We start from the raw sequence: 224,087 nt of genomic DNA on the forward strand, positions 1-224,087 counted from the left end.
GGGAGCAGATTGCCTGCGATCATTGCGACGCGCGAATGGTTGAACATCGGTTCCTCAAGCGTCTGATGTGCCATCAATGTGGTGAGACCAAGCCAATGCCAGAGGCCTGCCCATCCTGCGGGGTCGAGGGTAAACTGGCACCGGTCGGACCCGGGATTGAACGGCTGGCAGAAGAAGCTGAGGCGGCGTTCCCTGAAGCCAAAATCGCTATGCTCAGCTCTGATCTGTTTGGTTCGGCTCGTGCCCTGAAGGCCAAGATCGAAGAGATTGCCGAAGGCGATGCGGATATCGTTATCGGGACACAACTCGTGGCCAAAGGACATAATTTTCCAAAGCTGACACTGGTTGGGGTGATTGATGCGGACCTCAGCCTGCATGGGGCTGACCTGCGCGCGGCGGAACGAACTTTTCAATTGATGCGGCAGGTGGCGGGCCGGGCAGGTCGTGCGGATAAACCGGGTCAGGCGTTGTTGCAGACATTCCAGCCGGAACATCCGGTGATCCGGGCGATTCTATCGGGCGATGAAGAAGGATTCTGGAAGGCTGAAGCCGCCGGGCGTCAGGCCGCCGGGGTACCGCCGTATGGCCGCATGGCCGGGATTGTCCTGTCTGGCCCCGAGGTCGGGTCGGTCTTCGACATCGGCAACGCCATGGCGCGCAACGATGCGCCGTTGCGCGATGTTGGTGCTCAGGTATTTGGCCCGGCTCCAGCCCCGATCGCACGCATACGTGGGCGTCACCGCGTCCGGCTGTTGGTCAAAGCCCCGAAAGGTGCGCCTATTCAGGACGCCATCGCCCGCTGGATCGCCCCGTTGAAGTTGAAAGGCGATATCCGCCTGACCGTGGATATCGATCCGCAAAGCTTCTACTGACCCCTGCATCAGTGCAGAGCCGCTGTGCGCCTGCCGCTTTCCCCTCGCCAAAAAGTACAAATGGGCGTAGAGCATCCTCATGCTGAAACCCATGCCCTTGTCTGAGGCGCAGAGTCTTCCGCTCTGGCGCCGACCTATGACGCTCTTGTTCGTGATGGCGTTGACCATGCCGATCGCGTTCAACGCGTGGAGTGCATTGCTGAACAATTTCGTCATCGAGGCGGCGAACTTCGACGGGGCGGATATCGGGCTTTTGCACACGGTACGCGAGATTCCGGGTTTTCTGGCCGTTGGCGTGATTGCGGTGATCATTTTCATCCGCGAGCAGGTACTGGCCATGATCTCATTGATGATGTTGGGCGTGGCGACGGCGGTGACGGCCTGGTTTCCCAGCCTTGGCGGGCTGCTGTTTGTGACGCTGTTCAGCTCGATCGGGTTTCACTACTATGAGACGGTGAACCAGTCACTGCAGCTGCAATGGCTGCCTAAAGACCGTGCGCCGCAGGTGCTTGGCTGGCTGGTGGCTATGGGCTCGGCTGCGACGGCTGTGGTCTATGGCTTGATCGTCCTGACATGGGACCGCTTCGACCTGTCCTATAACTTCGTGTTCATGGCGGCAGGCGGCGTGACAACTTTGCTGGCAGTGTTTTGCTTGATTGCTTACCCGCAATTCGACGCACCGACGCCGCAGACCAAGAAGCTGATCCTACGCCGCCGCTACTGGCTGTATTATGCATTACAGTTCATGGCGGGCGCGCGGCGGCAGATTTTTGTCGTGTTCGCCGGTTTCATGATGGTCGAGAAATTCGGCTTTGAAGTGCACGAACTGACCAGCCTGTACCTGATCAACCTTATGATCAACATGATGGCGGCTCCGCTGCTGGGCAAGGCAGTCGCACGGTTTGGCGAACGCCGCACGCTGATCTTTGAATATGCCGGACTCGCCATCGTTTTCGCAGCCTATGGCGGCATCTACTGGTTTAGCTGGGGCGTGCTGCTGGCGGCGATTCTCTATGTGATCGACCATGTGCTGTTTGCTCTGGCGTTGGCTTTGAAAACTTATTTCCAGAAGATCGCCGACCCGGCGGATATTGCGCCCACTGCGGCGGTGGCATTTACCATAAATCATATCGCCGCTGTTTTCCTGCCAGCACTTTTAGGTCTACTATGGGTCGTTTCGCCCGGCGCAGTGTTTGGTTTGGCCGCTGCAATGGCGATCATCTCGCTTCTGCTGTCACTACTGATCCCGCGTCATCCGGAACCGGGCAACGAAACCATCCTGTCGAAATACGCCCCCGCGCCCGCCGAATAAGCGACTCCGCTTGACCTTGGCGGTCGGTGCCCCTAGGCGCTGTTTCGATCGAAACAGGAGGCCCCCATGCCAACATTCACTGCTCTGACCACTTTGACCGGCAAGAAAGCCGCCGAAGGATTGGGCGAGGCGATGGAACGGCTGGACCCGGAACCAACCGGCGTCGGCGTGTTCGAGGTCGAGGATGGCTCGGGCCTGTGGGAGGTCGGCGGCTATTTTACCGAAACCCCGGATGAAACCGCGCTGGCGGTTCTGGCCGCCGCGTTCGAGGCCAAGCCCTTTGTGGTCTCAGAGCTGCCCGAAACGGATTGGGTCGCCCATGTCCGCCGCGAACTAGCCCCGGTCGAGGCCGGCCGGTTTTTTGTCTATGGAAGCCATGATGCCGACAAACTGCCCGAAGGCCGCATTCCGCTGCTGATCGAAGCTGCGATGGCCTTTGGCACAGGGCACCATGGGACAACGCTTGGTTGCCTCAAGGCTTTGGACCATCTTCTGGATCATGGGTTCACGGCCACCAAAGTTGCCGATATCGGCTGCGGTACTGCCGTGCTGGCGATGGCCGCAGCTCGAGTTTGGGATGGCGATATCATCGCCAGCGACATTGATGAGGTTGCCGTCGACGTGGCCGAGGCCAACCTACGGGCGAACGGTATGGCGGGTGCGGTTAAATGTGTTGAAGCTGCAGGTTTCGATCACCCGGATCTGAAGGCGCATGCGCCTTACGATCTGATATTCGTCAATATCCTAAAAGGTCCGCTCGTGGCCCTTTCGCCTGAAATTTCGGCGAACCTGCGGGGGGGTGGACAAGCGATTCTATCGGGAATCCTCAATGAACAGTCCGATGACGTGATCTCGGTTTATCTCCAAAACGGCTTCAATCTGGTTCGCCAGGATCGGATTGGTGAGTGGACGACGCTAATCTTAAGCAAACAGGGCTGAATTTAGGCCATTTACGGGAGTTTTGTGGATTTTTGCCACGTTTTTGTCGCATTCTCTAATTACCGTCTTTCAATGCACTCGGGGGGCGGTTTTCGGAGGCTGCCATGACAGGAAAACAACTCGAATTCGATCAACGCATCTCGCGTTTGAACAAAAAGCACCAGAAACTCAGCCGCGGCTATCGTGCCACGTTGCGCTCAGACGGGCTGGTGGTGATGAAACCACAGCGTATGCGTTCAGCAGTTCCAGCGAGGGTTTTGTTACTGTGTTTGGTTGGCTTCTTTGCCTTCAAGGCCTTTTTACTGTCTCATCTTGGCCCGACTGCGTACGAAACGCGGGTTGAAAGCCTGAATCAGGGCACGCCGGTTGAGAAAGCTGGCGCCTGGATCATGCAGGCCGATCCGGTGACCGCGTTTTTCTCGAGCCAACTGAACAAGGTTTGGTTCTAACCGGATATCTTGCACCCTCCTAACAAAAACACCGCATGCCTCACGGCGTGCGGTGTTTCTGTTTGCCCCACAGGGAGGAGGAAGGGGCGTATGCGGTAGTCCGTTATCTCAGTAACGGCGGCCTTCGGCGACAACGTCGATGTCGCCGCGGCATAGTCCGATATCGTCCAGTTCGCGGTCAGAAAGACCGTTCAGCGCGTTACGGGTTGCGCGGGCGTCATTCCATTCAACAACGGCGTTTACAACCGATGCAAAAAGTGCGCCGATACGGCCGACGAGGCCGAATGAGCCAGTGGTGGTGCGGGTGGTATCCAGTGCAGCCATATCCTGTTTCCTTCTGGTTTGTGTTAAACTCTGATCTTGCGATCTGAGCGGCATCTAGTGATGAGTTTCGCCGTGCGCAAGCGCAGAAATTGCATGTGTCCTATGCATTTTTTGCAACGCTCGAAATTGATGAAAACCCCTTAAATCATTGGTTAAAGTTCGATCGGAAAAGCGTCGAAAACGAACCTAACCCGGTCGCAAACAGGCCGCGAGGAACCGGAGGCGACATGAATGTCGGTTTTGGACCCTGAGTTGATTTCCTTGGAAAATGTTCACGCTTCGTGCTAGTCGATGAAAAAAGATCACACAAACCCGAGCAGGCCGAGACAAAACATGCGAATTCTGGGCATTGATCCAGGGCTTAGAACCTTGGGATGGGGCGTCATCGAATCGCATGGCAGCCGCCTGAGCCACGTTGCGAATGGATTGTGCAAATCCGATGGTGATGATCTGGGGGAAAGGCTGCTGTCGCTACACAATCAAATCGTCGAAGTCATCGCCGAGCACAATCCAGATCAGGCGGCAATTGAACAGACCTTCGTCAACAAAGATGGGGCCGGTACACTGAAACTGGGTCAGGCGCGTGGGGTTGCGCTTCTGACGCTTGCGCAGGCGGGTTTGCCGGTTGGCGAGTACGCCCCCAACCGCGTCAAGAAAACTGTGGTGGGCGTCGGCCACGCCGAAAAAGAGCAGGTTCTGCATATGGTCAAACTCCAACTGCCCGGTTGTTCCCCCAAAGGGGCGGATGCTGCGGATGCATTGGCGATTGCCATCTGCCATTCCTACTATGGCGCCGCACCGCAGGCACGGATGAAAGAGGTACGCGCATGATCGGCAAGCTCACTGGAAGGCTGGATTACCGCGCGGCGGATCACGTTCTGATCGACGTGCGGGGGGTCGGCTATATCGTCTATTGCTCGGACCGGACCATGGCGGCCCTGCCGGGGGTGGGTGAGGCAATGTCAATCTACACCGATATGGTCGTGCGCGAAGACCTGATGCAGCTTTATGGTTTTCTGTCCTTGGTCGAGAAGGAATGGCACCGTCTGCTGTGCTCGGTTCAGGGTGTGGGTGCGAAGGTATCGCTGGCCATTCTTAGTGCGCTGGGGCCCGATGGTGTCAGCCGCGCGATTGCCTTGGGCGACTGGGGGGCCGTGAAGGCCGCAAAGGGTGTCGGCCCCAAGACCGCGCAACGGATCGTTCTTGACCTCAAGGACAAGGCCCCGGGTGTGATGGCGATGGGCGGCACGGTGACCGAAGCGATGGATGGCCCGGCACTTGAAGTGGTTGAGACGACCGAGCCTGCGCCTGTTCCGAAACGGGTGGCCAAACCGGCCTCGGGCGCTGCCGCTGCTTCTGCGGATGCGCTGTCGGCGTTGGGCAATCTGGGCTATGGACCGTCCGAGGCGGCATCGGCCGTGGCCGAGGCAGCGGCTAATATGCCAGATGCGGGCGAGGCCGATCTGATACGCGCCGCGCTGAAGCTACTGGCCCCCAAGGGCTGAGTGAAAGGGTAACTGAATGGTAGACGCTGATCCCGCCCTGCGACCCGAACCGATGCCCGAGGACAATGACCGCGCCCTGCGCCCGCAGGGGCTGGATGAATTCATTGGTCAGGCCGAGGCGCGGGCCAACCTACGCATCTTCATCCAGTCGGCCCGCCAACGCGGTGAGGCGATGGATCACACGCTGTTCCATGGTCCACCTGGATTGGGTAAGACCACGCTTGCGCAGATCATGGCGCGCGAGTTGGGAGTGAATTTCCGCATGACCTCGGGACCGGTTCTAGCCAAGGCGGGGGATTTGGCGGCGATTCTGACCAATCTGGAATCGCGGGATGTCTTGTTCATCGACGAGATTCACCGTCTGAACCCGGCGGTCGAAGAGGTGCTGTACCCCGCGATGGAGGATTTCGAGCTGGATCTTGTCATTGGTGAAGGTCCGGCGGCGCGGACTGTACGGATCGAGCTGCAGCCATTTACGCTGGTCGGGGCGACAACGCGGATGGGGTTGCTGACCACGCCGTTGCGCGATCGGTTTGGCATCCCGACCCGGCTGCAGTTCTATACGGTCGACGAGTTGCACGAGATCGTCACCCGCAATGCCCGCAAACTGGGCGCACCTGCGGATGACGAAGGCGCGCGTGAGATCGCGCGCAGGTCTCGTGGAACACCACGGATCGCCGGTCGTCTTCTGAGACGCGTAGTGGATTTTGCCATTGTTGAAGGCGATGGGCGGATTACGCGCGACTTGGCGGATGGGTCACTGACCCGACTGGGGGTCGATAACCTTGGTCTGGACGGGGCCGACCGCCGGTATTTGAAGCTGATTGCCGAGAACTATGCGGGCGGGCCAGTGGGGATTGAAACACTCTCGGCGGCGTTGTCCGAAAGCCGGGATTCGCTGGAAGAGGTGATCGAGCCTTATCTCCTGCAGCAAGGCCTGATCCAGCGCACTCCGCGCGGACGGATGCTGGCGCAAAAGGCATGGACGCATCTGGGGATGGCTGCACCCAAAGGACAGAGCGATCTGTTTGGTTGAAGTGGGGCGCATTAGATTTTAAGCCTCAGGCAGTCGTATCTAAATCGAGAAGAAGGACTGGGGCGTGACACCCGATGAGATTGAGGCGCTGTTCACACGCGATAGCGGTGAGTTTCTGTTTGCGCGCTGGGGCAGACCCATCGTGCCCATCGTGTTTGGTGTCGAGGATGAAACGCTGTCGACCGTAAAAGGTGCGTTCGAGGCGGTTGTCACTCTGGCAAATCACAAGATGACCGAGACGGATCCCGAACTGGGTGCCAATTGCATGGTGTTCTTCTTCCGTGAGTGGCAGGAATTGTTGGACGTGCCCGATCTGGATCGCCTGATCCCGGATCTGGCCCCACTGGTCGACCGGCTTGTGGCGGCCGATGCCAATCAGTATCGCATATTTCGGTTCGAGGATGACGGCGCTATCCGCGCGGCATTTGTGTTTTTGCGCATGGACAAAGAGCTGTCGAAAGTGCCGGCAGAAACGCTGGCGTTAAGCCAGGTTGTACAAACGATCCTGCTTTGGTCCGACACAGCTTTTCGCAGCGCCTCACCTCTGGCGATTGCTGGTGACGCGACGATCTTGCGGCCTGATATTGCGGCCTTGATCCGCGCCGCCTACGATCCTGTTCTGCCCGGTGCCGCGCAGGACCCCTCTCATGCGTTGCGCTTGTTCGCCAGATTGGAGCCGTCGCAATGAAGCATCACTACCCGGTCCGTGTTTATTACGAAGACACCGACATGGGAGGCGTGGTCTATCACGCAAATTATCTGAGATTCATCGAACGCGCCCGGTCGGACTGGGTGCGTAAACTGGGTAATGATCAGAACGCGATGCGGGACGCAGGCATTGTCTGGGTCGTGCGGCGGATCGAGGCGGATTATCTCGCCGCCGCTAGGTTTGAAGACGAGCTGATGGTCGAGACCGAGATGGTTTCGCTATCGGGCGCTCGGTTGACAATGTCGCAATTGGTCAAGCGTGGCGAGACCGAGATTTTCCGCGCCGAGGTAACGGCTGTCTGCATGAATGCGCAGGGTAAGCCCGTTCGTCTTCCGGCAGAGATTCGCGCATTGATGTAACATTTTCAGCCTCCGGGGTGGTTCTGTTGGCTTTTCATCTCCATCTGCGTTAGCGTTTGGCAAAACAAGGCCAAATGGCCATCAGGCAAAACAAAGAGCAGGTTCATGGAAGCTGAAACGCTGGCGCTGGCGCAGGAGATCGATTTCTCCATGTGGGGGCTGTATGCCCGCGCGACCTTTATCGTCAAACTGGTGATGTTGATGCTGATCGGTGCATCCATCTGGTCCTGGGGCATTATCATTCAGAAACTGATCAACTACCGAGCCGCGCGGCGCGAGGCGCAGGTATTCGATGAAAGCTTCTGGTCTGGCAATCCGCTGGATGAGCTGTTCGAGCAGATCGGAACCCAGCCCGATGGCAGTTCCGAAAAGATTTTCGCGGCGGGGATGATCGAGTGGCGACGCTCGCACCGCACCGATGGCGGCTTGATCGCAGGGGCGACGGCGCGGATCGATCGCTCGATGGACGTGGCGATCGCGAAAGAGGCTGAGGGTCTGCAAAAAGGGTTGCCCATTCTGGCCACTGTCGGATCGACAGCGCCGTTTATCGGCCTGTTTGGCACCGTTTGGGGCATCATGAATGCCTTTATCGAGATTGCCGAGCAGCAGAACACAAACCTCGCCGTTGTGGCCCCGGGTATTGCCGAGGCGTTGCTGGCCACCGGTCTTGGCTTGCTGGCCGCGATCCCGGCGGTGATATTCTATAATAAACTCAGCGCAGACAGTGACCGCATCGTCGGCGGCTACGAGGCCTTTGCCGATGAATTCGCCACTATCCTGTCGCGTCAGTTGGATAGCTGACGATGGGTGCGGCAGTTCAGCAAAGCTCGGGCGGGAACGGACGCAGGCGCGGACGGCGGCGCGGGCGCGCCCAACCGATGGCCGAGATCAACGTGACGCCCTTTGTTGATGTCATGCTGGTGTTGCTGATCATCTTTATGGTGGCGGCCCCATTGTTGACCGTCGGCGTACCTGTCGATCTGCCCAAAACTGCCGCAAGTGCCTTACCCGGTGACAACGAAGAGCCGCTGACCGTGACCCTGACCGCAGATGGGCGCGTGCAGATCCAGACCACGGATGTGCTGCGCGAAGAACTGATCGGTAAGCTGCGCGCGATCGCAGCTGAGCGCAGCAGCGACCGCGTGTTCTTGCGTGCTGACGGCGCGATTCCATATGCGCAAGTGATGCAGGTCATGGGTGCTTTGAACGCGGGCGGGTTTTCCAACGTTGGCCTTGTGACTGATACCGGCGGGCCAACGCTGGACGAAGGGTGAGAGTGAGGCTGCGCGGTGGATACCGGCACCAAGATTTCGGCAATTGCGCATGTCAGCCTGATTGGCTGGGCGCTGATCGGCGGGACCTTCCGGTCCGAGCCGTTGCCGATGGCTGTACAGGATGTCTCGGTGATCTCGGCTGAGCAGTTTGCGGCCATGACCGCGCAACGCGAGGCACCCGAGGTGCCGACTGACCCGGCTGAACTGCAACAGCCTGCAGAACCTGATAAGATCGAAATACTGGACCCGACACCGGAAGAAACGCCCGAACCTGAGCCGGTTGCCCAGCCCGAGCCGGAACCTGAGCCCGAGCCGGAACCGGAAACGGTGGAAGTCCCTCCCGAGCCCGAACTGATCGAACAACCTCCGACGCTTGAAGAGCCCGAGCCTGAGCTGGCGGCGCTTCCTGCGCCTCCGGGCCCAGAGGCCGAACCAAGCCCTGCGGATAAGATCGCGCCCGAGCAGATTGCCCCTCCTCCGCCCGAGGCCAAGCCGGATGACATTGAAACCCCTCCGGTTTCGCTGGATGAAGGGGCGGAAATCCAACAAGAACAGCAAGATCAAACGGCACCGGAAGAGGCCGCGCCCGAGATTGTGACCGAGGCGGAAGAAGTCGAAGATCCGGCCCCGCGAACTTCTCCTCGTCCGCGCGTGCGCCCGAACCGGCCGGCACCCCAGCCAGAGCCTGAGGTTGCAGAAACGCCCGAGCCCGCGCCGACTGAACCTGCGCAAAACGAGCAAGCGATCAATGACGCCTTGGCCGAAGCATTGGGCAATGGCACCGAACCTTCGGGCCCACCACTGACAAGCGGTGAAAAAGACGCGATGCGGGTTGCGGTGTCGCGGTGTTGGAATGTCGGGTCCCTGTCGACGGATGCGCTGGAAACCGTGGTTGTTGTCGGGTTTTCGTTAACCAGAGATGGCAAAGTGGTTGGCGGCAGTTTGCAGCTACTCGACAGTTCAGGCGGCTCAGCCGCATCAGCAAAACAAGCCTACGAAGCCGCGCGGCGCGCAATTTTGCGCTGTGGGTCTAAAGGATATGACCTACCTGCTGACAAATACGATCAATGGCAGGATATTGAGATTACATTCAATCCCGAGAGGATGCGGATCAAATGATGAAACTTCTGACCAGCCTCTTAATTGGCCTGACCCTTCTTTCGACCTCGGCTTACGCCCAAAGTGGCCCGCTGCGTCTGGAAATCGATGAAGGGATCATCGAACCTATGCCGTTTGCCGTGCCAAGCTTTGTGCCTGACGGTCCCTCGGCGGCACAATATGCACAAGATATCTCGCGGGTGGTCGTGTCTGACCTGACCGGAACGGGCCTGTTTCGTGAAATCTCGTCGGATGCATATATCAGCCGCGTCAGCAGTTTTGACGCGCCGGTTCAGTTCGCAGATTGGAAGGCGATCAACGCTCAAGCACTGGTGACAGGGGCGGTCAATGTGTCGGGCAAGCGCCTGACGGTCCGGTTCCGGGTCTGGGATGTCTTCTCGGGGCAGGAACTCGGCAACGGTTTGCAGTTTGCAGGAACAACCGACGGTTGGAGGCGCATGGCGCATAAGGTCGCGGATCAGGTTTATACCCGGATCACGGGAGAGGGCGCCTATTTCGACAGCCGTGTCGCGTTCGTGTCGGAGAGCGGCCCAAAGGATCAACGGCGCAAACGGTTGGCCATAATGGATTACGACGGCGCTAATGTGCAGTATCTGACCGACAGCGCAGCGATTGTTCTGGCGCCTCGGTTTTCACCGACGGGCGACCAGTTGCTCTATACCAGCTACGAGACCGGTCAGCCGCGTATTTACGTTCTGGATGTCGGCCGCGTGAAGCGGCAGGAGTTGAAAACGCAGGAAGGCACCATGAGTTTCTCACCGCGCTTCTCTCCGGATGGTCGTTCAATTGTTTATTCGTTGACCCAAGGCGGAAACACGGATTTGTGGAAAATGGATCTGGCCTCGGGCCAAAGCGTGCGACTGACCAATACGCCCGCGATTGAAACTGCACCAAGCTATGCGCCGGACGGCAGTCGGATCGTGTTTGAAAGCGACCGGTCGGGCACTCCGCAGCTTTACATCATGCCCGCCAACGGAGGCGAGGCAACGCGGATCAGTTTTGGGCAAGGCCGCTATGGTACGCCGGTCTGGTCTCCGCGTGGTGACTTGATTGCCTTTACCAAGCAGAACAAAGGTCGCTTCCACATCGGTGTTATGCGCACGGATGGCAGCGAAGAGCGCCTTTTGACCGCCTCGTTCCTGGACGAAGGTCCCACATGGTCGCCAAACGGGCGGGTCATCATGTTCACCCGCGAAACGCAGGGGGCAAGCGGTCGATCGACGCTTTACTCTGTGGATATTTCGGGCCGTAACTTGCGTCCTGTTAGAACGCCGGATGGCGGTAGCGACCCGTCTTGGGGGCCACTGCAGAATTGATCGGAACTGACAGCAGGTAAAGTTCACAACAAACCCGCAATGTGATAGAAGCGCGGCAATAAACAACGAAACACGAGGCACTTGAGATGAAACTGTTGAGCAAAGTCGCGGCAATTGGGGCGCTGACCCTGATTGCGGCCTGTTCCAATAATGATCCGTCGGCTCTGGGTGGCGGCGCTGGTGGCAGCGGCGCGCTGGTTCCGGGCTCACCTAGTGATCCGCGTTCGCCAGCCTATTTCCAGCAGACAGTTGGTGACCGGGTCCTGTTCGCAGTCGATCAGTCCACGCTCAGCCCGCAGGCGCAGACGATTCTGCAAGGGCAGGCCGATTGGCTGCTCGCCAATCCGGATTTTGTCGCCAATATCGAAGGCCATGCGGACGAGCAGGGCACGCGCGAATACAACCTTGCGCTTGGAGCTCGTCGGGCCAATGCGGCGCGGGAGTATCTGATCTCACGCGGGGTGGCAGGCAACCGGTTGACCACCGTCAGCTATGGCAAGGAACGCCCGATCGAGATTTGCAGCACCGAGGATTGCTATTCCAAAAACCGCCGCGCGGTGACGGTGCTGACCGGTTCAACCTTGGGGTAAGATGATGCGAATTGCAGGATTGGTTCTGGCGGCGGTTGTGGCCGTCGCTGGTGTGGCACAGGCTCAGGATCAGCAGACGCTGGCGGATATCCGTCAGGAATTAACCGTGCTGCATGTGGAAATTCAGCGTCTCAAGCGCGAGTTTTCAACCACTGGGTCCCCCGCGCCAAACCTGTCCGGCAGTTCCGTGCTTGAGCGCGTTGATGCGATCGAGGCAGAATTGCAGCGCCTGACACGCCAGACCGAGCAGTTGAACCAAAGGGTGCAGAATGTCGTGACCGATGGCACCAATCGTATAGGTGATTTGGAGTTTCGTCTGGTTGAACTTGAAGGCGGTGATCTGAGCGCGCTGGGCGAAACCTCAACGTTGGGTGGTGATACATCCACCGCTGTGGCTGTGGCACCCACCCCCAACCCTACGCAACCCACGGTCACTGATCAGGGTGAGCTTGCAGTCGGTGAACAAGCGGATTTTGATGCCGCTTCGCAGGCCCTGGTGGATGGAGATTTCCAGACCGCGGCCGATCTGTTTGCGCAATTCGACCAGTCCTATCCGGGCAGCCCGCTGGCGAGCCAAGCCAACCTGCGGCGCGGGCAGGCGCTGAAAGGGGTGGGCGATACACGCGAAGCGGCGCGCGCCTTTCTGGCCAGCTTCACGGGCGACTCCGAAGGACCTCTGGCACCCGAGGCGTTGTTTGAGTTGGGCGCAGCGCTTGGACAGCTGGGCCAAACCGATCAGGCTTGCATCACACTCGGCGAAGTTGGCGTACGATTTCCGGCATCGGCACCAGCTGCTTCGGCCACACAGGAAATGGCAACGCTGGGCTGTTCTTGACCTCTGACGCCGATACGCTTCGGGCCAATTTGCGGGCAGGTCTGCCCGATCCACTGCCGCGCCGTCTGGGGGTGGCGGTTTCAGGGGGCAGTGATTCGACTGCCCTGTTGCGATTACTTGTTGATATCGCGCGACAAGAGCAGATCGAGCTGTTTGCGGCGACCGTTGATCACGGCCTGCGAGCTGAATCTGCGTCAGAGGCCTTGGCCGTCGCGACACTGGTGCAGCGCTTAGGCATTCCTCATGAAACGCTGAAATGGCAGGGGTGGGATGGATCCGGAAATCTGCAGGATCAGGCGCGGCGTGCGAGATACCGGTTGCTGGTCGCGTGGGCCGAATCGAAGGGCCTAGAGGCAGTTGCGCTGGGCCACACGGAGGATGATCAGGCTGAAACGGTACTGATGCGGCTGGCCCGTGCTTCGGGCGTTTCGGGGCTTTCGGCCATGGCTGTATCGCGAAAAGAAGGTCGGGTCACATTGCTGCGCCCCTTGCTGTCCACAACACGCTCAAATCTTCGGGAATATCTGACTGCGCAGGGTATTTCGTGGATTGATGATCCGTCGAATCAGGACCCTCGTTTTGACCGGATCAAAGCCCGTCAGGCCTTGTTAGGATTAAATCGGATCGGCATCACGGCAGAGTCATTATCACGGGTCGCTGAAAATATGGCACAAGCGCGTGAAGCATTGGCGCAATACGCGCAGGAATCCGCTTTCCGGTACATGACGGTGGCGGATGGCGATCTTTGCATTGATCGCGAAGGTTTCGAAACTCTGCCCGAAGAAATCCGTCGTCGGCTTGTGACCGCGTCTGTTTCATGGATCGCAGGGGGAGAATATCCGCCGCGACACAAAGCGGTGGATCAAGTGCTGGATGCGATTTCGTCTGCTCAGACGGCCACCCTGGGGGGATGCATTTTAATCCCGGAAGGCAAAAAAACTTGGATTTGCAGAGAGCTAAACGCCGTCAGCAATCAGCACGCGCGCCCCTCAGAACCTTGGGACAGGCGTTGGATTATGTCCGGGCCAAAAACTGAAGTTGCGGAAATCCGGGCGCTTGGTGAGGATGGTATATTGCAGCTGGAAAACTGGCGCTCTGTGGGCAAACCTCGCGCTGCAGTGTTGTCGACGCCCTCGGTTTGGGCCGAAGGCACTCTATTGGCTGCACCCCTGGTCGGTTTTGCAAACGAATGGCGCGCCGAACTGCTTCCAGAAAGGTCCGACTTCGATGCGGTGATTTTATCTCATTGAACCTGCCACAATCCTCTCTATTTTAAGGAACAACCCCGGCAGGTCCCCACCTGCCGAAACCTTTCGGGAGATTTTCCTTGGGCAACGCTCGCAACATCGCCTTCTGGGTCGTTCTGTTTCTGCTGATCCTGGCACTGTTCAACCTATTCAGTGGACCCAGCGGGTCGCTTCAGAACAATGAACGCACCTATTCCGAATTCGTCAGCGCCGTGGACGCCGGAGACGTCACCAGCGTCACGCTGGATGGCGAACAGATCCGCTATCGCACGAATGAGAATCAGGACTTTGTCACCATCAAACCCACCGATGCCGAGGTGACGAAGCTGCTGATCGACAAGAACATCCCCGTTCGTGCTGAAAAACAGCAGCAATCGGGTTTCCAGTCGTTCCTGATCACGCTGCTGCCCTTCCTGCTGTTGATCGGTGTCTGGGTCTATTTCATGAACCGGATGCAGGGTGGTGGCAAAGGTGGCGCTATGGGTTTTGGCAAGTCCAAGGCCAAGATGCTGACCGAAAAGCATGGCCGGGTGACGTTCGACGACGTTGCGGGCATCGACGAGGCCAAGGAAGAGCTGGAAGAGATCGTGGAATTCCTGCGCAACCCGCAGAAATTTTCGCGTTTGGGCGGTAAGATTCCCAAAGGCGCGCTGCTGGTTGGCCCTCCGGGCACTGGTAAGACGCTACTTGCCCGTGCGATTGCGGGCGAGGCGGGAGTGCCGTTCTTTACGATCTCGGGTTCCGATTTCGTTGAAATGTTCGTTGGTGTTGGTGCATCGCGTGTGCGTGACATGTTCGAGCAAGCCAAGAAGAACGCGCCTTGTATCGTCTTCATCGACGAAATTGACGCCGTGGGGCGCCATCGTGGTGCTGGCTATGGCGGCGGTAACGACGAACGCGAACAGACTCTCAACCAGCTGCTGGTTGAGATGGACGGTTTCGAGGCCAATGAAGGCGTGATCATTCTGGCGGCCACCAACCGGAAGGACGTTCTGGACCCTGCGCTGCTGCGTCCGGGCCGGTTTGACCGCAACGTGACTGTTGGCAACCCCGACATCAAAGGCCGCGAAAAGATTCTGGGCGTGCACGCGCGCAAGACGCCTCTGGGTCCCGATGTCGACCTGCGCATTATCGCGCGCGGCACGCCGGGCTTTTCGGGTGCTGATCTGGCGAACCTCGTGAACGAGGCCGCATTGATGGCCGCCCGCGTCGGTCGTCGCTTTGTCACCATGGAGGACTTTGAGAACGCCAAAGACAAGGTGATGATGGGGGCCGAGCGCCGTTCGATGGTGCTGACGCAGGACCAGAAGGAAAAAACCGCCTATCACGAGGCCGGCCATGCCGTTGTAGGTCTGGAACTGCCGCTGTGCGATCCGGTCTATAAGGCGACCATCATTCCGCGCGGTGGTGCGCTGGGTATGGTTGTGTCACTGCCCGAAATGGATCGTCTGAACTATCACCGCGATGAGTGTGAGCAGAAGCTGGCCATGACTATGGCAGGCAAGGCCGCCGAGGTGATTAAATACGGCGAAGATCACGTGTCGAACGGCCCTGCGGGCGATATCATGCAGGCCAGCCAGTTGGCGCGCGCCATGGTGATGCGCTGGGGCATGTCCGACAAGGTCGGCAACATCGACTATGCCGAGGCGCATGAAGGCTATCAGGGCAACACCGCCGGGTTCTCGGTATCGGCCCATACCAAAGAGCTGATTGAAGAAGAGGTAAAGCGCCTGATCCAGCAAGGCTATGAACGCGCGCACAAGATCCTGACCGACAAGAACGAGGAATGGGAGCGACTGGCGCAAGGCCTGCTTGAGTATGAGACCCTGACCGGCGATGAGATCAAGCGCGTCATGAATGGCGAACCGCCCACCGAAAGCGATGATGAGGGTGACAGCCCCGATGAGGGCAACGCCCCCAGCGTGACTGCCATCCCGAAGACCAAGTCCAAGAAATCGCCGCCAGATGGCGGGATGGAACCAGAACCCACCGCATAACAACAAAACCCGGAGCCAGTCTCCGGGTTTTCTCTTTTCATCAGGGCGTTGCCGGGCATTATGCCTACAAACCTGCAGATGAATGGGGGCATCTCATGCCGTTCTTACGTGAAACAGAATATTCAGCCGACGTGGTATGGCTGGGCTATGTTCCAGCAGGCCAGTCTTTGCGGGCCAAGCCTGTCAATGCTTTGGACCTGAATTTTGATGGCGTTCAGGGGGAACGGCATCAGGGGCTCAATAGAGCGTCCTGTGTTCGGGTAGCGAATCTCTATCCAAAGGGCACCGAGATCCGGAATGTGCGGCAACTGTCAGTGCTGTCGGCAGAGGAATTGGGTGATGTCGCGGCTGAGATGGAGTTGGCAACGCTTGATCCGTCTTACCTTGGGGCTTCGATTGTCCTGAAGGGCATTCCCGATTTCTCTCATATCCCTCCGTCGTCGCGGTTGAAGGCCGAGAGCGGTTTGACGATCACTGTGGACATGGAAAACGCCCCCTGCGTTCTTCCGGGCCGCGAGATCGAGGCGGATCATACCGGTTACGGGGCGGCATTCAAACCTGCGGCCAAAGGGCGACGCGGGATAACGGCTTGGGTCGAACGCCCGGGGGCTCTGAAACGCGGCGACAAGATGCAATTGTTTGTGCCGGATCAGCCCCTTTGGAACCCATAGGTTCAATCCGTTTCCGATTTGCGCATTACGATTTCTCGCAACGCCGTTTCGCGGCATGAAAATGTCGGAATCCTTAGCCATCAGAGTTGTGTACGTCAGTATATGTTGCGCAGCGCCGACGCCCGTGCGTCGGTTTTGCACGGAATTCAATCAGGGACCCTGCCCAATGAGCTACAAATCCGACATTGAGATTGCCCGCGAGGCGAACAAAAAGCCGATTCAGGAAATCGGCGCGAAGCTGGGTATCTCCAGCGATGATCTGCTGCCTTACGGCCATGACAAGGCCAAAGTCAGCCAGGACTTCATCAACTCGGTACAGGACCGCGAAGACGGCAAGTTGATCCTGGTGACCGCGATCAACCCAACCCCCGCAGGAGAAGGCAAGACCACCACCACCGTAGGTCTGGGCGACGGCTTGAACCGCATCGGCAAGAACGCGATGATCTGTATCCGCGAAGCTTCGCTTGGCCCGAACTTCGGCATGAAGGGCGGCGCCGCAGGTGGCGGTTACGCGCAGGTTGTTCCGATGGAAGAAATGAACCTGCACTTCACGGGTGACTTCCACGCCATCACCTCGGCCCATTCGCTGCTGTCGGCGATGATCGACAACCACATTTACTGGGGTAACGAGCAGGAAATAGACACCCGCCGCGTTGCATGGCGCCGCGTCGTCGACATGAATGACCGTGCTCTGCGTCAGATCACGGCGTCTCTGGGCGGCGTGTCGAATGGTTTCCCGCGTGAAGCGGGCTTTGACATCACCGTGGCGTCCGAAGTCATGGCGATCCTCTGCTTGGCAAACGACTTGAAAGATCTGGAGAAGCGTCTGGGCGACATCATTGTTGCTTACCGCCGCGACAAGACCCCGGTTTACTGCCGCGATATCAAGGCAGAAGGTGCAATGACCGTTCTGTTGAAAGACGCGATGCAGCCGAACCTGGTGCAGACGCTGGAAAACAACCCGGCTTTTGTCCACGGCGGCCCGTTTGCAAACATCGCGCACGGCTGTAACTCGGTTATCGCAACCAAAACCGCTCTGAAAGTGGCCGACTATGTTGTCACCGAAGCGGGCTTTGGTGCTGACCTCGGTGCCGAGAAGTTCATGAACATTAAGTGCCGCAAGGCGGGTATTGCTCCGTCGGCAGTGGTACTGGTTGCCACCGTGCGCGCGATGAAAATGAATGGCGGCGTGGCCAAGGCTGACTTGGGTGCGGAAAACGTTGACGCTGTGAAATCAGGTTGCGCCAACCTGGGTCGCCACATCGAAAACGTCAAATCCTTCGGTGTTCCGGTTGTCGTCGCGATCAACCACTTCGTCACCGACACCGATGACGAAGTTCAGGCGGTCAAGGACTACTGCGGCGAGCATGGTGTTGAGGCGATCCTGTCGCGTCACTGGGAGCTGGGTTCGGATGGCTCTGCGCCTCTGGCCGAAAAAGTTGTCGAAATCGTCGAAAACGGCGCCGCGAACTTCTCACCGATCTACCCTGACGACATGTCGCTGTTCGAGAAGATCGAAACCATCGCCAAGCGTATCTATCGCGCCGACGAAGTTCTGGCCGACAACAAGATCCGCAACCAGCTGCGCGAATGGGAAGAAGCGGGCTACGGCAACCTGCCGGTCTGCATGGCGAAAACCCAGTATTCGTTCTCGACCGACCCAACCCTGCGCGGCGCGCCTACCGGACACTCGGTTCCGGTGCGTGAGGTTCGCCTTTCCGCTGGTGCCGGTTTCATCGTCGTTGTCTGCGGAGAGATCATGACCATGCCCGGTCTGCCGCGCAAACCGGCCGCCGAAACCATCTGCCTTAACGACGCAGGTGAGATCGAGGGCTTGTTCTAAGCTCTCAAATAAGACATCTCGTGGTCCGGGGATATCCCCGGGCCGCAGGAGACCAAAATGCCCACTCTGATACCTCCGCAAGACTGTCATTCGATGCAGGAATTGCGGCCTCAGATCGACAAGCTGGACCGCCAATTGATTGGATTGCTGGTAACGCGCGCAACCTATATCGACCGCGCGTCGCAACTGAAACCCGGCGAGGGCCTGCCAGCCCGCATCCCGGAACGTGTCGAAGATGTGGTGCAGCGCGTCCGCAAGAGCTCGGATGAGTTGGGTATGGACCCCGATCTTGCCGAAAAGCTCTGGCGTATACTGATTGATTGGTCGATTGCCCGCGAAGAACGCGTGCTCGGCCCAGACTGAAGAAACGGGCGCCTAGTGCGCCCGATCCGTTTTGTGAAAGAAGGGATCAAAGAATGGTAGCGCAGGTTATCGACGGAAAGGCTTTTGCCGCCAAAGTGCGCGCGCAGGTGGCTGACCAGGTTGCAAAGCTGAAAGAAGAGAACGGCATCACCCCCGGTCTGGCGGTGGTTCTGGTGGGCGAAGACCCGGCCAGCCAGGTCTATGTCCGTTCAAAGGGCAAGATGACCGTCGAGGTCGGCATGAACTCGTACGAGCACAAGCTGGATGTGGACACGTCCGAGGCGGACCTGCTGGCGCTGATTGACAAACTGAACAATGACCCTGCGGTGCACGGCATTCTGGTGCAACTGCCGCTGCCCAAGCATCTGAACGAAGATCTGGTGATCAACTCGATCGATCCGGCAAAGGATGTCGACGGGTTCCACATCTCGAATGTGGGCCTGCTGGGAACAGGTCAGAAGTCAATGGTGCCGTGCACTCCGCTGGGCTGTCTGATGATGTTGCGCGATCACCACGGCTCTTTGTCCGGCATGGATGCTGTAGTGATCGGTCGGTCTAACATCGTGGGTAAGCCGATGGCGCAGTTGCTTTTGGGCGACAGTTGCACCGTGACCATCGCGCATAGCCGCACCAAAGATCTTCCCGATGTTGTACGCCGTGCTGATATTGTGGTCGCCGCAGTTGGTCGCCCCGAGATGGTTCCGGGTGACTGGATCAAGGAAGGCGCAACTGTGATCGATGTCGGCATCAACCGGATCGAACGCGACGGCAAGAACAAGCTGGTTGGCGACGTTGACTACGCCACTGCGGCAGAACGCGCTGGTGCGATTACCCCTGTTCCCGGCGGAGTTGGCCCTATGACGATCGCCTGCCTCCTTGCGAACACGCTCACCGCGGCTTGCCGCGCAAACGGCTTGCCTGAACCTGAAGGTCTGACTGCTTAATAGCAGCCTCGGTGTTCAATCCGGGCGCAACGTCCATGATTGAATTGGCCGGAGAGCGAAAAGCTCTCCGGCCTTTTTCATTAGATTAGGATATTTATATAACTACATCTTGACTTGACCTTGCGTCGGTCGGTGATAATCCTTCTATTCCAGCCGTTTAAGGGATAATAATCCTGTCAGTTGGTGTTTCATGGTTTTACCATTGGCGAGGTGCGTTACCTGGTATGATGAAGCTGAGTCCGATCTTCTCGTTAATAAGTCTTCAACGGGTAGTGGCAGGTCTCGTTTTTATTCCTTTATTGGCGTATTCCTTTGCCCCCTTTCGGGATATGACACTGCCATTCAGTCAGCGGATGGTGTTCTGGACAGGTGTTATGCTGCTCGCGCTTGCAGCGACTTGGTCGGCTGGAAAGCTGGTACGCGAACGGCTAAATCGATCCGGATTGCTGGTCCGTGATTTTGCCTTCGTCCTGTTGATCCTGACATTGTTTGCACCATCACTGTGGTTTCTGACCTGGATTCTGTTCACGCTAAATGGATTGATGGCACCGGGCATTTTGAAAGTCGCCCCTTATGGTCTTCTCTTCGCCACCGGACTTTTGCTGGTGCGTCAGCGGGAAGAAACCGCAGCACCGCTATACGAACCCAGACCACGTCTTTTCAATCGTTTGCCCGCCACTTTCGAGGGGCAGGTTTATCGGTTAACCGTGCGCGATCACTATGTCGACGTGGTCACGTCCGATGGTACGTTTACAATCCGCTCGCGCTTTACCGACGCGATTGCCGAGATGGAGCCGGTACAAGGCCATTGTACGCACCGTTCACACTGGGTCGTGGATTCGGCGATTGTTGGGGTCGAAAAAGAAAAGGGAAAATCCTTTTTGCACCTAAGCAACGGCGATCAGGTTCCTGTCAGCAGGAAATACAAGCAACAGCTCGTGGACGACGGGTTGCTCTAGAACCTATCTGGGCATCGGGATGAGTTGTGGCTGCGCGCCGGTCAGAATTGCCCGCGCATCCGGTGCCATGATGCCGCTCAGAGCCTCTGCTGAACTGCGCAACCCCCCGGTGTAAGCGCCATAAGCTGGAAGGATCAGACGTGATTGATCCAACAAAAAAGCTGGGCGGGTGATCGAGCGCCCTCGGGCATTGAGGTTAACTTTGGGGTGGTAGTGGCCCGAGACTTCACCTGGACTGTTTTGCTGGGCGATATGGCGGAAAATCAGATCGTGGCAAGCCCACTCGGACAGATGTGTGCCGCCCATTTCTACCGGGCCGGGGTCATGGTTCCCCTCGATCCAGATCCAACGTCGACCAGCCTGCATTGCGGTGATCTGTTGCCTATCCTCAGCAGCCAACGCGCCCGAGGCATCGAGATCGTCAAAGCTGTCCCCTAAACAGATGACCGTCGTGGCACCGGTACTGGCAAGATCACTTGCCAATCGGGTCAATGTTTCGCGGCTGTCATACGGCGGCAATGTCGGGCCGCCCCTGCGGGCGATCCGTTCGGATTTGCCTAAATGCAGATCGGAAACACAGAGCAAGCCCTGTTCCGGCCACCATAGTGCGCCCGACCCAAGCGCAGCCAGGTCTTGGCCAGAAAATGAAAACGCGATCTTGTTCATGATCCGTTCTTCATACGATTTTGCGGATTGCGCAAGTGGTTTATGCCGGTTGCAATCCGGCGGCCTGCAGTAACCGGGCACTTTCTTCCGCAAGCAGGCGTTCCTCGGCTTCACCCTTGACGGGGACTTTGCCAACTTCGAGGAACAGAGGCGCCGCCAGGGGTGAGACGCGGTCTAGCCGCAGCAGGTCAATGCGGTCTCCGATCCGGGCGACCATGGCTTCGATCCGTCCGAAATCGACCAACCCGCGCATGGCCTCTTCGCGGGTGATTTGCATCAGCAGATGTTCAGGATCGTATTTCAGCAAGGTGTCATAGAGGATATCTGACGAAAATGTCGCCTGCCGACCACTCTTGCGCTGCCCACCAGTGTTGCGTTCGATCAACCCCGCGATTGTGGCCGAAGCACGAAATGTGCGTTTCATCACGGCGTTACCCGCCAGCCAAGTCTCCAATCCTTCTCGTAGCGCGTCCAACTGAAACAGTGGGCGCGGATCGGTCACCGCATCCAGCCCCCAGATTAAGGTGGCATAGTCAGTGGCTACAAATCCCAGCGGCGCAAGGCCGGTTTCCTCCATGCGTTTGGTCAACAGCAAGCCCAGCGTCTGTTGCGCATTGCGGCCGGCAAATCCGTAGACGCATAGATGCTCGCGCCCCCTGTCAGGGAAGCTTTCAATCAACAGGCGGTCACTTTGCGGCAGGCGTGATATCTCGCGCTGAAGACCCAGCCATTCGGCAGTGTGGCCTGGCAACTGAGGCCAATCCGGCTGTGCGAACATCCGCAGGATTCGGTCGCTCAGTTGGGTAGACGTGGCGAACTTGGTGCCCGAAAAGGTCGCAATCTTGGGCTTGCGGTCAGCGCGGCGGCTGACCTCGACCACCATCTCTCGCAGACCCTCATAGCGGACGATCTGACCACCGATCAGAAAGGTATCACCAGGGGTTAGCGAGGCCGCGAATCCCTCCTCTACCTCACCCAGAGGCTTGCCCCCGCGATTGCGCTTAAGCCGAACCTTCAGCGTGTCGGTGTCCTGAATCGTGCCAAGGTTCATGCGGATACGCTGTGCCGCCCTCGGGTCGCGCAATTGCCAGGCTCCATCCGGGCGCTGCTGTAGCCTCTGCCACCGATCATAGGCTCGCAGGGCATATCCACCGGTGGCGCAGAATTCCAAACAGGCATCGAATTCAGCACGGGTGATCTGCGCATAAGGCCCGGCAGCCGTCATTTCGGCGTAGAGTGCATCTGCATCAAACGGTCCCGCTGCGGCGGCGATCAGAATATGCTGGCACAAAACGTCCCTGGGTCCTGGCCCGCGGGGGTCGCCATCCAGATCATGTTCTTGCACAGCTTCCAGTGCAGCAACACATTCGACCACTTCGAACCGGTTGGCTGGGACGAGAATAGCTTTGGAAGGGGCATTGTAGCGGTGATTTGCGCGCCCGATCCGCTGCACCAGCCGCTTGACGTTCTTCGGCGCGCCGATCTGGATCACCAGATCCACATCGCCCCAGTCGATCCCCAGATCGAGGCTGCCGGTACAGACAATTGCCCTCAGATCACCCCTGACCATCGCGGCCTCGACCCGTTCGCGTTGTTGCCGATCCAGGCTGCCGTGGTGAATGCCGATGGGCAGAGCGTCGTCGTTGGCGAGCCAGAGGTTGTGAAAGAAAATCTCGGCCTGCGCCCGAGTATTGTGAAAGATAAGTGTCGTCTTGTGCTTTTTGATCTGCTCCATCACAGCGGGGATGGAATAGGCTGCGCCACCGCCCGACCATGGCGGCATCTCTTGTGTTTGCAGCATCGAGATATCGGGGTCAGGGCCGGGATCAGCCTGAATAACTCGGCAAGGATCGGGATTGCGGGCTAGAAATCGTGCGATGCCTTCGGGGTCTTCAACCGTGGCGGACAAGCCTACGCGGCGCAGATCGGGGCAGAGTGTCTGCAATCGTGCCAGCGCCAGCATCAATTGATCCCCCCGTTTGCTTTCTGCCAGTGCATGTATTTCGTCGACAACAATGCGCTGGACCCCAGCAAACATGCGCGGAGCATCTTCGTATGAAGTAAGTAACGCCAGACTCTCGGGCGTGGTCAGAAGGATATGTGGAGGATCGGCGCGCTGGCGTTTCTTCTGCGTGGCCGATGTGTCGCCGGTGCGATCTTCGATCCGAATTGGTAGGCCGATTTCCTCGACGGGAACGCGCAGATTGCGCCTGATGTCCGCTGCCAGCGCCTTGAGAGGAGACACATAAAGCGTGTGCAATCCGTCATGCTGCCCCAGCGCCAACTCGGCCAAGGAAGGCAGAAACCCGGCCATGGTTTTGCCGCCACCAGTTGGAGCGATAAGTAGGGCCGCGGGATCATTCGCCCGCTCAAACATGTCTTGCTGATGTGGATGAATCGACCAGCCTTTGTTCGAAAACCAGTTTTGGATTGCCGGGGGAATCTGCACCATCCGGCAAACCTAGCGCAGCCCTCAGGCCATGGAAACCAGGACAAGGGGATCAGTGAATGATCTTTTCTTCCTTAACGAACATGTTGGCCCAGGCTCGGTCGATCAGGTCAGGACTCATCTGATAAGGGATACCCTCAAACTCGCAGATTGAGATCATCTGGTCGATCAGGAAGATCGGCTGATAGTTGGCGTAGATGTTGTTGATGGTCGGGTATTTGACCTTCAGCAAATGCACTAGCGCCGCCTCGTCTAGTGGCATACCGCGCTTGCGGGCGACCATGGCAAAGATCTTCAGGAAGTTCTCTTGGTTCGGGCCGTCGATTTTGATCTTGAAGAAAATCCGGCGCAGGGCCGCTTGGTCGAAAATCTCATTCGGGTGGAAGTTGGTCGAAAATATAACCAGCGTGTCGAATGGTACTTCGAACTTCTCACCCGATTGCAGGCCAAGGATATCCTTGCTTTCTTCAAGCGGAACAATCCAGCGGTTGATCAGGGCCTGAGGGGGCTCTGCCTGACGTCCAAGGTCGTCCACGATGAAGATGCCGCCGGTGGATTTCAGCTGCAGAGGCGCCTGATAAGTACGCGCAGTGGGGTTGTAGACCAAATCCAGCATGCTCAGTGACAGTTCACCACCAGTCACAACGGTGGGGCGTTCGCATTGAACATAGCGAGTGTCGAACCGCTTGCGGCGGCGCAGACTGTTGGGATCGTCCTCTTCTTGCTCGATCGCGGTGTGCACGATCGGGTCGTAGACCGTAATCACCTGACCGGCATATTCGATTGCGCGCGGAACATAGACGTTGTCCCCCAAAGCATCGCGAATGCCGTTCGAGATCGAGGATTTACCATTGCCCGGAGGGCCATACATCAGAATTGAGCGACCGGCGCTGACCGCCGGGCCCAGATGATCCAGCAGGCTGTCGGGCAGAACAAGATGGCCCATCGCGCCGGTTAGCTGGTCGCGGGTGACTTGAATGTTGCGGATCGACTGGCGCTTGACCTGCTCGCGGTAAACATCGAGCGGCACCGGCATCGCACCGAAATATTCAGACTGGCTCAACGCATCCAACGCCCGCGCTTTGCCTGCATCGGTCAGCTGATAGCCCATTTCATTGCCGGAGTTGGCGTTCAGAGTCCCGGTCGCTTCAAGCAGTTTCTGCTCGCGTGCGATATCAACTAGTTCCTGTGTCACGGACCCGGGCAAACAGATGGCACCCGCGATTTCGCTGACCGTATCCACGTTCTTGCGAAAGACGGTCTTCAACAGAATGTCCCGCATCATCACCAGCGGAAGTTGCATTTCTCCCAGGCCTTTAGGGGCAGGGGGGGCAATCACAGAGGAGGTCTGCATATTCATGAGCGGGGCTCGTCCATCCAAAAATCACGCAAAAGGCCCTTGCGGGGCCGCTTTGGAAGAATTTGGCGCGGATTTGTGGCAGGACAAAGGCGCGGGCAAGGCGCGCTGATGATTGTTCACGATCCGTGGATTATGCCCAAAATCAAATAAACAACGAGGCTGCCAGCCAGCGTCAGACCCATAGGGAACTGTTTGCCGCGATCCCAGCTTTCCCAATGTGGCGCGATCTGGCGCAGCCGGGTGTATTTCGCCAACCGGTGGGCAAAGAACGCTCCCAGCAGAGTTGCCGTCAGAATCACCATGACCCACATCAGGTCACCGACCCAGACAAACGCTGCGGCTGCGGCACAGAACTTCGCGTCTCCGGCCCCCATCACCCCAGCTGCATTTAGCACGATGCCGATAACAAGAACGACAACCATGTGAAGCAGCTGCCATCCGTAGACAGGCAGGGTCAGGGTTAACGGCCCGATGTTGCCGGGGATCCACGGACCGGACCACGGTGGCAATGCGATAAGCCCGACGATGAGATAAACAACCGCCAGCGCGATGACCGCGTGGTTCTTGATCCGCATCTCACGCATATCCGTAAAGGCAACGTAGAAACAGATCGGCAGAACAAAAGGTAGAAACCACGCCGCCGCTGCCGCTGGTATGATCATGGATCAGGCGTCCTCAAGGGCCCGAAGCGAGCGGACCGCCTCGTCATAATGCTGCGGGTGGGTGGAAATCGCCTCGCGATAGAGGTTCTTGGCCAGGTTGATATTCCCCTGTTTCACGGCTGAAATGGCCATGGTGTTCAACAGTTTCGCCCGTTCGGTCTGCGTCATTGGGACAACAGGAACGCTGTAGTTGCCTTGCGCGCTGCGCGCCAGAACAAGGTTGTTCTTGGCGGTGAACATAGAATTGTCCTGCCTAATGGCGTCGGTAAACAGCCGCTCGGCTTCCGCATATTGCCCGCGCGTCAGTTTGGAATAGCCCCAGTTGTTCATGACGCCAGCAGGGCGGGTCGTCAGGCCCACTGCGGTTTCGTAGTAATGATCGGCGCGATTCCAGTCTTTTTTGGCATCTGCCACCAGCGCTTCAAGCCGATACCGTTTAAAGGTTTCATATGTAGGAGGGATTTTGTCCAATGTCGCCTTTGCGCCATCCCAGTTGCCGCTGCGAATCTGCGCATCAGCGTATTCGACACGGTCGGCGTTGTTGGCCCCTTTCATGCTCAGCACTCGTTTCCACGCGGCGGAAGCTTCAGTGCTGCGCTTGGCACGGGTCAGCGTGATTGCTAGTCCTCGTTGCAGGTCGATGCGGTCGGGGTTCTTGGCGGCCGCACTTTGGAAATAGGTCACCGCCTCATTGGGATCGGCCGCATTCAGCATCACGTCATTCAGGTTGGTCTCGTCGATGACGTTCACTTCCTGAAAAGTACGTTCAACCTTTTCCTCTTCGGTTTCCTTTGCGCAGGCGGCCAAAACCAGCCCGCACGCCAGCATCGTCGGAATCAAGAAGGGTTGGCGCATTTTTGTGCGTCCTTTACTGCTCTGCCTCTATTACTGGATTTTACGCAGAACAAATTGCCCGTTGCCGCGCTGCTCCAGTTCAAATTCTTGTTCTTGTGGGGTATTATTAACAGGATTTTCCATTTTTGCGAGTGCTAACCGCAGATTGTCGCGGATTGCGTCACTTTCGCCATTGTCCAGCGCATAGGCTCTGCGGAACATCTGCGCGGCTTCGGCATATTCGCCCGTTTCCACCAAGAAGACACCCAGGTTGTTCCATGCCACAGGCCACTCGGGATCGTCCTCGACAGCACGACGCAATAGCGGTTCAGCTTGGCCAATCCGGCGCAATCCCAAATTAGCTGTCCCAAGCGAAGTCAGGATTTGCGGGGTCATACCCTGTTGCAACGCGGCACGGGTGAAGGATTCAAGTGCAAGCTCATATTCGCCCGCCGCCATCAATCGGTTTCCGACGGTCACCTCATCTACCGCAGGCCCATCTGGGTCGACGCCAGGGGCAAACGGATCGTCTGTCGCGCCTGTTTCAGTGCAAGAGGCCACCATGGTGAAAACCATGGCGGCCTGAATTGTCATACGAAGGTGCCAACAACCTGATTTGGCAACCCAGCGAAGAAGCGGGAAGGCGTTATCGGTTTCCAAACTCCATAATACCTTTTGCCGAAGGTCCAACAAGGATGACCAGCAGAGGAGGGACGGTCAACATCATTGTCGCAAGGGTCATTTTGGTTGGCAACTTATTCGCTGCCTCTTCGGCGCGCATCACGCGTTTGTCACGCATTTCATCGGCATAAACCCGCAACGCTTCGGCAATGGATGTCCCGAATGTCGCTGATTGGATCATCACGGTGACGAACGCGCTAACGTCCTGAACGCCGCATCGCGTCGCGAAGTCGCGCAAAACGGTGTCCTTTTCTTTACCGGCTTTCATTTCGTAGGCGACAACCTCGAACTCAAGCGCGATGTCTGGGTAAGATGCTTTCATCTCAGACGCGACCCGTACAATGGCCTGATCCAAGGACTGCCCGGCCTCGACGCATACCAACATCAGATCGAGCGTATCAGGGAAACCATTTACGATCGCTTCCTTGCGTTCCTCTACGCGCCGCGTGATCCAGTATTTGGGCACGAAGTAACCCGCAATACCAGGTCCCAGAACGCGAATGAGGATTTGCGTCGAGTCAAATTCCTGATCGCCCGCAAACACGGTAACCAGCGAGACGCCGATCAGGATCCCGATTATGCCCAATGCGAACTGAGCGAAGTGATAGAAACGAACCGCGTCCTTGGACTGATAGCCGGCTTGCCTCAACTTGAGTTGAACGGCGGTATACTCTTCTTCGTTCTTGGGTTCGAGAAAGTTGGCGAACTTCTCAAGCTGTTCGTTCCGGCTGGCTGTTCTGAGACGTTCTTTCTTTTCTTTCTTGTTGTTTTTTGGCGGTGAATTTGACCGCTGCAACTTCTTTAGTGGGTCTTCCGGCTGGTTCAGCATCAGCGGGATCGTGACCAGGATCATGAACAATCCCAAAACGCCCACGACAATCAGCGGACCGAATTCACCCAAGTTCTGCTTCAACAGTTCATTGATCTGGTTCAAAAATTCCATCTTTGGGCCTCTTAAACCTTAATGTCGGTCAGGATACGCATGACGATCAGGTTCAGGGTCAGCGTGATACCGACAAAGAAACATGCCGGAATGAAAAGCGGATCGTCGATTACGGCGTCGTAGTAGTTCGGGTCCTTAACCATGATGAACAGAAGACAGGCGACCGGGAAACCCGACAGGAATTTGCCCGACCATTTGGCTTCGGCGGTGATAGCGTTCACCCGGCGGAACAGTCGGAAACGTGCGCGGATCACCTTGGCCAAACCGGCCAAAATATCGGCAAGGTTACCCCCCGATTGCTGCTGGATCGAAACGGCGACGGCCAAAAACCGTAAATCCTGCATGTCCAGCCGCTCTGCCATATCCTTGAGTGCTTCACCGACATCCCGGCCATAAGCGGATTCATCCGAGATAACACCGAACTCTGTCGCAAGGGGGTCCTCGACCTCGTTAGCAACGATTTGGATCGAGGAAACAAATGGGTTTCCGACGCGAAGTGACCGAACCATCAGTTCCACCGCATCGGGCAATTGTTCTTCAATCAAGGCCATACGTTTATTGGCTTTGTTATTGACCCAAGCGTACACCGCTCCGACCCCGATCGCGACCGATAGAGCCGCCCGAAGCGTCGGTTCGGTCGCTGTTCCTACGCTCAAACCTACAAAAGCTAGCCCTGAAACCAGCGCCATGATCACAATCAACTGCCGAGGAGAGAAGGCGATCGCCGCCTTCTGCGCCTTGTCTGCCAATAGCGAGTAGAGCGGTATGCTCTGCGACTTCATGTGCTGCTGCATTTCCTTGCGCAGCTGCTCCAGTACTTGCTCGCGCCCGACGCCCTTATCGATCATGTCCAGCCTGCGATTGACGCGGCTGTTCAGGCTGATCGATTTTCCGAATGCGACGAGATATATACCTTCGACCAGGGCAAAGACCCCGACGAAAATCACGATGTAGATGAGCGCCTCGACAGGCAGTTGCATATCTTGGTTCTCCTACATCGTGGTTGGATCGTAGATCGAGGCGGGCAGATCGAAGCCCCACAGACGGAAGCGCTCGGAATAGTGGCTGCGCACACCTGTGGCGGTGAAATGACCGATGATCTTGTTGTCGGGGGTCAGGCCAACACGTTGAAATTTAAATATTTCCTGCATCGAGATGACGTCACCTTCCATGCCGGTAATTTCGGTGATTGATGTCATCCGGCGCGAACCATCCTGCAGACGGCTGGCCTGAACGATCAGATTCACAGCCGACGAGATCTGGCTGCGGACCGCTTTGATCGGCATTTCGATCCCCGCCATGGCGATCATGTTTTCAAGACGCGAGATGCCATCGCGGGCCGAGTTGGCGTGGATCGTGGTCATCGAACCATCGTGGCCTGTGTTCATGGCCTGAAGCATGTCGATCACCTCGGCGCCACGCGTCTCACCAACGATGATGCGGTCGGGGCGCATACGCAGGGCGTTCTTCAAACAATCGCGAGGGCTGACCTCACCTTTGCCTTCAACGTTGGGCGGGCGGCTTTCCATCCGGCCAACATGTGTCTGCTGCAGCTGAAGTTCCGCCGTATCCTCAATGGTCAGAATGCGCTCGGCGTCGTCGATAAAGCTCGACAGCGCGTTCAGCGTTGTCGTTTTACCGGAACCGGTACCGCCCGAAACAATGATATTCAGACGAGTCGACACGGCGGCTTGCAGATAGGCTGCCATTTCTTCGGTAAACGCACCGAAATTGACCAGATCGTCGATGCCGAGCTTGTCTTTCTTAAACTTACGAATGGAAACAAGCGAACCATCCACCGCGATCGGCGGCACCATCGCATTGAAACGTGAGCCATCAGCCAAGCGGGCGTCAACATACGGGTTGGATTCATCGACACGGCGACCAACGGCAGAAACGATCTTGTCGATGATCCGCATCAGGTGCTTTTCGTCTTTGAACGTGATGTCGCTGATCTCAAGCTTACCGGCCCGTTCGACAAAAATCTGCTGGGGGCCGTTGACCAGAATATCGTTGACCGAGTCGTCTTGTAGCAGCGCTTCCAGCGGCCCGAGACCGGTGACCTCGTCATAAAGCTCTTTGTTCAGCTGGCTGCGGTCTTCACGGTTCAGAACGATGTTGCGGGCTTCCAGAACTTCGCTGGCAATCGCGCTGATTTCTGTCCGCAGCTCGGATTCTTCAGCTTTTTCAAGGGCTGCGAGGTTCAGGTTTTCAAGAAGCTCGCGGTGCAGCTCAAGCTTGATTTCGCCCAGCCGTTCCTTGCGTTTGCGTTCCTTGTCGTTTCCAACAACTTCTGCTGCCTTTTTCTTGACCGGCTTGCGCGCAATTGCGTTGGCAGCTGGTGCCGCAGCTGCCGCTGCCGGGGCCTCGACTTTCGACGCCTGGGTTTCAACCGGCTGCGCCGAAGGCTGTTTTTTGTATCTTGAAAACACGGCAGCTCCCCTTTGAGTTATGCGGCTTCGGCGTCACTGCTGCCAAGGCTATGAAGCGATTGAGCCAATTTGGCGATTTCCCGGCGCAGTGGGTTCTTGGCCGCTGAATTTGCCAGCGGTAAACCGTGGTCGCCGCTTTGCATGACGGGTTTGCCGCCATCGGGCAGAAGCAGATCAATGGAAATACCCAGACTTTCGCCCATACGTTTAACCCGGCTTTTACCGTTGAGATCGGTAAATTTCGGAGCCCGATTCATAGCAAACCGCAGTTTGTTGAAGGGTAATTCCTCGGCCTGCAGTGCCCGTTTCAGACGCAATGCATTCTGTGCCGAGCGCATATCCAGCTCGAGCAAGGCAAAATAGACATGGGCGGCCTGCAGAACCGTTTCTGACCAGTGAACAAGTGTTTTTGGCATGTCTATGACGACATAATCAAAATTCGCGCGTGCGGTGTCGATCACACGCTGAATGTCCTCAGGCGTGATGATGTCCAGCGGCACCATGTCAGATGGTGCCGTTAGAACTTGCAGCTTCTCTTCAAACGTCTGGAGCGCTTGTCCGAAAGAGTCTTCGTCCATCGAATCCGTGTCTGAGAGCATTTCGAACACGGCTTCATGACGAGGCAGATCCAAATAGGTCGAAACTGTGCCGTATTGCAGATCTAGATCGATCAGGCACACTTTCGGGGCTTCTTTGGCTGAAACCGTTGCAAGTTCCCATGCCAGATTGACCGCCATGGTTGTAGAACCAACTCCACCTGCTAGACCCTGCACGACAAAAAGCGCTCCTTCTTTCGAGGAGCTGTTCGTCGCAATAGGCGCTGCTTGTGGTGCCACAACCGGATCGGGTTGTTGCATACGATCGATGGCTTCCTGAAGTTCATTTTCGGGAAGCGGGTAGGGGACAAACTCGTCCGCACCTCTGCGTAGCAGCTGATGCAATGCGGCAGGGGTGACATCCTCGGCGATCAAGACAACCTTGATGCCTTTTTCCTTGGCCTGAGTGATGATCTCACCCATCAGTGTCAGGTTGTCTTCGTCATCGCCGTCCAGCGCCAGCGCTACAAATTGAAGCGTCTTGGCTTCGGGTTGGCTAAAGAACGCAAGCGCTTCGGCAAATCCAAGATCACCCCAGCGTTCGCCCAGCGCAGCTTCCATATCCTCGATCAAAAGGTCGAAGTTCTGGACATCACGGCTGATGGTACAGGCCAAAATGGCGTTATTATCGTCTTGCGGCGTCGCGCTCGTCATTAACACAATCCTCATCGAGAGGGCTGAGCAAACCATTTGAACGCGAGAAGATTCAGTTCTGGTATGCTGTCGCCCGATGCGGTCGATTTTGGCCGCAGGTCACCCAATTGTTCACAAAGTGGCTTGGAAGTTAGGCAAGAATTGGGCGCAAAAGAACCAATTGTAGGGAAATGGGCGACAATGCCGCCCATTTCCTATTTATTAGTCGCTGGTACCACCGGCGTCTTCTTGCCGTTGGATATCGCTTATCGGGATCGCGCTTGAGATGTATTCGCGATAGATCACGTCCGCATATTTTCCATCCAGAATATTTGGATGCCGATCGAAGAAGCCCGATACCTCGGTCACTGTCCGCCGATTGCGTCGATCCCGATCTTGGGTGGCAACCAACGGCCTGGATTTACCAAAGGAAACAACGGCTTCCAACCGTGAGCGCGATATTCCTTGTCGTGTCAGGAATGCAACGGCGGCATTGGCGCGGCGCTGGCCCAATCGCTTGTTATATGCGTCAGAGCCAACGGCATCCGTGTGCCCATAGACACGGAACCGCGCCTCGGGGAACTGTTTGATCCAGGCCGCCTGCTGCAACAGGATTCGTTGCGCCGAAGCGTCCAATTGCGCGCTATCGAAGGCAAAGTTGATCTGTGTTGGCACCTCGGCAGCGAAACGCCGCGCGAGGATTTGGCCATACGTCAACTCACCATTCATGACCTGAATGTTGTTCAGTGTAGCGTTACCAAACGTGCCCTGATCGATTTCGTACCCGGCCTCGCGTGTACAACCGGCGACAGCAACCGAAAGACCCAGTGTGATGATCCACTTTTCCATTGGTTCTATCCTCTCTATCAGTCCAGCACGTAGCCGTAAGAGGTGCCAAAATCCTGATTGGCAACTTCAGAGGCTGCACCATTTCCGGCGCGTTCAGTCCGAGAGATCTTGCCGTTTACGAACAGATCGAACTCGCTGGGCGGTTTCACGCGATCGGTCGGCAGGGCAAGCGCCTCGCCACGAGTGGGCGACACCAGATGCGCGGTAATGATGATGATCAATTCACTCTGCTCACGCTGATACTGAGCGCTCCTGAACAACGCGCCCAATACAGGCACATCGCCAAGCCAGGGAACCTGGCTGTTCAGATCCGTGAAATCATCCTGGATTAGGCCTGCAATGGCAAAGCTCTCACCGTCGCGCAACTCGATGGTTGTCCGTGTTTGACGCGTGATGAAGCTGGGAACATTGTCGCCGTTAATCGTGAAGTTCGCACTCTGGTCGATGCTCGATACTGATGCACCCAGTTCCAGGTTGATCAGGTTGCCATCGACGACGCGCGGAACAAACAGGAGCTGTACGCCAAACTGACGATACTCGATCGCAACAACACCGTCGCCTTGGGGTACTGGGATTGGCACCTCACCACCGGCAAGGAACTCCGCCTCTTGGCCAGACAGTGCAGAAAGATTCGGTTCTGCCAAGCTGCGAACCAAACCCTTGGTTTCAAGGGCTTCCAAAAGCAGTCTAACCTGTGTCGACCCCGCGCCGAAACCGAAGAGAATGGCACCGGAATTTGTCTGAACAAACGGGATGTTGTTCGCCAGTGCGTTGTTCAGTGCGCCCTGGTTATTCAAGGAATTGAAGCCCGCAGTGGTGTCGCCACCGCCAAAGCCCAACGATGCCGACAAGTTTTTGGCTACAGAGCGGTTCATTTCCGCAAAGCGCACTTTCAGCATGACCTGCTGCACGCCACCGACATTCATCAGGTTCGATACACGTTCAGGGGCATACCGTTCTGCCAACTCAAGCGCACGCGCCAGTTTGGCACTGCTGGAAACTGTTCCCGACAAGACGATCCCATCATTGGCGGTCCGAACCTCGATTCGCTCACTGGGAAGAATCTGACGCAAGCGTTCTTTGAATTCCGAAACATCAGGGGAAACACGCACACGCACGTTGGTAATCAGATTACCCGCGCCGTCGAACATTGTCAGGGTGGTTGTACCCGGTGCCCGACCGAGAACATAGATAGTGCGGTCCGACAGGGTCGAAATATCCGCTATGCCTGCATTAGCAATGCTGATGTCTGCGAACGGTTGTTCGCTCTCCACCACGATTGCGCGATTTACGGGGACATCCAGCGTTTCCGCCGTACCCTTTTTAACCACGCGAAGATTTTGGGCCCAAGCGGCATCGCCGATTGGGCTCACAACTAGCGACAACCCCAGCAGGGTTGCGCTGATCCAGGAACGTATTGTCATGTGACCTGCCTCTCCGATCACCACTCGATTTTTTTTGGGTCTTATGCCCTATGCTATGAAACCCTGCGACAGAACCAGATTTATTGCAATAATCAATGGTTTCTGGAAAGTTCCTTATGTGGATTATGCGCAACAACACAAAGAAAGAGACCGCGCAAAATGCGCGGTCTTTGTCTCGTAAAGGTCTGAAACTTAGTTAGTTTGTACAGGGAATTGGGGTCTCTACCGTCTCGCCGCCACGACGGGTGCGGATTGTGCAGACCTTCTCCGGAGCTGCGACGGGGGCCGGGGCCCTCTCTTCAATGCCAAGCAAAGACTGCTGATCGACTTCAACCACCTCTGCCACCTTGTCATCTTGAGCGCCAACCAGTGCCAGCGACATGCGACCCGTGTTCTGAGCCTGCGCCAAAGCGGCGATCTGTTGTGGCGTCGCTGCAACTGTGACCGTGCGAGCAATGGTTGTGCCGGTCACATCCAGACCCGCCGACTGATCAACAGCGACCAATTCGATGTTCGTCAGTACCAAACGAGTAATCTCACCGCGGCCAGAATCACTGGTGCCACGCAATGAGCCGGTCCAATACACGTCCACCGTATCGCCTGGGCGCAAAAAGCCCGATACGCCAGATGCCACATCAACGCTTATCGCAAATGCGCGCATTCCCTTGGGCAATTGTGACCTGAGGCCAGCAGTCTCGCCTGGATTAGTGACTTTGACTTCCATAATCGCTTCGTCTTTCTCCATCGCGCGGAGAACGAATCGTTCATTGTTTTTGATTTCCGGGAATAGGGTTGTCATGTCCACGAAGGCACCCTCGGGAATCGCATCCTCTGGCCACTGAACGACGCGGATATCTTCCTGGTTCAAACGTTCGCCGTATTTGAAGGAGCGATTCGAAACCAAAACGCCTACTGTCGGGACAATGCCCGCCTGCGCATTGGCAAGCGCCTCTTCGCGCAACTTGCGTTCCTGAGCAAGTTTGGCCTGATTGTCCGTGATGTATTCGCGTGCCATATAGACAGCACCACCGGCCAACGCGACCCCGATGATAAGAACAAGTCCAAAAACAGCTCGCATTTGTCCCTCTTTATTTTCCGTAGACCGCGACTCTTGAAGTCACATCGATTCAGGATCCAAGATATTTTTCAATTGTGTCGAAAAAGCGGACAATCCCGGTAATTTTTGGCAGAAAATTCGCTTATTCGCAGGGTTGCCGTTTCGCTAGTAAATGGGAACGGGCCCGCGCTACTCAAAGACCATCTCTTCTACTTCTACATTTGCGATCGGCTGTCCCGCTGTTAGAAGTCCTTGGCTCAGGATGAAGTAGATTATTGCGGCGAGACCTGCGATTGCAGCAGTTAAAACCACCCAGTCTACGGTTATCGCGCCGGTCTCATCGGTTCGGAAACTATATACTCTTTTTAACATTGGACTATACCGGATCGCTCTCTTCTGAAAACAAAGGGGCCACGCCTTTGAGTAAAGACATGGCCCCAAGTTGTTATGCTAGACCGATAACAGATTAATCGGTATCCGGAACTGTCACAGTTACCGAACCCAGAGCGTCATCGATGTTGCCTGCCAGGCTGCTGGCACCATTGTGGATCTGGTTGTAAGCAACGGCTGCCAGGCCAACAACAGCTGCGGTCAGAACGACCCAGTCTACAGTTACGGCGCCGTCTTCGTCTTTGCGGAAGTTCTTGATGAACTTGATCATGTTATGTCCCTCCTAAAGGATCAAAAATTAATTAACCTCGGCGTCTTTCAGAGCTTTCTCTCTCAGTCCGCTCCCGATCGTCTCGGTATGGATATATGTTTGACCCCTGTGCGTGGCAGGAATTGGGCCAAACCAATATTTTTTTGCTCAAAGCTTAATTTTTTGTTGGTGAATTTAGTAACTAATTGGAAATAAATAAAAAAAATCACACCTTTTTTGTACTTCCGTTGTGTGGGCGATGCAAAATGGCGGCAATTGAGGCGAAATTGCCCCAATTCGCTTGGTTTTTCTGGTGTTGCGGGCCGTTATGATGTTCAAAATGCTTCAAAAGATAAGAAATCGAGGCAGGCAAATGTATTTCCGGGACGCAGTATTATGCGCCGGTGCAGCGGTGTTTCTGATGGCGGGTGCAATTCCTGTCACTGCAACCGAAACCGAGCCGCGCGGCGTCTATAAGCGCATAAAGGCCCCGAAACCGGGGACACGTCCGCGCGTGACGATTCAGATCACGCCCGAACAACATGCAGCATCACCATCAGCCCCCAGCACTGGCGCCAAGCTGGAAGTGCCTGAGATTGCCGCTATCGCAAAGCCGCCCCCATCGGTTCCTCAGAAGATTGCGGGGGCGACCAAGCCAGTTGGCTCTTATAAAGCATTCTGGAGCCGGGTATCCCCCGATCTAGCGCAGGCCAGCGCAGGTAGGCTGAGAGAGGCCGTTCAAGCGCTCACTGCCACGGGTGTCGCGGCGCCGCGTCTGCAGACCTTGCAAGACATCGCAGAAAAGCGAGGGGTGGATATTCTACGTTCGACCGTAGGGACCAATGTCTCACCCGCACTTGTCCTAGCCGTTATCTCGGTAGAATCTGCGGGCCGCACACAGGCTGTCAGTTCTGCCGGGGCGCAGGGCTTGATGCAATTGATGCCAGCTACCGCCGAACGTTTTGGGGTAGAGGACAGCCTGAAACCTGAACAGAATATTGAAGGTGGGGTCAAATACCTGCATTGGCTCATGAACGAGTTCGACAATGACCCGATTCTTGTATTGGCAGGTTACAATGCCGGCGAAGGGGCCGTGCGCAAGCATAGTGGTGTGCCACCTTATGCCGAGACCAGAGACTACGTGCCCAAGGTTCTGGCCGCGTTTCAGGTCGCGAGTGCTCTTTGTACAACAACACCGCAGTTCGTTTCGGACCCCTGCATTTTTCAGACTTCGAACTAAAAAAGGCCCGCGTCGCAGCGGGCCTTATGAATCATTGGCCTGAGGTCAATCTACGATTGTTGCCTGAGTCGCTCCTCGCATCTCGTCCTCGCTGACGCCATCGGCCAGTTCGACGATCTTCAGGCCACCTTCGACGACATCCAGAACACCCAGATTGGTGATGATGCGATCCACAACGCCCTGGCCAGTCAGAGGCAGCGTGCATTCCTTCAGCACTTTTGAATCACCATGCTTGTTGGTGTGATCCATCACTACAATCACGCGACCAACGCCAGCGACCAGATCCATCGCACCGCCCATACCTTTGACCAGCTTGCCGGGGATCATCCAGTTGGCCAGGTCTCCTTTCTCGTCCACTTCCATCGCACCCAAAATCGCAGCAGCGATCTTACCGCCTCGGATCATGGCGAACGAGGTCGCGCTATCGAAGTAAGAGGTGCGGGACAGTTCGGTAATCGTCTGCTTGCCTGCGTTGATCAGGTCAGCGTCTTCCTCGCCCTCAAACGGGAAAGGCCCCATGCCCAGCATACCGTTTTCGGACTGTAGGGTGATGTCCTTGTCCCCTACATAGTTCGCCACCAGCGTCGGAATACCGATGCCGAGGTTCACATACATGCCGTCTTCCAGCTCTTCTGCCGCACGTGCGGCCATCTGATTGCGATCCCAGGGCATTATGCGTCCTCCTTCTTGCGGGTGGTGCGCTGTTCGATGCGCTTTTCGTGGCTGCCTTGGATAATGCGATGCACATAGATGCCGGGCAGGTGGATGCCATCCGGGTCCAGCGAGCCGCGCGGGACGATTTCTTCAACCTCAGCCACACAAATCTTGCCGCAAGTCGCTGCGGGCACGTTAAAGTTGCGGGCGGTCTTGCGGAACACGAGGTTCCCGGTGTCATCGGCTTTCCACGCCTTTACGATCGCGAGGTCGGCGAAGATGCCTTCCTCCATGATATAGGTCTCGCCGTTGAAGTCCTTGTGCTCTTTGCCTTCCGCGATCACCGTTCCCACGCCCGTCTTGGTGTAAAACCCGGGGATGCCAGCGCCACCGGCCCGCATCCGCTCGGCCAGTGTGCCTTGTGGATTGAATTCCAGCTCCAGTTCTCCACTCAGATACTGGCGCATGAATTCGGCGTTTTCCCCCACGTAAGAGCTGATCATCTTTTTGACCTGCTTGGTTTGCAGCAGGATGCCGATGCCAAAATCATCCACACCTGCGTTATTCGAGGCAAATGTCAGATCCTTCGCGCCTGAGGCCTTGATTGCTTCAAGTAGCATTTCCGGGATACCGCACAGCCCAAAGCCGCCCGCAGCGATCAGCATGCCGTCCGATATCACCCCATCGAGCGCCTCATCGGCATTGTCATAGATTTTCTTCATGGAAAACTCCCCCAATGACATGGTGTTGGGCCGATTTGTGCCGCCACGTCACGGGGAAGTCAACGAATCCAAGGCGCAGGTGGTATTTCTACCTAACTTGCTTTCTTGGTGGTCTTCTTGGCAGCAGCTTTCTTCTTGGGGGCTGCCTTTTTCTTTGTGCCTTTCTTGGCCGCGCGTTCATTGACCAGTTCGATGGCCATTTCCTGGGTCACATCCTCGGGTTTGATGTCTTTGGGGATCGTCGCGTTGACCTTTTCCCATTTCACATACGGTCCATAGCGCCCGTCCAGTACCTGCATCGCGCCGCCATCGGGATGGTCGCCCAGCTCTTTCAGCGGCTTCGCGGCCGCCCGACGTCCGCGACCTGGATTGGCGCGTTTTTCGGCCAACAGTTCGACGGCGCGGTTCATGCCGATCTCAAACACATCGTTCGGGTCTTTGAGGTTGGCGTAGACAGGCTTTGCCTCGTCGGCCAACTGATGCATTAGATAAGGTCCAAAGCGACCAAAGTTCGAACTGATCATGCCACCTTCGGGGTGCTCGCCGATCTGACGGGGCAAGGACAGAAGAGTCAGAGCTTTCTCCAGATCCATGTCGTCTTTGCTCCAGCCACGGGGCAGGGACGCACGAGGAGGCTTCTTGTTCTCAGGCGTGGGCTCTCCGCGCTGGACATATGGCCCAAATCGACCGGATTTCAGCCAGATCTCATCGCCCGCATCTTCGCCCAGCAAACGCTCGTCACCTTCCGCGCCCTCACCAGCGATCGGACGGGTATAAGTGCACTCAGGATAGTTGCCACAACCGACAAACCCGCCGGTGCGCGAAGTTTTCAGATGTAACTGGCCAACACCGCATTTCGGGCAAATGCGCGGGTCAGAGCCATCTTCACGCGGCGGATACAGCTGCGGTGCCAGCGCTTCGTCCAGCTTGTCCAGCACTTCCGAGATACGCAGCTCCGATGTCTCACCAATCGCGGCAGAGAAATCGCGCCAGAACTTGCCGAGCAGATCCTTGTAGTCACGTTCACCTGCGCTGACGTCGTCAAGCTCTTCTTCCAGATTGGCGGTGAACTCGTAGCCCACATACTGGCGAAAGAAATTCAGCAGGAAGATGGTGACGATTCGGCCCTTTTCTTCGGGGATCAGCCGATTCTTGTCTTTACGTACATATTCACGATCCTGAATCGTGGTGACAATCGAGGCATAGGTCGACGGACGCCCGATCCCCAGCTCTTCCATCCGTTTGACCAGCGTGGCCTCTGTATAGCGCGGGGGCGGTTGGGTGTGATGCTGCAGCGCCAGAACGGATTCGTTCTCGGCCAGAATGGCGGCCTTTTCCGAGTCGGCGGTGGCCTTGGCAAACTGATCACGCAGCGAGGTCTTGGCAAAACGTGCGGGATCGCCCTGCATGATCTGTGGCAAGCGCTTGTCGTCATCGTCGACCACGTCATCGCGACCTTCTTCGTAAACGCGCATGAAGCCATCGAACAGCACCACCTGACCGGTGGCGCGCAGGCCAACCTGACCGTCCGTGCTGGTAATCTCGACAGTCGTGCGTTCAAGCCGTGCGGCAGCCATCTGACAGGCAATGGTGCGTTTCCAGATCAGATCATAAAGCTTGCGCTGATCCTCATCGGTCACCTTCAGCGCCTTGGCATCGCGCGACATATCTGTCGGGCGAATACACTCGTGTGCTTCCTGAGCGTTCTTGGCCTTGTTTTTGTACATGCGCGGGCTGTCTGGCACGTATTCCGCACCATAACGGTCGGCGATTGCATCGCGCGCTGCCGCCACGGCCTCGGGGGCCATGTCGATACCGTCGGTTCGCATGTAGGTAATGTATCCGGCCTCATACAGCCGCTGGGCCACCTGCATCGCATGGCGTGCGCCCATGCCGAACTTGCGGCTGGCTTCTTGCTGTAAGGTCGACGTCATGAACGGGGCAGAGGGGTTGCGCGCGGCAGGCTTGGCCTCGACCGATGTCACGCTCAGATCACGGCTGGTGATCGCCTGAACCGCCAGTTCGGCTTGCGTTGCATTCGCTAGATCGTGCTTGTCCAGTTTCTTGCCTGCCAGCGTGACTAGACGCGCCTCGTAGGTCTGGCCCCGAGGCGTCTCGAACACAGCCTTGACCGACCAGTATTCGACCGGCTTGAAGGCTTCGATCTCCATCTCGCGTTCGACGATGAGGCGCAGGCAGACCGATTGCACGCGCCCCGCTGAACGGGCACCCGGCAACTTGCGCCACAGAACGGGCGACAGGTTGAACCCTACCAGATAGTCCAGCGCGCGGCGGGCCAGATAGGCCTCGACCAGCGGCATATCGACCTCACGCGGGTTCTGCATCGCCTCGGTCACGGCGTCCTTGGTGATCGCGTTGAACGTCACGCGGCTGACTGGCGTGTCCTTCTTGATCGAACGCCGCTTGGTCAGCGCTTCTTGGAGGTGCCAGCTGATTGCCTCGCCTTCTCGATCAGGGTCGGTCGCGAGGATCAGTGCGTTGTCTTCTTTCAGAGCGTCGGCGATCGCCTTGACATGCTTACGGCTGTCATTGCCGACCTCCCATTTCATTGAAAATTCATGCTCGGGATCGACCGACCCATCCTTCGGCGGCAGGTCCCGCACATGGCCATATGAGGCCAAAACGGTGTAGTCGGGGCCAAGATACTTATTGATCGTTTTTGCTTTGGCCGGAGATTCTACAACAACTACGGGCATTTAAGAGGAATCCTCGCTCGACGGATTTTGCGCTTTGTATGACCGTGCAAAATGTGTGGGGCAAGATCGAATTGTCAATGCGTTCGTTTTCACCACCAAAAATACTTTGTATTAAAGCCTGATCTGGTCGTGCCGCTCGCGGAATCAGGTGCCGAATCCATTCGATAGCTTAGGCGCAAAGTGACAGCAGGCCGCCTGGTTGCCGCTGAATCTTGCCCTCAAGCTCCAGATCGACCAACACAGGGCCGACTTCGCCCGCAGATGCAGCGATGTCTCGGATCAACTGGTCTTCCGCGATCGGAGATGGGCCAAGTCGAGTCAGAATCGCCTCGTGCAAGGCTTGGGGCGTGATTTCGGCTGAGTCTGCCTCGGGTCCAAGGGGTAGGATTTGTTGGGCAGAAGATTGTAGCTGTTGCTTGGGCAAAGCATCAATCACGTCTTCTGCATTGCGGACGAGTGTCGCCCCGTCTCGGATCAGCAGATTGCATCCTGCCGCGCGGGCGTCAAAGGGATGGCCGGGCACGGCCAGAACCTCGCGCCCTTGGTCCAGGGCGTCCCGCGCGGTGATCAAGCTGCCGGATTTCGCCGCGGCCTCGACAACGACCACTGCCTGCGCCAGACCCGAGATAATGCGATTGCGGCGTGGAAAATGTCGTGCCTGAGGCGTTGTGCCCATCGGTTGTTCAGACAGGCGAAGTCCAGTGTCTGCGATATCTCGCGCCAGATCGGCATTTTCGGCCGGATAGATCACATCAACCCCACCTGCCAACACTGCCACAGTACCGGTCGCCAATGCGGCGAAGTGCGCCGAGGTGTCAATGCCGCGGGCAAGCCCCGAGACCACGACATAGTCTTGCTTACCCAGATCCGTCGTCAACGCCCGCGCCATGCGCGCGCCCAGCGAAGAACAGTTCCGTGCCCCGACCATGGCAATTGCCCGGCGTTTCAAGATCGACGGATCGCCGATTGCCCAAAGCATCGGGGGCGCATCCGAAAGGTCACATAACGCGTAAGGGTAATCGGCGGCCCCAAGGCACAAAAGCCGCGCTTTGGCGACCTTTGCGGCCTTGAGCTCCGCCTCAATTACGCCGGGCGGGCAGATTTCATAATCCTCGATCCCGGCAGCGCGCGCCATTTCCGGCAACGCGGCCAGCGCGTTCTGCGCCGAGCCATGTTCGCGCAATAAGCGCCGGAATGTTGCCGGCCCTACTTTGCGTGAGCGCAACAGACGGAGCCAGGAAAACCGGTCCTCTTCCGTGGTGGGTGGGAGTGGGGGGTGATTGGAAGAAAGCTGCTCTTCGGTCATCCGATGCTCCGCCTGATTGCAAAACTGGTTTACGGTGCAGCGGGTTAACAGCCTGTGAATCTTAGAAAATTAGATCAGTATTTTTCGAACCCATCCCTCGGAGAGATGATTATGTCATTGAAAGAAAGGAAGAAAATTCGTGCGAATTATCTTGGCTCACATATCCATGGATGAGTTTTTGATTTGACGCGAAGGGTAGTGTGTTAACTCTTCGCGCCTCGATTCTCATTTTGGGCCGACTCAGGTGGCAGAGCCGCCCACAGTCAGCCCATCCATCAAAACGGTAGGTTGGCCGACACCGACCGGCACCCATTGCCCATCCTTGCCACATGTGCCCATGCCGGGATCCAGCGCCATGTCATTGCCCAGTCCCCGAATGCGTTTTAGCGCCGAGGGGCCGTCGCCAATCAGCGTCGCGCCTTTGACCGGAGCGCCGATCTTGCCGTTCTCGACACGATATGCCTCGGTGCAGGAGAACACGAACTTGCCGTTGGTGATGTCGACCTGGCCACCGCCGAAGCCCACAGCCCAGATACCGTCTTTGATATCTGCCACCAACGAGGCCGGATCGGCATCGCCACCCAACATGATTGTGTTGGTCATGCGCGGCATCGGTTTATGGGCATAGCTTTGACGCCGGCCGTTCCCGGTTGGAGAAACGCCCATCAGGCGTGCGTTCTGTCGGTCCTGCATATATCCGGTGAGGATTCCATCCTCGATCAGAACTGTACGCGAACTGGGTGTACCTTCGTCATCCATTGATATCGAACCGCGTCGGTCTGCAATCGTCCCATCATCCACGACTGTTACACCTTTCGAAGCGATCTGCTGCCCCATCAGCCCGGCAAAAGCGGAACTGCCCTTGCGGTTGAAATCACCTTCAAGCCCGTGGCCGATGGCCTCGTGCAACAGAATGCCGGGCCATCCGGGGCCCAACGCGACTTCCATCACGCCGGCAGGTGCAGGGACGGCATCCAGATTGACCATCGCGATCCGCAGAGCCTCACGCGCCTTATCTTGCCAGTCTGAGGGATCGATCAAGCCATCCAGCCCCACGCGACCGCCACCTCCGGCAGAACCGCTTTCGCGTCTGCCGTTCTGTTCTACTATAACCGAGATGTTCAGGCGGGTCATCGGGCGTATATCGCGCACCTGCACACCATCGGGGCGAAGAATCTCGACCTCCTGCACTGCAGCGGCAATCGTGGCGCTGACTTGCACAACCCGGGAATCCAAACCACGGGTAAAAGCGTCTATCTCGCGCAGTGTCTCGATTTTGACCGGGAAGGCGGCGGATTCGATCGGGTCTTCATCGGTATATAACCTGGTATTGGTGGCACGTGGTGGCCCGGCCAGCGTCCCACCACCATCGCCGACCGCCAACCGCGCGGTTTCGGCTGCACGCTTCAGAGAGGGAATCGAAACATCCGTTGAATGCGCGTATCCAGCCACTTCACCCTGCACCGCGCGAAGACCGAATCCCTCGGAAACGTCGTAAGAAGCCGTGCGCAATCGGCCGTCATCAAACACCAAAGATTCGGATTTGCGCCGTTCTACGAACAGTTCCCCATCCTCGGCGCCATCAGTTGCAGCCTTCAGTACAGCAAGCGCTTCATCCTTGGGAAGAACGCTTTCAAAAGGGCGAAACGGGGCCTGAGTCATCAGTTGTGACCTTTCGGGTTTGATCCAGATCAAAAATAGCGTCTGTTTGACGCAAGCATTTTGCTTTATCTACCCGACGGAATATGGTTTTTAACGCGGCCAAAGACAACGGGAGAGGTGCGACCGATTCACACCTTTTCGCGAGAGACGCAAAGATCAAACGATCAGGACAGAAAATGAAGAATGCTTTGATGCTTTCCGGGCTTGCTACGGCCCTCTCCAGCCTTCCCGCCATGGCTCAGGAGCTTGAGATTATTGGCAAGCCGGTTGACGGCGGCATGGGGTTCCAGCCTGCTGCCACCAGCCTTGCTGAAGGGATTCAGTCGCTGGACAACATGATTCTGGTGATCATCACCGCGATTTGTGTGTTTGTTGCGGGTCTGCTGGTTTATTGCATCGTACGCTATAACCAGCGCGTAAACCCGAACCCGGCTCGGTTCTCGCATTACACTCCGGTTGAGATTGCATGGACTTTGGGCCCGATCCTGATTCTGGTCTTCATCGGGGCTTTCTCGCTGCCGGTTCTTTTCAAGCAACAAGAGATTCCCGAAGGCGACATCACCATCAAAGTCGTGGGGAACCAGTGGTACTGGACCTACGAATATGTCGATCATGACTTTGCCTTCGACAGCTATCTCCTGGGCCACCCGGCCACCCTCGACGAGGGCGCGCGCCCGGCTGATGCCGACGTAACACCGTTTGTTCTGGACGATGCGATGCGGGCGAAGCTGGCCGATGCAGGCTATGGCGAAGACGAATGGCTTCTCGCCACCGATACCGCCGTCGTTGTTCCGGTTGGCAAGATTGTCGTGATGCAGGTTACCGCATCGGACGTGATCCATTCCTGGACCATTCCTTCGTTCGGCGTGAAGCAGGACGGCGTTCCTGGTCGTCTGGCCGAACTGTGGTTCGAAGCAGACAAGGAAGGCGTCTATTTCGGACAGTGCTCTGAGCTGTGCGGTAAAGACCATGCCTATATGCCAATCACTGTCAAAGTGGTCAGCGAAGAGGCATATGAACAGTGGCTGCAGGGCGCGCTTGAAGAATATGCAGGTCAGCCTGCTTCCTACCAAGTGGCCTCGAACTAAGCCCTTTGCGGCCTAGGTAAACACATGCGGGCTGCGCGGAAATCGCGCAGCTTTTGCCCCGAAAAGGACCGGATATGAGCGACGCAAGCTTCAATGCCAGCACCGTCTCTGCGCAGACCCGCGCGGACGAGGCCAGCTTTGGCGATTATTTCGCCCTGCTGAAGCCGCGCGTGATGTCGCTGGTCGTATTCACGGCTTTGGTCGGACTGCTTGCGGCTCCGGTTCCGATACATCCGTTTGTTGGCTTCTGCGCCATCCTGTTCATCGCTATTGGTGGCGGTGCATCCGGCGCGCTGAACATGTGGTGGGACGCGGATATCGACCGCGTGATGAAGCGCACCAAAGGCCGTCCAATCCCCTCTGGCAAAGTCGAAGAAGGCGAGGCATTGGCGCTGGGTCTGGCTCTGTCTGGCCTGTCCGTGATTATGCTGGGTTTGGCAACCAACTGGTTTGCAGGGGCGTTTCTGGCCTTCACAATTTTCTTCTATGTCGTCGTCTACACGATGTGGCTGAAACGCTCGACTCCGCAGAACATCGTCATTGGTGGTGCCGCGGGGGCGTTCCCGCCGGTCATCGGATGGGTCGCGGCCACTGGCTCGATGACGCTCGAACCGTGGTTGATGTTTGCCCTGACATTCATGTGGACACCTCCGCATTTCTGGGCGTTGGCCTTGTTCATGCGCTCGGACTATGACGATGCCGGGGTGCCGATGTTGACCGTCACCCATGGTCGACGCGCGACGCGCTGGCATATTCTGGTTTATACCGCGTTGCTGGCGTTGCTGGCGGTGGGGACTGCGTTCTCGGATATCGGAGGCCCGATTTATCTAGTTGTTGCGCTGGTTCTGAATGGCTTGTTTCTGCGGGGGGCCTGGCAGATTTCTCGTCGAAACGAAGACGATTCGGAGGCCGACAACTTCAAGGTCGAACGCAGTTTCTTCAAACTGTCGCTGCTGTACCTGTTTCTGCATTTCGGCGCGATCCTCGTCGAGGCCCTGTTGAAACCTTACGGATTAGGAGGCTGGTCATGAGCCTGCGCAAAACTCACGAACTTCACCAAAGACGGTTCAGCCGCAATCTGGGCGTCGGCCTGACACTGGCCGCGTTCATCGTGATCATCTTCGGCCTGACAGTCGTCAAGGTCTCGAACACAGATTTTAGTCTGGCGACGCAGCAGGTGCAGAACTGATGAAGTTGACGGGGCCACAGAAAACGGTCGCGCAACTGGTCGGCGTCGTCGTCCTTATGGGCGGTTTGGCATGGGCAGCGGTGCCGTTTTATAATTGGTTCTGCCGGGTCACGGGGTATGGAGGGACCACGGGGGTTGCCGAGAAAGCCCCTGATGACATTCTCGACCAAGTGGTGACGGTCCGATTTGATGCCTCCAAGGCCAAGGGTATGCCGTGGGAATTCAAGCCCGTCGAACGCGAGATGAAAATACGTATCGGTGAGACAGGTCTGGCGTTCTACGAAGCGTACAACCCAACCGACAAGCCCGTCGCAGGGCAGGCGTCCTACAACGTGGCGCCCTATTCCGCCGGAGGGTATTTTCAGAAAATCGCCTGTTTCTGCTTCGATGAACAGGTGTTGGAGCCGGGTGAGCGAGTCGAGATGCCCGTTACGTTCTTCGTCGATCCCGAACTGATCGAAGATCCCGAAGCAAAATATGTGCATACGATCACGCTGTCGTATACATTCTATGAGATTGATCTGCCCGAGGGCTATGCCGCCCTTGATGTGCAGGCTGAAACAAACAAGAACTAACGCCTGTAGGTGAGGGACGCTGATGGCACACGCAAAAGACCATGATTACCACATTCTGAACCCGTCAATCTGGCCACTGATCGGCGCGGTAAGCGGATTTGTGATGCTGTTCGGGGCCGTTCTTTGGATGCACGGGATTACCCCGTGGATCTTCTGGATGGGGCTGGTCGGGGTTCTTTATACCATGTTTGCATGGTGGTCCGAAGTCGTGGTTGAAAGCCGTCAGGGCGATCATACGCCGGTCGTGCGTATTGGCCTGCGCTATGGCTTTATCCTGTTCGTGATGTCCGAGGTGATGTTCTTCTTCGCCTGGTTCTGGTCGTTCTTCAAACATCGCATGTATCCGATGTACGACTATGCCGGTACTGAATACATCCAGCCGGATATCCACGCCGTTGATCCGTTCCACCTGCCGCTGATCAACACTTTGGTCCTGTTGCTGTCGGGTTGTGCGATTACTTGGGCCCACCACGCGCTTGTTCATGACAATGACCGCAAGGCGCTGATCAATGGTCTGGCCATTGGTATCGTTCTGGGCATCGCCTTTACTGCGCTTCAGGCGTTTGAATACTATGAGTTACTGGCCCATGAGGGTTGGGAGTTCGGTGGCGATCAGTTCTATTCGAACTTCTTCATGGCAACCGGTTTCCACGGCGCGCATGTGATTATCGGCACCATCTTCCTGTCGGTCTGTCTGATCCGCGCCCTGAAGGGGGACTTTACGCCCGAGAAACACGTCGGTTTCGAGGCTGCCGCATGGTATTGGCACTTCGTTGACGTCGTCTGGCTGTTCCTGTTTTTCGCCGTCTACATCTGGGGTCAGGCCCCGCTGATGTAACGCCACGCAGGTGATCCAATTGCAAAAGCCGCCCCACGGGGCGGCTTTTTCTCAATCAGGGGCGCAAGATTGCGCCCGATACAATTACATGGTTGCACTTCGGTTCACGTGCCCCTTAACAAGGCGCCGGTTCCCGCAATAAGGTCTGATCCCACCATGCGCAGCTTTCTGTTTCTGCTGATCTTCGGTCTTGCCGGTCTGGGCCTGCTGCTGTCGCTGGGCATTTGGCAATTGCAGCGGCTGACCTGGAAACAGGAGGTGCTGGCCGAGATCGAAAGCCGCATCGCTGCCGATCCTGTCGCCTTGCCAGAGCAAGTCTCCGAGGATGTGGACAAATACCTTCCGGTGACGGTCGCAGGCGAGATCGAACCGGGCGAGATCCACGTTTTGGTTTCGGTCAAGCAGGTGGGGCCGGGGTATCGGATCATCCAGTCCTTTGCCACCGACAACCGGACTATTCTGGTGGATCGCGGTTTTGTGCCGACCACAGCCAAGCAGGCTGATCGACTGACTGGCCCGATGGAAATCACCGGCAACCTGCACTGGCCCGATGAAGTCGATGGCTACACGCCTGACGCAGATATTGACGGCAACATCTGGTTCGCCCGCGATGTGCCCAATCTGGCTGCCGTGCTGGGGGCTGAGCCTGTGTTGCTGATTGCCCGCTCGGAAACCGATCCGAATGTAACGCCAATGCCGGTGGATACGGCGGGCATCCCCAACGATCATTTGCAATATGCAATCATCTGGTTTGGTCTTGCTCTGGTCTGGGCCGCAATGACCGGATACTTCCTGTGGCGCAGCCGTGCCAATTCCGAAAGTGACGCGACATGAAATACATCTCGACCCGCGGGCAGGCGCCCGAACTGACCTTTGAAGAGGCGATGCTGACCGGACTGGCCCGTGATGGTGGTCTGTACTTGCCCGCTGAAATTCCGGTGATGTCGCAGGACGAAATTGCTGCGTTGGCTGGCCTGTCCTACGAAGAAATCGCATTCCGCGTGATGTGGCCCTATGTGAGTGGCTCGTTCTCCGATGATGAGTTCAAAAAGATCATTGCGCGCGCTTATGAGGGCTTCGGCCATGACGCCCGCGCGCCGTTGAAGCAGCTGAACGAGAACCATTTTCTGCTGGAGCTGTTTCACGGACCCACACTGGCTTTCAAAGATTTTGCCATGCAGCTAATCGGCCAGCTGTTCCAGGTCGCGCTCAAACGGCGCGAAGATCGCGTGACCATTGTCGGCGCGACGAGCGGGGACACCGGTTCTGCCGCCATCGAGGCGTTCCGTGGGCTGGACGCGGTGGATGTGTTCATCCTGTTCCCACATGGCCGTGTTTCAGAAGTGCAGCGCCGTCAGATGACTACGCCTGCAGACAGTAATGTGCACGCTTTGGCGGTAGACGGCGATTTCGATGACTGTCAGGCCGCGCTCAAAGACATGTTCAACGACTTTGATTTCCGCGACGGTGTGAAACTTGCAGGCGTCAATTCGATCAACTTCGCCCGCGTGTTGGCACAGATCGTTTACTATTTCTCCGCCGCCGTCAGCCTCGGCGCGCCACATCGCAAGGTCAGCTATACCGTGCCGACAGGGAATTTCGGCGATATCTTCGCAGGCTATCTGGCCAAACGCATGGGGCTGCCCATCGATCGTCTGGTGGTGGCGACCAACCAGAACGACATCCTGCACCGTTGCCTCTCAGGCGAGGGATATTTCAAGGGCGATACGATCCCCTCAATCAGCCCGTCGATGGATATTCAGGTTAGCTCGAACTTTGAACGTGCACTGTACTACGCCTATGGCGAAGATGGCGGCGCAGTCGCTCAGTTGATGGATGAACTCAAGAGCGGAGGCTTCAATGTCAGCCAAGGCGCAATGGAGGCTCTGCGAGAAAGCTTTGACTCGGGCCGCGTTTCTGAGGACGAGACGCTTGAGACGATCAGGCGCACCATGGTCCACAGCGCCGAGTTGGTTTGTCCGCACACCGCCGTTGGGATCAAAGTGGCTGAAGACCACCGCGCTGCCGATGTGCCCATGATCACGCTCGCAACCGCGCATCCCGCGAAGTTCCCGGCGGCGGTCGAGAAGGCAAGCGGCGAACATCCGCCTCTTCCATCCCGCATGTCTGATCTGTATGAACGTCCGGAACGGGTGACCCGCGTTGCGAACGATCTGGGTGCCTTTGAGGATCATATCAGAAGGCATATTGCTGAGTGACAGTCAGACAGGACCAACTGAAGAACGGATTTCGTATCGTCAGTGAACATATGCCGGGGCTGCAATCTGCGGCCATCGGCATCTGGGTAACCGCCGGTGGTCGGCACGAGCGGATCGAGCAGAACGGTATCGCGCATTTCCTTGAGCATATGGCGTTCAAGGGAACCCAGCGGCGTTCTGCGCTGCAAATCGCCGAAGCGATCGAGGATGTGGGCGGGTACATCAACGCCTATACCTCGCGCGAAGTTACGGCCTATTATGCACGCGTACTGAAGGACGATGTGGCGCTGGCCATGGACGTGATCGGCGACATCGTCCTGAACCCGGTATTCGACCCGCGCGAGATCGAGGTCGAGCGCGGCGTGATCCTGCAGGAAATCGGTCAGGCCTATGACACACCTGACGATGTGATCTTTGACTGGCTGCAAGAGCAGAGCTATCACGACCAACCCCTTGGCCGCACCATTCTGGGCCCGACCGAGCGCGTCAGTGCGTTTTCCCGCGAGGACTTGTCTGGTTTCGTGGCCGAACACTACGGGCCGGAACAGATGATCCTGTCTGCAGCTGGAGCTGTGGACCACGATGCGCTGATGAAACTGGCCGAAGAGATGTTCGGCCACCTGCAGCCGCGCAAGGGTCTGATCCCCGACGCTGCGCGGTTCACTGGTGGTGAGGCGCGGCAGGAGAAAGAACTGGAGCAGGCGCATTTCGCGCTGGCGCTGGAAAGTCCGGGCTATCGCGATGATGCGATCTATACGGCCCAGATTTACTCGACCGCTCTGGGTGGAGGCATGTCCTCGCGCCTGTTTCAGGAAGTGCGCGAGACGCGCGGGCTTTGCTATACGATCTTTGCTCAGACCGGTGCTTATGCGGATACCGGTACGACAACGATTTACGCAGGCACCTCGGCCGATCAGGTGGGCGAATTGGCGACGATTACCATCGACGAGATGAAGCGCGCTGCCGAAGACATGAGCGCAGAAGAGGTTGCCCGCGCGCGGGCCCAGATGAAGGCCGGGATGCTGATGGGGCTGGAAAGCCCGTCGAACCGGGCCGAACGGCTGGCGCGGCTGGTGCAGATCTGGGGACGTGTGCCCTCGCTTGAGGACACCGTGGCCAAGATCGATGCGGTCAGCACCGAGGACGTGCGTGCTTTTGCCGAAGACATGGCAGTCAAAGCCCCTGCAGCGCTGGCGCTATATGGGCCGGTCTCGGGCGCACCGACGCTGGTGGATCTGCAGGAGAGGCGTGCGGCGTGATGCTGTTAGGCAGACGCAAGCTAAAACTCGAAACCGAGCGCTTGACGCTGCGCCCGCCCATGCATTCCGACTTCAACGACTGGACCGCCTTGCGGCGTGCTTCAAAGGACTATCTGGTGCCGTGGGAGCCGGTTTGGGCCAAGGACCATCTGAGCCGCAAGTCGTTTACCAACCGGGTCTATTGGGCCCAGCGCTCAGTCGCGAGTGGAACGGCGATACCTCTGTTCCTGTTTCGTCGCACAGACAATATTCTGCTGGGGGCGATCACGTTGGACAATGTTCGCCGTGGTCCGGCGCAGGCTGGCACCTTGGGCTATTGGACCGGGCAGGCCTTTGCGCGTCAGGGGTTCATGCGCGAAGCAATTGGCGCCGTTGTTCATCACGCCTTCACCCGTCTGGATTTAAGCCGGATCGAGGCCGCGTGTTTGCCTGAGAACAAGGCCTCTCGCGGTCTGCTGGAAAGCTCAGGCTTCAAATACGAAGGCGTGGCGCAGTCTTATCTGCAGATCAATGGGCGCTGGCGAACACATGTTCTGTATGCCAGCTTAAGGTCCGATCGTCGGGGCAAGACTGAGGCAGGCTAGAGGGCTCTGCCGCCAGGCATGGCAAGCCTCCTGTCATGGAGATATCCGTGGCCAGATCAACAAGGGCATGACTTGTTCGCCCATTGCGCTACACTTGCGCTATGTGGCGGTTTGTTGCGGGACTGATGATGATTGCAGGCGGGGCTGTGGCGCAGGAGCGGCGGCCTAGTCACTGTATCGCCATCGCAGATGCGGCACCGGGGATTGAATATCTTCACAAAGCGGCGTGGCAGGATCCCGTGCCCGAGTTTTCGGTTCGTATCAGCTATGTCGCGCATGCATCGTTTCTGATCCAGACACAGGGCGGGCTGAACGCGGTGACCGATTTCACCGGTTTTATCGGCGGCGCTGCGCTAATTCCTGACGTGGTCACAATGAACCATGCGCACAGCACCCACTGGACTGCCCATCCCGATCCGGCCATCCCGTATGTCTTGCCGGGCTGGGGCGAGTTCGGCGAAGGCATCAAGCACCATCTTGATCTGGGTGAGATGCTGATTCGCAATGTGTCGACCGATATCCGTTCGGCCTATGGCGGTATTGAAGATCGCGGAAACTCGATCTTTGTGTTCGAGGTCGAAGGGTTGTGCATCGGCCATCTGGGGCATCTGCATCACATTCCGTCGGATGAACAATTCGCTGCACTGGGTCGGCTGGATGTGGTCATGGCGGCGGTGGACGGAGGCACCACGATGCCCTTGCCCGAGATGGTTCAGGTTCTGAAACGCCTCAAAAGCTCGGTCATTATCCCGATGCATTGGTTCTCGGACTTTTCGCTTGAGCGGTTTCTGGTGGATATTCGGGATGAATTCCCGGTTGAACGGGATGGGGTGTCCGAGATTGTCGTCTCGTTGCGCACGCTGCCCGACAGGCCGACGGTTGTGGTGCTGGAGCCTCAGTACCTGATAGAGCTGGAATAGGGCTTGTCGCGGCCCGTGGCCTTTGGCAGGGAAGAGCCATGAAACTGAACCCTGCAGACAGCCGCCTTGCCGAAGCAATCAGAGCCCGATTGGGTGCTGACGTTTTGCGCCCGATTGCAGATCGTTACCTTGAAGAGCCGCGTCAGCGGTTTGTCGGGCAGCCCGGTTTGCTTGCCTTGCCGCGCACCGTGGAAGATGTGTCGGCTCTGGTGCAATTGGCCGCAGACGCTCGGGTGCCTGTTGTCCCTTATGGCGGCGGCACCGGTCTGGTAGGAGGGCAGGTTGTTCCGGATGGTCCTGTCCCTTTGATCGTTTCCCTGGAACGGATGACGGCGATACGGGCGACTTACCCCACCGAGAACATACTTGTGGCCGAGGCCGGTGCCATTCTGGCCGACGTCCAGACTGCCGCTGAAGACGCGGACCGTCTATTTCCCCTGTCGCTGGCTGCGCAGGGTTCTTGCCGGATTGGCGGCAATCTGGCCACTAATGCGGGTGGCGTGAATGTGCTGCGCTATGGCAATGCACGCGATCTGTGCCTGGGGCTTGAAGTGGTATTGCCCAGTGGTGAGATATGGCACGGGCTTAGCCGGTTGCGTAAGGACAACACCGGTTATGACCTGCGTAACCTGATGATCGGGTCCGAAGGGACACTTGGCATCATTACGGCGGCGGCGTTGAAGTTGTTCCCGCGACCCAGGGGCGTTGGAACCGCAATGTTTCAGGTCTCCTCACCCGAGGCTGCCATTGATCTGTTGTCAGTGGCGCGGGATCAAGTGGGGGAAGCGGTCAGTACGTTTGAGTTGATCCATGGGCAGGGCCTCGAATTCCTGACCGAGGTTTTGCCCGACGTGCGGCAACCCTTTGCAGCAACACCAGAATGGAGTGTGTTGATCGAGCTGGGCTTGTCGGTCGGCCAAGACCCTTCGGACATGCTTGAGGCGATTTATGTCGCCGCTGATGAGCGCGATCTGGTCCGCGATGCGGTCATCGCGCAGAGCGAAGCACAGCGGTCCGAACTCTGGGCCGTGCGCGAGCGCATCCCCGAGGCCAACCGGCTGATCGGGTCAGTTTCCAGCCATGATATCTCGGTCCCGATTTCCCGCATTCCAGAGTTCATTCGGCGCGGTGCGGATGTGGTGGCCGGGCAGGGGCCGTTTCGCGTAAACTGCTTTGGCCATCTGGGCGACGGTAATTTGCACTACAACGTATTTCCACCTGCCGGGCAGGATAAGGCGGAGTTTGTCGCACAGCGGGACGCGGTCAAACGCGCGGTACATGATCTGGTTCATGAATTTGGTGGATCGGTCAGCGCCGAACACGGTGTTGGTAGGCTCAAGACAGATGATCTGGAACGCTATGGCGATCCGGTCAAGTTGCAGGCCATGAGGGCGATCAAAACAGCGCTTGATCCTCAGGGGATTATGAACCCCGGGGCGGTTCTGGCCTAATAGACGCGCCCCGGACGTATACCGGGGCGCTGCCGTTCTTTACGACGCGGGCAGAATGACCTTGTCGATCACATGGATCACGCCGTTCTCGGCTTCGATATCGGCTTGCACAACGTTGGCATCATTCACCATGACGCCATTGTCGAGATCGATGGTGATATCTCCGCCCTGCACGGTGGCGGCGGTCATGTCATCGGACAGATCACCCGACATCACTTTGCCCGGGACAACGTGATAGGTCAGCACTGCGACCAACTGGTCCTTGTTTTCGGGCTTCAGAAGATTTTCGACCGTGCCCTCGGGCAGCGCTGCAAAAGCCTCATCCGTTGGGGCGAAAACGGTGAACGGCCCTTCGCCTTTCAGCGTTTCAACCAGTTCGGCGGCCTGAACGGCAGCGACGAGCGTTTCAAAACTGCCCGCGCCCACCGCAGTATCGACGATATCCTTGGCGTGCCCATCTGCCAAAGCAGAGGTGGTCAACAGAAAACTGGCAACTCCAGCAACAGCGAATTTGCGCAACATGACATGATTTCCCTTGTTGAGAATGCCTTAGGTGGCATCATTCGGGGTACGCAGTCAGGTCGCGACAAGATCACAGAATCCAGAGGCAACTGTTTCTTGAATGTGACCCCAATCGCGCTAAGCCTGCGGCGCACGCGATTTCCAGTCACGAGTTTGTGAAGTTTGTGGAGATCAGAGCCCTTCGAACTCGCACAGAACGTGTACGTCCATGCCCAAATCTTCCAGCGCTTTGCGACCACCCAATTCGGGCAGATCGATGATGAACGCGCATGAGATGATCTCGCCGCCCAGCCGTTCGATCAGCTTGATCCCCGCGGCGGCGGTGCCTCCGGTAGCCAGAAGATCATCAACGACCAGGATCTTCTCACCCGGCTGGATGGCGTCATCGTGAATTTCGACGATCGCCTCGCCATATTCCAGCTTGTAGTCCTGGCTGATCGTGGTGCCGGGCAGTTTGCCCTTTTTGCGGATCGGCACGAATCCAACGCTCAGCTGGTGGGCAATCGCACCGCCCAGAATAAAGCCGCGCGCCTCAAGGCCCACAACCTTGTCGATTCGCTCACCGGCGTAAGGGTGCAACATCTGGTCGATTGCCATGCGGAACCCGCGCGGGTCGGCAAACAGGGTGGTGACATCGCGGAACATGATCCCTTCATGCGGGAAATCGACGATGGTCCGAATGTAATCCTTGACCGTTTTGTTTCTGGACATGGGCCACCCCTTTGGCATCAAACACGCGCGGGGTATTTCGCCCATAAGGTGCGGTCATGCAAGAGAACTCTGGCCCCTGCGGCTACTTGCTGCGGCCGCGCATGGCGTTAGGCAGGCCGTAGTAGCGATACAGCGCATTCGGAAGCCAGGATAGGTGCGGCTTGCGCCAGTTGCGTTGATCCCGAAGAAGAATGGCTTGCGCGACATGAAGGTTCATTGCTTTAATCTCACTTTTGCTGTTATGTGCCCGATATCTACATATTATATGCTGTGTATATACAATGCATCGCACTTAGAATCAAGGGCAGGACGGGGACTGGACGTGTGACCAAGAAAGATGGAAAGAAATCTACGAAGAAAAACAGTCAGTTGGTTTTGCGTCTCGACAAGGATGAGCGCGATGCATTCGTCGAGCTGTGCAGGGATCTGGACACCTCTGCCGCCCGCGAAATCCGCCGGTTTATCCGGGGGTTCATGAAGGAAAACGCTGAAAACTGAAATCACGCCGGGCGGCGCAGAACCGCTGTGGCGATGCCCATTCCGATCAGGGTCAACCCTCCGAACCGGGTCATGGTCGTGATGACATTCGCGCGTCCGATCATCCGGCGTAACTTGTCCGCCAGCAGCGCATAGGCCAGCGCGTTCAGCCCCGCGAGACCCACAAATGTTGCGATCAGGATCGCGAATTGCGGACCCAAAGGCTCGGCTGGACGCAAGAATTGCGGTACGAAAGCGATGAAGAAGGCAATGGACTTCGGGTTCAGCGCGGTGACTGCAGCGGCATGGCCAAAAACACTGCGGGCGGTCACGTCACGTTCGGTTTCAATTGCTTGCAGCCCGCCCGACGGCGCGCTGCGCAGGAGTTTGACACCCAGCCAGACCAGATAGGCTGCCCCAACCCATTTCAGCACGGTAAACAGTGTGGCAGAGGCCAGCACCAGCGCCCCCAGCCCCAGCAGCGACGCGGTCATCGCCACCAAATCCCCCAATGCGACCCCAGTGGCCGAGGCAACCGCCACACTGCGTCCTTTCGACAGCGCATAGCTAAGCACCAGCAACACGGTCGGGCCTGGGATCAGCAGCAGCGCGGTCGAAGCGGCCACAAAGGCCAGCCAGATTTCAATGGACATGGAGTATCCTATTAGAGTGTTTCCCACACCAAGCCTTGGCACGACGTATTGGTCAAGGCTTTGCGGGCACATTCTCGTGGTGAAACACCGGCTCCAACGGGTTGGCGTTCGGATTTGCGAAGCCGGGGTCGCCTAAATACCGAGGACATGGGGCAGGGAATTCAGGCGTGCAATGCGATCTGGGATTGCCGCAACAGGTTTAAGATTGGATGAAGCTTGGCTTATGCATCTCGAAACGCCTCCAATGTACCCCACTCTCGCAATGCGACCCAAAGGAGGGAGCCATGGTTCAAACCCAACACGCTGAGGCCGATACCGGCCGCGCCAGAACCGGTGTCGAGCGCCTCAAAAGCATCTTGGTAGGACTGCTGTTGGCCGCGGCGATCTTGTATGCGGGCGTCCTCGGATACATGTTTTTCAACCAGCAATCTCTGCTGTACAAACCCGAAGGTACGTTACCGGATCCGGCTTCGGTGGGGTTGGCGGATGTTGATGCGCTATCGCTGACAATGGCTGATGGTACTGCCCTGACGGTCTGGGCAGCACCCGCTGCAATCCCGGATGCACCGACCGTCCTATTCTTCCACGGCCAATGCGGCAATCTGGGGGACCGTGCTGAACGGCTGCGCGAAATCCTAAACTCGGGCTACGGGCTGCTTGCCCCCAGCTATCGCGGCTTTCCGGGCAGCGAAGGCGAGCCCTCGGAACTGGCGCTGATCTCTGATGGAGTTCAGCTCTATGACAGGCTGGCGGGTCAGGGCAAAGCTGTGGTGCTGCACGGTCAGAGCCTCGGCACCGGCATTGCCGCCGCTGTTGCTGCCGAGCGTCCCGATGCAGAACTTCTGGTGCTTGAGGCCCCGTTCACTGCAACCGTTGATGTCGCGGCGGAACGCTATCCTTTCCTGCCGGTCTCAGCCTTGATGAGGGATCAGTTCGCCACACGTGATCTTATCGAACAGATCTCGGTGCCGACGTTGATTTTTCACGGCACCGAGGATGAAACTATTCCACTGCATCACGGAAAAGCTCTGGCCGAGATGTCCGATACCGCGCAGATTTACGTGATCCCCGACGGCACCCACAACGATTTGTGGTCGCGTGGCCTATGGGACGAGGTGCAAAAGAAACTGTCGCAGTACTGAGTTTATAACACCCGCCCAGCCACAGCATCCAGCTTAGCCAACAATTCCGGATCGCGCTTTTCAGGCGCGGTCAGGATGGCATACTCCAGCGCCCGGTCGCAGCCATGCGGGCAGGGCGCACGGTCGGTCCCCAGCATAGCGGGCAGACCTTTGACCAATGCCCGGCCTTTTTCCGCATTGCCGGTCAGCGTGGCGATGATGGCGGCCACGTCGACTTCACCGTGATCAGGGTGCCAGCTGTCATAGTCGGTGACCATGGCAATTGAGGCATAACAAAGCTCGGCCTCGCGTGCGAGTTTCGCTTCGGGCATGTTGGTCATGCCGATCACGTCGCACCCCCATTGTTCGCGATATAATTTGGATTCCGCCAATGACGAGAATTGCGGTCCTTCCATCGCCAGATAGGTTCCACCTCGGTGGATGGTGATGCCAGCCGTCTTGCCAGCAGTCTCGCAAGCGTCCGACAGGCGCGGGCAGGTCGGATGCGCAACACTGACATGGGCGACGCAGCCAGTCCCGAAAAAGCTCTTTTCACGGGCAAATGTTCGATCGATGAACTGATCCACGATCACGAAATCACCCGGCGCCAAATGTTCGCGGAACGACCCGCAGGCCGAGACCGAGATCACATCCGTTACGCCAAGCCGTTTCAACGCGTCGATATTGGCGCGATAGGGCACCTCGGTCGGCGAGTGCACATGTCCGCGACCGTGACGCGGCAAGAAGGCCATTTCGACCCCATCCAGCGACCCGGTCAGGATCTGATCCGACGGATCGCCCCATGGCGTTTCTACTGTGACCCACTCGGCATTCTCCAGACCATCGATGTCATAAATGCCCGATCCTCCAATGACGGCGATTTTTGTTTGGGTCACGAGTGCTCTCCATTGAAAATTCCTGCTGTGTGAGTTCTGCGGGCCACAGCACCTTTTGACAAGTGGGTTCAACGGTTTGTGTGCGCTTGGGTCAAGCTATGCGCAGGGCGCATATCAGGGTCCCGCCTGGCGCGGTATCTCAAGACCGGTTTGACCGCTAGAAGGCCCCTTTCGCGCGAACAATACCGACCAACAGGACCGATCCATGCCCCGAGCCATGCTGGCAAGCTTTGCCAATCGTATAGCCAAACCCGATTTGCGCTGGGTCCCGGATGAGGGATTGACCTTTTCCCGCCTGCGGATCGAACTGCTGTCCGGTCTCACCGTCGCCTTGGCGCTGGTCCCCGAAGCCGTGGCCTTTGCCTTTGTCGCCGGGGTGCACCCTCTGGTCGGGCTTTACGCGGCGTTTCTGGTCGGTCTGATCACTGCGTTGATCGGTGGTCGCCCCGGCATGATCTCGGGCGCGACCGGGGCGCTTGCGGTTGTCATGGTCGCACTGGTCGCACAACACGGGGTCGAATACCTGTTCGCAACTGTGGTGCTGATGGGAATTATGCAGATTATCGCAGGAGCGATGCATTGGGGCCGGTTCATCCGTCTTGTGCCGCACCCGGTGATGCTGGGCTTTGTGAACGGCCTGGCGATTGTGATCTTTCTGGCGCAGCTGGGGCAATTCAAAGTGCCCGGAACCATGGAAAATACCGGCCACGGCATGGGCGGTGGCGAGTGGCTTTCAGGCCTACAGCTCTACACAATGCTGGGTCTGGTTGCGCTGACCATGGCTGTGATCTGGATCATGCCCCGCATCACCCGCGTCATCCCAGCGCCTCTGGCCGGGATTTTTGTTGTCGCTGCTTTGGTCATTGGCATTGGGCTGGACGTCCCGCGTGTCGGTGATCTGGCTTCGATCGAAGGCGGCCTGCCCAGCTTCCATATACCTATGGTGCCGCTGAACTGGGAGACCTTTGAAATCATCCTGCCCTATGCCCTGATCCTTGCCGCAATCGGTCTGATTGAATCCCTGCTGACGCTAAACCTTGTGGGTGAGATCACCGGCAAGCGCGGTGGTGCTTCGCAGGAATGTATCGCGCAGGGCACAGCGAACGTAGTCACCGGTTTCTTTGGTGGTATGGGCGGTTGTGCGATGATCGGTCAGTCGATGATCAACGTGAAGTCAGGCGGGCGCACGCGTATCGCAGGTATCGCTGCAGCGCTATTTCTGTTGCTCTTTATCCTGGTGGGTTCGCCTCTGATCGAGCAGATCCCACTGGCCGCACTTGTCGGTGTGATGTTCATGGTGGTGATCGGAACCTTCGCCTGGAATTCGCTGAAGATCATGCGCAAGGTGCCTTTGATGGATGCGTTCGTGATCGTACTGGTGACAGTCGTCACCGTGATGGAAGACCTTGCGGTGGCTGTTGTGGTCGGTGTGATTGTCTCTGCCCTGGCTTATGCATGGAATAACGCCAAACGCATCCACGCGGTTACGCGCGACTCGGAAACGGAAGAAGGGGCGAAGGTCTATGAAATTCAGGGCCCGCTGTTCTTTGGTTCGTCCGAGGGCTTCGTGGAGCTGTTCGACGTAAGAAACGACCCCGAGACCGTCATCATCGACTTTGCAGCCAGCCGTGTCGTGGACCAATCCGCGCTGCAGGCTATCGAAAACACCGCCGCCAAATACGAAGCGGCTGGCAAACGCGTCATGCTGCGGCACCTGAGCCGTGACTGTCATACACTGCTGAACAAGGCCGGCCATCTGATGGTCGACAGCGATGATGACCCGGATTACGAACTGGCTGTGGATTATTCGGTCCGCACCGGTATTCTGGGCGGGCACTGAATACGCGAAAGGGCGGCCGGATTGGCCGCCTTATATCTCAGAAGCAATGCGCTCCAACGCATCGATATTGCCTGAAAGCAAGGCATCTTCGGCCCGAGTGATTGTTTCTGCGGGCCAATCCCACCATCGCAAGTCTTGCAGCCTTTCAATCACATCGCGATCAAAACGATAGCGCCGGACTTTTGCCGGATTTCCGGTAACGACTGCATAGGGTGGAACCTGACCCCGCACGACCGAGCCTGCGCCAACAATCGCGCCATTTCCGATCTGCGCTCCGGGTAAAATCAAAGCTCCGTAACCGATCCAGACATCGTGCCCGATAACGGTATCACGTGTATCAGGCTGGTAGCCTGACATGCGATCCGGATCGAAGATTGGAAATGGAAAGCAGGTCAAGCCATCGGTCGCGTGATTTGCGGAGGCAGTGATAAACCTTACTCCATGAGCGATTTGGCAGAACTTGCCCAGCATCAGCTTTTCTTCTGAAAAGGGAAACAGATACGGTGCAAGCCGCTGCGCCCAGTCCTTCGGCGCATCGAAATCCGAAGCATAAGTGTAAGCTCCGGCCTCAAAGCGGGGATGATCGATGGCCTGAGACAGAAACACTGTTCCGTTGTGGCTAGAGCCGTCGGGCAGAACAATCGGATATCTGCGTGTAGGATCAGGCAGTGGCATTAGTCATCCGGGCGTGAAAGGCTGAACAATTCTGTCACCACAGAATAGTCCCGATAACCCAACCGCGCGAGCGGGTTGAATGAGGTCACGTCAAATTTGCCGTCACGGATGTGGTCATCGTGCAGGTGCACACCAGTGACCTCTCCGAACACCACCCGATTGGACTCACCCGGCAGAGTTACGATCTGAGTAAGTTTGCATTCCAGCGCTGCGGGCGCTCCCTCGACCCGAGAGCAATTTATGGTTTCGCATTCAACTGGTGTCAGCCCAGCATGAGCGAACTCGTCGACGTGCTTTTCCAAACCCTCTGAGCTGGCATTCATTGCGTCGCGATGCGCATGGGCCACCACGTTGACGCAGAATACCTTCGTGGCCTCGATGTTGGCGATGCTGTCCTTGCCGCCATCCTGATCGTGTTTGGAGCCGGTTGAGGCGAACATCACCTGAGGCGGTGTATAAGCGACACCATTGAAGAAGGAATACGGGGCCAGGTTGTTGATCCCGTCAGCATCGCGCGTCGAAATCCAGCCGATCGGGCGTGGGGTTATGATGGCGTTGAAGGGGTTGTGTGGCAGGCTGTGGCCGTCTTCGGGGCGATAGAACATATGGACTCCAAGCGTTTGCCCAAGGCCTATCGAAGTGCTAGGGCGATTTCCAGCAAGGATAAGAGGGCGCGCGTGCAGCAATTCAAGATCAGGCCGGAAGAGCCGGAAGACTGGTGGGAAGTCGAAGCGCTCTATGACCTGTGCTTTGCTCCGGGGCGCGAGGCGTTATCGTCTTATCGTCTGCGCGATGACGTGCCGCCTGTCGCTGGCCTGTCGCAGGTCGCGCGCGATGGGCAGGGCATTCTGGCTGGTGCAATCCGGTTTTGGCCCGTGCATGTGGGTGAACATGACGCGCTGCTGCTAGGTCCAGTGGCGGTCCACCCGACCCATCAAGGCGAAGGGTTGGGCGGATATCTGATCCATCAGGGGGTAGAGGCCGGGCGCGCCAAAGGGTGGGATCGCGTCATGCTTGTGGGCGATGCGCCCTATTATGCCCGGTTCGGGTTCACCCCGCTGACGGGTGTCGAAATGCCCCCGCCCACCAACCCTGATCGCATACTGGGTTTGGAATTGACCCCCGGAGTTTGGTCCGAAATTCAGGGGCTTGTTAGTCGCTGGACCCGTTGACCCATTGAAAACCCGCTGCAAAGTCCCGATGTTTTCAGGACAGGAGGGCACAGATGCAGGACGTGGTTCTTGTCGAAAAACTCGATCCCGAGGCCGAGCTTGATCGGCTTGCGCAGCTGTACGGTGCGGCAGGTGGCGCAGGAGTGAATCTGCTGAACAAGCTTGGTGGTTCGGCGGAATCCTTATTGGATCAGTTACCTAAGCCGGTGCGAGAAGGTCTGACCGAAGCAACCGAACAGGCGCTTTGGCTTGCCATGCACGCGGCCGAAGGCTCTCGGCGTGCCGTGCCGGACCAGAAACCATGGGTCAACACAGCCCTGACCACTGCCATGGGCGCAGCCGGAGGTCTGGGTGGAGTGTCCACAGCACTTGTCGAGCTGCCCGCGACAACCGCCATGATGCTGCGCGCGATCCAAGGCGCAGCGATGCGGGAAGGATTTGATCCGACCGCCGAGAACGTGAAATTCGACTCGATCCGAGTGTTGTCAGCCGCAGGTCCTTTGGCCGAGGATGACGGGGCTGATCTGGGCTTTTTCTCAATGCGCATGACCCTGACCGGACCGACCATGCAACGCCTCATTGCGATGGTGGCGCCGCGCCTGTCCGTAGTGCTGGGCCAGAAGCTGGCGGCGCAGTCTGTACCGTTGCTTGGGGCGCTTGCCGGGGGCGGTACAAATTTTGTCTATACCCGCTACTACCAGCAGATCGCGCATGTGCACTTTGGGCTGCGTCGATTGGCGATTGATGCCGACATCCCTCATGACGAGCTGGTGCGGCGTTTGTCGGGGCGGATGGCTCTGAACAAGGGGGCTTTCCCGTAAAGCTTGGCAGACTCTGCCGGATATGATAAATATCACTTTATAAACCGCAACATAAGCGGAGCGAGCAGTGGATATGAACCGTGTTTGACGGGCGCAGTAGTGGTGCGATTGCCGGGCTTTCGGCAGAAAACCTCTCCCTTTCCGGGGCGCTGCCTGTTTATGCTCAATCCGCTGCGCTTTGCTATCGAACTAATGATGGCCTGCCAGAGATTTTGTTGATCACAACGCGCAGGGCGCGGCGCTGGATCATCCCGAAGGGGTGGTTGATCAACGGGCTGACCCCGTCTGAAACAGCCGCCCGCGAGGCCTGGGAAGAGGCTGGTGTTTTGGGGCAGTGCGGAAGCGAAAGCCTTGGTCGGTTTGCCTATATCAAGAACCGGCCTGGCAAGCCATCGGCGCTGTGTCTGGTTGATGTGTTTCCGCTGCATGTGCAGCGATCCGAGGCGCAGTTTCCCGAAGCGGGTGAGCGCAGGCGCAAATGGGTTTCGCCCCAAAAGGCATCGTCGAAAGTGGCGTCGCCAGATCTTGCCGCGCTTTTGGGTGGATTCGGGCTGCACCGGCAGTAGCGCGACAAGATCAAGACTTGATATTGCCATGTTGGTCGGTATCTATTCGCCAACCGGATTTTGGATGTGATATGATTCAATACGCATTGAAATGCAGCAATGACCACAGCTTTGACAGTTGGTTTCAATCCGCAGCCGGCTTTGACAAACTGTCAGCGGCCGGGTTGGTAACCTGCGCGGTCTGCGGCTGCGACAAGGTGGAAAAGGCGGTGATGACACCGCGTGTCCGACCTGCGCGCAATGCGGTGACCGAGGTTGCACCAGCGCAGCCTTCTGCGGATGAGATCAGCATGGCAACACCTTCGCCCGAGATCGCTGAGGTCCTCAGCGAACTGCGTCGAAAGGTCGAGGAAAACTCGGACTATGTGGGCAAGGATTTCGCCAAAGAAGCCCGCAAAATCCATCTGGGGGATGCACCCGAGCGCGCGATCTATGGTGAGGCCAAGCCCGAAGAGGCGCAATCGCTGATTGAAGACGGCGTGCCGGTCGCACCGCTGCCGTTTGTTCCTAGCCGCAAAACCAACTGACCCATGCACATCGTTGTTACGGGCGCGAACCGAGGGATCGGGAAAACCATTGCGGATCAGTATCGTGCAGAAGGTCATGAAGTGACCGGAACTGCCCGAGACGGTAGCGCAGATATCGTGCTGGATGTCACGGACCCAGAACAGCACGCTGCGATGGCCGAGCAACTGCGAGGCCGCCAGATTGACCTGCTGATCTGCAATGCGGGCGTTTATCTGGACAAAGGACACGACATTAGTGGCTATCCCGCCGAGATGTGGGCGCAAAGCTTTGCCGCCAACGTGACAGGCGTGTTTCTTACCATCCAGTCCTTGTTGCCGAACCTAAGTACCGCGCGGGGCCGGATCGCCATCGTTTCGTCTCAGATGGCGTCACATACGCGCGCGCCGGGTGGCAGCTATATCTATCGTGCGTCAAAGGCGGCGGCGCTGAATTTGGGCCGCAATCTGGCAACTGACTTGCGGGCGGATGGCATTGCGGTGGGTATCTATCACCCGGGCTGGGTGCAGACGGACATGGGTGGAGCTGCGGCAGAGATCACGGTCGATCAGGCGGCAAACGGCTTGATCGAGCGATTTGCGGCTCTCTCGCTCGATACTACCGGTTGTTTTGAAACCTGGGATGGTCGGGCGCACCCTTACTGAGAGTTCAGGGCCGCCTTGGGGATTTCGTAGACTTCACCGGGATCAATGAAGATCACCATGATATCACCGCGTGTCTCATAGGTCAGTTTCGATGTCGAACTGCTGGAATCCGGCACGCCTTTGGTGAAGTAAATCCGCCGGACCTCGCCAGTGTTCAACTGAACCGCCAACGTCGCCGTTCCATCTTCGCGCTTCCGCAACTCGGCTGGACAACTGGCCAGTGTATCACCCGCTAATGCAGCGCATGGAACGGTGCCTAATGAGTTCTCGCCATCCGTTCCCGATAGGGTGGCCACTTGGGCATTTGCGGCAGTCGAAACCAGGCTTAGGGCAAGGGCAAAGCGGAACATTGAAATCCTCGTGGAATAAGACTTTGACCGAACGCTTACACCACGCACGACCAAAGTAAAGCACTGCGGTGCAGACTTTGCCCACTTGCCCTTGCGCCCCCCCTCGCATAAGAGGCACGGGATCAGAAATTCAAGGCGCGGAGACACTAGCCCCCATGCCCGTACTCGTGATGAAATTCGGCGGCACATCGGTCGCCAATCTGGACCGGATCCGCCGTGCTGCCAAACGGGTTGGTGTCGAAGTAGCCAAAGGCTATGACGTCATCGTCATCGTTTCGGCGATGTCCGGCAAGACCAACGAGCTGGTGGGCTGGGTCGATGAAATCTCTCCGCTCTATGACGCGCGCGAATATGATGCCGTTGTCTCCTCTGGTGAAAACGTTACAGCTGGCCTGATGGCGCTGACCCTGCAGGAAATGGACATCCCGGCGCGCAGCTGGCAGGGTTGGCAGGTGCCGCTGATCACCAACGGTGCCCATTCAGCGGCCCGGATCGAAGAAATCCCGCCCGAGAATATCAACCAGAAATTCGGCGAAGGGATGCGCGTTGCGGTGGTCGCGGGCTTCCAGGGCATCAGCCCCGAAGGTCGCATCACCACGCTGGGTCGGGGCGGTTCGGACACCACTGCCGTGGCTTTTGCTGCCGCTTTCGAAGCCGAGCGCTGCGACATCTATACGGATGTGGACGGTGTCTATACGACCGACCCGCGCATCTGTGAAAAGGCGCGCAAGCTGGACAAAATCTCGTTCGAGGAAATGCTCGAACTGGCCTCGCTGGGGGCCAAAGTGCTTCAAACCCGCTCGGTCGAGCTGGCGATGCGCTACAAGGTGAAACTGCGCGTTCTCTCAAGCTTTGAGGAACAATCCGACGAGGCCGGTACACTGGTCTGCGACGAGGAGGATATCATGGAATCCAATGTTGTGGCCGGTGTGGCCTATTCCCGCGACGAAGCCAAGATGACCGTCGTTTCCGTGGCGGACCGTCCCGGCATCGCCTCGATCATCTTTACCGCGCTCAGCGACGAGGGCGTGAACGTGGACATGATCGTCCAGAATATCTCGGACGAAGGGCGCACCGACATGACCTTCTCCTGTCCGACCAATCAGGTCTCCCGCGCCGAAAAGGCATTGCTGGCGATCAAGGATCAGGGTGAGCTGAACTACGCCGAACTGGTTGCGGATGAGGATGTTTGCAAGGTCTCAGTTGTCGGGATCGGTATGCGCTCGCAATCCGGTGTTGCGGCCAAGATGTTCAAGATTCTCTCGGATGAGGGGATTAACATCAAGGTCATTACAACCTCCGAGATTAAAATTTCCGTCCTGATCGACAGGAAATACATGGAACTTGCGGTTCAGGCACTGCATGATGCCTTTGAACTGGACAAGGCGGCCTGAGCTTTCGGCCAAGTGTCCTGTCTGAAACCGTAACGTGGGTGGGCCATGGCGGAAGGCACGGAAACAGAATCTCGCAAGCTGCTGGGACGGCTGCGCGAAGAAATGGCGAGCGAAGCCGCCGGTCAGGAACGTCTTGACCGGATCACGCACCTGATCGCCGACAGTACCGGTCGCGAAGTTTGCTCGATCTACCTGTTTCGGGATGAGGATACGCTTGAACTGTGCGCCACCGAAGGTCTGTCCCCAGAAGCGGTGCACAAGACGCGGATGCGTATGGGCGAAGGGCTGGTCGGTCGCGTCGCCAAATCTGGCAAGGTGGTGAATACGGCGGACGCGCCCTCGGCCAAGGGCTTTCGGTACATGCCGGAAACTGGCGAGGAACGGTATTCGTCCTTTCTTGGTGTGCCGGTACAGCGTCTGGGTCAGAAACTGGGCGTGCTGGTGGTTCAGTCCCGGGACGCGCGCGAGTTTTCGGCGGATGAGGTTTATGCGCTGGAAGTTGTCGCGATGGTTCTGGCCGAAATGGCCGAACTGGGCGCGTTCGTCGGCGAAGGCGCGGCCTTGTCACCGCTGCACCAGCAATCGGTGCAACTTACCGGTGGCCCGGCGCAGGAGGGATCTGCTGAAGGCCATGTCTGGCTGCATGAACCTCGTGTTGTTGTCACCAATCCCATTGCCGAAGACCCGCATCGTGAGCGTGAGCGGCTGACCGAGGCCGTTGAAGAGCTACGCGTCGGCGTCGACAAGATGCTTGAGATTTCTCAGGGCGGCGACAAAGAGCAGTTGCAGGTTCTGGAAGCCTACCGGATGTTCGCCAACTCCAAGGGTTGGATGCGCCGGATGGAGGAGGACATCGCTCTTGGTCTCAGCGCAGAGGCGGCGGTCGAGAAAGAACAATCTCAGGCGCGGGCTCGCATGGGGCAGGTCACCGATCCGTATTTACGTGAACGGTTGGCCGATCTGGACGACCTCAGCAATCGGTTGCTGCGAATTTTGACTGGACAGGGTAACGGAAATGGGGCTGACCTGCCGCCCGATCCGATCCTAATTGCGCGAAATATCGGCCCCGGTGATCTGCTGGAATATGGCCGTTCTCTCAAAGGGATCGTATTGGAAGAAGGCTCGGTCGGAAGCCATGCCACTATCGTGGCGCGCGCGTTGGCGATCCCACTGGTGGTGCATGTAGGTCGCATCACCACCGAAGCCCTGAACGGCGATCACATTCTGGTTGATGGCGATAGCGGTGTCGTTCATCTGCGCCCCGAAGACACCGTTGTTAGTGCATTCCGTGACAAGATCGCGATGGAGGCCAAAGCGCAGGAGCGCTACGCCTCGATCCGTGAAACGCCCACCGTTACTCAGGATGGTGCGCGAATCAACATGGTGATGAATGCGGGCCTGATGGCCGATCTGCCCTCACTTAGCAATTCTGGTGCCGAGGGCGTGGGCCTGTTCCGCACCGAACTGCAGTTTCTGATCCGCAATCAGATGCCCAAGCGATCCGAGCTGGTAACGCAATACAAACGGGTTCTGGATGCTGCGGGCGAAAAGCGTGTGGTGTTCCGTACACTCGATATCGGGTCAGACAAAGTTCTGCCCTATATGAAGCATGTGGAAGAACCGAACCCTGCGCTGGGCTGGCGGGCGATCCGGGTGGGTCTGGACAAGCGCGGCGTGATGCGGATGCAGTTGCAGGCGCTGATCCGGGCCGCCGATGGCCGCCCCCTGACGATCATGTTCCCGTTTGTCGCGCAGGCTGACGAATTCCGTGAGGCGCGCTGGGAGGTCAAGAAAACGATCGAGCGTGAACGGCGTCTGGGCCATGTTCTGCCTGAATCGCTCGAAGTGGGGGCGATGCTGGAAACGCCTTCACTTGCCTTTGCGCCGCAGAAGTTCTTTGACGAAGTCGGCTTTATCTCGATCGGTGGGAACGACCTGAAACAGTTTTTCTTCGCCGCCGACCGCGAAAATGAACTGGTTCGCCGTCGCTACGATACGCTGAATGTCAGCTTTCTGAGTTTCATTGAACGTATCGTTGAGAGATGCTCGATCTCGGACACACCGCTCAGCTTCTGTGGCGAAGATGCCGGTCGCCCGGTCGAGGCGCTGTGTCTCGCGGCCATGGGCATCCGTACCCTTTCGATGCGCCCGGCCTCAATCGGGCCGGTCAAAAGCCTGTTGTTGCGGTCGAACCTTCAGGATGTGCGTAAAATTATCGCCGATGCCCGCCATCGTGGGGAACAATCCGTGCGTCCGGCGGTGATGGACTGGCTGCGGACGCAGTCCTGACTGATCTTCCGCGATGCCAGCTGCAAATCCGCGCTTGATTTTTGCGCTCAGGTTTTCTATTCAGCCGGTGAATGTTAGCGATAACATAGCTAATGACGCACATGCGTTTTAATCCCGGGCTGAAACCTCGCTTATGCTGGCGGGGAATTCGAAAGGAGCCTTGCAATGGTCTCACGCGTAATTCCGGTAGATCCGTTCGACCTTGTGTTGTTCGGCGCGACGGGCGATTTGGCGCAGCGTAAAATCCTGCCGGGCCTCTATCATCGCTTCGAAGTCGGCCAGATGCCTGAGAATGCGCGCATCATTGGAACCGCCCGATCCGACATGGACAGCGACGGGTTCCGTGAACAGCTGCGTGCGTCGATGCAAGAGTTTGCGCCGGGTTTTAAAAAGGATACGCTTGATCGCTTTCTGTCCCGCGTCGAGTATGTTCCGGTAGATGCGCTTGGCGATGCGGGTTGGTCTGACCTTGCGAAAACGCTGCGACCGGATGTGGTACGCGCTTTCTATCTGTCAGTAGGCCCAAGCCTTTTCTCGGGCATCGCCCAACGTCTGAACGAGCACGGCCTGTCCACACCTGACAGTCGTATCGTGGTCGAGAAACCCTTTGGTCACGATCTGGCATCAGCCAAAGCGTTGAACGAAGGGCTGCGGGCCTGTTTTGAAGAACATCAGATTTACCGGATCGATCATTATCTGGGCAAGGAAACCGTGCAGAACCTGATGGCGCTGCGCTTTGCCAATTCGCTTTTCGAACCGCTCTGGAACGCCACTCATGTTGATAACGTCCAGATCACCGTGGCCGAAACCGTGGGCGTCGAAGGGCGCGGTGCTTATTATGATCAGTCCGGCGCGATGCGGGACATGATCCAGAACCATCTGGTTCAATTGCTGTGCCTGACAGCGATGGAACCGCCTTCGAAATTCTCACCCAACGCGGTGCGCGATGAGAAAGTCAAAGTGATCGAAGCGCTGGAGCCGGTGGAACCCAAGGATATCGCTCGTGGTCAGTACCGCACCGAAAAAGGGGGCGATGGCTATCTGGATCACGTCGGCAACCCCGCCAGCCGTACCGAAAGCTTCATTGCGCTGAAGGCGCATATCGGCAACTGGCGCTGGGCCGGTGTCCCGTTTTATCTGCGGACCGGCAAGCGCCTGCGCGCACGTGAATCCGAGATTGCAGTGTTCTTCCGCGACCCGCCGCATACGATTTTTCCGAATGTCGGACCATTGCATGGCAACGTGCTGGTGATCCGCCTGCAACCGGATGAAGGCATCACGCTCCGCACCACCATCAAGGAACCGGGGCAGGGCGGGTTCCGCCTGTCCGACGTTGCACTCGATATGAGTTTCGCTGATGCGCTGGGCGATGACGGCCAATCCCCGGATGCCTATGAACGCTTGATCATGGATGTCATCCGCGGCGACCAGACTTTGTTCATGCGCGGGGATGAAGCCGAGGCCGCATGGGCCTGGGTCGATCCCATCATTCACGGCTGGGAAGAGCGTGGAGATAAGCCCGCGAAATACGATCAGGGCAGTTCGGGGCCTGAAGAAGCATTGATGCTGATGCATCGCGATGGACGCCGCTGGCGTCAGATCGGAGGGTAATCATGGTCAACACAGTTATATCCGACGTCACCAAACGCATCATCGACCGCAGCGCCGATCTGCGTGGCCCGCATCTTGAACGAATGGAGCAGGCCAAATCCAAGGGCCCTGCGCGTGCGCACCTGTCCTGCAGCGGGCAGGCCCACGCCTATGCCGGGGCGGGCGAAGATCAGGACTCCATGGCCACCGGCACGGCTGGCAATCTGGGGATCGTTACCGCCTATAACGATATGCTCTCGGCCCATCAGCCTTTCGAACGCTACCCGGCCCTGATCCGCGATGCGATCCGCGCAGCAGGCGGCACAGCGCAGGTTGCAGGCGGCGTGCCAGCCATGTGCGACGGCGTCACGCAAGGCGAGGCGGGGATGGAACTCTCGCTGTTCTCGCGCGATGTGATCGCGCTGGCGACCGGAGTGGCGCTAAGCCACAACACTTATGACGCCGCCGTTTTCCTGGGCGTCTGTGACAAGATCGTGCCCGGCCTGATCATCGGCGCGCAAGCCTTTGGGCATCTTCCTGCCGTCTTACTGCCTGCAGGTCCGATGACCAGTGGCCTGCCGAATGACGAAAAGGCCAAGGTCCGCCAGAAATTCGCCGCCGGAGAGGTGGGCCGCGAAGAGCTGATGAAGGCCGAAATGGCCGCATATCACGGCCCCGGCACCTGCACCTTCTACGGAACTGCCAACACCAACCAGATGCTGATGGAATTCATGGGCCTGCACCTGCCAGGGTCCAGCTTCATCAACCCCAACACCCCCCTGCGCGATGCCCTGACCGAGGAAGGCGCGCGCCGCGCCCTGTCTCTCAGCGCGCTGGGCAATCACTACACACCGGTCTGCCAGATCCTTGACGAGCGCGCTTTCGTCAATGGCATCGTCGGCCTGATGGCCACCGGCGGTTCCACCAACCTACTTATCCACCTGATCGCCATGGCGCGTGCCGGTGGTATCGTGCTGGACTGGGAGGATTTTTCCGACATCTCCGCTGTCGTGCCTTTGGTCGCGCGCGTCTATCCCAACGGTCTGGCAGACGTGAACCACTTCCACGCTGCGGGTGGCCTGGGCTTTGCCATCGGTACGCTGCTGGAAGATGGCTTGCTGCACCCCGATACGCTGACTGTCGCGGGGCAGGGCCTGCACAACTACACCAAAGAACCCAAGCTGAAAGACGGCGAGTTGGTCTGGGAAGAGGGCGCGGGCCACAGTCTGAACGAAAAGATCGTTCGCCCGGCCAAAAATCCGTTCCAACCCACGGGCGGGCTCTCTCGCTTGACGGGCAATCTGGGCACAGGGGTCATGAAGGTGTCGGCTGTAGCACCTGAACACCAAGTGGTCGAAGCGCCCGTGCGTGTATTCCACGACCAGAACGCCGTTAAAGCCGCTTTCAAAGCTGGAGAATTCACCGATGACGTCATCGTTGTTGTTCGCTTCCAAGGGCCAAAAGCCAACGGTATGCCTGAACTTCATTCGCTGACGCCGATCCTGTCGATCCTGCAGGGCAGGGGGCAGAAGGTGGCTCTGGTCACCGATGGCCGTATGTCGGGCGCATCCGGCAAAGTGCCCGCCGCCATCCATGTCTGCCCCGAGGCGCTGGATGGTGGACCGATCGCCTATCTGCAAGACGGCGACCAGTTGCGCGTTGATGCGGTCAAGGGCGAGTTGGAAATCCTGACCCCTGGTGTTCTCGACCGCAATCCGGCCACCGCCAACCTTACGGCAAACCAACACGGCGTTGGCCGTGACCTCTTCGGCGCCTTCCGTCAGAATGTCGGCTCAGCCGACACCGGCGCCAGCATTTTCGGAGTGTAACCCAATGTCCAAAACCCAACGCACCCGCGAGATCTGCGCGCTGGCCCCGATTGTTCCAGTCCTGGTCGTCGACGACGCGGCCCATGCGCGCCCGTTGGCCGAAGCTTTGGTCGCCGGTGGCCTCCCGGCGCTTGAAGTCACCTTGCGCACTCCCGCCGCGCTCGACGCGATCCGCGCCATGGCCAACGTCCCCGGCGGTGTTGTTGGGGCGGGTACACTGGTCACACCCGAAGATGTCCGCGCTGCCAAAGAGGCGGGCGCTCAGTTCGGCGTCTCCCCCGGTGCGACCGATGCCCTGATCGCCGCCTGTGAAGCCGAAGGACTGCCCCTTCTCCCCGGTGCGGCTACTGCAAGCGAAGCCATGGCTCTGCTGGAAAAGGGCTATGACATGCTGAAATTCTTCCCCGCCGAGGCCTCAGGAGGGGCTCCCGCCCTAAAAGCCATCGGCGCACCGCTACCGCAGATCACATTCTGCCCAACTGGTGGCGTATCGCCGTCAAATGCCCTCGATTACCTGTCACTGTCGAATGTTGTCTGCGCCGGCGGCAGCTGGGTCGCGCCCAAGCAGATGGTTCAAAACGGTGATTGGTCCGGGATCGAAACACTTGCCCGCGAGGCCGCCAGTCTGCTGGATTGACGCCGCAGGGCAAGACGCTAGGGTAGGCCTCAATTCAAACAGGTTGCCCTCATGACAAACCAAACCTCCCTCGCGCATGGGCGCGAGTATCTGGCCATCCCCGGCCCTTCGGTCATGCCCGATACGGTGCTGCAGGCGATGCACCGTCCGTCGCCCAATATCTATGACGGTGAATTGATCGAGATGATGCCCGCGCTCACCCGAGATCTGAAACGCGTTGCCGGAACTCAGCACAACGTCGCCATCTATATCGCTAATGGTCACGGTACATGGGAGGCTGCGCTTTCCAACGTCATTGCACCCGGTGAAACCGTGCTTGCCCCGGCCTCTGGCCGATTCACCCACGGTTGGGCCGAGATGGCCGAAGGAATCGGCGCCAAGGTTGACCTGATCGATTTCGGAATGTCCTCGCCCTGGGATCTTGACCGCATCGCCGAGGCCCTGCGTAACGATACCAGCCACAAGATCAAAGCGGTCCTTGCGGTCCACGTCGATACCTCCACTTCGATCCGCAACGATATCCCGGCCCTGCGCGCCTTGCTCGACGACCTCGGCCACCCTGCTTTGATGATGGCCGATTGTATCGCATCCATGGGCTGCGACCGGTTTGAGATGGACGCCTGGGGCGTCGACGTCACTGTCACGGCTTGCCAAAAGGGGCTTATGACCCCGGCGGGCACCGGCTTTGTCTTCTTCAACGACAAGGCGCAAGCCAAGCGCGCCACAATGCCCCGCGTCTCGCATTATTGGGACTGGCAACCACGCGCCAATCCAGATCTGTTCTATCAGTATTTTAACGGCACCGCGCCAACCCACCACCTGTATGGCCTGCGCGCCGCGCTCGACCTGATCCATGGCGAAGGGATCGAACAGGTCTGGGCCCGCCACGAACACCTGGCAACGGCCATCTGGGCCGCCTGTGAAATCTGGGCGCAAGGTGGCGCGCTGCATTTCAACGTCGCCGACCCGGCCCATCGCAGCCACGCGGTCACTGCCCTCCGCCTGACCGAGGGGCGCGGCACGCCGCTGCGCAGCTATACCGAAACCCAACTGGGTCTGACGCTGGGCATCGGTCTGGGAATGGAGGATTGGGACGGCTGCTTCCGCCTTGGCCACATGGGGCACGTAAACGCTCAAATGGTCATGGCCATGCTGGGTGGCGTCGAAACCGCTATGGCTGCGCTCGATATCCCCCGTGGTCAGGGTGCGCTCGAAGCCGCCGCCGCGACGCTGGCCGGATAAGCCCGATCCGCCTCTTCATCTGGCCCGAAATACCTTCGGGGGAAATCGCGCATGGGCGCGATAGGGGGCAGACAGCCCCCTTTACGAGGCTCGGGCTTTTGCCAAGGCCGTGGGCAGAGCAGCTTCAAACGCCGCCATTTCCGCCTCACCTCCGCAGCTGACCCGAATGCACCGGTTCTGGGGCGCGGCAAATGGCATCCGCACGAACACGCCTTGTTCAACGAGCGTGTCCAACACGGCCTTGGCAAACACCCCATCGCGCCCACAATCAATCGCCACAAAGTTTGTCGCAGACGGCAAAGGCACCAGACCATTCGACCGTGAAATCTCTTCGATGTGGTTCCGGGACCCGGCAATCCTTTGCTGCACATGCGTCAGCCAATCTTCATCTTTTAGCGCGGCTAATGCCCCTGCCTGCGCGGCTCGGTTCATGCCGAAATGGTTGCGCACTTTGTTGAAGCTCGCAATCAACTCGGGCGAGCCGATAGCGTAGCCTACCCGCGCCCCGGCCATGCCATAAACCTTGGAAAACGTTCGCATCCGGATCACACGTGAATCATCAGCAGCGACAGGTGCAGCGGTCCCCTCGGGCGCGCATTCGACATATGCCTCGTCAAGAACCACCAAACAGCCCTCTGGCAAAGCCTCCAGAGCGGACAGGATATCCTCACCTGAATGCCATGTTCCCATCGGGTTGTCCGGGTTGGCCAGATAGACCAACTTGGCGTCTACTTCCGCCGCTTTGGCGAACAGCGCCGTCGGGTCCTCGTGATCGTCGTGGTAGGGGACCTTGTGCAATACCCCACCAAACCCGGCCACGTGGTAATTGAAAGTCGGATAAGCTCCATCCGAAGTCACAACTGCATCGCCGTGACCAACCAGCAGGCGCACCAGATAGCCCAGCAACCCGTCAATGCCTTCGCCAACCACGATGTTTTCAGGCGCGACCCCATGATGTACCGCCAGCGCATGGCGTAGTTCGAAATTCTCGGGATCGCCATACATCCATATCTCGCCCGCGGCCCGTTGCATTGCATCGATGGCGCGCGGGGACGGGCCAAATACGCTTTCATTCGCACCGATCCGGGCCACGAAGGGCGCGCCACGTTGGCGCTCCTGCGTTTCGGGGCCGACAAAAGGCACGGTCGCGGGCAGTGTGAGGGCAAGCGGGGTATAACGAGGACCAGTCATGGCCGCAGATAAGCGCAACCGATCAGGCGGGGCAAGCCTTGCCAGAAGTTCAAAGGAGGCTTCGGATGTGCGGTTTGCCCTGACGTCGCTGTGGCGCTGCTGGCGTCTTGCTGGCATGTTTACACAACAAAACACGCCCCGGAGGTCCCATGTCCCGCGTATCCATCGAATACAAAGACCACATCGCACGTGTCACGCTGACCCGTGGCGACAAGATGAACGCGCTGGACGATGCGATGATCAAGGCGATCCTTTCGGCCGGTCAAGAGGTCGCCGCAGCCGACATCCGCGCGGTGGTGCTATCGGGGGAAGGCAAAAGCTTTTGCGCTGGGCTCGATATGGCCAGCTTTGCCAGCATGGCGCACACAGACCCAAGCGAATGGCTGATGACCCGCAGCCACGAAGATGCCAACGAAATGCAGGAACTTGCCTTGATCTGGCGGCGCGTCCCGGTGCCGGTGATCTGCGCTATTCAAGGCGTCGCCTATGGCGGTGGGCTACAGATTGCGCTGGGTGCTGACATCCGCATCGCGCATCCCGAAGCCAAGCTGGCAGTGATGGAGATGAAATGGGGCATTATCCCCGACATGGGCGGCATGGTTCTGCTGCCAGAGCTCGTGCGCTCGGACGTGCTGCGCCTGCTGACCTATACCGCCCGCCCTATCGGAGCGCCACAGGCGGCAGATTGGGGGCTTGTTACCAAACTGTCGGATGATCCCCTGACCGAAGCGCTGGCGCTGGCCGAGGACATCGCGGGTAAAAGCCCGTCCGCCATCCGCGCCGCCAAACGGTTGATTGATGTGGCCGAAACCCGTGACCGTGCTGATGTGCTGTTGGCCGAATCTACCGAACAGGTCGATCTTATCGGTAAGTCGGATCAAATGGAAGTTGTCATGGCACAGATGCAGGGCCGAAAGCCCGAGTTCAAATGATCACCGCATGAATGCGCGCCGTGCATCGCGGGCCATGTTGTATCGCATCTCAAGATCAGCAATCTTTTTCATTGCTGCCCTGCGGTCCTGATTGTCAGTCAGCGCTGCAAACTCCTTGCGGGCGGCGTCGAGCTGTTTCTTGATGTCGAACTCCTCGGGCAGAACTCCGGCCTGCGCCATGATCCGATGACCCGCAGCAATGGCGGGATCGCCTTGTGCCTCGCCCGAGCGGTCGGGCAACGGGGCACCTTCGCCTTCAAGACCCTGCAGTTGGCCCTCGGCTTGCGCCTTTATGATCTGGCGTTCAATCAGTTTTCCAAGCGATCCGAACATGCGCTTATTTTACCGCCTGAGGGGTTCTGATGAAAGGGCTCAGCGCACTCGGTTTGTTGCCAGATATGCGATACCCCCAGCCAACAGCCCCCAGACTGCCGCGCCCAACCCAAAAACCGTTATGCCAGAGGCTGTGATGGCCAGTGTCAAAATAGCCGCTTCGCGCTCGACAGGGACGTCCAGCGCGGCATGCATGGCATTGGCCAGGACCCCTATCAGGGCCACACCTGCCAGAGTGCCCATAAGCAGCGGGTCGGCATGGGCGGCAAAACTGGTGATCGCCACGGCAAAGATACCGAAGAGGCAGTAGAACACGCCACCCATGATTGCCGACCAATAACGCTGCGCCGGATCGGGGTGGCTTTCCTCGTTGGAACACATCGCGGCGGTGATCGCGGCCAGGCAGGTTGCGGGCGCCCCGAAAGGGGCCGAAAGCATGCTTGCGCCACCGACGGATGAAAACAACCGGCCGGGAACAGGATCAAAGCCAAAGCTGCGCATCACCGCGACGCCGGGGATATTCTGTGTCGCCATCGTGACGATAAACAGCGGTACGCCGATCCCGATGGCCGACGCGACCGAGAATGATGGCATGGTCCAGATCGGAGCCGCGATCAAACGATCCGGCATCAATTGGGCATCTCCTGCGTTCAGCGACACAATGATAGCCGCCGCGACCACAGCTGCCGGAACTGCGATCAATCGATTGAAACGGCCCGCGACAAACCACGTCAGGATCACCGGCAACGCCTGCCATGGAATCTCGATCGCCGCCTTGAAGGGCACAAGGCATAGTGGCAAGAGCACACCTGCCAGCATTGCTTGCGCCAGTGTTGTGGGAATTGCTGCTGCCAATCGTCCCAGCGGCTTCCACAGCCCTGCCAGAACCGTTAATGCTCCGGCGCACAGGAACGCACCAATCGCGCCTGAAAATCCCTCGACCGGGGTGGCCGAGACGGCTAACAGAGCGGCCCCCGGAGTCGACCACGCAACGCTGATCGGCATTTTGTACCGCAGGCTGAGGACGATGGCTGCAAGCCCCATGGCAATCGCCGCACTCATCAGACCCGAGGCGGCTTCCTGCGATGAAGCTCCCATCGCGCCCAACCCTTGCAGTACGATGGGAAACGAGCTGAAGAACCCGACAATGGCCACAACCAACCCGGTTGAGACGGTCTGCATCGGAGGTAAAGATCGCATCGTCAGTGCCTCGCCAGGTTGTGTCGTCGAAGTGCTAACAAGCGGGGCGTGGCGTGAACAAGGGGAAAGCTCTAAGGGTAAAGAAAAACCTCACCGCCGGTTGGGTGGTGAGGTTCGATTTCAATATATCAGCAGCAGGAAAAAGATCAGGCGATTTCAGCCAAACGGGCGAGAGCTTCGTTTAGCTTGGCTTCTTCTTCTTCGCGGGCGGCAAGGTTAGCTTTGGCTTCCGCAACAACCTCTTCCGGGGCCGATGCCACGAATTTCGGGTTGTTCAGGCGTCCGCGCAGACCGCCGAGTTCCTTGGCCAACTTGCCTTTGGCTTTTTCCAGCCGTTCCTTTTCCGCACCAATGTCGATGATGTCCGCCAGTGGCAGGCCAAAGGAGGCACCGGGGGCGGCAATCGAGATCGTGCCCTTTGGCAGTTCATCCGCCTTGGTCAGGCTGTCGATCCGCGCCAGACGTTTGATCAGCGCTTCGTTGCGGTCCCATGCCGCTTGGCCGTGCGCGTCAATCTCAGTCACCAGCATCGGCACGTAGAGGCCAGCAGGAACCCGCATCTGTGCGCGGGCCGAGCGGGTGTTTTCGATCACCGAGATCACCCAGTTCATTTCTCGATCCGCATCCGCGTCGATCAGGTCGGCAGCCGCATAGGTCGGCCAATCTGCGTGTACAACCATTTTGGCACGCTTACCGGTCAGGCCCCACAGCTCTTCGGTGATGAAAGGCATGATCGGGTGCAGCAGAACCATGCACTGATCCAGAACCCAGCGCATGGTGGCGCGGGTCTCGGCCTGTGCCTCGGTGTCGTCGCCTTGCAGCAAGGGTTTAGAGAGTTCCACGTACCAGTCGCAGACCTTGCCCCAGACAAAGGCGTAGAGCCCGTTGGCCGCGTCGTTGAAACGATAGCTTTCCAGCGCCGCGTCGACCTCTTCCCGCACACGGGCGGTTTCACCGATGATCCAGCGGTTCACGGCGGCTTTGGGTTTCAGGTCAGTCACGTCCAGTTGCGGGACAGCGTCGGTGAAGACCTCATTCATCTCGGCAAAGCGGACGGCGTTCCACAGTTTGGTGCCGAAGTTTCGGTAACCTGTGATGCGCTCGCGCGACAGTTTCAGTACCCCGCCAATAGCCGCCATTGAGGCATTGGTAAAGCGCAGCGCGTCAGCACCGAATTCGTCCACGATCTCCAACGGGTCGATCACGTTGCCGGTGGTTTTGGACATCTTCTTGCCCTTCTCGTCGCGGACGAGCTGGTGCAGATACACAGTGTGGAACGGGATTTCGTTCACCACCGCCAGTTGCATCATCATCATCCGCGCGACCCAGAAGAACAGGATGTCAAAGCCGGTGATCAACACATCGGTTGGGAAATAGCGCTCTAACTCTTCAGTCTTTTCAGGCCAGCCCAGCGTGCCGATAGGCCAGAGGCCGGAAGAGAACCATGTGTCGAGCACGTCGGGGTCGCGCCAGACCGGGTAGACCAGCTTGGTCGGGTCTTGTTCGACTGCGTATTGAGCAAGGCTTTCGGCGAACTGATGGATCGCTTCCTGCTTATCGGCAACTTCGATGACCGTCGCGTGGCTCAGCGGGCTGGGTATATTGGCATTGTCGTCGAGGAATTTCTCTGTAACGGCCTCAAGGCTTGCCGCGCATTCCATGACATTGCCACGATGCAGCATGCCGCCTTCGTTGAGCAAACGACCCAATTCGACCAAATCAAGGTCGCCGTCGTTTTCGTCGTCCTTGAAATTCTCAGCCGAGAGATCGAGACCATACCAAACCGGTATCTGATGCCCCCACCATAGCTGGCGCGAGATGCACCACGGCTCGATGTTTTCCAGCCAGTGGTAATAGGTCTTCTCGCCCGACTCGGGGATGATCTTGACAGTGCCGTCCTTAACCGCGTCCAGCGCAGGGCCGACGACCTTGGCGGCGTCGACGAACCATTGGTCGGTGAACATCGGCTCGATGACGACTTTCGAGCGGTCGCCGAAGGGCTGCATGATCGGTTTGCTTTCGACCAGCGGCACCAGCTTGTCCGCGCCTTCGTGTTCCGGCTTTAAAGTGGTCGAACCCAGACGTTGATCATCCGCGCGAGTCATGACAGCCAGACCGTCTGCAGTGATCTCCTCAACCACCTTCGCGCGGGCCTCGAACCGGTCGAGCCCGCGCAGGTGATCCGGGATCAGGTTGATCGCGTCGATCTCATTCTCGGTGAACTCGCGGCCCCGCGCATATTCCTGCGCCAAATCGGCCGCTTCGGCGTAAGGCGCGCCGTCTGCCCGCATCGCACCCTTGGTGTCCATCAGGCGGTACATCGGAATGCCGCCGCGCTTGGCAACCATGTTGTCATTGAAGTCATGCGCGCCGGTGATCTTCACCGCGCCCGAGCCGAAATCGGGATCGGGATAGTCATCGGTGATGATGGGGATCTGACGGCGATGCTCTTTCGGCCCAACCGGGATTTCGCAGAGTTTCCCGACAATGGGCGCATAGCGCTCATCCGATGGATGAACCGCAACCGCGCCATCACCCAGCATGGTCTCGGGGCGAGTCGTGGCGATCGAGATATAGTCGCGCTCTTCCTCCAGCACGATATTCCCGTCCTCATCTTTCTCGACGTAAGTATAGGTCTCACCGCCCGCCAGCGGGTACTTAAAGTGCCACATATGGCCCGCAACTTCGATATTCTCGACCTCAAGGTCCGAAATCGCGGTCTCGAAATGCGGGTCCCAATTGACCAGCCGCTTGCCGCGATAGATCAGGCCCTTTTCGTACATGTCGACAAAGACCTTGATCACCGCGTCGTGAAAATTCGCAGAATTTTCGTGCCCGGTGCGCGGGTCACGCGGCGCACCCGCCATGGTGAAGGCGTTGCGCGACCAATCACAGGACGAGCCCAGGCGCTTGAGCTGCTCGATGATCGTGCCGCCGTATTCTCCCTTCCATTCCCAGACCTTGTCCAGAAACGCCTCACGTCCCAGCTCACGACGTCCCGGCTGCTGGGTGTTGGCCAACATCTTTTCCACCTGCATCTGCGTGGCGATACCAGCGTGGTCCTGACCGGGCTGCCATAGCGTGTCGAACCCGCGCATCCGGTGCCAGCGGGTCAGAATATCCTGCAGTGTGTTGTTGAACGCATGGCCCACATGCAGCGCACCCGTCACGTTCGGTGGCGGGATCATGATGGTGAAACTCTCGTCGCGCGATTTGTTCGCGCCTGCCTTGAAGGCTCCGGCCTCTTCCCAGGCCTTGTAGATGCGGGCCTCGGCTTCGGCCGCGTTGAATGTCTTTTCCATCGCCATGGGGTGCGTCCTGCGTCATCAATCTCGGGTCAGCGCCTGCAATAGCGAATGCGTAAGGGAAGGGGAAGGGTCTGCGCGGCGGTCCTGCAATGATCAGCCGGGATTTGATGGGGCGGGCGCATAAAGATCCAGCTTTTCGCTGGCCCCTTGCCCCATCGCCTTGGCCTGATCGCTGCGGATGCGCGCGTGCAGGTCCAGCGCCTCAGGAGCAAACAGCTCGGTCGGCTCAGGGATATGGATGAAATTCCCCACCCGGTCCTCGCCCCGCGCCAGAATGGCATAGTCGCGATCCGCCACTTTCTGCTGCGCATTGGGGTTGAGATAACGGATAGCCAGGCCAATTCGACGATCATCCGATACGTTCGGCCCTGACCCGTGAATGGTCAGCCCATGATGCAGCGACATCTGGCCGGGCTGCAACTCGATATGGGTTTTGTCTTCCTCCGCGACATCGACTGCCACCTCTTGCCCACGCGACAGCAGGTTGTTGTCGGAAAACGTATCATTATGCGGCAGGATCGGGTTCTTGTGGCTGGCCTTCACGAAATCCATGCAGCCACTCTCAACCGTCGCAGGGGATAGGGCGATCCAGGCGGTCAACTGGTCCGAGGTTTCACCCATGCCCCAATATGTCAGGTCCTGATGCATGCCCACCACTTGCGTCGTGAGCGGTTCCTTGATGAACAGCTCAGCCGACCACAACAGCAGGTCTGGGCCCAAAACGCCTTCAACAACGTCCAAAACGCGCGGGTCCAACGCGATGCGAGTGGCAAATGGCATCACCACATGCGCGTTGATGCGTTTGTACATGTTCAGGGGTAGTGGCAGGTCAGCCTCGCGCCAGCTGGCCTCGACATCTTCCAATTCGGCACGGTACCCGGCGGCTTCTGCGGCAGAGAACACGGGGATCGGAAAGATAAACCCATCATCCCAATAGGCCTCGGCACTTTGGCTGTCCAATCGGCCATTCGTCAGCTTGATTTCTTTGGGCATGGAAACCTCCACTCGACTGAATTTAGGTTCAGCCTAGGCGCGGCCCAGATCGGCGCGCAACGCTGTTTCCAGACATGAATGTCGCTTTCAGACCGTGCGGAGTTAATTTTCTCAGCCACTGGACAAGGTCCTGCTTCACGCTAGGGTCGCGCATTCAGGCAGCCAGAGGATCATCTCATGGAAAAATTCGGCAAAAGCCAGCCCATCAAACGGACCGAGGACCAGCGGTTTCTGACCGGGCAGGGGCAATACATGGACGATTCTGTGCCCGAGAATGCGCTGTTCGCAGCATTCTTTCGCAGCCCGGTGGCGCATGCCACGATCACGTCGCTGGACCTTGAAGATGCACGTACAGCGGATGGGGTGCGCTTGGTCATGACGCTGGAAGATCTGACTGCTGCCGGGATCGATACGGTGATGAACGCGACTACAGTCGCCAACCGCGACGGCAGTCAAGGCGCTGCGTCCGAGCGGAACATGCTGGCCAAGGACCGCGTGCGTTTCGTCGGAGAACCCGTTGCGGTCGTCATTGCCGACTCGTTGTTACAGGCCCGCGATGCAACCGAATTGATCTGGATGGAAACCGAAGACCTGCCGGTCAAGATGGATGTCGCTGCGGGTGGCGAACCTTTGCATCCACAAGCCCCCGACAACCGCGCCTTTGACTGGGGCTTGGGTGATGAGAAGGCTACCAATGCCGCCTTTCAGGCAGCGGCGCGCACCGTCGCGCTGAACGTGCATGACAACCGGGTCATCGTGAGCTCGATCGAACCGCGTGGCTGTCAGGCCGATTGGTCGGATGGCCGTATGCATTTCTCATATGGCGGGCAGGGTGTCTGGGGGATGAAAGCGCAACTGGCACAAAAGCTGAATCTGGACCCCGAGGCGATCCGCGTCACTACGCCAGATGTCGGCGGCGGATTTGGTATGAAGGCGATGCCTTATCCCGAATATTTCACCGTTGCTGTTGCTGCCATGAAACTGGGCCAGCCCGTGCACTGGATGTCGGACCGGTCCGAAGCGATGTTGTCCGATCACCACGGCCGTGACCTGACCTCACTGGCGGAGCTCGCCTTTGATGCCGATCACAAGATCACCGCCTATCGGGTTCACAGCAAGATCAACCTTGGTGCCTATAACAGCCATTTCGCGCAGGCGATCCAGACCAGCCTGTTCAGTAAGGTTTTGATGGGTGTCTACGATGTTCAGGCCACCTACTTGCGGGTCGAAGGATTCTTCACCAACACCACGCAGGTCGACGCCTATCGCGGTGCCGGGCGACCCGAGGCGATCTATGTGCTGGAACGCGTCATGGACCGTGCTGCGCGTGAGTTGGGGATTGATCCGTGGGAGTTGCGGCGCAAGAATTTCATCCGACCCGAAGCCTTCCCCTATAAGACCGCAACCGGCGAAACCTATGATGTGGGTGAGTTCAACATGGTCCTCAGCCGCGCCGCCGAACAGACTACGGGCTTCGAGGCCCGCAAGGCGGCGGATGCGGAAAACGGCCTGATCCGGGGGCAGGGGCTTTGTTACTATATCGAAAGTATTTTGGGAGACCCTTCCGAAGGCGCGAAAATCGAGTTTTGCGAGGACGGAACGGTGAACCTCTATGTCGGCACTCAGTCCAATGGGCAAGGGCACGAGACCGTCTATGCCCAGTTCCTATCGGACCAGACAGGGATTCCTTCACACCTGATCAATGTTGTGCAAGGCGACACGGACAGGCTGGCGCAGGGCGGCGGGACTGGCGGTTCACGCTCGGTCACGACCCAAAGCAACGCGACACTGGTCACAGTTGATACGATGATCGCCGCATTCACGCCCTATCTTGCGGATAAGATGGGGGTCGAGGAAAGCGATGTGACCTTCGACCATGAAACCTTCCGCGCGCCGGGGTCCAACCTGACCCCCACGCTGACCGAGGCGGCCGAGATGGCGCGCGCGGACGGACGCACGGATCTGTTGCATCACGAAGCCCGCGCCACGCTAGATGCACGCAGCTATCCCAATGGTGCACATGTTGCCGAAGTCGTTATCGATTCTTTCACTGGTGAAACATGGGTCGACCGCTACACGGTGGTGGATGATTTCGGCAATCTTATCAACCCGATGCTGGCCGAGGGGCAGGTGCATGGCGGGGTAGTGCAGGGTATCGGCCAAGCACTGACCGAGCATGTTATTCATGATGCCGAGGGGCAACTGCTCACGGCTTCGTTCATGGACTACGCCTTGCCCCGCGCTGCTGAGATACCCATGATAGAGTTTACCTCGGCGCCGGTTCCGTCAACCGCCAACCCGATGGGGATGAAAGGCTGTGGCGAGGCAGGCACCGTGGGCGCACTGGCCGCAGTGTCGAACGCGGTACAGGATGCGCTCTGGGATCACGGGGTGCGGCAGGCGGATATGCCTTTCACACCTCACAAAGTTTGGGAATTGTTGACGCATGGTTCTGTCGCGGCTAAGTAGAAAGGTACTGGGATGGCTCGGACGGCCTCTGCGGTCCGAGCACTCGGCCGAAACGCGCCACCGCGAACCTATCAGCCATGTCATCATTCTTGACGGCACCATGTCGACGCTGGAAGCAGGGCGGGAAACCCACGCGGGCCAGACCCTGCGCCTGTGCTGCGAGATGGGCAGCCAGGTTTCGGTTTTCTACGAATCCGGCGTGCAGTGGGAAAGCTGGAAGTCGACTATGGACGTGATGATGGGGCGGGGTATCAACCGTCAGATTCGTCGGGCCTATGGTTATTTGGCTTCGCGTTACAAACCCGGTGATAAGATCTTTTTCATCGGCTATTCACGCGGCGCATACGGGGTCCGCAGCCTTGCGGGCGTGATCGATGCTATCGGGTTGCTCAAGGCCGAACACGCCACCGTCCGCAATATCAAACAGGCCTATCGACACTATGAATGTAACGCCAATGGCGAAGCGGCGGCGGTCTTTCGTCGGGAGTTCTGTCACGAGGATGTCGCCATCGAGATGGTCGGCGTCTGGGACACGGTCAAGGCGCTGGGCCTGCGCCTGCCGCTGCTCTGGCGCTGGGCCGAGGAACGCCACGCCTTCCACAACCACCAGCTTGGCCCGGCCACCCGCCACGGCTATCACGCTATGGCGCTGGACGAGACCCGCGAAGTGTTCGAGCCGGTGCTGTGGAAATGCACGCCTGACTTCAAAGGCCATATCGAGCAGGTTTGGTTCCGCGGCACCCACGGCGATGTTGGCGGCCAGCTGAACGGGTTCGAAGAGGCCCGCCCCCTCAGCAACATCTCCCTGATCTGGATGCTGGACAAGGCCGAGCTGCACGGCCTGCCCCTGCCCGAAGGTTGGCGCGACCGTTTCCCTACCGATCCGCATGCGCAATCCGTGGGCACCTGGCGTGGCTGGGGTAAGATTTTCCTGCTGCGCAAGCATCGAAAGGTGGGGCGCGACCGGTCAGAAAAGTTGCATGTCTCGGTCTCACCCGATGAACTGCCCGGCTGGGTTCCGATGCCGGATTTGCCGTCACATCCAGCGCAGTGAAAGGCTAGTCATATACCAGCGGTTCCAAGATCACCGGCACTTCAATGTCAGGTTCGAGCCCTTTTGCGCCATTCGTGCTTTCCAAGAAAAACTTCGTTTGCGCGCCATTTCCATGTTATTGTGCCACATTGGATACAATTATTTGGAGCCAAAGGTGCGAAAATTCCTTTCGATCATGACCGCGACCATTTCTGCTGTAATTCTCCTAGGCGCTTGTGCACCAACGGTAAAGCCCCCGAAGACAGTCAGATCAATCGATTTCAAAAATGTACCAGATCAGAAATTCATGGTTGGCGGGCTTGGGGCCGGAAATCCCAAAATGGTTTCGGTACGCGATCTGACGGATCAGCAATTCAAAACTGTAATGAACTGTGGCGCGAGAGAGAACATTGCGAAATGTGCTAAGCGCCGCGGGGGTATTTGGGGCGGCCGTGCGTTCAAAAATAGTTTGTCCGGTATCACCGGCAGAGCTCTTCTTCGAACCGCGCAAGGAGGTAGAAACACGCAAAACAAATGGGATGTAAAGGTAAAGGGTCAGATCCTAGATGAATGCCTCCATGCGAATATTCCGGGCTATCACTACAAAGATGGCAATTTGCGCCTATGCGTGATCATGCGTACAATCATAGCCAATGCTCAGAACGACAATGAGAAGGTCCGATACCAATATTTCCATATCGAGGCCACCTCCGCGACGGTCGATGAAAAGGACTTAACCAACGAGGACAACGTGTTCCCAGATGCGGCGAAGGCCACCGGCCTCGAAGTTTCGAAAGGAATGGCAGACGGGTTTGACCGCAAACTATATGCGCATGGTGCAAATATCGAAATCGTTAATTACTGGGAAGCCAACGAGAAAGAAGCCAAGGACCCTATTGAATGGACGGCTTATACGAAAGCCTCGGGTGGTCCTCGGCGCATTAGGGATTACTTTAGGTCCAATCCAGATGCCTGTGTCGACATGATGTTCCCGGGACCAATTGTGCCTGAAAAGCTTGCTTCTGGCGCGGCCGAGGGAGTTCACTACTGTCTGGGCCGTTGCAAAAATCCGCCTGTCGTCAATACACGTTGAACGCGCTTTGCGCATAAATCGGCCGGTTTGTCCCGCACAGCCGGCGTTCCAGTCTAAAACACCCTCGCAGTTTTCAGCGAGGGTGTTTTCTTTGCAAGAGCTCGTTACGCCTTGAGTCGTTCCCGACTATGCAGCGCTTCCGGTAAGAGGCGTGGCGAAACGCATGCGCCCTTTTCACGTTCCCTAGTAATAGTTTAGGTTCTTGTGTTCCCAATCACCGCCGCCGGTCGCGGCGCGAGCTCATTGGCTGGAACGCCACGCCCACATGCGCTTCGCAATAGGGTTTGCCTGCCTCGACGGGCAGGCCGCAGAACCAGAAATCCTCGGTCGCGGGGTCGCCGACAGGCCATTTGCAGGTCTTTTCGGTCAGCTCCATCAAAGACAGCTTCTTGGCCTTCTTTTCAATCTCGTTGACCTTGGCCAAAGCCTCGGGGCTGATCTCATTGGCCGACGGTTGCGGAGGCAGCGGCTGGCCGGCGGGTATGATCTGGCGACGGGCCGGGGTGACCGGTTTGGCCTCGGGGGCTGGCACCGGACGGGCCGGTTCAGTCTTGGGTGTCGGTTTCGGTTTGGCCTCGGCCTTGGGCGCGGGGGCCGGTTTTTCCTTAGGCTCGGCCTTTGCCGGGCTTGCACCGGTGGCGCGATTCGACAGACCCAGACGGTGCACCTTGCCGATCACCGCATTGCGGGTCACGCCGCCCAGTTCCTTGGCGATCTGGCTGGCCGACTGGCCCTCGCCCCACATCTTTTTCAGCAGCTCTACACGCTCGTCAGTCCAGGACATCATTTGCCTTTCAAAAGCGGAAAGCGGCCCCGGATTCGGGCCGCCTTGGGAAATCATCTCAGCGCCCTATTCTAAACACTGCGGCCCGAGTTACAAGCGGTCTTCGAATCAGGTATGGGGCAGAGCATGCATAATCTCATGGATCACGACGCACGCCGCTTTGGCGCGGTGAATTGGATGGGTCTCTATACACTGGCGCAGCGCGAAACCCTGCGCTTTCTGGCCGTGTGGACGCAGACCCTGCTGGCACCGCTGGTGACGGCAGGCCTGTTCCTGCTGATCTTCAACATTGCCATTGGTCCCAGCCGACCGGATGTGATGGGGGTGCCGTTTCTGACCTTTCTGGCACCGGGCATCATGATGATGACCGTGATTCAGAACGCCTTTGCCAATACATCGTCATCGATGGTGATCGCCAAGGTTCAGGGCAATATCGTCGATACGCTGATGCCGCCGCTATCGCCGCTGGAAATCCTATTGGGTTATCTGGCCGGAGGCATCGCCCGCGGTATCCTGATCGCCCTTGTTGTTGCAATCGCTCTGGCGTTGGTTCTGGGCATCGTGCCGCAGAACCCGCTGATCGCACTGATATTCGTGGTTCTGGGCGGCGCGTTCATGGGCGCGCTTGGGCTTTTTGCCGGGATATTTGCCAACAAGTTCGATCAGATGGCGGCGATCACCAATTTCATCGTCACGCCTTTGGCTTTCTTGTCCGGCACTTTCTATTCTGTGCAGGCGCTACCGCCAGTGCTCAATCGGCTAAGCCATGCGAACCCGGTCTTCTATCTGATTGACGGGTTGCGCTATGGGATGATCGGCGTGTCCGACAGCTCTCCTTGGTTGGGCATGGCGATCTGCGCCGGCGCGACGTTGTTGGTTGGAGGATTGACCTGGCAGATGTTGCGCACCGGCTACCGGCTCAAGGCCTGACGGTGTATCGCCTCGCGCCAGACCAGAATCAGACCTCCGGTCAGGATGATGGCCGAGCCGATCAGGCTGATCCCATCCGGTATCACCTTGAATACCGCGAAATCGTAGACGGCAGCGAAGATCAGGGTGGCGTAGCTGATCGGTGCCACAAAAGAGGCATCCGCCCGCGCCATTCCGTTGACGAAACAAGCCTGCGCACAGGCCATTAGCACACCAATCGAAGCCAGCGCCGCCCATTGCTGAGGCGTCGGCATCTGGAAAACGAAACTTACCGCGACTGTCGCAATGGTCAGACCCATCGCATTGTTGATCAGCAGAATCTGGATCGGTATTTCTCGGCCCGAGAGCTTTTTGATAAAGATCAGTTCCATTCCAATTAACACTGCTGCGGTCAGGGCCAGTAATGCAGCGGGTTGAAAGCTAGCGGGCGTTGGACGCAACAGAACCAAAGCACCGATCAAGGCTACGAAGGCGGCTAACCAGCGCCACGGGCCGACACCTTCTTTCAGCAGCGGGATCGCCAACATCATGGCAAAGACCGGGTTCAGGAACGAGATCGCCGTCGCATCCGCAATCGGTATGAAAGCAACGGATGCAAACATCAGCGTGATCCCCAGCCAGCCAAAGCTTGTCCGTCCGATATGCAGACCCCAATGCGGGCGGCTCAGGCGGGGGCGCATGATGCCGACGGCTGTCACGATTACCAGAAAGGCAAACAGAAACCGTCCATGGCTGATCTGCATCGGATGCAGGGCGGGGCCAAGCACATCCGTCCCCAGTGCTTTCGCCAGCAATGTGGTCCCTGCGAGAAGGGCGCTGGCCGCAAGGATCAGCAAGGCCGCAAGGGCAGGATTCTGACGTATCGGTGTCATGGTTCAGCCGTGCGCCAGCGTCGGGTAAATGACAAGCGGTAAATCCCAGTCTCAGAATGATTTTTGCCCCGATCGCAAAAACGGGGTTTTCAGACCCGGTGCACCCCGCTATACGGCCTCACATGATCAATACCGCACATATCCTGCGCCTCCGACGCCGACGCCTGACCGCATAATCGGCCCGTTTGATCCATTTGCGCTGTCGAAATCCGCGCAAACCCCACCAAATCAGTTGACGACCATGGCCCCAGTGTATCACTCACAGGGCTCAAGCTATTCGAAAAGGATGATCCGATGATCCCGTCCGTTCTGCCGACCTATAACCGCGCGCCCCTGACATTCGTGAAGGGCGAAGGCGCCTGGCTGACCGAGGCGGATGGCCGACGTTTTCTGGATCTGGGCGCAGGCATAGCGGTGAACGCGCTGGGTCATGCGCATCCGGCGCTGGTGGCGGCCCTGACGGAACAGGCGCATGCGCTGTGGCATGTTTCAAACCTCTATAACATCCCGCAACAGCAGGCACTGGCGGACAAGCTGGTGGAACACACCTTTGCCGATACGGTGTTCTTCACCAATTCGGGCACCGAATCCTGCGAATTGGCCGTCAAAATGGCCCGCAAGTATTTTTATGACAAAGGTCAGCCCGAGAAGGTCGAGATCATCACCTTCGACGGCTCATTCCATGGCCGGTCATCGGCGGGTATCGCCGCCGCCGGGTCCGAGAAGATGACCAAAGGCTTTGGACCGCTGCTTCCCGGCTTTGTGCATCTGACATTCGGAGACCTCGACGGCGTCACCAACGCTATCACCGACACCACGGCAGCCATCCTGATCGAACCGGTTCAGGGCGAAGGCGGCATCCGCCCCGTTCCGGATGCAGAGCTGAAAGCCTTGCGCCAGATTTGCGATGATAACGGCCTTTTGCTGATCCTCGATGAGGTCCAATGCGGCGTTGGACGGACCGGCAAACTCTTTGCCCATGAATGGGCCGGCATCACGCCGGATATCATGATGGTCGCCAAAGGCATCGGCGGCGGTTTTCCTCTGGGTGCGGTTCTGGCCACCGAAGAGGCCGCCAGCGGCATGACGGCAGGCACCCACGGCTCGACCTATGGCGGCAACCCCTTGGGCTGCGCTGTAGGCTGCGCGGTGATCGATCAGGTCGCTACTCCGGCCTTCCTCGAAGGGGTGAATCGCAAGGCAGGCCTGCTGCGTCAGAAGCTCGAAGGCCTGATCGCGGACCACCCCGAAGTATTCGAGGAGGTGCGCGGCTCAGGCCTGATGCTAGGCCTGAAATGCAAGCCCACCAATATCGACGTGGTCAACGCTGGCTATGACAACGAGGTCATAACGGTTCCCGCCGCAGATAACGTGATCCGCCTGCTGCCGCCGCTGACCCTCACCGAGGATGACATCGCACAAGCCCTGATCCGCCTCGAGAAAACTGCGGCACAAGTCGAAAACGCAATGGCTTCGGCCTGAACTCGCCTGATTAAAAAGTGAATTAAAATGAACCACTTCCTTGATATCCACAAAACTGACGCAGGTGATCTGCGGAACATGATCGATCAGGCCAGCGCGATGAAACAGGCGCGCCTTGGGCGTCCCAAAGCCGCCCCCGACGACGAGCAGCCTCTGGCAGGCCGCATGGTTGCGCTGATCTTTGAAAAGCCATCAACGCGGACCCGCGTGTCCTTCGATGTTGGCGTGCGCCAAATGGGCGGGCAGACCATGGTGCTGTCCGGCAAGGACATGCAGCTGGGCCATGGCGAGACCATCGCCGACACCGCCCGGGTCCTGTCGCGCTATGTCGACATGATCATGATCCGGACCTTTGATGAAACCATCCTGACCGAGATGTCCGAATACTCGGACGTTCCCGTCATCAATGGTCTGACCGATCGTACACATCCCTGCCAGATCATGGCCGATGTGCTGACCTATGAAGAGCATCGCGGCCCCATCGCAGGAAAAAAGGTCGTTTGGACCGGCGACGGCAACAATGTCTGCGCTTCATTTCTGCATGCCGCCGGTCAATTCGGTTTCGACCTGACATTCACCGGCCCGGCGCAGCTGGACCCGGAAGAAGAATTCATGGGGCTTGCACGCCAGAAGGGCTCGAAAATCGTGATCGAACGGGACCCGCACAAAGCTGTTGAAGGGGCCGACCTCGTGGTCGCCGATACTTGGGTCTCAATGCACGATTCTCAATCCGCGAAGGAGCGCCGCCACAACATGCTGCGCCCCTATCAGGTCAACGCCGAGCTGATGTCGCATGCCAAGCCAGACGCGTTGTTCATGCACTGCCTGCCTGCGCACCGCGAAGAAGAGGCCACATCCGAGGTCATGGACGGCCCGAACTCGGTGATCTTTGACGAGGCCGAAAACCGCCTGCATGCGCAAAAAGCCGTGATGCGCTGGTGTCTGGGCGTCTGAGGCCGACAGCAATCTGGGAGAGCCATAGATGGCTCTCTTAAATCTCGGAGCAACCAATGCCACACATCACTCTGGAATTCTCTGCCGGGCTCGAAAAAACTCATGATTTTCAAGCCATCTGTGAGCAGCTCTATTCCGAGCTCGCCGCGCATGAAGAATTCGATGCCCCAACACTCAAAATCCGTGCCACCTCGTTTCCGTATTTCCGCATCGGGACCGAACCGCAGACCTTCATTCATGCCACGCTCTTGTTGCTGCAAGGCCGAGATGAGGCAACGCGCGCCGAGTTGAACGCGATCATTCTGAATGTTCTGGCTGCGTCTGCGCCCACGGTCGGCAGTATCACCGTGCGGGATGTTGAAATAGATCGCGCGACCTATGCCAAACGCCTGTCAGCCTGACGCGGCCCCGGTATGCGTATGGGATGACTAAACGCGTCGGGTCACATCCCAGACCCGTAGTCTGGCGAGCGTAGCGACGCACGCCAGAACTACCAGCACACACAATGCGATCTTGGTCATGATCTCCATTGTGCCCTCAATCAGCAGGGCGTGTACGACACTGCCCAGAATGGTTACCAGCGCCAGTCCTGTGTGCCCCAGACGCCAGAGCCGAAATCGCAGGTTCAGGCGTAGCCGCAAAACACCCATTGTTGCTGCAGCAAAACCCGTCCACATCGCGATCACACCCCAGACGGAAAAGGGTGTGGCTGATACGAATAGAAGCGCGTCCACGGCATCCGGCGGGCTCGTGATCCACAAACCGCCCACATGGATTACGATCGCTGCGACAAGGGCCAGACCGCACCGCCTGTGCCATAAGCGGCTGCGCACAGGTGAAAGCCCAGGCAACCAGCGTCCGGCCAGCAAGGGTTGCATCAGCAGAAGGCACATCCCGACGATGCCCGCAAACCCGGCTAGGATGTAGATCGGCTCGCGCCACGCCAGATAAGGGCTGAATGCTGCCGCGATAACCGGCACCAGAAGGGCGACAATCAACGCTGCCCAGATCAGTATACGCCTCAACACGTATCAGGCAGGCTGCAAGACGAAATGCGCGGCAAGCGTTTTATCCTTCGCGCTCGACATCACCGGGCGTAGGAAAACCGTTTCGAATTCGCCGCTGTCATAGGCCAGATGCCCGTGCGGTTGGCCAAAGGCGGGCACGATTTGTGGCATCTCAAGCCGAAATTCACCGTTCGCATCCGTCAGCGTCGCCCCATGGCTGCGCTGGTCGCGCTCGTGCCCTTCGGTCGTATGCGCCCAGATCTGGATACGCTGGCCGGGCAAGGGGGCTCCGTCGCCTGCGCGGCGCACGGTGCCGGTCATCCAGAAACCTCCGCCGCCGATGCGCTGCACAATAGGGGCGCCGGGGCGATAGTTGTTCGATCCGCCCCGCATGGACGGGGTCGGTGCAACGCCCTGCGCCCGCGCGGGCGTGGTCAGCCCGGCCGTGCCTAGCGCTGCAAAACAGCCCGCCGTAACCAACGCGCTGCGGCGGGTAAGAAGAACGTGCGACATCGAGAGGGCTCCTTTCGATAACGGGCATGTTGTCTGGCCTGATACTCAATCTAGCACGTTTGTTGCGAAAGCCGAGTTAAGCTGGTCTGAAGATCGGGTCATTTCATCACCGTCACGTGAGCGTTGCCGCCGTTTCCGCCCATCGTGCACTGTATATGTGCACTCATGCGCTATGCCCGACAATAAATCATACTATATTCCACATTATCAAACATATTGAAGCCCAAGCCAGATCCTGACCTAAGGGAGAGCGAGAATGAGCTGGAATCCGACCCATACACCCGACTGCCGGTCCGAGAACCCGGCGCTGGACAGCCTGATCATCCCCCGTGCCCGTGATCTGGGCGGGTTCGAGGTGCGCCGCGCGCTACCCTCGGTCAAACGGCAACTGGTCGGCCCCTTCATCTTCTTCGACCAAATGGGTCCGACCGAATTCATCACCGAAGGCGGTATTGACGTACGGCCGCATCCCCATATCGGACTGGGTACCGTGACCTATTTATATCAGGGCGAGTTTGAACACCGCGACAGTCTCGGCACGCATCAGATGATCTATCCCGGCGAGGTCAACTGGATGGTCGCTGGGCGTGGTGTGACCCATTCCGAACGTACCAGTGACCAAACACGCGGCAAGAAACACAGCCTGTTTGGCATCCAGACTTGGATCGCCCTGCCCGAAACTCACGAAGATATGGCCCCCGATTTCGAACACCACAAACAGGGCGCGTTGCCCCATATTCAGGATGCAGGCGTCAGCGCCCGCCTGATCCTTGGTTCCGCCTATGGCGAAACCAGCCCGGTCACCATGCTGTCCGAGACCTTTTATCTCGACGTCCAGCTCGAACCGGGTGCCTCCTTCCCGCTGCCCGACAATCACGAGGATCGCGGTGTCTATGTCACCACAGGCTCGGTCGAGATCGCAGGCGACAGCTTTGAGGCGGGTCGCATGATGGTCTTCCGCCCCGGCGATCACCTGTCCGTGAAGGCCGGACCACTGGGTGCGCGGCTGTTGCTGCTGGGCGGCGCGACCTTGAACGAAGATCGCTACATCTGGTGGAACTTCGTCTCCTCCTCGAAGGAGAAGATAGAAACCGCCACACGCGAATGGAAAACTGCCGACTGGGCGAACGGCGCCTTCCACCTGCCGCCCGGTGATGATCAGGAGTTCATTCCGATCTCGGAAGACCTCGAACGCACCCGACCCAGACGCGCCCGCGTCTGACCTCACGTCACGCTGGCTCCGTTGAACGATCCCGGCGATCCTTGGAGGCACAGCGGAGGTAAGCCATGAATATTGTCATCGCCGGTGCAGGCAGCATTGGCTGCTTTTGCGGCGCATTGCTGGCCGCAGCGGGACACAGCGTGACACTGCTGGGTCGCGCGCGGGTGCTGAACGCCATCCGGGGACAGGGGCTGACGGTGACAGATTTCTCGAACCTGCATCGTCACGTCGCCGCCGCACAACTCACGCTCAGCGAAGACCCTGCCTGTCTCGGGGATGCCGAGTTGGTCATCGTCACGGTAAAAACCGGCGCGACCGCCGAGATGGCAACGCTGATCGCCGCACACGCCACGGAAACGGCCCCGGTTCTGTCTTGGCAGAATGGGCTCGAGAACGCCCGCACCCTGCGCACCGCTCTTCCCGGACGCGACGTTCGGGCTGGAATGGTGCCCTTCAACGTGGTGCCGACGGGCCCGGCAACCTATCACCGTGCCACATCGGGTGAGATCGTCATCGAGCGTGGCTCCCGGTCTCTGGCTGAACGCCTAAGCGCCCCAGATCTACCCGTCAGCGAAAGCGACCAGATCGAGGCTGTGCAATGGGGTAAGCTGGTGATCAACCTCAACAATGCATTGAACGCATTGTCCGGCCTGACCTTGCAAAACCAACTGCTCGACCGAAACTGGCGTCGCCTGATGGCTGATCAGATGGCCGAGGCGCAGCGTGTTTTGAAAGTCGCCGAGATCGAGGCCACCTCCACAACGCCACTACCCGCATGGATGACACCGCACATTCTACGTCTGCCAACGCCAATTTTTATACGAATTGCGGCAAAAATGCTGACCATCGACCCAAACGCGCGCACCTCGATGGCTTATGATCTGACGGCGGGACGCCCGACCGAAATCGACAGTCTACAGGGCGAAATCATCAAACTCGGCCAACAGTACGCGATCCCAACCCCGATCAATAGCCGAGTCTCTCAACTCATCCACCAATCACCGGACACGCCGCTCACAGTCGACCAGATCATAACCTGATCCGTCTCTTCATCTGGCCTAAAATACCTCGGAGCGCGAGGCAGAGCCTCGCAAATTCCGATCAAGCGAACGCAGTCAAAACCCAGAAAATTAGCGCCGACATCACTGCCGCTGCCGGTACCGTGATCACCCAGGCCGCCACGATGGTCATGAAATGCGACCGCCGCACCAGCTTGCGCCGCCGCCGTTCCTCGCGCGCCAGTCGCAGCTCTGCCGGTCGCTGGCGGTTCGAGTATTTCCACCGCCGCTCAGCATGCCACTCCCGATAGAAGCCAACACCAAAGACGGCCCCAACCGCGATATGAGTCGAACTGACCGGCAGACCCAGCCAACTGGCGACGATGACCGTGATCGCCGCCGATAGCGCGACACAGAACGCCCGCATCGGGTTCAGCTTGGTGATCTGGCTGCCGACCATACGGATCAGCTTGGGACCGAACAGGAATAGGCCGAACGAGATGCCAAACGCGCCGATCACCATGACCCATGTCGGGATCGATACTTTCGTGGCAAAATCTCCGAACTCGGCCGCATGCACGATTGCCGCCAATGGACCCACCGCATTGGCCACATCATTGGCCCCATGCGCAAAGCTCAGAAATGTGGCCGAAATCACCAGAGGCAGACCAAACAATGTCTTCAACGACCGGGTCCGGTTCTCCAACCCTTCAGACTTGCGCTTGACCCACGGTACCGTCGCAGCCCAGACCAGGCCGCCAAAGGTCAGACCGATCAAAAGGGCAAATTGAAGATCAATTTTGACGATCCGCTTCAGGCCTTTGACCGACAAGTAGGTGGCAAACGCCCCTGCCATCACGGCAACCAGAATGGGCACCCAGCGCCGCGCTGCCGCGATCTTGTCGTCCTGATACTGGATCTTGTGTTTGATCAATGCCAGAAAGGCGGCTGCAATCATCCCGCCCAAAACGGGTGAGATCACCCAACTGGCGGCAATCGCGCTCATCGTGCCCCAACTCACCGCACTTAGGCCCGCCGCAGCAATGCCGGCACCCATCACGCCGCCGACCACCGAATGCGTGGTCGAAACCGGTGCCCCGACCCAGGTAGCCAGATTGACCCACAGTGCCGACGATATCAGGGCCGCCATCATCGCCCAGATGAACACATTGCTGTTCTGCACCGACATCGGATCGATGATGCCCTTAGAGATGGTCGAAACCACATCCCCCCCTGCCAGCAACGCACCTGCGCTTTCTGCGATGGCGGCAATCAGGATGGCTCCGCCCATGGTCAGAGCATTGGCCCCAACTGCCGGGCCCATATTGTTGGCCACGTCGTTGGCACCGATATTGATCGCCATGTAAGCGCCGAATGCCGCAGCTGCGACAACGATCACGCCACCATCGGCCCGTCCGAACAGAAGCGCTGCAGCCAAACCTGCCAGCGCGATAAAGGCCAGTGCAATTCCGGGGGCCAACAGAGGACGCGATACTTGGGCATTGGCGTGCTCAACGCGCGAGATACGCTGTAGGTCACGGTCCAGTGCGTGCCAACGGGCTTTAGTGGGGTGGTCTGACATCGGTTCACAACGGCTGTTTTGAATGATGCCCGCCGCTAAACGGTTCCAATGGGCGCGGCAACCTTTGTCATCAGTTTTTTACAATATTGTTACAATTGCAGTAGCAAGTCGCGCAATTCCGGCTCTTGCACGCGTTCGGCGGCCACCTTCGGGGACACCCAGCAGCGCTTACGCTGATCGGATTCCGGGAATACATCCGCCAGTCCGGTCACCTCGATCCGATAAACGCTGGTGATAACCGGCAACGCCGTGCCGTCATCCAACCTTTTGTCGTAAGAGTAATGACCAACGGGATCTTTCTGCACCTCAGTCGCGCGCACTCCAGCCTCTTCCCAGGCTTCCCGCAATGCGGTTTCCGGCCCGTTGAGCCCATCAATGGGCCAGCCTTTGGGGATAATCCAGCGTCCGGTGCCCCGACTGGTGATCAACAGAACGTCGTCACCGGGACCTGCCTTGCGGGTACACAACGCAGCAACCTGCACCCGGCTTGGGCGCTGGATCAGCGGTCGCGCGACCTCTTCCCAGATGTTGCGTATCCATGTCGTCATGTCAGGCCTGCTCGGGCGTATTCTTTTTGTAATTCGAAGAAGTTACATAATCATGTATTACTGAGTTAACAATACCGCCCTCGGATAACCGCAAAATATGGCCTGAACTTTCAGTGTTTCGTGTATTTTTGCAGCAATTTGTGCGCTTTCCGCCGTTTCGGCCAATGAGGCTTATCAACGCCCACCTGATCAACTTAGCCTTTGCGCCGCTTCGCGCGCAGCGTTGGATCCGCCTGAGTTGGATCTTCGGGCCAGGGATGTTTTGGGTACTGCGCCCGCATGTCCTTGCGCACATCGGCATATGACCCGGCCCAGAATCCGGGCAGATCACGGGTGATCTGGATCGGTCGCTGGGCCGGTGACAGCAGCGTGATCTTCAAAGGCTCGCCCCCAACCACCGGATGTTGCGTAACGCCGAATACCTCTTGCAGCCTAACCGAGATTTCGGGCACAGCACCGCCATAGTCAATTGGCAGCTTGCGGCCCAACGGAGTCACAAACGAGCCCGGCGCCCGCCGATCCAGTTCCTGCATCTGGTCCCAGTCCAGCCGGGCGCGCAGCGCGGGCAGCAGGTCGAACCGCTTCCAGTCATCGGCATTGCGCACGCCCGAGAGCATCGGCAGCAGCCAGTCTTCCAGCGTTTCCATCAGCCCGGTTTCCGAGAAGTCCGGCAGATCAGCGCCTTCCGCGCGGATCAACTCGACCCGAGCGGCCAATCGCGCTGCGGCCCCGGTCAGCCGCACACCCAGATCGCGCACCCCGTCCAACATCGCCTGCGCCAATGCATCCCCGGGGACATCTTTCCAGATGCGGTCGTCCAGCGTGATCGCTCCGAACCGCTCTTGCCTGCGCGCCACCACACGGCGTTCGCGTTTCGACCAGTCGCAGCTGTCGACCCACGCGATCTGATCGCCGAATAGATCGCGAATTTCCCCCTCGGAAATCTGCGCTGCCATGCGCACGCGCGCTTCACGCGGGTTCCCATCCGTATCCGTCACCACAAGATAAGGTGCACCCGCCAACGTATCACCGGCTTCCAGCACGACGCCTTTGCCACCCGACAGGACATAACGCGGGACATCTCCCTTGCGTCGCTGTCCGATGCGATCGGGATAGGCCAGCGCCGCCATCGCTGCCGGGCTCAGACCGCCCGCATCCTTAGATTGCGCGCGCAACCGTTTTGCTTCGCCCTTGATCCGATCCAGCGCGCCCATGTTGACCTGCCAGACCCGATTGCGCTGAAACGCGCGCACGTCCCGCAGCACCTCAAGCCTCAAAGACAGATCGACCGGCGCGCCCCGCAGCGGATCGCGTTCCGCCATCAGCGCCGCCAGTGTCGCGGCCTCAGGTCCCGCGTGCAGCAGCATGTGCCCCAGCCGAGGATGCAGCGGCAGCGCCGCCAGCGCCCGCCCATGTTCGGTGATCCTACCTTTGCCATCCAGGGCACCCAGCATCGCCAGCAACGCGCGCGCCTCGGCCAGCGTGCCTTCGGGCGGCGCGGTCAGAAACGCAAGATCACCCGGTTCTGCGCCCCAGAGCGACAATTCCAACGCCAGCCCGGTCAGATCGGCTGCCTCGATCTCGGCAGGCGGGTAGGCGGCTAGTGCACCTTCTTCGCCCTTGGACCACAACCGATAGCAGACACCTTCGGCCACACGCCCCGCACGGCCTGCGCGCTGCGTCGCTTCGGCCCGCGTCACCCGCTCGGTCACCAGCTGCGACATGCCTGATCCGGGATCGAACCGTGCCCGCCGGGCTTGCCCCATATCGACCACCACGCGGATATCGGGAATAGTCAGCGAGGTTTCGGCAATCGACGTCGCCAGAACCACCTTGCGACCTTGCTTAACCGGCGCAATCGCCGCGCGCTGGGCGGCAAAGGGCAGTGCTCCGAACAAAGGCCGCACTGAACAGGTGTCGGGTAGACGGCTGGCCAAAGCCGCCTCGGCCCGCCGAATTTCACCTTCACCGGGCAGGAACACCAGCATGCCCCCTTTGGTTTCCCGTTCGGCTCGCACCACCAGATCGATCAGCGCGTCCAGTCGCCGCGCCTGCGGCGCCAAAGGCCGGTCCAACCAGCGGGTCTCGACCGGATAGCTGCGCCCTTCGGATGTCACCAGAGGCGCGTTCATCAGCTGGCCCACCGGTTCAGCATCCAGCGTCGCGGACATCGCCAGCAAGATCAGGTCATCGCGCAACGCTCCAGTCACCTCAAGGCACAGTGCAAGCCCAAGATCGGCGTTCAGGGACCGTTCGTGGAATTCATCGAATATCACAGCACCTACGCCGGGCAGGTCAGGTTCGGATTGCAGCATCCGTGTCAGGATACCTTCGGTCACAACCTCGATGTGCGTCGCCTTTGAAACTTTCACGTCTCCACGGACACGATAGCCCACGGTCTGGCCCACGGGCTCACCCAGCGTCTCAGCCATGCGTTCGGCGGCGGCGCGGGCGGCCAGCCGCCGGGGTTCCAGCATGACGATCCGGCCCTCGCACAGACCGGCCTGCAGCATCTCAAGCGGCACGCGGGTTGTCTTGCCCGTACCCGGCGGCGCCTGCAGCACCGCGCGCCCATGCGTTCGCAAGGCGTTCAGAAGATCGGGAATGGCGTCATCAATGGGCAACCGGGTCATATCGCCTTATCGCCAAAGCCTCGGCCAAGGTCCAGCGTCGCCAAACTCAGCTCCGGTTGGGGCTGGACAAACCGGGTCATCCCCCCTCATCTAGGGCAAATTCCAGCCGGGGACTTACCGATGAACATTGCCGAGCTTGGCGACAGGATCTTGAACGGAGAGCGCAGGGCATTGGCCCGTGCGATCACACTGGTCGAAAGCGGGCGTGAAGATCATCGAGCGCAGGCAACCGCGCTGCTGGATCAATTGAGCGGCGCCGGACGCCAGGCGTTGCGGATCGGCCTGTCGGGCACGCCGGGTGTAGGCAAATCGACCTTTATCGAAAGCTTCGGCATGATGCTGACGGGGCTGGGGCTGCGCGTTGCGGTTCTTGCAGTTGACCCTAGCTCGGCCCGTTCGGGGGGCTCGATCCTGGGCGACAAGACCCGCATGGAAAGGCTGAGCCGCGAGAAAAACGCCTTTATCCGCCCGTCCCCCAGCCAGAGCCATCTTGGTGGCGTGGCGCGACGCACACGCGAAGCGATTGCACTTTGTGAGGCGGCTGGTTTTGACGTCGTGCTGATTGAAACCGTGGGTGTGGGCCAATCGGAAACCGTTGTGGCCGAGATGTCTGACCTGTTCCTGCTGCTGCTGGCCCCGGCGGGCGGCGATGAGTTGCAGGGCGTCAAGCGCGGCATCATGGAGATGGCTGACATGATCCTGATCAACAAGGCGGATGGCGACCTGAAAGCGACTGCCACCCGCACCTGCGCCGATTACGCGGGCGCGCTGCGTCTGCTGCGCAAACGCCCGCAGGATCCCGAAGGGTTTCCCAAGGCCATGACCGTTTCAGCGGTTGAAGAGCATGGGCTGGAACAGGCCTGGGACGAGATGCAGGCCCTGACAACCTGGCGGCGCGAAGCCGGGCATTGGGTATCGAACCGCGCCACACAGGCACAATACTGGTTCGAGCAAGAGGTACGCCACGCATTGCTTGCGCGTCTCGAAACGCCACAGATGCGCAGTCGGATGAGCGATCTTGGCGCTCAGGTCAGTGCGGGCCACCTCAGCCCATCGGCGGCGGCCGAACAAATCCTCTCCGGGCTGTCCGACGCGTAACACTCTGGCGGTATGATGCGTGCGCGGCTGGTGCGCTGACCGCTAATCGTGTATTAAAGCTACATATATTGTTGTGTTTGAGTGTAAGTCACTGCGTTTGAACCGGGTTGAGAAAGGGCTTGGTCAGCTCGGATCGTGCCCGGATTCTCCGAGGAACGGGACACGTCAGAATGCCCAATATCAATGGTACCAACGGCGACGACGATATCGATGTCACAAATGACAACGGTACTCTGAACGGAAACCCGGCGACGCCTCCGGTGACCGGTATCCGCGGCCGTGGCGGCGATGACGATATCACCATCACCAATAGCACCATTGCCAACAATGTCCTGGGCAATGCAGGCACCGACACGATCATTGTCACCAACAGTACGGTTGGCGGGCGCATCGCTAGCGGGTCCGATGCGGATACGGTTGATATCAGCGGGTCAACCGTCGGCGATATCCGGCTTGGTGCCGGTAATGACACGCTGAATTTCACCAGCACCACGGTGTCGGGTGACATTCGCGGCGGCAGCGGAACCGACACGCTGAACCTCCCTGAGGGCACTGTTATCACGGACGATACTTTCGGGGTGATTACGGTCGAAGACGGGGTTGGTTATTCAGTCTCTAGCGGCACATTTACCCTGCCTTCAGGCATCACCGTCACGTATTCAGCGTTCGAGAACGGGTCGGGTATGCCCTGTTTCACGCGCGATACATTGATCACGACACAGGATGGGCGATCCCTGATCCAGTCGTTGCGCACTGGTGATCTGGTCCACACTCTTGGGCAGGGCCTACACCCGATCCGTTGGATCGGGCGGCGCGAATTTGATCGCTTCCAGCTTGAAGCCAACCCCAGACTCTGGCCTGTGCGTATCCTTGCAGGGGCATTGGGCGAGGGGCTGCCGCATCGCGATCTGCTGGTCTCGCGCCAGCATCGGATGCTGGCGCACTCAAAGATCGCCCAACGCATGTTCGGCACGACCGAGGTTCTGATTCCGGCCATCAAACTCACCGCAATGCCGGATATCTACGTTGATGAAAGCGTGGAAAGCGTCGAGTATTACCACCTGCTGTTCGACCGCCATCAGGTGATCTTTGCCGAGGATGCGCCAACCGAAAGCCTCTATACCGGCCCCGAAGCGCTGAAAATGCTGAGCGCCGCGTCGCGTCGCGAGATATTCGAGATTTTTCCCGAACTGACAGACCTTGACTATCGCGCCGACCCGGCCCGCATGATCCCCGGCGGGCGGCTGCAAGCGCAGTTGATCACGCGGCATTTGAAGAATAACAAGCCACTGTTGCGGATGCCTCGGATCTGAACTGCCAAGGAATTCAAGAAGGGGCAAAGATTTCGCCGCAGCCGTCTTGACCCTCCGCGCGATTCCCACTAAACGCATCCAACCAGTTTTCGGGCGCGACTTCGGGTTGCGCCCCTTGTGATTTGGCCGCGGGTCTTGTACCCGGCCTCCAGAAACAAAGGAAGAAACCATGTCGCGCCGTTGCGAACTGACCGGAAAAGGCCCGATGACTGGCAACAATGTCAGCCACGCCAAAAACAGAACTCGTCGCCGTTTTCTGCCCAACCTGAACGACGTTACCCTGCAGTCGGAAACTCTGGGTCGTGGCGTCAAGCTGCGCATCTCGGCAGCTGCCCTGCGCTCGGTCGACCACCGCGGTGGTCTGGACGCGTTCCTGGCCAAAGCCAAGGATGACGAGCTGTCGGCGAACGCCCTGAAAGTGAAGAAAGAAATCGCCAAGGCACAAGCCTCGGCCTAAGCGCTTTCTCACGCAAGAATTCAGCCCTGCACCCTGCGGTGTGGGGCTTTTCTTTTTTGCATTCGCTGCCCCTGTGCGAATAATTGTCTCTGAAATGGTAATAAAACGCCCCGCTTCGTGACGTTGTTCACAGAACGCCTGCTGAATATCGCATATGTTTATGCATATTCATGTTGAGGGGGTTACCATGTCACTCAAAGCAAAGAATTTTCTGTTTTTACTGCCACGATCAATTGCAAAAGCTGTGATCCGCTGCACCCGGATGCAGCGCCGGGTAAACCGACTGCATACGGGGATGAATGCCGAGGCGTTCAGGCCGCCGAAAAGCTGAGCTAGGCCATACTGTCTCAGCCACTGCTTTGCGCTTGAAGCCGGTTCAGCGGGCGGCGTATATACCAAGCTGACATGACAGGCTTTTTCCGCACATTTCTGCCTTATGCGCTGTCCTTGATGGTGATCCTCACCGGGCAGGGACTAGCCGGGTCGCGGGGTATGGAGCGCGCGGTCGGGCAGATGGTTTTGTGCACCGGCAGCGGGCCGGTCGTCGTCTATATGGACGAAGACGGCCAACCGACCCGCGCACCGCAATACTGCCCTGACTATGCGCTCAACCTGCTGGGCGCGATACATGAAGCCTCGGTTGCCGTACCTCCGGCCCCGTCGCGCGCGCTCCCCGCGCCGTCGCTCCTTTCCCAGCATCTGATTGCCGCGCCGCTGCCGCGACACCCAGCTCGTGCCCCGCCGGTTTCTGCCTGATTCCAGTTTCCAAATTCTATCAGACAGTTACCAAGGAGAGGCATAATGACCCTCAAATCCAGCCTGCTTGCAGTCCTGACTACCTTTTCGCTGACCGGTGCGGCGCTGGCTGCCGATACCATCTCGGTCGAAGACCCTTATGCACGGTCTTCGGGCAAAACCGCGAAGGCGGGTGCCGCCTTCATGATGATCCAGAATCAAGGCGATACCGATGACCGCCTGATCGGCGTGACCTCGGATGCGGCTGCCCGAGTGGAACTGCACACTCATAAGGTTGACGAAAACGGTGTCGCCAAGATGGTGCATGTGAAGGAAGGCTTCGCCATTCCGGCGGGCGAAACCCACATGCTGAAACGCGGCGGTGATCACGTCATGTTCATGGGCCTGACAGCGCCCTTCGAACAGGGAGGGAGCGTTCCCGTCACACTGATCTTCGAAAACGCCGGAGAGGTCGCGGTCGAGATCCCGGTCGATCTTGAGCGCCAGGACAAAGGCGGCCATTCGAACTAACGCCTGTCTTCAGGCTGTGGTACAGCCATCATCCATACGTCAGGCCGGGCAATGCCCGGCCTGTTGCGTCATCTGTTGACGGTTTTCATCTCCAATCGATCGCCCGCTTTTTTGAACCGTGCCGCCAGAAAGAACATCACCACCGCCGAGGTCAGCGCGAAGAAGGCAATTGCCCAGCCCAACGCCACCATGCCGCTGCCGGGCCAGAAGATCAGCACCAGCCCGACGATGAGTGCGAAGATACCTGAATTACGCACCGTTGCGCGCTCGGGGTCTTGTGGATGCATTTGCGGCAGCGCCATAAACGAGCCGATCGCAACGAACAGCGCCATCGCCCCCATGAGGGTGAACGCCAGCCAGGCCACGCCCTGTGGCCAGATCAGCAACACCAAACCGATCAGCGCGGCACCGATACCGACGCCTCCGATCAGCCCGCGCCGCCCAAAACCCAGCCAGGTCAGCGCGCCATCCAGAATCAGCAGCACCCCTACCAATCGCAGCAATAATGAGATGCTGCTGGTCGGCCAGAACAGCGCTGCAATCCCGATCAGACCCGCGAGAATTCCACGCAGCAGAAAGGTCCACCACAGGCTGGCCAGATTGGTACTTAACGTATCGCGCGCGTCGATACTGCTGTCGTCAAGGATTTCTCCGTCTTTGGGCGGTAGATCGGTCATGTCACTCACTCGGGTTTGCGTTTTCTGCACCATAGACGGGAAGACGCGCCGCTGTCTGCCCCTATCGCGTGCTGCCTCGCGCCAACAGCTCATCGACCCAGCGCGGTACTGCCTTCGAGGCTGGCCCCAGCCGGGTTTCATCAAATATTCCGGCTGATGGCTCAAGGTTCAATTCGATCGTCCGCGCGCCCACGGCCCGCGCCTCTTGTACAAACCCTGCCGCCGGATAAACCTGCCCCGAGGTGCCGATCGAGGCGAACAGCGATGCTTCCATCAGATGGTCGTAGATCTCATCCATGAAATATGGCATCTCGCCGAACCATACCACGTCGGGCCGGGCCGAGGGCTGGTGACAGGACGGGCAGGGTTCACCCACATCCATTTCGGGTGGCGAAGCCCAACGATATCCGCACGCCTCACACAAAGCCCCAGCCAAGGTGCCATGCATATGGATCACATGCGCGGCCCCTCCTGCCTCGTGCAGGCTGTCGACATTCTGGGTGACAAGGATCACCTCTCCAGGCCAGCCCTGCTGCAACCGGGCCAGCGCCTGATGCGCCGCGTTGGGTTGCGCCTTGGCGGCCTGTACTCGGCGGGCATTGTAAAACTGATGCACCAGCGACGGATTGCGGGCAAAGCCCTCGGGCGTGGCCACATCCTCGATCCGGTGCTGCGCCCACAGGCCCCCTTCATCGCGGAACGTGCCCAATCCGCTTTCGGCGGAAATCCCGGCCCCGGTCAAAATGACGATCTTTTCCATACCCGCCCCACGCGCTAAACCACTCTTATGACACACCGTATCCTTTTCGTCTGCCTGGGCAATATCTGCCGATCTCCCGCCGCCGAGGGCGCTTTTCGCGCCCGCGCCCCGCATCACCAGACCGACAGCGCCGGAACCTCGGGCTGGCATATCGGAGACCCGCCTTACGGCCCAATGCAAAAGGCCGCCCGCGCGCGTGATATCGACCTCAGCGACCTACGCGCGCGCCAGTTCGTGGCCGAGGATTTCAACCACTTCGACCTGATCATCGGAATGGACGCAGAAAACATCGCGAACATCGAAGATTTGCGCCCGGACGGCAACGACACCCCGGTCCGCCTGTTGACCGATTTCGCCCCCCATACCGGTGCCGACCATGTGCCTGACCCGTACTACACCGGGGATTTCGACGGCGCTCTGGACCTGATCGAAGAGGCCGTGGCGGGGCTGGATGCGCATGTACGGGCTCAGTGGTAGTTTTGCCTTGCGTATTCAATCAATCCAGAGCGACAGCATGTTTGAGCCCAAAACCAACGTTTATTCGGCCTCCGCAGGCTGCATCGCAATCAGCGACAGGGGTCAAACCATCCGCCCTCTTAGCGCAAACCCTTGTGCCTATGCAGATAGTCGCATTAAGTGCATGGAATAGTAATCCGATCCCCAATGGTCATTTGATGGAATGATACAAATTCCTGATGCACGCACGAGGCTGTCATCAGCACACATAAATCTCCAAGCTCCAAGAGCGACTGCCGCCCGTTAATCCAAATGAGTTAGACATATGATCACAGGCACGTTTAACCAGCTGAATACCCCAAAGGTTAGTGACAAAAAATGAATGACGAGCGCGCAATGTTCCTGCACGAAGTTCTGTCACCGGAAAGACTGACGCGGGTGGTGGATGTGGGTGCCAATCCTCTTGGCGCTACCCCATATTCAACCCTCCTGAAGAACCGCATATGCGATGTCTGGGGTTTCGAACCACAGCAAGATGCATTTGCACGGCTCTCTGAAGAGGGAGGAGAAAATGAAACCTATCTTCCTTATGCGATCGGCAGAGGAGGAAGTGAGCGCCTTCATGTTTGCAAGGGAAGTGGCTTCACTTCGCTATTCGAGCCCAACCCTGACTTCATCAGAGTTATGGGAAGGTGGCCCAGGCAAATGCGGGTCGAAGAAGTTGTACCAATAACCACCCATCGGCTGGACGACCTGAAAGAGCTGCCAGAGTTCGATCTGCTGAAGATTGACGTGCAGGGCGGAGAATTGGACGTATTCAGGAATGCGCGCGAAAAACTCAAGAATGCGGTTGCTGTGATATCCGAAATCGCCATGGTTCCGCTTTACAAAGGTCAGCCACTGCTTGACTCACAAATGAGCGAGTTGTCTGCGCAGGGATTTCATTTCCACAAGTTTCTTTTTCTAAAATCTATGGCGGTCAAGACCCGTGCCTCGTCCCGCCTGAAGATGCGCGCTATGCGCAATCAGGCCATTGATGGCGACGCCGTGTTCCTGAAAAGGTTCTTCGCACTTGAGGACATACCGACAGAAAGCTTGAAACATCTTGCGATCCTGGCGGACGCAGTGTTTCAAAGCCCCGATGTCGCACTTATGGCTCTGGAAGTGCTGGCTGATCGCGACGTTGTCAAAGAGGCTGAACTGGACGCCTACGAGGCGTTAGTAGAAGCTGAATTCAGCAGGTAAGAACAGCCTTTATTCCGGACATACTAACGCTCATTAAACGTCTTTTGGTTTGCAGGACGGATCACGCATGGCTCAAATAAAAGAGCCTGGATGCTCACTTTCCGGTTCACCCCACCACCTTCAACTGACCAGCTAACCACGGCAATTGCGCAATCGCTGGATCAACGATCTGGCTGCGCATCAGGCGTCGGATCATGTCGGCCACCTCCTGCGGTACCTGATCGGACCAGTCGGTCCGTGTAAACAAGGAAATGGTGCGCGCGAATTCACCGAACGGGGCAGGGTGCGCCTCCATCCCGTCGTGGAAGCGGGCGGCGCGCATATAGCCCAGCGGCGTGGTAATCGCCCAGCCGAGGCCGCGCGCAACCATCGCCATCAGCGCGAGGTGTGAGCCGATTTCGAACCGTTCCTCGAACTCCAGCTGCTGCCGGGCCAGATGGCTTTCGATCTGACGGCTGATCAACTGCTCGCGGGCATAGCGCAGAAAGGGCAGATCCTGCACTGGTTGCGCAACGCCCTTAGGCGCGACCAGAATGAACGGATCCTGCACCAGCGGATATTCGACCACGCCCTCCAGCACCTCGCCAGAATGGGCCGAGACCGCCATGTGCAGGCGCTGCGCTTCCAGCTCGGCAAACAGGTCCAGGCTGGGCAGCGTGATCAGCTTGAATTTCGACCGGGTCAGACTGTCGGCCAGCAACGTCGCCAATCGCGGCGTCAGGTCGTTGTCGAAATCGTCGATCAAGCCGATGGACAGGGTGGTCAGATGCCCCAGATCCATCACTGCCAGTTCGCCTTGCGCCATCTGCAACTCGGCCAGCACTGCCTCGGCCCGCGCCAGGAAACTGCGGCCGGCCTGTGTCAGTCGCATCGGTCGCCGCCCGTGATCCACCAGATCGGTGCCCAAAGCCTTTTCCAGATTGCGCAACTGCTGGGAAACCGAGGGCTGGCTGAGCCCCGTGATCTCGGCCGCCTGCGCCACCGATCCGGTCCGCGCCAGCGCCTCGAACACTTCAAGGCCCCGCAGGGTCAGCCCTTTCATCACCATCGCACATACCTTTCGCTGCGCCATTTCTGAGGCGCAGCGGGCATCAGGTCAAGGATTGACAGGGCTCAGTTGCAGATCGCTTGCGCCATCTGGCCAAAGTTCTGATACCGATCCCACAGCGCATCATCGCGCGCGGTCTGCGACATCTTCAACTCCTGCGCCTGATGCGGGTTGGTGAACCACTTGGCGACGGTCTTCTGATCACTACGCGTCAGCGCCTGATCCGCCACGCGCTGAATACACCGGCACCGCGCCCGCGTCGCCGCTTCACGGTCTGATGCCAGACACGCCCGCTTGATCTGCGCCGCGTCCACTTTGTGGGCCACCGACGTCAGCGATGCCGCACAAAATGCGATTAAGAGGAACTGTTTCATACTCGAGCCTCGTTTTTTGCCTGCCCGGACGGGTCTTTTGCCCCTCTCGGTCTGCGGCGGAGTATGAATCAAAGTGGATTCGGGATCAATCATACGTTGCGAAAAAGTGAATACCCGAGTCGGAAACACACCACCCCGTAGGCCGGGCTTCAAACCGGCACCGGTTAGCGTAGCAATGGAAGCCATTCCTGCATAGCTTTGATTAAAAGCTGAATCTTTTCAGGGTTCTGAGCAATATAAGCGCCACCAACTAGAGGAATGCTCCATTTGATTGTGGCATCAATCGCAAGATCGGCTTTTCTTCCAGTCCATTTGATCATTGTCGCAAACGCAGTTTGCAGCGACTTCAAAATAGCCTCTAAGCGGTCAACATCTGGCTGTGCTTTTCTAACTTCTTCCGAAAGTTCCTCTACAGATTCCCAGATCAAAGTAATCGAATTCTGAAACTGCAAATCTGATGCGGGACCGGGTGGGTGGTTGCCTCCGATGCCAAAGCGGCCGAGTGATCTGGTTCCGAGATTTTGTCTTAGGTCATCAACCGCCCGCTCTACCGCCATGCGTTTGCGTATTTGTTCAATTTCGCGAGCTACGAATTCGACGCCTCCATCCCAGATTGCCTCTGGTATCCTCGAAACATTGTATTCAAACATCGGTTCAATAGGATCACCGGATAGGTAGCCTTGGTACCATTGATGCCAAAATGCCCATTTTTTAGGGTCGGCATTAAAGAAATTGAGTAAGCTACTTACTTCGAGATCAATATGTTCTGGTAAATTGGACCATATTGGTAGTCTGTGAAGCGCCCCAGCATCATGATTAGTATTAAGGAACTCCAAGTCGGTCAGTAAGTTCCCTTCGTCAACTGATTTGGCCGGAGAAAGCCGCGCGTCTCTAAGGTCCATGAAGATGTGTCCACCACCGTCTGCAAGGTCGGGATAATGCTCCCAAACGCACTCGTACATTTGTGTTTCGGCACTGTGAGCAACACGAAACTCAATTTCTTGGCTATGACCGGAGAACGAAATTTCCCAATCGTCTACGTTGCATCCCCATTGCATGTCGGCGGTTCGAGGGTTAGGCCCGCCAACTGTGCACACGTTAATTGCAAATCTCAAAGCACTTAAGATTTTGGCCTCGCTGAGTGAATTATAGTCACTTGCAACGAGAAACAATGATCGTAGAAAAACGCGGGCTATCGCCACTTTGGTTTGCTCAGTTCTAAGAGCATGGAACAACTTTGCTTCGCGCTCAAAATTAAGCTGCAACGAAAACTCTCCCACCTTGACCAACCCACGATTCCTCTACATATCCCCAACCCATGACAGACCTCGCTCATATCCGCAATTTCTCCATCGTCGCGCATATCGACCATGGCAAATCCACCCTTGCTGACCGGCTCATTCAAGAGACCGGAACGGTCAAGGATCGCGACATGAAGGAACAGCTGCTCGACAGCATGGATATCGAGCGGGAACGCGGCATCACCATCAAGGCCAACACGGTTCGCATCGACTATACCGCCGACAATGGCGAGGCGTATGTGTTGAACCTGATCGACACCCCCGGCCACGTGGACTTTGCCTATGAGGTCAGCCGGTCCATGCGCGCGGTTGAGGGCTCACTGCTGGTTGTCGACTCGACCCAGGGGGTTGAGGCGCAGACGCTGGCGAATGTGTATCAAGCCATCGACGCCGATCATGAGATCGTGCCGGTGCTCAACAAGATCGACCTACCAGCGTCCGATTGTGACCGCGTCGCGGAGCAGATTGAGGATGTGATCGGCATCGACGCGACCGACGCCATTCAGGTCAGTGCCAAGACGGGGCAGGGCATTCACGAAACGCTTGAGGCAATCGTGCAACAACTGCCCGCGCCGCAGGGCAATCTCGACGCGCCGCTCAAGGCGATGCTGGTGGATTCATGGTACGACGCCTATCTCGGCGTCATCGTTCTGGTCCGCATCATGGATGGCACGCTGAAAAAGGGGATGCGGGTCAAGTTCATGTCGAACAACACCTTGCACCATGTGGACCGCGTCGGTGTCTTCCGCCCCGAGATGGAGATGGTCGACTCGCTTGGCCCCGGTGAGATCGGCTTTCTGACCGCTTCGATCAAGCAGGTCCGCGACACCCGCGTCGGCGACACGATCACCAATGACCGCAACGGCACCGAAGAGGCCCTGACCGGCTTCAAACCCGCGCAGCCGGTGGTGTTCTGCGGCCTCTTCCCCGTTGACAGCTCCGAATTCGAAGACCTGCGCGATGCGATCGACAAATTGGCCCTGAACGACGCCAGCTTCAGCTTTGAAATGGAGACCTCGGCCGCGCTTGGCTTTGGCTTCCGCTGCGGCTTCCTCGGTCTTCTGCACCTTGAGGTCATCCGCGACCGCATCGAACGCGAATATGATATCGAGCTCATCACCACCGCGCCGTCGGTGATCTATCACGTCTACATGAAAGACGGCGAGATGATCGAGCTGCACAACCCCGCCGACATGCCCGACCCCTCCAAGGTCGACCATATCGAGGAACCGCGCATCAAGGCGACCATTCTGGTGCCCGACGAATACCTCGGCGACGTGCTGAAACTCTGCCAGGACCGCCGCGGCATCCAGCTGGACCTGACCTATGCGGGCACCCGCGCCATGGTCGTCTATGACCTGCCGCTGAACGAGGTCGTCTTTGACTTCTACGACCGCTTGAAATCGGTGACCAAGGGCTATGCCTCGTTCGACTATCAGATGACCGGCTATACCGAGGACAATCTGGTCAAGATGTCGGTGCTGGTGAATGACGAACCCGTTGACGCGCTGTCGACCATGGTTCACCGCGACCGGGCCGAGATGCGGGGCCGTGCCATGTGCGAAAAGCTCAAGGACCTGATCCCGCGCCACATGTTCAAAATCCCGATCCAGGCCGCCATCGGAGGCAAGGTCATCGCCCGCGAGACCCTCTCGGCCTTGCGCAAGGACGTGACCGCAAAATGCTACGGAGGCGACGCCACGCGGAAACGTAAACTGCTGGATAAGCAGAAGGCCGGTAAGAAAAAGATGCGTCAGTTCGGGAAGGTCGATATCCCGCAGGAGGCGTTTATTTCAGCGTTGAAGATGGACAGCTAAGGCTGTCCTTCCTCTCCGTTGATCGGTTCTATACGGCCTCAGGATCAGCGTCACTCTGACCAAGTTCCGCGAGTTCACTCCAAACCGCTCTTGGGATATCCCAATCCGCCCATTCGAGTGTTTGTCTCACATGCTGTGGCCAAGTCACTCCACACACCGTTGACGCAATTTTTGCGTCCCGCATCGAGAATTGCAGCGCTAAGGCGCCTAAGGGCACGTCATAGCGGGCACAGATTTCCTCAACCGCGCGCACGGGTGCGAGCGTTTCTTCTGTTGATGGCTGATAGACGTAGAAATGATGGATTGCGCTGCCTCTGGCCAAGATTCCGCCGGCGTAAGGCGCTGCGTTCAATACCGTAACGTCCTTCGAGTTGGCCAGTTCGATCAGCGGCGCCGCATTCATGTTTACAAGCGTGTGCCGGTTGTGAGTCATCACCACGTCGAAATCCCGTTCGCGCAGCATTGGCATCAACACATCCAACTGCCCGCCCGCCAGACCAACTGCAGTTGCCAATCCTTCCTCTTTAATTTTGAATAATTCGTCCAGCGCACCTCCGCTGCGGGTAATCTCAGTTACGTCACCCGCGTATTCCGGGTCGTGCAGATGAAGGATGTCCACGCGATCTACCTCAAGAGCCTTGAGGCTTTGTTCAAAGGACCGCCGCGCTTGGGCGGCGTCGAAAACATTCGTTTCCATGTCACGGTCTACTTTTGTGGACAGAACGCGGCCTTTCGGCCAGCCACCGAGTTCACGGATGACACTCCCGATGCGCTCCTCGCTACGCCCCAACGCATAGCCTCGGGCGGTGTCGATAAAACCGTCGGGCCGGGCAAGTATGGCACGTATGGTCTCGCGCGCCCTATTCTCATCAACTTCGTAACCGTAAATCTGTGGAATGTTGCCTATACCGGTTGATCCAAAGCCAATTCGTGGGATTCGCACTCCGGTTTGACCTATTTCGCAAAGTGTTGTCATTGCACCCCTCCCCAGTCGCATATGAATAATTGAATTTTGAACAGGTCGACCCATCACTGCAAGTTCGGGGGCAAAAAACACTAGAAGAAAAGCGAGAATGAAACCTGGAACTGTGACCCACCTCACAGCCCTAAATCAGCCCATCTGCTACAGTTGACCCAACGGCAACCTTTGCAGGAGGCCCTTATGTCTACATCGCTTGTTCCCCTTATCGCTTTTGGATCAGCAGGCCTTTATTCCGTTGCCATGATCGCGATGAAGTTCTGGTGGAAACTCCCCGGCGTGGGTCTTGGTCTACTGATCGTCGCGACCCTGCTGGCCGGGGCCACGCTCGAACTCGCCGCTCTGCGCGAGGAACGGCTGGGCATCATCTATACCGGCATTCTTGGGGCCGAAGTGGTTCTGATCGCCATCGCCTCATTCTTTCTGTTCGGCGAGAACTTCTCGTATCGCGAGGCGGCAGGTATCGGTCTGGTCATCCTCGGCACTGCGCTGGCCTGGGCCTGACGCAAACATTACCGGTTCATGAAGTTTCCCTTAGGTAAGTTGTAACCGGCGCACCTCCGCCCAATCTGTATGCCACAGCAAGGATGTTCGCTTTTGAACTTCAAAGGGTCGCTTTCAGGAGGAGATCCCCATGACCAGATACATGACTGCCGGAGCCGCCGCTCTGGCCACGTCCCTCGCCCTCGGAACCGCAGCACTGGCCGATACCACACCGGATCTGCGCGGCACGTGGGTCGGGTCTTACACGACCGTGCAGCCCAGCCATTATTACAAGGGCGATCAGCCCCGCTTTAATCAGGCCGAATGGATGCTCGACGTCCAGATGCAGGAAGACAATGTTTTCTGGGGGCCCAGCAAGTGGCGTCGGGATGGCGACACTGAATGGAATGAATACGAGGCCACCGGAACCATCAGCCTCGATGGGTCTGGCTCGATCGGCATCGTTGAAACTTCCCCGCTGGTGATTGGCGCCAATGCGTTGATCGATGCGCGGTACGAGGACGGCAAGATCTTTGCCGATTTCCGTAGCCTGCGGAACGGAACGACCTACAGCACAGTTCTGGAACGTCAGGTGAACTGAAGCGTTTCCGGCCCGATCGGATGTTAAAGGGGGTTAATGCCGCTGAGATTTGTGACTGCGGCAGGAGTAGTAGGTACCCCGTTCAGGTCGGAGCGCTTCTCATAAACAACAGTCTCCACAGGGAGGCGACGGGCCGGGCGGCGATCTCGCCGCCCGCGACAGGGTCCAGACCCCCGCGTTTGAGAATGCGGCGTTCCTCGGCACGGGTCATCTGGATCTCGCGGACCTTCAGCGCGGCGTCGCGCGCGGTGAGGTAAGAACCGTCCGGCCCAGGTTCCATCCCCGGAATACCACGCCCCTTCGACCACCACCCGCGCAGCCCGTTGAGCGGGTGTTTACGTCCGATGGTGTCATCATCCAGTAACTCCCAAATCCGCTGCGCCTCGTTCATCGACACCAGTGCGGCGATCGGTTTGCCATAACGGGTCAGCACGATCACTTGCCGGGGGTCTTGCGACAAGGTGGCCAGTTCGCCCAAACGGGCGCGGGCTTGAGAAATGGTCAGGCGCATAGGCGAATCTCCGGTTGTACGATTCGAAAGATTGGGGGCTTTAGTGTTGTACAACTCGGACAATACCCCCCTAATTCAGCGCACGGGACCTTCGCAGGTGCAGAAATCAAGCGAATTCTGGCCCGCGATCCATATTTGACTTTTTCCATCCCCAAGCCTGCGCGATGACGCGAATTCTCGGGTTATCCACATGGCTCTCCCGGCGGATATCAACAGCTTATCCCCGTCTAATTTTTATGCTGCAGTGCTATTTTCTTGCCGGATCATGACGCTGATGTAACAGTCTGGTTACTGCTTCTGATCTTCGGAACAGGGGCGGGACGCAAGGGCCAAGGGGGCCACGGCAGCTAAGGCGGATTTTAGGATTTGTTTTTAGTTGCAATGGCTTACCGGTGGTGGAGCAGGTGGTCTGGGCTTCGGTTCGGGTTAGATGCTCAGCCTCTCAGAAGGTCCGTGCGGACTGCGACGCGACATAGCGCGTGTGGCAGTGGCCAAAGTCCCTTCGGGGGCCGAGGCAACTGGACCGAGAAGCCCCTCGGGCGGAACGGACCGGCAAGGCGTCAGGAGTGTCCGCAAGGATGCATGCAAAGACCGCGTCTGAGCACCTGACGCCTTTTCCTTTTTGAGAACCCAAGGTTCATACAGGCTATCACGCACCACCCTCCGGACCAGAACGGGGTTCTTTCGCTTGCGCAAAAGAACCCCGTCAAAGTGTCAGAAATGCAATGCCGCGTCTATGCACCTGTACCGGCACACTACTCGGGTTGAGTCGGTGTGGCAACTACATATTGCGGGTAAGCGTTGCCTGAACGCAACATCCCGTCACGATCAGATGTTTTCCTGCACGTCCTCGGCCGCGTTCTGGATGGCATCTCCGGCGTTTTCGATATCTTTGCCAGCGCCCTTTGCGGTTTCGCATGCGGTCAAGGTGAACAGGGCCAGGCCAATCAGAATTGCGCGGATCATCGGTTGCTCCATAAGTGCTTGTTTCGAATTGACTAGCAGCTTTCCCGGGCCATAGCTACAGGTTTTGCATGGCCGATTTCGAAGGGCTAAATACTAGGCTCAGGTCGCATCCTGAGCGCAAAACAGTTCGTACACCACTTCCAGTATTCGGGCTGGTCGATCATCTGCCAGCCGGTAATATATCGCCTTGCCTTCGCGACGAGGAACAACCAGCCCCTCAAGTCTGAGCCGCGACAGTTGCTGAGAAACGGCGGCTTGGCGGGCCGATAGCAATTGTTCCAGTTCAGTAACGGATTTCTCGCCCGAGACGAGGTGACACAGGATCATCAAACGCCCTTCGTGGCTTATGGCTTTCAGAAAGTTCGATGCGCGCGTCGCGTTTTCAACCATCCGGTCAAGGTCGCCGGGTGACATATCCTCGGTCATTTGCGGAAAAGCCATGATCGTATTCCCTCGTTAGTGCCGCCGAATCCCGGCGCCTGACTGGCGCCGCATCCGCAGCGAGAACTCTTGGTACAATTTCCAGGCATGTATTTCCATATGCATGGATCAAAATAGCGTGATGTAACCAGCACGTTTCCGCGCAATCCGTCAACCGACCTGTAGCGGCGTGTGCATTCGGGTCGTGCAGGTAGACGGAATTCGTGGGAACGTTCGGCCCCCCTTGCAGCCCCCCTGTGGCGGCACTAAGACTCGGGTAACTACTCTTCGGGTAATGTCCCGATCCATCGCAAAACAGGCAGGTTCCGAATGTTCGATCCAGTTGATACATATATGAACACACTCGTCCCCATGGTCGTCGAGCAGACCAGCCGGGGCGAGCGCGCATACGACATCTTCTCGCGCCTTCTGAAAGAGCGGATCATTTTCATCAACGGCCCCATCCATGACGGTATGAGCCATTTGGTGGTCGCTCAGCTGCTGCACCTTGAGGCGGAAAATCCGAACAAGGAAATCTCGATCTACATCAACTCTCCCGGTGGCGTGGTCACCAGTGGTTTGTCGATTTACGACACAATGCAGTATATCAAGCCGAAATGTTCCACATTGGTGATCGGTCAGGCGGCGTCGATGGGTTCGGTTCTGCTGGCCGGGGGCGAGAAGGGAATGCGCTTTTCGCTGCCTAACAGCCGGATCATGGTGCACCAGCCCAGCGGCGGTTATCAGGGCCAGGCGAGCGACATCATGATCCACGCGGCCGAGACGCAAAAGCTGAAAGATCGCCTGTATGACATCTATGTGCGCCATACCGGGCAGACCAAAAAGGCGGTTGAAAAGGCGCTGGATCGTGACAATTTCATGAGCCCGGAAGAGGCCAAGGATTGGGGCCATATCGACGAGATCGTCGAGAACCGCGCCAAGATGGATGGTGACGAGGCCTAGGTTCAAATCCGCGCGCGTCCGGCGTGAGGGATGATTTTGAGATTGTAGCTGCCAGAACGCTGGCCTAAGCTGCAGGCATATACGGCAAGCGCGGCCCTTGAGAGGGGCCGCTGAGACGGAGCCCGAGGGGTAAAGCATGGCGACGAATTCAGGCGGTGACGGCAAGAACACGCTCTATTGTAGCTTTTGCGGCAAAAGCCAGCATGAGGTGCGTAAGCTGATCGCAGGCCCGACCGTGTTCATCTGCGATGAGTGTGTCGAGCTGTGCATGGATATCATTCGCGAGGAAACCAAGGCCAGTGGTCTGAAATCCTCGGACGGTGTGCCAACGCCCAAGGATATCTGCGAAGTATTGGATGACTACGTGATCGGTCAGGCCACCGCCAAGCGGGTGCTGTCGGTTGCGGTACACAACCACTACAAGCGTCTCAATCATGCCCAGAAAGCGGGCAGCGATATAGAACTGGCAAAATCCAACATCTTGCTGATTGGCCCCACCGGCTGCGGCAAAACCCTGCTGGCGCAAACGCTGGCGCGGATTCTGGACGTGCCGTTTACGATGGCGGACGCGACCACGCTTACCGAAGCCGGTTATGTGGGTGAAGATGTTGAAAACATCATCCTCAAACTGTTGCAGGCCAGCGAATACAATGTCGAACGCGCACAGCGCGGCATCGTCTATATTGACGAGGTCGATAAGATCACCCGCAAGTCTGAAAACCCTTCGATCACCCGCGATGTATCGGGCGAGGGCGTTCAGCAGGCCCTGCTGAAACTGATGGAAGGCACCGTGGCCAGCGTTCCGCCGCAGGGTGGGCGCAAACATCCGCAGCAGGAATTCCTGCAGGTGGATACCACGAACATCCTGTTCATCTGTGGCGGTGCATTCGCCGGACTAGACAAGATCATTGCACAGCGTGGCAAAGGCTCGGCCATGGGCTTTGGTGCCGACGTGCGTGACAATGACGAGCGCGGCGTGGGCGAGATCTTCAAGGATCTGGAACCCGAAGACCTGCTGAAATTTGGCCTGATCCCCGAATTCGTCGGCCGTCTGCCGGTTCTGGCGACGCTGGAAGATCTGGACGAAGACGCTTTGGTCACCATCCTGACCAGCCCGAAGAACGCTCTGGTCAAGCAATACCAGCGGTTGTTTGAGTTGGAAGATGCGGAACTGGCCTTTACCGATGATGCGCTGAAGGCGATCGCCAAGAAAGCGATCGAGCGTAAAACCGGTGCACGTGGTCTGCGTTCTATTCTGGAAGACATCCTGCTGGATACAATGTTCGAACTGCCAGGCATGAAGAACGTGACCGAAGTTGTGGTCAACGAAGAGGCTGTGACGTCGGACTCTCAGCCATTGATCATCTACGCAGACGCGGCGGAATCGGCTTCGGCGGGTTGAACCGCATAGATCAATGCACACACGGCGCGGCAATGTCCGCGCCGTTTTCGTTTGAGGACACGATGACAGTAAGACGTATCTCTTCGGGTGGTGAGTTTGAAGCCAAGGTTGGCTATTGCCGCGCGGTTGTCGCGGGTGGTTGGGTTCATGTTGCGGGAACTGTTGGGCAAGGTGAAACGGTCGTGGAGCAATGCCGCTCGGCGCTGTCTATCATCGAAAACGCGCTGGCCGAGGCGGGTGCTTCATTCTCTGATGTCGTGCGCATCACTTATATGCTGCCGGATCGAACCGAATTTGAACCTTGCTGGCCCATTCTGGCCGAAACCTTTGGTGCGAACCCTCCTGCAGCGACGATGATCGAATGCGGATTGATCGATCCGAAATACCGGATTGAAATTGAAGTCACCGCTATCCTGCCGGAATGACGCAGGTAGCGCTGGCAGTACTGGACCTTAGCGTGCCTTTGGTCCATATCTTCGGGGACAGAAATGCCGGAGGCAGCCGATGGGAATCCTAAACAGTCTTTTGCGGGCCGTGACCTGGTGGAACGGGGCCACCCTGAACACGCAGTTCTACACTGCGCGCAAGGGGATCAAGGTCGGTGAGGACGACGAGGGCAACGTGTTCTATCGCAATGCTGACGACAGCAAGCGCTGGGTGATTTTCAATGGCGAAGCCGAGGCCAGCCGGATCGATCCCGATTGGCATGGCTGGCTGCACCGCACATGGGATGAACCGCCAACCGATAAACCTCTGGCGCACAAGTCCTGGGAAAAACCGCATCAGGAGAATCTGACCGGCACCGTGCTGGCCTATGCACCTGCCGGTTCTCTGCGTCGTGCCGATCCGGTTGAACGTAGCGATTACGAGGCGTGGAGCCCGGAATAAGCGAGGCCAGATGTCTAATCACACGAAGACCGAAGTTATCGTCGGCGGTGCCGTGCTGGCCTGCGCCATTGCGTTCGGTGTTTACGCCAGCCAATCCACAGGCCTGTCTCAATCCGGCGCAGGATACGAGCTGGGCGCGTCTTTCCGCTCGCTCGAAGGTGTGGGCGTCGGCACGGATGTACGCCTTGCCGGGGTCAAGATCGGGACGGTGACTGGCGTTACGCTAAACTCTGATACGTACCGCGCGGACACCCGATTTTCCGTGGCAGATGGTGTTCTTATTCCAGACGATAGCGCCGCTGTGATTTCTTCCGAAGGCTTGCTGGGTGGCAACTTTGTTGAGGTTATGCCGGGCGGTTCCCCGTTCTATTTTGAGGCGGGTGATGAGATTACCGATACGCAAGGCGCGGTCAGCCTGATCTCGTTGCTGGTCAAATTCGTGGCCGGGGACGGAAGCGAATGATCCGCGCTGCACTGGTGGCTCTGATAGTCACCGCAACCGGAGCTGCTGCGCAGCAAAAGGTCGAATCCGGCCCCGGCGCCATGTTGCGCGGGTTGGACAAGGTCAGCGGGCAGACGGTGGACATCGAAATGCAGAACGGCGAGACCACGTCGGTCTTTGGTCTGGATGTCGCGCTGGGTGATTGTCGCTATCCAGCCGAAAACCCGACAGGTGACGCCTTTGCCTATTTGACTATCTGGGAACAGGGCAAGGCGCAGCAGCTGTTTGATGGCTGGATGATTGCGACCTCACCCGCGCTGAACGCGTTGGATCACGCCCGCTACGATGTCTGGGTGATCCGTTGTATCACACCCTGAGGGGTCTGCTGCAGATCAGCGGTGAAATCTGCTTTCAGGTCAAGCGCTTGTTTCAATTCGCTATGATAAACCGCACGCGGGATCTCGATCGCGCCTAACGAGGCCAGATGCGCCGTCAGAAACTGCGTATCGAACAGCGTGAACCCGGTTTGGCGCAGTCGATCCACCAGATAGGCAAGTGCAATCTTCGATGCGTCCGTGCGACGCGAGAACATGCTTTCGCCAAAAAAGGCCGCGCCGAGGACTACGCCGTAAACGCCGCCAATCAGTGAAGCGCCGTCCCAGACTTCGAGGGAATGCGCGCGGCCGGTCCGGTTTAGTTCCTGATACAGACGGCGCAGTTCGGGATTGATCCAGGTATCCGATCGGTCGGCGCAGCCATCCACGACGCCCGCAAAATCGCGATTGATGCTTACCGAAAACCCACAGGTCCGGATACGCCGCGCTAGGCTGCGGGAGATGTGGAACCCATCCAGAGGGAACACGCCGCGAAACTTCGGGTCGACCCAGAACAACTCGGGGTCGTCGCGATGCTCGGCCATCGGAAAAATGCCGATGGAATAGCCATGGAGCAGAAGTTCAGGGGAAAGGCTCATGCCGGGTGCCTCGGGGCCGAAGGGGGGTTATCCTTCGGCCCTTTGGTCAGATTAGGCCATGTTCTCCGCAAGCCAGTGCTCCAGCCAGTGGATGTTGTACTCGCCGCTGTGCAGGTCAGGTTCCTGCAGCAGGGCGTGGAACAGCGGCACGGTGGTGTCGATACCGTCGACGATCAACTCGCCCAAAGCACGTTCCAGACGGGCCAAAGCTTCAGCCCGGTCACGGCCCTGAACGATCAGTTTGGCGATCAACGAGTCGTAATACGGCGGGATCGAATAGCCGTCATAGAGCGCGGAATCCATCCGCACGCCCAGACCACCTGGCGCGTGATAGGCCGTAATCTTGCCCGGGCAGGGCGAGAAGTTCGGCAGTTTTTCCGCGTTGATGCGAACCTCGATGGCGTGGCCATTGATCTCGAGATCGTCCTGACCGAACGACATGTCCTCACCAGCGGCGACGCGGATTTGTTCGCGCACCAGATCGACGCCGAAGATGCCTTCGGTCACGGGGTGTTCCACTTGTAGACGCGTGTTCATTTCAATGAAGTAGAACTCGCCATTTTCATAAAGGAACTCGATGGTGCCCGCGCCGATATAGTTGATCTTGGCGACCGCGTCGGCGCAGATCTTACCGATCTTCGCACGTTCTTCCGGCGTGATACTGGGGCCGGGGGCTTCTTCGAACACCTTCTGGTGGCGACGCTGCAGCGAACAGTCGCGTTCGCCCAAATGCACTGCCTTTCCCTTGCCATCGCCGAAGACCTGAATCTCGATATGGCGGGGGGTGGTCAGATATTTCTCGATATAGACCTCATCATTGCCAAAGGCGGCCTTGCCCTCGGCGCGTGCGGTCATGAAGGCGCTTTCCATCTCATCGGCGTTTTGTGCCACCTTCATGCCGCGACCGCCGCCGCCGGCGGTGGCCTTGATGATCACGGGATAGCCGAATTCCTCGCCGATACGCTTGGCGTCGGCCAGCGTGGGAACGCCGCCGTCCGAACCGGGAACGCAAGGTACACCCAGTTCCTTCATCGTGTCCTTGGCGGTGATCTTGTCACCCATGACACGAATATGCTCGGCGGTGGGTCCGATGAAGGTAATGCCGTGATCTTCGACGATCTGCACGAACTCGGCATTCTCGGACAGGAAGCCATAGCCGGGATGGATCGCCTGCGCGCCGGTGATTTCACAGGCCGAGATGATCGCGGGCACGGACAGATAGCTTTGCGGGCTGGGCGGGGGGCCGATGCAGACCGATTCGTCCGCCATGCGCACATGCATCGCATCGCTGTCGGCGGTGGAGTGCACGGCAACCGTCTTGATCCCCATCTCGCGCGCAGCACGGATCACACGCAGGGCGATCTCGCCTCGGTTGGCAATCAGGATTTTGTCGAACATGGGCCCGCCTTACTCAACGATGACCAGAGGCGTGCCGAATTCCACAGCATCACCATCGCCGACCAGAATGCGTTTGATGGTGCCCGACTTGGGTGCGTGGATGTGGTTCATTGTCTTCATGGCTTCGACAATCAATAGCGTGTCACCTTCCGAGACCGATGCACCGACCGAGATAAACGCAGGCGCGCCCGGTTCCGGTTGCATGTAAACCGTACCCACCATGGGCGAGGTCACAGCGCCTGGATGGCTGGCGGGATCATCCACGGCAGCGGGTGCTTCGGCAGCGGCCGGCGCGGCAGCAGGTGCGGCAACCGGTGCAGCCGCAGGAACCGCAACCTGAACCGGAGCGGCCACGGTCTGCGACATGCGGCTGACACGGACATTCAGGCTGTCTTCCTCGCCATATTCGCGCTTGACCTGCAATTCGGTCAGGTCATTCTCGCGCAGCAGTTCGGCCAGTGCCTTGATAAACGCGACATCCGCTTCGTGTTTGGTATCTGTCATGAGTGTCCTCGAAGGTTCCCCTATGCCCGTCTGTTTGCTGCGGGCTTGGTTTGATTACGCAGGGTTATAAGCCATGCAGACGGCCATGAAAAGCGCCGTCTAAGCCTGCCAAATGGGGGGTTTTGCGCGAATTACGAGGGCTGTCGCGATTACAGCGGCGTTCCAGACAATTTTGCGACCAGTTCTGGTAGCTTGCGGGCTCCGTATTTTTCCAAAAGTCGGGCGCGATAGGCCTCGATCGTGCGGTAACTTAGCCCAAGTTCAACGCCAATTTCCTTCGCGGATAAACCCCGGCATGACAGGATGGCCACTTCGCGTTCGCGGGTTGTCAATTGCACCAAGGGGCGCTCTTCCGAGATGTCCGAAAAGCTCCATATCCCGTGCCGGAACGGATCGTCTGGCGTCAGCGAACGCCCCCGCGCGCGGCACCAGAACAGGTCACCGTCGCGTCGCCGCATCACCCGTTCGTCTGTGTAATAGCCTGTATCGCGCATCACCTGCAGACTACGCGCGCCGATCCGTTCCCAATCGGCGACCGAAGGATAAAGATGCAGCAGGGGCATGTTGCGATAGTCAACCTCATCCCCGCCAAAGGTCCGCGCAAATTGCAGATTGCACCGTCGGATGATCCGGTTCTCAAGCTCAACAAGGCCGATGGGGGCGTATTCAAAGGCGGGATCGCTCATGTTCTTATGGTGACGGGTATTGCGTCGAAAGAGAAGGGTGGGCGGCAGGAAAGGGTGGGTTTCTTTCTCTGGCCGTTGTCAAAGTTGTAAATCTTCTTTGAAAATTAGTCGGCAACAGATAATAATTACTTAGTTAATCTGAAAATGCAGCCGCAGTAGCCAAGGACATAAACGCCATGCGCGACACGCTGACCGGCAGCCGGATACGCGAAAGACGGCAAATCTCTGGGCTGCGACAGGCGGAACTGGCGCGGCAGGTGGGGATTTCGGCATCGTATCTGAACCTGATCGAGCACAACCGCCGCCGCATTGGGGGCAAACTGCTTGTCGATATCGCGGCGGCTTTGTCCGTCGAGCCGTCGCTGCTGACTCAAGGGATCGAAGAGACGCTCATCGCCGCTCTGCGCGAGGCCGCGGCGGATGCAGTCGGCCAAAAGGCCGAGGTGGACGGGCTGGAAGAATTCGCCGGCCGCTTTCCCGGTTGGTCGGGTGTTCTGGCGCAGATGCATCGCCGCGTAGTGTCGCTGGAGCGCACTGTCGAAGTTCTTTCCGACCGACTGACCCATGACCCGCATCTGGCGGCCTCAATGCACGAGGTGCTGTCGACCGCCGCCGCCATCCGCTCAACAGCTGCAATCTTGGCTGAACCGGGAGAGATCGAACCGGAATGGCGCGACCGTTTCCATCGCAACTTGCATCAGGATGCCGAACGACTGGCCGAAAGCTCCAAAGCGCTGGTGACCTATCTGGATGACAGTGACGGGCAGCGCGATCTGCGCGGTATCCCACTGGACGCGGTCGAGGCGTTTTTTGCCGAGCAAGGATATCATTTCCCGGAACTCGAAGCCGGTGGGCAATTGACCGAAGTGCCGCTGGATGGGCTCGATTCCGCTGCGGCCAACACTGTGGCTTCGGGGTTGCTGGACCTTTATGCCGCCGACGCGCGCGCTATGCCGCTGGATCAGGTGTGTGCCGCGCTGGATGCAGCAAACCCCGATCCTCTGGCGTTGGCGGCGGTGTTTTCAGTGGACCTTGCTACGGTGCTGCGACGGTTGGCCTTTCTGCCTGAAGGCACGCTGGCGCGTCCGGCTGGCTTGGTGATTTGCGACGCCTCCGGCAGCGTTCTGTTTTTTAAACCCGCGCCGGGGTTTGCCCTGCCGCGCCATGGCGAGGCCTGTCCGCTCTGGCCCTTGTTCACCGCCTTGAATCGGCCCTTGGTCCCGATCCGGAAACGGGTCGTTCAGCTTGGTCGAACTGCTGCTGAGTTTGAGTGTTTTGCAATCGCAACCCCTCAGCCAGCTAAGGAATTCGGAGCCGAGCCGGTCTACCGATCGGTCATGCTGGTGCTGCCGGTCGAAGACACGGTGCAGCCTGCGGAAAACGCGGCGCAAGCCGGAGCCAGTTGTCGGATATGCCCGAAACGCGAATGCAGCGCGCGGCGCGAGCCATCGATCCTGAGCGAAGGGTTTTGACAGTTTCGTGACACAGCGCTTAATCTGGGCTGGACGGGTGGCCGGACGTGCAATCCGTCATGGGGAGGATATGCAAATATGAGCCGCAAGGTTCTGTTGATCGAGGATGAGCCCAACATCACCGAGGCGATCCGGTTTCTGCTGACACGCGAGGGGTGGCAGGTTGAAACCCATGCCGAGGGAACGGATGCGGTGCAGGTGATTCTGTCCGCGCGGCCCAATCTGGTGATTCTGGATGTGATGTTGCCGGGAAAAAGCGGGATGGATGTGCTGCGTGATCTGCGCGAACATGATGATATGAAGGCGTTGCCGGTTTTGATGCTGACCGCGCGCGGGCAATCCCGGGATCGTGAAATGGCCGAACAGGCAGGGGTCAGCCGATTCATGACCAAGCCGTTTTCGAACACCGAAGTCCTGACAGCGGTGCGCGACCTGCATGCGCAGGCGTCTCAGTTATGAGCTCCGCGGGCGACGGCAAAGATCGGCCCTCGCCAGTTCGTCCGTCCCTGTTTCTGGAACGGCAAAGCTATCGTCGGCGCAGGCTGGCGGATGCAGCGCGGCTGCTGCCGTTTCTAGGTGCCGCAATGCTCGCGCTGCCGCTTCTATGGCCGGATGATAGCGCAGGCGCCGAGGCTCTGTCGCTATCGACGGCCATGTTCTACATCTTTGCGTGCTGGGGTGTTCTGATCCTGATCAGCGTGATCTTCGGCTTCGTCGCCAAACGCATGACCGCGCGCGAGACTGCCGAGCCCGAGGCCGAGACATGGCAACCCTGAATGTCCTGATTCTGGTCTGTCTGGGCTATGTGGTTCTTCTGTTCGGTGTCGCCTTCGCAGCGGACCGGCTGGCTGCGCGTGGCGGCGGGAAATGGTTGCGTTCCCCGCTGATCTACACCCTGTCACTGTCGATCTATTGCACTGCATGGACGTTTTATGGCGCGGTTGGCAACGCCGCGCGTTCTGGGCTTGAATTCGTAACCATCTATCTGGGTCCTACACTGGTGATGATCAGTTGGTGGTGGGGCCTGCGCAAACTCGTGCGCATCGGACGCAGCCAGCGCGTGACGTCGATCGCTGACCTGATCTCGTCACGATACGGCAAGTCCAACACACTGGCGGTCTGCGTGACCATTCTGGCGGTGTTGGGCGGCACGCCTTATATCGCGCTGCAATTGCAGTCGATCACGCTGTCCTTTTCGATCTTTGCCGAGGCCGATCCCTCAGGTCTCTATCGCGAAGGCTCTAGCGTGTTCTGGGTCGCGGCGGGCTTGGCCGTCTTTGCGATCCTCTTCGGGACGCGCAATCTGGATGCCAATGAGCGCCACCACGGCGTTGTTACCGCTATTGCGTTGGAATCTGTGGTGAAACTCTTCGCCCTTCTGGCCGTTGGCATCTTTGTTGTCTGGGGCGTCGCTGGCGGCTTGGGGCCGATGATGGATCAGATCGATGCCTCGGAAATTGGCCAATGGCATGTGGATGCCGGGCGCTGGACCACTTTCATTTTCCTTTCGGCGGCGGCCTTTGTCTGCTTGCCGCGGATGTTTCAGGTCATGGTGGTCGAGAATGACGATGAGAGCCACCTGCGCACCGCCGCCTGGGCCTTTCCGCTCTACCTGCTGCTGATGAGCTTGTTTGTCGTGCCCATCGCCGTCGTTGGGTTGGACCTGATGCCCGAAGGCTCGAACCCCGACCTGTTTGTGCTGACCGTGCCGCTGTCGCAGGGCAATGACTGGTTGGCGATGCTGTCGTTCATCGGCGGGTTTTCCTCGGCCACATCAATGGTGATCGTTACAGCGATGGCGCTGTCAACCATGGTTTCGAACCATGTGGTCATGCCGATCTGGCTAAATACGCAGGAAGGCACCGCGTCGGTCTCTGGTGATGTGCGAACAGTCGTGCTGATGGCGCGGCGCGTCTCGATCGCGGCGATCATGGCGTTGGGCTATTTCTACTTCCAGCTTTCGGGGGGCGGGGCTGCCCTGACCTCGATCGGGCTGGTGGCCTTTGCCGGGATTTCCCAGATTCTGCCCGCACTGGTGGGCGGCCTGTTCTGGCGCGGCGCGACCCGAACTGGGGCGTTGGTCGGGCTCAGCGTCGGGTTCTTTCTCTGGATTTACACACTGCTGCTGCCTGGCATGGGTGGCGGCATTGTCCCGGCATCGGTGATTGAAAACGGACCCTTCGGCTGGGGCTGGCTGCGCCCGCAGGCGTTGTTCGGGATCGAAGGGATCGACCCGATGGTGCATACGGTCATGTGGTCGCTGTCGCTGAATACAATCGCCTTCTGTGTCGCCTCGATGCTCAGCTTCCCCAGCCCGCTGGAACGCCTTCAGGGTGCGCAATTCGTAAATGTATTTGACCATTCGGTTTCAGCCCGTGGCTGGACCGGTTCGGTGGCGCAAAGCGAAGACCTGATGATCATGACCCAGCGGATTCTGGGCACTATTCCCGCGCAAGAGTTCTTTCAAGCCGAAGCCGAGCGCCAGAATGGTCGCCCCGGACGACTGCCCGAGCCTACGCCGCAGTTTCTGGAACGGCTGGAACGCGAACTCAGCGGCTCGGTCGGGGCCGCAACCGCCCATGCGATGATCGGTCAGATCGTTGGCGGGGCGTCTGTGTCTGTCGAAGACCTGTTGGCCGTTGCCGACGAATCTGCGCAGATGTTGGAATATTCCAGCCAGCTTGAGGCGAAATCGACTGAGCTCAGCCGCACAGCGCGGCAATTGCGCGAGGCGAATGCCAAGCTTACGCAAGTCTCGAAACAGAAAGACGCGTTTCTTAGCCAGGTCAGCCACGAATTGCGCACGCCCATGACCTCGATTCGGGCGTTTTCTGAAATTATGCGCGACACCGATGGCCTCAGCGCCGAGGAACAAATCCGTTATGCTGCGATCATACATGATGAATCGCTGCGTCTGACCCGGCTACTGGATGATCTGCTCGACCTTAGCGTGCTGGAAAGCGGCCAGGTTAGCCTGAACATGGGCGAAGCCACCCTAAGCGAAGTTCTGGACCGCGCCGTTTCAAGCGCGCTGGCGGGCAGTGATCGAAAGATTGGCGTACGGCGGGTGCGCGCAAGTGAACGTATCCCGCTGCACACGGATCTCGACCGGCTGGGGCAGGTGTTCATCAACCTGATTTCCAACGCCCAGAAATATTGCGACGCCATTGAACCGGTGCTGACCATCTCGGCCCATGATGTCGGCGGGCAAGTGGTAATCGATTTCATCGACAACGGTGGTGGTATCCCGGCCGAGGCGCAATCGATGGTATTCGAAAAATTTGCCCGCGTCGGCTCGGACAAGGCAGGCGGGGCAGGGTTGGGGCTGGCGATCTGCCGAGAGATTATGCAGCGCTTGGGCGGCGAAGTTGCCTATCTGCCGGGGCAGGGAGGGGCGGCCTTCCGCGTCAGCCTTCCGCTGGCTTTTCGTCAGGCCGCGCAATGAGGGCGTCATAAAGACATTCGTAACCTCCGCCGGGTTAGACAAATTGTCATCGCATCGACAAACGGCGGAACGGGGCCATGACCACATCAGCACTGGCACGAAAGCTTTCAGCGGGGCAATGCGGTGCCGACACGCCCCGCTCGGTCCTGCGCGCCTTGCGGCTGGGGTTGGCACGCGCCTCCGGCGAAAGCATGGGGCTCGCGCTGTCGGTCATCGGGGCAAAGCAGGCCGTACGCGCGCAGGAAGATATAGCCGACTGGCTGAATGAGGGGTGGCTGATGCTGCTGTTTACCTCGGATCAGGGCGGCCTGGCTGCGGCCTGTCTGGACCCGGGTTGCGTCTCTGCCATCGTCCAGCAGCAAACGATTGCCATGGTCACCTCTGACCCACCACCCGAGCGTGCGTTTACCGACACCGACGCTGCCATGGTCGCCCCTCTGATCGAGGATATGCTGAGCCGGGCTCTGAAACTGGTTGAGTCCCCGGCAGACATGGCCAGCCTGTCCGGGTATGAGTTCACCTCACGCGCCGAAGGTCGGCGCGCACTGAACCTGGCGCTGGTGGATGAGGTCTATCGCATGTTTGATCTGACGGTCGAACTTGCCGGTGGTCCGCGTCAGGGCGAGGTCAGTATCCTGCTGCCCGAGCACCCGCTCTCGGATCAGGAACAGGTTGCGGATATCACCCAATCGGGGGTGAATCTGGATCAGGCATCCGGGGTAATTCGGGCTGAGCTGAACACCGTGATCTGCCGCCTGTCTTTGCCGTTGACAGCGCTTTCGGAATTGTCCGTCGGGGATGTCCTGCCGCTGCAGGGCGCGCGGGTGGATCGGGTTGAAGTTCTGTCAATCGATCATGCCCGAACCGCCATCGGACGTCTGGGTCAGTGCGGCGGAATGCGTGCGGTACGGATCAACGAACAAGGCCCTCCTACTGCGTTGCCCGCCAAGGACTGCGCCGGATTTCTGGCCAGCAAATCAAGCTTGACGCCCTCAGCCCCGGATGACGAGATGTCGTCCCCGCTTGATGACGATATTGTAGCGCATGATCTGACGACCGAGGATTCCCTCCTGGAACCCGACGACTTGTTGCCTGCCAGTTCCGAACAGCGTGTCACGGAAATCTCGCACCTCGCCGGTCTGCCAGCGCCCGAAGGCAATGGCCGCGATTAAGAGGCTTATCCGCGCCCTCGCAGCTGTTCCAATGCCGGGCGTAACCCGTCGAGCGCATAGCCCGCTTTTCCGGTCGCATCGAGGATTTCATCCGTGCTTAGCCGATCGCACTGTCCCAGCGCCCAGATCACCGAGCATCGTGTGCCAGAGGCGCAATAGGCCAGAACCGGCCCGCTGCAGCTTTCGGCCAGATCGCGTTGCAGCGCCACGTTTTCCGGTGTCATCGTCTGGTGTGTCAACTCCAGAACCTCATATTCCATCCCGGCCTCGCGAACGGCTTGACCGATGGCGTCTGACTGCTGATCCGGCGGAACTTCGGTATTGGGACGGTTGCAGATCACCTTGACGAAACCGGCCTCGGCAATGGCTGGCACGTCCTCCACCGAGATCTGAGGTGAGACGGCGTAGCGGGGGGTTATCGGTCGAATCTCCATGGCAATTGCTTAGGCTGCGTCGGCGATCCTGTCCAGTTGCGCACCCAGCTTTGGTGCCGCAAACATGCCCGCGATCATCGCAATCAGGAACACAATCCCGCCAACGCCCCCATATCCAAGCGAGGCCATCGCCGGGCCCGGGCACAAACCCGCCAATCCCCAACCGACGCCGAACAGGACCGACCCGACGATCAGACGGCGATCCAGTTCAACACGGGGCGGGGCGGGGAACTGTCCGCCCACTACAGGGATCCTGTTCCGTGTCAATCGCCACGCCACCAGCATCGGCAGGATCGCCCCGCCCATGACAAAGGCGAGCGTCGGGTCCCAATTGCCGAACACATCCAGCCACCCCTGCACCTTGGTGGTGTCGGTCATGCCTGAGATCAAAAGCCCGATGCCGAACAGCGATCCGGCGAGAAAAGCAAACACTGAGCGCATTAGATCACCCCCAAAGCATGGCGAAACAGCGCAACCGTCAGACCACCTGCAAGAATGTAGAACACCGTTGCGACGATCCCGCGCAACGAGAAGCGAGAAATCCCACAAACGCCGTGACCCGACGTGCAGCCATTGGCGATCCGTGTTCCAGCCCCCACCAGCAGCCCAGCAAGGATCACGATCGCCAGATCCGGGGTCAAATGGGTCTCGGCCTGCGGCGCAATCGATGGGCGCAGCAATAAGGGCATCCCGACCAAGCCAGCGACGAAAGCCAGGCGTTCCGTTAATACGCTCCGGTCGCTGCGTTCCAGCAGTCCGCCCAATATGCCGCTCGCCCCCATGATCCGCCCATTACACAGCAGATAAACGCTGGCACCCAGCCCGATCAGCAGACCACCAGCCAGACCCGAAATCCATTCGATATTCATTGTCTCGTCTGCCCTCGTATCAAAGCTTATTGACTGGGATTTTCATGAAAACGTCGCCCTGCTCATCCGCTGGTGGCATCTGACCGGCCCGCATGTTGACCTGCAGCGAGGGCAAAATCAGGCGCGGCATCGCAAGGGTTGCATCCCGCGCATCGCGCATCTCGACAAATTCTTCGACGCTGCGGCCCTGACCGATATGAACGTTCAGCGCCTTCTGTTCGCCAACCGTGGTCTCCCACGCGTATTCATCGCGACCAGGCGCTTTGTAATCATGGCCTACAAAAATCCGCGTCTCGTCAGGCAGAGACAGGATTTTCTGGATCGAGGCATACAGGTCCGCCGATGACCCGCCGGGAAAATCGCATCGGGCAGTTCCGAAATCCGGCATGAACAGCGTATCGCCCACAAACGCCGCATCGCCGATCACATAGGTCATGCAGGCGGGCGTGTGGCCTGGCGTGTGCAAAACGTCCCCGCGCATCTGGCCGATGTGAAAGCTGGACCCTTCGGCAAACAGTGCATCGAACTGGCTGCCATCACGCTGAAACTCGGTGCCTTCGTTGAAGACCTTGCCGAACGTGTCCTGAACGACCACGATATTCTCGCCAATCCCGATCTGACCACCCAGCTTTTCCTGTAGGTAAGGGGCTGCTGACAGGTGGTCGGCATGGACATGGCTTTCCAGAATCCATTCCACCTTCAGTCCCTGTGCCGTCACATAGTCGACAATCTGGTCGGCCGAGCTGGTGTCGGTCCGCCCCGAGGCGTGATCGAAATCCAGTACACTGTCGATGATGGCGCAGGCCTGCCCCTGAGGTTCCTGCACAACGTATGAGACGGTGAAGGTCTGCGGGTCGAAAAAAGCTTTCACACTGGGCGTCATGGGTTCCTCCGTTCAGCTTGTATACATATAACAATAGTGGAATATGTTTAAAGCCCCTAATCACGAGTTGATGTCTGTCAAAGCAATCTCCGCAATTTGAGCGTATGCTTTAGGCGACCATGGACATATTGACGGTTTTTTGCCTGACTAGGCAAGAATTCGCGATGTTTTGTTCCGGTCTCGTGCTCGTCTTAAACTCGTTACCTATATCAGGCACATTGGCACCATATGGGAGGAAGGAAATGACTGCTCAGGATCTTTTTACCGAAGCGGAACGGCTTGAACAAAAGCTGAATGGTGCGTGTCTTGAGACCCGGCTAGAGCTTCAGCCACATGTCAGCATGGTTCTGGATAAAATGCGCGCGCAGGGGGTTCATATCCCATCGCGCTTGCGTCGGCTGGATGCTGCGCTATGCGAAGACGTGCTTGAGGCGCGGTTCGACAATATGCCGATCTGATCGATCTGGTTATCCCAGCGAAATGCCCAGGATAACCATCATCAGCCCAAGTACCGACAGGAAAAGCGACGCCAGATTCCAAGGCAGAACACCCTGAACTACAGCGCGCAACTCGTCATCCGTCAGGTTGGCTTTGCGCGCTTTCATCACTTGCAGGATGCACCAGACCAGACCGACCAGCCCGGCCACAGACAGGGCGGCCCCGCCCCAGACGATAATGTCGAACATGGTTGTTTACGCTCACCCTTTGAATCCGTGACCGCGCTTATCGGATCGGCGCAGGTCAGACAAGCCCACCGTGCAGAATGCACGCTTGCGGTCGGGTCGGTGCCGATGTATCCGGCACCTTATTTTCAGCCCTTGGGAGAGACGCAGATGGAAGACATCACCGAAGATCAGGCCGCAGCCAACTACCGAGTGACCGCAGGCGAGCTGCGCCAGTTCGTCGAACGGTTCGAGCGTCTTGAGGCCGAAAAGAAAGACATCGCTGACCAGCAGAAAGAGGTCATGGCCGAGGCCAAGGCCCGCGGCTACGACACCAAGGTCATGCGCAAGGTCGTCGCTCTTCGCAAGCGCGACAAGGACGACATCGCCGAGGAAGAGGCGGTACTGGAAATGTACAAGGAAGCGCTGGGCATGTAGCGTCGGCCGCTCACGGATTCAAGAAACGGATATCTGGCATGGTCTGCAGCCGTGCCAGATCCTGCTCATAAAGCTCGGTAAAGGCGGTAACGATATCTTCGTTCCAGCCAGGCAGCTCCACCTCTTCTTCGATTTCATCCGTCAGTGCATGCTGCTGAAACACCTGCGCCAGCCTGCCCCTGAGCACGGGATCATTGGGGGCCGCTTGATGCTCTAACAAGCTCTGAATCTCCTGTTTACCCATGTCTGAGACAAGTGAGGACAGCAGCGCGTATTCCTGTTCCAGCGGCGTGTCCTCGGGTAGCCCTACAAGTGCGCGCGCAATGTCGCCGCAGATCAGCGGCGAATCCTCATTGCTCCACAAAGTGATTTTGACATCTGGCGCTAGGTCGCGAATGTCTTCGATCATGGCGAGCCAACTCAGGCAACTCAGATCGGTGGTGGCAATGATATGCTCGCGCTCAGGCGCCGACAGCAGCATCAGCACCTTGGGAATAAAGCTGCCGGGATTACGTAGCCCCACGAATAGCTCAACCGTCGAATCGCTGAACAGATTATCCAGATAGGCCAACCTTTGACCGGCATTCGCGTAAAATTGCCCATCCATGATGATGGAAGGTCGCTCCCCCAGGTAAAGCGCGCTCGACAAGATCGCCCGGTCAACCTGCTGCCCGTTGGGGAACAGTTTATGAAATCGCGCCAGTGTATCCTGATGTGATGGCCGGTCGGCAGAGGGTTTCAGCGCAGGTCGAAAGATCTTTCTGAACGGACGAAGCCCCCAGAAGGCAGTATGATTTCCCGCAACCAGATCCGCATTCACCTGCAGTAGATTGAGCAGGTGATCATGGTCGGTAAAGTGCGCTCCGGCTTGGATGACCATCTGCATATCGGAATTGTCCTCACCTCGGTCGGGATCGCCGCTTGGGTTACAACCTGTCCCCGGTGCAGTCAAATTCGGATGAGGCCTGTTATTACTGTTATCCTAAGGCAAACCAGCACAAAGTTAAGATGACCCGAAATTTCGGGCTTGCAGTCCCTGTTCCGAGATATTAATCGACACCCAGTGCCCCTATAGCTCAGCTGGTAGAGCAACTGATTTGTAATCAGTAGGTCCGCGGTTCGAGTCCGTGTGGGGGCACCATCACCATCTTATTGATATTGCTGATCGATTCAGGATCAGGGTGCTCGGCTTGCCGCCCGTGAGATAGCTACACGGCTCCCATACGGCTCCCTATGATCTGAAGTGCAACCAGATTGGAGTAACCGCGCGCGCATTGAAAACCCGGTTACTCCAATCTGGCAGAGCCAAAATAGCCAGAGAAAAAAAGAGCAATTGATTTGCAGAGGGGCCAAGTCTGCCAGCGGCTCAGTACATGCTGGGTTTGTTTCCAGCGCTACCAGCCATAACCTGTGACGGAAGCGGGCAGAGCCAGAAAAACCAGAGAGTTCCAGCTCAAACAATTCAGACCCTAGCTTCAGTTGAGAGGGGCTGTGAGGTGGAGGTGGCTTCAGTTCAGCTTAGCGCTGGCCATACCCGGTTTCCCTTAGGCACCTTTGTTGCAGGCGCTGTAGTGGTGCTGACGCGTTGCGGCTTGCCCTATCTCGTTGTCAGGACCAACAGCAAAGTGAGCGGGTTGGTCGGTCGGTTAGCCACAGCTGTACGAATTGCGGTGAGCGCTCACATCGTTCTTAGGATTTCCCCGTGTGTATGCGTCCATTGCTGATGAGTGCCCCGGGGGTCAAAACTTTGTACGTGCCCTACGGATACTATCCCTCACACTGGATAATTCTCGCGCAGGTTTCTGAGTTTCTGATCCACGAGACAGCGGTGCTTACGTTACAGTTTTGGCGGATTTTCCATCCAGTCTGCGGTGTTTCGTTGAAAGTCCACCACCGTATCAATGAACTCAGGAAAGATGCCTATTTGATCTGGGAATTGTTCTTTGGTTTTGCCTAGGAAGTGTAATCTCATAAAGAACTGTTCATAGAGCAGATTTGCGCGCGTAACCCTTGTTACGTCGCTAGGTTGCAAGAGATCGAATTTAGGCAATAAGGCTCTGTAAACATGGTTTAAGGGACGAATAGGCAAAGCTGGCACAGTGTCTGGATGTTTCGGCCTGTCTTCGATGTTTTGGGCATTGCTTCTTAGCTGCGCAGCCAGAGTTTTGATTTCTGCATCCAAAGCTTGTTTCATGCTTTGAGCCGCGTTCTCAGCTTCAGATTGGCGTTGAGCACGCGCCTGTTTCCCCTGCACGATCATTGTAAAGATAACGCCTGTGAAACCGAGTGCTGCGGCGATTAGGGTCTGGAAGTCTTTTGTGACATCGTACCAAGTTTGTACTGTTGCTTCAGCCGGTGGCGCAGCAAGTGCAAGGGTTGGGAAAATAAGCATGAATACAAAGACTGCTCTCATTTGCTTTTAGCCTTCACTGTTTGACGAAAAATTTGAGATCACCTTGAAATTGCAAAGTTTCAACAAAATTCTCTTTATATCAATATGACACGAGAGGCAGAAAAAGGATCGACGCACTGCTACGTGAAGACGAAAAACAAAGTTTGCAGCAGAAAATCGACGACGGGGAGATCAAAACTGCGGACGAATTGCAGACGTGGATATGGCGTCGCGGATGGAGACTGCGCCTGACCGAGCGTGTTTCAAAGAATGGACGTTATATTTTGATTGTTAGTCCGGGGGTCTGGCGAGGGTTTCAGATTGAAGCATCTTTCGATTTTGGTTCATTCAAATTTCAACAGCCCGGAATATGGATTTATGCCCTTTTGGCTAGGTCAGCAGAAAGAAAGGCGTGTTACGTGGGTCAGTCGAAGGCTGTGATGCGGCGAATGGCCGAACACGCAAAGCGTACACGCGACGAGCGCGCATCAGGTGCATTTTTTCATTGGTCAGAGACGCATGGAGCGAAGGTAAACGTGGCGCTGTTGGAGTTGTGTAGGCAAGCGGCCACAAAGGGCGAAACGGCTCGATACGCCACTATGCTTGAGGGCGCTTGGCTCAAGGCCGCGATAGATGCTGGGTACCAAGCGCCAGATGTTCAAAACTGGGGGCGACTTCCTAGCTCATCCGCGCGTGTACGATCGTTTTGTGAAGCGCGGATTTGGGGTGCAGCAAAGCCATTTGATGATGTGGTTCAGCAATCTCCGCCGCTAAAGCGGTTCTGGCTGGGGCCTGTTGAAGAATAGAATTTGGAAACCCCGCCCTTGGTTCATGTCAGATTCTAGCGGCACTTGGCTTTATGATGCAGGTCTCCAATGCGGCCCAGTCAGCTCCGCAATCTCTTGGCCATAGGTTCCACCGCCTAACTTAGCCTAACCAGCAGCAGTCTATCAGGAATCGTGGTTGTTGCGGAAATGCAGGTTCGAAGCGATTGTATAAACCGAGGCAAAGAAAAGGATTATGAATGACTGCTGAAAGGCAAATGTGGGTTGAGGCAGGACGGCGCGAATGTGATCGTGTCAAACGTCTTCATGCAAAAGCAAAATCCGAGGGTAAAACATCTTCCTCAACATACTCTCGTGAACGCGCTACGAAGCCATGGACATGGTCACGTATTGGTCCTGGCCCGCTCTATGACTTCGACGATCAGATGATCCAATCTGTACATGTTTTTGATTACGATCTGAAAGATGAAGGCTTCGTTGGGTTTCTCAAAGATGCCGCACAACTGCATATTTGCAGAGCAAAAGGTAGCGATTTTTGGAATATGCTCGATTTGAAGGAGGTCTCTTACGACCAATTCATTCAGAAAGATGGTATTCGCAGAGCGCAAGAGTTTGAGGGTCGCCGATATGAGTATTCCCCCGCAGAATTAGAGGGATTCTGGCGCATGTTTATCCGAACAAGAGTTTATTTACAGGGTGCATACGACACTTATCTTGAGCGCGAGACTGAGCCGCTCGATCATGTGAAAATGGCTTCGGAGATTGGTCTGTGAACTTTATTTCTGTGGATGTTGAAACGGCCAACTGGGACGTGTCGTCTATTTGTCAGGTTGGTTGGGCTGTGGTGGAAGACGGTGTGATTTCGAAAAGCGACTCGATGTTAATCGATCCGCAGACGTACTTTGACCCGTTCAACGTAAGTATTCACGGCATAACCGCAGATATGGTTGCAGGAGCGCCAACCTTTGAGGAAGTCCGACGTAAGTTCAAATCTCTAATGAATAGTATGCCGGTTATCAGCTACGGATTGTTTGACAGGGCTGCATTTGATTTGGCTGACGACGGCAATTCCCAAACTTCATTCGTGTCAGAAACTGTGTGGGTCAATGGGCAGAGAATTGTGCGTCGCGCTTGGCCTGAGCATTTTGGAAAACGCTATCGCTTGGGATACGTTGCTGAAGTGTTAGGTCTAGAACTTGTGGCCCATGATGCGGGAAGCGACGCATTAGTATTGGCGCAGGCAATTTTACTTGCAGCTGACAAACTGCAAATGACGTTTCCAGAACTGTTGGTTCGCGCAGATCAACGGCTGACACCCAGAAGCTACAAGCCGTTGAAGATGGAGGGAAGCGAAGACGGGCCCTTGTCTGGGCATTCGGTTTGCTTCACCGGTTCCTTGAGCTTGGTCCGTAGAGAGGCCGCGGAACTGGTTAACAACCTCGGTGCAGCAGTAACAAACGGCGTGACAAGAAAGACGACCATATTAGTCGTCGGCACGCAAGACTCGCCTTTCGTGGTGGACGAAAAAAGCAGCAAGCACAGGCGGGCTGAAGAGTTAATCAATGAGGGATATGGCGTCGAAATACTGTCCGAAGATCAATTTCTGAAAATCCTCGCCGCAAACTGAAAGCAAATCTGGGACCCAAAAGCACCTAATACAGCCGCCTCTTTTTGTCGAATGGGTACCGCTTTGACGGGCCTTTTCGGTTTTGGCCAATGTGGTGTTAGTCCGCATTCGAGCGACCTAACCGCTTTTTGTTTACCGCCAACGTAGTGCCAAGAAAATGAAGCCAGAAACAAAATGATTTTGCCTAACCGACTATTCAGATATCGACCTGCATCTACAACGTTTTTGAAAACCGAAATCGAAGCAGCGGCCAAACGAAATGAGGTTTGGTGCAATACGCTCGATGCTCTCAATGACCCATTTGAAGCGCATCCGTCTCAAAAGCCGCAAAACCGGAAAGACGTGGCGGATTGGATCAAGAGCTTTCGCCGATTGCATGGCTACGTGTCGACAACGGGGCAATCTTACCACGACTTGGCGAAAGAAAAGGGGATTTCAAAATCCGAAGTCAGAAAGAAATTTGGCACGCCAACTCTCGCCGCGGATCAAGAAATTGGTACCTTTCATGAAATGTGCGAGAAAATGAGGCAGCGGGGAACATCGTGCTCTTTTTCTGAAATTGGAACTTCGGTTTCAATGTGGGCGCTCTATTGTGCAAACCACGCAGGTTACTGCCAAATTTGGAAAAAACGACCTCAAGGAAAGGCGAAGCATCTGCACAATGCTCAGGGATTAGGGTTTGTTGTACCCGTCAACTATCAGCGAGAACGGCCAAACCTCTCTGTGACCGAACTGTCCAATATGATCGCTTGCTCTTCATTTCCGGAGGACGATGGTTTTTTGGATCATTATCAGGCGGAGCAATCCACTGCAAAGTTCGGAGGCATCAAATCAGACGAATGGAAGCGCGAGGCAGAGTGGCGGCTAATATCTTTCGATAATAAAGGGTCTGGGTATCTCCACATGGGTGACTACACCTTTGAAGGAGTAGTTTTGGGAATAAACTGCGCGAAAGAAGTTGAAGAGGTACTAGATGCTTCCCTCGGCAGCGATTGGCCAGTTTTAAAGGCGACAAAAAGCCAAAAGGACTTTGCCATCGAATTCAACCTAACACCCCACTCTGACTGAGTTTTAGATCACTATTGCCAATGTGAGTTGAGTTCGAATCCGCCGTGAAAGTCTAGGAGGCATCGACCTGTTCAGTTACGCGCACTTCTTGCCCCTCTTGGCCTTCTGATCCATGTAACCCTTCAGCCCTTTCCTGAAGGCTTCACTGTCACGCGGCTGCTGGTGCCACTTGTCATTGGCAGACATGTGTTTGTGTACCTGCAATCCATGCGCACTGCCCATTTTGCCCGCATAGAACTCACGCACCTTTTCAAAGGTATTCAGGTTCCGGTGCGAGGTGCTGCCTTTGTAATTCTCACCGCGTCGGGCGATCTCAAGAACGTCTGTCAGCATCTGATCCAGCGGCGACTGCACAGAGGCCACAGGCTGGCGATCCAGCATCTTGTGGTAGCACAGCGCCATGTCCCGAATGATGTCATGGGCGGCGACAACGTGAGGCATCAGCTCATTCAGACACATCTCAATGTCACGCTGAGCTTGCGCATACTCATATTCAGCAACCGCATCCAGCGCAGCCTTGGCTGCCTGCTGTGCTTCGGTGTGAGCCTCTTTGGCTTTGTCCAGCATGTCACGCAGTACAATCACTTTGCTCAGCTCGTCTGCGCGGCGCTTTGAGGCTGCGTCTACATCCTTCAGATCAAGGCTTGTGACTTTGGATGCGTCTTTGGCAGACTTGAGCTTCACCTCCACTTCAGTGACTTGCAGGTCCGCATCGGCCACGGCTTTGACTGCGGCGTCATAGGCGGCAGTCAGCGTTTGATATTCACTTGGCATTATTCTTCCTCCCATGTGCCGCGCGACACTGTGTTGTTCTGACGCATTCCGTCTGCGTCACCTGTTCCAAAGGTGCGACGAAAGTAGGAAGTCACGATTTCACGCGCATTCTGGCTGTGGACCGTGTTGTTCATCGACCGATAGTCTTGGCTTTCCATCACGCCCTGAATGAACTGAGCCTCACTGTCTCCACTGGCGACCAGCTGTTGAAACGTCTTCATCATTTCCTCATCCCTCTTGTGTCCCTGCCGCCGAATGGAGCGTGAGGGCTCACAATGCGCTGCTGCGGCAAAGCAGGCTCACGCTTTAATCCCCTCTCAGGCACTTTGATGTGTTCGGGTTTCAGAAGTGTCTTCGGAGTTTCCTCCTTAACGGGTACGTGTTTTTGGGCCATTGGTTTTCCCCGGTGTGAGCTTGCGTTTCGGTGTGTACTTATTGCGCTTCGATCTTTCTTTTTGACTGAGGCGCTCAGTCTCCGCTTTGCGGGCTTCAGCTTCGATGTGACGTGGGCGTTCATGATGTTTTACTGAGCAACCGCACTTGGGTGCCGCCCCCGCCTCACTGGGCTTGTTCTCAGCCAATACGCTGGCCGCAGGAGGCGAGGGTGGCTCTTCCAGTTTAAGCGGCTGGAAGGTGGTTTCTCTGAGCTTCTCAGGCCGCTGTGGCTTGGGATCAGGGCCGTGATTGGGTGGGGTCTCAATCCGGCGCATACGATCCTCATGGATCAGCTGCTCATTGAAGCTCTTGGCTTCTGTTGCCTTGCCATTGATTAGGGGTTTTTGCCGGCGTCCACGCCAAAGGTCCAAGCTACTCATCGCTGACATGATCTATGGTTCTCGCTTCCAGCATCTGCCGCAGCTTTTCATTCTCCTCACGCAGCTCATCCATCTCAGTCCGCTTGCCGTCCAAGTTGACGTTCACGCCGTCACCGAGATTGATTTCAATGCCAAGCGGCTGACCGCCGTTGATGTCCTGCTGGTGTTTCTCCTCTGGAAAGCCAGCACGGTTGCTCAGAGCCTCAAACCCTTTCACCACAGCCATCAGGTTGGATTTGGGGTGATGTATCTTCTGAACCATGACACCCAGTACACCGGGCAGCACATCGCGGAACCGATTGGTCATTAGGGTGTCGAAGTACCTGATGCCAGCCTCACTGTTACGCCAGCGATAGACAGAGCTGCGATGAACGCCGAGATGGTCGGCAATCTCGTCAATGTTCGTGCCGTTGGCCATCATCTCAATGGCAGTCATCTGGTTGGGAGTAAGCTCGGAGACAGGTTCTAAATCGCTCATGTGCGACAAATACCAGATATAGACAAAAAACCTGAAGTGATAACGACTTAGCCCAAAATGTAGTTGATAGTTCCATTCTAAATGGGCAGTATGGGGTTGGCTAAATCCACACACAGTATGAAACCGGCGGCATTGGTGTGTCTGCTGCGCTGTGAAAGTGGAAAAATGAAGGACATTCGAAGGGAAGCTGCGGAACGTGCGCAATTCTTCAACACACTTGCTGGCCTTGAGGCTGTAGCCAAACCCTACAAACCGGATGAAGACCCTGCTGTCACCGCTGCGCGTGATGCAGTGCGCGGGGGCATAACAACCGCCAACTTGGTGAAGTATGCCAACTGGCACAAATACGTTGGCCTGCCTGACAACACGGTCAAAGTCTACAAGCCAGACGGCAAGATCGTGCACGGCTTTAAGGTAGCCAAGAACAGGTTCTCTACTGAGCTGGCGCTCTACATGTACTGCTGGTTTCTGATCGGTCTGTCTCAGCAGGAGGCGGCGTGAGTCATGCGGAGGTCATATCGTCGCCCATCGTGGGCCACCTTGGACGCTCTGCGCCGTGCGCAGGCTCCTGAGCCGGAGAAGCGTCGGGGCAACGCCAACAGCCCCGACACCAAAAGCGCCACTCATCAGGAAGAACGTAGCACCCCCAAAGGTACTACGCCTGTTGGCCATGACAAGTCTTCCGATACGGAGGATTTGCTGTGAGGTATACCAATCTGACGCCCGATGAACGGGACCAGCTGAGCAACCGTGCGGTGGAAGTCTGCATCGCAATCCTTGGCCCGCCCAATCAGAATTACTCAGGCAATCCACGCTGGGGCCGGAAGGGATCAAAAGTGCTGCTGCCTCATGGGGTGCTGCACGATCACAGCGAAGGTGAAACATTCAACATGGTTGATCTTGTGGTCGATCATGTCGGCGGTAACTTCGCTGCGGCTAAGGATTGGATACGGGGTTTCCTTGGCGATCCACCTTCATCTGCCCCAGCGCCTGTTGTGCCGCTCACGCCTCCAACCGAAGTCTGGCCAGCCGTAGCCAGACGGGTATGGGAAAGCTCAGCCCGTGGCCCTGCCGTGGGCCGCTATCTGCGCAGCCGTGGCATCACGCTAGATTCGCGGTACGTGGCTCTGAGGGCCAACACCAAGGCCAAGGCTATTGTGGCCCTCTACGAGCTGCCTGATGGCTCCCCTTCGACTGTTCAGAAAATCTACCCGCACCTGCCGGGGGTCAAACCCTTCGTCAAAGGAGGCCAGCACAAAGGCTCCGCCTGTCGGGTGGGGCGCAAAGTCAAAAGGAATGGTCAGAAGCTGTGCGTTGTTGGTGAGGGCATTGAGAATGCTCTGTCGTTTGCGCAGCTGCACACCGCTGAGCTGTCAGGCTTTGACGTGACGATCTGGGCAGCGGGTCACTCAGGCAATCTCCCTAACTGGAACCACGGCGAACCGGATCAGCTGTTCATTGCTGCTGATGGTGATCGGGCTGGTTTAAAGAAAGCAGAAGAACTGAAGGAGAAGTTCCCCGGTTCTGAAGTTTTTAAGCCGGATCAAGGAGGTGCGGATTGGAATGACGTGCTGATGGGGGAGACAGTATGAATATAGAGTTCGGCGAAACCAACCCCATTGTGTTTGATCCGTTTGGCTCTCCTATTCAGGTGCCATTCCCGGTGGGATTGCTTAGCCGATGGCCTGAGATGGAAGACACAATCATGGCCAAGGCTGAGATGATTGGCGGTGATGTGGGTGGGGTGTTTTCATCCCACCTCGCCGCCACCAGCGCAGCGATGGACAAGAGGCGCGGCGTAGAAACCAAGCGGCGTGGTTCGCATGTCATGTCACCCACAATCTGGATGACCATTCTGGGCGAGGCCAGCGCAAACAAGTCATCAACCAACAAGACAGGTTGGTGGCCGCACTTCGCAATCCAGAAGGGGATTGAACTGAAGTACAAGGGTGATTTGGAAAAATGGGAGGTGATGAATGACAATAAGGATAAGCCTCCCTCCAAGTTCCAGATGTATACGTCTGCCAACACCTTTGAAGCTGTCTTCCAGCACGTTGAAACCATGCTTGGTTCTGGTGCCATTCTGCGTGATGAGTTGATCGGCTGGATTTCTGGGTTCAACCAGTATCGGGGTGGCAATGGCGATGATCGTCAGAACTATCTTGAGCTGTGGAATGGCAGCGAAGTCACCAGACACACCAAGACGCATGGCCATTTGCACTTGGCTTTTGGTGCCGTGTCAGTGGCTGGCACCATGCAAACAGATGTCCTTATGACCAAGCGCGAGATGTTCAATCCTGATGGCTTCCTGCCTCGTATGCTTTTGTCGCCCATCTCAGCGATGGAGACTGACAGCGATATTGAGGTCAAAGCCGATGGGTATGATGAGCTGATTAAGCGCCTGTTTGCGGATCGTTGCGACCCAATGGCAAAGCCTCACTTCACGCTGACAGATGATGCCTATGAACTTGGCCAAACGCTGCGCTCATACCAATCAGCGCAAGCCAGTGACACAACGGGCGGTGATCTGTTTACGCAGTTCAGCGGCAAAGCTCAGTCTCAGATTTGGCGCATCGCTGTGGTGTTGCACAGTTGGGATGTCATGTGCGGGAATGCGTCTGACCCTGATCGCATCGGCTTGGATTGCCTAATGGCAGCAATGAACCTGTGGGAACGGTACTACCGTGAGAACGCACGATGGCTGTCATACAGGGCAATGGAAGTGGAAGGTGAGAAGGTCAAGCGCTTTGGCGACATGGTGAAGACAATGGGCAGATACATTGTCACCAAGGAGCTGGCTGAGTTCACATATGGCGACATGACAACCAACGTGCGCCTGTGCCGAGGCGCAGCCAAGGCAGGGCGCAAAGACTTGGTGGAACGCGCGCTGCACGCCCTCTCGCTCTATGGATGGATATGGGGCGCAGACAATCGGTATGCGGTCAATCCAGAGGTTCACACCTCGTATGCGCATGTCCGTGAGCGCTGGGTCAAGGAGAACGCAGATGTCCGCGCCATGATCGGTGAGGATAGCGCCGCACCCCGCCCATCTGACACATCTGCTTGTGCGCGCGAAGAGAGTGAGTGGGATTAATATAAAAAGAAGGAAAAAACCTATCCCCTCGCGCGTAAGCAGATATGTCAGATAGAACCAAGGCCAGCTGCGCGTGAGATATGCCTCGCGCGCAAGCTACTTTCCCGATGTTTTGAGAATATTTTCTCAGCGGCGATAGATTAAGACGCCGCTGATGTGATTTGATTTTGGCCAGAAAGATGACGCGAAAGGGCGTCAAGTGCCTCTCGCCGCTCTATCATGAGGTCATAACGGTCATAAATTCCATGTACTCCACCCTCGCTGTGATTGAGCAATGCCTTCCTCACATGCGCTGGTATTCCGAGCTTGCTCATCATGGTTGTGCAGGTTCTTCTGATGTCGTGAAGCCTCCAATCAGAGACACCTGACAGCTGGTCAATTCTCCGCTTAGCCTTTGAAAAACCAGAGAAAGCTGTGTCTTTGTTTCCAACCACGTATTCGCCATCCCGAGGCAGGGTACTGAGCAGAGCCATGACAGCTGGAACCAGTGGAACCACCAGCACGTTGTCATTCTTGGTGTCTTCAATGGTCCACTCACAGCGTTCAAAGTCGATGTCACTCCACTTCATGTTGGCCACTTCAGTGCGACGCGCGCAGGTGTAAAAGAGCAGGCGCACCAGAAGCATGATTGCTGTCTTGTCACCACAGTTCAGAATGTCTGAGACTTCTTGGTCTGACAGGACACGCTCACGCGCACGAGGTTGCACAGGTCCTTCTTCACCGATCAGAACATTCTCTTTGATCCAGCGCTGGGGCCTTGCCCTACAGAAACTGAGGAAAGCCGAGTAATACCGGAACAGTGCAGAGGCTCTGGCTTGTCTGCCAGCTTTCTCATGCGGGGTGACTACGGCGTCCACATGTACTGCTGTCAGCTCAGTGATCTTTCTATGACCATGCGCCTCAGTCAAAAGAAGCAGGGCGCGCCGCTGTTCTTCTATGTAGCGAGGAGACATGCCAGCCCCGTTGCGCTTCTTCTTTACCTTCAGATGAGAGAGATACAGCTCAACAGCTTCAGACACTGTAGGAACGCCCTCAGCCGCCGCCTGCGGGTCTTCACCCCTGTGCAGAGCCATGCGCACCTCAGCGGTCCTCTGGCGGGCCTCAGAGAGCGTCATGCCGGGATATTCACCCAGCTTCATCTTTCTGCGCTTAGGGCCTTGCGCATAGGCCAGTGTCCATGTGCGTGAGCCATTCTTGTTCACACGCAACATCAGCCCTTGGCTGTCACGATGATCGCCCACTGGTAAGGTCTTCAGCTCTTTAGAAACTAACGCCACGGCTCCTTCACGGCTCCCTATTCTATATACCTTCATCAACCAAGATATGTGAAGGAGTAAAGAATATCCATAGAAACAAGGAATAACTATACCTTAGTCAACTGCAGTCTAAGTAGGGTCACAGTATTTGTAATCAGTAGGTCCGCGGTTCGAGTCCGTGTGGGGGCACCATCTCTTCAGATATCTATGTATATTTGCTCGATCTGGCTCGCGACCTATGTGGTCTTGGGGGAAACATAGGGGAACAAAAGACTCAGAAGTCGCGCTTTATTGTGCGTCAAATCTTACTGTGATGCTCCGCGCTCATCGCCCGTTTTCTACAATTAGTACGCGGCCATCCAATGTCGGGGTTTACCAGGAACCCGGCACCCGCAACCATCGGAAACCAGCAAATATCGTATTAAGCGCTCGACCCTTAGTCTTCTTTATTAAGTTTTGATTAATCTCAAATCAAACAGACGCTGATATCTTGTACGCTAGACGCGCCAGAGCCACTTACTCAGATAACTATTTGGTATTTGAGAGGCAATCGAGATGAACAAAGCACTGTTAACCTGTGCGCTTGCGACCTCACTGCTCTTGGCTGCTTGCGGGGCTCCGACGACGCCAACTCAGGCGCAGGTACAGCAAGACGCTCGCTGCGCTGCGGGAATCCTTGGTGGCGCTGCCCTTGGGGGAGTGGTTGGAAATCGGTTCGGTGGCGGTACAGGCAAGACACTCGCGACTGCAGCAGGTGCAGGCGCTGGGATGTATGCAGGGCAATCAGCATGCAATTGATAACCTTGCAATAAACCCTCTTACCCCACGCTCGTTTTTGGCTCCGCAATTATTGGTTCCGCAGGTCATTTAGTTGCCCTGTCTGGCGGTTGCGCGCCTAGCTTCCTAGATGTGCCAAATTCAAGGTCAACTGGCTCAGCAGCAATCCCCTTACTGCGTCGTTTCTCGCCGATGGGGTTCGCGGGTCGGAACTGACAAAGCATAACCGTCATGGGGCAGGTTATAAGGGCCTTGCCCGTTCGCGCGGTATCCTTCGATTGATTGTTATCCAATCACGGCTCGGCTGGGCGTGCTTGCTCGGGGCGCACTTCGTCATCTGCCACTTCGTCCGAAGGCTTCAAAGACAAGGGCGGGTCTTCGGGCTCTTCCGAGATTGGGGCAGGGGCGGCAGGAGTTTTGGCCAAAACCTCTTCGGGTCCCGGGACTGCGCGCGCGGTTGGGGCGGTGTCCTCTTCGACGAGTTCGGGCTGTTCAGGTTTTTCCAACGCCAGAGCCCGGCGGAAAACCAACACGTTGCGCCAGTTGGTGGTTGACCCGGTCAGCCCCGAACGTTCTTCGCTGGGCAGCAATTCGGCGCGCTGATACTCCCAGCCATCCTGTCCCATCTGGTTCAGCAGTTGCTCGATCGAGGTGGCAAACCGGCCCTCGGGCGTTTTCACGCCCTTCGCCTTGGTGCCCTTTTGCGGAGCGGGGACAACTTTGTATTCGTAGCGCTGCATCAACTGGTCCTGATTGCCGTGTCGGGGCAAATTAACATTTTGACAGGCGGGCGAAAGCCAAGATCGCGCATTGGCGAATTTCGGCCCGCACTGTGGCCTTAGCTCCGCGCTGCTTTGCCTACGAGTGACAAGCAGGTTTCTGTAGCGACTGCCATGTCCTGCACCGAAATCCACTCTAGCGGTCCGTGAATACACTGCATACCCGTGAAGATATTAGGTGTCGGTGTGCCAAATTCGGTCAGGCGCGAGCCGTCGGTGCCACCCCGGATCGGCACCGAGACCGGCTCGATCCCTTGTTCACGGCAGGCCTCGCGGGCCAGATCAACCGGCGTCATGTCATTTTCCAGCCAATAGCGCATGTTGCGATACTGATGGGAGATGTCGCAGGTGATGGTCGCACGCGGGTCGGTGGCCTGTACGGCGGCGCAGACTTGTCGGACGATCTCGCGCTGGGCTTCCAGCGCATCCATCTCGAAATCGCGCAGGATCAGTTTTATCTCCATCTCGGACGAGCCGCCGTTCATATCGGTGACATGGATGAACCCCTGGCGCCCATCCGTCACCTCGGGCGTCATCGTTGCCTGAGGTAGGGTCTGCACGATCTTTGCAGCCAGATGTGCCGCGTTTACCATTTTGTCCTTGGCCAGTCCCGGGTGGATCGACACGCCGGTGATCTTAATCACCGCTCGGTCGGCCGAGAAGCTTTCGTATTCGATTTCACCCAGTTCCTGCCCGTCCAGCGTATAGGCGAAATCCGCGCCCAGATCTTTGGGCAGCTGTTCGGTAACACCGCGTCCGATCTCTTCATCCGGGGTAAAGGCGATGCGAATCGGACCATGGTGCAGGTCCTTGTTCTCAAGCAGGTGTCGCGCCATCGTCATCAGGATCGAAACGCCCGCCTTGTCATCAGCCCCCAGTAGCGTGGTGCCTGAGGCGGTTATCAGGTCATGCCCGATCTTCTCGGCCAGATAGGGGTGTTCTTCGGGCGAAAGCACCAGATCGGGGTCATCGGGGAATGTAATTTCGCCGCCATTATACCCCTTGATCACCCGCGGCTTGACCCCGGTTGCGTTGAACTGAGGCGCGGTGTCGACATGCGCCAGAAACCCGATGGTCGGTCCTTCGGCCGTACCGGGGATGGTTGCCACCACGACGCTGTCACCAGTCATCTCAACATCCTGCGCACCGATTTCGGTAAGCTCTTGCTTCAGCAGGTTCAGCATGTCGAACTGGATTTCGGTGCTGGGGGTCGATGGCGAGGTCTCATCGCTCTGGCTGTCGATGGCGGCATAGCGCACCAGCCGGGTTTCCAGTTCCTGATCGAAACGATTTTTCATAGATGCTCACCTCTCTGACTTGGCGAGATGAGAATGCGCATTCAGGCGGGGAGTCAAGCCGATGGCTTGCCCGATTTGAGCGCTCTGAAATTAAGTTTTCGTTATGTACAAGTCGAACAAACCCCTGTCCGGTGTTTGTACAACTCGGAAGATTTACGAACCCAGCTTTTTGCTGACCAGTTCGTTAACGGCCTTCGGGTTGGCCTTGCCGCCGGTGGCCTTCATCACCTGACCGACGAACCATCCGGCCAGTTTCGGGTTCACCTTGGCCTTCTCAACCTGTGCCGGATTGGCCGAGATGATCTCGTCCAAAGCGGCCTCGATCGCGCCGGTATCTGTCACCTGTTTCATGCCGCGGTCTTCAACGATCTGCGCCGGGTCACCGCCTTCGGTATAGACGATTTCGAACAGATCCTTGGCGATCTTGCCCGAGATGGCATCCGACGAAATCAGATCAATGATACCCGCCAACTGAGCCGGAGACACCGGAGACTCGGTGATGTCGTGGTCTTCTTTTTTCAGGCGACCAAACAGTTCGTTGATGACCCAGTTCGCGGCCAGCTTGCCGCTGCGCCCCTTGGCGACCTCTTCGAAATAAGCCGCTGATTCCACCTCGGCGGTCAGCACCGATGCGTCATAGTCGGTCAGGCCGAACGCACTGATAAAACGAGCTTTTTTATCGTCTGGCAGCTCGGGCAGATTGGCGGCGATGTCATCCACCCATGCCTGTTCGATCTCCAGCGGCAACAGATCGGGGTCAGGGAAGTAGCGATAGTCATGCGCCTCTTCTTTAGATCTCATCGAGCGTGTCTCACCCTTGTCCGGGTCATACAGACGGGTTTCCTGATCAATCTCGCCACCCGCTTCGACGATTGCGATCTGACGGCGGGCTTCGACCTCAATCGCCTGCTGGATGAACCGCATCGAGTTCATGTTCTTGATCTCGCAGCGCGTGCCCAGGTGCGAAAAGTCCTGTGTTTCCTGATACTTCTCGTAAGCACCCGGCAAACAGATCGAAACGTTTACGTCCGCCCGCAAGTTGCCGTTCTGCATATTGCCGTCGCAGGTGCCTAAGTAACGCATGATCTGACGCAGCTTGGCGATGTAAGCCGCGGCCTCTTCTGGGCCACGAATATCGGGGCGCGAAACGATCTCCATCAGGCACACACCGGTCCGGTTCAGGTCGACAAAGGACATATGCGGGTCCATGTCGTGGATCGATTTGCCCGCGTCCTGCTCCATGTGGATACGCTCGATCCGTACCATACGCGCGGTTCCATCACCCATTTCGACCAGCACTTCGCCTTCACCCACAATAGGCTGATAAAGCTGGGAAATTTGGTAACCCTGCGGCAGGTCTGGGTAGAAATAGTTCTTGCGGTCAAACGCCGATTTCAAGTTGATATCCGCTTTCAGACCCAGCCCGGTGCGCACGGCCTGTTCAACGCAATACTCGTTGATCACTGGCAGCATGCCGGGCATCGCAGCGTCCACGAAGGCCACGTTCGAATTCGGCTCGGCCCCGAATTGGGTTGATGCACCCGAGAACAGCTTGGCATTGGATGAGACCTGAGCGTGCACCTCCATCCCGATCACCAGTTCCCAATCGTGCTTGGCCCCGGCAATGGTTTTGGGTTTGGGCATTTCGTATGTCAGGTCGAGCATGGCGCGCCTCATTTCCGCAGAAGTCTAAGCCTGCGTATTAGGCCCGGCGCGCCAAAGGGGCAAGGGGCAATGGCGCTTTAGTTCCCCGAGAACTGCAGCCCCGACGGTGTAAAGGTCACACTCTGCCCACTGCGCAACTCATCCCGCAACAGATTGGCGATCGCCTTCAGCGCATCGCGGCGACCACGGGCGGCAAAACGCTCGGCCGAGTTGACGCGAAGGCTGTTATTGAACCCGTTAGCCGCATGGGCCCAGATCAGCGGATGCAGTTCGGTCATGTGATCGCGGATCAGCCAGTTTGCGGCCTCGCAAATCTGTTTGCGGGCGATATCGGCGCGCGGGTTCTGGCCCATTCTGTTCTGCAGTGTGACAGAGCAATAGGCCGCCAGCAGGTTGATTGTCTGCTGATCCGGACGACGTGCAACGATATCGCGCAAACCTTCAATGAAGTATTCGACATCCACCCGCGCGCAGGCCTCGTCATCCAGCGCGATGGCGTCGAATTGCACCCAGGTATACCCACCCGCACCCCAATTTTTCTGGGTCCGTGCGGCGTTTCGCAAGGCTTGCACCTCAAGCTGTTCATAGCTGCCGAACCAGCGCGGCAGCAGGTGGCTGCCCATCGCACGCATGTGGCGATGGTTCTGGGGATCCAGCGTGATCAGGGCCTCGTATTTATCAGCAACGCGGGTGCGCGGATCAATGTGTCCTGCCAGCAAGGCGCAATCCGCTGCAGCAATCGCCGGACTGTCGGGCAGCGCAGCGCGGCATTTCGGAAGCAGCGCAGCAGCCCGGTCGAAATGCGCGGCACAACGGGATTGGTGCAGCGCCGGCAGCGTGTCCGGGTGCGCCGTCCCGCGCCAGGCCCACGCCAAATCGATATGGGCCAAGGCAACCACAAGCGTGATCATCGGATCATCGGGATGGTTCTGAATCTCGCCTTCCAATTCCGAGATCCCGCCCAGCAGATCATAGTCTGACAGTGCTTTGCCGTCCGACAGCGCGTGCTCGGCCGCCAAAACCACATCGGACCGGGCCCCAAATGCCAACAGCTCGGAGATCGGCTGCCCGCAAGGGGTAGCCTTGCGCCCCTCATCTGCAGCGCGCATCTCCAGCGACAGTTCTGCCCACATATCCTGCCGCGCCAGATGGCGGCCACGTTCGATCACCTGATGCCCGATCGCATCATTTTCATCTGATTCTGCGATTGGGATGTTCAACTGCCCCGAGGCGACAAGCCATGCAGTAGCATCGGCGACGGACGCAGGCAGAGGTGTAGGGGTGGGATCAGAAGAACCGACAATACGGGCGGCAAAAGCCTTCAAAGACCAAAACATGGCAAAACTCGAACTGGAACAAACTTGTAACCCGTCCAGTTTGCCAAAAAATCTGCTCAAATCAAGACTGCGTCGCGGAGAACCCGCGATTCAGGTGCCAATGTGGCCCAGACTCCATGAATCGTTTCAGAAAACTCTAAAATGATGTCGTTCGACCGCGAATCCCGCCTGATTCAGGACCATTTCGAATTGCTTGTGTGGTGGCAGTGATTCATCGGGTAAACGCACGCGTTTGTCGGATTTCAGAACCGCTGAGACGCGCACCGAGAAATCCCACCGCGTGTCAAACCGGAATCGATCCACCTCGGACAGCTTGAGTTGTCCCTGACGTTGGCCGGTGTGCCAACGCAGGGTTTCATCGGTCAGCTCCATACCTGCGCTGGTGTCCTTGATGACATCCCACAGCGCGGGCAGGGTAGTCAGGGCCAGAAGCGCCATCAGCCACCAGACCGCGTTCAGCAGGATCATCAAAGCGATCAACATCGCGTAAACGCCGATCAGGATCAGAACCGTTCGCTGATTTCGGTTCTGTCGAGTGAACGTAAACGCGGTCATGCGCCCAAGATGCGCGTGACCATTTCGGTCGTGTCCCGGGACAGGTTCGGCGTGTCGGCAATGCGATTCAGTTGTGCAAGTATTAAGGCCTGACGGTCGGCGTTATAGCGTTTCCAAGTTTGGAACACGCTGCACATCCTGGCGGTGGTCTGCGGGTTTACTGGATCAAGTCGGATCAACCAGTCTGCCAGCAGCGCGTAACCTGCTCCGTTCGCTTGGTGGAAGCCTGCGTGGTTGCCTGCCAGGGATCCCATCAAGGCGCGGAAACGATTTGGGTTTTTCCAATTAAAATCAGCATGCTCGGTCAACCTGTGCGCGGTCTCAACCGATTTTTCCGGTCCGGTCATCAAGACCTGCATGGCGAACCACTTGTCCATGACCAGCCGGTCATGCTGCCATTGATCATAGAAGGCGGCCAGCTCACGTTCGCCTTTGCCCGCGCGGAGCAGACAAGACAACGCGGCCAACTGCAGGGTCATGTTGTCAGCACCTGCATATTGCTCTGCGGCCTTGGCACCTCCATCCAGTCTCGAGGTCAGCGCAAGCGCCGCGCTGCCCAAGGCGCGTTTGCCTGATTGTTCAGCGTCCGGCTGATAAGGCGCGTCCACCAGAGTTTCACTGTTCAGACGGGGGAGCAGGTCTTGAACGTGTTGCGCCGTGGCTTGACGCAAAGTCTCAACCGCTCGCCAGATCGCCATCGGGTCGGGGGTGATGCCCTTGTCAAATAGTGTTGCGGCCAGTTCCGATTGCGTCGGCAGACCCAGCATCAGTGCCCGGTAGGCCGGGTCCAGCGCCTCATTCCGTAGCACTGCCAGCAAGCCGTCAAGGTAGTCGGTATCAGGCGTTGCCTCATCGGTGATCATGCGCAGCAGGGTGTCCTCGGCTAGCGACCGCCCTGCCTGCCAGCGGTTGAACGGGTCGGTGTCATGACCCAGAAGGAAGGCGCGTTCGGCATTGCTGATCTCATGTTCAAGGATCACAGGGGCCGAGAAATCACGCAGGATCGAGGGCACAGGTTTGGCCGCGAGACCGGTAAAGGTAAAACTCTGCTCGGCTTCGGTCAGTTCCAGAACTTCGGTCGCACGTATCTCGTCCCCGTTCGGGCCAAGCAGACCCACAGCGATAGGGATGACCTGAGGTTGCTTGTCCTCTTGTCCCGGCGTCGGCTCGGTCCGTTGGCGCAGCGTCAGGGTATAGGTGCCATCAGTCCAGTCTTCGGCAACTGAGACACGGGGGGTACCGGATTGGCTGTACCAACGTTTGAACTGGGTCAGGTCGCGGCCCGTGGTGTCTTCGAATACTTTCAACCAATCTTCGATCGTGCAGGCCTGCCCGTCGTGGCGATCGAAGTACAGGTCCAGTGCTTTGCTGTAGGCCTCATCTCCGACCAGCCGTTTCAGCATCCCGATCACCTCGGCGCCTTTTTCATAGACGGTTGAGGTGTAGAAGTTGTTGATTTCCTGAAAACTCTCGGGCCGGACCGGGTGTGAAAGTGGCCCGTTATCTTCGGGGAATTGCCGCGCGCGCAGGTCGATGGCATCATGGATACGTTTCACAGGAGCCGAGCGCATATCCGAGGTGAACTGCGCATCGCGGAACACGGTCAGCCCCTCCTTCAGGCACAGTTGGAACCAGTCGCGGCAGGTGATGCGGTTGCCGGTCCAGTTGTGGAAATACTCATGTGCGATGATCGCCTCGATCCGTTCGAAATTCATGTCGGTCGAGGTTTCAGGGCTGGCCAGAACGGCGGAGGAGTTGAAGATGTTCAGCCCCTTGTTCTCCATCGCGCCCATGTTGAAATCGTCCACGGCCACGATGTTGAACACGTCCAGATCGTATTCGCGGCCATAGACGTCCTCATCCCATTTCATTGACTTTTTAAGGGCTTCCATGCCAAAGGCGCATTTGCCTTCATCACCAGGGCGGACCCAGAGGTTCAATTCGACGTCGCGACCGGATTTGGTGGTGAAGTTGTCTGACGTGGCCACCAGATTTCCAGCAACGAGTGCAAAGAGATAGGCTGGTTTTGGCCAAGGATCGTGCCATTCCGCGCTGTTCCAATCAGAAATGACCGGGTTGCCATTGGACAGCATAACCGCCGGTGTGTCGGATACAATGCGTACGGTGAATACACTCATCACATCCGGGCGGTCGGGGTAATAGGTGATCTTGCGAAACCCTTCGGCCTCGCATTGGGTGCAATACATGCCGTTCGACATATACAGCCCCTCAAGCGCGGTGTTATTGCCGGGATCGATCTCAACCACGGCCTCCCACACGAAAGGCGCGTCTGGAACCGGTGCGGTGAGGCCTTCGGTGGTCACCTCAGGCGTGATCACGTCGCCATCAATTGCGGCACGGATCAGCTTTAGCTCTTCGCCATGCAGAAAAAACGTGCGGTCGGTCGCTTCGGGGTTCGGACGGAAGGCGATGCGGGAAGTGACGCGAGTGGCGTGTGCGGCCAGATCGAAGGTCAGATGCACACTGTCCACTAGAAACCCGAACGGAGTGTAGTCTTTCAGATAAATCGTTGTGGGGGCGGCGTCGCGCATCGGGGGCCTCATCGACTGGGAATCTGGCGAGACGTTATGGGCTTCGCGCGGACGCTGCAACCGATGTGCCATTGCCGCTGTTCATTTGAGACGGTTCGCGCTGGGTCAAATGCCCCTCATGTCGGGACAGAAGTTGCCTATCGGAAACGAACGCCCTAATTGAGGAGCGCATACAATGGCACACAATCGTAGGGGATTCGGAATATGAGCAGCAGAGAGACCCGCAACGGGCTGCAGATTGACCCGGTTCTGGTGGATTTCATCGAACAGAAGGCGCTGCCGGGCACGGAAGTTTCGGCAATTGATTTCTGGGCGGGTCTGGCGCGCTTGGCCAATGAACTTGGGCCGAAAAACCGGGCGCTGCTGGACAAGCGGGCTGACATTCAGGGCCGGATCGATGGCTGGCACGCGGCGCGGCGGGGGTTGCCCATTGACGCGGCTGAATATCAGTCTTTTCTGCGTGAGATTGGGTATCTGGTAGAGGAAGGCGACGATTTCGAGATCGAGACAGCCAGTGTCGACCCTGAAATCGCGCTAATCCCCGGACCGCAATTGGTTGTGCCGATCACCAACGCGCGCTTTGCGTTGAATGCCGCAAATGCGCGCTGGGGCAGTTTATATGATGCGCTTTATGGAACAGATGCGTTAGGCGATCTGCCGACAGGCAAGGCTTATGACGCCGGGCGCGGTGCGCGGGTCATCGCCTGGGCCAAGGCGTTCCTGGATGAGGCTGTGCCGCTATCCGAAGGGTCCTGGGCGGAGGTCTCCGGGTTAAGCGTTAGGGACGGTGCGCTAATACCGAAGCTCGCCGACCCGTCTCAGTTCGCAGGCTACGCTGGCGCAGCTGAAGCACCGGAGTTTGTACTGCTGCGCAACAACGGGTTGCACATTCAAGTCAGGATTGATGCGCATAGCACAATTGGCGCCACCGATCCTGCAGGTATTTCTGATGTCCGTTTGGAATCCGCGCTTTCGACCATCATGGATTGCGAGGATTCTGTTGCTTGTGTCGACGCGACCGACAAGGTGTTGGCCTATGGAAACTGGCTTGGCTTGATGGCCGGCAACCTGACCGAAGAGGTTACGAAAGGCGGCACAACCTTCACGCGCAAGCTTGCCGGGGATTTGGCCTACATGGCTCCGAATGGCACGCCAGCCACTCTGAAAGGTCGGTCGCTGATGCTGGTGCGAAATGTGGGCCATCTAATGACGAACCCCGCAGTGCTGGATGCCGAAGGGCGCGAGATTGGTGAAGGTTTGATGGACGCGCTCTGCACAACGCTGATCGCCATGCATGACCTGAAGCGCGAGGGCGGGAACTCGGTCAAGGGGTCTGTCTATGTGGTCAAACCCAAGATGCACGGGCCCGAGGAGGTGGCGTTTTCGGTCGAGATTTTCGACATGGTCGAGGATATCCTGGGCCTGCCGCGCAATACGGTGAAGCTGGGCATTATGGATGAAGAGCGGCGCACATCGGCCAACCTCAAGGAATGCATCCGGGCCGCAAAATCGCGCGTGGCCTTTATCAATACCGGATTCCTGGATCGGACTGGGGATGAGATTCATACTTCTATGGAAGCAGGCCCGATGCTGCCGAAGGGCGATATCAAGGATACGCCATGGATTGCGTCTTACGAGGATCGCAATGTGGATATCGGACTGGTCTGCGGCCTGAAAGGCAGAGCGCAAATTGGCAAGGGTATGTGGGCCATGCCCGATCGGATGGCGGACATGCTGGCGACCAAGATCGGCCACCCGCAATCCGGTGCAACCTGCGCCTGGGTGCCGTCACCTACTGCGGCAACGCTTCACGCAACCCACTATCACAAGATCGATGTGATGGCGCGCCAGGATGAATTGGCCGCTGGTGGGGCTCGTGGTACGTTGAATGATCTGCTGACCATACCTCTGCTGGGCGGGCGTAATCTCAGCGCTGGTGAGATCACCCGTGAGATCGAAAACAACGCACAAGGAATCTTGGGCTATGTTGTGCGCTGGATTGATCAGGGTGTTGGCTGTTCGAAAGTTCCGGATATCAACGACATAGGTCTGATGGAGGACCGCGCGACCTGCCGGATTTCTTCGCAGGCTCTGGCCAACTGGTTGCTCCACGATGTGGTCAGTCAGGAACAGGTGATGGCGGCCATGCAGAAAATGGCCGCGGTAGTGGACCGTCAGAACGAAGGCGATCCGGCCTACAGGCCCATGGCACCGGGTTTTGACGGGGTGGCGTTTCAGGCGGCTTGTGATCTGGTGTTCCGGGGGCGGGTGCAGCCCTCGGGTTATACCGAGCCTGTGCTGCACGCCCGTCGCCTGGAACTGAAGGCAAGTTTGAGCTAGGGGCAAGGGCAGGAACGAGGGGGCTGTCTGCCCCCTCGTGCTCCCCCGAAGGTATTTTTGGCCAGATGAAAAGGATCGGGCATGAACATTTCATTGCGCAAAGCGCGGACCATCATTCGTAAAGCTCTGGAAAAAGGGCGCGAGATGGAGCTGAAACCGCTCTCGGTTGTTGTCCTGGACGCCGGAGGCCACGTGATCTCGTTCGAACGCGAAGATGGCGCCGCGCCGGGGCGTTTTGCAATCGCACATGGCAAGGCTTACGGATCGGTAATGCTAGGTATGGCGGGGACCGCGCAGATGCAGCGGGCCGAAGGGCAGGCCTATTTCATGGCGGCCGTGAACGGGGTTTATGGCGGTCAGGTTGTTCCGGTTCCTGGCGGTGTGCTGCTGCGTGACCGCAAGGGTGCGGTGGTTGGTGCCGTAGGTGTAACCGGCGACACTTCGGATAATGACGCAGCGGCCGCGTTGGCAGGTATCGAAGCCGCTGGGTTGACGGGCGAGATCTGACCCCTTTATCGAACTTCATCAGGGATGTGCGTCGCTGAACACGCGCTTGCGCTACCATGCAGGGTCTGTGCCGTTGCGCGCGGCCAAACCTGCCGATAGGTTTTGCAGGAAATGAGCGATACAAGGGACTTGGAATGGCGCGCCCCGTCGTTGGAATAATCGGCAACTCTTATCTGATGAATGATCAGTATCCGACCCATGCGGGCGGAACGATGAATTCCGAGGCGGTCTCGAACGTGTCTGACTGTCTGCCGCTACTGATCCCCGCCGACCCGCGTTATGTAGCGGTTGATGAGTTGCTCGAGGTTTGCGACGGCTTCCTGCTGACCGGCGGCCGTCCGAACGTTCACCCCGAAGAATATGGCGAGCCCGCGACCGAGGCGCATGGTGAGTTTGACCGCGCGCGGGATGCAATCACGCTGCCTTTAATCCGGGCTTGTGCTGAGCGGGGTCAGCCGTTCTTTGGGATTTGTCGCGGGTTTCAAGAAGTAAACGTCGCCTTGGGTGGTACGCTCTACCCTGAGATTCGTGACCTCCCGGGGCGTCAGAACCACCGGATGCCACCCGACGGCACTTTGGAGGAGAAGTTTGCTCTGCGCCATGTTGTGTCGCTAACCGAAGGTGGTGTGTTCCACCGCCTGCTGGGCGCGGCCGAAGTTATGACCAATACGTTACACGGACAAGGGATCAAGACGCTGGGCGAGAATGTGGTGATCGATGGCCACGCGCCTGATGGCACGCCTGAGGCGATCTATGTCGAGGATGCCCCCGGCTTTACCCTTTCGGTCCAATGGCACCCTGAATGGGACGCGGCGAATGACCCGGTCTCGCGGCCATTGTTCAAGGAATTTGGTCGCGCCGTATACGATTGGAAAAACGCGAAAACGGTCGGGGCGATCCGGCAGTCTGCATAGTCACGCTAATCTGTCGATGGATCGTTCTAAGGTTTGCCGGCAACATTCGAATAAAAAGATAATTGGATATCTTCCCTGAACCGCGAATTTGCGCCGAGATACCCTTGGCCATATTCAAATCTGACTGGGTTCGGAGAAGTTCATGCACAGCTTTTCAGGAAAGTACCCTCGCGGTTTAAGAGAATTCGTTCCTGCGGCACTTTTTTTGGCGGTCCTGGGAACTGCTGGGCATGCGCAACAATGCAGCTCGGCCGGAGACCTGCTTTACATCGGGCGAACACCTGACTCTTCATCCTCATTGTGGTTATCGCAGACGGAAAGCGGTGCTTTTCGTCTGGAGGCTGCACAGGGCAACACGACCGTTGATACCTGGAGCCGATCTCGGCCTGGAGTTCATCTAAGCTTGTCTCCCTTCGTATCTAATGGATCAGGGGGCGTTCATCGTCTGTTCAAACGCGGAGGGGCACCAAATGGGCGCGACTGTCTGATCGATACGCAAAACCAAAAAAGAGATTGGACGCTGCCGGGTTGGGGTGGTGGCAATGGTGGCGGCGGGGGAGGAAACGGAGGCGGCTCGGGTGGATCCGGCGGCGGTTCCGGGGGTGGCTTCGGCGGTGGCGGCGGCTCGGGTGGATCAGGTGGCGGATTCGGAGGCGGGGGCGGCTTTGGAGGCGGCGGTTCCGGGGGTGGCTTCGGCGGTGGCGGCGGCTCGGGCGGATCCGGTGGTGGCTCTGGTGGCGGATCCGGTGGTGGCTCTGGTGGCGGTTCCGGAGGGTCGGGCGGTGGAATTGGCAACATAGGCGAGACAGGTCGACCCGTTAATCCGCTCTACGTAAGTGGGCGACCATCGGGCGATGACCAAGCCTGCGTGGCGGATGCGACGGGTAAGCTTGACCCTGCCTTGTGCGATCCGGTTGTCGGCCCTCCGCTGACGGAGGGGCGCGAGTTTGGGCCAGAATCTGTTTGGAATGTATGGACCAATTTCACCTACACAGACATTGAAGACACCCGTGGAAACAGCGAACTGGATGTGAACGACAGCTTTTTCGAAATTGGGATCGACCGTCTTGTCCAAGAAAACCTCGTGCTTGGTTTGCAGCTTGAATACGAAAACACTCAGCTGGACGGCTTTCAGGGGCAGTTTTCTCAGGATACTTCGGGATTCGCGATCGGACCCTATTTCGCCTGGCGGATGTCTGAGAGGTGGGTTCTAAACGGTCTCGCCACGATCGGTCGCTTCTCCACGGATGTGGATGTGCTGGAGCTGAGCGGTGATTTTGATCGCACCCGTTGGCGCGCGAATCTCGAGGCAATCGGACAATATGAGGCTGGAGCTTACTTAATTCGTCCGTCGATCTCGTTTGATTACTATAATTACAGTGCCGAGGATTACGATCTCACCGGGACGTATCTGGGAAATCCAGCCGAGTTTATTGGTGAAATCCAAGAAGCAAAATACAGTGCCCTAACGCCCGAGGTCGAAGTAAGTCGTCCGTTCTTCAATGGCAGCTCTGTCATTTCACCTTATGCATCGCTCAGCGCGACCTATTGGTTTGAACGCGAGAACTTAGGGGGTGGAACAGTTGCAAACACTGACAATGATGTTGTTTGGTCAACCCGTTTGGGTGTGAGAGGACGCACAAGCAAGACGGTGTTTCTGGAGGCTTCAATCGGATATCTCGACATGTTCGAAAGTGATTTTGAAGCGACGGAAGCTGCAATCTTTCTCTCTGTCAACTTCTAAGGCCATCAGAAAGAGCGAGCGCCGACCCAGAGCCGGGTCGGCGCAAATTGATCATACGAGCAAGTCGAACTGCTTGTTCAGCGGCAAGCTGCGCGCGCGTTGGCCGGTCAGGTCGAACAGCGCGTTGCCCAAAGCGGGCATCGACGGCGGTGTCCCCGGTTCACCGACACCGCCCAGATGTTTGTTGGTCTCGAGTATCCGGACTTCCGTGATCGGTGTGCTTTGCATCCTTAACGCATCATAATCCGGGAAATTATACTGTTCGACCTCACCATCGGCAAAGGTGATCTCTTCTTGAACGGCGGCAGACAATCCGTAGATCATGCCGCCGATCATCTGCGCCTCGACCGTCGCCGGATCCAAAGCCAAGCCGACATCGCAGGCGATCCAGGCCTTGTTGATGCGGATGGTGCCGTCTTCGTCCACCACTTCGATGACCTGTGCGACAGGGGTGCCAAAGCTGTAGGCCATTGCCACGCCACGTCCGACACCATCGGGGGTTTTGCCGGTCCAGCCTGACATCTCTTTCACGGCCTCCAGGCACCCCGCAGCCGGGGCGAACTCGGACCTTGCCAACTCCAGCCGGAACTCCAGCGGGTCGCGCCCGGCGGCATGGGCCATTTCATCCAGGAAGGTCTCGTGGAAGAAGGCATTGTGGCTGTTGCCGACCGAGCGCCAGAAACCAACCGGTACAGCCAAATCGGCAACGTGACCACTCATTCTGTAGTTCGGCACCGCGTAGGGCTGGTTGAAAAAGCCTTCGACCAGAACCTTGTCGGGGCCGCCGCCAGAGAAACCCGTCACACGTTCGACCGCTTGGTGGGTCGGGGATTGCGAAGCAACCTTACCGTCGATCAGAACGGCCTTGCCATCCTTCACTGCCCCCCGCATGCGCGCCATCGCGCCGGGGCGGTAGAAATCGTGACGCATATCCTCTTCGCGGCTCCACGTCGTTTGCACAGGGGTGCCTGGAATGGCCATGGCGACCTTTGTGGCGATCTCGCCGAAATCCAACTCGCCCCGGCGGCCGAAACCGCCGCCCAGATAGGTGGTGTGAATCTCAACCGCTTCGGTATCTAGACCGGCGGTGTTGGCTGCGCGGATCTGGATCAGGGTCGGGGCCTGATTGCCGCACCACAGGTCCAGCTTGTTACTGGTATAGAGCGCCGTGGCGTTCATCGGTTCCATTGTGGCGTGGGCCAGATAGGGCACGGTATATTCTGCCGTAATCTCGGTGGCACCTTCAGGAAGCGTTTCGACATCGCCTTCATCGCGCATGGTCGAGTTCGGGGCGTCATCAAACGCCTTGGCAATTTGCGCGAATACCGCATCAGTATCGGGCGGATAGGGGGCATCGCCCCAATCCACGTCAATCGCCTCGACCGCCTGCATGGCAAGCCAAGTGTTGTTGGCAATCACCGCGACGCCCGTGCCCAGATCGACGATCTTTTCAACGCCGGGCATGGCTTCTGCAGCACTGGCGTCAAAGCCGTTCATTGCCCCGCCCAGCTTGGGGTTCATGCGGACCGAGGCGAATTTCAGGCCCTCTGGCCGTACATCGATGCCAAAGGTGGCGGTGCCGGTGGATTTGCCCGGAATGTCGACGCGGGGCAGGGATTTGCCGATCAAACGCCATTCGGACGGATCACGCAGGGAAACCTCGGGCGGTTCGATCTGGCCTGCGGCCTCGGCCAGTTCGCTAAAGGGAATGCGCGTGCCATCCGGGGCAACCACAGCACCATTTTCGGTCATGAGTTGATCGCGATCGACCCCCAGTTGGTCCGCGGCAGCCTGCTTCAAGGTTTCTCGCGCAGTAGCGCCGGCCATCCGCATCCGTTCGAACCCGTCTTTCATCGAGGTTGAGCCGCCGGTAACCTGCAGGCTTAACGTTTTGCCCAGAACACCCAGTGCCTCACCCAGATTGTGCTGGAAATCCGAGATGTCATAGCCCTTGCCTGGCAGGCTTTCCCCCATAAGAGCATGGTTGTAATAGGCGGCAGCAGCAGGTCCGTGCAGCACACGGATTTCGTCCAGCTCAACATCCAGCTCCTCGGCGATCAGTGCTGCCCAGGTGGTCATAACGCCCTGACCCATTTCAGCGCGGGGGGCGAACAGGGTCACGCCCTGCTGGTCGATCAGAACAAAGGGGCTAAGCGCGGTTTCCCCGTCACGCGGTTTCAGCGGGTTCGCAGCTGGACGCGTGACGTAGTAGGCACCGAAGGCCACTCCACCTACGATGGCGGCAGTTCCGATCAGGAATGTGCGGCGAACGATTTTACCGATACGTCCCATGGCTCAAGCCTCCTTCAACTTGGCAGCGGCATCATGGATGGCCGCGCGGATGCGAGGATAGGTGCCACAGCGGCAAAGGTTGCCTTGCATCGCATCGTCGATGTCTTCGTCCGTTGGGGCCGGGTTTTCAGCCAGTAGCGATGCGGCCTGCATGATCTGGCCCGACTGGCAGTAACCACATTGGGCCACTTGGTGGTCAACCCAGGCCTTCTGGATCGTTGCCATGGCGTCAGGCGTGCCAAGCCCCTCGATCGTGGTGACATCACCCCAAACATCCGAGAGCGCTACCTGGCAGGACCGCACGGCCTCACCATCAATATGAACGGTGCAGGCACCGCAGGCAGCCACACCACAGCCGAACTTGGTACCGGTTAGTCCAACCTCATCACGCAGAACCCATAACAAGGGCACATCATCAGGCAGATCAACCTGATGGGTCTTTCCGTTGATCTTAAGGGCCGTCGCCATGGCGCACCTCTCTTAGCTTTGGCTGGTTTCTGACATAATTAATGAAAAGTGTCAGTTTGTCAATTGACAAAATGAACAAGAAGTGTCAGAGGTTCTCGCATGACGAGTGTAAGTGAAGATTCCAAGACAGCGGCCATTCTGAAATCGGCATTTCAGGCCTTTGCGACCTATGGGTTTAAGAAAACTTCGATGGATGACATTGCCAAAGGGGCAGGGATGTCCCGGCCTGCGGTCTATCTGCATTTCAAGAATAAAGAGGCCATCGTTCGCGAACTGACGCAGTTTTATTATGGCGAGAAAGTTACCCTAGTCGCTGAAGCCTTGGCCAGCGAAGGTCCTTTGCCTCAGATCCTCGCTCAGGCGATCGAGGCGCAATCAAACGGGATGGCTGAAATTTTGGCCTCACCTCATGGGCTTGAAATGCTGGACGCGACCAAATCCATGTCGACGGATATCGTTCAGGAGGGCGAGGCCAAATTGACGCGACTTTACGCCGAATGGTTACGGCGCGAGGATGCGGCAGGTCGCGCGCATTTGCCTGTCGGCCCGGATGAGGCCGCAAAGACAATCACCACATCGCTGAAGGGCGTCAAGATGACAGCCTCCAGCGCTGAAGAGTTCGAACAAGGCATTTCGCAATTGGCCACGCTTTTGGGCGCGGCGCTTGAGGTCAGGTGACGCGCTGACGGATTTTGTATTCCGGTTTGTCCCACAGCTTGTTGGTTATGATATCGGCCAGAATTTGGGCGGCCTGTTCTACATCCCCTTCATCGACATATAGCGGTGTGAAGCCAAACCGCATGATATCGGGCGCTCGGAAATCGCCGATCACGCCACGCGCGATCAAAGCCTGCATGGCAGCGTATCCTTCATCAAAATGAAACGATACTTGACTTCCGCGCTGGGCTGGATCGCGGGGGCTTGCGAGTGTCAATCCCGGGCAGGTAGCCTCAACCCGGGTAATGAATAATTCGGTCAATTCGATTGACTTGGCGCGCACATCGGCCATTTCAGCCATGTCCCAGATATCCATCGCTGCCGACAGCGCTGCCATCTGAATGACCGGAGGGGTTCCGACCCGCATCCTCTCGATTCCCGCGCCGGGGCGATAGTCGAGATCGAAGGCAAAGGGGGCTTCATGCCCCAACCAGCCCGAAAGCGCCGGGCGCACGCGATCCGACAGACGCGTAGCGACATAGACGAACGCTGGCGCGCCGGGACCGCCATTGAGGTACTTATACGTGCAGCCAACAGCGAAATCCGCGTTGCAACCGGACAGATCGACCGGGATTGCCCCCGCAGAATGGGCAAGGTCCCAGACGGTCACGACACCGTTCGCGTGGGCCAGTTCGGTCAAAGCCTTCATGTCATGCATACGGCCGGAGCGATAATCGACCTCGGTCAGCATCAGAACGGCGACCTCTTCGGTGATATGTGCAGCGACGTTTTCGGGATCGACCACGCGCAGTTCGTAATCCGTCCCCAGTGATCGCAACAGCCCATCTGCCATGTAAAGATCCGACGGGAAGTTGCCGTTGTCCGACAGGACCAGCTTGCGGGTCGGGTTCAGTTCCAGCGCTGAGGCGACCGCCTGATAAACCTTGATCGACAGAGTATCGCCCACCACGACGCTGCCGGGCTCTGCCCCGATCAGCCGTCCGATCCGATCCCCCAGGCCGGTCGGCATGCCCATCCACCCGGCTTTGTTCCAGCCGGTGATCAGCAACTGACCCCATTCGTCCTTCATCATGCTTCCGACACGGTCACCGGCTGATTTCGGCAATGGGCCCAGAGAGTTACCGTCGAGATAAAGAACGCCCTCGGGCAGGTGAAACATGGATTTGGTTTTGGCGAAATCGGTCATGGCGAGGCTTTGTCTTTCTGAAACAGTCAGGTTGTAACTGGCTATCTGATACCGTTGTGTCTGTCTATTGGTGCGGGTTGTCCAGCGCCCTGGGTCGATGCGACACCCTGCGCTTTTGCCAATGCGGTCAGAAAACGATAGGAGAGCGATCAGAAGCGACATTTGCCACCATGTGTCGCCGCGTGAAGGGACAGCCATGCGCCTGATCGACATACCACCTGTTTGGCTTGTGGGCTTTGCCTTGCTCGCCTGGGTCCAGGCCCGCGTGTTGCCGCTGGGGTTGTCTCTGGATGGGGCGGTGACAGATCTGCTCAGCGGCATACTGATCGGTGGCGGTATCATTCTGGCCGTGATGGCGGTGATTGAGTTCCGCCGGCACGAAACCACGGTCTTTCCGCACGAAACACCCTCGACCATGGTGCAGACCGGGATTTACAAGCGCAGCCGCAATCCTATCTATGTGGGCGATGTGCTGATCCTTACCGGGCTGATCCTGCGTTTTGACGCGGTGTTGTCGCTGGTGCTGATCCCGGTTTTTGTCTGGGTGCTGGAACGCCGCTTTATCATACCCGAGGAAGACCGTCTGCGCCGCACATTCCGCGCCGATTTCGCCCGGTATGAACGCAAGACCAGACGATGGATATAAGGGTGTGGTCATCATGACACAGCGTCATAATTGCTGCGCTTGCGAAATAATCTTGCGCAGGATACATGTCTGCTTGTCATTCTATGCTGAACACCCACCTGGCCTGAATCAAAAATTAGGGGGAACCGACTGGTGAAAATTGGGACGCCAAAGGAAACGTACAAGGGCGAGAACCGGGTCGCGATGACTCCGGACTCGGCTGTGCAGTTGCAGAAACTGGGCTATGAGTGCCTGATCGAAAAGGGCGCAGGCGCTGCTGCGGGGTTTTCGGACGCCGCTTATGAAGCCGCAGGCGTTGAGGTCATGAAGACCGCCGCCTCGCTTTGGAAGGCGGCGGATATTATTGCCAAGGTGCGTCAGCCTGATGCCACCGAACTGAAGCGTCTGACCAAGGATAAGACCCTGATTTCCTTCTTTAACCCGGCTGGGAATGAAGATGGGATGGAGGCCGCCAAATCCAAGGGCGCGACCGTGATCGCGATGGAGATGGTCCCGCGTATCTCGCGCGCGCAGAAGATGGACGCGCTGTCTTCGATGGCCAATATCGCCGGGTACCGTGCTGTGATCGAGGCAGGCAACAACTTTGGCCGTTTCTTCACCGGTCAGGTGACGGCGGCCGGTAAGGTGCCGCCTGCCAAGGTGCTGATCGTTGGTGCTGGTGTGGCTGGTCTGGCCGCGATTGGGACCTCAACTTCGCTGGGTGCGATCACCTATGCGTTCGACGTGCGCCCCGAAGTGGCCGAGCAGGTCGAATCCATGGGGGCAGAGTTCGTCTATCTGGATTTTGAGGAAGAACAGCAGGACGGTGCATCGACTGGCGGCTACGCATCGGTCCAGTCGGAAGAATTCCGCAACGCCCAGCTTGCCAAGTTCCGGGAACTGGCGCCCGAGATGGACATCGTCATCACCACGGCGCTGATCCCCAACCGTGAGGCACCTGAGCTTTGGACCAAAGATATGGTCGAGAGCATGAAGCCGGGTTCGGTCATCGTTGACCTTGCAGCGGAAAAGGGCGGCAACTGTAAATTGACGGTGCCGGATGAGAAGATCGTGACCGACAATGGCGTGACCATTATCGGCTATACCGACTTCCCCAGCCGGATGGCGGCGCAGTCATCGTCTCTGTACGCGACCAATATCCGTCACATGATGGCTGACCTGACACCCGAGAAGGACGGCAAGGTCAATCACGACATGGAAGATGACGTGATCCGTGGCGCGACCGTGACCCATGAGGGCGAGATCACCTTCCCGCCACCTCCGCCCAAGGTGCAGGCGATTGCGGCACAGCCTAAGGCCGAGGTCAAGGAACTGACACCGGAAGAGAAAAGGGCGCAGGAAATCGCGGCTTTCAAAGCGCAGACCAAGCAACAGTTCACGTTGCTGGGCGTCGGCGGTGCGTTGATGTTGCTGGTGGGGTTGATCGCTCCGGCCAGCTTCATGCAGCATTTCATCGTCTTTGTGCTGGCGATCTTTGTGGGCTTCCAGGTGATCTGGAATGTCAGCCATAGCTTGCACACACCACTGATGGCGATCACCAACGCGATCTCATCGATTATTATCGTTGGAGCCTTGATGCAGATCGGATCGGGGTCATTCCTCGTTATTCTGTTGGCGGCGCTTAGCGTCTTCATGGCCGGGATCAACATCTTCGGCGGCTTCCTCGTAACCCGGCGCATGCTTGCCATGTTCCAGAAATCTTAAGGGAGGCCGGGTAGATGGAATTTGGCTTTACCACTGCCGCCTACGTTGTTGCGGCTGTTCTATTCATCCTTTCTTTGGGTGGTCTATCGAACCAAGAAAGCGCCAAACGCGCGGTCTGGTATGGCATCGTCGGTATGGCACTGGCAGTCTTTGCAACGCTGGTTGGCCCCGGTTCGGGCCTGTGGCTGCTGTCGCTGTTGCTGATCGCGGGCGGTGGCCTGATTGGCCAGTACGTGGCACAGCGCGTCCAGATGACCGAGATGCCACAGCTGGTGGCCGCGATGCACTCGCTGGTTGGTCTGGCGGCTGTGTTCGTGGGATTCAATGCCCATTTCGAGATCGGCAATGTGGCGCAAGTCATGGCGATTGCTGACAGTGCGTCTCAGGCAGACCTGTCCGATCTCGGGGCGTTCGCCAAGCTGATCGCGAAGAAGACCGCGGCCGAACTGGCGATCCTGCATGTTGAGCTGTTCCTCGGTATCTTCATCGGTGCGATCACCTTTACTGGATCGGTCGTGGCTTATGGCAAGTTGGCGGGCAAGGTGACCTCGGCGGCGACCAAGCTTCCGGGCGGTCATGCTTTGAACGCGGGTGCGGCTGCTTTGTCGTTCATCTGCCTGATCTGGTACACCAATTCGGGCGGTTTCTTCCCGCTGTTCCTGATGACTCTGGCAGCGCTGTTCATCGGCTATCACCTGATCATGGGCATCGGCGGGGCCGACATGCCGGTGGTTGTGTCGATGCTGAACAGCTATTCGGGTTGGGCGGCTGCGGCCATCGGCTTCTCGCTAGGCAACGACCTGCTGATCGTGGTTGGTGCATTGGTGGGCTCGTCTGGTGCAATCCTGTCCTACATCATGTGTAAGGCGATGAACCGTCACTTTGTCAGCGTAATTCTGGGCGGCTTTGGTGGCCCGCAGGGTGAACAGATGGCTGTTGAGGGTGAACAGATCGCCATCGAGGCAGATGGTGTCGCGGCGGCGCTGAATGATGCAGATAGTATCGTCATCATCCCCGGCTACGGCATGGCCGTGGCGCAGGCGCAGCAGTCGGTGTCCGAGCTGGTCCGCAAGCTGCGCGCCAAGGGCAAGAACGTGCGCTTTGCGATCCACCCCGTTGCCGGTCGTCTGCCGGGCCACATGAACGTGCTGCTGGCCGAGGCGAAGGTGCCGTATGACATTGTTCTGGAGATGGACGAGATCAACGACGACTTCCCGGATACGGATGTGGCCATCGTGATTGGCTCGAACGATATCGTGAACCCTGCGGCGCAGGAAGACCCGAACAGCCCCATCGCCGGGATGCCGGTGTTGGAATGCTGGAAAGCCAAGCAGGTGTTTGTGTCCAAGCGTGGTCAGGGCACCGGCTATTCGGGCATCGAGAACCCGCTGTTCTTCAAGGAGAACACCCGCATGTTCTATGGCGACGCCAAGGCTTCGCTCGACAAGCTGTTGCCCATGATCGATTGATCAGAAGGGACAATCTGATTGCAAAGGGCGCCTGAGGGCGCCCTTTTCTTTTGTGATGAGATGGGGGCTTGCCTCCAACCCCCTCAAGGTTTTTTAGCCATATGAAGCAAGCGGGCTGTGTTAAACTTGGCGAGTGTTCGGGATAGTCGGAGGCAGACCATGCAGAAGGTAAATGGAATTGGCGGGATATTCTTTCGGGCCCGTGATCCGCAGGCGTTGAGTGCTTGGTATGAGAAGCATTTGGGCGTCAATCACTACGATCCTGTGCCCTGGAAGCAGCGGGAAGGATATACGGTGTTCGCACCCTTTGCGCAGGACACCGAGTATTTCGGCCGCTCCGAGCAGCAATGGATGATCAATTTTCGTGTCGATGACCTGAGCGCGTTGATCGACCAATTAAAGATCGCCGGAATCACCGTCGAGACGAACCCGGAGTGGGACAGCGAGGTCGGGAAATTCGCCCGCATCCACGATCCTGAAGGCAATCCCATCGAGCTATGGGAGCCGAATCAATAAGATAGCGGGATTGTATACCGTTGTGTCCCTGTAAGTAATTGAAATAAATAAACAATTGATGTTGTATCGGTCTGCCTTATAGTGCTGGTGATACACCGGAGCCTTACATGACGCCCATAGACAATCATCCGCTTCGCTATACGCTGGCCAATGAACTGCATGCACGCCCATTTCCGGTTGCACCCTTGCCCAGCACGGTTGTGTTTCTGGCGATCAAGAAGCCCAAAGAAGCGGTTACGCGCGATCGTGGCGAGGATATGGCCCACCTGATCAATCTGCTGGATCGCCACGGCGCGCAGCACCCTCAGCCAGAAGCCACTCACTACGCGGGTCAGATCGGGCGTCATTGGCTGAAATGGGAACAACATACCGAGTTTGTGACCTATACCGCGATCACTCCGAACGTCAGTGAACGTGCATTCAATCCGGCAGACTTTGAGGTGTTTCCGCCAGATTGGTTGATGGCGAGCCCGGGGCAGCGCGTGACATCGGCCTTAATTCGCGTCGTCGAGTACGAGGGGGATGAGGCGGCAAAGGCTTCGCTGGCTCAGTGGTTCGAGCCGGAAAGCCTTGCGGTGGCGCGGGTGCTGGATGATGCCGCGATCTGCGCTTGTGATTTCCGAATTGATCCTGCGGGGCATATGCGCCTTGCGATGTTTGTCAAGGAAGGCACCGGGCGGCGTCGGACCGGGCGGATCGTTCAGCGGCTGTGCGAGATTGAGACCTACAAGGCAATGTCGATGCTGGGATTTGCGAGGGTCAAGCAACTGATGCCGCGCATCGGCGAACTGGATGGTCAATTGACCCGCCTGATGGGGCAGATGTCCGACGAAACAGCCCACCCGGACGAATTGTTGCCGGATCTTCTGTCTACCTCGATCGAGCTTGAGACACTTTCGGCACGGTGTTCTTTTCGGTTCGGCGCCACGGGTGCCTATGAGGCGATTGTCAATCAGCGCATCGAAGTGTTGCGTGAACAAAGATTCAATGGACGTCAGAGTTTTGCCGATTTCATGATGCGTCGTTATGACCCCGCGATGCGGACGGTGAAATCAACCGAGCGACGTTTGCAGGCCTTGTCCGACAGGGCTATTCGCGCCGGCGACCTGTTGCGTACCCGTGTCGATGTCGAACGCAGCGCTCAAAATCAGGCTTTGCTGGAAAGCATGGACCGGCGTGCTGATCTGGCCCTTCGATTGCAGCACACAGTCGAGGGATTATCTGTGGTGGCGATCAGCTACTATGCGGTGTCTCTGGTCAGCTACTTGCTATACCCACTGACGCAGGCCGGGATTAGCAAAGGGATGCTGACGGCAATTGTGACCGTGCCTGTCATCCTTGCCGTTTGGTTCGGGGTGCGCCAGATCCGGAAGCGAATTGAATAAGCGGTCTATGCCGGGCGACGAATGATCTGTAGAACGGGTGGCGTTTGGCAGATTTTATGAGGATTCCCTGTGATCGGTATTGTCGCTGCGTGGCGCGCTGTGGCCGCAATGTTCATCCTGAATGGCGCGCTGTTCGGCATCTGGGCTTCGCGCATCCCTGCGGTTCGGGACAGGCTGGATCTGACGCATGAGGCATTGGGGCTTGGTTTGCTGTTCATGGCAGCGGGTGCCGTGTGTTCGTTTCCGATCACGGGCCGTTTGACCGACAAGTTCGGCGCAGTTGCGATCACGCGGGTTATTGCGGTTCTCTACACCTTTTCCCTGATCCTTTTGGCCCTCGCAGGCGGGTTCTGGTCGCTTGCGGCGTTTCTGTTTGTGTTCGGGGCCTTCCATGGCTCAATGGATGTTGCAATGAACGCCTGGGCGGCCGAGGTCGAACAGGCCTATGACAAGCCGGTCATGTCGTCCTTTCACGCGATGTGGAGCCTTGGGGCCGGACTGGGGGCGCTCAGCGGATATGGTGCCGTGCAGATGGGGCTGTCGGTGTTGCAGCACTTTCTGCTGGCGGGCGGCGTTGTTGTCGCGCTTGCGCTTGCTTTGTCCTGGGTGAGCTGGACGTCGAAACGATCGGCTTCGAAACCGGGGTCGGTGTTCGCTTTGCCGTCGGGTGCCCTGATCCTTGCGGGTTTCACTGCGCTGTGCGGCGCTTTGGGCGAAGGGGCCGTTGCGGATTGGAGCGCGATCTTCCTGCGCGACGTCACCGGCGCGGCTGAGAGTATCGCGGCGTTGGGCTATGCGGTCTTCTCTGTCACGATGGTTGCGTTCCGGCTTGCGGGCGGGGTGGTGATCGCGCGGTTCGGACCGGTTGCGACGGCACGATTTGGGGGCGTTTGCGCCGCGCTGGGCGTGTTTGGCGTGGTATCGGCCGGAGAGGCCGGATTGGCTTTGGCAGGCTTTGCCCTGATGGGCGTGGGTTATGCGGTGATCATGCCGCTGGCCTTTAGCCGCGCGGCCAACGACCCGCATGTGCCGCCGGGGCAGGCGATCGCAAGCGTGGCGACTTTGGGGTACGGAGGGTTGTTGATCGGGCCGCCCCTGATCGGGTTTCTGGCCGAGTTGATGACGCTGAGGCTGGCCTTTGCGGTTCTTTTGCCGCTGGCCGTTCTGATCATCGTGTTGGCCGGCGCGCTGAAGCGCGCCGACTAAGTTTGATTAACGTCCGCGAATACGCGGATCCAGCGCGTCGCGCAGGCCGTCACCGAGATAGTTGACGCTGAGAACGGTCAGCGAGATCGCCAGTCCGGGCCAGAACACACGCTCGGGGTATTGCTGCAGATAGTCGACTCCATCGAACAGCAGGCGGCCCCAGGTCGGAAAGTCCGGCGGGAAGCCGAGACCGAGGAACGACAACGCGCTTTCAGTGATGATCGCAGTCGCAATCCCCAATGTCGCCGAGACCATGATCGGAGACAGCACGTTCGGCAGGATGTGCCGGGTGATGATCTGGCTATTGCTGGTGCCGATGGACCGGGCGGCCAGAACGAATTCACGCTCCTTGATGGCCAGCACATCACCACGCACGATCCGCGCTGTGGGCATCCACGAGGTGATGCCGATGGCGCAGACGATCAGGATGAAGATCCCGCGCTCCAACCCGAAGGCGGCAGATAGCGGTTCGCGGAAGAGCAGCATCATGACCAGCAGTAGCGGTAGCAACGGCAATGCCAGGAACAGATCGGTCAGGCGCATCAATGGGCCGTCAAGGCGTCGGAAGAACCCTGCCAGAACACCGATGAATGAGCCCAGAAACAGCGCCAACAGCATTGCGGTGATGCCGACTGACACCGATGTCTGACCACCTGACATCATGCGAGCAAGGATATCTCGGCCCAACTGGTCGGTGCCGAAGGGATGCGCAAGGCTCGGCCCTTGGTTGCGTGACCGGATGTCGATCTGCGTCGGGTCGATGGTCCAAATATACGGCCCGAGATACACTGCGGCGACGATGAAGATGAACAGGACTGCTCCGATCATCGCGCCTTTGTGGGTTTTGAACTGATCCCAAACATCGCGCCACTGGCTGCGGGGTGGGGTGGCCAGTTCTTCCATCACATCGGTGGTGGGCAGTGCGGTCGATGCGGGTGCGAGCCCTTCATCCGGGACCAGCGTATCGGTACGATCATGATCAGTCATAACGAATCCTCGGGTCCAGGATGCCGTAGAGAACATCGGCGATCAGGTTGAACAGCACGATCAGCACGGCAAAGATGAAGGTCAGGGTTTGCACCATTGGTAGGTCATTGGCCTGAATGGCGCCGATCAGCAATTGGCCGATGCCGTTCACTTTGAACACCTGCTCGGTGATGATGGCGCCGCCAAAGATGGCCGGAATACCCAGCGCGATCACGGTGACCACGGGGATCATCGAATTGCGCAGAACGTGAACCATGACCACAGTGTACTCGCTGAGACCCTTGGCGCGGGCGGTACGGACGTAATCCTGATTAAGGTTGTCCAGCATCGAGGCGCGCATGAACCGGCTCAGCTGCGCGGTGATCTGCAGCGCCAGAACCATGACCGGCATGATCATCTGTTTCAACTGCACAACAAAGCTGTCCCAGCTGTTTACCACATGCGTGGTGTCATAGATCGACGGGAACCAGCCCAACTGGACTGAGAAGATCACAATCACCAGCACGCCCGAGAAGAACGGCGGGACCGAGAAGCCGACCATCGACACGAACGTACCCATCTGGTCGAACCAAGAATACTGGCGATAGGCTGAATAGATGCCGATGGGCAGGGCGATCAGGATGGCGACGACATAAGCGGTGCCAACAACCCACAGGGTCTGCGGGATACGCTGAACGACGATGTCCATAACGGGCGAACGGGTTTGCCACGAAATCACGCGCAGATCACCTTCCGAAAAGGTGGTGCCGAACATCGCGTCGATCAGAACCTGTGGTTCGATCCAGAAGAACTGCACGATCCATTTCCAGAACCGGATATGCATCGGCTGGCCGAGGCCAAGCGCCTCGCGCATCTTCTCTTTGACTTCGGGGGGGACGGTGAGCGGGACCTGCGCCATCGGATCGCCGGGTGCGAGTTCGAGGAGCAGGAAGATGACGAGACTGATGAACAGCAACGTGGGTACGGCCAACACCAGTCGTCTGACTGTAAAATTAAGCATTAAGAGGCGCCTTTATATGCGTCTTCTTGTTGGAGTGGTGTGCAATTGACCGCGCCCCGAAGATCGGGGCGCGGCCTTGCAGGATTAACGCTTAGGAACCGGTCTTGCGGTACCAGTCCGCAATGTTCCACAGCTCGCTGTCCCAAACGTTCAGGACAACACCACCCAGCGTGTTTGCATGCGCCGACAGACGACCACGGTGCACCAGCGGGATCATTCCGCCATTTTCAACCATGATGTCGTTCAGCTGACGCGCGATCTGCGCGCGCTCATCCGCACCTGCGGTTTCGGCCAGCTTGCCATGCAGCTTGTCGAACTCTTCGTTGCAGAAACGGCTGATGTTCTCGCCCTGCCACTGGCTTTCAGGCTTGGGTGCCTTGTCGCACAGGCCGTTGCCCAGATAGGACTGCGGGTCAGTGCCGTTGAAGGTGTTGGCATACATTTCAACGTCGGCATAGAACTTCTGGAAGGTGTCAGGCGAACCCGGATCACCACCAAAGAAGACCGAAGCATTGATGTTGCGCAGCTCAGTTTCGATACCGATTTGGCTCCACCATTCTTTGATCAGCGCCTGGAAGTCCTGGCGAACTGCGTTGGTCGATGTCTGATAGACAATCTTCAGCGGTACACCGTCTTTTTCACGGATGCCATCGCCATCGGAATCTACGATACCCGCGTCATCCAGAAGCTTCTTGGCACCTTCGATATCTTGAGTATCGCAGCTGAATGTGTCGGAATTCACCGCGGCAGGCGCAGGTACCCAGTTGCAGGTAACCTTACCGGCCTGACCGTAGCCGATTTCAACCAGCAGCGGCCGGTCGATGGCCAGCGACATGGCCTTGTAAACAGCAGGGTCCTGCAGGAACGGGTGCGGATGCGTTGCAGTCGAACGCTCGCCCTCCGGCAGATCTGGCGACGGGTTGGTCTGGTTCAGCATGATGCGTTCCACCAGCGGGCCGAAGCCTGCGACCGGAGTACCTTTGCCGCCTTCCTGCATCTGCGCGATTACTTCAGGCGCAAGCTGCAAGTTCCAGGCATAGTCAAATTCGCCGGTTTCCATGACCGCACGACCAGCAGCAGTTGCATCGCCACCGCCTTTGAATGTTACCGTTGCGAACGCAGGCTTTGCCGGGTCACGGTAGTTATCATTGGCCTTGAAAGTGATCACGTCATTCGGCTTGAATTCGGTGACAACAAATGGGCCTGTGCCGATCGGGTTAAAGTTCTGCTCGGTGCATTCGGGCGCTTTGGCTCCCATGCAATCCGCGAACTGTGCTGCCTGGATGATCGGGCTCTCACCACCCACGAACGGGCCGTAAGGGAACGGGGTCGGCGCATCGAATGTGACTTTGACGGTCAGATCATCGACAGCTTCGACATTGGTGACACCTTCAAATTTGGTCACCTGCGCACAACCGCCTTCTGGGTCCATGCAATAGTTTGCAGTGAACACAACATCAGCGGAGGTGAATGGCGTGCCGTCTGACCAGGTGATTCCCGGCGCGATTTTCCAAGTGATCGAGGTCAGGTCTTCGCTGACGCCACCATTTGCAACTGTCGGAATTTCGGATGCCAGGAACGGAACCATTTCGCCATCTTGATTGTACCGGGCGAGCGGCTCAATCACTAGCGACGCGGATTCCACATCCTTGGTGCCACCCGAAAGGAACGGGTTCAGGATCGATGGGGCTTGCCAGTAAATGATGCTGACATTGCCGTCCGATCCACGCTCGGCCATGGCCATCGGGGCCATTGCCGTGCTTGCAATCGCACCAAGCAAAAGGGTTTTGATTTTCATCATACACTCCATGTTGGACACATACGTGTCTCGATTATCTCCGCGATGCCCGCGGGTTAGGCGTGGCCGTCAAAAGGGATAAGGATTTGGAATCAAACGGAAACGACTGTATCGCCTTCGTGTATTCAGACCTCTCCCCAGAACGGTTACGCGGCGTATCGAAACAGAGTTTTGGAAAATTGCAAGCCTTGCCTTGCGAAATTTGACCTATCGGTTTGACTTTTCACATCTGCCCGCCTTAGCGTTTGGCACCCAATCCGAAAAGCCGCCAAGGGGAGAGCGCGCGTGCTGGATCAGCCAATTGCCCAGATCAAAAAACTGCGGGTCGAATTTCAAACTAAAGATGGCCCAGTGGTGGGCGTCGAGGACGTCTCGTTCGAGGTTAACCCAGGCGAAACCGTCTGTATCGTGGGCGAATCGGGGTCGGGCAAATCAGTCTCATCTCTATCGCTGATGCGCTTGGTCGAGTTCGGCGGCGGTGAAATTGCTGGCGGACAACTGCTTTTCGATCGCCGCGGCGGCGAGGAAATGGATCTGTCCCACGCCGATCAAGATCTGATGAAGCAGATTCGCGGAAATGAGATCGGAATGATCTTTCAGGAGCCGATGACGGCCTTGAACCCGGTTTTCACCGTCGGACGGCAGCTCACCGAAGGATTGCGAATCCACAAGGACATGAACAAAGCGCAGGCCGAAGAGCGCGCGCTAGAACTATTGCGTCAGGTGCGCATCCCCGAGCCCGAGCGACGTTTGAAGCAATATCCGCATGAACTGTCCGGTGGCATGCGCCAGCGTGTGGTGATCGCCATGGCCATGGCGTGTGAGCCTCGCCTGCTGATTGCGGACGAGCCCACCACCGCGCTGGATGTGACCATTCAGGCCGAGATTCTGGCGCTGATGGACCGCCTCAAGCGCGAGACCGGAACGGCAGTAATGTTTATCACCCATGACATGGCTGTGGTCGCGCAGATGGCGGACCGCGTGGTGGTTATGTTCCGCGGCAACAAGGTCGAGGAAGGCACCGTCAAAGAAATCTTCGAAAACCCGCAGCACGATTACACCAAGGCGTTGCTGGCGGCGGTTCCGAAATTGGGCGAGATGCAGGGCAAAGCCGCGCCCGAGCCAATGAAACTGCTGGGTGAGGAAGGCCAGAAGATCGCTCCGATCCCGGGCACGAACGAAGTGTTGCTGACGGTCAAGAACCTGACCACGCGATTTGCGGTGAAAGGCGGATTGCTGCGCCGGACCATCTCGAACGTGCATGCAGTCGAAGATGTCTCGTTCACGCTGAACCGGGGGCAGACACTCAGCCTCGTGGGCGAATCTGGGTGCGGCAAGTCGTCGGCAGGGCGCTCGATCCTGCGATTGGTGGAGCCGATGGCGGGTGAGGTTGATCTGGACGGTGTCGACATCATGAAGCTGGACCAGGCCGGCCTGCGCAAAGCGCGGCTGGACATGCAGATGATCTTTCAGGATCCGTTCGCCTCGCTAAACCCTCAGATGCAGTTGGTTGATCAGGTCGCTGAACCGATGCGGAACTATGGGGTTGCCTCGGGGTCAGAACTGCAGGACCGCGTGGCGCAACTGTTCGACAAGGTGCAACTGCCGCGCAGCTTCATGCGCCGCTTCCCGCATGAGATGTCGGGTGGTCAGCGGCAACGGATTGCGATTGCGCGAGCACTGGCGCTGAATCCCAAGCTAATCATCGCGGATGAGGCCGTTTCGGCGCTGGACGTCTCGGTTCAGGCGCAGGTGCTGAATCTGATGATGGAGCTGCAGTCCGAGCTTGGCCTCAGCTATCTGTTCATCAGCCATGACATGGCGGTGGTCGAGAGGGTTAGTCACCATGTCGGTGTGATGTATCTGGGCCGCATTGTCGAACTGGGCCCGCGTGCTCGGGTTTTTGAGAACCCACAGCACCCTTATACGCAGGCACTGATGAAGGCGGTACCAATTGCCGACCCGAACAAGCGCAAGTCGGAAAAAGACTTGAACTTCAAACCGATCCCGTCGCCAATTCATCCAATTGGATACGCGCCCGAACCCTCGCAATACAACGAGGTTGAACCGGGCCATTTTGTTTTGACCACTGACAGCGGATATTGACCCTCATGGCTGAGCGCCTGTCTCCGCTAGAGATCATGACTAAGCTGATCTCATTCCCGACTGTCAGTCGCGATACGAATTTACCGCTGGTGGATTGGGTCGAGGCGTATCTGCAAAGCCACGGGATCGAACCGCATCGTTGGCCTGATCCGGATCAGCCGCATAAGGCGGCTCTGTTCGCGCATGTCGGCCCGTGGGAAGAGGGCGCGATTGTCCTATCAGGTCACACTGATGTTGTTCCCATCGATGGCCAGCCCTGGGACACCGATCCTTTCGTTGTGACCGAGAAAGACGGCAAATACTTCGGTCGCGGTACTTGCGACATGAAGGGGTTCGACGCTCTGGCGATTTGGGCTTTGGTCGAGGCACATCATTCAGGTATCAAACGTCCGCTTCAACTGACGCTGAGCTTTGATGAAGAGGTCGGATGCACCGGCGCGCCGCCAATGATCGCTCGCATGCAGGACGTATTACCCAAGGGCTCGGCTGTGATTGTGGGTGAACCTTCGATGATGCGGGCCGTTACAGGCCATAAGGGCGGGTTCGGCTATGACACTCATATCGTTGGCTTTGAGGTGCATAGCTCGATCATGCATACGGGTGTCAACGCAATTATGGAGGCCGCGCCGCTGATCAATTGGGCCAACCAGCGCAATGCCGAGAGCATGGCGGCACAACCTTCGGATATTGCAGCGGTCTTCGACCCCCCTTGGACAACCTGCCACGTGGGAATGATTGAAGGCGGAACCGCGCATAATATCACCGCCAAAGACTGTCGCTTTATGATGGATTTCCGCACCGTTCCGGACGATAAAAAATCGGTCTGGCAGAAGGCCTATTTCGATAGGGTTCGTGAGGTCGAGGCGCGGATGCAAGCGGTTCATCCCGATGCCCGGATCGAGCTGTCCGAGCATTTTTCGATCCCAGGTCTTGTGCCTGAAGAAGATGGCGAGGCCGAGACGCTGGTGCGCGCGCTCACCGGTGACAATGCGACACATGTGGTAAGCTATGGCACTGAGGCGGGGCAGTTTCAGGAAGCCGGTTATTCCGCTGTTATCTGCGGCCCCGGTGATATCGCGCAGGCCCATCAGCCGAATGAGTTCATTACGATTTCTCAATTCAACGCAGGTCAAAAATTCATGGAGCGTCTGGTAAAGAGGCTCTGCGAATAACATCTCAAAGGAGAGGTTAAAGATGCCCGTCAAGAACCGGCTCGCCGAAATGCATGGCGAGATCACCAAATGGCGTCGTCACCTGCATATGCATCCCGAGCTGATGTATGATGTGGAGGAAACGGCAGGGTTTGTGGTCGACCGACTGAAGGAGTTCGGTGTGGATGACATCGCGCCCGGCATCGGCAAGACTGGCGTGGTTGCCGTCATCAAGGGACGTCAGGATACACTAGGCCGTGTTATCGGGCTGCGTGCCGACATGGATGCGCTGCCCATAGAAGAGGCGACGGGGCTGGACTATGCTTCGACCGTTTCTGGTAAGATGCATGCCTGTGGTCATGACGGTCATACCTCGATGCTGTTGGGCGCCGCGCAGTATCTGGCCGAGACGAGGAATTTTGACGGTACCGTTGTGTTGATTTTCCAGCCTGCCGAAGAAGGCGGGGCAGGTGGTCTGGCCATGTGTCAGGACGGGCTGATGGAGCGCTGGGGTATTCAAGAAGTCTATGGCATGCACAACATGCCGGGAATGCCGGTTGGTGAGTTTGCCATTCGACCAGGCGCATTGCTGGCTTCTTCGGATGAATTCGAAATTGTTGTAACGGGTAAAGGCGGTCATGCTGCCGCCCCGCATGAGGCGGTAGATACAACGCTGATTGCGTCGCACATTGTTGTAGCTTTGCAATCAGTGGTGTCGCGTACCGTGGACCCTATCAAAAGGGTGGTGCTGACCGTCGGGACATTTGAAACCGATAGTGTGGCCTCGAATGTGATTGCCCATACGGTGCGGTTGCGGGGAACTGTTCGCACACTTGACCCAGAATATCGAAAGGTCGCTGAAGAACGCGTGCGCCGGATCGCCGAGGACACTGCCTCGGCCTTTGGAGCTTCGGCTAAGATGACGTGGACACCGGGCTATCCGGTGACGGTGAATTCGGACGATGAAACCATCTATGCTGCTGAGGCCGCGCAGGCCGTGGCAGGCAAGGTCAATGACAGCACCGATCCAATCATGCCGTCAGAAGATTTTGCTTACATGCTTGAAGAACGGCCCGGAGCCTACATCTTTATCGGAAACGGGGACACGGCCATGTGCCATCACCCGGAATACAACTTCGACGACGACGCCATTCCCGCCGGTTGCAGCTGGTTTGCAGAGCTGGTGGAACGACGATTACCCGTCGCCTGATTTGGGAGGATCAGATGCCAATCAAGAACCGACTTGCCGAAATGCACGAAGAAATCACCGGTTGGCGGCGGGATATTCATCAACATCCTGAGATCCTCTATGACACCCACCGCACCAGCGCCTTGGTGGCTGAAAAGCTGAAAGAGTTCGGTTGCGATGAGGTTGTGACGGGCATTGGCCGCACCGGTGTTGTTGGCGTCATCAAGGGCAAGACCGACACGCAGGGTCGTGTGATCGGCCTGCGTGCCGATATGGACGCGCTGCCGATGCAGGAGCAGACGGGCCTTGATTATGCCTCGAAAACCGATGGCGCCATGCATGCCTGTGGCCATGATGGCCATACGGCGATGGTGTTGGGCGCGGCGAAATATTTGTCTGAGACGCGGAACTTCGACGGCACGGCCATTGTGATCTTCCAACCAGCGGAAGAAGGCGGCAATGGGGCCGAAGCGATGTGCAAAGACGGTCTGATGGATCGGTTCGGCATTCAGGAAGTCTATGCCATGCACAATGTGCCAGGTGTGCCGACGGGGCAGTTCGCGATCCGGACTGGCCCGCTGCTGGCGGCTGCGGATGAGTTCGACATTCATCTGGAAGGTCGAGGCGGCCACGCGGCGAAACCGCATGAAACAATTGATACTACAGTAATGTTGTCGCAACTGATCGTGGCACTTCAAACCATCGTGTCGCGTAACGCGGACCCTATTTTGCAGGCGGTTCTGTCTGTGACTTCGGTCGAGACCTCATCCAAAGCGTTCAATGTGATCCCTCAATCGGCGCAGGTGCGCGGTACTGTACGAACGCATTCGAACGAAATGCGCGACCTGATCGAGACGCGGCTAAGCGAGGTGGCTGAGGGTATTGCTGAAACCTTCGGTGGCACTGTCAAAGTCTCATACACGCGTGGAGTTCCGGTGACGATCAACGCCGAAGAACAGACGGAATTTGCCGCTGAGGCCGCCATTTCCGTAGGTGGCAGCTGTGATGAAGCGCCCATGGTGATGGGTGGCGAAGATTTCTCGTTCATGCTGGAAGAACGCCCCGGAGCGTTCATCGTGCTGGGCAATGGCGACAGCGCCGGGCTGCACCACCCTGAATACAATTTTAACGATGAGATCATCCCGATGGGATGCTCATGGTTTGCCGAAATGGTCGAGCGCCGGATGCCGGCGGCTTGAATTAGGAGAGAGAAGACATGCCAGTTAAGAACCGCTTTGCCGAATTGCAGGCCGAAATCACCGAATGGCGACGGGATATTCATGAAAACCCCGAGATTCTGTTTGAAACCCACCGCACCAGTGCTTTGGTCGCGGACAAACTGAAAGAGTTCGGCTGCGACGAGGTCGTTGCCGGGATCGGTCGCACCGGGGTTGTCGGTGTGATCAAGGGCAAATCAGACTCGAGTGGCAAAGTCATCGGTCTGCGTGCTGATATGGATGCGCTGCCGATTCACGAGGCGACGGGGTTGGATTACGCCTCGAAAACCGATGGGGCGATGCATGCTTGTGGCCATGATGGACATACGGCGATGCTGCTCGGGGCGGCGAAATACCTTTCGGAAACGCGTAATTTTGACGGTACTGTAGTGGTGATCTTCCAGCCCGCTGAAGAAGGTGGCGGCGGTGGTCGCGAAATGTGCGAAGACGGCATGATGGCGCGCTGGAACATTCAGGAAGTCTACGGCATGCACAACTGGCCGGGCCGTCCGGTCGGCAGCTTCTCGATCCGTCCGGGTTCGTTCTTTGCCGCGACCGATCAGTTCGACATCACCTTTGAAGGACGCGGTGGCCACGCCGCGAAACCGCAGGAGACCGTGGATACGACCGTGATGACCGCGCAGGCGGTTCTGGCGTTGCAGACGATTGCCTCGCGCAATGCCGACCCGATCGATCAGGTCGTGGTGTCTGTGACATCATTCGAGACATCCTCGAAGGCGTTCAATGTCATTCCTCAAACTGTGCAGATCAAAGGCACCGTACGTACCATGAGCAAAGAGATGCGCGATCTTGCCGAGAAACGGATCAACGAGATTTGCGCAGGAGTTGCAGCGACCTTTGGTGGCACGGCGGATGTGACCTATATTCGTGGCTATCCGGTGATGGTGAACAGTGACGAGCAGACCGATTTCGCGGCCGAGGTGGCGAAATCGGTCTCGGGCAGCTGTGACGAGGCGCCCCTTGTCATGGGGGGTGAGGATTTTGCCTTTATGCTCGAAGAGCGTCCGGGGGCTTATATTCTGGTGGGCAATGGAGATACGGCCATGGTTCATCATCCCGAGTATAATTTCAACGACGAGGCTATTCCTGCCGGGTGTAGTTGGTGGGCCGAGATTGTTGAGCAGCGGATGCCTGCTGCTTGATGGGAAGGGTGGGGGCTCTGCCCCCACGCCCCCGAGATATTTTTAGCCAGATGAAGAGGGATCAGTGTGTTTTGTCAGCCGAGAGACAGGCGGGAGCAGAGCGTTTCGATCACCGCATCCAACGCCGAACTCTGTGTTTTCACGCAGGCATCGGCTGCCATTCGAGCGGTGTGCAGTTCGGCTTTGTCCGACAGCCAGAGGGTGACGGCATCTGACAATGCGTTGGCCGAGTTGATCCGGACGGCGCCGCCTGTTTTGATGAGCGGCTCAAATGTCTCGGCAAAATTGAAATAGCCGGGACCGGTGATCACCGCAGCCCCCGCCTGAACCGGTTCGAACGGGTTGTGGCCGCCGATCTCTTTCAGCGACCCCCCCAGGAAAACAATGGGGCAGAGGGCGTACCAGGTTCCGGTTTCACCCAATGTATCCGCGACATAGACCTGTATGTCTGATGTTATCTGTTGGTCAGCGCTGCGTCGTGCATGCGAAAGACCAGCATCACTCACCAATTTAGCAACGTCGTCTCCACGCTCCGGATGGCGAGGGATCAGCAGCAGTAACAAGTCGGGCCAGCGCTGCAGCAACGTTTTGTGGGCTGCCAGAACCGTTTCTTCTTCCCCTGCATGGGTCGAACTGGCAATCCACAGAGAGCGATCATTTATCTGAACCTGTGTTTTGGTCAGGACCTTCTGATCCACAGGCAGCGGGTCAGACATGGCCTTGAGGTTGGTGCCGGGTTGGACGCGCTCAGCATCAGCGCCCATGGCGATCAGGTTATCGGCTGTTTTGGAGTTTTGCGTTAGGAATACCTTGAAATGATCCAGAATGAAGCGCGCAGTATTGGGGCGCTTATTCCAACCGTCTACCGACTTGTCCGACAGCCGGGCATTCAAGAGCGCCAGTGGCGTGCCGCGATTTGCGGCCTCTACGACCAGGCGAGGCCAGATTTCACTTTCTACAAAGATGCCTGCATCGGGTTTCCAGTGGTCCAGAAACTCGCGCACCGGAGCGGCGCTGTCCAATGGCGGATACTGGTGGCGCGTCCGGGCAGGCAAGCGCTTAGCAATCAACGTCGCCGAGGTCGGGGTGCCTGAGGTGATGAGAAACTCAGCATTCGGCAGGCGCTGCCCCAGACGGTTGATCAGGCTTAGAACCGATAGGCTTTCACCCACACTGGCCGCGTGAAACCAGATCAGCTGCCCATTTGGGCGCGGCAAACTGGCATGGCCAAGCCGTTCTTGCTGGCGGCTTTCGGGAACACCCGCAGCGTGTAGTTTGTTGCGTACTTTCCGCCAAATCAGGGGTTCGGCAATAGATATGAGACCGCAGTACAGTTTGTACAGCAGCGTCGGCTGCGCGCATCTATCGGGCATCTCAGCCGCCCGTATGACTCATGTGGCGGCTCATCTGACCGTCGACGGCTTGCCGGGAATAGTCGAAATCATGGCCCTTGGGCTTGAGATTGATGGCTGCGCGGATCGCGTCTTCCAACGGTTTCTCGGTATCGGGATGATCGCGCAGGGGTGCGCGCAGATCAGCCATATCTTCCTGGCCAAGGCACATGTAGATCTCACCAGTGCAGGTCAGGCGCACGCGGTTGCAGCTTTCGCAGAAGTTATGGCTGAGTGGCGTTATGAAACCGATCTTTTGACCGGTCTCTTCAAGCCTGACATACCGCGCCGGGCCACCTGTCCGTTCGGCCAGATCAGTGACCGTATAGTGGTTCTGGTATTCCTTGCGGACGTCCTTGAGCGACCAATACTGATCCAGCCGGTCTTCGTTGCCTATGTCGCCCATGGGCATCACCTCGATCCAGGTCAGATCCATATCACGTTCGGCACACCATTCGGTGATCTTGGGTAGCTCGGGCTCGTTGAACCCTTTCAGAGCGACAGCGTTGATCTTGATCCGCAGGCCAGCCTTCTGCGCTGCGTCAATGCCGTTCAGTACCTGTTTCAGGCGGCCCCATCGGGTGACCTTGGCAAATTTGTCTTCATCCAGCGTATCGAGCGATACATTCACGCGCCGCACGCCCGCTGCGTAAAGATCATCCGCAAATCGGTGCAATTGTGATCCGTTGGTTGTCAGCGTCAACTCCTTCAGGGCGCCGCTGTCCAGATGTCGGGTCATGCTGTTGAAGAATGACATGATGTTTCGCCTAACCAGTGGTTCGCCCCCGGTGATGCGCAATTTCTCGACGCCCAAATTGACGAAAGTCGTGCACATACGATCCAACTCTTCCAGAGTCAGAAGGTCTTTCTTGGGAAGAAACTTCATATCTTCGGACATGCAGTAGACGCAGCGGAAATCGCAGCGATCCGTAACGGAGACGCGAAGATAGGTGATGGCGCGGGCAAAAGGGTCTATAAGCGGAGCTGTCATGGCTCATAGGTAAAGCGGAGGCATGTTCGCGGCAAGTGCCATCTGCGTTTTGGACTGGTACCGTTAGGCGCAGCGCTCTAGGTTTTGTGTTATGAAATATGCTTTGGTTTTAGCTTTTAGCCTCGTTGCCGGTTGCGATGCCGTTCGGTCCACGACGGATCGGGTGTTCGGAAGTTCATCCAACGAGACGGCGGCTGAACCCGTTACAGCAGAGGCGACGGAGGTAACTCCTGAACCTGTGGCTGCCGCAGGGTGGTCTGGCGCCAAAACGACCGTTGCCGGGCTGGGCGATCCCAACACACCGGGGCGCTGGTTGCAGACGCCTCTGGTACAAACTGAAATCAACGGCCGCGTGGTTGTGCCGCGCACGGGTGCGCAGGCCTATGTCACGCTTGTTCCCGCACCAGGCCCCGAAGGCGGTGGCGGACGGCTGTCGCTTGAAGCCATGCGCGCGCTGTTGGTGCCATATGACGAGTTGGTGGAACTGGAAGTCTATTCCGACTGAGCGCGCAGGTATTTCCCAGCCTCTTTGCGGGCAAAGGGTTTCATGTTTGCGCCGTGCGTTTCCAGAAACGCGACTACGCGCTCTGGATCATGCTTTGACAATTCGCGCAGCCACCATGCGATGGCCTTCTGGATAAACCATTCCCGATCGGAGACATACGTGGCAGCCCAGCCGAGTATACGGTCGCGGCATGCCAGGTCTTCCGGTTTGGGATGGTTCTGTTTGGTCCAGGGCAAGGTGCCGACCAGCGCGGCGCGTTTGGTCCACATGTGGCCCGACGTGGTCCAACGTTCGACCTGATCCAGCCGGGTTGGATCAGCCGAAAGGCGCTTTTGCATCGCCATACAGGCATGATCGGCCACTGCCCAGGCGTCAAAATCCGGTAGCCAGCTTTGCAGCAGGTCCCACACCGCGTCATCCGGTCGGATACGGGCTTGGGTCAGCAGCTTTGCTGCCGCGACCCGCGCTTCATGAATGTTGGTCTGCCATAAGCCATCGGCGACAGCGATGCGGTCGATGACTTCAAGTTCGCGCCGCCAAGCCTTGGTCAGATCATTCAAAACCGGGTTCGGAACGCCCAGATAGGTGCGGTCTACCTTATGGTAGGCCGCCACCTGTTCTGCGCGTTCGGGATCGGCATGGGCTTTGATCTGATCCAGATAGGCTTGCATGCCTGATCACTCAACCGTGACGGATTTTGCCAGATTACGGGGCTGATCAACATCTGTGCCTTTGGCCACCGCCGTGTGGTAGGCTAGCAATTGCGCGGGCACCGAATAGAGAATCGGGGCAAGGCTGGTGTGCACATGTGGCATACGGATCGTACTCCAAACTCCATCTTCTGCCTCAGCGATACCGTCATCATCCGAGACAAGTACAACCTTGCCCTTGCGCGCCATCACCTCCTGCATGTTCGAAACTGTCTTGTCGAAAACTGCGTCGCGTGGTGCCATGACAACAACCGGCATATGCTTGTCGATCAGGGCGATGGGGCCGTGCTTCAACTCACCCGAGGCATAGCCTTCGGCGTGGATATAGCTGATTTCCTTGAGTTTCAGCGCGCCTTCCATCGCCAGCGGGTACATGAGGCCACGGCCCAGGAACAGCACGTCGCGCGCTTCGGACAGGCGTTGGGCGGATTGGCGAATAGCGTCGTTCTGATCCAGCGCAGCATTCAGAACAGTCGGCAAACCGCGAAGGGCGGCCGCGTGATCGGCGATCTCTTCATCGCTAAGCGTGCCTCGATCTGCAGCGGCCTTGAGAGCAAGCATCAGCAACACGCTAAGCTGACAGGTGAACGCCTTGGTCGAAGCAACACCGATCTCAACACCCGCATGGATCGGCAACGCCACATCGCTTTCGCGCGCAATCGAGCTTTCCGCGACATTCACGACCGAGACAATCTTGTCCGCCTTGCCCTCGCAAAAGCGCAGGGCAGCAAGCGTGTCGGCGGTTTCGCCCGACTGGCTTACGAACAGCGCCAACGTCCGGTCAGAGATGGGAGGTTCGCGATAGCGGAACTCGCTGGCGATATCGACTTCAACCGGCATCTTGGCCAGCTGCTCGAACCAGTATTTCGCCGTCAGGCAGGCATAGAATGCGGTGCCGCAAGCCACCATGGTCAGACGGTCCAGCTTGGTGAAATCCAGACCGTCACCGGGCAATACGACCTGATCGCCTGCGGTCGGAAGATACGAGCGGATGGCTTCGGCCACCACAACAGGCTGTTCGGCAATTTCCTTGGCCATATAATGCTTGTGGCCGCCTTTGTCGGCACGGGTCTGATCGATTTGAATTTGCCGAATTTCGCGGTTGGCAAGCTCTCCCGATTCGGTTCGAATCTCAAGCGACGTGCGGGTCAGAACCGCACGGTCCCCTTCCTCAAGGTATGTAATACGATCAGTCAAAGGCGCCAGAGCGATTGCGTCAGACCCGACAAACATCTCACCGTCGCCGTGACCAATTGCCAGGGGTGAACCCTTGCGCGCTGCGACAATCAGGTCTTCTTGACCGTCGAACAGAAAGGCGAGCGCAAATGCACCTTTGAGTCGATCAATGGTTTTAAACGCGGCGTCGACCGGAGACAGCCCTTCGGACATGTAGCGTTCCGTCATCAGGGCAACGGTTTCAGTGTCGGTATCCGTCACGAAACCGACCCCATTCTCGGCCAGTTCGGCCCGCAGTTCACGATAGTTTTCAACGATGCCGTTGTGCACTACGGCGACAGGCCCGGCCTTGTGCGGATGTGCATTGTTAACCGATGGGGCACCATGGGTGGCCCAGCGTGTGTGACCGATACCGGATTTACCTGGAAGGGGGTTATGAACCAGAAGGTCGCTTAGGTTCACCAACTTGCCGACGGCCCGTCGGCGGCCCAAAGCGCCATCGTTCACGGTCGCAATACCGGCGCTGTCATAACCGCGATACTCAAGCCGCTTCAGTGCTTCGACCAGGATAGGGGCAGCTTCGTGACTGCCCAGAACACCAACAATTCCACACATAACTCAGGCTCCTTTGTCGCGGCGAGCCTTCTTCGCCTTCAACATTTCAAACAATTTACGCGCATAGCCGGGTTTGTTTTCCTGCTTGGAACGCGCTACGGCCAATGCGTCTGGCTCAATATCCTTGGTCACTACGGTCCCCGTGGCGGTCATCGCGCCATCACCCAGAGTGACCGGTGCCACCAGCATCGTGTTCGATCCAATGAACACGTTTTCCCCGATGGTTGTTTTATGCTTCATCACGCCATCATAGTTACATGTGATGGTTCCCGCGCCGATATTGGTCGCCGCCCCGACCGAAGCGTCGCCGATATAGCTAAGGTGATTCACCTTTGCGCCTTCGGCGATTTCGGCATTTTTGATCTCGACAAAGTTGCCAATTTTGGCGTTTTCAGCCAGCTCTGTACCCGGACGCAGCCGGGCATAGGGTCCGACCACCGAACCTCGGCTAACATGGCAGCCTTCGAGATGTGAAAACGCCCGGATCGTTGCGCCGCTTTCCACGGTCACTCCGGGGCCGAAAACCACATTGGGTTCAATGACGGTGTCGCGGCCAATGACGGTATCTGCGGCCAGATACACGGTTTCAGGGGCCATCAGAGTGACTCCCAGATCCAGCAATGCAGACCGTGCTTGCACCTGAAACACCGCATCAGCCGCCGCCAGGTCAGTGCGCGAATTGATGCCCAGCGTCTGAGCTTCGTCGCAGGCAACCGCAGTTACGGACAGCCCTTGGCGGCGGGCGATCTCGACTACGTCGGTCAGATAGTATTCACCCGAAGCGTTATCATTGCCAACTGCATCGATCAGTGAGAACAAGGTCTCGGAATCGCATGCCAAAAGTCCTGAGTTACAGAAGGTTATAGTGCGCTCTTCATCTGTGGCATCCTTGAATTCGACGATCCGCTCTAGGGCGTCCCCGTTCATCACAAGGCGGCCATAACGGGCGGGGTCTGCAGCTTCGAATCCAAGAATGACCAGATCGTTTTTTGCGCGCGCTTCGATCATCCGCTGCAGGGTGTCGGGCTGTAGAAACGGGGTGTCACCATAGAGGACGACCACATCCCCCTGAAAGCCCTCCAGCGCTGCACGCGCCTGCGCAACCGCGTGGGCGGTGCCAAGTTGTTCTTCCTGCACCGCAATGCTGGCGTTTTCATCTTCGGCTTCAGCCACACGCGCGACTGCTTCCGCACCGTGGCCGGTAACAATCACCGTGCGCTCGGGCGACAGGACAGCACCGGCGCGCATGGCGTGAACCAGCATTGGGGCCTGAGCGATCGGATGCAGGACTTTGGGAATATCAGAGTTCATCCTTGTGCCTTTTCCGGCGGCAAGAATGACAAGGGCAGTGCTCATGAAATCGTTTTCTCTTTTGTTTTGTCGCCGCCCGTTTTATCCGCTGTGGGCAAAGGCGCAAGCGGTTCAGCCATCAAAGAAGATTGCCGTTTGCAACACGACATGGCGGAATCCCGCCGGTTCAAGAGGTGAGCATGCGAACGGTAATCTTTGATCTGGATGGAACTTTGGCGGATACATCTGGTGATTTGCTGGCCGCTGCAAACCATTGTTTTCGCGAGATGGGTCATGGGGATGTTCTGTCGCCCGAGCTTGATGCGGCGGTATCGGTACGCGGTGCACGCTTGATGTTGTCCCATGGATTGAAGCGGGTCGGCGCCTATGATGCGGATGTTGTCGAAGCCTATTATCCGGTCTTTTTGGACGTCTATGGGCAGGCGATCGATACGCATACCTATTTCTATCCCGGTGCGCTTGAAGCCGTCGAAACACTGAAAGATGCAGGTTATGGCGTGGGGATTTGCACCAACAAGCCCGAAGGCCTGGCTGATTTGCTGCTGACCCGGATGGGTGTCCGTGATCACTTTGCTTCACTGATCGGTGCAGACACATTACCGGTGCGGAAACCCGACCCTGAACCGTTACGCGAAGCAGCGCGTCGCGCGGGAGGGCACCCTGACCACTGTGTATTGGTCGGCGACTCAGATACCGACCGAAATACGGCGCGGGCTGCAGGAGTGCCGTCGGTACTGGTGACATTCGGCCCGTCGGGCGATGAGATGGCTGCGCTGGAGCCCGAGGCGTTGTTGCATCATTTTGATGATTTACCGAAACTGGTCTCCGATTTGATCGGAGCGGCGGCCTGATCCCTTGACCCGCTTAACACTCAGCATAAAAACGGATTCATGACTGAGACATTCACAGGTAATTTCACCCAGCAAGAACCCATTCCCGAAGAGGCGATCAAGGCCGCCTTGGCCGTTTTGCGCCATGGTCGTTTGCACCGCTACAATGTTGCCCCTGGCGAGTTGAGCGAGACGGCTTTGTTGGAGCAGGAATTCGCCGCCCAGATGGGGGCGAAATACTGTCTGGCGGTCTCGTCGGGTGGCTACGCTCTGGCCACTGCGTTGCGTGCGGTGGGGGTCAAGCCGGGCGATCCGGTTCTAACCAACGCGTTCACTCTGGCGCCGGTGCCGGGGGCGATTGCGTCGGTAAGCGCAAAGCCGGTCTTCGTTGGTGTGACCGAAGCCCTGACCATCGATCTGGATGATCTTGAGGTCAAGCTGGATCAGGCGAAAGTACTAATGCTTAGTCACATGCGAGGGCATCTGTGCGATATGGATCGCCTGATGCAGATGTGTGATGCGGCGGGTGTGATCGTGATCGAAGATTGCGCCCATACCATGGGTGCCGCCTGGCGCGGGCAGCTGTCTGGGCGGCAGGGGGCCATCGGATGCTACTCGTGCCAGACCTATAAACATGTCAATTCGGGCGAGGGCGGGTTGCTGATCACGGATGATCCGGAACTGGCCGCCAAGGCTACGATGTTGTCCGGGTCTTACATGCTTTATGAACGCCATCTGGCCGCGCCTGGGCCGGAGGTGTTCGAGCAGATCAAGTACACAACCCCCAATGTCTCGGGTCGGATGGATAATTTGCGTGCAGCGATCTTACGTCCGCAGTTGCGTGATCTTGATCGGCAGGTGCAGCGTTGGAATGAACGTTATGTTGAGATTGAGCATGGCCTGCGTGAAACGCCGGGTTTGACGATGGTGGAGCGGCCTGATGCTGAGACCTATGTCGGTTCATCGATACAATTCCTGTTGCTGGACTGGACGCCCGCGCGCATTGCCGAGGTAATCCAGCGTTGCGCCGCGCGCGGGGTCGAACTGAAGTGGTTCGGGGGGGCTGAACCGTCGGGCTTTACCTCACGCTATGACAGTTGGCGTTATGCCGACAGCGCCCCGATGCCGGTCAGTGATCGGATATTGGCAGGGATCATGGATATGCGCGTTCCACTGACCTTTTCGCTGGAAGATTGTGCCCAAATTGCGCGCATTATCCGGGCTGAAGTCAGCGCTGTCTATCAATCATAGTCCAGCGGAGTGCGCTTTCAGCGCACGCTCGATTTATCTGAAAACGCCGCCCCTTGCCGGGCGGCGTTTTGCGTTGGCCTGCGTGTCGTCATTGACCAGAGGAGGAAACGCTGCTATCTGATTATTGAACGCTTGTTCATTAATGCAATCGGAGGAGCCCTGCATGTTTATGGCCACAATGCAATTCGATCTGGGCGAGGACGTGAACGCCCTGCGTGAGATGGTGCACCGCTGGGCTCAGGAACGGGTCAAGCCGATGGCGGCCGAGATCGACGCGTCCAATGCCTTTCCGAATGAGCTGTGGAAAGAGATGGGTGAGCTTGGTTTGTTGGGCGTCACAGTCCCTGAAGAATATGGCGGGGCCGGTATGTCCTATCTGGCGCATACGGTGGCAGTTGAGGAAGTGGCGCGCGCCTCGGCCTCGGTATCTTTATCATATGGGGCGCATTCGAACTTGTGCGTGAACCAGATCAAGCTGAACGGAACGGATGAGCAGAAGAAAAAATATCTGCCCCGTCTGATTTCGGGTGAGCATGTCGGGGCGTTGGCTATGTCCGAGCCCTCGGCTGGGTCGGATGTGGTTTCCATGAAGCTACGTGCAGAAAAGCGAAACGATCACTATCGGCTGAATGGCAACAAATACTGGATCACTAACGGGCCGGATGCAGACACTCTGGTCGTCTATGCCAAGACCGATCCGGACGCCGGGTCAAAGGGGATCACGGCTTTTCTGATCGAGAAAGAGATGACCGGGTTTTCGACTTCGCCTCATTTCGACAAGCTTGGCATGCGCGGCTCGAACACCGCTGAGTTGATCTTTGAAGATGTTGAAGTGCCGTTCGAGAATGTTCTGGGCGAAGAAGGGCGGGGTGTAGCCGTTCTGATGTCCGGTCTGGACTATGAGCGTGTGGTTCTTGCGGGAATTGGAACCGGGATCATGGCCGCCTGCTTGGATGAAGTGATGCCCTATCTGGCCGAGCGTAAGCAGTTCGGAAAACCGATCGGGAGCTTCCAGCTCATGCAAGGCAAGATCGCGGATATGTACACAGCCATGAATTCGGCGCGGGCCTATGTCTACGAAGTTGCCAAGGCATGCGACCGCGGGGATGTAACCCGTCAGGATGCTGCAGCGTGCTGCCTATATGCCTCGGAACAGGCGATGGTGCAGGCGCATCAAGCCGTTCAGGCGTTGGGTGGTGCCGGATTCCTGTCGGATTCGCCGGTCAGCCGGATTTTCCGAGATGCAAAGCTGATGGAGATCGGCGCGGGCACCAGCGAAATCCGCCGCATGCTGATTGGGCGCGAAATGATGAACGAGATGTTGTGACGGAAAACCCCGCAGTTCATTGAACCACGGGGCTTTTTGCGATTGGATCAGAAACGATGAACGTAGGACAGGCCAATCAGGAACGGGTCGATTTCGGCGGTGCCGATGTCGTTGCCGTCAAGTTTGACGTCCGAGTCGATGTCGAACCAGCGCACGTTCAGACGCACCGCGCCTTTTTCCGTGACCATGTAATCCAGACCGGCCTGCAGAGAAACGCCGAAGGAGTTGTCCAGATCGAGATCGCCCAAAGGCGAGTCCTCCTCGAAGAAGATGGTGTAGTTCAGACCGGCGCCGACATAGGGCTTCCACGCGCTATTGGTCGGGAAGTGATAGTTCAGCGACAGAGTAGGCGGAAGATGCTTGACGCTGCCCGCGTCAACGCTGCCACCGAGAGTGACGTCATGCTTGTAGGGGGTCGAGGCCAAGAGCTCGATCCCGAGATTGTCCTGAACGAAGTATTCGACGGTGAAAATCGGACGGGTGTCCGAGTCGATTTCGGCGTCGAACCCGGCCAGAGTCCCATTGTCGGATTTGGGGTCCAGATAGCCGACACCAACACCGACTGTCCAATCGCCTTGGGATTGGGCGAAGGCTGGGGCAGCCAGAGCGACAAGTGCGGTAGAAAGGGTCAAAGCGGCGAGTTTCTTTGTCATATTCGTGCCTTTGCTTGCGTTGATGCCGATGTTTTGGATGCCGCGGCGCAGAAATGCTCTGATCTGCATCAAACTCCGGAAATTGCTGAAGCGGGGAGGCTAGCTGCAACTGCTAATGAAATAAGGGAAAATCAGCATGCATCCCGCTGAGCGCATACCGGGTTTGCGCGGCGACCAAAGCTGGGCGATGCCTGATCGGCTGAACATGGCGCAGCAATGCCTGTCGCAACAATCCGATCGGGTTGCTTTGCTGGATCTGACCCGGGGCGATCCGAGCGTGGTAACATTTGGCGAACTGGAGCTTATGGTTGATGGCATCGCTCGCGCGTTGATAGCTCGGGTCCAGCCAGGAGACCGGGTTGGCGTCTTGCTCAGCCAGTCGCCGTGGTGTGCCGCCGCGCATCTGGCGATCTGGAAGATCGGTGCGATTTCGGTGCCGTTGTTCAAGCTGTTCAAACACGATGCGCTGGCATCGCGCGTCAGAGATGCAGGTGCGCGGATCGTTTTGACGGATGCAGAAGGGGCCGCGTTGCTGGGGGATCTGGCCCAGCCACTTTTGGTTGACGAGATCAGGCAGGAGGGGGAACCGGTGCCCTTTGCCGATACCGGCCCCGAAGATCCGGCGGTCCTGATCTACACGTCCGGCACCACTGGCAGTCCCAAGGGTGCGCTGCATGGTCATCGTGTGCTGCTGGGCCACCTGCCGGGCGTCTCGATCAGCCACAACCACCTGCGTGAAGGGGATTGCCTGTGGACGCCAGCAGACTGGGCGTGGATCGGCGGCTTGTTCGACGTTCTGATGCCCGGGCTTGCGCTGGGCGTTCCGGTGGTCGCCACGCGGTTGGACAAATTCACCCCACAGGCCTGCGCCGATGTGATCGCGCGGGCGGGGGTGCGGAACGTCTTCTTTCCACCGACGGCTTTACGGATGCTCAAAGCTGCGGATCAGTCGATACCGGGATTGCGGTCGGTGGCGTCTGGGGGCGAGCCTTTGGGCGCGGAGATGTTGGCTTGGGGCCAGCAGGCGTTTGGTCTGACGATCAACGAGTTTTATGGCCAGACCGAGTGTAACATGGTCGTATCCTCCTGCGCCGAGGACTTCCCCGTTCGCCCCGGCTGTATCGGTAAACCGGTGCCGGGTCATGAGGTGGCGGTAATTGACGATCATGGCCAACCGACGACGGAGGAAGGTGACGTCGCCATCCGGCGCGGTTCGGCCTCAATGCTGCTGGAATACTGGAATAATCCGCAAGCAACGGCTGAGAAATTCCGAGGTGATTGGCTGATCACCGGTGACCGTGGCGTGTGGGAAGGGGACTATTTGCGCTTTGTCGGTCGCGATGATGACGTGATCACCTCGGCAGGATACCGGATTGGCCCGGCTGAGATCGAGGATTGCCTGCTGACCCATCCGTCAGTGGCAACTGTGGGCGTGGTCGGCAAGCCCGATGAGCTGCGGACCGAGATCGTGAAGGCCTATGTGGTATTGAAGCCGGGGGCTGAGGCGTCGGGCGCTGAGTTGCAGAATTGGGTTAAGGACCGTTTGGCGCAGTATTCCTATCCGCGTGAGGTGTCGTTTCTGGAAGAGTTGCCGATGACGGTGACGGGAAAGGTGATCCGGAAGGAATTGAAGGCGCGGGCTGCAGGGGAGGCAATTACATGATGCGAATTGCACTTGCTGCGATGCTAGTACCATCGCTTGTTTCCGCTCAGGGCGCTTGGGTAGACCAGTCGTATATTCAACAATGTTTTTCTCAGACGCAGCAGGGCGATAGCATGTCATCATGTCTCGGCGCAGCTGCCAATGCCTGCCAAACGATACCGGGAAATGAAACAACCCTTGGCATCACCGAGTGTATTCTAGCCGAAACCCAAATTTGGGATTCATATCTAAACGAACAGTATAAACTGCGTAGAGCAGAACTGGCTGAACAAAGTCCCGAACTTTCGGACCAGTTGCGAGATGCTCAACGCGCATGGATTGGGTTTCGGGATGCTGAATGTGCTCTGGCCTACGGCATATGGTCTGATGGAACGATACGCTCGATTGTTGCCGCAAATTGCCTGCTGACCGAAACCGCTGAACGCGCTGTGGAATTGCGCGACTTGGGGAAGATGGAATGAAAATAAAATCCAAAGCCATACCGACCTCTGAGGGGTTTAAGGCGAACCGAGCCGCACATCTGGATGCGCTGGCACATATTGCGGATGCCGCCGAAGCGGCCCGCATGGGTGGCGGTGAAAAATCGCGGGCGCGGCATGAATCGCGGGGCAAGATGCTGCCGCGTCGTCGGGTGGCGAACCTGCTCGATCCGGGTTCTCCGTTCTTGGAAATCGGCGCGACGGCGGCACATGGGATGTATGGAGATGCCGCGCCCTGTGCCGGGGTGATCGCGGGGATTGGCCGGGTGCAGGGGTGCGAGGTCATGGTGGTGTGCAACGACGCCACTGTGAAAGGCGGCACATATTATCCGCTGACGGTCAAGAAACACCTCCGCGCGCAGGAGATTGCCGAGGAAAACCATCTGCCCTGCATCTATTTGGTCGATAGCGGCGGCGCGAACCTGCCCAATCAGGATGAGGTTTTCCCCGACCGCGATCACTTTGGCCGCATCTTCTACAATCAGGCGCGGATGAGCGCGAAGGGGATCGCTCAGATAGCCGTCGTGATGGGCTCGTGTACGGCGGGCGGGGCCTATGTGCCTGCGATGTCCGATGTCACGATCATCGTAAAAGAACAGGGCACGATCTTTCTGGCTGGGCCGCCTCTGGTCAAGGCCGCGACGGGGGAGGTTGTGACAGCCGAAGATCTGGGTGGTGGCGATGTGCATACGCGCCTGTCCGGCGTGGCGGATTATCTGGCCGAGGACGATGCGCATGCGTTGGCCCTGGCTCGGCGGGCCGTCGGGTCGTTGGGGGGTGCCGTGCTGAAGCCTAGCCTACAGTTCGAAACACCGGAAGAGCCTGCCTATGATCCCGAGGAAATTTTGGGCGTAGTTCCGGCCGATCTGCGGACGCCCTATGACATCCGCGAGGTGATTGCGCGGCTGGTCGATGGCTCTCGGTTCGACGAGTTCAAACCGCGATTTGGTGAGACGCTGGTGACCGGTTTTGCCCATGTCAAAGGCTGCCCGGTCGGGATCATTGCCAACAACGGTGTGTTGTTTTCTGAGGCCGCGCAGAAGGGTGCGCATTTTGTCGAACTGTGCTCGCAGCGCAAAACCCCGCTGGTCTTCCTGCAGAACATCACCGGCTTCATGGTCGGCCGCAAATACGAAAACGAAGGCATCGCGCGGCACGGGGCCAAGATGGTGACGGCGGTGGCGACGACGAGCGTTCCAAAGATCACAATGCTTGTCGGAGGGTCCTTCGGAGCTGGAAACTACGGCATGGCAGGACGCGCCTATCAGCCTCGGTTCCTGTGGACTTGGCCGAATTCGCGTATCTCAGTGATGGGGGGCGAGCAAGCTGCAGGTGTCCTAGCGACTGTCAAACGCGACGGGATCGAACGACAGGGCGGCACATGGTCGGCTGAGGAAGAAGCTGAATTCAAGCGCCCGACGCTGGACATGTTCGAAGAACAATCCCACCCGCTCTACGCGTCGGCGCGGTTGTGGGATGACGGCATCATCGACCCGCGCAAATCGCGCGATGTGTTGGCATTGTCGCTGAGTGCCGCACTTAACGCCCCGATTGAGGAGACACGTTTCGGCGTGTTCAGGATGTAAGATGAGCGTTTCATTGAATGAAGTAATGGCCCGCTACCCGGGCGCGCAGACCTTCAAGTTTGGAGACAGCGCATCGCTAAGCGCCGAGCTGCTGGCGTTGGTAAGATTAGGCCGAAAAACGGCGACATGTGGTGCTTTGCGAGACTACCCAGAAGGCAGTGCTGATACCCCGGTCGTTGGGCGTCAGGATATTGCGCTGGAATGGGATGATCGCCCCGCTTTGGTGATCGAAACGGTCGAGGTCTCGACCTGCCGATATTGCGATGTGACCGAAGACTTTGCGTTGGCCGAGGGTGAGAATGAAACGCTTGAGGGATGGCGCGAGGATCATCGCCGGTATTTCGAACGCAATGGCGGGTTCGATCCCGAGATGGAATTGCTGTGCGAACGCTTCCGCCTTGTCGAAGATCTGGCGGTTAAGGGGTAAGCTATGTTTAACAAAATCCTGATTGCCAACCGCGGCGAGATCGCCTGCCGAGTCATGGAAACTGCTCAGAAGATGGGCGTATCTTGTGTGGCTGTGTATTCGGATGCTGATGCATCGGCCAAGCATGCGCAGATGGCGGATGAAGCGGTGCATATTGGTGGCGCGGCCCCAGCCGAAAGCTATCTGAAGGGTGATGTGATCATTCAGGCGGCGCTGGATACAGGAGCGCAGGCGATCCATCCTGGTTATGGGTTCTTGTCCGAAAACCCGGATTTTGTGGATGCAGTCGAGGCTGCAGGTCTGACCTTCATCGGGCCATCGGCGGACGCGATCCGCAAGATGGGCCTTAAGGATGCAGCCAAGGTATTGATGGAGGACGCAGGAGTTCCCGTCGTCCCCGGCTATCATGGCGACAATCAGGACCCTGAACATCTGGCTGGCGCGGCAGATACCATCGGGTATCCCGTTTTGATCAAGGCCGTTGCAGGTGGTGGTGGCAAGGGGATGCGGCTGGTCGAGGCGCCCGAGGAGTTCTCGGCTGCATTGGACAGCGCGCGCGGTGAGGCAAAGACGGCGTTCGGTAACGATGCTGTACTTGTCGAGAAATTCGTCGCCAAGCCCCGCCATATCGAGGTGCAGGTGTTCGGCGATGGCACCCATGCGGTGCATCTGTTTGAACGCGACTGCTCGTTGCAGCGGCGACATCAGAAAGTGATCGAAGAGGCCCCAGCCCCTGGAATGACTGCCGAGATGCGTGAGGCGATGGGGCAGGCGGGCGTGCGTGCGGCTGAGGCGATTGGATACAAGGGCGCAGGGACGGTTGAGTTCATCGTCGATGCCTCGGACGGGCTACGCCCGGATCGGTTCTGGTTTATGGAGATGAACACGCGCCTGCAAGTCGAGCACCCGGTGACCGAGGCCATTACCGGCGTCGATCTGGTCGAATGGCAATTGCGCGTAGCAGCGGGTGAAAGCCTGCCGAAGCGGCAGGGCGATTTGTCGATCCGCGGGCATTCCTTTGAGGCGAGGCTTTATGCCGAAGATGTGCCCAAAGGCTTTCTGCCTGCGACGGGTACGCTGACTCATCTACAGTTCCCGGAAGGCTGCCGTGCCGACAGTGGCGTGCGCGCCGGGGATACGATCAGCCCATGGTACGACCCTATGATCGCCAAGGTCGTGGTGCATGGCCCGACACGCGCGGTCGCTTTGGAAAATCTCCACCGGACCTTGCGCCAGACCGAGGTCGCCGGGACTGTCACAAATCTCGCCTTCCTTGGTGCTCTGACGCGGCACAGCGGGTTTGCGTCGGGCGACGTGGATACCGGGCTGATCGGGCGGGATCTTGATGATCTGGTGCAGGAAGCTGGCGTAAGCAACGCTTCGGCAGTGGCTGCGGCGATGACGGCGTTGGGTCTGGCCGAGACGGTCTCTGAAACGGGCTTTACGCTATGGGCACCGTTACATCGCGCTGTGCAGTTACTGCGGGACGGAGAGGTTGTTGATCTGGATGTCCAGGTCGAAGGCCCGGATCGGCAGATTTGGGAGATCGAAGGTGCGCAGCTTGTTGCGCGGCGGCGTGGCGCTGGCTGGACCATCGATGGGACACCCATGCCCAATGTTGTCATGGCCGGGTCACAGGTCACTGTATTCGACGACTATGGGCAGGTATTTGAGGTCATTGACCCTCTGGACCGCGATGCCAGTGCTGCAGGTGACACCAACGTGATCGAGGCGCCGATGCCCGGGCTGGTCAAGGCCGTCTTCGCCTCGGCGGGGCAGGAGGTGAAAGAGGGCGACCGGCTGGCCATTCTGGAAGCCATGAAGATGGAGCATTCTCTATTAGCCGCCCGCGATGGCGTGGTTGCAGAAGTGCTGGCCGAAGCGGGGGCACAGGTCGAGGCAGGTGCGGCGTTGGTTCGGTTGGCCGAGGATTGATCTGTTCGGCCCGTGGATTGCGTGGCAAAGTCGGGCCATCCGCAATTGAAACGATAAGAAACCGGGAAGGGATGCGCTGATGAAAGAACGGGTCGAAATATTCGAGGTCGGGCCACGCGACGGCCTGCAGAACGAACAGCGCGAGATCCCGGTGGCCGAGAAGGTCGCCTTGGTCGATTGCCTCAGCCGGGCCGGTTTCAACCGGATCGAAGTTGCCAGTTTTGTCTCACCGAAATGGGTCCCGCAAATGGCGGGCAGCGGTGAAGTTATGGCTGGAATCACACGGACCGAAGGCGTGCGGTACGCTGCGCTGACGCCGAATATGCGCGGGTATGAGGACGCGTTGGCAGCCAAGGCAGATGAGATCGCGGTGTTTGCTTCGGCGTCCGAGGGATTCTCGAAAGCGAACATAAACGCGACGATTGCCGAATCCATCGAACGGTTTGTGCCCATTCTTGAAGCGGCACGACATATTGATCTGCCCGTCCGGGGCTATGTCTCGTGCGTGACCGACTGTCCCTATGACGGCCCGACCCCACCCGAGAAGGTGGCCGAGGTGGCGGACGCGCTGTTTGCCCATGGCTGCTATGAGATTTCGCTGGGGGACACAATTGGGCAGGGAACACCGGACAAGATTGCTCATATGCTGCTGGCCGTGCGCGAACGAGTGCCGGTTACCCGGCTTGCAGGACATTTTCATGATACCAACGGGCGGGCAATCGACAACATAGACGCTTCGCTTGCCTTGGGTGTGCGGGTATTTGATACCGCCGTGGGCGGGCTGGGTGGTTGCCCTTATGCGCCGGGTGCGGCCGGTAATGTCGCAACCGAAGCCGTGACCGCACATCTGGAACGGTTGGGATATGAGACCGGTCTGGATGTGCCGGTTCTGGAACAGGCGGCGCGCATGGCGCGGGCAATGCGGGCGGAATAAGATATGTTCGAGACCATTACGCTGAACACAGACGCGCGTGGCGTGGCCACTCTGACGCTGGATCGACCCGAGAAGCACAACGCACTGTCGGCGCAGATGATTGCAGAGCTAACCCAGGCCGCTGGGCAATTGGCAAATGATGATGCGGTGCGGGTGGTGGTTCTGGCCGCCTCGGGCAAGAGCTTTTGCGCCGGGGGAGATCTGGGTTGGATGCAGGCGCAGATGGCTGCCGATCCCGAGACGCGTTTTGCCGAAGCGCGCAAGCTGGCTGAGATGCTGAATGCCTTAAATACGCTGCCCAAACCCTTGATCGGCGCGTTGCAGGGAAACGCGTTTGGTGGTGGTGTTGGGATGGCCTCGGTCTGCGATGTGGCGATCGGCGTGGAAAGCCTGAAGATGGGTCTGACCGAAACGCGGCTTGGCCTGATCCCGGCGACGATTGGACCCTATGTCATTGCCCGAATGGGCGAAGCACGTTCGCGGCGCGTCTTTATGTCTGCCCGCCTGTTCGAAGCGGCGGAAGCGGTCGAACTGGGCCTGTTGACCCGCGCGGTGCCCGCTGTGGCGTTGGCTGACGCGGTCGAAGCTGAAGTGCTTCCCTATCTGTCCTGTGCACCCGGTGCGGTGTCTTCGGCCAAGCAGCTGATCCAGTCACTGGGGCCGCGAATTGATGACGCGGTGATTGACCACACCATTCGACAGCTTGTCGCGCGTTGGGAAACTGATGAGGCGCAAGAGGGAATCGGCGCCTTCTTCGACAAACGAAAACCTGCATGGATTAGTTAGGTTTAGCCGATCACTTTGTTCCAGAAGTGTTCTCCGCAATAGCCCGCTGGATGATTGTAACAATGCCGACCTGCGCGTTTCTGTTCGGTTGACCCTCTGACCCCACAGGGATAGAGAATGTCCAGTCAAATCGCCAATTGACGGCGCACCCTTTCGGGACTTGCGCAGGAAAGGAGCTATACGTGGAAGACCTGCTGCGGGAGTACCTCCCGATTCTGGTGTTTCTGGCCGTTGCCGTAGGCCTTGGAATCGTACTGATTCTGGCTGCTGTGGTCCTGGCTGTCCGCAATCCCGACCCCGAAAAGGTCAGCGCCTATGAATGTGGTTTCAACGCCTTCGACGATGCGCGAATGAAGTTTGATGTCCGATTCTATCTGGTCGCGATTCTCTTCATCATCTTTGATCTGGAAATCGCCTTCCTGTTCCCCTGGGCCGTTGGCTTCAAAGACATCAGCGATGTTGGGTTCTGGTCGATGATGGTGTTTCTGGCGGTGCTGACCATCGGCTTTGCCTATGAATGGAAGAAAGGGGCCCTGGAATGGGAGTGATGACGGGCGCAAACACCGCCGGCGTCGACAAGGAAGTCGCCACCCAGGCCCTGAACGCAGAACTGCAGGACAAGGGATTTCTGCTGACCTCGACCGAGGACATCATCAACTGGGCGCGGACCGGATCCTTGCACTGGATGACCTTTGGTCTGGCCTGCTGCGCGGTAGAGATGATGCACACCTCGATGCCACGGTATGACGCGGAACGGTTCGGCATCGCGCCTCGTGCGTCTCCGCGCCAGTCTGATGTGATGATCGTCGCTGGAACGCTGACCAACAAGATGGCCCCGGCGCTGCGCAAGGTTTATGACCAGATGCCCGAGCCGCGCTATGTGATCTCGATGGGCTCCTGCGCGAATGGCGGTGGGTACTATCACTATTCTTATTCTGTCGTTCGTGGCTGTGACCGGGTTGTTCCGGTGGATATCTACGTGCCCGGCTGCCCGCCAACCGCTGAGGCGCTTCTGTACGGACTGATGCAGCTACAACGCAAAATCCGCCGCACCGGCACGATTGTACGCTAAGGGAGAGGGCAGATGAGCGAAGCACTCAAAGAACTCGGCGCGCAACTGGAATTGAAACGGACCGATTGCGTTCTGTCCTGGGATGTGACCCATGGTGAGCTGAACGTCGATGTGGCTCCTTCGAATCTGGTGGAATTCATTGAGTTCCTCAAAAGTGAGCGGACCTGCCAGTTCTCGACCCTGGTTGACATCACCGGCGTCGACTACCCCGAACGGGCCAAGCGGTTCGATGTGGTCTACCACTTCCTGTCAATGTATCAGAACCAGCGCATTCGCTTGCGAGTCTCGATCCGAGAAGATGACATGGTGCCTTCAATCGTGGACGTGCACCCCTCTGCCAATTGGTTCGAGCGCGAGGTGTTCGACATGTTCGGCATCCTGTTCTCGGGTCATCCAGACTTGCGACGCATCCTTACGGATTATGGTTTCCGCGGCTATCCGCTGCGCAAGGATTTCCCGACCACTGGCTATACTGAAGTCCGCTATGACGAAGCGCAAAAGCGCGTGGTCTACGAACCGGTCTCATTGGTTCAGGAATACCGTCAATTTGATTTCATGTCCCCGTGGGAAGGTGCGAACTACATTCTTCCGGGGGATGAAAAACAGGAGTCGTAAGTCATGGAGTTCCTGATCTGGATTGCCGTCACGGTTGCCACGATTATCCCGATGCTGAAGCTGCTACCGCATTTCGGGATCGAGAAATACTGGGTCGTAGCCTGCGTCATCCCGATTGGAACGCTGATCCTGATTTGGATCATGGCCATGAAACTGCAAGAGATGGAGCGCCGTTGATGGGTCTGGGGGAACTGATTGCGTTGGGGGCGCTTGGGGTTCTGTTGGCTGGGGCCGCTGCCAAGGCAGCTGAGGCGGAAAAGGTCCGGGTACGGGCCGAAGCGAAGAAGAAACGAGGGCGTTGATGGACGGCTCAAGATACGATGACGGCAGCACGGACGCGCTGAGCGGAGAACAGAAGATCCGCAACTTCAACATCAACTTCGGCCCGCAACACCCTGCGGCGCACGGGGTTTTGCGTCTTGTGCTAGAGCTGGACGGCGAGATCGTCGAACGCTGCGACCCGCATATCGGCCTGCTGCACCGTGGCACCGAAAAGCTGATGGAAAGCCGGACGTATCTGCAGAACCTGCCGTATTTCGACCGTCTTGATTACGTGGCACCGATGAACCAGGAGCATGCGTGGTGTCTGGCCATCGAGAAACTGACCGGGGTTGAAGTGCCGCGTCGAGGTTCACTAATCCGCGTACTGTATTCCGAGATCGGTCGCATCCTGAACCACCTGCTGAACGTGACCACTCAAGCCATGGACGTGGGTGCGCTGACCCCTCCGCTTTGGGGCTTTGAAGAGCGCGAAAAGCTGATGGTGTTCTACGAGCGTGCCTGCGGTGCCCGTCTGCACGCCGCCTATTTCCGCCCCGGTGGCGTTCATCAGGACTTGCCGCCGGAACTGCTGGACGATATCGAGACTTGGAGCCACGAGTTCCCCGCCGTTCTGGACGACATCGACGGTCTGCTGACCGAAAACCGCATCTTCAAACAGCGTAACGCCGACATTGGTGTGGTGAATGAGGATGACATTCAGAAATACGGCTTCTCGGGCGTTATGGTGCGAGGATCGGGACTGGCCTGGGACCTGCGTCGCGCGCAACCCTATGAATGCTATGACGAGTTCGAGTTCCAGATACCCGTCGGCAAAAATGGCGACTGCTATGACCGATATCTGGTACGCATGGAAGAGATGCGCCAGTCGCTGCTGATCATCCGTCAGGCCATCGCCAAAATTCGCGACTGCCCAGGCGACGTTCTGGCACGCGGCAAGATTACTCCGCCGAAACGCTCGGACATGAAGACCTCGATGGAAAGCCTGATCCATCACTTCAAGCTTTATACCGAAGGCTTCCACGTCCCCGCAGGCGAGGTCTATGCCGCTGTCGAAGCCCCCAAGGGCGAGTTCGGCGTATATCTGGTCGCCGACGGCACCAACAAGCCCTACCGCGCCAAACTCCGCGCGCCGGGGTTCCTGCACTTGCAAGCCATGGACCACGTCGCCGGAGGCCACCAACTGGCCGACGTCGCCGCGATTATCGGCACCATGGACGTCGTATTTGGAGAGATTGACCGCTAATGCTCCGCCGTCTTCACGCCGAACAACCCGAAAGCTTCGCCTTCACCGCTGCCAACCAGCAATGGGCCGAAGCGCAAATAACCAAATATCCCGAGGGGCGTCAGGCCAGTGCGGTCATCCCGCTGCTGTGGCGCGCGCAGGAGCAGGAGGGATGGCTGAGCCGTCCGGCGATCGAATCCGTCGCCGACATGCTTGGTATGGCCTATATCCGCGTTCTTGAGGTTGCCTCGTTCTACTTCATGTTCCAACTGCAGCCGGTTGGTTCGGTTGCGCATATTCAGGTCTGCGGCACTACGTCCTGCATGATTTGCGGGGCCGAGGACCTGATTGCGGTTTGCAAGGAAAAGATCGCTGCAAAGCCGCATGAACTGTCTGCTGATGGCAAGCTGAGCTGGGAAGAGGTGGAATGCCTCGGATCTTGCACCAATGCCCCGATGGCGCAGATCGGTAAGGATTACTACGAAGATCTGACGACCGAGAGCTTTGGCAAGATTCTCGATGATCTGGTGGCGGGCAAAGTGCCGACTCCGGGTCCTCAGAACGGGCGCTATGCGGCGGAACCTCTGAAGGGGCTGACCAGCCTGACGGAGTATGACAGCGGCAGAACGCAGTATAACGCAAGTGTTCAGCTTGCGAGCGATCTGGGCGATACGGTCAAGCGCATCGACGGAACCGAAGTTCCGATCCTGACGCCGTGGCTGGGCAAGGATGGCAAGGCTGCTGCTACAAAAGCTGCGCCGAAGCCGCCCAAAGCGCCAGCCTCGGCGAAGCCAGCGGTGAAACAAGCCGCTGAGGCGAAAGCAGCGAAAGAGGATCAGCCGGAAACGCTGAGCAGTGCGCGCGATGGCAAGCCCGATGATCTGAAGATGCTGAAGGGCGTAGGTCCGAAGCTGGAAGAGACTCTGAACGAGTTGGGCTTTTACCACTATGACCAGATCGCTGCATGGACACCCGAGCAAGTGGCCTGGGTGGATGCACGGCTGAAATTCAAAGGCCGGATCGAGCGGGACGGGTGGATCGAACAAGCCGCGAAATTGGCTTCAGGTGAAGAGACCGATTTCGCCAAACGTGCCAAGGAAGACGGCACTTACGAGGACTAGATGGGTGCCCGTTTGGGGCATCAGGACGAGATGGATAAAGACAAGGAACTGGCCATAGCCCGCAAGGGCCGACATATCGGCATCGTCATCGCCGTGACGATGGTGATTTGGCTGGCCATGAATTTGTTCATCGGCCCGGCGCTGGGCTTGACCGCGCGCTATGCGCTGCTGTTTGATTTTGCCGCTCTGGCAGGTTTCATCTATGCGGGCGTCAACATTTTTCAACTCTGGCGCATGCGTCAGGACAGCCAAAGGTAACTGAGCGATGCTGAAGGATCAGGACAGGATCTTTACCAACATCTACGGGATGCACGAGCGCACTTTGAAAGGCGCGCAGGCCCGGGGGCATTGGGACGGCACCGCTGGCCTGATTGAAAAGGGCCGTGACTGGATCATCCAGACGATGAAGGATTCAGGTCTGCGCGGCCGTGGTGGTGCGGGTTTCCCGACCGGTCTGAAATGGTCTTTCATGCCCAAGGAAAGCGATGGTCGCCCGGCTTATCTGGTGGTGAACGCGGATGAATCCGAACCCGGGACGTGCAAAGACCGCGAGATTATGCGTCATGATCCGCACACGCTGATCGAGGGGTGCCTGATCGCGTCTTTCGCAATGAACGCGCATACTTGCTACATCTACCTGCGCGGCGAATACATCCGCGAGCGTGAGGCTCTGCAGGCCGCGATTGACGAAGCCTATGACGCGGGTCTGCTCGGGAAGAATGCTGCTGGTTCCGGCTGGGATTTCGACCTGTTCCTGCATCACGGCGCTGGGGCTTATATCTGCGGCGAGGAAACTGCTCTGATCGAAAGCCTTGAGGGCAAGAAGGGTATGCCGCGCATGAAGCCTCCGTTTCCGGCGGGTGCGGGTCTTTATGGTTGCCCGACCACGGTGAACAATGTGGAATCGATTGCCGTTGTGCCCACGATTCTGCGGCGTGGTGCCGACTGGTTCGCAGGCTTTGGCCGTCAGAACAACGCGGGCACCAAGCTGTTTGCGATCTCGGGCCATGTGAACAACCCCTGTGTCGTCGAAGAGGCGATGTCGATCTCCTTCGAAGAGCTGATTGAAACCCATTGCGGCGGCATTCGTGGCGGCTGGGACAATCTGCTGGCGGTAATACCCGGCGGGTCTTCGGTGCCATGCGTGCGCGGTGAGAACATGCGCGACGCGATCATGGATTTTGACTATCTGCGCGGAGAACTGGGCTCGGGTCTGGGCACGGCAGCGGTCATCGTGATGGACAGGTCCACCGACATCATCAAGGCAATCTGGCGGTTGTCGAAGTTCTACAAGCACGAAAGCTGCGGCCAGTGTACGCCGTGTCGCGAAGGTACCGGTTGGATGATGCGCGTGATGGATCGTCTTGTACGCGGTGAAGCCGAACTGGAAGAGATCGACATGCTGTTTGACGTCACCAAACAGGTTGAAGGCCACACGATCTGCGCCCTTGGCGATGCGGCGGCCTGGCCGATCCAAGGTCTGATCCGCAATTTCCGAGAAGAAATAGAGGACCGCATCAAGGCCCAGAAATCGGGCCGCATGGGTGCGATGGCAGCGGAGTAAAATCGATGGAAGTCTATGCCGAATATTCCCACGCGATCGCCGCTTTGGTGATCTTTACCCTGATCGTTCTGTTCATGTCGCCGTTCTCGGCGCTTGCAAAGGCGAGCAAGGGGCTGGCACCGGGGGCAACTCCGGATCAGGATTATTCGGACAGGGCCTATCGTTTGAACCGCGCCTATCTGAACGGCACAGAAACACTGCCTGCCTTTTTGACTGTTACAGTCGCGGCGATCCTGTTGGGGGCCAGCCCGTTCTGGGTGAACCTGCTGGCCTCAATAGCGCTGCTGGCGCGGGTTGTTATGTTGGTGATTCACCTGCGCGGGATCGGCAAGCCGCATAGCGGGGTCCGGTCTGTTGCTTATGTGGTTGGATGGGCCTGCATGTTCATTCTTGGCCTTATTGCTTTGGTGGCCGCGTTTTGATCCAGCCCGAAGGATATCATCTGGCCGAGTTGAATGTCGGCCGTTTGTTGGCGCCAACAGACGATCCGCGTGTGGCTGAATTCATGGCCAACCTGGATCGCGTCAACGGGCTTGGCAAGCGGATGTCTGGCTTTGTCTGGATGATGGAAGGCTCGGGCGAGCCGGGAACAGGCAACACCGAAAACAGCATCGGGGATGATCCGCAATTCGTCGCGAACCTGACGGTTTGGGAAGACGTCGCCAGCCTTGAGAAATTTGTTTGGGGGACTATCCACAAACAGTTCTACGAGCGTCGGCAAGAGTGGTTCGAAATCCTTGGCGAACAACATTTTGTCATGTGGTGGGTGCGGGAAGGGCATTGCCCCAGTTTGGCCGAAGCGCTGGATCGTCTGGAAAAGCTGCGCTCGGAAGGTCCCAGCGAGCATGCCTTTGGGTGGGCAGAATTGAAACAGGCCAGCAAGTGGCGCGACAATCGTTGCGTACAGGTCGCGGCGGAGTGAACGGGATGTTGATTCATACGCTTTCTCCTGCGCATCAGCGGATGCCACAAGCGCCAGCCACGAAACAGGAGTGGTCATGATGGCGAAACGCGTATTCGTAATGACAATGGTATTGGTGGGAAGCTTACTTGTATCTGCCTGCGGTACAGCGAAATCGAGGGCGACCCGCGTGGCGTTTGACGGCATTTTCTTCAACGCCAACGCTAAACACGTGGATAAGAAGACGACACCTACCGATTTCACTGTGACTGTGAATGGCGTTTCGCAGTCATTGGAAGGCGCACGCGAAGCGGGCCGCTATGAGGCGACAAAATTCTGCATTCAGAATTTTGGATCGTCCAGAATTGTATGGAAGGTTGGGCCGGAGACCGAGCCGCAAAATCTACGGATCGAAAACGATAAGCTGACGTATGCCGGAAGCTGTCAGCGACCATGAGCCACCGTATCGCATATCACGGCAAAACCCATGGGCTGTTATTGCATAGCAGCCCGGCTGACCGCCGTCTTGGGAATCCCAAGACGAAAGGAAATGTCATGACTGTTGTACGACTTCTGGCCGCGATTTGCGCGATTTCGATGCCTGTAATGGCCGAAGCCAAACCACCCTTGAGGGATGTCAAAGAGATCGACAACGAACTCTACTACATCGCGATCGCAAATGAGATTTCGGAGTACTGTCCGTCGATCAGCGGGCGTCGACTTAAGGCGATTGGAGTGATGTGGGATCTGCGGTCCAAGGCGAACAAACTGGGATATTCGGACAAGGAAATCCGCGCCTATGTGGACTCGGATGCCGAGAAAGACAGGATGCGTGCCAAGGGTGAGGCGTATCTGACCCAAAACGGCGTGTCTTATGAAAATCCCAATTCTTTCTGCACGTTGGGGCGGAAAGAGATTGAAAGAAACAGCGCCATCGGCGTGTATTTGAGGGCGAACTAGCGATGTCTGACCTCCGCAAAGTCAATATCGACGGGCAGGAAATCGAAGTCGATGGCGCGATGACACTGATCCAGGCCTGCGAGCAGGCCGGGGTCGAAGTGCCGCGCTTTTGCTATCACGAGCGTCTGTCGATTGCCGGGAACTGCCGGATGTGTCTGGTCGAGGTCGTGGGCGGCCCGCCGAAACCGGCGGCCTCCTGCGCGATGCAGGTGCGCGATCTGCGTCCGGGTCCCGAAGGGCAGGCACCGGTGGTCAAGACGAACTCGCCCATGGTCAAGAAGGCCCGCGAAGGGGTGATGGAGTTTCTGCTGATCAACCACCCGCTGGATTGCCCGATCTGCGATCAGGGCGGCGAGTGTGACTTGCAGGATCAGGCCATGGCCTATGGTCTGTCAGGCACGCGCTTCAAAGAAGCCAAGCGTGCCGTGGATGATCTGGACCTTGGTCCGCTGGTAGGCACCGCGATGACTCGCTGCATCAGTTGTACCCGTTGCGTGCGCTTCACCACAGAGGTCGCCGGGATCACCCAGATGGGGCAGACCGGGCGGGGCGAGGATGCCGAGATCACCTCGTACCTGAACCAGACGCTGGATTCGAACCTGCAGGGCAACATCATCGATCTGTGCCCGGTAGGGGCGTTGACCTCGAAGCCATATGCCTTCACCGCGCGCCCTTGGGAACTGAACAAAACCGAGAGTATCGACGTGATGGATGCTTTGGGCTCAAGCATCCGTGTAGATACCAAAGGGCGTGAAGTGATGCGCTTTCTGCCGCGCAACCATGACGGTGTGAACGAGGAATGGATCAGCGACAAGACCCGCTTTGTCTGGGACGGCTTAAGGCGTCAGCGACTGGACAGGCCTTATGTGCGGGAAAACGGCAAGCTGCGTCCTGCCACATGGCCAGAGGCACTGAATAAAGCTGCTGAGGTTCTTAAGGGGGCCGAGAAACCGGCTGGGATCGTAGGTGATCTGGCTCCGGTTGAGGCCATCTATGCGCTGAAACAGATTGTCGAAGGGCAAGGCGGTATCGTTGAGTGCCGCACCGACGGCGCCAAACTGCCTGCGGGTAACCGAGCAGCCTATGCCGGGACCGCGGCAATCGAAGATATTGATGCGGCTGAACGTATCCTGTTGATCGGGACCAACCCGCGTGACGAGGCTCCGGTTTTGAATGCTCGTATCCGCAAGGCCTGGGCACACGGCGCCGAGGTGGCCCTGGTCGGGCCTGCCGTCGATCTGACCTATGAGTATCACCATGTAGGCAGCGACCGTGCCGCGCTGCAGACCATCGTTGATATGGGTGGTGATGATGAGATCAAGGGCAAGCGCTCTCTTGTCATCGTCGGGCAGGGCGCGCTGCAGGAGGCTGATGGCTCTGCCGTTCTGGCCGCCGCGCAAGCCATTGCAAGCAATACCGAAAGTGGGCTGATCGTTCTGCACACCGCGGCATCGCGCGTAGGTGCGATGGATGTGGATGCAACCAACGAAGGTGGCATGGAGGCGGTCAACGCGGCCGATGTGATCTATAACCTCGGTGCTGACGAAGTCGAGATCGGCGAGGGTGCTTTTGTGATCTATCAGGGCAGTCATGGCGATCGTGGCGCGCACCGCGCAGATGTGATCCTGCCGGGGGCGGCTTACACAGAAGAAAACGGTCTGTTCGTGAACACCGAAGGGCGTCCTCAACTCGCCATGCGCGCAGGCTTTGCACCGGGAGAGGCCAAGGAAAACTGGGCAATCCTAAGGGCGTTGTCTGCCGAGCTGGGGGCTACTCTGCCCTATGATACATTGGCTCAATTGCGCACCTCCTTGCTCGAATCTGTTCCGCATCTGGCGCGCATTGATGAGGTGATTGAGAATGAAGCAGTGGCGCTACAAGCCGGAAAATTGGGTGAAGCCAGCTTCCGCAATGCAATCAAGGATTTCTACCTGACCAACCCGATTGCCCGCGCCTCGCAATTGATGGCCGAACTATCGGCACAGGCGCAGACCCGCAAGACTGAGAAGATTGCGGCTGAATGAACCAGAAACGTTTCATATCGCAGACGTACGCGGTGCCCGGGTGGCAGATAGCCGCGCCGGATTTGCGTGTGAAATTGAAGATTAAGGGTGGCGTACAGACGGCAGATGCTGTTTACACCAACGCGCCGACCCAGCCGCAGATTGCGCAGGCATCTGGCCTTTGCATCGCACGCGGAAACCAAAATACCCACGGTGTGAGGACCAATGGCTGACTTCTTTAACACCCCAGGCGGAATAGCCATCATCATTCTGGCGCAAGTGCTTGCTGTTGTTGCGTTCGTGATGATCTCGCTGTTGTTCCTCGTCTACGGCGACCGCAAGATCTGGGCCGCCGTCCAGATGCGTCGCGGCCCCAACGTTGTCGGCGTATACGGCCTGCTGCAATCGGTGGCGGACGCACTGAAATATGTGGTGAAAGAGGTCGTCATTCCCGCAGGTGCCGACCGTACAGTGTTTATCCTCGCACCATTGACCAGTTTTGTCCTCGCGATGATCGCCTGGGCGGTGATCCCGTTCAACGATGGCTGGGTCCTGTCGGACATCAACGTCGCCATCCTCTATGTCTTCGCAGTCTCATCGCTTGAGGTTTATGGCGTGATTATGGGTGGTTGGGCGTCGAACTCAAAGTATCCATTCCTTGGGTCGCTGCGCTCTGCCGCGCAGATGATTTCATACGAGGTATCCATCGGTCTGATCATCATCGGCATCATCATCTCGACCGGTTCGATGAACTTTGGTGATATCGTCCGCGCACAGGATGGCGCGTTCGGGTTCTTCAGCTGGTACTGGCTGCCGCATTTCCCGATGGTGTTCCTGTTTTTCATCTCGGCATTGGCTGAAACCAACCGGCCACCCTTCGATCTGCCCGAGGCGGAATCGGAACTGGTTGCAGGCTATCAGGTCGAATACTCGGCCACGCCTTTCCTGCTTTTCATGGCCGGTGAATACATCGCCATCTTCCTGATGTGTGCTCTGACCACACTGCTGTTCTTTGGCGGTTGGCTGTCCCCGATCCCAGGCCTGCCTGACGGCGTATTGTGGATGGTTGCCAAGATGGCGTTCTTCTTCTTCATCTTCGCGATGGTCAAGGCGATCACACCCCGCTACCGCTATGACCAGTTGATGCGCCTGGGTTGGAAAGTGTTCTTGCCGTTCAGCCTCGTCTGGGTCGTCTTCGTGGCCTTCGCGGCGAAATTCGACTGGTTCTGGGGCGCGTTTGCCCGTTGGAGCGTAGGAGGCTGATATGACTCAAATCGACTACACCCGCGCCGCCAAATATTTCCTGCTGCAGGACTTCTGGGTCGGAATGAAATTGGGCTTGAAGTATTTCTTCGCCCCAAAAGCCACCGTGAACTACCCGCATGAAAAGGGGCCCTTGTCCCCGCGGTTCCGGGGTGAACATGCCCTGCGCCGTTATCCGAACGGTGAGGAACGCTGCATCGCCTGCAAACTGTGCGAAGCGATCTGTCCTGCACAAGCCATCACCATCGATGCCGAGCCGCGCGAAGACGGAAGCCGCCGCACCACGCGCTATGACATCGACATGACCAAATGCATCTATTGCGGTTTCTGCCAGGAGGCATGTCCGGTTGATGCCATCGTCGAGGGCCCGAATTTCGAATTCGCCACCGAAACCCGGGAAGAGTTGTTCTACGACAAGCAGAAACTGCTGGATAATGGCGAACGCTGGGAAGCCGAAATCGCTCGCAATCTGGAAATGGACGCGCCGTACAGATGAGTGACAGTCCGACAAATCCGTTCGAGCTGATGATGAAGCAAGCTCAGGACATGGCCAAGGCGATGAACCCGGCGATGGAAAATTTCTCGCCCAAAGGGTTCGAGGCGCTGTGGCCGACCATGCCGAAAGAGGTCATGGAGATGATGTTCGGCAATACCGTCAACAAGGACGGGCTGGACGCCAAAACGCGCCTTCTGCTGACGCTGGCCGGGCTGACCTGTCAGGGCGCTCAGGCGGACTCGGCGGTGCGTCAGACCGTGCGCCACGCGCTGGAAGCTGGCGCCAAAAAACAAGAGATCGTGGAAACGATCGGTCAGATGTCGGTCTTTGCCGGCATCCCGGCCATGACCCGTGCGCTGGATCTGGCGCAAGAGGTCATGGGTGATAACGAGGATGAGGATCAATGACCGTCTTTGCCTTCTATCTGTTTGCCATCAGCGCCATCACCGGCGGGCTGTTCACGGTGATCAGCCGCCAGCCGGTGCATTCGGTGCTGTGGCTGATCCTGTCCTTTCTGTCCTCGGCGGGCCTGTTCGTGCTGCTGGGGGCCGAGTTCGTGGCGATGCTGCTGATTATCGTTTACGTCGGCGCGGTCGCGGTTCTGTTCCTCTTCGTGGTGATGATGCTGGATGTGGACTTTGCCGAGCTGAAGGCCGAGATGGCGCGCTACATGCCGCTGGCGCTGTTGATCGGATTGGTGATCCTGATGCAGTTCGTCATGGCCATCGGAGCATGGGACAGCGCGCAGGGTGCCGCCGCCAATCTGGCGCAGCCGGTACCGAGCGACCGCCACAACACTGAGGCGCTCGGCGTCATTCTATACGATCAATACTTCCTTCTGTTCCAACTGGCGGGCCTGATCCTGCTGGTGGCCATGATCGGTGCCATTGTGCTGACACTGCGCCACCGTCAGGACATCAAGCGTCAGGACATCATCGGCCAGATGATGCGCGACCCGGCCAAAGCGATGGAGTTGAAGGACGTGAAACCGGGGCAGGGACTTTGAGACGATGATCGGACTTGAACACTATCTTACGGTCGCGGCGACGCTGTTCGTCATCGGCATCTTCGGTCTCTTCCTGAACCGCAAGAACGTCATCATCCTGCTGATGAGCATCGAACTGATGCTGCTGGCGGTGAATATCAACCTCGTGGCGTTTTCCAGTTTCCTCGGTGATCTGGTCGGGCAGGTGTTTACGCTGTTCGTGCTGACGGTGGCGGCGGCAGAAGCTGCGATCGGGTTGGCCATTCTGGTCTGCTTCTTCCGCAACCGTGGCACCATCGCGGTTGAAGACGTCAATATGATGAAGGGGTAAGAGAACATGGAAACCACCATCCTCTTTGCCCCGCTCGTGGGTGCGTTGATCTGCGGTTTTGGCTGGCGCTTCATTGGTGAGAAAGCCGCCATGTGGACCGCTACGGGCCTGTTGTTTCTGGCGTGTCTGCTCAGCTGGATTGTCTTCCTGTCATTTGACGGCCACACCCAGCAGATCGAGATCATGCGCTGGATCGAAAGCGGTTCGCTGTCGACTAGCTGGGCTGTTCGTCTGGACCGGCTGACCGCGATCATGTTGATCGTCGTGACGACCGTCTCGGCGCTCGTGCACCTTTACTCCTTCGGATACATGGATCACGACCCGCAGTGGCGTGAGGGCGAAAGCTATAAGCCGCGTTTCTTCGCCTATCTGTCCTTCTTTACCTTTGCCATGCTGATGCTGGTGACGGCGGATAATCTGGTGCAGATGTTCTTTGGCTGGGAAGGCGTGGGCGTTGCCTCGTATCTGCTGATCGGTTTCTACTATCGTAAGCCTTCCGCCAACGCAGCGGCGATGAAAGCGTTTATCGTCAACCGAGTAGGTGACTTTGGCTTTGCGCTTGGAATCTTCGCGCTGTTCTTCCTGACGGACAGCATCAATTTCTCGGACATCTTCGCATCGGCTCCGGCGCTGGCAGAAGAAAAGCTACACTTCTTGTGGGGCGAATGGACCGCAATCGAAGTGATATGCGTTCTGCTGTTCATCGGCGCGATGGGTAAATCGGCGCAGTTGATCCTGCACACCTGGTTGCCGGACGCGATGGAAGGCCCGACCCCAGTGTCGGCCCTGATCCACGCTGCAACCATGGTGACCGCCGGTGTGTTCCTGGTCTGCCGCATGTCGCCGCTGATGGAGTTCGCGCCGGGCGCGACCGGGTTCATCACTTTCCTTGGGGCCTCGACCGCATTCTTCGCGGCGACCGTGGGTCTGGTTCAGACCGACATCAAGCGTGTCATCGCCTATTCGACCTGTTCTCAGCTGGGATACATGTTCGTGGCCGCTGGCGTCGGCATGTATTCAGCGGCGATGTTCCACCTGCTGACCCACGCGTTCTTCAAGGCGCTGCTGTTCCTTGGCGCGGGCTCGGTCATCCATGCAATGCATCACGAGCAGGAAATGACCGAATATGGTGGCCTGCGGAAGAAGATCCCTTATACGTTCTGGGCGATGATGATCGGTACGCTGGCCATCACCGGCGTGGGTATCCCTCTGACCACCTTTGGCTTTGCTGGCTTCCTGTCCAAGGATGCCATCATCGAAAGCGCCTTTGCAGGCGGCACGGGTTACGCTTTCTGGATGCTGGTGATCGCGGCGATGTTCACGTCGTTCTATAGCTGGCGCCTGATCTTCCTGACTTTCTATGGCGAAGAACGTGGTGACAAGCACACGCACGAGCATGCGCATGAAAGCCCGATGACCATGCTGATCCCGCTTGGCGTTTTATCACTGGGCGCCGTGTTCTCGGGCATGTTGTGGTACGGTCAGTTCTTCGGACATGCGGACAAGGTTGGTAAATTCTACGGTATTCCGGTGGCCGAGGCGTCGGAGCATGCAGAGGCGGGCGATCACGCCAAAGCAGATTCGCATGGCGAGGATAGCCATGCCGACGACAGCCACGCAGATGATAGCCATGCCGATACCGGCCATGCGGATGACGGGCATGGTGAGAAAGACGCTCATGGCGGCGATCACCACTATGTCTTTGCCGGAGAACCGGGTGAAGGTGCGCTTTATATGGCACCTGACAACCATGTGCTGGACGATGCGCATGCGGCCCCGAAATGGGTCAAGGTTTCGCCCTTCGTCGCGATGCTGCTTGGGTTCATCGTGGCCTACTGGTTCTACATCGTGAACACCTCACTGCCTGCACGTCTGGCTGCAAACCAGCGTCCGCTGTACCTGTTCCTGCTGAACAAGTGGTACTTTGATGAGATTTACGACGCGATTTTCGTCAAACCCACTGTGGCGCTTGGCCGGTTCCTGTGGAAACGCGGCGACGGCAACACGATTGACGGCTTCCTGAACGGGGTTTCGATGGGTGTCGTGCCCTTCTTCACCCGCCTCGCCGGGAAAGCTCAGACCGGTTACATCTTTACTTACGCCTTCTGGATGGTCTTGGGCATTGCTGCCCTCGTCACCTGGATGTCGATCGGCGGAGGCGCACACTAATGGACAATATCCTATCTATTGTCACCTTCATCCCCGCCATTGCAGCAGGCATTCTGGCCCTGTTCCTGCATGGTGAGGACGTAGCCGCACAGCGCAACGCGAAATGGGTCGCTCTGGTTGCCACAACTGTGACCTTCCTGGTCTCGATCGGCATCTATACCGGCTTTGATCCGTCCAACACCGGCTTCCAGATGGTGGAAGAGGGCGAGTGGCTGCTGGGTCTGAAATACAAGATGGGTGTGGATGGGATCAGCGTTTTGTTCGTCCTGTTGACCACCTTCATCATGCCGCTGACCATTTTGGCCAGTTGGAACGTCACGGATCGTGTCAAGGAATACATGATCGCCTTCCTGCTGCTGGAAACGCTGATGCTGGGCGTGTTCATGGCGCTGGATCTGGTGCTGTTTTACCTGTTCTTCGAGGCAGGCCTGATCCCGATGTTCCTGATCATCGGTATCTGGGGCGGCAAAGACCGCATTTACGCCAGCTTCAAGTTCTTCCTCTACACCTTCCTCGGCTCGGTGCTGATGCTGGTGGCGATGGTTGCCATGTATGCGGATGCGGGCACCACGGATATCGAAGCTCTGATGAGCCATCAGTTCTCGTCGGATGGGTTCAGCGTGCTGGGCGTGTATATCGTCGGCGGTATGCAGACGCTTATGTTCCTGGCCTTCTTCGCGTCGTTTGCGGTGAAGATGCCGATGTGGCCGGTCCACACCTGGCTGCCGGATGCGCACGTGCAGGCGCCGACGGCGGGCTCGGTCGTTCTGGCGGCGATCCTGTTGAAGATGGGCGGCTACGGCTTCCTGCGGTTCAGTCTTCCGATGTTCCCGGTGGGTTCGGCGGTGATGACCGATGTGGTGCTGTGGATGTCGGCGATTGCGGTTGTCTACACTTCTCTGGTCGCGTTGGTGCAGGAGGATATGAAGAAGCTGATCGCATATTCCTCGGTCGCGCATATGGGCTTTGTGACCATGGGTATCTTTGCAGCGAACCAGCAGGGCATTGATGGCGCGATCTTCCAGATGCTCAGTCATGGGTTCATTTCCGCAGCGCTCTTCCTGTGTGTTGGCGTGATCTATGACCGGATGCACACCCGCGATATCGAGGCGTATGGCGGTTTGGTCATCCGGATGCCGGCTTACGCTCTGGTCTTCATGCTGTTCACCATGGCCAATGTCGGCTTGCCTGGTACATCGGGCTTCATCGGGGAATTCCTGACCCTGATGGGCGCATTCCAGGTCAACACCTGGGTGACGGCTGTGGCTGCAACCGGTGTGATCTTCTCAGCGGGCTATGCGCTGTGGCTCTATCGCCGGGTAGTTTTTGGAGATCTGATCAAGGAAAGCCTCAAGGCCATCACAGACATGAGTTCGCGCGAGCGGCTGATCTTCGCGCCGCTGATCGTGATGACCATTCTGCTTGGGGTTTATCCCTCGCTGGTGACCGATGTGATCGGGCAGTCCACCGCAGCGCTAATCTCGAACTATGACACGGCTCTGGCCGCGGCTGAAGCCGCAACCCAGACAGCCGCTTCGCATTAAGGGGGCTTTGGAGACATGATCCAGGCTGATCTGACAATCATCCTGCCGGAAATTGTTCTGGCAATTTATGCGATGGCGGCGCTGATCGGGGCTGTCTACACCACCAAGGATGCTCTGGCTCCCATGCTGGTCTGGGCCACTTCAGGTCTGATGGCAGTGTTGGCAATCTGGATTGCGATGAATGGCGAAGGTACCAACGTGGCCTTCAACGGCATGTTTGTGGATGACGGCTTTGCTCGATTTGCAAAGGTTGCGATTCTGCTGTCTGCCGCTGCGGTATTGCTGATGAGCCAGGAATATATGGCGCGCCGCGATCTGTTGCGCTTTGAATATCCTCTGCTGGTCGCACTTGCGGCTGTAGGCATGATGATGATGGTTAGCGCAGGCGATCTGATGTCGCTTTATATGGGGCTTGAGCTGCAGTCGCTGTCGCTTTACGTCGTGGCCGCCTTGCGGCGCGACAGTGCCAAATCCACCGAAGCCGGTCTGAAATACTTCGTGCTGGGCGCGTTGAGTTCTGGCTTGCTGCTCTATGGTGCGTCGCTGGTTTACGGCTTCACTGGCACCACGCTGTTTTCGGGCATCATCCAAACGGTGCATCATGGAGATGTCTCGATTGGCCTCCTGTTTGGCCTGGTGTTCATGATCTCGGGTCTGGCCTTCAAGGTCTCAGCCGTGCCGTTCCACATGTGGACGCCGGATGTGTATGAAGGGTCTCCGACCCCGATTACCGCGTTCTTCGCCACCGCTCCGAAAGTGGCTGCGATGGCCCTGTTCGCGCGCCTGATGCATGATGCCTTCGGAGGCGTGATCAAGGATTGGCAGCAAGTGATCGTGCTGCTTTCGGTCCTGTCGATGCTGCTGGGCGCGGTTGCGGCCATTGGGCAGCGTGACATCAAGCGGCTGATGGCGTTTTCGTCGATTGCCCATATGGGATATGCTCTGATCGGACTGGCCGCCGGGACCGAGATGGGCATCAAGGCAATGCTGATGTATCTGGCCATCTATGTGACGATGAATATCGGAACCTTCGCATTCATCCTGATGATGGAGCGTGATGGCAAACCGGTCACTGATATTGATGCGCTACGTCAGTTCTCGAAGCGCGATCCGGGCAAAGCTCTGGCGGTCCTGATCTTGATGTTCAGTCTGGCGGGCGTGCCACCGATGCTGGGCTTCTTCGCCAAGTTCGGCGTCTGGCAAGCGGGTATCGATGCCGACCTGTTCGGGCTGGTGATCGTCTCGGCCATCGCCTCGGTCATTGGTGCGTTCTACTATCTGCGGATCGTGTTCTACATGTATTTCGGGGCGGAGAATGAAGACCCGATCGAGATCCGCTCGACCCCGGTTTTGTGGGCAGCGCTGATGGGCTCTGCGGCTCTGATGTTGATTGGCGTATTTTATCAGTTCGGTGTGGAAGGGGCAGCTGCAGCTGCTGCGGCGACGCTTGTCAACTGATACTGCCGCGTTTCGATCAACCGAGGCTCGGTCGCGCGACCGGGCCTTTTTGACATGAGCGAATGGCCGCAGGGATATGGCCTGCATATACTGAAAGAAGTCGACAGTACTCTGAATGAGGCGGTGCGGCTTGCGCCAACAGCGACCGGTCCGGTCTGGATCATGGCACATCATCAGACCGCCGCGCGTGGTCGGCGCGGGCGAGCCTGGGCCAACCCCAAAGGTAATCTGGCAGCGACTTTGCTGATGCGCCCGCCGGGTGATCCGGAACAGGCGGCCCTTCGAAGTTTTGTCGCAGCGCTCGCCCTGTATGATGCCTGTGTGGCGGTAACGGGGCGCGCAGTAGGTTTGGCACTGAAATGGCCCAATGACGTGCTGCTCAACGGCGGAAAACTAGCGGGTATCCTGCTAGAAAGCACGGGGCAGGGCCGGGGGGTGTCACATCTGGCGATAGGGGTTGGGGTGAACCTGTCCGAGGCACCGGGCACTGATCGCGTCGAAGCCGGAGCGGTGCGACCTGTTTCTCTGCTCTCGGAAACCGGCGCGCTCACCACCCCCGAGGATTTTCTGACCGAACTGGCGGTAGCTTATGCGCATTATGAGACCCAGTTCATGACCTACGGGTTCGAACCGATCCGCACCGCCTGGCTATCCCGAGCAGCGCGGTTGGGCGAAGTCATAACCGCTCGTACAGCCACGTCCGAAACGGTTGGAACCTTCGAAACGGTAGACGTGGGTGGTAGCCTTGTCCTAAACACCGCCAAGGGCCGGGTCAGCATTCCGGCTGCGGATGTGTACTTCTGAAAGGGGCGCGGGATGCTTCTGGCGATTGATTGCGGCAATACCAACACCGTTTTCTCGATCTGGGATGGCGAAAAGTTTCTGTGCACCCTGCGCACCTCAACTCATCATGCCCGCACAGCGGACGCATATTTCACTTGGTATTCAACCTTGGTGAAACACTACGGTATCGAAGCTGATATCTCGGATGTGATCATCGCCTCAACCGTGCCACGCGTGGTGTTCAACCTGCGGGTCTTTGCTGATCGCTTTTTTGGATGCCGGCCGATTGTTGTTGGCAAGCCAGATTGCCTGCTGCCGGTCAATCCGCGCGTGGACGAAGGCACCGTGCCCGGTCCGGACCGGTTGGCCAACGCGGCGGCGGCGTTCGACCGCCATGGCGGCAATGTGGTTGTGGTTGACTTTGGGACGGCTACGAATTTCGACGTAGTCGCAGCCGACGGCGCCTATGTCGGTGGTATCATCGCCCCTGGCGTGAACCTGAGCCTTGAGGCACTGCATCAAGGTGCCGCGGCGTTGCCGCATATCGACATCACGAGGCCCGATAAAGTGATTGGAACAAACACGGTTGGCTGTATCCAGTCCGGCGTGTATTGGGGATATTCCGGCCTGATCGAAGGGCTGATCTCGCGCGTGAAAGCTGAATACGGAATGGCGATGAAAGTCGTCGGTACCGGTGGCCTGGCGCCTCTGTTTGACCAGGCTGACGTGGGTTTTGACGCTATCGAGGATGATCTGACGATGCACGGGTTGACCGTGATACATCGCTATAACAAGGAAAATGGCTCAACATGAGCAGTGAACGACTGATCTATCTGCCGCTGGGCGGTGCAGGCGAAATCGGCATGAATGCCTATGTCTATGGTTACGGTAAGCCGGGGCAAGAGCGGTTGATCCTTGTGGATCTTGGCGTTGCCTTCCCGGACATGGACACCTCGCCCGGCGTGGATCTGATCTTTGCAGACATCACCTGGTTGAAAGAGCGCGCCGATCAGCTGGAAGCAGTTTTTGTCACTCACGCGCACGAAGATCATGTCGGGGCGGTGGCCCACTGTTATGAGGCTTTAGGCGCGCCGGTCTACGCGCGCGCTTTTACCGCCAATATCGCGCGTCGCAAGATGGAAGAACGCGGCCACCCGACCGAGGCGGTGCAAACTGCGTCTCCATGGCCCGAACAGATCAAGGCTGGCCCGTTTACCGTTGGTTTCCTGCCGGTTTCGCATTCCATCCCTGAAAGTGCAGGGCTCGTTATCGACTCGCCTGCCGGACGCGTGGTGCATACGGGGGATTTCAAGCTCGATTCCAACCCGGTCGTGGGCGAACCATTCGATCCCGATCTGTGGGCCGAGGTGGCAAAGCCCGGCGTCAAAGCGTTGATCTGTGACAGTACTAATGTGTTCTCAAGCCATCCCGGGCGTTCGGAATCCGAAGTCGGCCCCGAGATCACCCGTCTGGTTCAAGAGGCCAGCGGCATGGTCATCGCAACCACGTTTGCCTCGAACGTGGCACGCGTGAAAACGCTGGCAGAGGCGGGACAGAAAGCCGGCCGTTCGGTCGTTCTGCTGGGTCGTGCGATGCGGCGTATGATCGAGGCGGCGACCGAGACCGGCATCCTGACCGATTTTCCAAAGGTTATCAGCGCCGAAGAGGCCGTCGACGTGCCGCGCGCGAACCTGATGTTGATTGTGACTGGCAGCCAAGGCGAACGCCGCGCAGCCAGCGCCCAACTGGCGCGCGGTAAGTATCGCGGACTAGAAGCGAAAGAGGGCGATCTGTTTCTGTTCTCGTCCAAGACTATTCCCGGCAATGAACGTGGCGTGATCCGCATCATGAACCAGCTCAGTGAGAAGGGCGTGGATGTGGTCGATGACAGCTCTGGTCTGTATCACGTCTCGGGTCACGCCAACCGGCCTGATCTTGAGAAGGTTCACGCTCTGATCGATCCGCAGATGGTCATCCCGATGCATGGCGAACACCGCCACTTGCGTGAGCATGCCAAACTGGCCGAAGCGGGCGGACGTACTGGGATTCTCGCTGTTAACGGCACTATGCTGGATCTGACTGGGAATGCGCCCAAAGTGGCGGATTATATCGAGACTGGCCGGACCTATCTGGATGGTACAGTCAAAATCGGCGCCTTGGACGGCGTGGTGCGCGACCGGATTCGCATGGCGCTGAACGGCCATATCACCATCACGGTGATATTGGACGAAGAAGACGAACCGCTGGGTGAGCCGTGGTGCGATACGATGGGCCTGCCCGAAATGGGATCATCCCGCGCGGGGCTGATTGAGGTGCTGGAAGAGGACCTGAACCAGTTCCTGATGCGTGCGGGCGCAAAGACGCTGCGTGATGACGACAAACTGGAAGAAGGGTTGCGCCGGATCGCACGTCAGACCGCGCAGGCCGAGATCGGCAAGAAACCCGAGGTAACAGTGGTTGTTAGCCGAATGCGTTAATCTGCATAGGGCATCGGATAGCCCCGAAGCTGCAGGAAAAGGCTGGCCTCTTCGTTGTTGAGAAAGAAGGGAACGGTTTCAGGCGGGTTCGGGTCCTCTGCACGGGCAGCGACTTCGGCCAGAACAACTTCGGTGATGAAGGGCAGGTCGAACTCCCGCGCTTGGCTGATCTTGACCCATTGCAAATGCGATAGCTCGTCCGAGGCATGGGTGAAGTCGTCAAGATCCCCCTGAATCGCGTCCGCATCGACCAGAAAGAACCTGGCGTCGAACCGGCGGGGTCGCCCCGGTGGTGTGACTGCGCGAAAGACAAATTGCAGTGCTTCCGCAGACGGCAGGTAGCCCATCGCCGCAAAGCTTTGCCAATCGGCCGGGATCGCGCCTTGCCAATTCCCTTGTTGTCCCAGAACAAGCCCGGTTTCTTCCCACAACTCTCGGATCGCCGCGACAGCCAGAGAGGCCTGCAAGTTTGGCGCTGATTGTTGTGACAGGCGATCGGTGCATAGATCGGGCAATGGCGTACTGAGCGGGATGCCTGCATCGGAAGCATCAACCGCGCCGCCCGGGAATACGAATTTGTTCGGCATGAACGCAGCCTTGGCACCGCGTTGGCCCATCAGGATCGACGGGTCTGTGAACCGATCACGCAATACGATTACGGTAGCAGCATCCCGGATTGCGGTTTTATCCGCCGTCATCCGGCCTTGCCAAACCCGTGCATCCGCCGCGCCCATTGATAGGCGACAACGGCCCCTTTGAGACGGGGCAGAAGGAACAGGGATAGCGCGACGCAGCCGATCGAGAATGCAATCGCCATGGTCCATGGATCGGGACGCCACTGCACGTAAGAGACATGAAGGGCGGGTGCCAGAAGGTGCCCCACCAGCAGGATCGTCAGGTAGGCCGGGCCGTCATCAGCGCGATGATGGAACAATTCCTGCCCGCATTCCGAACAGGTGTCATTCACCTTGAGATAGCTGTGCAACAGCGCACCCTCACCGCAATTCGGGCATTTGCACCGGAACCCTCGGATCAATGCGGGTTTTGTTGGGCGGTCTTCTTCGAGCGAACTGTCAATAGTTTGGTCAATCATATGTATCTCGCGCATCTTTCCTGGAGGCATATAGGCAGGATCAGACCCAACGGAAAAGGGGGGTGCGTCGCTTTGTGGCGCTGCTGCTTAGCGTATCATTTTCTATTGGCGTTTCAAATAAAGCAAAAAAAGTTGTGCCGGAAGCGACGGAAACCCGCCCAAGCCGCGTTTGAATAGGTATCAACAGCGGCAAATGGCCGCCAAATTCAGGGAACTATGTAATGAAAACCAAAAGCTTCATTTCGGCAATCGTCGTAGCTGCAGTTACTGTGACCGGCACTTCCGCTTTGGCCAAGGGCCCGCGTGCGACATTTCAGGAACTGGATGCCGACGGGGACGGGCAGGTGACTCAGGCCGAGATCGAGACACATCGCAACCAGAAATTCACCGCTGCCGATACGGATGGCGACGGCCAACTGAGCGTCGAAGAAATGCAGGCCGCGGCGCAGACCAAGGCCAACGAGCGTGTTACCAAGATGTTCGAAAAGCACGACGCAAATGCGGATGGTTTCCTTAGCGAAGATGAATTGCCGAAACCGCGCCGCGCCTCCAAGATGTTCGAGCGCATCGATGCCGACGGCAACGGTTCGATCTCAGAACAGGAATACGCGGATGCAAAAGACAAAATGGGCCGGAAACACAAGCGGCATCAGAAGTCGGACACCGACAACAACTGATGCGGGATGGAGGATCTGACCTCTTATCCCGACATCGAGCATGGCGGAACACCTGCCATGCCCGAGCCCAGCGACGAAGAGTTGCTGGGCCGGTTTTCTGATGGCGATGCTACGGCGGCCCGCCTGCTGACCGGGCGGTTGGGGCCGCGAAGTTATTCCGTGGCTTTGCGAATGCTGGGAAACCCAGCAGAAGCAGAGGACGTGACGCAAGAAGCGATGATGCGCCTTTGGAAGATGGCACCTGACTGGGTGCCGGGGCAGGCGCAGTTATCGACCTGGCTCTATCGCGTAACACTGAATCTATGTGTGGACTTGCGCCGGAAAAAGCGGCCTCAAGCGTTGGACAATGTGGCCGAACCCGAAGATGAGACTGCCAGTGTGGTCGACCAGATGCAGGAGAGTGCCCGCAAGGACGCGTTGCAGGCTGCATTGGAGCATTTGCCGGACCGGCAGCGGCAGGCTGTGGTTCTGCGGCACATCGAAGAATTGTCCAATCCCGAAATCGCGGGGATCATGGATATTTCGGTCGAGGCGGTTGAAAGCCTGACCGCGCGTGGCAAACGATCTCTGACCGCGATACTGGCGGGGCGTCGGGATGAACTGGGGTACGAACATGGCTGATCAAGATAACGAACTCGACCATCTGTTTGCACGGGCGCGTGCGGCGCGGGATACGTTTCCTGACGATCTTGCTGTTCGCATCGAAACGGATGCTGAAGCCATACGTCTGGCCCGAACCGCAAGACCGCAGCGGCGGACATGGCGGCAAAAGATAGGCGTTATCGGGGGGTGGCAAGGGTTGAGCGGTCTTGTGGCCGCAAGCGCAGCTGGCGTCT

At 57.8% G+C, this 224,087-nt stretch carries 231 protein-coding genes and 1 tRNA gene (2 of these 232 cut by a window edge); 147 read left to right on the forward strand and 85 right to left on the reverse strand.

Annotated elements, in window-relative coordinates; translation table 11 throughout:
- The 4 genes from ACR0AH_RS12080 to ACR0AH_RS12095 form a co-directional block, all read left to right on the forward strand.
- Positions 1-872 carry the end of a primosomal protein N' gene (locus tag ACR0AH_RS12080; protein WP_480592118.1) on the forward strand. The gene continues 1,324 nt to the left of window position 1, outside the view, so 872 of the gene's 2,196 nt are visible here — the last part of the coding sequence; the start codon falls outside the window, past its left edge; the stop codon is at positions 870-872.
- 79 nt (positions 873-951) lie between these two features.
- Positions 952-2,184 (forward strand): MFS transporter, encoded by a 1,233-nt coding sequence (locus ACR0AH_RS12085; protein ID WP_170397410.1) that lies wholly within the window; start codon positions 952-954, stop codon positions 2,182-2,184.
- Between the two features lie 66 nt (positions 2,185-2,250).
- Positions 2,251-3,123 carry a 50S ribosomal protein L11 methyltransferase gene (locus ACR0AH_RS12090; protein ID WP_480592120.1) on the forward strand — a complete coding sequence of 291 codons (873 nt, stop codon included), beginning with the start codon at positions 2,251-2,253 and terminating at the stop codon, positions 3,121-3,123.
- A 104-nt stretch (positions 3,124-3,227) separates the two neighbouring features.
- Positions 3,228-3,572: a hypothetical protein gene (locus ACR0AH_RS12095; protein ID WP_170397406.1), complete on the forward strand. Its 345-nt coding sequence runs from the start codon at positions 3,228-3,230 to the stop codon at positions 3,570-3,572.
- A 108-nt stretch (positions 3,573-3,680) separates the two neighbouring features.
- On the opposite strand, the gene ACR0AH_RS12100 is transcribed toward ACR0AH_RS12095, so the two are convergent.
- Positions 3,681-3,896 (reverse strand): DUF1127 domain-containing protein, encoded by a 216-nt coding sequence (locus ACR0AH_RS12100; RefSeq protein WP_170397404.1) that lies wholly within the window; start codon positions 3,894-3,896, stop codon positions 3,681-3,683.
- Between the two features lie 333 nt (positions 3,897-4,229).
- Here ACR0AH_RS12100 and ruvC point away from each other — a divergent pair, with 333 nt between their 5' ends.
- The 18 genes from ruvC (at position 4,230) to ACR0AH_RS12190 (ending at position 20,663) form a co-directional block, all read left to right on the forward strand.
- Entirely contained in the window at positions 4,230-4,727 is a 498-nt protein-coding gene (gene ruvC / locus ACR0AH_RS12105; RefSeq protein WP_170404395.1) for a crossover junction endodeoxyribonuclease RuvC, read from the forward strand.
- Positions 4,724-5,401, forward strand: coding sequence for a Holliday junction branch migration protein RuvA (ruvA, locus tag ACR0AH_RS12110; protein WP_170424326.1), 678 nt, complete (start codon positions 4,724-4,726; stop codon positions 5,399-5,401). The genes ruvC and ruvA overlap by 4 nt, the downstream gene beginning before the upstream one ends.
- A 16-nt stretch (positions 5,402-5,417) precedes the next feature.
- A complete protein-coding gene (ruvB, locus tag ACR0AH_RS12115) occupies positions 5,418-6,437 on the forward strand; it encodes a Holliday junction branch migration DNA helicase RuvB (protein ID WP_170397397.1) in 1,020 nt (339 codons plus the stop codon).
- Positions 6,438-6,501: 64 nt separating this feature from the next.
- Entirely contained in the window at positions 6,502-7,125 is a 624-nt protein-coding gene (locus tag ACR0AH_RS12120; protein ID WP_170733268.1) for a hypothetical protein, read from the forward strand.
- Complete coding sequence (gene ybgC / locus ACR0AH_RS12125; protein WP_170404386.1) at positions 7,122-7,505, forward strand: tol-pal system-associated acyl-CoA thioesterase; 384 nt, start codon at positions 7,122-7,124, stop codon at positions 7,503-7,505. The genes ACR0AH_RS12120 and ybgC overlap by 4 nt, the downstream gene beginning before the upstream one ends.
- A 105-nt stretch (positions 7,506-7,610) precedes the next feature.
- Positions 7,611-8,306 (forward strand): protein TolQ, encoded by a 696-nt coding sequence (gene tolQ / locus ACR0AH_RS12130; protein WP_170397391.1) that lies wholly within the window; start codon positions 7,611-7,613, stop codon positions 8,304-8,306.
- A gap of 2 nt (positions 8,307-8,308) precedes the next feature.
- Positions 8,309-8,779, forward strand: a complete 471-nt coding sequence (tolR, locus tag ACR0AH_RS12135; RefSeq protein ID WP_170424320.1) for a protein TolR — start codon at positions 8,309-8,311, stop codon at positions 8,777-8,779.
- Between the two features lie 15 nt (positions 8,780-8,794).
- Positions 8,795-9,898 (forward strand): energy transducer TonB, encoded by a 1,104-nt coding sequence (locus ACR0AH_RS12140; RefSeq protein WP_170612104.1) that lies wholly within the window; start codon positions 8,795-8,797, stop codon positions 9,896-9,898.
- Entirely contained in the window at positions 9,895-11,214 is a 1,320-nt protein-coding gene (gene tolB / locus ACR0AH_RS12145) for a Tol-Pal system beta propeller repeat protein TolB (protein ID WP_170466163.1), read from the forward strand. Before ACR0AH_RS12140 ends, tolB begins: the two co-directional genes overlap by 4 nt.
- An 86-nt stretch (positions 11,215-11,300) precedes the next feature.
- A complete protein-coding gene (gene pal, locus ACR0AH_RS12150) occupies positions 11,301-11,804 on the forward strand; it encodes a peptidoglycan-associated lipoprotein Pal (protein WP_170397385.1) in 504 nt (167 codons plus the stop codon).
- A gap of 4 nt (positions 11,805-11,808) precedes the next feature.
- The gene (ybgF, locus tag ACR0AH_RS12155; RefSeq protein WP_480592286.1) at positions 11,809-12,639 is read left to right on the forward strand and encodes a tol-pal system protein YbgF; all 831 of its coding nucleotides are present in this window, start codon (positions 11,809-11,811) and stop codon (positions 12,637-12,639) included.
- On the forward strand, positions 12,636-13,889 hold the full coding sequence (gene tilS / locus ACR0AH_RS12160; protein WP_480592123.1) for a tRNA lysidine(34) synthetase TilS: 1,254 nt from the start codon (positions 12,636-12,638) through the stop codon (positions 13,887-13,889). The genes ybgF and tilS overlap by 4 nt, the downstream gene beginning before the upstream one ends.
- A gap of 77 nt (positions 13,890-13,966) precedes the next feature.
- The gene (ftsH, locus tag ACR0AH_RS12165; protein ID WP_170424311.1) at positions 13,967-15,883 is read left to right on the forward strand and encodes an ATP-dependent zinc metalloprotease FtsH; all 1,917 of its coding nucleotides are present in this window, start codon (positions 13,967-13,969) and stop codon (positions 15,881-15,883) included.
- Positions 15,884-15,978: 95 nt separating this feature from the next.
- Complete coding sequence (locus tag ACR0AH_RS12170; RefSeq protein WP_480592125.1) at positions 15,979-16,554, forward strand: MOSC domain-containing protein; 576 nt, start codon at positions 15,979-15,981, stop codon at positions 16,552-16,554.
- A 166-nt stretch (positions 16,555-16,720) separates the two neighbouring features.
- Positions 16,721-18,397, forward strand: a complete 1,677-nt coding sequence (locus ACR0AH_RS12175; protein ID WP_170397376.1) for a formate--tetrahydrofolate ligase — start codon at positions 16,721-16,723, stop codon at positions 18,395-18,397.
- Positions 18,398-18,454: 57 nt separating this feature from the next.
- Positions 18,455-18,760, forward strand: a complete 306-nt coding sequence (locus ACR0AH_RS12180; protein WP_170404363.1) for a chorismate mutase — start codon at positions 18,455-18,457, stop codon at positions 18,758-18,760.
- Positions 18,761-18,813: 53 nt separating this feature from the next.
- Entirely contained in the window at positions 18,814-19,704 is an 891-nt protein-coding gene (folD, locus tag ACR0AH_RS12185) for a bifunctional methylenetetrahydrofolate dehydrogenase/methenyltetrahydrofolate cyclohydrolase FolD (RefSeq protein ID WP_170397373.1), read from the forward strand.
- Between the two features lie 329 nt (positions 19,705-20,033).
- A complete protein-coding gene (locus ACR0AH_RS12190; protein WP_480438819.1) occupies positions 20,034-20,663 on the forward strand; it encodes a LytTR family DNA-binding domain-containing protein in 630 nt (209 codons plus the stop codon).
- Between the two features lie 3 nt (positions 20,664-20,666).
- On the opposite strand, the gene pdeM is transcribed toward ACR0AH_RS12190, so the two are convergent.
- The 14 genes from pdeM to ACR0AH_RS12260 form a co-directional block, all read right to left on the reverse strand.
- Complete coding sequence (gene pdeM / locus ACR0AH_RS12195; RefSeq protein ID WP_170733264.1) at positions 20,667-21,329, reverse strand: ligase-associated DNA damage response endonuclease PdeM; 663 nt, start codon at positions 21,327-21,329, stop codon at positions 20,667-20,669.
- A gap of 40 nt (positions 21,330-21,369) precedes the next feature.
- Positions 21,370-23,781, reverse strand: coding sequence for a ligase-associated DNA damage response DEXH box helicase (locus ACR0AH_RS12200; protein ID WP_170733263.1), 2,412 nt, complete (start codon positions 23,779-23,781; stop codon positions 21,370-21,372).
- 49 nt (positions 23,782-23,830) lie between these two features.
- Positions 23,831-25,138 (reverse strand): ATPase, encoded by a 1,308-nt coding sequence (locus tag ACR0AH_RS12205; protein WP_170397365.1) that lies wholly within the window; start codon positions 25,136-25,138, stop codon positions 23,831-23,833.
- 116 nt (positions 25,139-25,254) lie between these two features.
- Complete coding sequence (locus tag ACR0AH_RS12210) at positions 25,255-25,800, reverse strand: prepilin peptidase (protein ID WP_170564705.1); 546 nt, start codon at positions 25,798-25,800, stop codon at positions 25,255-25,257.
- Positions 25,801-25,803: 3 nt separating this feature from the next.
- Positions 25,804-26,655: a tetratricopeptide repeat protein gene (locus ACR0AH_RS12215; RefSeq protein ID WP_170397362.1), complete on the reverse strand. Its 852-nt coding sequence runs from the start codon at positions 26,653-26,655 to the stop codon at positions 25,804-25,806.
- 30 nt (positions 26,656-26,685) lie between these two features.
- Positions 26,686-27,228 (reverse strand): tetratricopeptide repeat protein, encoded by a 543-nt coding sequence (locus ACR0AH_RS12220; protein WP_370644360.1) that lies wholly within the window; start codon positions 27,226-27,228, stop codon positions 26,686-26,688.
- Between the two features lie 52 nt (positions 27,229-27,280).
- Complete coding sequence (locus ACR0AH_RS12225; protein ID WP_170397360.1) at positions 27,281-28,258, reverse strand: type II secretion system F family protein; 978 nt, start codon at positions 28,256-28,258, stop codon at positions 27,281-27,283.
- Between the two features lie 11 nt (positions 28,259-28,269).
- The gene (locus ACR0AH_RS12230) at positions 28,270-29,238 is read right to left on the reverse strand and encodes a type II secretion system F family protein (RefSeq protein WP_170397358.1); all 969 of its coding nucleotides are present in this window, start codon (positions 29,236-29,238) and stop codon (positions 28,270-28,272) included.
- Between the two features lie 12 nt (positions 29,239-29,250).
- A complete protein-coding gene (locus tag ACR0AH_RS12235; RefSeq protein WP_170397349.1) occupies positions 29,251-30,690 on the reverse strand; it encodes a TadA family conjugal transfer-associated ATPase in 1,440 nt (479 codons plus the stop codon).
- A gap of 17 nt (positions 30,691-30,707) precedes the next feature.
- On the reverse strand, positions 30,708-31,940 hold the full coding sequence (locus ACR0AH_RS12240) for a CpaE/TadZ family protein (RefSeq protein ID WP_480592128.1): 1,233 nt from the start codon (positions 31,938-31,940) through the stop codon (positions 30,708-30,710).
- A 201-nt stretch (positions 31,941-32,141) separates the two neighbouring features.
- Entirely contained in the window at positions 32,142-32,768 is a 627-nt protein-coding gene (locus ACR0AH_RS12245; RefSeq protein WP_170818072.1) for an OmpA family protein, read from the reverse strand.
- Positions 32,769-32,785: 17 nt separating this feature from the next.
- A complete protein-coding gene (locus tag ACR0AH_RS12250; RefSeq protein ID WP_170397343.1) occupies positions 32,786-34,192 on the reverse strand; it encodes a type II and III secretion system protein family protein in 1,407 nt (468 codons plus the stop codon).
- A 196-nt stretch (positions 34,193-34,388) separates the two neighbouring features.
- Positions 34,389-35,270, reverse strand: a complete 882-nt coding sequence (gene cpaB / locus ACR0AH_RS12255; RefSeq protein WP_170424295.1) for a Flp pilus assembly protein CpaB — start codon at positions 35,268-35,270, stop codon at positions 34,389-34,391.
- Between the two features lie 445 nt (positions 35,271-35,715).
- Positions 35,716-35,910, reverse strand: a complete 195-nt coding sequence (locus ACR0AH_RS12260) for a hypothetical protein (protein ID WP_170511390.1) — start codon at positions 35,908-35,910, stop codon at positions 35,716-35,718.
- Positions 35,911-36,262: 352 nt separating this feature from the next.
- On the opposite strand from ACR0AH_RS12260, the gene ACR0AH_RS12265 reads away from it, so the two are divergent.
- Positions 36,263-37,129, forward strand: coding sequence for a transglycosylase SLT domain-containing protein (locus ACR0AH_RS12265; RefSeq protein ID WP_170511416.1), 867 nt, complete (start codon positions 36,263-36,265; stop codon positions 37,127-37,129).
- A 45-nt stretch (positions 37,130-37,174) separates the two neighbouring features.
- On the opposite strand, the gene ACR0AH_RS12270 is transcribed toward ACR0AH_RS12265, so the two are convergent.
- From ACR0AH_RS12270 to tldD, 5 genes are all read right to left on the reverse strand, one after another.
- The gene (locus ACR0AH_RS12270; RefSeq protein ID WP_170397333.1) at positions 37,175-37,801 is read right to left on the reverse strand and encodes a 3-oxoacid CoA-transferase subunit B; all 627 of its coding nucleotides are present in this window, start codon (positions 37,799-37,801) and stop codon (positions 37,175-37,177) included.
- The gene (locus ACR0AH_RS12275) at positions 37,801-38,505 is read right to left on the reverse strand and encodes a CoA transferase subunit A (protein ID WP_170404323.1); all 705 of its coding nucleotides are present in this window, start codon (positions 38,503-38,505) and stop codon (positions 37,801-37,803) included. Before ACR0AH_RS12275 ends, ACR0AH_RS12270 begins: the two co-directional genes overlap by 1 nt.
- Positions 38,506-38,597: 92 nt before the next feature.
- A complete protein-coding gene (gene topA, locus ACR0AH_RS12280; protein WP_170564715.1) occupies positions 38,598-41,222 on the reverse strand; it encodes a type I DNA topoisomerase in 2,625 nt (874 codons plus the stop codon).
- A gap of 169 nt (positions 41,223-41,391) precedes the next feature.
- Positions 41,392-42,528 carry a DNA-processing protein DprA gene (gene dprA / locus ACR0AH_RS12285; protein WP_480592131.1) on the reverse strand — a complete coding sequence of 379 codons (1,137 nt, stop codon included), beginning with the start codon at positions 42,526-42,528 and terminating at the stop codon, positions 41,392-41,394.
- A gap of 240 nt (positions 42,529-42,768) precedes the next feature.
- A complete protein-coding gene (gene tldD / locus ACR0AH_RS12290) occupies positions 42,769-44,190 on the reverse strand; it encodes a metalloprotease TldD (RefSeq protein WP_480592133.1) in 1,422 nt (473 codons plus the stop codon).
- A 176-nt stretch (positions 44,191-44,366) separates the two neighbouring features.
- Here tldD and coxB point away from each other — a divergent pair, with 176 nt between their 5' ends.
- The 11 genes from coxB to ACR0AH_RS12345 all read left to right on the forward strand — a co-directional run bounded on the left by coxB (position 44,367) and on the right by ACR0AH_RS12345 (position 54,313).
- Complete coding sequence (coxB, locus tag ACR0AH_RS12295) at positions 44,367-45,278, forward strand: cytochrome c oxidase subunit II (RefSeq protein WP_170397324.1); 912 nt, start codon at positions 44,367-44,369, stop codon at positions 45,276-45,278.
- Between the two features lie 74 nt (positions 45,279-45,352).
- Entirely contained in the window at positions 45,353-46,309 is a 957-nt protein-coding gene (gene cyoE / locus ACR0AH_RS12300) for a heme o synthase (protein WP_170397322.1), read from the forward strand.
- The gene (locus ACR0AH_RS12305; protein WP_170397320.1) at positions 46,306-46,467 is read left to right on the forward strand and encodes a hypothetical protein; all 162 of its coding nucleotides are present in this window, start codon (positions 46,306-46,308) and stop codon (positions 46,465-46,467) included. The genes cyoE and ACR0AH_RS12305 overlap by 4 nt, the downstream gene beginning before the upstream one ends.
- On the forward strand, positions 46,467-47,042 hold the full coding sequence (locus ACR0AH_RS12310) for a cytochrome c oxidase assembly protein (protein WP_170397318.1): 576 nt from the start codon (positions 46,467-46,469) through the stop codon (positions 47,040-47,042). The genes ACR0AH_RS12305 and ACR0AH_RS12310 overlap by 1 nt, the downstream gene beginning before the upstream one ends.
- Positions 47,043-47,064: 22 nt before the next feature.
- Positions 47,065-47,880: a cytochrome c oxidase subunit 3 gene (locus ACR0AH_RS12315; RefSeq protein ID WP_170397316.1), complete on the forward strand. Its 816-nt coding sequence runs from the start codon at positions 47,065-47,067 to the stop codon at positions 47,878-47,880.
- A 156-nt stretch (positions 47,881-48,036) separates the two neighbouring features.
- Positions 48,037-48,714 carry an SURF1 family protein gene (locus ACR0AH_RS12320; protein ID WP_170733259.1) on the forward strand — a complete coding sequence of 226 codons (678 nt, stop codon included), beginning with the start codon at positions 48,037-48,039 and terminating at the stop codon, positions 48,712-48,714.
- Complete coding sequence (gene thrC, locus ACR0AH_RS12325; RefSeq protein ID WP_480592135.1) at positions 48,711-50,099, forward strand: threonine synthase; 1,389 nt, start codon at positions 48,711-48,713, stop codon at positions 50,097-50,099. The genes ACR0AH_RS12320 and thrC overlap by 4 nt, the downstream gene beginning before the upstream one ends.
- Positions 50,096-51,358 carry a M16 family metallopeptidase gene (locus tag ACR0AH_RS12330; RefSeq protein ID WP_170626462.1) on the forward strand — a complete coding sequence of 421 codons (1,263 nt, stop codon included), beginning with the start codon at positions 50,096-50,098 and terminating at the stop codon, positions 51,356-51,358. The genes thrC and ACR0AH_RS12330 overlap by 4 nt, the downstream gene beginning before the upstream one ends.
- Entirely contained in the window at positions 51,358-51,942 is a 585-nt protein-coding gene (locus tag ACR0AH_RS12335; RefSeq protein WP_170397308.1) for a GNAT family N-acetyltransferase, read from the forward strand. The genes ACR0AH_RS12330 and ACR0AH_RS12335 overlap by 1 nt, the downstream gene beginning before the upstream one ends.
- Before the next feature lie 101 nt (positions 51,943-52,043).
- Entirely contained in the window at positions 52,044-52,862 is an 819-nt protein-coding gene (locus ACR0AH_RS12340) for an MBL fold metallo-hydrolase (protein ID WP_170733256.1), read from the forward strand.
- 38 nt (positions 52,863-52,900) lie between these two features.
- Positions 52,901-54,313 (forward strand): FAD-binding oxidoreductase, encoded by a 1,413-nt coding sequence (locus tag ACR0AH_RS12345; RefSeq protein ID WP_480592137.1) that lies wholly within the window; start codon positions 52,901-52,903, stop codon positions 54,311-54,313.
- 39 nt (positions 54,314-54,352) lie between these two features.
- Here the strand turns inward: ACR0AH_RS12345 and ACR0AH_RS12350 are convergent, their stop codons facing one another.
- From ACR0AH_RS12350 to ACR0AH_RS12360, 3 genes are all read right to left on the reverse strand, one after another.
- Positions 54,353-54,835 carry a fasciclin domain-containing protein gene (locus ACR0AH_RS12350; RefSeq protein ID WP_170397302.1) on the reverse strand — a complete coding sequence of 161 codons (483 nt, stop codon included), beginning with the start codon at positions 54,833-54,835 and terminating at the stop codon, positions 54,353-54,355.
- Between the two features lie 171 nt (positions 54,836-55,006).
- Positions 55,007-55,546 (reverse strand): adenine phosphoribosyltransferase, encoded by a 540-nt coding sequence (locus ACR0AH_RS12355; protein ID WP_010441681.1) that lies wholly within the window; start codon positions 55,544-55,546, stop codon positions 55,007-55,009.
- A gap of 82 nt (positions 55,547-55,628) precedes the next feature.
- Positions 55,629-55,763, reverse strand: a complete 135-nt coding sequence (locus tag ACR0AH_RS12360) for a hypothetical protein (RefSeq protein WP_255612018.1) — start codon at positions 55,761-55,763, stop codon at positions 55,629-55,631.
- 107 nt (positions 55,764-55,870) lie between these two features.
- On the opposite strand from ACR0AH_RS12360, the gene ACR0AH_RS12365 reads away from it, so the two are divergent.
- Entirely contained in the window at positions 55,871-56,044 is a 174-nt protein-coding gene (locus ACR0AH_RS12365; protein ID WP_170397300.1) for a hypothetical protein, read from the forward strand.
- Positions 56,045-56,046: 2 nt separating this feature from the next.
- Here the strand turns inward: ACR0AH_RS12365 and ACR0AH_RS12370 are convergent, their stop codons facing one another.
- Positions 56,047-56,676 carry a LysE family translocator gene (locus ACR0AH_RS12370; RefSeq protein WP_170397298.1) on the reverse strand — a complete coding sequence of 210 codons (630 nt, stop codon included), beginning with the start codon at positions 56,674-56,676 and terminating at the stop codon, positions 56,047-56,049.
- A gap of 284 nt (positions 56,677-56,960) precedes the next feature.
- Here ACR0AH_RS12370 and ACR0AH_RS12375 point away from each other — a divergent pair, with 284 nt between their 5' ends.
- Positions 56,961-57,818 (forward strand): alpha/beta hydrolase, encoded by an 858-nt coding sequence (locus tag ACR0AH_RS12375; protein WP_480592139.1) that lies wholly within the window; start codon positions 56,961-56,963, stop codon positions 57,816-57,818.
- A gap of 2 nt (positions 57,819-57,820) precedes the next feature.
- On the opposite strand, the gene ACR0AH_RS12380 is transcribed toward ACR0AH_RS12375, so the two are convergent.
- On the reverse strand, positions 57,821-58,693 hold the full coding sequence (locus ACR0AH_RS12380; RefSeq protein WP_480592141.1) for an S-methyl-5'-thioadenosine phosphorylase: 873 nt from the start codon (positions 58,691-58,693) through the stop codon (positions 57,821-57,823).
- A gap of 205 nt (positions 58,694-58,898) precedes the next feature.
- Between ACR0AH_RS12380 and ACR0AH_RS12385 the strand changes: the two genes are divergently transcribed.
- On the forward strand, positions 58,899-60,533 hold the full coding sequence (locus ACR0AH_RS12385; RefSeq protein ID WP_480592143.1) for a SulP family inorganic anion transporter: 1,635 nt from the start codon (positions 58,899-58,901) through the stop codon (positions 60,531-60,533).
- Positions 60,534-60,563: 30 nt separating this feature from the next.
- On the opposite strand, the gene ACR0AH_RS12390 is transcribed toward ACR0AH_RS12385, so the two are convergent.
- Entirely contained in the window at positions 60,564-61,208 is a 645-nt protein-coding gene (locus ACR0AH_RS12390; RefSeq protein WP_170397291.1) for a CatB-related O-acetyltransferase, read from the reverse strand.
- On the reverse strand, positions 61,208-61,813 hold the full coding sequence (locus ACR0AH_RS12395; RefSeq protein WP_480592144.1) for a flavin reductase family protein: 606 nt from the start codon (positions 61,811-61,813) through the stop codon (positions 61,208-61,210). Before ACR0AH_RS12395 ends, ACR0AH_RS12390 begins: the two co-directional genes overlap by 1 nt.
- A gap of 72 nt (positions 61,814-61,885) precedes the next feature.
- Here ACR0AH_RS12395 and ACR0AH_RS12400 point away from each other — a divergent pair, with 72 nt between their 5' ends.
- From ACR0AH_RS12400 to ACR0AH_RS12420, 5 genes are all read left to right on the forward strand, one after another.
- Positions 61,886-62,380 (forward strand): GNAT family N-acetyltransferase, encoded by a 495-nt coding sequence (locus ACR0AH_RS12400; protein ID WP_170397287.1) that lies wholly within the window; start codon positions 61,886-61,888, stop codon positions 62,378-62,380.
- A 53-nt stretch (positions 62,381-62,433) separates the two neighbouring features.
- The gene (locus ACR0AH_RS12405; RefSeq protein WP_170404266.1) at positions 62,434-63,201 is read left to right on the forward strand and encodes an EcsC family protein; all 768 of its coding nucleotides are present in this window, start codon (positions 62,434-62,436) and stop codon (positions 63,199-63,201) included.
- A gap of 80 nt (positions 63,202-63,281) precedes the next feature.
- Complete coding sequence (locus ACR0AH_RS12410) at positions 63,282-63,767, forward strand: NUDIX hydrolase (protein ID WP_480592146.1); 486 nt, start codon at positions 63,282-63,284, stop codon at positions 63,765-63,767.
- Between the two features lie 71 nt (positions 63,768-63,838).
- Positions 63,839-64,294: a DUF1178 family protein gene (locus ACR0AH_RS12415; RefSeq protein ID WP_480592147.1), complete on the forward strand. Its 456-nt coding sequence runs from the start codon at positions 63,839-63,841 to the stop codon at positions 64,292-64,294.
- Positions 64,295-64,297: 3 nt separating this feature from the next.
- Positions 64,298-64,936 (forward strand): SDR family NAD(P)-dependent oxidoreductase, encoded by a 639-nt coding sequence (locus tag ACR0AH_RS12420; protein WP_480592149.1) that lies wholly within the window; start codon positions 64,298-64,300, stop codon positions 64,934-64,936.
- On the opposite strand, the gene ACR0AH_RS12425 is transcribed toward ACR0AH_RS12420, so the two are convergent.
- Positions 64,930-65,286 carry a hypothetical protein gene (locus ACR0AH_RS12425; RefSeq protein WP_170397277.1) on the reverse strand — a complete coding sequence of 119 codons (357 nt, stop codon included), beginning with the start codon at positions 65,284-65,286 and terminating at the stop codon, positions 64,930-64,932. The genes ACR0AH_RS12420 and ACR0AH_RS12425 overlap by 7 nt on opposite strands.
- A 155-nt stretch (positions 65,287-65,441) precedes the next feature.
- On the opposite strand from ACR0AH_RS12425, the gene ACR0AH_RS12430 reads away from it, so the two are divergent.
- The 6 genes from ACR0AH_RS12430 to ACR0AH_RS12455 all read left to right on the forward strand — a co-directional run bounded on the left by ACR0AH_RS12430 (position 65,442) and on the right by ACR0AH_RS12455 (position 74,267).
- On the forward strand, positions 65,442-66,680 hold the full coding sequence (locus ACR0AH_RS12430) for an aspartate kinase (RefSeq protein ID WP_170397275.1): 1,239 nt from the start codon (positions 65,442-65,444) through the stop codon (positions 66,678-66,680).
- Positions 66,681-66,725: 45 nt separating this feature from the next.
- The gene (gene ptsP, locus ACR0AH_RS12435) at positions 66,726-68,969 is read left to right on the forward strand and encodes a phosphoenolpyruvate--protein phosphotransferase (RefSeq protein ID WP_170397273.1); all 2,244 of its coding nucleotides are present in this window, start codon (positions 66,726-66,728) and stop codon (positions 68,967-68,969) included.
- Between the two features lie 165 nt (positions 68,970-69,134).
- Positions 69,135-70,580: a glucose-6-phosphate dehydrogenase gene (gene zwf / locus ACR0AH_RS12440; protein WP_170466131.1), complete on the forward strand. Its 1,446-nt coding sequence runs from the start codon at positions 69,135-69,137 to the stop codon at positions 70,578-70,580.
- A 2-nt stretch (positions 70,581-70,582) separates the two neighbouring features.
- Complete coding sequence (gene edd / locus ACR0AH_RS12445) at positions 70,583-72,388, forward strand: phosphogluconate dehydratase (RefSeq protein ID WP_480592151.1); 1,806 nt, start codon at positions 70,583-70,585, stop codon at positions 72,386-72,388.
- A 4-nt stretch (positions 72,389-72,392) separates the two neighbouring features.
- Positions 72,393-73,025 (forward strand): bifunctional 4-hydroxy-2-oxoglutarate aldolase/2-dehydro-3-deoxy-phosphogluconate aldolase, encoded by a 633-nt coding sequence (locus ACR0AH_RS12450; RefSeq protein WP_170397269.1) that lies wholly within the window; start codon positions 72,393-72,395, stop codon positions 73,023-73,025.
- A gap of 51 nt (positions 73,026-73,076) precedes the next feature.
- The gene (locus tag ACR0AH_RS12455; protein WP_480592153.1) at positions 73,077-74,267 is read left to right on the forward strand and encodes a pyridoxal-phosphate-dependent aminotransferase family protein; all 1,191 of its coding nucleotides are present in this window, start codon (positions 73,077-73,079) and stop codon (positions 74,265-74,267) included.
- Positions 74,268-74,348: 81 nt separating this feature from the next.
- On the opposite strand, the gene ACR0AH_RS12460 is transcribed toward ACR0AH_RS12455, so the two are convergent.
- Complete coding sequence (locus ACR0AH_RS12460) at positions 74,349-75,458, reverse strand: pyridoxal phosphate-dependent aminotransferase (protein ID WP_480592155.1); 1,110 nt, start codon at positions 75,456-75,458, stop codon at positions 74,349-74,351.
- Positions 75,459-75,607: 149 nt separating this feature from the next.
- Here ACR0AH_RS12460 and ACR0AH_RS12465 point away from each other — a divergent pair, with 149 nt between their 5' ends.
- Positions 75,608-76,390, forward strand: coding sequence for a crotonase/enoyl-CoA hydratase family protein (locus tag ACR0AH_RS12465; RefSeq protein ID WP_170564757.1), 783 nt, complete (start codon positions 75,608-75,610; stop codon positions 76,388-76,390).
- Here the strand turns inward: ACR0AH_RS12465 and ACR0AH_RS12470 are convergent, their stop codons facing one another.
- The 4 genes from ACR0AH_RS12470 to ACR0AH_RS12485 all read right to left on the reverse strand — a co-directional run bounded on the left by ACR0AH_RS12470 (position 76,391) and on the right by ACR0AH_RS12485 (position 82,224).
- Entirely contained in the window at positions 76,391-76,723 is a 333-nt protein-coding gene (locus ACR0AH_RS12470) for a DnaJ family domain-containing protein (protein WP_480592156.1), read from the reverse strand.
- 39 nt (positions 76,724-76,762) lie between these two features.
- Positions 76,763-77,923, reverse strand: a complete 1,161-nt coding sequence (locus ACR0AH_RS12475; RefSeq protein ID WP_480592158.1) for a benzoate/H(+) symporter BenE family transporter — start codon at positions 77,921-77,923, stop codon at positions 76,763-76,765.
- 146 nt (positions 77,924-78,069) lie between these two features.
- Positions 78,070-81,231, reverse strand: coding sequence for a valine--tRNA ligase (locus ACR0AH_RS12480; protein ID WP_480592159.1), 3,162 nt, complete (start codon positions 81,229-81,231; stop codon positions 78,070-78,072).
- 93 nt (positions 81,232-81,324) lie between these two features.
- On the reverse strand, positions 81,325-82,224 hold the full coding sequence (locus ACR0AH_RS12485) for a phytanoyl-CoA dioxygenase family protein (protein ID WP_480592161.1): 900 nt from the start codon (positions 82,222-82,224) through the stop codon (positions 81,325-81,327).
- A gap of 177 nt (positions 82,225-82,401) precedes the next feature.
- Here ACR0AH_RS12485 and ACR0AH_RS12490 point away from each other — a divergent pair, with 177 nt between their 5' ends.
- From ACR0AH_RS12490 to ACR0AH_RS12500, 3 genes are all read left to right on the forward strand, one after another.
- Complete coding sequence (locus tag ACR0AH_RS12490; protein WP_480592163.1) at positions 82,402-84,693, forward strand: xanthine dehydrogenase family protein molybdopterin-binding subunit; 2,292 nt, start codon at positions 82,402-82,404, stop codon at positions 84,691-84,693.
- Positions 84,671-85,747 (forward strand): DUF2235 domain-containing protein, encoded by a 1,077-nt coding sequence (locus ACR0AH_RS12495; protein WP_480592165.1) that lies wholly within the window; start codon positions 84,671-84,673, stop codon positions 85,745-85,747. The genes ACR0AH_RS12490 and ACR0AH_RS12495 overlap by 23 nt, the downstream gene beginning before the upstream one ends.
- A gap of 175 nt (positions 85,748-85,922) precedes the next feature.
- Positions 85,923-86,819, forward strand: coding sequence for a hypothetical protein (locus ACR0AH_RS12500; RefSeq protein ID WP_480592166.1), 897 nt, complete (start codon positions 85,923-85,925; stop codon positions 86,817-86,819).
- Between the two features lie 214 nt (positions 86,820-87,033).
- Here ACR0AH_RS12500 and ACR0AH_RS12505 read toward each other — a convergent pair whose 3' ends face one another.
- On the reverse strand, positions 87,034-87,603 hold the full coding sequence (locus ACR0AH_RS12505) for a GcrA family cell cycle regulator (protein ID WP_170397240.1): 570 nt from the start codon (positions 87,601-87,603) through the stop codon (positions 87,034-87,036).
- 126 nt (positions 87,604-87,729) lie between these two features.
- Between ACR0AH_RS12505 and ACR0AH_RS12510 the strand changes: the two genes are divergently transcribed.
- Positions 87,730-88,533 (forward strand): ABC transporter permease, encoded by an 804-nt coding sequence (locus ACR0AH_RS12510; RefSeq protein WP_480592168.1) that lies wholly within the window; start codon positions 87,730-87,732, stop codon positions 88,531-88,533.
- Here the strand turns inward: ACR0AH_RS12510 and ACR0AH_RS12515 are convergent.
- Complete coding sequence (locus tag ACR0AH_RS12515; RefSeq protein WP_480592170.1) at positions 88,515-89,405, reverse strand: DMT family transporter; 891 nt, start codon at positions 89,403-89,405, stop codon at positions 88,515-88,517. The genes ACR0AH_RS12510 and ACR0AH_RS12515 overlap by 19 nt on opposite strands.
- Positions 89,406-89,699: 294 nt before the next feature.
- Here ACR0AH_RS12515 and ACR0AH_RS12520 point away from each other — a divergent pair, with 294 nt between their 5' ends.
- From ACR0AH_RS12520 to ACR0AH_RS12530, 3 genes are read left to right on the forward strand one after another with little or no spacing between them, the layout of a single operon-like run.
- Positions 89,700-90,887: an aspartate aminotransferase family protein gene (locus tag ACR0AH_RS12520; protein WP_170597012.1), complete on the forward strand. Its 1,188-nt coding sequence runs from the start codon at positions 89,700-89,702 to the stop codon at positions 90,885-90,887.
- 27 nt (positions 90,888-90,914) lie between these two features.
- Positions 90,915-91,841, forward strand: coding sequence for an ornithine carbamoyltransferase (argF, locus tag ACR0AH_RS12525; RefSeq protein ID WP_170404219.1), 927 nt, complete (start codon positions 90,915-90,917; stop codon positions 91,839-91,841).
- A gap of 56 nt (positions 91,842-91,897) precedes the next feature.
- On the forward strand, positions 91,898-92,242 hold the full coding sequence (locus ACR0AH_RS12530; RefSeq protein ID WP_170397231.1) for a tautomerase family protein: 345 nt from the start codon (positions 91,898-91,900) through the stop codon (positions 92,240-92,242).
- A gap of 27 nt (positions 92,243-92,269) precedes the next feature.
- Here the strand turns inward: ACR0AH_RS12530 and ACR0AH_RS12535 are convergent, their stop codons facing one another.
- Both ACR0AH_RS12535 and ACR0AH_RS12540 read right to left on the reverse strand, forming a co-directional pair.
- Entirely contained in the window at positions 92,270-92,866 is a 597-nt protein-coding gene (locus tag ACR0AH_RS12535; protein ID WP_480592288.1) for a ferric reductase-like transmembrane domain-containing protein, read from the reverse strand.
- Between the two features lie 6 nt (positions 92,867-92,872).
- Positions 92,873-93,361 (reverse strand): peptidase associated/transthyretin-like domain-containing protein, encoded by a 489-nt coding sequence (locus tag ACR0AH_RS12540; protein WP_170397223.1) that lies wholly within the window; start codon positions 93,359-93,361, stop codon positions 92,873-92,875.
- A gap of 256 nt (positions 93,362-93,617) precedes the next feature.
- Between ACR0AH_RS12540 and ACR0AH_RS12545 the strand changes: the two genes are divergently transcribed.
- Positions 93,618-94,583 (forward strand): pirin family protein, encoded by a 966-nt coding sequence (locus ACR0AH_RS12545; RefSeq protein ID WP_480592172.1) that lies wholly within the window; start codon positions 93,618-93,620, stop codon positions 94,581-94,583.
- A 65-nt stretch (positions 94,584-94,648) separates the two neighbouring features.
- Positions 94,649-95,623, forward strand: coding sequence for a 2-dehydropantoate 2-reductase (locus ACR0AH_RS12550; protein ID WP_170733234.1), 975 nt, complete (start codon positions 94,649-94,651; stop codon positions 95,621-95,623).
- A gap of 61 nt (positions 95,624-95,684) precedes the next feature.
- Here the strand turns inward: ACR0AH_RS12550 and ACR0AH_RS12555 are convergent, their stop codons facing one another.
- The 3 genes from ACR0AH_RS12555 to hrpB form a co-directional block, all read right to left on the reverse strand.
- Positions 95,685-97,163 carry an inorganic phosphate transporter gene (locus tag ACR0AH_RS12555; protein ID WP_170397220.1) on the reverse strand — a complete coding sequence of 493 codons (1,479 nt, stop codon included), beginning with the start codon at positions 97,161-97,163 and terminating at the stop codon, positions 95,685-95,687.
- A gap of 89 nt (positions 97,164-97,252) precedes the next feature.
- A complete protein-coding gene (locus tag ACR0AH_RS12560; RefSeq protein ID WP_170511319.1) occupies positions 97,253-97,711 on the reverse strand; it encodes an NUDIX hydrolase in 459 nt (152 codons plus the stop codon).
- 194 nt (positions 97,712-97,905) lie between these two features.
- Positions 97,906-100,344, reverse strand: a complete 2,439-nt coding sequence (gene hrpB / locus ACR0AH_RS12565; protein WP_480592174.1) for an ATP-dependent helicase HrpB — start codon at positions 100,342-100,344, stop codon at positions 97,906-97,908.
- Positions 100,345-100,464: 120 nt separating this feature from the next.
- Between hrpB and meaB the strand changes: the two genes are divergently transcribed.
- The 5 genes from meaB (at position 100,465) to ACR0AH_RS12590 (ending at position 104,478) form a co-directional block, all read left to right on the forward strand.
- Positions 100,465-101,442: a methylmalonyl Co-A mutase-associated GTPase MeaB gene (gene meaB / locus ACR0AH_RS12570; protein WP_170733232.1), complete on the forward strand. Its 978-nt coding sequence runs from the start codon at positions 100,465-100,467 to the stop codon at positions 101,440-101,442.
- 170 nt (positions 101,443-101,612) lie between these two features.
- A complete protein-coding gene (locus ACR0AH_RS12575; RefSeq protein WP_170733231.1) occupies positions 101,613-102,755 on the forward strand; it encodes a Hint domain-containing protein in 1,143 nt (380 codons plus the stop codon).
- Between the two features lie 169 nt (positions 102,756-102,924).
- Positions 102,925-103,212, forward strand: coding sequence for a 50S ribosomal protein L28 (gene rpmB / locus ACR0AH_RS12580; protein ID WP_008756960.1), 288 nt, complete (start codon positions 102,925-102,927; stop codon positions 103,210-103,212).
- Positions 103,213-103,617: 405 nt separating this feature from the next.
- A complete protein-coding gene (locus tag ACR0AH_RS12585; protein ID WP_480592176.1) occupies positions 103,618-103,968 on the forward strand; it encodes a hypothetical protein in 351 nt (116 codons plus the stop codon).
- Positions 103,969-104,013: 45 nt separating this feature from the next.
- The gene (locus ACR0AH_RS12590) at positions 104,014-104,478 is read left to right on the forward strand and encodes a copper chaperone PCu(A)C (RefSeq protein WP_170397208.1); all 465 of its coding nucleotides are present in this window, start codon (positions 104,014-104,016) and stop codon (positions 104,476-104,478) included.
- A 68-nt stretch (positions 104,479-104,546) separates the two neighbouring features.
- Here the strand turns inward: ACR0AH_RS12590 and ACR0AH_RS12595 are convergent, their stop codons facing one another.
- The gene (locus ACR0AH_RS12595) at positions 104,547-105,155 is read right to left on the reverse strand and encodes an HdeD family acid-resistance protein (protein WP_480592178.1); all 609 of its coding nucleotides are present in this window, start codon (positions 105,153-105,155) and stop codon (positions 104,547-104,549) included.
- Between the two features lie 61 nt (positions 105,156-105,216).
- Positions 105,217-105,915: an NAD-dependent deacylase gene (locus ACR0AH_RS12600; protein WP_170511485.1), complete on the reverse strand. Its 699-nt coding sequence runs from the start codon at positions 105,913-105,915 to the stop codon at positions 105,217-105,219.
- 27 nt (positions 105,916-105,942) lie between these two features.
- Between ACR0AH_RS12600 and ACR0AH_RS12605 the strand changes: the two genes are divergently transcribed.
- Positions 105,943-106,392, forward strand: a complete 450-nt coding sequence (locus ACR0AH_RS12605) for a low molecular weight protein-tyrosine-phosphatase (RefSeq protein ID WP_480592180.1) — start codon at positions 105,943-105,945, stop codon at positions 106,390-106,392.
- 420 nt (positions 106,393-106,812) lie between these two features.
- On the forward strand, positions 106,813-107,616 hold the full coding sequence (locus tag ACR0AH_RS12610) for an FkbM family methyltransferase (protein WP_170511489.1): 804 nt from the start codon (positions 106,813-106,815) through the stop codon (positions 107,614-107,616).
- Positions 107,617-107,722: 106 nt separating this feature from the next.
- On the opposite strand, the gene ACR0AH_RS12615 is transcribed toward ACR0AH_RS12610, so the two are convergent.
- From ACR0AH_RS12615 to ACR0AH_RS12625, 3 genes are all read right to left on the reverse strand, one after another.
- Positions 107,723-108,664: a LysR family transcriptional regulator gene (locus tag ACR0AH_RS12615; RefSeq protein WP_170404783.1), complete on the reverse strand. Its 942-nt coding sequence runs from the start codon at positions 108,662-108,664 to the stop codon at positions 107,723-107,725.
- Between the two features lie 65 nt (positions 108,665-108,729).
- Complete coding sequence (locus tag ACR0AH_RS12620) at positions 108,730-109,038, reverse strand: hypothetical protein (RefSeq protein ID WP_170397201.1); 309 nt, start codon at positions 109,036-109,038, stop codon at positions 108,730-108,732.
- 164 nt (positions 109,039-109,202) lie between these two features.
- Positions 109,203-110,318 carry a hypothetical protein gene (locus tag ACR0AH_RS12625; protein ID WP_170818046.1) on the reverse strand — a complete coding sequence of 372 codons (1,116 nt, stop codon included), beginning with the start codon at positions 110,316-110,318 and terminating at the stop codon, positions 109,203-109,205.
- A 38-nt stretch (positions 110,319-110,356) separates the two neighbouring features.
- Here ACR0AH_RS12625 and lepA point away from each other — a divergent pair, with 38 nt between their 5' ends.
- On the forward strand, positions 110,357-112,156 hold the full coding sequence (gene lepA / locus ACR0AH_RS12630; RefSeq protein ID WP_170397199.1) for a translation elongation factor 4: 1,800 nt from the start codon (positions 110,357-110,359) through the stop codon (positions 112,154-112,156).
- 28 nt (positions 112,157-112,184) lie between these two features.
- Here the strand turns inward: lepA and ACR0AH_RS12635 are convergent, their stop codons facing one another.
- Positions 112,185-113,132: an aldo/keto reductase gene (locus ACR0AH_RS12635; protein ID WP_480592182.1), complete on the reverse strand. Its 948-nt coding sequence runs from the start codon at positions 113,130-113,132 to the stop codon at positions 112,185-112,187.
- 186 nt (positions 113,133-113,318) lie between these two features.
- Here ACR0AH_RS12635 and ACR0AH_RS12640 point away from each other — a divergent pair, with 186 nt between their 5' ends.
- Both ACR0AH_RS12640 and ACR0AH_RS12645 read left to right on the forward strand, forming a co-directional pair.
- Positions 113,319-113,639: a hypothetical protein gene (locus ACR0AH_RS12640; protein ID WP_170397195.1), complete on the forward strand. Its 321-nt coding sequence runs from the start codon at positions 113,319-113,321 to the stop codon at positions 113,637-113,639.
- 130 nt (positions 113,640-113,769) lie between these two features.
- The gene (locus ACR0AH_RS12645) at positions 113,770-114,219 is read left to right on the forward strand and encodes a hypothetical protein (protein WP_170466098.1); all 450 of its coding nucleotides are present in this window, start codon (positions 113,770-113,772) and stop codon (positions 114,217-114,219) included.
- 82 nt (positions 114,220-114,301) lie between these two features.
- Here the strand turns inward: ACR0AH_RS12645 and ACR0AH_RS12650 are convergent, their stop codons facing one another.
- The 3 genes from ACR0AH_RS12650 to ACR0AH_RS12660 all read right to left on the reverse strand — a co-directional run bounded on the left by ACR0AH_RS12650 (position 114,302) and on the right by ACR0AH_RS12660 (position 116,137).
- Positions 114,302-114,730, reverse strand: coding sequence for a hypothetical protein (locus ACR0AH_RS12650; RefSeq protein ID WP_480592184.1), 429 nt, complete (start codon positions 114,728-114,730; stop codon positions 114,302-114,304).
- A gap of 828 nt (positions 114,731-115,558) precedes the next feature.
- On the reverse strand, positions 115,559-115,696 hold the full coding sequence (locus ACR0AH_RS12655) for an entericidin A/B family lipoprotein (protein WP_010443271.1): 138 nt from the start codon (positions 115,694-115,696) through the stop codon (positions 115,559-115,561).
- Between the two features lie 99 nt (positions 115,697-115,795).
- Positions 115,796-116,137 carry an ArsR/SmtB family transcription factor gene (locus tag ACR0AH_RS12660; RefSeq protein WP_170397190.1) on the reverse strand — a complete coding sequence of 114 codons (342 nt, stop codon included), beginning with the start codon at positions 116,135-116,137 and terminating at the stop codon, positions 115,796-115,798.
- Between the two features lie 309 nt (positions 116,138-116,446).
- On the opposite strand from ACR0AH_RS12660, the gene ACR0AH_RS12665 reads away from it, so the two are divergent.
- From ACR0AH_RS12665 to ACR0AH_RS12690, 6 genes are all read left to right on the forward strand, one after another.
- Positions 116,447-117,079, forward strand: coding sequence for an ATP-dependent Clp protease proteolytic subunit (locus ACR0AH_RS12665; RefSeq protein ID WP_039970058.1), 633 nt, complete (start codon positions 116,447-116,449; stop codon positions 117,077-117,079).
- A 136-nt stretch (positions 117,080-117,215) separates the two neighbouring features.
- Positions 117,216-118,481, forward strand: a complete 1,266-nt coding sequence (gene clpX, locus ACR0AH_RS12670) for an ATP-dependent Clp protease ATP-binding subunit ClpX (RefSeq protein ID WP_170397188.1) — start codon at positions 117,216-117,218, stop codon at positions 118,479-118,481.
- Between the two features lie 62 nt (positions 118,482-118,543).
- Positions 118,544-118,906 carry a RidA family protein gene (locus tag ACR0AH_RS12675; RefSeq protein WP_170397754.1) on the forward strand — a complete coding sequence of 121 codons (363 nt, stop codon included), beginning with the start codon at positions 118,544-118,546 and terminating at the stop codon, positions 118,904-118,906.
- 79 nt (positions 118,907-118,985) lie between these two features.
- Positions 118,986-119,369, forward strand: coding sequence for an NADH:ubiquinone oxidoreductase subunit NDUFA12 (locus tag ACR0AH_RS12680; RefSeq protein ID WP_170597023.1), 384 nt, complete (start codon positions 118,986-118,988; stop codon positions 119,367-119,369).
- Between the two features lie 10 nt (positions 119,370-119,379).
- Positions 119,380-119,832, forward strand: coding sequence for an outer membrane lipid asymmetry maintenance protein MlaD (gene mlaD / locus ACR0AH_RS12685; protein WP_170597024.1), 453 nt, complete (start codon positions 119,380-119,382; stop codon positions 119,830-119,832).
- The gene (locus tag ACR0AH_RS12690) at positions 119,829-120,188 is read left to right on the forward strand and encodes a DUF2155 domain-containing protein (RefSeq protein WP_170397184.1); all 360 of its coding nucleotides are present in this window, start codon (positions 119,829-119,831) and stop codon (positions 120,186-120,188) included. Before mlaD ends, ACR0AH_RS12690 begins: the two co-directional genes overlap by 4 nt.
- Here ACR0AH_RS12690 and aat read toward each other — a convergent pair.
- The 4 genes from aat to ACR0AH_RS12710 all read right to left on the reverse strand — a co-directional run bounded on the left by aat (position 120,152) and on the right by ACR0AH_RS12710 (position 123,372).
- A complete protein-coding gene (gene aat, locus ACR0AH_RS12695) occupies positions 120,152-120,784 on the reverse strand; it encodes a leucyl/phenylalanyl-tRNA--protein transferase (RefSeq protein ID WP_170733223.1) in 633 nt (210 codons plus the stop codon). The two genes, ACR0AH_RS12690 and aat, sit on opposite strands and share 37 nt — an antisense overlap.
- A gap of 51 nt (positions 120,785-120,835) precedes the next feature.
- On the reverse strand, positions 120,836-122,182 hold the full coding sequence (gene accC / locus ACR0AH_RS12700; protein WP_170397180.1) for an acetyl-CoA carboxylase biotin carboxylase subunit: 1,347 nt from the start codon (positions 122,180-122,182) through the stop codon (positions 120,836-120,838).
- A gap of 9 nt (positions 122,183-122,191) precedes the next feature.
- The gene (accB, locus tag ACR0AH_RS12705; RefSeq protein ID WP_170397178.1) at positions 122,192-122,686 is read right to left on the reverse strand and encodes an acetyl-CoA carboxylase biotin carboxyl carrier protein; all 495 of its coding nucleotides are present in this window, start codon (positions 122,684-122,686) and stop codon (positions 122,192-122,194) included.
- 149 nt (positions 122,687-122,835) lie between these two features.
- A complete protein-coding gene (locus tag ACR0AH_RS12710; protein WP_170397176.1) occupies positions 122,836-123,372 on the reverse strand; it encodes a helix-turn-helix domain-containing protein in 537 nt (178 codons plus the stop codon).
- A 176-nt stretch (positions 123,373-123,548) separates the two neighbouring features.
- Between ACR0AH_RS12710 and ACR0AH_RS12715 the strand changes: the two genes are divergently transcribed.
- The 5 genes from ACR0AH_RS12715 (at position 123,549) to ACR0AH_RS12735 (ending at position 129,461) form a co-directional block, all read left to right on the forward strand.
- The gene (locus ACR0AH_RS12715; protein ID WP_480592186.1) at positions 123,549-124,844 is read left to right on the forward strand and encodes a short-chain fatty acyl-CoA regulator family protein; all 1,296 of its coding nucleotides are present in this window, start codon (positions 123,549-123,551) and stop codon (positions 124,842-124,844) included.
- 78 nt (positions 124,845-124,922) lie between these two features.
- A complete protein-coding gene (locus ACR0AH_RS12720) occupies positions 124,923-125,303 on the forward strand; it encodes a response regulator transcription factor (protein ID WP_170397172.1) in 381 nt (126 codons plus the stop codon).
- A complete protein-coding gene (locus tag ACR0AH_RS12725; protein WP_170397170.1) occupies positions 125,300-125,620 on the forward strand; it encodes a hypothetical protein in 321 nt (106 codons plus the stop codon). The genes ACR0AH_RS12720 and ACR0AH_RS12725 overlap by 4 nt, the downstream gene beginning before the upstream one ends.
- Entirely contained in the window at positions 125,608-128,289 is a 2,682-nt protein-coding gene (locus tag ACR0AH_RS12730) for an ATP-binding protein (RefSeq protein WP_170397168.1), read from the forward strand. The genes ACR0AH_RS12725 and ACR0AH_RS12730 overlap by 13 nt, the downstream gene beginning before the upstream one ends.
- 77 nt (positions 128,290-128,366) lie before the next feature.
- Positions 128,367-129,461 (forward strand): FliM/FliN family flagellar motor C-terminal domain-containing protein, encoded by a 1,095-nt coding sequence (locus ACR0AH_RS12735; RefSeq protein ID WP_480592188.1) that lies wholly within the window; start codon positions 128,367-128,369, stop codon positions 129,459-129,461.
- A 5-nt stretch (positions 129,462-129,466) separates the two neighbouring features.
- Here ACR0AH_RS12735 and ACR0AH_RS12740 read toward each other — a convergent pair whose 3' ends face one another.
- Genes ACR0AH_RS12740 through ACR0AH_RS12755 form a run of 4 tightly spaced genes read right to left on the reverse strand, consistent with a single transcriptional unit; the run spans position 129,467 to position 131,647 of the window.
- A complete protein-coding gene (locus ACR0AH_RS12740) occupies positions 129,467-129,895 on the reverse strand; it encodes a TIGR01244 family sulfur transferase (protein WP_170511514.1) in 429 nt (142 codons plus the stop codon).
- A gap of 9 nt (positions 129,896-129,904) precedes the next feature.
- Positions 129,905-130,336 carry a DUF6691 family protein gene (locus ACR0AH_RS12745; protein WP_480437537.1) on the reverse strand — a complete coding sequence of 144 codons (432 nt, stop codon included), beginning with the start codon at positions 130,334-130,336 and terminating at the stop codon, positions 129,905-129,907.
- Complete coding sequence (locus ACR0AH_RS12750) at positions 130,336-130,764, reverse strand: YeeE/YedE family protein (RefSeq protein WP_480592190.1); 429 nt, start codon at positions 130,762-130,764, stop codon at positions 130,336-130,338. The genes ACR0AH_RS12745 and ACR0AH_RS12750 overlap by 1 nt, the downstream gene beginning before the upstream one ends.
- Positions 130,765-130,783: 19 nt before the next feature.
- On the reverse strand, positions 130,784-131,647 hold the full coding sequence (locus ACR0AH_RS12755; RefSeq protein WP_170397158.1) for an MBL fold metallo-hydrolase: 864 nt from the start codon (positions 131,645-131,647) through the stop codon (positions 130,784-130,786).
- Positions 131,648-131,889: 242 nt separating this feature from the next.
- On the opposite strand from ACR0AH_RS12755, the gene ACR0AH_RS12760 reads away from it, so the two are divergent.
- On the forward strand, positions 131,890-132,105 hold the full coding sequence (locus ACR0AH_RS12760) for a hypothetical protein (RefSeq protein WP_170397156.1): 216 nt from the start codon (positions 131,890-131,892) through the stop codon (positions 132,103-132,105).
- 9 nt (positions 132,106-132,114) lie between these two features.
- Here the strand turns inward: ACR0AH_RS12760 and ACR0AH_RS12765 are convergent, their stop codons facing one another.
- A complete protein-coding gene (locus ACR0AH_RS12765) occupies positions 132,115-132,333 on the reverse strand; it encodes a hypothetical protein (protein WP_480592192.1) in 219 nt (72 codons plus the stop codon).
- Positions 132,334-132,480: 147 nt separating this feature from the next.
- Between ACR0AH_RS12765 and ACR0AH_RS12770 the strand changes: the two genes are divergently transcribed.
- Positions 132,481-132,747, forward strand: a complete 267-nt coding sequence (locus ACR0AH_RS12770) for a DUF2312 domain-containing protein (RefSeq protein ID WP_170397751.1) — start codon at positions 132,481-132,483, stop codon at positions 132,745-132,747.
- A 10-nt stretch (positions 132,748-132,757) separates the two neighbouring features.
- Here ACR0AH_RS12770 and ACR0AH_RS12775 read toward each other — a convergent pair whose 3' ends face one another.
- Entirely contained in the window at positions 132,758-133,633 is an 876-nt protein-coding gene (locus ACR0AH_RS12775) for a hypothetical protein (protein WP_170733218.1), read from the reverse strand.
- Positions 133,634-133,812: 179 nt separating this feature from the next.
- Here ACR0AH_RS12775 and ACR0AH_RS12780 point away from each other — a divergent pair.
- Positions 133,813-133,888: transfer RNA gene (locus ACR0AH_RS12780), tRNA-Thr, on the forward strand.
- Between the two features lie 696 nt (positions 133,889-134,584).
- On the opposite strand, the gene ACR0AH_RS12785 is transcribed toward ACR0AH_RS12780, so the two are convergent.
- A complete protein-coding gene (locus ACR0AH_RS12785) occupies positions 134,585-135,160 on the reverse strand; it encodes a hypothetical protein (RefSeq protein ID WP_480592194.1) in 576 nt (191 codons plus the stop codon).
- A 143-nt stretch (positions 135,161-135,303) separates the two neighbouring features.
- Here ACR0AH_RS12785 and ACR0AH_RS12790 point away from each other — a divergent pair, with 143 nt between their 5' ends.
- The 4 genes from ACR0AH_RS12790 (at position 135,304) to ACR0AH_RS12805 (ending at position 138,619) form a co-directional block, all read left to right on the forward strand.
- Positions 135,304-135,945 carry a hypothetical protein gene (locus tag ACR0AH_RS12790; RefSeq protein ID WP_480592196.1) on the forward strand — a complete coding sequence of 214 codons (642 nt, stop codon included), beginning with the start codon at positions 135,304-135,306 and terminating at the stop codon, positions 135,943-135,945.
- 218 nt (positions 135,946-136,163) lie between these two features.
- Complete coding sequence (locus ACR0AH_RS12795; protein ID WP_480592198.1) at positions 136,164-136,697, forward strand: hypothetical protein; 534 nt, start codon at positions 136,164-136,166, stop codon at positions 136,695-136,697.
- Positions 136,694-137,551, forward strand: coding sequence for an exonuclease domain-containing protein (locus ACR0AH_RS12800; RefSeq protein WP_480592200.1), 858 nt, complete (start codon positions 136,694-136,696; stop codon positions 137,549-137,551). The genes ACR0AH_RS12795 and ACR0AH_RS12800 overlap by 4 nt, the downstream gene beginning before the upstream one ends.
- Before the next feature lie 225 nt (positions 137,552-137,776).
- Positions 137,777-138,619 (forward strand): DUF2971 domain-containing protein, encoded by an 843-nt coding sequence (locus ACR0AH_RS12805; RefSeq protein WP_480592202.1) that lies wholly within the window; start codon positions 137,777-137,779, stop codon positions 138,617-138,619.
- Between the two features lie 75 nt (positions 138,620-138,694).
- Here ACR0AH_RS12805 and ACR0AH_RS12810 read toward each other — a convergent pair whose 3' ends face one another.
- The 4 genes from ACR0AH_RS12810 to ACR0AH_RS12825 all read right to left on the reverse strand — a co-directional run bounded on the left by ACR0AH_RS12810 (position 138,695) and on the right by ACR0AH_RS12825 (position 140,686).
- Positions 138,695-139,393 (reverse strand): hypothetical protein, encoded by a 699-nt coding sequence (locus ACR0AH_RS12810; protein ID WP_480592204.1) that lies wholly within the window; start codon positions 139,391-139,393, stop codon positions 138,695-138,697.
- Positions 139,393-139,617: a hypothetical protein gene (locus tag ACR0AH_RS12815; protein WP_480592206.1), complete on the reverse strand. Its 225-nt coding sequence runs from the start codon at positions 139,615-139,617 to the stop codon at positions 139,393-139,395. Before ACR0AH_RS12815 ends, ACR0AH_RS12810 begins: the two co-directional genes overlap by 1 nt.
- 144 nt (positions 139,618-139,761) lie before the next feature.
- The gene (locus ACR0AH_RS12820) at positions 139,762-140,208 is read right to left on the reverse strand and encodes a hypothetical protein (RefSeq protein WP_480592208.1); all 447 of its coding nucleotides are present in this window, start codon (positions 140,206-140,208) and stop codon (positions 139,762-139,764) included.
- The gene (locus ACR0AH_RS12825) at positions 140,201-140,686 is read right to left on the reverse strand and encodes a phBC6A51 family helix-turn-helix protein (protein WP_480592210.1); all 486 of its coding nucleotides are present in this window, start codon (positions 140,684-140,686) and stop codon (positions 140,201-140,203) included. The genes ACR0AH_RS12820 and ACR0AH_RS12825 overlap by 8 nt, the downstream gene beginning before the upstream one ends.
- A 165-nt stretch (positions 140,687-140,851) precedes the next feature.
- Here ACR0AH_RS12825 and ACR0AH_RS12830 point away from each other — a divergent pair, with 165 nt between their 5' ends.
- The 4 genes from ACR0AH_RS12830 to ACR0AH_RS12845 are packed head-to-tail and all read left to right on the forward strand — an operon-like array spanning position 140,852 to position 143,780.
- Positions 140,852-141,187, forward strand: coding sequence for a hypothetical protein (locus tag ACR0AH_RS12830; RefSeq protein WP_480592212.1), 336 nt, complete (start codon positions 140,852-140,854; stop codon positions 141,185-141,187).
- Between the two features lie 3 nt (positions 141,188-141,190).
- Positions 141,191-141,391, forward strand: a complete 201-nt coding sequence (locus tag ACR0AH_RS12835) for a hypothetical protein (RefSeq protein WP_480592214.1) — start codon at positions 141,191-141,193, stop codon at positions 141,389-141,391.
- Positions 141,388-142,278, forward strand: coding sequence for a toprim domain-containing protein (locus tag ACR0AH_RS12840; protein WP_480592216.1), 891 nt, complete (start codon positions 141,388-141,390; stop codon positions 142,276-142,278). Before ACR0AH_RS12835 ends, ACR0AH_RS12840 begins: the two co-directional genes overlap by 4 nt.
- Positions 142,275-143,780 carry a DUF3987 domain-containing protein gene (locus tag ACR0AH_RS12845; protein ID WP_480592218.1) on the forward strand — a complete coding sequence of 502 codons (1,506 nt, stop codon included), beginning with the start codon at positions 142,275-142,277 and terminating at the stop codon, positions 143,778-143,780. Before ACR0AH_RS12840 ends, ACR0AH_RS12845 begins: the two co-directional genes overlap by 4 nt.
- Before the next feature lie 140 nt (positions 143,781-143,920).
- Here the strand turns inward: ACR0AH_RS12845 and ACR0AH_RS12850 are convergent, their stop codons facing one another.
- Positions 143,921-145,093, reverse strand: a complete 1,173-nt coding sequence (locus ACR0AH_RS12850; RefSeq protein WP_480592220.1) for a tyrosine-type recombinase/integrase — start codon at positions 145,091-145,093, stop codon at positions 143,921-143,923.
- Positions 145,094-145,591: 498 nt separating this feature from the next.
- On the opposite strand from ACR0AH_RS12850, the gene ACR0AH_RS12855 reads away from it, so the two are divergent.
- Complete coding sequence (locus ACR0AH_RS12855) at positions 145,592-145,834, forward strand: glycine zipper 2TM domain-containing protein (protein ID WP_170404143.1); 243 nt, start codon at positions 145,592-145,594, stop codon at positions 145,832-145,834.
- 272 nt (positions 145,835-146,106) lie between these two features.
- Here the strand turns inward: ACR0AH_RS12855 and ACR0AH_RS12860 are convergent, their stop codons facing one another.
- From ACR0AH_RS12860 to pepN, 6 genes are all read right to left on the reverse strand, one after another.
- Complete coding sequence (locus ACR0AH_RS12860) at positions 146,107-146,553, reverse strand: DUF4177 domain-containing protein (protein ID WP_170397148.1); 447 nt, start codon at positions 146,551-146,553, stop codon at positions 146,107-146,109.
- A gap of 98 nt (positions 146,554-146,651) precedes the next feature.
- Positions 146,652-147,890 (reverse strand): peptidase T, encoded by a 1,239-nt coding sequence (gene pepT, locus ACR0AH_RS12865; protein ID WP_480592222.1) that lies wholly within the window; start codon positions 147,888-147,890, stop codon positions 146,652-146,654.
- A 153-nt stretch (positions 147,891-148,043) separates the two neighbouring features.
- A complete protein-coding gene (gene gatB / locus ACR0AH_RS12870; RefSeq protein ID WP_170424174.1) occupies positions 148,044-149,555 on the reverse strand; it encodes an Asp-tRNA(Asn)/Glu-tRNA(Gln) amidotransferase subunit GatB in 1,512 nt (503 codons plus the stop codon).
- Between the two features lie 77 nt (positions 149,556-149,632).
- Positions 149,633-150,892 (reverse strand): hypothetical protein, encoded by a 1,260-nt coding sequence (locus ACR0AH_RS12875; RefSeq protein ID WP_170733179.1) that lies wholly within the window; start codon positions 150,890-150,892, stop codon positions 149,633-149,635.
- Between the two features lie 126 nt (positions 150,893-151,018).
- Complete coding sequence (locus ACR0AH_RS12880) at positions 151,019-151,447, reverse strand: hypothetical protein (RefSeq protein ID WP_170397141.1); 429 nt, start codon at positions 151,445-151,447, stop codon at positions 151,019-151,021.
- The gene (gene pepN, locus ACR0AH_RS12885) at positions 151,444-153,999 is read right to left on the reverse strand and encodes an aminopeptidase N (protein WP_480592224.1); all 2,556 of its coding nucleotides are present in this window, start codon (positions 153,997-153,999) and stop codon (positions 151,444-151,446) included. Before pepN ends, ACR0AH_RS12880 begins: the two co-directional genes overlap by 4 nt.
- Before the next feature lie 204 nt (positions 154,000-154,203).
- Here pepN and ACR0AH_RS12890 point away from each other — a divergent pair, with 204 nt between their 5' ends.
- The 4 genes from ACR0AH_RS12890 (at position 154,204) to ACR0AH_RS12905 (ending at position 159,504) form a co-directional block, all read left to right on the forward strand.
- The gene (locus tag ACR0AH_RS12890) at positions 154,204-156,339 is read left to right on the forward strand and encodes a malate synthase G (RefSeq protein WP_480592226.1); all 2,136 of its coding nucleotides are present in this window, start codon (positions 154,204-154,206) and stop codon (positions 156,337-156,339) included.
- A gap of 81 nt (positions 156,340-156,420) precedes the next feature.
- Positions 156,421-156,846, forward strand: a complete 426-nt coding sequence (locus ACR0AH_RS12895; protein WP_170466015.1) for a GlcG/HbpS family heme-binding protein — start codon at positions 156,421-156,423, stop codon at positions 156,844-156,846.
- Positions 156,847-156,980: 134 nt separating this feature from the next.
- Complete coding sequence (locus ACR0AH_RS12900) at positions 156,981-157,760, forward strand: gamma-glutamyl-gamma-aminobutyrate hydrolase family protein (protein WP_170397133.1); 780 nt, start codon at positions 156,981-156,983, stop codon at positions 157,758-157,760.
- A 403-nt stretch (positions 157,761-158,163) separates the two neighbouring features.
- Positions 158,164-159,504, forward strand: coding sequence for an autotransporter outer membrane beta-barrel domain-containing protein (locus tag ACR0AH_RS12905; protein WP_480592228.1), 1,341 nt, complete (start codon positions 158,164-158,166; stop codon positions 159,502-159,504).
- Positions 159,505-159,555: 51 nt separating this feature from the next.
- Here ACR0AH_RS12905 and ACR0AH_RS12910 read toward each other — a convergent pair whose 3' ends face one another.
- Entirely contained in the window at positions 159,556-161,796 is a 2,241-nt protein-coding gene (locus ACR0AH_RS12910; protein WP_480592229.1) for a xanthine dehydrogenase family protein molybdopterin-binding subunit, read from the reverse strand.
- A 3-nt stretch (positions 161,797-161,799) separates the two neighbouring features.
- Positions 161,800-162,264 carry a (2Fe-2S)-binding protein gene (locus tag ACR0AH_RS12915; RefSeq protein WP_170397127.1) on the reverse strand — a complete coding sequence of 155 codons (465 nt, stop codon included), beginning with the start codon at positions 162,262-162,264 and terminating at the stop codon, positions 161,800-161,802.
- 99 nt (positions 162,265-162,363) lie between these two features.
- Here ACR0AH_RS12915 and ACR0AH_RS12920 point away from each other — a divergent pair, with 99 nt between their 5' ends.
- A complete protein-coding gene (locus ACR0AH_RS12920; RefSeq protein ID WP_170397125.1) occupies positions 162,364-162,942 on the forward strand; it encodes a TetR/AcrR family transcriptional regulator in 579 nt (192 codons plus the stop codon).
- Here the strand turns inward: ACR0AH_RS12920 and kynU are convergent.
- A complete protein-coding gene (kynU, locus tag ACR0AH_RS12925; protein WP_480592230.1) occupies positions 162,935-164,128 on the reverse strand; it encodes a kynureninase in 1,194 nt (397 codons plus the stop codon). The genes ACR0AH_RS12920 and kynU overlap by 8 nt on opposite strands.
- Positions 164,129-164,324: 196 nt before the next feature.
- Between kynU and ACR0AH_RS12930 the strand changes: the two genes are divergently transcribed.
- From ACR0AH_RS12930 to ACR0AH_RS12955, 6 genes are all read left to right on the forward strand, one after another.
- Positions 164,325-164,774, forward strand: a complete 450-nt coding sequence (locus ACR0AH_RS12930) for a methyltransferase family protein (RefSeq protein WP_480592232.1) — start codon at positions 164,325-164,327, stop codon at positions 164,772-164,774.
- 132 nt (positions 164,775-164,906) lie between these two features.
- A complete protein-coding gene (locus ACR0AH_RS12935; RefSeq protein WP_170397119.1) occupies positions 164,907-166,478 on the forward strand; it encodes a Re/Si-specific NAD(P)(+) transhydrogenase subunit alpha in 1,572 nt (523 codons plus the stop codon).
- 14 nt (positions 166,479-166,492) lie between these two features.
- Positions 166,493-167,947 (forward strand): NAD(P)(+) transhydrogenase (Re/Si-specific) subunit beta, encoded by a 1,455-nt coding sequence (locus tag ACR0AH_RS12940; RefSeq protein ID WP_170397117.1) that lies wholly within the window; start codon positions 166,493-166,495, stop codon positions 167,945-167,947.
- A gap of 159 nt (positions 167,948-168,106) precedes the next feature.
- Positions 168,107-168,463, forward strand: a complete 357-nt coding sequence (locus tag ACR0AH_RS12945; protein WP_170404099.1) for a VOC family protein — start codon at positions 168,107-168,109, stop codon at positions 168,461-168,463.
- 107 nt (positions 168,464-168,570) lie between these two features.
- The gene (locus ACR0AH_RS12950; RefSeq protein WP_480592233.1) at positions 168,571-169,848 is read left to right on the forward strand and encodes a DUF3422 family protein; all 1,278 of its coding nucleotides are present in this window, start codon (positions 168,571-168,573) and stop codon (positions 169,846-169,848) included.
- Between the two features lie 69 nt (positions 169,849-169,917).
- On the forward strand, positions 169,918-171,054 hold the full coding sequence (locus ACR0AH_RS12955; RefSeq protein ID WP_480592235.1) for an MFS transporter: 1,137 nt from the start codon (positions 169,918-169,920) through the stop codon (positions 171,052-171,054).
- Between the two features lie 6 nt (positions 171,055-171,060).
- On the opposite strand, the gene ACR0AH_RS12960 is transcribed toward ACR0AH_RS12955, so the two are convergent.
- The 3 genes from ACR0AH_RS12960 to ACR0AH_RS12970 form a co-directional block, all read right to left on the reverse strand.
- On the reverse strand, positions 171,061-172,041 hold the full coding sequence (locus tag ACR0AH_RS12960; RefSeq protein WP_170585947.1) for an ABC transporter permease: 981 nt from the start codon (positions 172,039-172,041) through the stop codon (positions 171,061-171,063).
- Positions 172,034-173,041, reverse strand: coding sequence for an ABC transporter permease (locus ACR0AH_RS12965; protein ID WP_170585944.1), 1,008 nt, complete (start codon positions 173,039-173,041; stop codon positions 172,034-172,036). The genes ACR0AH_RS12960 and ACR0AH_RS12965 overlap by 8 nt, the downstream gene beginning before the upstream one ends.
- A gap of 91 nt (positions 173,042-173,132) precedes the next feature.
- The gene (locus ACR0AH_RS12970; RefSeq protein WP_170397105.1) at positions 173,133-174,839 is read right to left on the reverse strand and encodes a peptide ABC transporter substrate-binding protein; all 1,707 of its coding nucleotides are present in this window, start codon (positions 174,837-174,839) and stop codon (positions 173,133-173,135) included.
- A gap of 285 nt (positions 174,840-175,124) precedes the next feature.
- On the opposite strand from ACR0AH_RS12970, the gene ACR0AH_RS12975 reads away from it, so the two are divergent.
- From ACR0AH_RS12975 to ACR0AH_RS12995, 5 genes are read left to right on the forward strand one after another with little or no spacing between them, the layout of a single operon-like run.
- A complete protein-coding gene (locus ACR0AH_RS12975) occupies positions 175,125-176,945 on the forward strand; it encodes an ABC transporter ATP-binding protein (protein WP_170397103.1) in 1,821 nt (606 codons plus the stop codon).
- Between the two features lie 5 nt (positions 176,946-176,950).
- Positions 176,951-178,117 (forward strand): acetylornithine deacetylase, encoded by a 1,167-nt coding sequence (gene argE / locus ACR0AH_RS12980; protein ID WP_480592237.1) that lies wholly within the window; start codon positions 176,951-176,953, stop codon positions 178,115-178,117.
- Between the two features lie 22 nt (positions 178,118-178,139).
- Entirely contained in the window at positions 178,140-179,306 is a 1,167-nt protein-coding gene (locus tag ACR0AH_RS12985) for a M20 aminoacylase family protein (RefSeq protein WP_170647659.1), read from the forward strand.
- Positions 179,307-179,320: 14 nt separating this feature from the next.
- Positions 179,321-180,484 (forward strand): M20 aminoacylase family protein, encoded by a 1,164-nt coding sequence (locus tag ACR0AH_RS12990; protein ID WP_480592239.1) that lies wholly within the window; start codon positions 179,321-179,323, stop codon positions 180,482-180,484.
- A 17-nt stretch (positions 180,485-180,501) separates the two neighbouring features.
- A complete protein-coding gene (locus tag ACR0AH_RS12995) occupies positions 180,502-181,665 on the forward strand; it encodes a M20 aminoacylase family protein (RefSeq protein ID WP_170733170.1) in 1,164 nt (387 codons plus the stop codon).
- 74 nt (positions 181,666-181,739) lie between these two features.
- On the opposite strand, the gene ACR0AH_RS13000 is transcribed toward ACR0AH_RS12995, so the two are convergent.
- Together ACR0AH_RS13000 and moaA are read right to left on the reverse strand one after the other, a co-directional pair.
- Positions 181,740-183,038: a 3-deoxy-D-manno-octulosonic acid transferase gene (locus ACR0AH_RS13000; RefSeq protein ID WP_480592240.1), complete on the reverse strand. Its 1,299-nt coding sequence runs from the start codon at positions 183,036-183,038 to the stop codon at positions 181,740-181,742.
- 1 nt (position 183,039) lies between these two features.
- Positions 183,040-184,047: a GTP 3',8-cyclase MoaA gene (moaA, locus tag ACR0AH_RS13005; RefSeq protein ID WP_170404063.1), complete on the reverse strand. Its 1,008-nt coding sequence runs from the start codon at positions 184,045-184,047 to the stop codon at positions 183,040-183,042.
- Between the two features lie 91 nt (positions 184,048-184,138).
- Here moaA and ACR0AH_RS13010 point away from each other — a divergent pair, with 91 nt between their 5' ends.
- Positions 184,139-184,552 (forward strand): hypothetical protein, encoded by a 414-nt coding sequence (locus ACR0AH_RS13010; protein WP_170404060.1) that lies wholly within the window; start codon positions 184,139-184,141, stop codon positions 184,550-184,552.
- Here ACR0AH_RS13010 and ACR0AH_RS13015 read toward each other — a convergent pair.
- The 3 genes from ACR0AH_RS13015 to glmU are packed head-to-tail and all read right to left on the reverse strand — an operon-like array spanning position 184,540 to position 188,409.
- The gene (locus tag ACR0AH_RS13015) at positions 184,540-185,223 is read right to left on the reverse strand and encodes a DNA alkylation repair protein (protein ID WP_480592241.1); all 684 of its coding nucleotides are present in this window, start codon (positions 185,221-185,223) and stop codon (positions 184,540-184,542) included. The genes ACR0AH_RS13010 and ACR0AH_RS13015 overlap by 13 nt on opposite strands.
- 6 nt (positions 185,224-185,229) lie before the next feature.
- Positions 185,230-187,053: a glutamine--fructose-6-phosphate transaminase (isomerizing) gene (gene glmS, locus ACR0AH_RS13020; RefSeq protein ID WP_480592243.1), complete on the reverse strand. Its 1,824-nt coding sequence runs from the start codon at positions 187,051-187,053 to the stop codon at positions 185,230-185,232.
- Between the two features lie 3 nt (positions 187,054-187,056).
- A complete protein-coding gene (gene glmU, locus ACR0AH_RS13025; RefSeq protein ID WP_170733165.1) occupies positions 187,057-188,409 on the reverse strand; it encodes a bifunctional UDP-N-acetylglucosamine diphosphorylase/glucosamine-1-phosphate N-acetyltransferase GlmU in 1,353 nt (450 codons plus the stop codon).
- Between the two features lie 134 nt (positions 188,410-188,543).
- Here glmU and ACR0AH_RS13030 point away from each other — a divergent pair, with 134 nt between their 5' ends.
- From ACR0AH_RS13030 to ACR0AH_RS13040, 3 genes are all read left to right on the forward strand, one after another.
- The gene (locus ACR0AH_RS13030; RefSeq protein ID WP_170733164.1) at positions 188,544-189,215 is read left to right on the forward strand and encodes an HAD-IA family hydrolase; all 672 of its coding nucleotides are present in this window, start codon (positions 188,544-188,546) and stop codon (positions 189,213-189,215) included.
- Positions 189,216-189,254: 39 nt separating this feature from the next.
- Positions 189,255-190,445 (forward strand): DegT/DnrJ/EryC1/StrS family aminotransferase, encoded by a 1,191-nt coding sequence (locus ACR0AH_RS13035; protein WP_480592245.1) that lies wholly within the window; start codon positions 189,255-189,257, stop codon positions 190,443-190,445.
- 163 nt (positions 190,446-190,608) lie between these two features.
- Entirely contained in the window at positions 190,609-191,772 is a 1,164-nt protein-coding gene (locus ACR0AH_RS13040) for an isovaleryl-CoA dehydrogenase (protein ID WP_170397077.1), read from the forward strand.
- A 47-nt stretch (positions 191,773-191,819) separates the two neighbouring features.
- Here the strand turns inward: ACR0AH_RS13040 and ACR0AH_RS13045 are convergent, their stop codons facing one another.
- Entirely contained in the window at positions 191,820-192,425 is a 606-nt protein-coding gene (locus ACR0AH_RS13045; RefSeq protein ID WP_170404039.1) for an OmpW/AlkL family protein, read from the reverse strand.
- Positions 192,426-192,561: 136 nt separating this feature from the next.
- Here ACR0AH_RS13045 and ACR0AH_RS13050 point away from each other — a divergent pair, with 136 nt between their 5' ends.
- The 33 genes from ACR0AH_RS13050 to ACR0AH_RS13210 all read left to right on the forward strand — a co-directional run bounded on the left by ACR0AH_RS13050 (position 192,562) and on the right by ACR0AH_RS13210 (position 221,481).
- Positions 192,562-194,088 (forward strand): AMP-binding protein, encoded by a 1,527-nt coding sequence (locus tag ACR0AH_RS13050; RefSeq protein ID WP_480592247.1) that lies wholly within the window; start codon positions 192,562-192,564, stop codon positions 194,086-194,088.
- Positions 194,085-194,549: a lysozyme inhibitor LprI family protein gene (locus tag ACR0AH_RS13055; RefSeq protein WP_480592249.1), complete on the forward strand. Its 465-nt coding sequence runs from the start codon at positions 194,085-194,087 to the stop codon at positions 194,547-194,549. Before ACR0AH_RS13050 ends, ACR0AH_RS13055 begins: the two co-directional genes overlap by 4 nt.
- A complete protein-coding gene (locus ACR0AH_RS13060; protein WP_480592251.1) occupies positions 194,546-196,153 on the forward strand; it encodes a carboxyl transferase domain-containing protein in 1,608 nt (535 codons plus the stop codon). The genes ACR0AH_RS13055 and ACR0AH_RS13060 overlap by 4 nt, the downstream gene beginning before the upstream one ends.
- Position 196,154: 1 nt before the next feature.
- Positions 196,155-196,580 (forward strand): ASCH domain-containing protein, encoded by a 426-nt coding sequence (locus tag ACR0AH_RS13065; RefSeq protein WP_170465996.1) that lies wholly within the window; start codon positions 196,155-196,157, stop codon positions 196,578-196,580.
- A 3-nt stretch (positions 196,581-196,583) separates the two neighbouring features.
- Positions 196,584-198,515, forward strand: a complete 1,932-nt coding sequence (locus ACR0AH_RS13070; RefSeq protein ID WP_170397065.1) for an acetyl-CoA carboxylase biotin carboxylase subunit — start codon at positions 196,584-196,586, stop codon at positions 198,513-198,515.
- A 79-nt stretch (positions 198,516-198,594) separates the two neighbouring features.
- Positions 198,595-199,449, forward strand: coding sequence for a hydroxymethylglutaryl-CoA lyase (locus ACR0AH_RS13075; protein ID WP_170397063.1), 855 nt, complete (start codon positions 198,595-198,597; stop codon positions 199,447-199,449).
- Positions 199,450-199,452: 3 nt separating this feature from the next.
- Entirely contained in the window at positions 199,453-200,235 is a 783-nt protein-coding gene (locus ACR0AH_RS13080; RefSeq protein ID WP_170564926.1) for a crotonase/enoyl-CoA hydratase family protein, read from the forward strand.
- Between the two features lie 182 nt (positions 200,236-200,417).
- Positions 200,418-200,783, forward strand: coding sequence for an NADH-quinone oxidoreductase subunit A (locus tag ACR0AH_RS13085; protein WP_010442778.1), 366 nt, complete (start codon positions 200,418-200,420; stop codon positions 200,781-200,783).
- The gene (locus ACR0AH_RS13090; RefSeq protein WP_010442777.1) at positions 200,774-201,307 is read left to right on the forward strand and encodes a NuoB/complex I 20 kDa subunit family protein; all 534 of its coding nucleotides are present in this window, start codon (positions 200,774-200,776) and stop codon (positions 201,305-201,307) included. The genes ACR0AH_RS13085 and ACR0AH_RS13090 overlap by 10 nt, the downstream gene beginning before the upstream one ends.
- A 12-nt stretch (positions 201,308-201,319) precedes the next feature.
- Positions 201,320-201,922 carry an NADH-quinone oxidoreductase subunit C gene (locus ACR0AH_RS13095; RefSeq protein ID WP_480592253.1) on the forward strand — a complete coding sequence of 201 codons (603 nt, stop codon included), beginning with the start codon at positions 201,320-201,322 and terminating at the stop codon, positions 201,920-201,922.
- A gap of 3 nt (positions 201,923-201,925) precedes the next feature.
- A complete protein-coding gene (locus tag ACR0AH_RS13100) occupies positions 201,926-202,099 on the forward strand; it encodes a hypothetical protein (RefSeq protein ID WP_170397057.1) in 174 nt (57 codons plus the stop codon).
- A complete protein-coding gene (locus ACR0AH_RS13105) occupies positions 202,099-202,224 on the forward strand; it encodes a hypothetical protein (RefSeq protein ID WP_010442774.1) in 126 nt (41 codons plus the stop codon). Before ACR0AH_RS13100 ends, ACR0AH_RS13105 begins: the two co-directional genes overlap by 1 nt.
- A complete protein-coding gene (locus ACR0AH_RS13110) occupies positions 202,224-203,447 on the forward strand; it encodes an NADH-quinone oxidoreductase subunit D (RefSeq protein ID WP_480592255.1) in 1,224 nt (407 codons plus the stop codon). The genes ACR0AH_RS13105 and ACR0AH_RS13110 overlap by 1 nt, the downstream gene beginning before the upstream one ends.
- Positions 203,447-204,547 carry an NADH-quinone oxidoreductase subunit NuoE gene (nuoE, locus tag ACR0AH_RS13115; RefSeq protein ID WP_170597060.1) on the forward strand — a complete coding sequence of 367 codons (1,101 nt, stop codon included), beginning with the start codon at positions 203,447-203,449 and terminating at the stop codon, positions 204,545-204,547. Before ACR0AH_RS13110 ends, nuoE begins: the two co-directional genes overlap by 1 nt.
- A 30-nt stretch (positions 204,548-204,577) precedes the next feature.
- On the forward strand, positions 204,578-204,805 hold the full coding sequence (locus ACR0AH_RS13120; protein ID WP_170397749.1) for a DUF5337 domain-containing protein: 228 nt from the start codon (positions 204,578-204,580) through the stop codon (positions 204,803-204,805).
- Between the two features lie 7 nt (positions 204,806-204,812).
- On the forward strand, positions 204,813-206,111 hold the full coding sequence (gene nuoF, locus ACR0AH_RS13125) for an NADH-quinone oxidoreductase subunit NuoF (RefSeq protein WP_170403997.1): 1,299 nt from the start codon (positions 204,813-204,815) through the stop codon (positions 206,109-206,111).
- Between the two features lie 5 nt (positions 206,112-206,116).
- On the forward strand, positions 206,117-206,533 hold the full coding sequence (locus ACR0AH_RS13130) for an MAPEG family protein (protein WP_170733155.1): 417 nt from the start codon (positions 206,117-206,119) through the stop codon (positions 206,531-206,533).
- The gene (locus ACR0AH_RS13135) at positions 206,530-207,033 is read left to right on the forward strand and encodes a DUF3291 domain-containing protein (protein ID WP_170403991.1); all 504 of its coding nucleotides are present in this window, start codon (positions 206,530-206,532) and stop codon (positions 207,031-207,033) included. The genes ACR0AH_RS13130 and ACR0AH_RS13135 overlap by 4 nt, the downstream gene beginning before the upstream one ends.
- 76 nt (positions 207,034-207,109) lie before the next feature.
- Positions 207,110-207,469: a hypothetical protein gene (locus tag ACR0AH_RS13140; protein ID WP_170397047.1), complete on the forward strand. Its 360-nt coding sequence runs from the start codon at positions 207,110-207,112 to the stop codon at positions 207,467-207,469.
- 98 nt (positions 207,470-207,567) lie between these two features.
- Positions 207,568-207,972, forward strand: coding sequence for a DUF5333 domain-containing protein (locus ACR0AH_RS13145; RefSeq protein ID WP_170424103.1), 405 nt, complete (start codon positions 207,568-207,570; stop codon positions 207,970-207,972).
- A 2-nt stretch (positions 207,973-207,974) separates the two neighbouring features.
- Entirely contained in the window at positions 207,975-209,996 is a 2,022-nt protein-coding gene (nuoG, locus tag ACR0AH_RS13150; protein WP_480592257.1) for an NADH-quinone oxidoreductase subunit NuoG, read from the forward strand.
- Positions 209,993-210,208 (forward strand): hypothetical protein, encoded by a 216-nt coding sequence (locus ACR0AH_RS13155; RefSeq protein ID WP_170424099.1) that lies wholly within the window; start codon positions 209,993-209,995, stop codon positions 210,206-210,208. Before nuoG ends, ACR0AH_RS13155 begins: the two co-directional genes overlap by 4 nt.
- Positions 210,201-211,238, forward strand: a complete 1,038-nt coding sequence (gene nuoH, locus ACR0AH_RS13160) for an NADH-quinone oxidoreductase subunit NuoH (RefSeq protein ID WP_480592259.1) — start codon at positions 210,201-210,203, stop codon at positions 211,236-211,238. Before ACR0AH_RS13155 ends, nuoH begins: the two co-directional genes overlap by 8 nt.
- Position 211,239: 1 nt before the next feature.
- Complete coding sequence (nuoI, locus tag ACR0AH_RS13165; protein WP_170397042.1) at positions 211,240-211,734, forward strand: NADH-quinone oxidoreductase subunit NuoI; 495 nt, start codon at positions 211,240-211,242, stop codon at positions 211,732-211,734.
- Positions 211,731-212,141 (forward strand): carboxymuconolactone decarboxylase family protein, encoded by a 411-nt coding sequence (locus tag ACR0AH_RS13170; protein ID WP_010442761.1) that lies wholly within the window; start codon positions 211,731-211,733, stop codon positions 212,139-212,141. Before nuoI ends, ACR0AH_RS13170 begins: the two co-directional genes overlap by 4 nt.
- On the forward strand, positions 212,138-212,740 hold the full coding sequence (locus tag ACR0AH_RS13175; protein WP_170397038.1) for an NADH-quinone oxidoreductase subunit J: 603 nt from the start codon (positions 212,138-212,140) through the stop codon (positions 212,738-212,740). The genes ACR0AH_RS13170 and ACR0AH_RS13175 overlap by 4 nt, the downstream gene beginning before the upstream one ends.
- 4 nt (positions 212,741-212,744) lie before the next feature.
- Positions 212,745-213,050 carry an NADH-quinone oxidoreductase subunit NuoK gene (nuoK, locus tag ACR0AH_RS13180; RefSeq protein WP_005984024.1) on the forward strand — a complete coding sequence of 102 codons (306 nt, stop codon included), beginning with the start codon at positions 212,745-212,747 and terminating at the stop codon, positions 213,048-213,050.
- 6 nt (positions 213,051-213,056) lie between these two features.
- Positions 213,057-215,219, forward strand: coding sequence for an NADH-quinone oxidoreductase subunit L (gene nuoL, locus ACR0AH_RS13185; protein ID WP_480592260.1), 2,163 nt, complete (start codon positions 213,057-213,059; stop codon positions 215,217-215,219).
- Positions 215,219-216,763 (forward strand): NADH-quinone oxidoreductase subunit M, encoded by a 1,545-nt coding sequence (locus ACR0AH_RS13190; protein ID WP_480592262.1) that lies wholly within the window; start codon positions 215,219-215,221, stop codon positions 216,761-216,763. The genes nuoL and ACR0AH_RS13190 overlap by 1 nt, the downstream gene beginning before the upstream one ends.
- Positions 216,764-216,778: 15 nt before the next feature.
- Positions 216,779-218,221, forward strand: a complete 1,443-nt coding sequence (gene nuoN / locus ACR0AH_RS13195; RefSeq protein ID WP_170397032.1) for an NADH-quinone oxidoreductase subunit NuoN — start codon at positions 216,779-216,781, stop codon at positions 218,219-218,221.
- Between the two features lie 54 nt (positions 218,222-218,275).
- Entirely contained in the window at positions 218,276-219,025 is a 750-nt protein-coding gene (locus tag ACR0AH_RS13200; RefSeq protein ID WP_170403973.1) for a biotin--[acetyl-CoA-carboxylase] ligase, read from the forward strand.
- A 12-nt stretch (positions 219,026-219,037) separates the two neighbouring features.
- Positions 219,038-219,817 (forward strand): type III pantothenate kinase, encoded by a 780-nt coding sequence (locus ACR0AH_RS13205; RefSeq protein ID WP_480592263.1) that lies wholly within the window; start codon positions 219,038-219,040, stop codon positions 219,815-219,817.
- Positions 219,814-221,481, forward strand: a complete 1,668-nt coding sequence (locus ACR0AH_RS13210) for a ribonuclease J (RefSeq protein ID WP_170733151.1) — start codon at positions 219,814-219,816, stop codon at positions 221,479-221,481. Before ACR0AH_RS13205 ends, ACR0AH_RS13210 begins: the two co-directional genes overlap by 4 nt.
- On the opposite strand, the gene ACR0AH_RS13215 is transcribed toward ACR0AH_RS13210, so the two are convergent.
- Together ACR0AH_RS13215 and ACR0AH_RS13220 are read right to left on the reverse strand one after the other, a co-directional pair.
- A complete protein-coding gene (locus ACR0AH_RS13215) occupies positions 221,478-222,179 on the reverse strand; it encodes an NUDIX hydrolase (RefSeq protein WP_480592291.1) in 702 nt (233 codons plus the stop codon). The genes ACR0AH_RS13210 and ACR0AH_RS13215 overlap by 4 nt on opposite strands.
- On the reverse strand, positions 222,176-222,574 hold the full coding sequence (locus ACR0AH_RS13220) for a DUF983 domain-containing protein (protein WP_170397024.1): 399 nt from the start codon (positions 222,572-222,574) through the stop codon (positions 222,176-222,178). Before ACR0AH_RS13220 ends, ACR0AH_RS13215 begins: the two co-directional genes overlap by 4 nt.
- Positions 222,575-222,795: 221 nt before the next feature.
- Between ACR0AH_RS13220 and ACR0AH_RS13225 the strand changes: the two genes are divergently transcribed.
- The 3 genes in view from ACR0AH_RS13225 to ACR0AH_RS13235 are tightly spaced (at most 6 nt apart) and all read left to right on the forward strand, a layout consistent with a single transcriptional unit that may run on beyond the window.
- Positions 222,796-223,251: an EF-hand domain-containing protein gene (locus ACR0AH_RS13225; RefSeq protein ID WP_170403961.1), complete on the forward strand. Its 456-nt coding sequence runs from the start codon at positions 222,796-222,798 to the stop codon at positions 223,249-223,251.
- Between the two features lie 6 nt (positions 223,252-223,257).
- Complete coding sequence (locus ACR0AH_RS13230; protein WP_170403958.1) at positions 223,258-223,872, forward strand: RNA polymerase sigma factor; 615 nt, start codon at positions 223,258-223,260, stop codon at positions 223,870-223,872.
- Positions 223,865-224,087, forward strand: partial view of a hypothetical protein gene (locus tag ACR0AH_RS13235; protein WP_170397018.1) — the 5' portion only. It continues 122 nt past the right edge of the window; only the first 223 of its 345 coding nucleotides appear in the window; the start codon lies at positions 223,865-223,867; its stop codon lies off the right edge, out of view. Before ACR0AH_RS13230 ends, ACR0AH_RS13235 begins: the two co-directional genes overlap by 8 nt.

The sequence above is a fragment of the Ruegeria sp. AM5 genome (genome assembly GCF_056540645.1).

Excerpts from the sequence above, each read along its gene's own strand:
- ACR0AH_RS12085 (WP_170397410.1), top strand. The coding sequence starts at position 952 with ATGCTGAAACCCATGCCCTTGTCTGAGGCGCAGAGTCTTCCGCTCTGG.
- ACR0AH_RS12090 (WP_480592120.1), top strand. The coding sequence starts at position 2,251 with ATGCCAACATTCACTGCTCTGACCACTTTGACCGGCAAGAAAGCCGCC.
- ACR0AH_RS12095 (WP_170397406.1), top strand. The coding sequence starts at position 3,228 with ATGACAGGAAAACAACTCGAATTCGATCAACGCATCTCGCGTTTGAAC.
- ACR0AH_RS12100 (WP_170397404.1), bottom strand. The coding sequence starts at position 3,896 with ATGGCTGCACTGGATACCACCCGCACCACCACTGGCTCATTCGGCCTC.
- ruvC (WP_170404395.1), top strand. The coding sequence starts at position 4,230 with ATGCGAATTCTGGGCATTGATCCAGGGCTTAGAACCTTGGGATGGGGC.
- ruvA (WP_170424326.1), top strand. The coding sequence starts at position 4,724 with ATGATCGGCAAGCTCACTGGAAGGCTGGATTACCGCGCGGCGGATCAC.
- ruvB (WP_170397397.1), top strand. The coding sequence starts at position 5,418 with ATGGTAGACGCTGATCCCGCCCTGCGACCCGAACCGATGCCCGAGGAC.
- ybgC (WP_170404386.1), top strand. The coding sequence starts at position 7,122 with ATGAAGCATCACTACCCGGTCCGTGTTTATTACGAAGACACCGACATG.
- tolQ (WP_170397391.1), top strand. The coding sequence starts at position 7,611 with ATGGAAGCTGAAACGCTGGCGCTGGCGCAGGAGATCGATTTCTCCATG.
- tolR (WP_170424320.1), top strand. The coding sequence starts at position 8,309 with ATGGGTGCGGCAGTTCAGCAAAGCTCGGGCGGGAACGGACGCAGGCGC.
- tolB (WP_170466163.1), top strand. The coding sequence starts at position 9,895 with ATGATGAAACTTCTGACCAGCCTCTTAATTGGCCTGACCCTTCTTTCG.
- pal (WP_170397385.1), top strand. The coding sequence starts at position 11,301 with ATGAAACTGTTGAGCAAAGTCGCGGCAATTGGGGCGCTGACCCTGATT.
- ybgF (WP_480592286.1), top strand. The coding sequence starts at position 11,809 with ATGCGAATTGCAGGATTGGTTCTGGCGGCGGTTGTGGCCGTCGCTGGT.
- ACR0AH_RS12170 (WP_480592125.1), top strand. The coding sequence starts at position 15,979 with ATGCCGTTCTTACGTGAAACAGAATATTCAGCCGACGTGGTATGGCTG.
- ACR0AH_RS12175 (WP_170397376.1), top strand. The coding sequence starts at position 16,721 with ATGAGCTACAAATCCGACATTGAGATTGCCCGCGAGGCGAACAAAAAG.
- ACR0AH_RS12180 (WP_170404363.1), top strand. The coding sequence starts at position 18,455 with ATGCCCACTCTGATACCTCCGCAAGACTGTCATTCGATGCAGGAATTG.
- folD (WP_170397373.1), top strand. The coding sequence starts at position 18,814 with ATGGTAGCGCAGGTTATCGACGGAAAGGCTTTTGCCGCCAAAGTGCGC.
- ACR0AH_RS12190 (WP_480438819.1), top strand. The coding sequence starts at position 20,034 with ATGACACTGCCATTCAGTCAGCGGATGGTGTTCTGGACAGGTGTTATG.
- pdeM (WP_170733264.1), bottom strand. The coding sequence starts at position 21,329 with ATGAACAAGATCGCGTTTTCATTTTCTGGCCAAGACCTGGCTGCGCTT.
- ACR0AH_RS12200 (WP_170733263.1), bottom strand. The coding sequence starts at position 23,781 with ATGGTGCAGATTCCCCCGGCAATCCAAAACTGGTTTTCGAACAAAGGC.
- ACR0AH_RS12205 (WP_170397365.1), bottom strand. The coding sequence starts at position 25,138 with ATGAATATGCAGACCTCCTCTGTGATTGCCCCCCCTGCCCCTAAAGGC.
- ACR0AH_RS12210 (WP_170564705.1), bottom strand. The coding sequence starts at position 25,800 with ATGATCATACCAGCGGCAGCGGCGGCGTGGTTTCTACCTTTTGTTCTG.
- ACR0AH_RS12215 (WP_170397362.1), bottom strand. The coding sequence starts at position 26,655 with ATGCGCCAACCCTTCTTGATTCCGACGATGCTGGCGTGCGGGCTGGTT.
- ACR0AH_RS12220 (WP_370644360.1), bottom strand. The coding sequence starts at position 27,228 with ATGACAATTCAGGCCGCCATGGTTTTCACCATGGTGGCCTCTTGCACT.
- ACR0AH_RS12225 (WP_170397360.1), bottom strand. The coding sequence starts at position 28,258 with ATGGAATTTTTGAACCAGATCAATGAACTGTTGAAGCAGAACTTGGGT.
- ACR0AH_RS12230 (WP_170397358.1), bottom strand. The coding sequence starts at position 29,238 with ATGCAACTGCCTGTCGAGGCGCTCATCTACATCGTGATTTTCGTCGGG.
- ACR0AH_RS12240 (WP_480592128.1), bottom strand. The coding sequence starts at position 31,940 with ATGACGAGCGCGACGCCGCAAGACGATAATAACGCCATTTTGGCCTGT.
- ACR0AH_RS12245 (WP_170818072.1), bottom strand. The coding sequence starts at position 32,768 with ATGGAAAAGTGGATCATCACACTGGGTCTTTCGGTTGCTGTCGCCGGT.
- ACR0AH_RS12250 (WP_170397343.1), bottom strand. The coding sequence starts at position 34,192 with ATGACAATACGTTCCTGGATCAGCGCAACCCTGCTGGGGTTGTCGCTA.
- cpaB (WP_170424295.1), bottom strand. The coding sequence starts at position 35,270 with ATGCGAGCTGTTTTTGGACTTGTTCTTATCATCGGGGTCGCGTTGGCC.
- ACR0AH_RS12260 (WP_170511390.1), bottom strand. The coding sequence starts at position 35,910 with ATGATCAAGTTCATCAAGAACTTCCGCAAAGACGAAGACGGCGCCGTA.
- ACR0AH_RS12265 (WP_170511416.1), top strand. The coding sequence starts at position 36,263 with ATGTATTTCCGGGACGCAGTATTATGCGCCGGTGCAGCGGTGTTTCTG.
- ACR0AH_RS12270 (WP_170397333.1), bottom strand. The coding sequence starts at position 37,801 with ATGCCCTGGGATCGCAATCAGATGGCCGCACGTGCGGCAGAAGAGCTG.
- ACR0AH_RS12275 (WP_170404323.1), bottom strand. The coding sequence starts at position 38,505 with ATGAAGAAAATCTATGACAATGCCGATGAGGCGCTCGATGGGGTGATA.
- topA (WP_170564715.1), bottom strand. The coding sequence starts at position 41,222 with ATGCCCGTAGTTGTTGTAGAATCTCCGGCCAAAGCAAAAACGATCAAT.
- dprA (WP_480592131.1), bottom strand. The coding sequence starts at position 42,528 with ATGACCGAAGAGCAGCTTTCTTCCAATCACCCCCCACTCCCACCCACC.
- tldD (WP_480592133.1), bottom strand. The coding sequence starts at position 44,190 with ATGACTCAGGCCCCGTTTCGCCCTTTTGAAAGCGTTCTTCCCAAGGAT.
- coxB (WP_170397324.1), top strand. The coding sequence starts at position 44,367 with ATGAAGAATGCTTTGATGCTTTCCGGGCTTGCTACGGCCCTCTCCAGC.
- cyoE (WP_170397322.1), top strand. The coding sequence starts at position 45,353 with ATGAGCGACGCAAGCTTCAATGCCAGCACCGTCTCTGCGCAGACCCGC.
- ACR0AH_RS12305 (WP_170397320.1), top strand. The coding sequence starts at position 46,306 with ATGAGCCTGCGCAAAACTCACGAACTTCACCAAAGACGGTTCAGCCGC.
- ACR0AH_RS12310 (WP_170397318.1), top strand. The coding sequence starts at position 46,467 with ATGAAGTTGACGGGGCCACAGAAAACGGTCGCGCAACTGGTCGGCGTC.
- ACR0AH_RS12315 (WP_170397316.1), top strand. The coding sequence starts at position 47,065 with ATGGCACACGCAAAAGACCATGATTACCACATTCTGAACCCGTCAATC.
- ACR0AH_RS12320 (WP_170733259.1), top strand. The coding sequence starts at position 48,037 with ATGCGCAGCTTTCTGTTTCTGCTGATCTTCGGTCTTGCCGGTCTGGGC.
- thrC (WP_480592135.1), top strand. The coding sequence starts at position 48,711 with ATGAAATACATCTCGACCCGCGGGCAGGCGCCCGAACTGACCTTTGAA.
- ACR0AH_RS12335 (WP_170397308.1), top strand. The coding sequence starts at position 51,358 with ATGCTGTTAGGCAGACGCAAGCTAAAACTCGAAACCGAGCGCTTGACG.
- ACR0AH_RS12340 (WP_170733256.1), top strand. The coding sequence starts at position 52,044 with ATGTGGCGGTTTGTTGCGGGACTGATGATGATTGCAGGCGGGGCTGTG.
- ACR0AH_RS12345 (WP_480592137.1), top strand. The coding sequence starts at position 52,901 with ATGAAACTGAACCCTGCAGACAGCCGCCTTGCCGAAGCAATCAGAGCC.
- ACR0AH_RS12350 (WP_170397302.1), bottom strand. The coding sequence starts at position 54,835 with ATGTTGCGCAAATTCGCTGTTGCTGGAGTTGCCAGTTTTCTGTTGACC.
- ACR0AH_RS12355 (WP_010441681.1), bottom strand. The coding sequence starts at position 55,546 with ATGTCCAGAAACAAAACGGTCAAGGATTACATTCGGACCATCGTCGAT.
- ACR0AH_RS12360 (WP_255612018.1), bottom strand. The coding sequence starts at position 55,763 with ATGAACCTTCATGTCGCGCAAGCCATTCTTCTTCGGGATCAACGCAAC.
- ACR0AH_RS12370 (WP_170397298.1), bottom strand. The coding sequence starts at position 56,676 with ATGTCCATTGAAATCTGGCTGGCCTTTGTGGCCGCTTCGACCGCGCTG.
- ACR0AH_RS12375 (WP_480592139.1), top strand. The coding sequence starts at position 56,961 with ATGGTTCAAACCCAACACGCTGAGGCCGATACCGGCCGCGCCAGAACC.
- ACR0AH_RS12385 (WP_480592143.1), top strand. The coding sequence starts at position 58,899 with ATGCCCCGAGCCATGCTGGCAAGCTTTGCCAATCGTATAGCCAAACCC.
- ACR0AH_RS12390 (WP_170397291.1), bottom strand. The coding sequence starts at position 61,208 with ATGCCACTGCCTGATCCTACACGCAGATATCCGATTGTTCTGCCCGAC.
- ACR0AH_RS12395 (WP_480592144.1), bottom strand. The coding sequence starts at position 61,813 with ATGTTCTATCGCCCCGAAGACGGCCACAGCCTGCCACACAACCCCTTC.
- ACR0AH_RS12405 (WP_170404266.1), top strand. The coding sequence starts at position 62,434 with ATGCAGGACGTGGTTCTTGTCGAAAAACTCGATCCCGAGGCCGAGCTT.
- ACR0AH_RS12415 (WP_480592147.1), top strand. The coding sequence starts at position 63,839 with ATGATTCAATACGCATTGAAATGCAGCAATGACCACAGCTTTGACAGT.
- ACR0AH_RS12420 (WP_480592149.1), top strand. The coding sequence starts at position 64,298 with ATGCACATCGTTGTTACGGGCGCGAACCGAGGGATCGGGAAAACCATT.
- ACR0AH_RS12425 (WP_170397277.1), bottom strand. The coding sequence starts at position 65,286 with ATGTTCCGCTTTGCCCTTGCCCTAAGCCTGGTTTCGACTGCCGCAAAT.
- ACR0AH_RS12430 (WP_170397275.1), top strand. The coding sequence starts at position 65,442 with ATGCCCGTACTCGTGATGAAATTCGGCGGCACATCGGTCGCCAATCTG.
- ptsP (WP_170397273.1), top strand. The coding sequence starts at position 66,726 with ATGGCGGAAGGCACGGAAACAGAATCTCGCAAGCTGCTGGGACGGCTG.
- zwf (WP_170466131.1), top strand. The coding sequence starts at position 69,135 with ATGGTCTCACGCGTAATTCCGGTAGATCCGTTCGACCTTGTGTTGTTC.
- edd (WP_480592151.1), top strand. The coding sequence starts at position 70,583 with ATGGTCAACACAGTTATATCCGACGTCACCAAACGCATCATCGACCGC.
- ACR0AH_RS12450 (WP_170397269.1), top strand. The coding sequence starts at position 72,393 with ATGTCCAAAACCCAACGCACCCGCGAGATCTGCGCGCTGGCCCCGATT.
- ACR0AH_RS12455 (WP_480592153.1), top strand. The coding sequence starts at position 73,077 with ATGACAAACCAAACCTCCCTCGCGCATGGGCGCGAGTATCTGGCCATC.
- ACR0AH_RS12460 (WP_480592155.1), bottom strand. The coding sequence starts at position 75,458 with ATGACTGGTCCTCGTTATACCCCGCTTGCCCTCACACTGCCCGCGACC.
- ACR0AH_RS12465 (WP_170564757.1), top strand. The coding sequence starts at position 75,608 with ATGTCCCGCGTATCCATCGAATACAAAGACCACATCGCACGTGTCACG.
- ACR0AH_RS12470 (WP_480592156.1), bottom strand. The coding sequence starts at position 76,723 with ATGTTCGGATCGCTTGGAAAACTGATTGAACGCCAGATCATAAAGGCG.
- ACR0AH_RS12475 (WP_480592158.1), bottom strand. The coding sequence starts at position 77,923 with ATGCGATCTTTACCTCCGATGCAGACCGTCTCAACCGGGTTGGTTGTG.
- ACR0AH_RS12480 (WP_480592159.1), bottom strand. The coding sequence starts at position 81,231 with ATGGCGATGGAAAAGACATTCAACGCGGCCGAAGCCGAGGCCCGCATC.
- ACR0AH_RS12485 (WP_480592161.1), bottom strand. The coding sequence starts at position 82,224 with ATGCCCAAAGAAATCAAGCTGACGAATGGCCGATTGGACAGCCAAAGT.
- ACR0AH_RS12490 (WP_480592163.1), top strand. The coding sequence starts at position 82,402 with ATGGAAAAATTCGGCAAAAGCCAGCCCATCAAACGGACCGAGGACCAG.
- ACR0AH_RS12495 (WP_480592165.1), top strand. The coding sequence starts at position 84,671 with ATGGTTCTGTCGCGGCTAAGTAGAAAGGTACTGGGATGGCTCGGACGG.
- ACR0AH_RS12500 (WP_480592166.1), top strand. The coding sequence starts at position 85,923 with ATGACCGCGACCATTTCTGCTGTAATTCTCCTAGGCGCTTGTGCACCA.
- ACR0AH_RS12505 (WP_170397240.1), bottom strand. The coding sequence starts at position 87,603 with ATGTCCTGGACTGACGAGCGTGTAGAGCTGCTGAAAAAGATGTGGGGC.
- ACR0AH_RS12510 (WP_480592168.1), top strand. The coding sequence starts at position 87,730 with ATGCATAATCTCATGGATCACGACGCACGCCGCTTTGGCGCGGTGAAT.
- ACR0AH_RS12515 (WP_480592170.1), bottom strand. The coding sequence starts at position 89,405 with ATGACACCGATACGTCAGAATCCTGCCCTTGCGGCCTTGCTGATCCTT.
- ACR0AH_RS12520 (WP_170597012.1), top strand. The coding sequence starts at position 89,700 with ATGATCCCGTCCGTTCTGCCGACCTATAACCGCGCGCCCCTGACATTC.
- argF (WP_170404219.1), top strand. The coding sequence starts at position 90,915 with ATGAACCACTTCCTTGATATCCACAAAACTGACGCAGGTGATCTGCGG.
- ACR0AH_RS12530 (WP_170397231.1), top strand. The coding sequence starts at position 91,898 with ATGCCACACATCACTCTGGAATTCTCTGCCGGGCTCGAAAAAACTCAT.
- ACR0AH_RS12540 (WP_170397223.1), bottom strand. The coding sequence starts at position 93,361 with ATGTCGCACGTTCTTCTTACCCGCCGCAGCGCGTTGGTTACGGCGGGC.
- ACR0AH_RS12545 (WP_480592172.1), top strand. The coding sequence starts at position 93,618 with ATGAGCTGGAATCCGACCCATACACCCGACTGCCGGTCCGAGAACCCG.
- ACR0AH_RS12550 (WP_170733234.1), top strand. The coding sequence starts at position 94,649 with ATGAATATTGTCATCGCCGGTGCAGGCAGCATTGGCTGCTTTTGCGGC.
- ACR0AH_RS12555 (WP_170397220.1), bottom strand. The coding sequence starts at position 97,163 with ATGTCAGACCACCCCACTAAAGCCCGTTGGCACGCACTGGACCGTGAC.
- ACR0AH_RS12560 (WP_170511319.1), bottom strand. The coding sequence starts at position 97,711 with ATGACGACATGGATACGCAACATCTGGGAAGAGGTCGCGCGACCGCTG.
- hrpB (WP_480592174.1), bottom strand. The coding sequence starts at position 100,344 with ATGACCCGGTTGCCCATTGATGACGCCATTCCCGATCTTCTGAACGCC.
- meaB (WP_170733232.1), top strand. The coding sequence starts at position 100,465 with ATGAACATTGCCGAGCTTGGCGACAGGATCTTGAACGGAGAGCGCAGG.
- ACR0AH_RS12575 (WP_170733231.1), top strand. The coding sequence starts at position 101,613 with ATGCCCAATATCAATGGTACCAACGGCGACGACGATATCGATGTCACA.
- rpmB (WP_008756960.1), top strand. The coding sequence starts at position 102,925 with ATGTCGCGCCGTTGCGAACTGACCGGAAAAGGCCCGATGACTGGCAAC.
- ACR0AH_RS12585 (WP_480592176.1), top strand. The coding sequence starts at position 103,618 with ATGACAGGCTTTTTCCGCACATTTCTGCCTTATGCGCTGTCCTTGATG.
- ACR0AH_RS12590 (WP_170397208.1), top strand. The coding sequence starts at position 104,014 with ATGACCCTCAAATCCAGCCTGCTTGCAGTCCTGACTACCTTTTCGCTG.
- ACR0AH_RS12595 (WP_480592178.1), bottom strand. The coding sequence starts at position 105,155 with ATGACCGATCTACCGCCCAAAGACGGAGAAATCCTTGACGACAGCAGT.
- ACR0AH_RS12600 (WP_170511485.1), bottom strand. The coding sequence starts at position 105,915 with ATGGAAAAGATCGTCATTTTGACCGGGGCCGGGATTTCCGCCGAAAGC.
- ACR0AH_RS12605 (WP_480592180.1), top strand. The coding sequence starts at position 105,943 with ATGACACACCGTATCCTTTTCGTCTGCCTGGGCAATATCTGCCGATCT.
- ACR0AH_RS12615 (WP_170404783.1), bottom strand. The coding sequence starts at position 108,664 with ATGGTGATGAAAGGGCTGACCCTGCGGGGCCTTGAAGTGTTCGAGGCG.
- ACR0AH_RS12620 (WP_170397201.1), bottom strand. The coding sequence starts at position 109,038 with ATGAAACAGTTCCTCTTAATCGCATTTTGTGCGGCATCGCTGACGTCG.
- lepA (WP_170397199.1), top strand. The coding sequence starts at position 110,357 with ATGACAGACCTCGCTCATATCCGCAATTTCTCCATCGTCGCGCATATC.
- ACR0AH_RS12635 (WP_480592182.1), bottom strand. The coding sequence starts at position 113,132 with ATGACAACACTTTGCGAAATAGGTCAAACCGGAGTGCGAATCCCACGA.
- ACR0AH_RS12640 (WP_170397195.1), top strand. The coding sequence starts at position 113,319 with ATGTCTACATCGCTTGTTCCCCTTATCGCTTTTGGATCAGCAGGCCTT.
- ACR0AH_RS12645 (WP_170466098.1), top strand. The coding sequence starts at position 113,770 with ATGACCAGATACATGACTGCCGGAGCCGCCGCTCTGGCCACGTCCCTC.
- ACR0AH_RS12650 (WP_480592184.1), bottom strand. The coding sequence starts at position 114,730 with ATGCGCCTGACCATTTCTCAAGCCCGCGCCCGTTTGGGCGAACTGGCC.
- ACR0AH_RS12655 (WP_010443271.1), bottom strand. The coding sequence starts at position 115,696 with ATGATCCGCGCAATTCTGATTGGCCTGGCCCTGTTCACCTTGACCGCA.
- ACR0AH_RS12660 (WP_170397190.1), bottom strand. The coding sequence starts at position 116,137 with ATGGCTTTTCCGCAAATGACCGAGGATATGTCACCCGGCGACCTTGAC.
- ACR0AH_RS12665 (WP_039970058.1), top strand. The coding sequence starts at position 116,447 with ATGTTCGATCCAGTTGATACATATATGAACACACTCGTCCCCATGGTC.
- clpX (WP_170397188.1), top strand. The coding sequence starts at position 117,216 with ATGGCGACGAATTCAGGCGGTGACGGCAAGAACACGCTCTATTGTAGC.
- ACR0AH_RS12675 (WP_170397754.1), top strand. The coding sequence starts at position 118,544 with ATGACAGTAAGACGTATCTCTTCGGGTGGTGAGTTTGAAGCCAAGGTT.
- ACR0AH_RS12680 (WP_170597023.1), top strand. The coding sequence starts at position 118,986 with ATGGGAATCCTAAACAGTCTTTTGCGGGCCGTGACCTGGTGGAACGGG.
- mlaD (WP_170597024.1), top strand. The coding sequence starts at position 119,380 with ATGTCTAATCACACGAAGACCGAAGTTATCGTCGGCGGTGCCGTGCTG.
- ACR0AH_RS12690 (WP_170397184.1), top strand. The coding sequence starts at position 119,829 with ATGATCCGCGCTGCACTGGTGGCTCTGATAGTCACCGCAACCGGAGCT.
- aat (WP_170733223.1), bottom strand. The coding sequence starts at position 120,784 with ATGAGCCTTTCCCCTGAACTTCTGCTCCATGGCTATTCCATCGGCATT.
- accC (WP_170397180.1), bottom strand. The coding sequence starts at position 122,182 with ATGTTCGACAAAATCCTGATTGCCAACCGAGGCGAGATCGCCCTGCGT.
- accB (WP_170397178.1), bottom strand. The coding sequence starts at position 122,686 with ATGACAGATACCAAACACGAAGCGGATGTCGCGTTTATCAAGGCACTG.
- ACR0AH_RS12710 (WP_170397176.1), bottom strand. The coding sequence starts at position 123,372 with ATGAGCGATCCCGCCTTTGAATACGCCCCCATCGGCCTTGTTGAGCTT.
- ACR0AH_RS12715 (WP_480592186.1), top strand. The coding sequence starts at position 123,549 with ATGCGCGACACGCTGACCGGCAGCCGGATACGCGAAAGACGGCAAATC.
- ACR0AH_RS12720 (WP_170397172.1), top strand. The coding sequence starts at position 124,923 with ATGAGCCGCAAGGTTCTGTTGATCGAGGATGAGCCCAACATCACCGAG.
- ACR0AH_RS12725 (WP_170397170.1), top strand. The coding sequence starts at position 125,300 with ATGAGCTCCGCGGGCGACGGCAAAGATCGGCCCTCGCCAGTTCGTCCG.
- ACR0AH_RS12730 (WP_170397168.1), top strand. The coding sequence starts at position 125,608 with ATGGCAACCCTGAATGTCCTGATTCTGGTCTGTCTGGGCTATGTGGTT.
- ACR0AH_RS12735 (WP_480592188.1), top strand. The coding sequence starts at position 128,367 with ATGACCACATCAGCACTGGCACGAAAGCTTTCAGCGGGGCAATGCGGT.
- ACR0AH_RS12740 (WP_170511514.1), bottom strand. The coding sequence starts at position 129,895 with ATGGAGATTCGACCGATAACCCCCCGCTACGCCGTCTCACCTCAGATC.
- ACR0AH_RS12745 (WP_480437537.1), bottom strand. The coding sequence starts at position 130,336 with ATGCGCTCAGTGTTTGCTTTTCTCGCCGGATCGCTGTTCGGCATCGGG.
- ACR0AH_RS12750 (WP_480592190.1), bottom strand. The coding sequence starts at position 130,764 with ATGAATATCGAATGGATTTCGGGTCTGGCTGGTGGTCTGCTGATCGGG.
- ACR0AH_RS12755 (WP_170397158.1), bottom strand. The coding sequence starts at position 131,647 with ATGACGCCCAGTGTGAAAGCTTTTTTCGACCCGCAGACCTTCACCGTC.
- ACR0AH_RS12760 (WP_170397156.1), top strand. The coding sequence starts at position 131,890 with ATGACTGCTCAGGATCTTTTTACCGAAGCGGAACGGCTTGAACAAAAG.
- ACR0AH_RS12765 (WP_480592192.1), bottom strand. The coding sequence starts at position 132,333 with ATGTTCGACATTATCGTCTGGGGCGGGGCCGCCCTGTCTGTGGCCGGG.
- ACR0AH_RS12770 (WP_170397751.1), top strand. The coding sequence starts at position 132,481 with ATGGAAGACATCACCGAAGATCAGGCCGCAGCCAACTACCGAGTGACC.
- ACR0AH_RS12775 (WP_170733218.1), bottom strand. The coding sequence starts at position 133,633 with ATGCAGATGGTCATCCAAGCCGGAGCGCACTTTACCGACCATGATCAC.
- ACR0AH_RS12785 (WP_480592194.1), bottom strand. The coding sequence starts at position 135,160 with ATGAGAGCAGTCTTTGTATTCATGCTTATTTTCCCAACCCTTGCACTT.
- ACR0AH_RS12795 (WP_480592198.1), top strand. The coding sequence starts at position 136,164 with ATGACTGCTGAAAGGCAAATGTGGGTTGAGGCAGGACGGCGCGAATGT.
- ACR0AH_RS12810 (WP_480592204.1), bottom strand. The coding sequence starts at position 139,393 with ATGCCAAGTGAATATCAAACGCTGACTGCCGCCTATGACGCCGCAGTC.
- ACR0AH_RS12815 (WP_480592206.1), bottom strand. The coding sequence starts at position 139,617 with ATGATGAAGACGTTTCAACAGCTGGTCGCCAGTGGAGACAGTGAGGCT.
- ACR0AH_RS12820 (WP_480592208.1), bottom strand. The coding sequence starts at position 140,208 with ATGAGTAGCTTGGACCTTTGGCGTGGACGCCGGCAAAAACCCCTAATC.
- ACR0AH_RS12825 (WP_480592210.1), bottom strand. The coding sequence starts at position 140,686 with ATGAGCGATTTAGAACCTGTCTCCGAGCTTACTCCCAACCAGATGACT.
- ACR0AH_RS12830 (WP_480592212.1), top strand. The coding sequence starts at position 140,852 with ATGAAGGACATTCGAAGGGAAGCTGCGGAACGTGCGCAATTCTTCAAC.
- ACR0AH_RS12835 (WP_480592214.1), top strand. The coding sequence starts at position 141,191 with ATGCGGAGGTCATATCGTCGCCCATCGTGGGCCACCTTGGACGCTCTG.
- ACR0AH_RS12845 (WP_480592218.1), top strand. The coding sequence starts at position 142,275 with ATGAATATAGAGTTCGGCGAAACCAACCCCATTGTGTTTGATCCGTTT.
- ACR0AH_RS12850 (WP_480592220.1), bottom strand. The coding sequence starts at position 145,093 with ATGAAGGTATATAGAATAGGGAGCCGTGAAGGAGCCGTGGCGTTAGTT.
- ACR0AH_RS12855 (WP_170404143.1), top strand. The coding sequence starts at position 145,592 with ATGAACAAAGCACTGTTAACCTGTGCGCTTGCGACCTCACTGCTCTTG.
- ACR0AH_RS12860 (WP_170397148.1), bottom strand. The coding sequence starts at position 146,553 with ATGCAGCGCTACGAATACAAAGTTGTCCCCGCTCCGCAAAAGGGCACC.
- pepT (WP_480592222.1), bottom strand. The coding sequence starts at position 147,890 with ATGAAAAATCGTTTCGATCAGGAACTGGAAACCCGGCTGGTGCGCTAT.
- gatB (WP_170424174.1), bottom strand. The coding sequence starts at position 149,555 with ATGCTCGACCTGACATACGAAATGCCCAAACCCAAAACCATTGCCGGG.
- ACR0AH_RS12875 (WP_170733179.1), bottom strand. The coding sequence starts at position 150,892 with ATGTTTTGGTCTTTGAAGGCTTTTGCCGCCCGTATTGTCGGTTCTTCT.
- ACR0AH_RS12880 (WP_170397141.1), bottom strand. The coding sequence starts at position 151,447 with ATGACCGCGTTTACGTTCACTCGACAGAACCGAAATCAGCGAACGGTT.
- pepN (WP_480592224.1), bottom strand. The coding sequence starts at position 153,999 with ATGCGCGACGCCGCCCCCACAACGATTTATCTGAAAGACTACACTCCG.
- ACR0AH_RS12890 (WP_480592226.1), top strand. The coding sequence starts at position 154,204 with ATGAGCAGCAGAGAGACCCGCAACGGGCTGCAGATTGACCCGGTTCTG.
- ACR0AH_RS12895 (WP_170466015.1), top strand. The coding sequence starts at position 156,421 with ATGAACATTTCATTGCGCAAAGCGCGGACCATCATTCGTAAAGCTCTG.
- ACR0AH_RS12900 (WP_170397133.1), top strand. The coding sequence starts at position 156,981 with ATGGCGCGCCCCGTCGTTGGAATAATCGGCAACTCTTATCTGATGAAT.
- ACR0AH_RS12910 (WP_480592229.1), bottom strand. The coding sequence starts at position 161,796 with ATGGGACGTATCGGTAAAATCGTTCGCCGCACATTCCTGATCGGAACT.
- ACR0AH_RS12915 (WP_170397127.1), bottom strand. The coding sequence starts at position 162,264 with ATGGCGACGGCCCTTAAGATCAACGGAAAGACCCATCAGGTTGATCTG.
- ACR0AH_RS12920 (WP_170397125.1), top strand. The coding sequence starts at position 162,364 with ATGACGAGTGTAAGTGAAGATTCCAAGACAGCGGCCATTCTGAAATCG.
- kynU (WP_480592230.1), bottom strand. The coding sequence starts at position 164,128 with ATGACCGATTTCGCCAAAACCAAATCCATGTTTCACCTGCCCGAGGGC.
- ACR0AH_RS12930 (WP_480592232.1), top strand. The coding sequence starts at position 164,325 with ATGCGCCTGATCGACATACCACCTGTTTGGCTTGTGGGCTTTGCCTTG.
- ACR0AH_RS12940 (WP_170397117.1), top strand. The coding sequence starts at position 166,493 with ATGGAATTTGGCTTTACCACTGCCGCCTACGTTGTTGCGGCTGTTCTA.
- ACR0AH_RS12945 (WP_170404099.1), top strand. The coding sequence starts at position 168,107 with ATGCAGAAGGTAAATGGAATTGGCGGGATATTCTTTCGGGCCCGTGAT.
- ACR0AH_RS12950 (WP_480592233.1), top strand. The coding sequence starts at position 168,571 with ATGACGCCCATAGACAATCATCCGCTTCGCTATACGCTGGCCAATGAA.
- ACR0AH_RS12960 (WP_170585947.1), bottom strand. The coding sequence starts at position 172,041 with ATGACTGATCATGATCGTACCGATACGCTGGTCCCGGATGAAGGGCTC.
- ACR0AH_RS12965 (WP_170585944.1), bottom strand. The coding sequence starts at position 173,041 with ATGCTTAATTTTACAGTCAGACGACTGGTGTTGGCCGTACCCACGTTG.
- ACR0AH_RS12970 (WP_170397105.1), bottom strand. The coding sequence starts at position 174,839 with ATGAAAATCAAAACCCTTTTGCTTGGTGCGATTGCAAGCACGGCAATG.
- argE (WP_480592237.1), top strand. The coding sequence starts at position 176,951 with ATGGCTGAGCGCCTGTCTCCGCTAGAGATCATGACTAAGCTGATCTCA.
- ACR0AH_RS12985 (WP_170647659.1), top strand. The coding sequence starts at position 178,140 with ATGCCCGTCAAGAACCGGCTCGCCGAAATGCATGGCGAGATCACCAAA.
- ACR0AH_RS12990 (WP_480592239.1), top strand. The coding sequence starts at position 179,321 with ATGCCAATCAAGAACCGACTTGCCGAAATGCACGAAGAAATCACCGGT.
- ACR0AH_RS12995 (WP_170733170.1), top strand. The coding sequence starts at position 180,502 with ATGCCAGTTAAGAACCGCTTTGCCGAATTGCAGGCCGAAATCACCGAA.
- ACR0AH_RS13000 (WP_480592240.1), bottom strand. The coding sequence starts at position 183,038 with ATGCCCGATAGATGCGCGCAGCCGACGCTGCTGTACAAACTGTACTGC.
- moaA (WP_170404063.1), bottom strand. The coding sequence starts at position 184,047 with ATGACAGCTCCGCTTATAGACCCTTTTGCCCGCGCCATCACCTATCTT.
- ACR0AH_RS13010 (WP_170404060.1), top strand. The coding sequence starts at position 184,139 with ATGAAATATGCTTTGGTTTTAGCTTTTAGCCTCGTTGCCGGTTGCGAT.
- ACR0AH_RS13015 (WP_480592241.1), bottom strand. The coding sequence starts at position 185,223 with ATGCAAGCCTATCTGGATCAGATCAAAGCCCATGCCGATCCCGAACGC.
- glmS (WP_480592243.1), bottom strand. The coding sequence starts at position 187,053 with ATGTGTGGAATTGTTGGTGTTCTGGGCAGTCACGAAGCTGCCCCTATC.
- glmU (WP_170733165.1), bottom strand. The coding sequence starts at position 188,409 with ATGAGCACTGCCCTTGTCATTCTTGCCGCCGGAAAAGGCACAAGGATG.
- ACR0AH_RS13030 (WP_170733164.1), top strand. The coding sequence starts at position 188,544 with ATGCGAACGGTAATCTTTGATCTGGATGGAACTTTGGCGGATACATCT.
- ACR0AH_RS13035 (WP_480592245.1), top strand. The coding sequence starts at position 189,255 with ATGACTGAGACATTCACAGGTAATTTCACCCAGCAAGAACCCATTCCC.
- ACR0AH_RS13040 (WP_170397077.1), top strand. The coding sequence starts at position 190,609 with ATGTTTATGGCCACAATGCAATTCGATCTGGGCGAGGACGTGAACGCC.
- ACR0AH_RS13045 (WP_170404039.1), bottom strand. The coding sequence starts at position 192,425 with ATGACAAAGAAACTCGCCGCTTTGACCCTTTCTACCGCACTTGTCGCT.
- ACR0AH_RS13050 (WP_480592247.1), top strand. The coding sequence starts at position 192,562 with ATGCATCCCGCTGAGCGCATACCGGGTTTGCGCGGCGACCAAAGCTGG.
- ACR0AH_RS13055 (WP_480592249.1), top strand. The coding sequence starts at position 194,085 with ATGATGCGAATTGCACTTGCTGCGATGCTAGTACCATCGCTTGTTTCC.
- ACR0AH_RS13060 (WP_480592251.1), top strand. The coding sequence starts at position 194,546 with ATGAAAATAAAATCCAAAGCCATACCGACCTCTGAGGGGTTTAAGGCG.
- ACR0AH_RS13065 (WP_170465996.1), top strand. The coding sequence starts at position 196,155 with ATGAGCGTTTCATTGAATGAAGTAATGGCCCGCTACCCGGGCGCGCAG.
- ACR0AH_RS13070 (WP_170397065.1), top strand. The coding sequence starts at position 196,584 with ATGTTTAACAAAATCCTGATTGCCAACCGCGGCGAGATCGCCTGCCGA.
- ACR0AH_RS13075 (WP_170397063.1), top strand. The coding sequence starts at position 198,595 with ATGAAAGAACGGGTCGAAATATTCGAGGTCGGGCCACGCGACGGCCTG.
- ACR0AH_RS13080 (WP_170564926.1), top strand. The coding sequence starts at position 199,453 with ATGTTCGAGACCATTACGCTGAACACAGACGCGCGTGGCGTGGCCACT.
- ACR0AH_RS13090 (WP_010442777.1), top strand. The coding sequence starts at position 200,774 with ATGGGAGTGATGACGGGCGCAAACACCGCCGGCGTCGACAAGGAAGTC.
- ACR0AH_RS13095 (WP_480592253.1), top strand. The coding sequence starts at position 201,320 with ATGAGCGAAGCACTCAAAGAACTCGGCGCGCAACTGGAATTGAAACGG.
- ACR0AH_RS13100 (WP_170397057.1), top strand. The coding sequence starts at position 201,926 with ATGGAGTTCCTGATCTGGATTGCCGTCACGGTTGCCACGATTATCCCG.
- ACR0AH_RS13105 (WP_010442774.1), top strand. The coding sequence starts at position 202,099 with ATGGGTCTGGGGGAACTGATTGCGTTGGGGGCGCTTGGGGTTCTGTTG.
- ACR0AH_RS13110 (WP_480592255.1), top strand. The coding sequence starts at position 202,224 with ATGGACGGCTCAAGATACGATGACGGCAGCACGGACGCGCTGAGCGGA.
- nuoE (WP_170597060.1), top strand. The coding sequence starts at position 203,447 with ATGCTCCGCCGTCTTCACGCCGAACAACCCGAAAGCTTCGCCTTCACC.
- ACR0AH_RS13120 (WP_170397749.1), top strand. The coding sequence starts at position 204,578 with ATGGATAAAGACAAGGAACTGGCCATAGCCCGCAAGGGCCGACATATC.
- nuoF (WP_170403997.1), top strand. The coding sequence starts at position 204,813 with ATGCTGAAGGATCAGGACAGGATCTTTACCAACATCTACGGGATGCAC.
- ACR0AH_RS13130 (WP_170733155.1), top strand. The coding sequence starts at position 206,117 with ATGGAAGTCTATGCCGAATATTCCCACGCGATCGCCGCTTTGGTGATC.
- ACR0AH_RS13140 (WP_170397047.1), top strand. The coding sequence starts at position 207,110 with ATGATGGCGAAACGCGTATTCGTAATGACAATGGTATTGGTGGGAAGC.
- ACR0AH_RS13145 (WP_170424103.1), top strand. The coding sequence starts at position 207,568 with ATGACTGTTGTACGACTTCTGGCCGCGATTTGCGCGATTTCGATGCCT.
- nuoG (WP_480592257.1), top strand. The coding sequence starts at position 207,975 with ATGTCTGACCTCCGCAAAGTCAATATCGACGGGCAGGAAATCGAAGTC.
- ACR0AH_RS13155 (WP_170424099.1), top strand. The coding sequence starts at position 209,993 with ATGAACCAGAAACGTTTCATATCGCAGACGTACGCGGTGCCCGGGTGG.
- nuoH (WP_480592259.1), top strand. The coding sequence starts at position 210,201 with ATGGCTGACTTCTTTAACACCCCAGGCGGAATAGCCATCATCATTCTG.
- nuoI (WP_170397042.1), top strand. The coding sequence starts at position 211,240 with ATGACTCAAATCGACTACACCCGCGCCGCCAAATATTTCCTGCTGCAG.
- ACR0AH_RS13170 (WP_010442761.1), top strand. The coding sequence starts at position 211,731 with ATGAGTGACAGTCCGACAAATCCGTTCGAGCTGATGATGAAGCAAGCT.
- ACR0AH_RS13175 (WP_170397038.1), top strand. The coding sequence starts at position 212,138 with ATGACCGTCTTTGCCTTCTATCTGTTTGCCATCAGCGCCATCACCGGC.
- nuoK (WP_005984024.1), top strand. The coding sequence starts at position 212,745 with ATGATCGGACTTGAACACTATCTTACGGTCGCGGCGACGCTGTTCGTC.
- nuoL (WP_480592260.1), top strand. The coding sequence starts at position 213,057 with ATGGAAACCACCATCCTCTTTGCCCCGCTCGTGGGTGCGTTGATCTGC.
- ACR0AH_RS13190 (WP_480592262.1), top strand. The coding sequence starts at position 215,219 with ATGGACAATATCCTATCTATTGTCACCTTCATCCCCGCCATTGCAGCA.
- nuoN (WP_170397032.1), top strand. The coding sequence starts at position 216,779 with ATGATCCAGGCTGATCTGACAATCATCCTGCCGGAAATTGTTCTGGCA.
- ACR0AH_RS13200 (WP_170403973.1), top strand. The coding sequence starts at position 218,276 with ATGAGCGAATGGCCGCAGGGATATGGCCTGCATATACTGAAAGAAGTC.
- ACR0AH_RS13205 (WP_480592263.1), top strand. The coding sequence starts at position 219,038 with ATGCTTCTGGCGATTGATTGCGGCAATACCAACACCGTTTTCTCGATC.
- ACR0AH_RS13210 (WP_170733151.1), top strand. The coding sequence starts at position 219,814 with ATGAGCAGTGAACGACTGATCTATCTGCCGCTGGGCGGTGCAGGCGAA.
- ACR0AH_RS13215 (WP_480592291.1), bottom strand. The coding sequence starts at position 222,179 with ATGACGGCGGATAAAACCGCAATCCGGGATGCTGCTACCGTAATCGTA.
- ACR0AH_RS13220 (WP_170397024.1), bottom strand. The coding sequence starts at position 222,574 with ATGATTGACCAAACTATTGACAGTTCGCTCGAAGAAGACCGCCCAACA.
- ACR0AH_RS13225 (WP_170403961.1), top strand. The coding sequence starts at position 222,796 with ATGAAAACCAAAAGCTTCATTTCGGCAATCGTCGTAGCTGCAGTTACT.
- ACR0AH_RS13230 (WP_170403958.1), top strand. The coding sequence starts at position 223,258 with ATGGAGGATCTGACCTCTTATCCCGACATCGAGCATGGCGGAACACCT.